Here is a 230,686-nt window from a genome sequence, read left to right on the forward strand (position 1 = left end):
ATAGGTCGGGCCATACTCTTCATATTGGCCGTTAAAGCCGGAGTTATGCACATAGTAGGGTTCATCGGTGAGGTTTACCCCGGTGAATGTCAGCTGCAGGCCGTTGCTGAAATGGTAACGAGCGGAGAGGTCCAATTGTAGGTGATCCTCTTCGTAGCGATCGCGAGAGGCATCCTCCATGTCTACCTCCAATAGTTGCTCACTGCGGAAAGCGGCGGACAAGCGCAAGCTGAAGGCGTCGCGCTCATAGCCGACAATAAAGTTCCCCACCAAATCGGCCTGGGAAGGTAGAGAGATTTTGTCACTACGCTGACGATCCGGTCCCAGGCCAAGCCGGGCCTCAGAATCGGTGAGTGTCGCATTAGCCCGCAAGAGAAAGCCGTTATCAAAACCCCGTGTCCAGGCCAGCTCAGCACCGTTAATTCGCGCACTATCACCATTGATGGGTTGCATTACCTCAGCCTCTTTCACTGCCAGGTTGCCGATGTACTGAGTCAAGTCCGCGCTAAGGGAAACATCGGACATCACAATAAAGTTGTCGATATCTTTATGGAACAGCCCAAGGGAGAACATACCCAGGTGGTCCGCATAATATTCCGCAGAGATATCCAGGTTACGGGATTCGTAGGGTTGTAAATTCGGGTTGCCAGCTTCCACTTCCAGCTCACCATCATCGTACTCAATTTTAGCCGGTGACGGATTCAGGTGACCAAACGAGGGACGTGAAAGGGACTCGGTGTAAGCTGCGCGCAAAACAATATTATCGCTGTAGTCAAACTTGAAATTGACACTGGGAAAGAAATGATCGTAATCGCGCTGGAAGTTGACCGCACTGGCATAGACCTCATCAGCGATAGGATCGGCATCGGGCACCGGCTCCTCAGATTCGATGACACGCATCCCTTCGGCACTGAAATCGGTGTGCTCATAGCGCACACCAAAAACCCACTGGGTGCGATCGAGTTCTATGGTATTCATCACATAGAGTGCGCTGATATCTTCCTGCATCTTATAATCCCGCGCAGAGGAGAGCGCGGTTTCGGTTTCATCCAATTCAAAACTGGCGATATTGCGATTGATAAAGCTGTTGAGACTACCAGGGTTAACTCCCGGCCCAAAAGTATCGAGGCCGTAGTCGATATCGTTGCGGACAAAATCTGCCAGTGTAAAGTCACCACCAAAGCCATCATAAACACTGGCATTCAGGTCACCGCTTTTCTCCCGCTGGCGTTCGTGCAAGCCAAACTGCACGGTTGAGGCATAATCTCCCCACTCTATTTCCCTGGAAAAATCCAAGCGTACACTCAGCTCCTCATCCTCAGTGAAATTATCCTCAATCACCAGCTCGTCCAACTGGTAATTAGCGGGGTCTAATATTCTTTCAGCATCGGAACTGCCCACCGCCATACGCGGGGTCTTATCGGCTTCCACATAACCCAGGCGCAGTGGTTCGAGGACAAAGTCGGTATCACGACGGTGAGGCTCGGATTCCTCCGCATGGGAATAGCCCAGCGCGTAGGACAGGCCCCACTGTTCGAAATTGTGCTCACCACCCAGTACTGTCGAAATAATTTCCTGTTCTTCCAGGCGATCCTTCAGAGACTTTTCCAGTGCCGCCTCGTCCCAAATTGCGGAATTTCTGGAAATCGTTTCCGGCTCATCGCGTTCCGCATCCAGTTTCCAAGAGTTGCGCTGACGGATCTCCTGATCAGAGAAGTCGGAATAAAGACTATGCAGATATATCCGCGCATCGCTGCTCAGTTCCAGATCAAAATTGGCGGCCACGCCGGTGCGCTCGCGGGTAATGGTGTAGTCCCGCTGCTCTATTTCAGTTGCGCCGATTCCCTCACTGCCATCTTCGGCCACAAGCGGTCCCCAGCTGCCATCGGTCTCGATATTTTCAGAACCAAAATCCCGTTCCTGATGGCTAACCGCCAGGGCAATACCGAAACGTCTATCGCCCTCGAGATCGAAAACATTGGTCATGGTGACTGCGTATTTGGGGCTGTGCTCTTCCTGCAGATCGCTGTAACTGTTTTCAACGCTGAATTTATAGCGGCTGCCATCGTAATCCAGTGCGTTGATACTCTTGATCTCTATCGCCCCGCCGATGGAGTCTGCACTCATATCTGGAGTTAGGGTCTTAAATACTTCCAAACTGGCGAGCAGGTCTGAGGGAATCACATCCAGGGCCACAGCGCGGCTATCTGTTTCCGGGGCGGGCAGGCTCACGCCATTGATGGTGGCGGCATTCAGGTTGGGATCTATACCGCGCACCCCCACAAAACGCCCCTCCCCCTGGTCGCGGGCAATAAAGACCCCTGGCATCCGCTGCAGGGCCTCGGTCACATTGGCATCCGGCAACTCACCGATGGCATCAGAAGTTTGTACCGCCACCAGCTTGTTGGAGTCCCGCTGGCGATCCAGGTCACTGCGCGCGTTGCTGGCTTGTGCGGTAACAGTCACCGTTTCCATGGCGCGGGCCTGGTTGTCCTGTGCATAGGTATTAGCACACAGAGTGACATTGGCGCAAAAAATTGCGGCGGCAAGTGTGGTAATGGGTGCATTGGGCAATCGAAAACTGATGTTTGTATTTTTCATGGCGTCCCACTCCGATTAATGCCGATGGCGTATTTAGTGGCTTATGAGTTGGAGCGCAGACTAGTGGGCGACTATGAACTTTACATGACGGTTTTTTTAAGCTGTCATCAAGCTTTCAGAAATGCCTGGGAATATTCCTGCAAAAATGAAATATCATTCATTATTTATTTGGTGTTAAGCAAAAAATTTATTACTTATAACTTTATTGGCTGCAAACTCAACTAAGCAAACTGAACTAAGCAGACTGAACTAAGCAGACTGAACTAAGCAGACTGAACTAAGCAGACTGAACTAAGCAGACTGAACTAAGCAGACTGAACTTAATAGATGAGTCACCAGTAGAGGTAGCCAGAAAATACAATAATTTCCACCTTATGATTTTTTAGTAGTCCAATAAAAGCCTTTTCTCAGGTTTCCTGCAATGGAGCAGCTGTAATGAAAGATTTCCCGAAAAATCCTGGCCGCCGAAAGCTACTCAAAGCCATAGGCGGTGCCACTGCTGCGGGCGCGGCCACCAGTTTTATTCCCGGTTGTGGCTCGGAGCATAAACAGAAGAATCTTTCTTTCCAGGAAATTCCCCATAGCTTGGATTTCAACCATCACCTGCCGCAGGGTTATAGCGCTGATATTCTGCTGAGCTGGGGCGACCCCATTGTCGATAACATCGAGCAGTTTGATCCGAAAAAACTGACGGCACAGAGTCAATCGCAACGCTTTGGCTACAACAATGACTTTATCGCCTTTATGCCACTGGCAGAGGATACCCCTGCGGGGCGCGGTGATATTCACTGCCAGAGCGGCAATAGCGATCGCGGCCTGCTGTGTGTAAACCACGAATATACCCAGCCGCACCTGATGTTTTCCGGCTATAACGATGAATATAGTGCCACCCGTGGTGTCAGCGCAGAGCACGTCGCAATAGAAATGGCCGCCTGCGGGCACTCGGTTGTGGAAATCAAGCGCGCAGGCAAAGGCTGGCAGCCTGTCTTAGACAGCCCCTATAACCGCCGCATCACCTCGACCACGCCGATGCAAATTAGCGGCCCCGCCGCCGGGGACAAGCGCCTGCAAACCACTGCAGATCCCTCTGGCACCCAGGTGCTCGGCACCATTGGCAACTGCGCCGGTGGCAAAACCCCCTGGGGCACGGTGTTGGTGGCCGAAGAGGGATTTGGCGGCGCTTTCCAGGGTGACCCCGACAAGATCGAGGACCCTCGCGAGGCACACAATCATCGCGATTTCGGTATAACACCCCACAACCGCAACTTGGGCGAATACGACCGGCGTTTTGATATCCAGCACGAACCCAACGAGCCCAACCGCTTTGGCTGGATGGTGGAGTACGATCCCTACGATCCCCAGTCCACTCCGCGCAAACTGACCAACCTGGGCCGGTTTGAACACGAGGGCTTTACCCTGGTATGCAAGCCAAACCAACCTGTAGTGGCCTATGGCGGCGATGACGACGAGGGCCAGTTTGTCTACCGCTATGTCTCGAAAGAGGCTTACCTTCCACAAGATCCGGTCCACAATCGCAAGTTACTGACCGAGGGCACACTCTATACCGCACGTTTTGATCAGGACGGCAGCGGACAGTGGCTGCCACTGGTATTCGGGCAGGGGCCTCTAAGCAGTAAAAATGGTTTTCACAACCAGGCAGATGTCTTGATTGATGTTCGCCGAGCCGCCGCACTGCTGGGCGCTACCCCCATGGATCGCCCGGAGGATGTGGAGACCAATCCCCACAACGACTGCACCTATGTAATGCTAACCAAGAATAAAAGCCGCGCCGAGGATAGAGTGGATGCTGCCAATCCCCGCGCACGCAACGCTGCCGGGCATATTTTGGAAGTTGTTCCCCCTGGAAAAAGTGGCGTAAGAGACCACGCTAGCGACAAGTTTCGCTGGCGGCAGTTTCTTCTGGGTGGTAACCCCAATGCCGAAAATCCCTTGGAGCGCGGCGCCTACGGCCAGCAATCCAGCTACAACATTTCCAGTCACGGCTGGTTTGCCAATCCGGATAATGTCGCCTTCGACCCCCAGGGCAATATGTGGGTCGCCACAGACGGCTGTGAGAGCTTCGGCTTTCACGATGGACTCTGGGCTATGGCCACCGAGGGCCCACTGCGCGCCGCGCCCAAGCATTTCTTTGGTTGCCCCCGGGGCGCCGAAGTATGCGGTCCAGAGTTTACCCCCGATGGCAAAACCCTGTTTGTCTCGGTGCAACACCCCGCCGATGCCCTCAATTCTACCTACGACCAACCCCTGCACCGCTGGCCGGATAACAACCCAGAGCTACCACCGCGCCCCTCGGTATTGGCCATCTACCGGGACGACGGCGGCGAAGTGGGTAGCTAGTATCAGCGGGACGGCGCATTTTCACTCGGCGTCGCCAGCCCTGCTAGAATTTTTCTATTGAAGCCCTTTTTTGCGGCTCGCCGCCGGTTTCCAATAAGAGGCCGGCGGCCATTAAGTTGAGGTACCCCATGTTATCGAGGTGCGCCGCTGTGCTACGCCGCCTTGCGGTCATCCTGGTGGTGGCCACTGGCATCCCACTTTCTGGCCTGCAACTTCAAGCCCAGGTACCCGAGAACCCCGTTAACTTACGGGGCAGTGGCGCCAGTTTCCCTTACCCGATTTATGTAGAGTGGTTTCGTCAGTTCACCCACCGTGAAAACAATATTTTTATTTTTTACGAAATGAGTAGCAGCGGCGACGGTATCCGGGATTTTCTCGGCCACACCGTAAATTTTGCCGCCTCCGACGCGGCTATAGAGATCGATGAGCTAAAAAAGGTCAAAGAGGGCGGTGTTGTATTGCCCGTCACCGCTGGGCAGGTGGTATTGGTGTTTAACTTGCCGGGTATCGACACATTAAAGTTATCGCGGAAAGCCTATGTGGGCATTTTTATGGGTAAGGTCCGCCACTGGGACGACCCAATTATCGCCGCCAGTAATCCCGACATTAAATTGCCGCGCACAGAAATTTCCGTGGTCACCCGCTCCGAGAGCTCTGGCACATCCTATATTTTTTCCGGCCACCTCAGCACTGTCAGTGAAGAATTTCGCCAAAATATTGGGCTCGACCGTACCCCCGACTGGCCCAGGTTATCAACCTTCAAACGGGCACCCGGCAACCAGGGCGTGGCGGCCAAGGTAAGAGAAATTCCAGGCGCTATTGGCTATGTAGAGCACGGCTTCGCCAACATAGTTAATTTACCGGTAGCAATCCTGGAGAATCGTGCGGGCAGGTTTATAGAGGCCAACGCGAAGAGTGGAGCAGCGGCTTTGGAAGAAGTGGAATTCCCCGATAGCAAGCTACCGGTGAGCGGTGCACCCAACCTGATCGCCTGGGTTTGGGACCCCAAGGGCAAGGATGCCTACCCGATTACCAGTTTTTCCTGGCTACTGCTCTACGCCAACCAGGAAGACAATATCGCTCAGGCCCTGCGACAAATGCTGGTATTTATGTTGAATCAAAATTCCCAGGCGGAAGCCGGTAATATTGGTTTAGTGCCCTTGCCGGAAAATGTTCGCCTCAGAGTGCTGAACGCCGTGACCTACGTGCAGTAGTTCAGGATTCCACTGTTTCATACTCCAACACGCGGTTGCGTCCGCTCCTTTTGGCTCGGTAGAGGGCGTTGTCGGCATGCTGTAATAACTCCAATACATCGCCCTGCCCTCGCAACTGGGCCACTCCGATACTAGCGGTAAATTGCACCGGCCCCTGTGCGGACTTAATCATAATTTTGGCGATATCCCTGTGGATTCGCTCGGCGATCACCAATGTGCCCGGGCCATCAGCACTAACCAGCAATGCAAATTCTTCACCGCCTATGCGACCAAACACATCTACTTCGCGTACATGCTGAGAAATTACCCTTGCGGTGGCACAGAGGGCCTGATCGCCAATCAGATGGCCGTGGCGATCATTAATGGATTTAAAACGATCGATATCCAGCATCAAAATGCCAAGGGAAATCCCCTTGCGCTGAGCTAGCTTGAGCAGCCGATTAGATTCTTCAAAGAAGCTGCGTCGGTTATGAATACCGGTAAGGGGATCTGTGCGCGCTTCCAGTTCCGCCCTGGTCTTGGCTGCTTCCAATTCTCTGGTACGTGACTGCACCAGTTCTTCCAGATCGGACTTGGAAATTTCCAGCTGCTGCAGATATTTTTTTTCCGCTCTATCCTTCTGCAAGCGCAAGCGCTGCACCATTAAACCAATCGCGCCCATAATCGCCAGCATCTCCACAAAGGAGGCCACCGGCGGCCAGTAGTAGTTGACTGGGTTGTGTACCACAAAGCCGAGATCGCGCATTGCCTGCACCAGTAATCCCAGTACCAGGGTGGCCCAGCCCAAGGCAAAGACCCCTGCGGCATTTTCTCCCTGGCGCCAGCGCGTCATAGCAATGGGAACCACTATTGGGTAACACAGCAAAGCGATGATCATTGAGATCTGGGAGAGGGCCTTTAGCTCCAATAGCACGCAACCGATCAGGAAAGCAGCATTGAGCATCATCAGCTGCAAAAGAACATCCAGTTTTGGAGTGAACTGGCGGGTTTCGAGAAATGTCCGCGCAAAAACAAGTCCGGCCATAATCGCCACAGCCCCACTCAGTGAGGCATACCCCCAGTGGGAGCTGGCTGTCATCAGGTATTGATGGGTATATCCCAACACCGTGCCCCACACCAGAATTTTGCTGGCGCAGTAAAAAGAGTAGATATAGAGAATCTTCTCTTTAATCGCGATCGCTCCTACCAAAGCGAAGAGTGCCATTAGGAAGTAGCCCCCAAATAGAAAGGCAATCAAGCTGGTTTCGCCTTTACTGTTCTGTTGTAACGCCTGAGGGCTCCAGATACGCAGACTGGGAAATGCCACGCCCAAATCACCAACATCGAACCTCACCATCAACTCCTGAGTGACCCCCGGTGCAATGGTAATTGGAAAAACAAAGCGGTTATGGGCCACCTGCCGGCTGGCAAAAGGTTCGTAAATAGAGAGGTGGCTGATCTCGTGATAGAGATCACCGCTAGCAGCCTCCCGACTGAAAGCCTGTAAACCCACCAGCTGGTGGTCAACATACTCGATATGGAGGGTTGTAGGCTGGCTGTCACGATTGCGCAGAGTAAAGTGAGACCAGAAGACACCAGCACTTAGGCCTGTGGAGCCAGCCGTCTCCAGAGTGCGAAACTCCCCAAGTTCATTGGCTTGTCGCGCAGTATAAATATCGCTCTCACCACGCTCGTCATGCCAGATGGCATGGAGACCGGTGGACTTTTCGCCCTTCTCGCTAACAGTTACATCCAGGGGCGCATGTGCCCAAACCGACGCATTGGATAAAAAAACCGTATAGACAAAGAGAAGTAGGAAAACACATAAAGCGGGACGAAAGTACCAAGATTTGAAAACAGCATGCCAGAAATTCAGTAACCGCTGTCTTATTATTCTGTCTTTCATAATCCTGGCGCGCGGGAATAAACCTAACCGTTATAAATGCTTCCCCTAAAGCAGTAAATGACACCCTCTCACTCAACCTGGGACATTCTGGGTAAAAAGTACTTTTTAATAGGTAGATTGCCGTATCTACTTTACCAAGCAGCCCTACCTTAGCGTCTTAAAAGTACCTTAGGGACACTTATCCTATAAAGCTTTTATATTCAGGATAGTCTGCAAGAAAAAGTGAATATGCTTTTAGAAATAAGCCGTATAACTTCCAACATAATGGTCGACTGCTAAAAACCCTTGATCCACAGTACTCAAGCTGAGTACATGACTGTTTGCAGTAGTGGGGTTATTTAGTAAGACCTCAGTAATGGGCGAAAAGTAGCCCTAGATAATGTTCAAATCGGATCGATAATTGACCCCCAGGCAAACACCCCGACAGGCTTTCGGGGTGTTTATTGTTCCAAGCCTAGAGGGCTTAGATGGAAAAGAACTGCTGAATCCCCAGCAATACATTGGTGGTGGCTACTGAGGCGAGGATGAGCCCCATCACCCGGCTGACAATACTGGCGCCGGCATCACCTATAAAGCGGTATATCCAGTTCGCAGTGAGCAGCAACGCCAGCACAATGCCCAACACCGCAAACATGGCCGTGGCGGTATTGAATTGGTGCATCATGTCGAAACGATGGTTATCAGTCAGCACCACGGCCGCCAACATGGCGCCCGGCGAGGCAATGGAGGGCACCGCCAGTGGAAATATGGCAGTCTCATGACCCTCGCGAACGATCTCCATCTCCTGCTCGGGCTTACTGTCGCCAAAGATCATGGTGAGGGCGAACAGGAACAGCACCACCCCACCGGCTACCTGGAAGGCGGAAAGCGGTACACCGATAGCTTCCAGCAGGAACTGGCCAGCCAACAAAAAGAACAACAAGATGCCGGCGGCCACCAATACCGCCAACCAGGCGATTTTGCGTTTTTGCCATTCGGCGTGACGGGAAGTGACCGCAATAAATACCGGCAGGGTGCCCACCGGGTCGATCACCGCAAAGAAAAAGACAAAACTACTGATCCAATCGTTCAATCGGTACTCCGGCGTGCCGTGCTACTATCCGCTTATTCCCTGCCGCGGGGAGATCGGCAAGCGCCGTGGCGGTAGAATCTGGAAAGGCACGGGATACTGATACTCCCGTCAGCCGCCCAAAACAGCTCCCCCGGACAAATGCTTAACCTGTAACCCAGAAACCAAGTCTAGTGCATGACAAATCACTCACCGACCGCCCGCCGCATCGCTAAGACCATCCTGAATGGTTTTGATGCGTATTTCGCAGACTACCAGAACATCACTCTAGGCGCCAAGGCACGCTTTGAGACCGCCTCCTGGCAGGCCGTTCATGATGCCAACAAGGAGCGTATTGACCTATACAAGACCAAGGTCAACCAGGTGCTCAAACTGGTGCATTCGGTGACCAGTAAAGACACCAGCCAGCTGGAACTTTGGAGAGATGCCCGCGCCACCTACGCGCAGTTGATCGCCAATCACAGTAATTACGAGATCGCAGAAACCTTCTTTAACTCTGTGTTCTGCAGCCAGTTCCATCACGCGGATATTCACGACAGAAATATTTTCGTCAAGCCCTCACGCGCTCCAGACGACAAACCGCTGCGAGATTACAGCATTTATATCAGCTACAGCGGGCGTGATGGACTCGAATACATGATCGAGGACATCCTTAAAGACTTCAGTTTTTCCGCACCCTGGGAAAACATGCAGCGGGATATAGAAAATATTTGCGCGGCCCTGCGCGAGGCACCGCTGGCCAACCTGGAGAATGAGAAACAACTGCGTGTGGATATGCTGGAGTCAGTTTTCTACCGCAATAAGGCCGCCTATCTGGTTGGGCGTATGATTTTCAATGGCGAAGTGGTGCCGATTATTCTGCCCTGCTTGAATAACGGTCGCGGCGGCATTTTTGTAGATACCTTGCTGCACAGCAACGACTCCGCCAGTATCATCTTCAGTTTCACCCGCTCCTATTTTATGGTGGATGCGCCTATCCCCTCGCGCTTTGTGCGCTTCCTCTCCACTATTATGCCGCTTAAGGAAAAGTCAGAACTGTACAATTCCATCGGCTTCCACAAGCATGGCAAGACGGAATTCTATCGCCATGTCCTGGCGCATATGAAGGTAAGCAGCGACCAATTTGTGATCGCCCCCGGTATCAAAGGCATGGTGATGAGTGTATTTACCCTGCCCTCCTACCCGGTTGTTTTCAAAGTCATCAAGGACCGCTTCGACCGCCCCAAAACCGTCACGGAAGAAATTGTGCGGGATAAATACAAATTTGTATCCCGCTCCGACCGGGTTGGGCGCATGGCCGATACCCAGGAGTACACCAACTTCATCTTCTATCGCAATCGCTTTAGCGAGGAGTTGCTGCGTGAACTGCAGGAAGTCGCGCCCTCCAAACTGGTTATTAATGAAAAATGGGTGATCATCAAGCACCTCTATGTTGAGCGGCGTATGGAACCCCTTAACCTCTATCTGCAAAGCGCCAGCGAGGAGGAAACCCGCGAGGCCATGGAGGAGTATGGCAACGCCATCAAACAATTGGCGGCAGCCAATATCTTCCCCGGCGATATGCTCCTCAAGAATTTTGGTGTGACCCGTCACGGCCGTGTGGTTTTCTACGATTACGACGAACTTTGCCCCCTGACCGAATGCAACTTCCGCAAGATTCCCGAGGCGCAAACCCCCGAGCAGGAGCTGGCGGATAAACCCTGGTACACCGTGGATGAGGCGGATGTTTTCCCAGAAGAATTTCGCCTGTTCTTCTCTGGCAACCCCATCGCGCGTGCCGCTTTTGAGAGGCTACACAGCGATCTCTACGACTATCGTTATTGGAGACGTCTGCAAGATCGAATCTGCGCCGGACACGTGGAAAGTGCCTTCCCCTACCGGCGCAAATGGCGCTTTCACCGCCGCGCCCCGGCCATCGCACGGAACAAATAAGCGCGCAAACTATGGCTATATTGGTAGGAGGCCCCCACAATTCGAACAGGTGAACAGTGCGCATATTTGCATGGGCCGCAACCCTCGCGGCCCTGGCTCTATTAACGGCCAGCGGCTGCGGTTATCTGCCCAGCGAAATGACCATCCCCGGCAAGGAAAAGGCACCGCCTCCTCACGCCCGTATCACCGGAAAGCCTCAAGTCGTTAGCTGTGCAACCCCTGCGCAAGGATTTCGCCAGATTCCTTTCGACAGCCTGTATACCTTTACCGGCAGTGAGCGTCAGCCATTTCAAGAAAAAACCAGCGTGCCAATGCAATACGATGTACTGGCTTATGTGTGGGGCAGCGAACGTTGTGCGCCGAGCGCCTTTTGCAGAAGAGGGAATTACTACTACTTAATCGGACGCGGACCCGGTAATGACTTCCAAACCTGGGTCGTTACCCCGCAGTATCCGCGTATGATTATTCAATCTCCCTGCGCCGAGCAATTGCGCATAGGGCAGCGCTACCGCTTCTCATTCAGCCGCGGCAAATTGGTGGGCTTCAGCCCAGTGAGATAGCGACTCGGCCAGCCGCAAATGAGCCATCGTGAGATACCAATCAGGAATACCTTGCCTTAGCGTTCTAATTTATTAGTCTCCATACTGGATTAATCTTCCTGACCGAGGCGTTTCAGGTAACCGTAAATAGCATCCTGGGCGCGACAACTTTTTCCCTCTCGATTGGCCAGGCGTGTATTACTCTGCGTGGCATCCAAAATTCTCGCTTTCTGATTATCGCTCCACTGCAAATCCAAAATATGCCTGATGGTCTTGCGATGCTCCGGGTTGGATACCGGAAAAGTGACCTCCACCCGCTGGTCCAAATTGCGCTTCATCAGATCAGCAGAGGACATCCACATAATCTCCTCGCCACCATTATGGAAAATGTACACGCGCGCGTGTTCCAGGTATTTATCGACCAGGCTGATGGCTTGGATATTGTCAGACAATCCGGGAGTTTCACAGATTAGCGAACACATACCGCGAATCAGCAATTTTATTTTTACCCCAGCTGCACTGGCCCTATAGAGTTGCTCAATCACCTGGCTGTCGACCAGGTTATTGCATTTAAAAAACAGCCCAGCCTCACGCCCTTCCTTGGCCGCTTCTATCTCCCGCTCGATGGCTTCTTCTAAGGAATTGCGCAGATTAAATGGTGAAACAATGATATTTCTATAAACAGGCCGCTTATCCGGGGAGCGCATAAATTCAAATACATTGTATATTTCACGGCCAACCGACTGGTTATTGGTCAGCAAGCTAAAATCACAATAAATACGTGCGGTGTTTTCATTGAAATTACCAGTGCCCAAATGAGTATAAAAACGGTTTTTGCCTTCCTCCCGACGCACCACAGAAATTAATTTGGCATGTACTTTCAGCCCTGGTATTCCGTAGACCACCTGAACACCGGCTTCTCTCAATTCATGAGACCAGTGGATATTGGCCATTTCATCGAAGCTCGCCCTCAGCTCCACTACGGCAATCACTTTTTTATTGTTTCTCACCGCATTGATTAGTGCGGCCACCACCCGTGAATTTTTTGCCACCCGGTAGAGGCTGATTCGAATTTCCCTGACCTTGGGGTCTATGGCTGCCGACGCGAGGAAATTGGTGATCGCACGAAAGTCGTGGTAGGGGTAATAGAAAAGCTGATCACCTAGCCTCAATTGTGCAAAAATACTCTCGTTGACCGGTAGGGTAGGCAATGGTGCCATGCGCTTGTAGCGATGACTACGCGAGTCACTGGCAAAGCCCATCAGGTCTTTGGAATTGTGATACCGCCCACCTGGGGTGTAGCTGTCATAGCGGCCCATTTTTAACTTTTTCTTCACCAGCCCCAACAGTGCTTTGGGCATTTCGGCATCATAGGCCAGGCGCACCGGGTCTGCATATTTTCTTTGTTTTAATGATCGCTCAACGCGGTCAACAAGATTCTGGGTAACCTCCTCACTGACTTCCAATTCTGCATCGCGGCTGATCTTAAACATATAAGCCTGGGCGGAGAGAATCGGCAGCACATGACGAAACACATCCATCAGGCAAGCGCGAATGATATTATCCAGAACAATATAAACTTTCTCCCGCTTACCCTTGCGCGCTGGAATTTCCACAAAACGCGAGAGGGTATCCGTTGGAATTTCCATAGCGGCATAGCGCCGCAGGTTACCTTTTAATGCAAGGGTAATTGCAAAATAAATGTTCTTTTCGTTGAGCAACGGCATGGTATTGCGCTCATCGATAAAGAAAGGCTCCAACTCTGGCAGCACCTCGCGATGAAAGTACTCTTCGACAAAAGCCCGCTGCTGCTCATTCAGGTGGGTTTCCCGGACAATGTGGATATTGTGCTTGCCAAGGACCGAGAGCACTTCGGCATAGGCTTTAGAGTAGCGCCTTTGCAGCTGCAATACCCGGCTATTAATTTGACCCAGCAGTTCAGAGAAGTGCTGTTTCTGTTCTTCACCAATAGTAAATGCCGTGAGTCTACGTACATCGGCCACTCGCACCCGAAAAAATTCATCCAGGTTATTGGAGAAAATACCCAGAAAGTGTACCCGTTCGATAATGGGTACACTCTCATCTTCCACCTCCTGCAAGACCCGTTCGTTAAAAGACAACCAGCTCAGTTCTTTGGGGAAGAGGGGGATATCACTCGGCATCGGAAAACCATTTCACATAATTACCAGTTCAAACATCATAACAAGATCGACCGGGATAAAATCCCACAAAAAGACGAAATCTCTATGACAGGGGTATACTTAGCGCAAGCCGAGCTCTCTCAAAACAAACTCGTGCAGCTCTCCTTACCCACAGGGTACTTCGCACTAACCAAAATTATTTGGTGATTTTGCAAGTGCAGGAGCGGTTTGCTCTTTAAATTTAAGCAGGTGCCAGGATGCCAACACAAACACCGATTGAACGCTATGCCGCGCTCGACCTCGGCTCCAACAGCTTCCACCTGTTACTGGCAGAATTCCGTGGGCAGCGAATGGTGCGCCTGCATACAGACCGCGCGATGGTGCGCCTGGCGGAGGGGTTGAACGCCCATCACCACCTGGACCCGGCAGTGTCTGAGCGCGCCCTGGCCGCCCTTACCCGCTTCCAGCCGGTACTACAAAAACTGCCGGCCGATCATATTCGCGTCGTCGGCACCAATACCCTCCGTGCCGCCGCGGCCAATGCCGATGGCTTTCTCGAAGAGGCCGAGTCAATTCTCGGCGTGCCCGTGGAAATTATTAGCGGCATTGAGGAGGCGCGACTAATTTACAGTGGAGTAATGGCCGCTGCCGACGGTCCACCGCGGCTTCGCTGCATCATCGATATCGGCGGAGGCTCCACCGAACTGGTGCGCGGCAGCGAAGCCCCTCAACAATTGCAAAGCCTGGACATGGGCTGTGTTTCCTACAGCCGACGTTTTTTTGCCGATGGCTTAATCAGCGAAAACACCGTCAACCATTTTAAGCGCGCACAGCGCGCCGCCCGTGCCGAGCTGCAGGAACTGCAGCACATCGCAGCCGAAGCGGAAGTAATCGGTTGCTCGGGCAGTGTGAAAGCGGTTTCCCGAGTGCTCAATGGAGGGGAAGTAGCGGATATCCTGCGAGAGGATATCAACCGGCTCGCGGAAGAAGTCTCCCAGGTGGAGCATATCGCCGAACTGGACCTGCCCAATCTCGATGAGGAGCGACGCCCTGTATTCGCCGCTGGCCTAGCAATCCTGCATGCCATCTTCTGTGAGCTGGATATCCAACGTATGGAAGTTTCCCCTTATGCCATCCGCGAGGGCATAGTGCACGACCTGGCGGGGCGGCTGCACGGTGGCGATCGCCGCGCCAGCACAGTGGACGCCGTGGTACAGCGCTGGCAGATCGATCAAAACCAGGTGCGCCGCGTCAACGACACCGCACTTAAACTGCTCCAGCAACTCCGCCCCGAATTTCCACTCGAGGGCAGGCAGCAGCTGCGCTGGGCCATCCAGTTACACGAAGTGGGACTGGCGCTGACCCACAGCAGCTTCCGAAAACTCGGTGCCTATATGATCAAGCACGCGGATATGGCCGGATTTTCCAATGGTGAGCAGGAACACCTGGCCTATCTGGTGCGCAACCAGCGCGGCACCATCAAGCCTCCTAAAGAGCACTATGGTTTCCACCCGAGTCCGGATTTACTGCTGTGCCTGCGCCTGGCCTGCATTATTCACCGCGACCGCACGGAACGCACTCTGCAGGGTGTTAACCTGGCAGACCAGGGAGACGCCTTCCGCCTGCAGATAGCGCGGGACTGGCTCGACAAGAGCCCCGCCATTGAAGAGCTGCTCTACCAGGAGGAGCAGCACTGGCAATCGCAGAATCGTCCGCTGCGCCTGCTGGCAGTTTAATCTCTTCAGCCAATTCAAGGACCCGATTTAGAGCGGGCCCGCAGCCATTTGCAACCTACAATCAGTACCTATGAAGCTCAGCGAAGTTACCCTCAGCCACCACTACGCCGATATGGGCGATGTTTTTGGCCGCCGTATCGCCCCCACGCCTTTCAAGCACCCACAGCTAATCGATATCAACCCTGCGGTGCTTCAGCTGCTCGGAATCGATGCTTCAGAGGCGACCAATCCCGACTGGGCCCAACTGGGCTGTGGTGCCAAGCTGTTTCAAGGCAGCCGCCCCTTCGCCATGAAGTACACAGGCCATCAGTTTGGCGTCTACAACCCGGATCTGGGTGACGGTCGCGCGCTGCTGCTGGGGGAGATAGAGCACCAGGGCAAAGAATGGGAATTGCACCTGAAAGGCGCCGGCCAAACCCCCTACTCCCGCTTTGGCGACGGCCGCGCGGTGTTGCGCTCCACCATTCGGGAATATCTCGCCGGCGAGGCCTTGAGTGGCCTGGGCATTCGCTCTACCCGCGCGTTGAGTATCGTCGGCAGCGACGAATCAGTGACCCGCGAGCAAATTGAAAGAGGCGCCATGCTGATCCGCGTGGCCGAGAGCCATGTGCGCTTCGGCCACTTCGAATATCTGTTTTACACCAAGCAACTGCAGGCCCAGCAACAGCTTATCGGTGAGATTTGCCGGCGTTTTGTTCCCGATACCCAAGGGCTCAATGTCGGCGAGCAGGCCGAAGCCATGCTGCGCTTTACCACCAAACGCAGTGCCGAGCTGGTGGCCGGCTGGCAGGCGGTGGGTTTCGCCCACGGCGTGCTGAATACCGACAACATGTCGATCATCGGCGACACCTTTGACTACGGCCCCTACGCCTTTCTCGATGACTACGATCCCACCTTTATCTGCAATCATTCGGACCATACCGGTCGCTACGCCTTCGAGCAGCAGCCCGGCGTGGTGCTCTGGAACCTGAATGCCCTGGCCCATGCTCTCTCCGGCTTTGTCAGCGTGGAGGCGCTGCGCGACTGCCTGGAGCAGTTCCAACCCCTGGTGACCGATGCCTATGCTGAGAGAATGCGCGCCAAGTTGGGGCTTACCACCGAGGAGGATGGCGATCAGGCGCTGTGCGCCGATCTACTGCAGCTGTTACAACAGGGGGAAGCGGACTACACCCGCTTCTTCCGCGCCCTGTCCCACTACCGCGGCGAGCGCCCCGCCCAAGGACTTCAGGAATGTCTCGCCGAAGCCCAGCACAGTGCTCTCGAGCAGTGGCTGGAGCACTACGACCGACGCCTGGCGCGCGAGCACAGTGATTCCTGCGCCCGCAACCGAGCCATGCTGGCGGCAAACCCTAAATACCTGTTGCGTAACTATTTGGCGCAGAAGGTTATCGAGGCTGCCGAAGGTGGGGATTACCAGCCCTTGCGTACCCTGCGCCAGCTACTGCAGAACCCATTTGACGAGCACCCTCAACACGAAGTCTGGGCCAGCGCCCCACCGGAATCCGGCAAGCGTATCCCGTTGAGCTGTAGCTCCTAAAGTGACCTGAAAAAATCATGGGTCGCAATTAACATACGGCGAAAAACTTCGCGGCCCTGGTTTATCCCTTCAACCACCTGACCAGTGCAATACGTCAGCACATCTTTGCCGTGCATGGTTGCGCGGCCATCAGCGCTTGGCGTTACCTCGATCCAGTTTTCCCCGTTCTTATAAACCCATTTTCGGGTATCCCGGCGTTTGGATAGGGAAAAGATAGGGTGCTCCATGGTCAGCATGTCACCCTTGGGCGCCACGTCGAGAATATCGGCGATAAATAGCTCTAATTGGTTTTTGTCGTTGTTAGCCATGCTTTACCCTCGATTTATTCGCCAATTAATCCGCCGATTAGCTTTATTAAATTGCTTTTTCCGCGCTGCTCACTGCTCAAGTACTTTGCCAGGGGTATTTGCTCACGGTGAATCTCACCACTAGCTCTATAGTCTGCATAGAATCTTTCTACGATTACAAATAGCTCACAAGGCTTCTCTGTGTCCCTTGCTAGGTAACACCACCACTCGTCACCATGGTCTTTTGAGTGGTAGAAAAATTCTTTTTTTTGTATTGCCATTTTGCAAGTCCTTAACAGCCTCCACCTATTGTGGAACCAAGCCTAAAATCGCAGTGACAAGTCCGACAAGGATTACCGTTGGAATCAGGAAAGCTAGCAACATTACAACGAAAAACCCAAAGTCATTATCTAATTTATATTTTTTTAGGTGCCCTGCTACCAATGTGTTAAAGCCATTCATCCCTGAAAAATATATAAACAGAATAGATATCCCAGCTGCAGCCCCTAAGACAACCTGACCTATATTATTCGTTGCTTTGATGGCAGCAGTAATCAATACACAAGTAAGAGTGACCCACTCAATCCAGCGGAACCAGTTAGGTATATATCCATTCCTTAGCCACTTATCAGTTAGAGTCTCTCCCTTTTCATACCAGCCATCATTCTTTTGTTTTGTGTCTTCGGTCATATCCTGATCCTCTCAGCCTTTATTGAATTCCTTATCCGCTACAACCACCCCCAAACGCTTACCCAACAACCTAAGAGCGTACTCGATGCGCTCCAACTTTGAGCTATGTGTCAAGTCCAGCATCCGATCCACTTGTGCCTGGCTACATCCCAGCAAGCGGGCTAGGTCCGCTTTCCGCATACCCCGCCCTTGCATAGCATTCCACAAGGCGACCTTTGCAGCGACCAAAGCCGGTAAATGAATTACGGGCTGGCCGGGTTCCGGCTCTGACGGCACCGGGATCGGTCGGCGGTTGTCGATATAGAGAGATAACGACCTAATTAATCCATCTCTCGCCTGCTCCAGAGCCTCCTCGTCTGTATCGCCTGAGCTGTTCAGCTCCGGCACATCCGGGCAAACCACCCAAACCCCTGCATGACTCTTGGCTTGGGTTACCACTACCGGGAAATCGTACATTCTCCAGATGCCCCCTTGTGTTTGTTTATTGGAGCAAGAGTAAACTTTTTATGGTTATTTGCAACATAAAAGGTTTATTTTCTATAAGAATCTTCACTCAAATATCAGTGGCAGTTGAGCAAGATGCTTAGATAGAGTGAGGGCAAAAGCGTAGAGAAAGAGCTTTTGAAAACTACTCATGCAAAGCAGCGTTGTAAAAGCTCATATCAGGAAAACCGCGCAGGGTCTGAAGTAGGCGACGGATGAGGAGGGGGGATATCACTCCCCCTCACATATTACGCAGTCCTATCCAGTAGACAGGATAAACCACGCTGTTTCACTAGGTGCAGTAGCATAGCGTGAGCGCCTTTCGGAGTCCTAGCACCACGTTCCCATTGCTGCACTAAGGAAACGCTAGTATTCAATACTTGTGCGAATACAGGCTGACTTACACCGTTGCGCTCACGAATATCTTTAACGTCCTGGGCCGAAAATTTTTCTACTTTCGGGATCGGAAGCTTGTCCATATCAGGGCGACACAGCTTCGTTACTTCCTCATACTCTGCCTTATCCAACATGTCGGTTTCATGCATCCACTCAGCGGTATTTTGCATTACTTCCTTTAGTGACCTGGACATAGTGTTTCTCACTTTCTTCTGGGCACGCCTTTGCGGTATGCCACTCCTAATTACATTAATCTGCATATCTAACGGCGAGCCGTTGCAGCACGCCACTGTCGCTATATAAGACCCCGCTTAAACCTTCTCGGTAGCTTCCGCAGGGACCGTAACTTCCACCAAATATCCTTCATTCAATCTCGCAGCTATTACTTCGTCTGACGCATTCAGTAATCGTGCGGCTAAGATTTCCAAGGTCTTTACGTCGTCATCGTCGATGTTGTCTTGCCTCTTTTTCGAGTAACCGTAGAGGAAAAACACCTTATCTCCAGACTGGGATCTAAAGGCTACAATGGTTCGTGCCCCGCCCCTTTTACCTCGGCCATTTGCCGGCACTCTCTGCTTGTATACGTTTTTCCCAATGTGGGCGTCGAAGGAGCCTTGCTCAAGCCGCTTGCCCGCTTTTCTGAGAGAATCTGGGCTTATGCCCTCAGCTATTGCTGTCTCTCTGAAGTCCATTGTCATAAAAAGTCGTGCCATAGCCGCGGAATATCCTTGCGCATCCATTATTGTTCTTATTATGCCTCAAGTATAGCTCATTGAGTCATACCCAGAAAATATTTTTTCTATCTCGTTAGGGCACCCCCAAAAGAGACACCCACAGCAAAACCCCAAAAAGGGCTTGCGACCACCCAAAAGAGACAGCATATAATCGGACAACCCAAACGGGACCATTAGGGACAGATATGTTTATTCGCGCCTACCTGCGAGCCTCCACCGAAGAACAAAACGCCAACCGCGCCCGCGCCAGCCTCGACGCCTTTGTCGAACCCTACGGCCAGCGCATCGCCTCTTACTATGTTGAGAATCAAAGCGGCGCCACCCTGCAGAGGCCAGAACTAAACCGCCTACTTTCCGACAGCCAGCCCAATGATGTGTTACTGGTGGAGCAAATCGACCGCCTTACCCGTTTGAGCAATAACGATTGGAGCGAATTAATAAGCCAGATACAGGCGAAGAAGCTGCGCATAGTCAGTCTGGATGTGCCCACATCCTACCTGGCGCTAGACCGCGGGCGCGTCTCCAATGGGGACCAAGTTATCGAGGCAATCCTGGAAGCAATTAACAGTATGCTGATTGATTTGATGGCCGCCATGGCGCGCAAGGATTATGAATCACGGCAGCACCGGCAGCGCCAGGGCATCGAAGCCGCGAAGAAGGCAGGAAAGTACCAGGGCAGACCAGCAGATAAAGACCGCCACCAACTGGTGCGCTACTTTCGAGAGGAGAAAGGGCTTAGCCTTGCCGAGACAGTCATGGCTACCGGCTATAGCAAGTCGCAAGTTTGCCGCATACAGGCCGAGTATAGAAAGGAAGAAGCCGCCGAAAACTAGGCGTCAGTTTTACTTCAGCGACTTACACAGGGGCGTAGTCTTCAACCCTGATTTCTTGGGGGTTGGTAAATTTTCCCCCATCCTCTCGGTCACGATCTGCTGCAGTTACCTTGTAACCTTGCTTAGCAACCTTCAGAGCAACAGCTCTAAAATATTCTTCATCTATATCAAACTCACAGAGCCGTAGTATTTCAATACCTAGCTGAGTAATAGAGTAACTTTCCACCAGCAAATTTTTGGAGGAATCGCTATGTTCTATCCTTAAAGCCTTGTTCTTTGCTAGTAGTATTGACTCATATGAATCAGCTAGTCTTGAAGGGTAATTTGTCCCAAGGTTTCTAGACTCGACGCCTGCCAAAATGCCAATTTCTTGAAGATAAAGTAGTTGGTCGAATTTTAAGCCTGCTTTATTTAAAAGGTCAGTTTGATCTCTATGAATTATTTCGCTGATAATAAATTTTGAAGCACAGGCAATAAGATCCGCTTCTTTTTTGGATAAACCCTTTAGAAACTCTAAAGCCCTTATTGAAAATGAGCCAGGCTGTTTAACCTCCCCTGCCAGCACGCGCCCCCAAAGCTCCTGCAGCTGTTCAGCAGAAACTTTGCCGGCATATTCCCTCCAACTGTGTAACCAATCTTCATCGATTTCTTCATTTGTTGGCGCTTGGGTGTCTTTACTAAGGATGTTCTCAGCCACAATGATGGCTTTAGTGGTATTTACATCTCTGCGAATCGATTCGGCAAGATCAGCGGAGGCAACAGAAGCAGTCATTTCTTCGAGGTTTAGTGTCGGCTCTTTCCGAGCTGGATGGCCTTTTTCTACATCGGCGTGCTCTAGTAGGGTGGCGCCAGCTTTAAACTTGTAAGGGGAAGTTCCAGCTTTTATAGCTTCAGCCTCTTTTTCTGCTAGGGCAAGAATCACCTTTGCATCAGCGTCTGCTCTAGCCATACGCCTTTTCTGCCAGGGACCCAGAAGAGCAGGAACTCCATTGTCGGCAAGGCTCTCATACAACTTTAAAAGCAGATTTTCTCCGGGCAATTTAAATTCCATGTTAGTCCCTTATCAACAGTCTCTTAATCAGCATCAGCGGCTTTCAGGTGTGTTCGCCTGGGCGCATAAAATTGTATCCGGTTGTGAGTCCTTATGGCTATGCCTAAAAGCAACTTTTGTGGTCAATATGCAACAGCCGGGTTTGTGTCGGCGAGTATCAAGGAGAAGCTAAAGAAAAATACAACGGCCAAGCACTTGCTCGCCCCGGGTCGGTGCTATCCGTCCGACCCACCCCCACTCTGAGCATAAATCCGCCAGTCCAGGGAAAGACGCATGAAAAGGAGGCCGGGCAAAATCGCCCACAGTTTTGTCCCCAACTTCTGTGGATAAAGGGCGGCTGCTGGTGAACCGCTGGAATTGCCAAAACTATGACACCCAATATATTCTCTGTCTCAGTCGATAAGGATTTTCGATTGCACTTCAAGGAAGAAAGTTATGTCGGGACACCCTCAACTTAACCAGGTAAAGTCAAGGACTGAGCTGATATCTGTAAATGGTAGAGCCTACAATGTGCAGCTCTCTTACCACGTTGTATTCGGTGTGGATGGCTATGTGGTTGGCTTAAAGTTTTCCGACCAGCACGGAAGCATGGATTCTGCAAAGCCTGGCCGCTCAAACCCCTACGCCCTCGGAAAAGCTGTCGCACAAGCGGCAATCAAGATGATCACGCCCGATCTCCACAAGGTGTCCATCCTGGGCTTCTACTTGCTCACCGATGATCTAGCCAATAGGCGCAAGGGTGCCGTTCAGTTTAAAAGACGGCGTTACCACGCCAAAGCCGTAGAAATACACGAAGCTGTCAGCCACCACCTGAAGTATTTAACCGAAGTAGAAGTCGATGGCGGCCTTGGCTGGGCAATGAGCACTAAAGACTTTAACAGCTATTCCCAGTTTGAGATTTTCGAGAGAGAACTAGCCAAGGAATTAAGGGTATTACCATGCTGATCAGAATTGAGACAGGCGAACTGAAGGAGTTCCCAGAGGACTTGGCCGCGCTTATTCTCGCTGATCCCTCATGCGGTGAGGAAGATAAACCAGAATTTACCGCTGAAGAAGTGAACGCCTTATTACATGCGATATTAGGCACCTATGCGGTGCGTGATGAAATCAGCTTTGAAGAGAATATCGAAAGAATAAGAAAGCGATACGAAGCGATAGGCCAGCCCAGTGAAGAGAATTTGCGGATAGCGCAAGAATCTATACAGGCGTATGTACGCGAGATTAAAGGGGATGATATTGGAATGGTTGATAACGAGCTTATCGATCTAATGTTCTTAGACACCCCCCCCAAGCGGCTGGGAGAGTCGTAATGCCAGAATCATCCGCCTCAGCTCTGGAAAAGAGCTTGATTGCCGAGGCCAGGCTTTGGCTCGGCAATATACAAAGAGCGCTTGCCGGCGAAATCGACCATCTTGCAGAAAGATACGCTGAACACCACAAGGTTCCCATTGAGGAAGCGCGAGCGCGACGCTGTTTTATTGGCTCCTACTTGGGTGCTTTTGAGCCTCTCGATAACCTGGCATACAGCTCCGATTCAGGACTGAGCCCCTAGGGGCGCCAGCGTATCCGAGAGCTTTCGGGTGAAGCCCGTTCAATCACTGAAGGGCTTTGGTCCTAGGCCACAGATAAGCAACTGCGGTCTGGTTCGTTAAGTTCTCAGATAGGGGAGGCACCCACAGGGGTTTCGCCTCTGGCAATAGAATTTCCTACTCCTCCTTTGGCAATGGCGCCGCCGCATCTAAAACCGTCACACCGTTTAAACTCCAGCCCATTAGGTCCGGGAAATCCCGGCGTTTTGCAGAGATAAACGTATCCAGAAGGAAATCTAGCTTTGCATCCGTTAAAGGGCCCCGCACTCACCCGAAGCTACTGCAACTTACAACCCAGGCGCCCTCACCTTCGCCGCCGCTCATCGAGTAATTGACCAGCAGCAACTTGGTGCCGAAGCGGTGCCATAGCAGTGCGCCCACTAAAACCAGCTGTAGGAGTAGTATTAGCCACACCACCCTCAATAGGATCAAACGTAGCCCCTCCCTTTGCCGCTTTTCTCTTGCGCTGTCCTACCACCCCTGGTTTTAACCTCCATAGCCAAATTGGTACAACTTGCGAACAAATTGCCGGGATTTGCGGTCAAATGTCGTCTGTATGCGGTTATTTTTTACCCGATGGTGACTTATGCGGTGTCGCTGCAAGTGACTTCCTGTAAGATCTGGGTCACCCACTGAATAGAGGAAAACCTACAAATGATAAGAAACCTGCTTCTGGCCACATTTGGCCTGTTGTTCGCCCTGCAGGCCAATGCCGCAGATGTTGTAGGCAAGTGGCGCACTATCGATGACGAATCCGGCAAGCCCAGATCCATCGTGGAAATTTATGAAAAGGACGGCAAGTACTTCGGCAAGATCGTCCAACTGTTGCTGAAACCCAATGACACCATTTGCGAGAACTGTCCTGGTGACCTGAAGGGCAAGCCTATCGTAGGAATGGACGTGATCACCAATATGGTGAAGAAAGGCAAAAAATACGAAGGCGGGGAAATTATGGACCCGGTGAAAGGCAAGGTGTACGACTGCAAGTTCTGGCTGGAAAACGACAACACCCTGAAAGTGCGCGGTTACCTCGGTTTTCTCTACCGTACCCAGACCTGGTACAGAGTCGAAGAATAAACTACAGGGCCCGCAGTGCGGGCCCTTCTTTTTTCTAGCTTTTTTCTAGCAAGTAGTCGCTGGCTAGTCCGCTTTAAATAACTAGTCCCTCTTAGTTCCGCTAGTTCCGCGCTCTGCGCAAGCCCCAACTCTTCCATTTTTCTCTTTTTCTACAGAACCACTCTGCCACTCTCACCGGTAGAGGCGCGTGCGGATACCACTTTGGCATCCTCACTGGTATCGATACGCACCTTGGCACTCATCCCTGCGCGTAGCGGCGGCGCATCCTTGAGGGGATAAAGGCGCAACCGCACCGGCACCCGCTGCACTACCTTTTGCCATTCGCCACTAGCATTCTGCGGCGGGGTTGGCGAGAACTCACTGCCGCTAGCCGGGCTCATGCTGTCCACCTGGGCCTGCCACTCAAAGTCCGGGTAAGCATCGAGGGTCACCTCCGCCTGCTGGCCTGTGCGCACCCTGGCCAGTTCGGTCTCCTTAAGGTTGGCTTCCACCCATAGGCCGCTGGTGCCCACCATATACAGGAGGCTCTCACCAACAGTCGCCATCTCTCCGACCTGTGGCAGGGTATTGGCGATCACACCATCCATAGGTGCAATAATACGGGTGCGCGACAGCTGATAATTGGCTTTGTCCAATTGCGCCTGAGCCACCTTGAGATCGGCCTGCTCTTCCAGGGCCACACTGGGGTCGCCTCCCAGCTCGGCACGCAGACTGGAGAGTTTCTCCGCATTGATGGTAATTTGCGCGCGGGCCCGCTCCAGCTGCTGGCGGGCACTATCCAGTTCCGCCTCAGAGAAAGCCACCTTGCCCAGCTTTTCATTGCGCTCCAGCTGGCGCCGGTAGAAATCTGCATCTTTGCGCGCCTGCTGCAGGGCGGCATCCGCCTCAGCATATTCGGCGCGACGCGCCAGTAGGTCATTGCGCACCTGGGCCAAGCGCGCCTCGGCCTCGGTCACCGCCAGTTCATAGGCAGTGCGATCAATTTGAATCAGTAGTTGGCCTTTGAAAACCGGCTCATTGGCACTCACCAGCACCTTGGTCACCACACCATGGACTTCCGGCGCCAGGGATACCTTATCCGCCTTTACATAGGCGTTTTGCGTCTCGACGATATCGCCGCCGCCATACAGGCTCCAGCCGGCCGCCAGGGCGACAAGCGCCAACCCCAGGGCGCCCCCCAGCTTGCGCATCGCGCTCGGCTTTAGCTTTAGGTGCAGCTTTTCAGTCACATTCAATCTCTTCGTCTATCAAATTCTTGCGCAGCCGCCCGAGCAGCGCCTGCAGTTGTCCTATTTCCGCCGCAGTAAAGCCATCCAGGGCGTGATTGCGGGTCTCCTCTGCCAGATCCCCCAGTAGCGCCATCGCCGGCTGGGCCAAATCGGTCGGATAAATCCTGAAACAGCGCCGATCCTGCGGATCGGGCCGCCGCTCCACCAGCCCTTCGCCCTGCAGCTTATCGAGCAGGCGCGCCAGACTGATCGGCGCCATCTCCAGGCGCCCCGCCAGTGCAGTTTGCTTCAGCCCCTGCTCTCGCGTCAGATGCCAGAGCACCTGCCAGCGGGCATCGCTGAGGCCGTGATCCCGTGCGCGGCGGTCAAAGTTACGCCGCAGCAGGCGTGCCGCACTGTGCAGCGCAAAGCTCATCTCGGTTGCGCTGTCTTTTCCTGACTCGCCCATCCCTGACATAGTCTCTCCCTTTTTTGAGGGCGCTCATTATAAGCCTGCTTATTATTTCATCAATGCGCGGCTTATCAATAAAAAGCTGGCAATAAAAAAGCGGTCGCAATGACCGCTTTGGCTCTACCGCATCACTGATGGGCTTATTTTTCCAGCACCTCGATGCTATCGACCTTCTGGAAGCCCCGCGGCAGCTTGTTGCCCCGTCGGCCGCGCTCACCTCGGTAGTGCTCCATCTCCGAGATCTTGATCTTGGTATGGCGCTTGCCGGCGTGCACGACCAACTGGTTTTTACCCTCTAACACGGCGATTCCCACCACCACTTCCTCGCGGCTGGCAGCCCGCGCGGCAGTGATATTGATAATCTTATTGCCCTTGCCTTTCGACAATTCCGGCAACTCTGTGACAGGGAATACCAGCATGCGCCCCTCTGAGGTCACTGCTGCCAGCAGCGCTTCTTCTGGACTGTCTAGCAACTGTGGCGGCAGTACCTGCGCGCCCTTGGGCAGGGTCAACATGGCCTTACCCGACTTGTTGCGCGACTGCAGATCGGCGAGCCTGGCGATAAAGCCATAACCCGCATCGGAGGCTAACAAAACCCGCTGGTCGTCGGACCCCATCAACAGCCCCTTAAAAGTCGCTCCAGAAGGGGGGTTGATGCGGCCACTCAGTGGCTCACCCTGGCCCCGCGCCGATGGCAGGGTATGGGAGGCGATGGAATAACTGCGCCCGGTGCTATCGAGCAACAGCGCGGGTTGGTTACTCTTGCCCCGTGCGGCAAAGCCAAGGTTGTCTCCAGCCTTATAGCTCAGCGCCGCCGCATCAATCTCATGGCCCTTGGCCGCACGAATCCAGCCTTTCTCGGAAACCACCACGGTGATGGGGTCGGAAGACAGCAGCTCAGATTCGCTAAACGCCCTGGCTTCTTCGCGGGCCACAATGGGGGAACGGCGCTCGTCGCCGAACTCCTTGGCCGCAGCCAGCAATTCTTTCTTGATCAGGGTCTTGAGGCGGCGTTCACTATCCAGGGTCTTGGTCAGGGTATCGCGCTCTTTCTCCAGCTCCGCCTGCTCGCCGCGGATTTTCATTTCTTCCAATCGCGCCAACTGACGCAGCTTGGTATCGAGGATGTAATCCGCCTGGATATCCGTCAGCTCGAAGCGATCCATCAGCTCCTGCTTGGGCTCGTCGCTGGTACGGATAATCTCGATCACTTCATCGAGATTAAGGAAGGCTATCAACTGCCCGGCAAGCAAGTGCAGGCGCTTCTCTACTTTATCAAGGCGGAACTGCAAGCGGCGGCGCGTGGTAGTGGCACGGAAGGTTAACCACTCACGCAGGATCTTATCGAGGGACTTCACCTGCGGGCGGCCATCGATACCAATCATATTCATATTGACGCGGTAGTTGCGCTCCAAATCGGTGGTAGCGAACAGGTGATTCATCACCGATTCCATCTCCACCCGGTTGGACTTGGGCACAATTACGAGGCGGGTGGGATTTTCGTGATCCGACTCATCGCGCAGGTCGCTCACCATCGGCAGCTTCTTCGCCTGCATCTGCTGCGCGATCTGCTCCAGCACCTTGGCACCACTCACCTGGTGGGGCAGCGCGGTAATCACAATATCGCCGTCTTCCTTACTCCACAGGGCGCGCATCTTGATAGAGCCGCGACCGCTGGTGTAAATCTTACGAATATCTTCGCGCGGGGTAATAATCTCCGCCTCGGTGGGCATATCCGGACCGAGAATATGCTCGCACAGCTCTTCCACCGTGGCCTTGGGGTTTTCCAGCAGTGCCACCGTCGCATTGACCACTTCGCGCAAATTGTGCGGCGGAATATCGGTGGCCATACCCACGGCAATACCAGTGGTACCGTTTAACAGGATATTCGGCACCCGCGCCGGCAACACACAGGGCTCATCCATGGTGCCATCGAAATTCGGCTGCCAATCCACCGTGCCCTGGCCCAGTTCCGACAGCAGCACTTCCGAATATTTACCCATGCGCGACTCGGTGTAACGCATAGCCGCGAAAGACTTGGGATCATCCGGCGAGCCCCAGTTGCCCTGGCCATCAATCAGCGGGTAACGGTAGCTGAACGGCTGTGCCATCAATACCATCGCCTCATACACGGCGCTATCGCCGTGGGGATGGTACTTACCGATTACATCGCCGACCGTGCGCGCGGACTTCTTATACTTGGCGGTATTCTTCAGGCCCAGCTCGCTCATGGCGTAGACAATACGCCGCTGTACAGGCTTCAGGCCGTCACCAATATTCGGCAGGGCGCGATCCAGGATCACATACATGGAGTAATCCAAGTACGCCTTCTCGGTGTACTCCTTTAACGGCAGGCGCTCTGTGGCCTCATAGACAGAGGTGTCGGTCATACAGCACTCGTTATTCGATTCGGAAGGAGCGGATTATGGCGGACTGGGGCGGGAGGTTCAAAGGGAAGCGGCAGGTTCAAAAAGATGGACTGCATCAATGAAGGAGAACTATGACTATGGTTATCAACTGAATGCCTCCGAGAGCTTCAAACACATCCTTCTATAGTTAGGATGTAGTTAAGCCATCATGAGTCGCAGACTAAGTTATGTTGCGGGATAGTTGAGAACAAAAAAGAAACCCTCACAGGTTCTTAATTTTCATTACCTAACTAATCGAACCAACCTATCACAGTCATAGTACTTAATTCATACGATAGAGATATCAGTACTTTAGAATACCAGCCAAAACAAAACTATTAACTGCAAGGTTGTTTGCAAGTAACCCATAAAATGCCGCAGCTAAAACTAAAAAAACTAAATATCGGCCCACTAAAAAAAGTACGGTTGGAAGTACAACCAGGAGAAATCATTTGCCTTTCAGGTTCTTCTGGCTCAGGTAAGAGCCGACTGCTCAGGGCTATTGCCGATATTGAACCCCATAGTGGTGATATCTCTCTTGACGACATAGATCAGAAGGAAATGCCCGGGCACCAGTGGCGCCGCCAGGTTATGTTGGTGCCAGCACAGAGTGCCTGGTGGTACGAGACAGTGGGCGAACACTTTAATCAAACGATGGAGAAAGCATTAAAGGCACTGGGGTTTCCCGAGGAGGCAACAGAATGGCAGGTAAGCCGGCTCTCCTCCGGAGAGAAACAACGCTTGGCGCTTATTCGCGCGCTCTCCTACGCTCCACAAGCACTTTTACTGGATGAACCCACAGCCAATCTGGATGCAGATACTACGAGTAAAGTAGAAGCATGGCTTGTGGCAGAAATCAGCAAACATCAATATCCGGTTATCTGGGTGGCCCATAGTAAAGAGCAGATCCAGCGCGTAGCCAGCAGGCATTTTGAAATTGAAGGGAGCAGACTAATAAAGAGGGAGGTATCACTATGAGCGTGATTGATCTTTCCTGGTGGCAGTTATCACTGGCTGCGGCGTTGGTAGTCGCTCTGGCAATTTGCACCCATATCGCGCGTTTACAGCTCGGTAAACCACTGCTTATTGCCGCGCTGCGCACGGCGATTCAGCTGACGCTTGTCGGTTTGATACTGGAAGCGCTATTCGCCGTAGGCACCCTGTTATGGGTGAGTCTGTTGGGATTCGCAATGTTACTGTTTGCCGGACAACAAGTCGTCTCGCGACAAAAATATCGCCTGCGAGGTGGCTGGAGTTTTGCCATCGGCACCCTCTCCATGCTGGTATCCGCGTTTAGCGTCACAATACTAAGCTTGTTGGTACTGATTGGCCCCCAGCCCTGGTACCAACCGCAATACTCCATTCCACTATTAGGCATGCTGCTGGGAAATACCATGACCGGTGTCGCCCTGGGCCTGGACCGACTAACAGAAAGTATGAGGCGTTCGCAGGATATTATTGAAAATCGTTTAATGCTTGGCGAAACCTGGCGACAAGCCAGTATTGAATTTCGCAGGGATGCGATGCGCGCGGGGTTGATGCCAACGATCAATTCGATGGCAGCAGCCGGTATTGTATTTCTGCCAGGTATGATGACCGGGCAGATACTAGCTGGTACATCCCCTACCATCGCAGTGAAATATCAGATTTTGATTATGTTTACGATTGCTGCTGGTACAGGGTTTGGTACTTTTGTCGCAGTTGCTTTATGTGCGAGACGAATGTTTGATGAGCGCGAGAGGTTATGTGTGGATAGACTTATTTAGATACGATAATTAGATAAATTTAAAAGCTAAAAGTTATTATTGCGAACAGAGGTTGGGTAGCAACCACAACCCCTGTTTCTTACTCATGCATTACTTGAGTATTAGTTAAAAAAGTTCAGAGTCAATCTCTAAAGAACCGGACCGACACCATGGCAGTCAGAGTCATTTCTAGTCGAAAAGCTGTGCTCAAAAATTAGCTCCACATCTTTGAAAGGACGACATTTCTGGACACCCATCAAACATAAAGTATAAACCGCCAATACCATTGACAAAAGAGCGCGAACCTACAAAATACTGGATATTCATCCATATTAATACGCGTGTAATCAATGACTCTACCGCGAAGCACCCAGATATCTCTTGACGCAACGCCTTATTACCACTGCGTATCCCGCTGTGTACGGCGAGCATTCCTTTGCGGTTGGGATACTGTATCCGGGAAAGATTACCAGCATCGGCGCGAATGGATTGAAAATCGTATGCATAATTTGGCTGAGGTTTTTGCCCTGGATCTTGCCGCCTATGCAGTAATGAGCAATCACTACCATATGGTACTCTACATTGACAAAAAATCTGTTGATAAGTGGTCTCTTTTCGAGGTTATTGATCGCTGGCAAAAAATATTCAAGGCCTCTAGTTTGGCCCAGCGCTATCCAAACGGCGATATTCTTGATCGCTGCGAGCTAAAGGCACTAAAAGAGGTCGCTTTGAAATGGCGAGAGCGCTTAACGGATATCAGCTGGTTTATGCGCTGTTTAAATGGGCCTATCGCTCGCCAAGCTAACGCTGAAGACCAGTGCACAGGTCGCTTCTGGGAAGGCCGTTTTAAATCCCAGGCTTTATTGGATGAAAGGGCCCCTGCCGCCTGTATAGCCTATGTAGACCTAAACCCCATCCGCGCCAATATGGCAAAAACTCCAGAAGATTCTGATAATATCTCCATTCAAAAACATATTCGTGCAGCAATCTTGGGCGAGCAGCCCAAAAAACTACTTCCACTTGTAGGCAGTGAGCGGTTGAATATGCCTAAAGAACTTCCTTTTCGGCTGGATCATTATTTAGAGCTAGTCGATTGGAGCGGGCGACATCTAGACCTTAGAAAGCGCGGGGCCATTACTGAAAATACACCTCCCGTACTCAAGCGACTGGGTATTCCACCAAGACCTTGACTTTATCTCAACCGAAATTTTGAAAGCCGCTTTAAAGGCTTGGTAGGGTCTGCTGGGGCCGTACGAAACGCTTTCAGGCGACTCAATAACGCTGGGTACATGGCATAAGCGACTGTCAGCGCTACCTTTCTGTGACACCCTGCTAATTCCCTGCTACGCTCTCGATACTGTTTTCCACGCTCACCCTTAACCGCAATTTTTCTAAGGCCAGAATAGATCTTCAGCGCTTCACCACAACTTAACTAGCAAACAGAAAGAAAAAGACACTGAAACTGACGCCAGCAACACTGCTAGTGGCCCATGCGGTTAATTCTGTAACGATTGTTTTGCGCGTTCTACTGAGGCCAGGATTTGACTGGCGGGCTTTGTCCATTTAAATGGCTTTGCAGTTTCAGCATTGTGTGCTTTGATGAAGTGTTCTAGTTCTGATTTTAGCTCCGAAACGCTCGTGAAAACTCCTCTATAAAGGGCTCTACGCTCTAGTTGAGCAAACCAACCCTCTACTGCATTCAACCATGATGAGCTGGTTGGCGTAAAATGAAGGTGAATGCGCTGACGTGATTCCACCCACTCTCGAACTTCTTTCGTTTTGTGTGCGCTGAGGTTATCCAAAATTATGTGGAGATCTTTATTTGAATCCGTACGTCGATCCACCAACTTCAAAAATGACAGAAACTCCTTGCTAGTAGTTCTATTCGCGACCTTTCCAATTACTTTTCCAGTCAGTGTATTGAAGGCGGCAAACTAACTCGCAGTGCCATGCCTCTTGTAATCATGAGTCCGACTGCCTATTCGACTCGGATTTAGAGGGAGGCCTGGTTGAGTTCTATCTAAGGCTTGAATTTGTGTTTTCTCATCGACGCTTAGAACAACAGCGTTCTCTGGTGGGTTCATATATAGACCAACAATGTCGATAACCTTTTCTGAAAATTTAGGGTCATTGCTGATCTTGAATGTTTTTAGACGGTGGGGGCGTAAGTCAGCTGCTTTCCATATCTGCCGAACCTGCCATGGCGTCACTTCTGCGTATTTAGCCATGAGCTCAATACTCCAGTGTGACGCTTCTTCGGGTATACGCTTTATTGTTAAAAACAATACTCGATCTACAACGTCTCTTTTGATAACAGTTGGCCGGCCACTACGAGCACGCTCCCGCAGCCCTTCAATACCTTCCTGTTCGAAACGGCTTCGCCACCGATGAACAGTCTTCGGTGATGTTCGCTGTGCGGTAGCTACATCTGTAGGAGTCATGCCTTCGTTGAGTTGAAGAATAATCTTCGCTCGCATAACTTGCCCATGCGGAAGGATTGTTGATCGGCACCACTCGTTCAGAATGAACGCTTCACTGTCAGAAATCTGAAAAGATTTAGGTGTACGCATAATAGATACATTATACGGATAGCCTGCTATTAATTACATTACTTTCCGCATGGACCACTAGCGCCTTTCTCTATTCTATGGGTGTCCAAGATTCCTCCATTGTCCCCTAAAACTTAAAAAAAACTAAAGGGTCAACAAGGGAGCACCCTCAGAGAAACATCAAAGGAAAATAGAAGAAAAATATAAACATGCACAATCATGAAGATATCAAAGCCCCAGAATATTACCCACCTAGAACTCTGAATCTTCGCTTACGTATGACTGTAAATCTACCTCATGAATTTAATTGATTCATCCAAAACCACAAGAGATCAAACAAATCATTACACAGCTCCTTGAGGATAAAAAAATCAGACAAACATCACCATCTATTTTTTTCTTCGGCCATTTTTAAAGTCAGAAAACCAAGGCCTGCTTGCCTCTTTATAAGTAATAGTAATCCTGCTATTTTCTTTTGTAATTTCACTTAGTTTAGATTTCCCAGAAAGCCTTAAAATAGCCTCATTAAACCTAGTGAAACCACTTGGCCCACATACTTCTAAGCAACCAGCAGTTCCAAATACTTGATTTCTATTATCAGGCCCGTCATGGATCAAGAAATTCCCATAGACTACCCAGGCACCACGTTCCCCTAGATCCGTACTGTGAAGACTATAGGTTCCGTCCCAAAATATAGTATGGGTTTGCTCATCGGCCAGTCCCGCTACTGACATTTTCCTACCATCATCTCTTGGCCCAAATCTTACCACTTCAAAAGTTTCTGTTTGGTCTCCCAATGATACCGTTATATTATATAAAGGAACCCCATAAAATTTATCTTTAGAACCTTCTGGGTAAGCCCAGGTCCATGTCCAATTTTCGTTTGGTGTTCCACTCACAGTAACTTTTACTTCATTTGTTGGATCACCAGGACCACCCCCAACACCTACAACCCACTCCCCTTTCGGATCAACAAAATTAATCGGGTTATTCCGCGCATAACGATACGGTGTCCAGCGCTGAGGATCCTTAAAGCGCGCCTCATGATTCAGCACTGGGTCCGGGCTAATAAAAGTACCTACGGTGGATTGTAAATAACGCCGCTCAAAGTAATTGAGCCCGGTTGACTCATCCCGCTCCTTGCCTGTGTAACCGTAAGGTGCATGAGTGCTATCGCCGAAGCTAGCCTCAACATCACCATAAGATTTATAGCTAAAGGCATTCACAACCCTGCCCGCTTCGTCCAGGGTCATAGAAGTGGAGCCCAGGTGAGTATGCAGGTAGTACTCGCTGGGGGAGAAGAGCTCACCATCTTGATCGCTGCGCGCTATACGGCGCTGGCCCACCTGGATGTACTTAAACAGCTGGCCGTCGCGCACCTCACTGTCTTCGTCAATATACAGGGTGACGCTGCGTGCTCCGCCCTCATGCTCGGTGATCTTGTAGCGGCGCTGATGTTTAAAGTCATAACCGTATTGATCTGCAGCCTCAGCGTTACCGGCATAAACCAGACGCTGATTGTAGTCCCAGAGGTAAAGCTGATCACCAGCCTGGGTCTGATTGCCGTTAGCGTCGTAGCCAATATCCCCCTCTGCCCAGCTCAGAGCCTGGGGGCCTGGCAGATTGCCGCGACCGAGACGATTAGAGGCGCCGGTATTACTACTGTCACTGCTGCCACCGTAGCGCAGGTTGGTCACCTCGCTGAGACCGCCAGCGGCTATTTCCGATAGTCCACTACTCTCACGGCTAACTTGCAGTAAGTTGCCAATTTTGTCGTAGCTGTAAAACACCTGCTCGCTGTCATCGGCAACACCGGTGAGGCGATAGGCATCGTCATAGCCGTAGACAACATTCTTGTTCAGCAAGGCAACCTGGGCACTGGTGATACCCAACTCTGCGGCCACAGCAGCGATGGCATCAGCGGGGCGCTGGTCATCAATGGCACTGACATTAGAGACCGCATCAAACTGATAACCCCACTGCTGTAGAGGGATTGCATCACCCGTACGCAGAGTACGCAGGCCGGTGAGTCTTTGGCGCTCATCGAAGTCCCAATTTGTCTCAATACCATTGCTCAATGCCTGGTACTGCAAAGCCCCATTGGCACTGTATTCCAACTGCTCAATAACCCCAGGGATACGTTCGAGTAAACCACGGGTATTGTATTCAAAGTCTACGCGGGAGTTGTCGGGATAGTACCGCTGGGTAATCCGCCCGGCGCTGTCATAGGCAAAACCCGTGGTGTAGAGGGGGCTATCAATTTGTGGGCCGGTAATTTTGCGTTGGCGCTGGGTAACCTGGCCGCGCGCATCGTAACTCCACTGTGTATAGCCAGCTTGGTCAATAACTTTTGCCAAGCGACCCAGCAATAGAGCACTACTCTCTTCACCGCTTTGGTCGTACAGGTAACTGACCATAGGATTAGCAGAGCCCAACTCCAAACTGGGTTGCCAATCTGCGCCTTCCGGTGGGTCTCCCTGCGGTATGCGCTGATATTCTGCATACAGACGATTGGCGCCGTCGTAGCGGTAGTGCCGCTCTTGGCCCAGGGCATCGCGAGTGGCTAATTGGTTGCCCGCATCATCAAAATACTGCCAGCGCTGCCCGCGATTGGGATCATTTAAATACAGCAGCCTACCCAGATGGTCATAGTGCATGCTGCGCACATTCTTTTGCGCATCCTGCAGGCGGGTGAAGTTGTTATTGAGGTCGTAGTCGTAATAGGTCGACCAGGTTGCACCACCGGCACCGCCCTGGGTGCTGGCCCCAACGATTTCATCCAGTTGCCGCAGGCGATACTCACCCTCGTCATTTTGCAGGCCATCAAAAACCAGTTTCTTGGCGGCGCCAGTATGGGCACTGTTTGCTCGGGTCTGCTCTTCATCTTTATGAATCTGCGCCATGGGCAAATAGGTAATACGGCTAAAGACCGCCTCACCACTCTGTGTGGCGTAGGGTTGGTGTACCTCCTGAGGTCGCCCCTGGGCATCGTAGAGATATTGACGGAAGTGCTGGCCTTTATCATTGGCCCGATAAGCAAGTCCCTGGGCAAAATACGGCAAAGCCGTCCGTATTACCTGGCCCCGAGCATTGAAGTTGCTGTGTTCGCTGACAACCACCTGCCCAGATTTCTCGGCTTCACTGCGCACCATCAAGGCACGGCCCAGGCCATCGTAAAACTGGCGGCTGTCGATAGTGCCTCCAGCGCCACTCTTTTCACGCTGACGTGTTTCCACCCAACTGATATGGTGACCATCCACTATTTTCGCCAGCTGATAATCGTACTCAACTGTGGGGAAGTGCAGGCTATCCCCCGGTTTGGCGATGGCGGTTAGACGCGCGTGAGCATCGTAACGGTACTGGGTGACCTGGCCGTTAAAGTCGGTGTAATCCGTCAAGACACCCAGGCCATGGTCATAACTGGCCTGAGCGCTGAGCCAGCGGCTGCCGGTATTTACACTGACCTCCGTGGGAAAGGTGTGATACTGCGAGTCGTAAGTAATTTTGGTCTCGTGCCCCGCCGCCTTCCCCCATAAGGGGTCGTAACTCTGAATACGGTTACCATACTCATCGTAGTGGTGTCGCTCTGCAGCAATATAGGCATCCGCACTACTTACATCGCGCCAGGCGCGGCGCAGGGTCAGGTTGCCCTGGGAGACTTCGCCGAGATTGCCACCGGTAAAACTTTCATCGTCGTAGAACCACTGCTCTTTACCGACCAGCTGACCACTGAGGTCGGTAATGCGTCGTTCTATAGGCAGGTTTAGAAACCCGCTTTCCCGCGCCGATGCAGATTCGGCACTAAAGCGCCAGTGGGTAATGCGTTCATCCTGCCAGTTGCCATCAGTACGCCCTAACTCTTTGATGTAGGTGGTGTTGCCGTAATTGTCGTAATCGTATTCCCATGACAGGGTTACCGGGGTGCCGTTATTTCGCTCCAATAGATGCTGCTGGCGTTCGGTCATGGCCGCAAACGCTACATTGCGACTCTCTCCACCATAACCCGGCAGTAGCTGGCGTAACTCCCACTGTTTTTCCTCTCGCCAGAAAACCCCGCCGAAGGCATCGCGGGCTTCCACTTGTTTCACTTTGCCTTGCAGGGCTTCCTGATCGATACCATCGGCAGTTTGCCCCAGGTGATATTCGTAGCGGGTAACCAGTGTCGGGGTACTGGCATCGCCGATGCGGCGCTCTTCACTGTGGGCAAAGCCCTGGAACTCTTTATCGGTGGCATCGTAGAAACCATCCCAATAATCCATTTCCGTGGTTTGCGGCTCACCACCCCGGCCATCTTCCACCAGCATGCGCTTTAAGACCTGCATGGCCACCGGTACATTCTGCGACCAGGGGTTACCGGCATCGCGGTCCCTTACCATTTCATCGACAACGGTGCCGTACTCCAAAGTCGTTACAGCACCCAAGCCATTATCTATGCGTTTTAGTTGGTTCGGTTGTTCTGAGGGAAATAGCTCGGCAAAGTAAAAAGTATTACTGCCCCGACCAGGGCTGTACCAGACAATATCGGTGGAGCCGTTACCATTAATATCCACCAAGCGCACCTCTTCAGCAGAGATATTGCCTTGGGCCTGGATTAATTGTTTTTGGCTAAATTGGGCTTTCTGGTGATCACCGTTTGTTAGGCCCTGGTTCAACCAAATCGATACCTGGATCCCATTGAGATACAGCAAATCACTGCGACCATCGGCATTGATATCGGTCACCCGCACATTGTTCAGGTTGTACAACGTAGCCGGAGTGTTGGTAAATTCTACCGCGGGGGCAAAACCGTTTAGGCCGCGATTGGCAAAGTAAGCGGCATAGCCTTTATTGACCCACACTAGGTCTGCCATACCATCACCGTTCATATCCCGCAGGAATACGTTGGGGTCACCCAGACGCACCCCCTGACTACCCACGGGTATTGGCAATTGAATCGGCTGTGACCAGCCACCGGGCAAGTTAAGTTGTACGGTATGCGAAGTCACCATACCGCTGCTATTGGTGGTGGTTGCCAATACATCGACACGCTTATCATTATTGATATCCAGCATCGCAACGCGGGGGCTATTCAGAGGAATATAAAGCCCACTAAGAGTGCCGCTGTACTGCCAATTTTGCTCGTCATCAAGATGGAAATATGCCGTGTTGCCAGAATTGTACTGCAGCATATTAACCCGGCCATCGCCATCGATATCCGCCCAGGTAACTGAGTCATTGGAAATACGGCTGGTGGAGTAGGTGCTCATCTGCCGGTAGCTCTGCCATTGCGGCAGGCCATCCTCACCGGGGCCCAAATTAATCCAGTAGGCATCTCGATTGGGCCCGGTATTAATCACATCCGGTAGGCCATCTCGATTCATATCCAGAAAGGCCACATCGGCACTATTGAGTGGTATCTGGCTCGCCGCCGGTATCGGCGACATCAATACCTCGTCCTGCTGGTAGAGGGTATAGTCGTAGTGGACCGTAGGTAAGTTGACAATTGATTCCCCTTCGCCGGCACTGGAGTGAATCTCCTGCAAAAGGGAAAGACTTTGCCACTCAGTCAGGGGCTCGTAAGCAAATTCATAGCGTCGCAAATGCCGCCCAGCAAATTGGGTTTCGATACGCTGTAGGCGATAAGCAGTTTTAACTTCGAAACCGGCTTTATAGCTTGTAAGGATATCGGGGCGCTCTTCGTAGTGGAAGTTTACCGCCATATCCCCATTACTATTATATTGAATAGTATCCAGATAAATCTGCTCGCTGGTATCCAGCTTGCGATATTGATATTCAATGCGATTGCCGTGAGCGTCTTCTATCGCCTGTAAATACCAGGAAAATACCGCTTCATCATTAAAGTCACTAATACGGCTAGCAGAATCCTGACCGAGATACCAACGTAACCCATTGGATTGGGTCACCAGCCAACCATTTTTTAAACGCTGATAACGAGCATAATCTGTGGCATTTTTAGTGCGGTAAACGCCATCCTCGACAAGAACTAGCTCCTCACCTCGGTGATTGATAAATGTATCAAATTCATCAAATTCATCCGTATCCCCATCCGCATCATTATCTGAACCATCGCTTTGCCCCCACTCAGAATAATTAGGTAAGCCCTGATCGGTCTGCCGCTGGATATAGGGAATCACTAGCTGATGCCCCAACCCCAGTAATCCATTACCAAAACCACTGTTATATTCCAAAGATATTTCCGGAATCAAACCATTACGCCCTGGGGGCACTTCCAGTTTGATTAAACGCGAGCTGGTACCGGTATTTAAATTGGGGGTAAAAGCCTCACCCAGGCCGGAAATAGTACCAGGGCCTGTGGGTAAGTTAAGAATTGGGGCTTGTAAGGCTGTGTGTTCGTCTACTGCAAATGATAACGTCGGAAAAACAAGCAAACTGCAATAAAGCAATATATTGCGCAACATAAATATTCCCAGTTTTTAGACGGAAATTTAGAATTAAAATTTAAGAAGCAGTCAGATATTTAATCCGAGCCTAAAAATAGATATGCCTAGATAAGCTTATTATCTCTACTTTAAAAAAAGCAATCCAGCAAGCTAGATACTACTGGATTGCTAAATACAGATTACCTCTTAGAAAACCAAGGCCAATTAGTGAGTTCGCATATTTTCAGGAGCAATTTTAGGATCTTTACACATCCCCTGCCCCCTTCTAGTGCTTTTGCGGTGATCAATAATTAATTCAATATCATTAATAGCGTCAAGACGCACAAGCTGCTCAACACTGTTGGCCAGTTGTATTGTCAGACGCCAATCGCTGGCTGCCACACTGCGCTCTTTAAATTCAGTCGTTCTTATACTATTTGATCCTGCCGCAGGTCCATTGCCATTGACATCTAAATAAGCAGCCATTTCTACAGTAGCACTACTATAGGGTTCAAATCCTGAAATACCTGAATAAGTCCAAAACCGAACACTGCGTGAATTCAATTCATCATTCTGTGTGGGCGATGCCGGTGATTTACTACGCATATAACTGGTACCGGCATAAGTCAGATAGGCAGGGGTTTCCGTGCTGCGACCAACACCAAACGAGAGAGGTATATTAAGAGTAATTTCTTCAATCTTATCCCCATAGGAACCCGCACTCATCAGACAAAGCTTAGTATCCTCTTCAGCTTTCCAAGATTTAACCTTCTCTTCACCTATTTCAGGCCCTTTAAAGAAAGTAATACTCCCCACAAGCTCTCTCACTGTATCGAAATTGATACTTACCCAAGTACCATAGTTATCTTCATATGATAATAAATCTAACCTCGCACGAAATGCGGACAAGGCGTCTAGTGGCGGCGCCCCTTCCTTAGTGGGATCGGGGTGGGGATATGTCTGGATGACATCGTTAACCTTGTCTACGTAACCCCAAATATCCTCCTTCAACGATATAACATCTCTTACCTGATCAACAGAGTCGAGCCTAGAGTTCAAATCAAAGCTCTCTAAAGCAGCATTATAAGCCTCTAATTGATCTGGATTGCGCAGACTAAAGATAGTATTGATTGTCTCACCATACATCCCGATAAAGGGAGATTGCCATTTATGCTCCAAAGCCTTGGTTGCATAAAACAGCTTCTCTTGTGCATCTTCAAAATTGCGTTCGGCACGTAAAATATCATCTGTTAAACGGATACCGTGAATAGGATCAGCAAAATAGCGCTGCTTTAAAAATTCATTAGTGGCAAACATCTGATTCATGACTTTCACAGCTTCATTCAGCATCGCTTCGAGGCGCTCTGCTTCCTGCTGCACTGCCACTTCAGACTGAGCAATATCCAGCTCGATAACACTAGCCTCCAGCCACATTGTACGTATCCTGGCTTCGCTAGCCACATCTAATAACTGGCTTTCAGAATCGTGTAACGCTGCACGCTCTTCTGCTGCTAAACGCAACCTTTGCTCTTCCAGTCTGCCGATAGTCTCTATACGATCTATTTCACTAAGGTTCTCTGCAACACCTGCTGCGGTAGATGCAGCAGCTTCTACAATTTTCAATGGATCATCTAGTTTTATAGACCCTAATATTTTCCCAATACCTGCAATAAATCCTGTAGCAGTCCTAACTTTTGCTGCTCTCTCATTGGCATTCTTTATCTGTTGAAATAGCGAAATATCCTGCTCAGCAGTTTTCATCTTAACTTTTAGTATACCATCTTCGATATCCGTTTCATCCTCACGTTTTTGAACTTCAATATCCATTGCTGCATGTAAATTTGTCATACGCTGGATATTTTTCTCCAATGCTAGACCAGCAAGTTCGATATTTAAGGCCTGAATAGAGACGGCACTATTGGGATAGTTATTTATATTCTCATTAACACACTCCATAGAGTGGCAGTCAAAATCAAATCTCACACCTAAGAGGGCATGCAATCGATCACTGAGCTGCTTATGTCTATCAGCGTATTCAGTCGCAAGGGCACTGGCATTATACCGAAATGCATTATAGCTCTCGACTGCATCGTTAAAGCTATCTATGGCTAAATTAATTGGACTTGTTTGAGGGGCATCTAAATATTTACGCAATACATCATAGGAGTGGAAGTCTGTATTTCCATCAATACCATAACCTTGATACAACAACAAAACATCCTGGGGCAACCCTAAAATATTCGTTTCTCCGGTTATCCAACCCAAGGTATTCTCCAGTCGATTCACTTGGCTCTGCCATTCGTAAACAGCTTCAGCCAAGCCAGAGTAATCTCCACCCAGCTGAGTAAAGTCAGCATCATTAAATATTTCTTTCCTCAGCTTACCCTCGATTTCAGTCAAAGACTCATATAACTCATGAACTTCGGCAGCGATATCATCGGTTACTCCCCCGGAAACAACTAAAAGACGAACTTGCTTGACTTTCGTCTCAGCCAACTTATTCATCAACTGGTAGAATAGAATTATATCTTTATAACCAGACAGTAAATTATCGGGATTCACATTATCCGGAATAACATCCACTTGCTCTTGGCTATCTAGATCTGTGTAGCGCGGACTCGTTTGACTTCTATATTCACTCCATTTGGGTAATAAACCGCTGAACTCCCCATCCAATAATTTCAAATATTGTTCAAAGCCAGTTTCCAACACATCATAGGCTACATTAACATGAAGAATCTCATCTACTAGAGGTTCCCCACGCAATCGAACAATACGCGCTTCATCCAAGGATTGGTTTGCCAAAATGACTTCTGCCGCCGCTTGATCATAATAATAATCTAACAGTAACAACTCTAAATCTTCATCGATTGACTGCTCATTCTTTAAATAATCTTCTAAGATTTCTCCCGCATTATTCGCCCTAGCGCGTTCTTCAGCACCATATAAATCAGAAAATTTTGGAGCAGATATGCCGTTACTTAAATATTCGCTGACTATGATTTTTTGTTCTGATTCTGTATCCAACTCTAAGCTATACATCAAATCCAAATATTGAAAGGCAGCTGCATATTTAGAGAAAATCCCAATATCAGGCGCATCTTCCGCAAGTGGAACGTCATCAGCGGCGATATAATAAAGCTGCTTTAAAACATGAACAGCTGGATCCATTTCCATAGTAACAATAAGACTGCTACTATAATCGGATTCTCCTGCTAGATTGACTGCCTTTACCTGATATTCATGATCGCCATATATCAATGGAGATTCATATGTATAAGTGGTTGCCGGCCCCTCATAAACTGTTTGCCAACCTTCACTATTTCCATTTTCAAGACGCAACTGCAGCTGATATGTATCAGCCTTATCAACTAGAGACCAATCGACTGTATAAGCCTTATCAACAGATAAAGGAACAGTGACAAAAGATGGTATAGCAGGGGCAACCGGTTTTGTCGGTCCAGTTTTAAAATCACTGCATTTGTCATATTGGCTAAGGCAAGCTTTCACTCGGTACTGATAAATACTACTTGGAATAATATTTTCACTAAAACTAGTTTCTCCGCCACTGTACACTGGGCTCCAACCACTTCCATTTATACTGCGCTCCAGCTTATATTCGTCTGCATCAGAAAAATCTACCCAACTTACTTTAAATACTCCATCAACACTTGATGTATCATAATTAATCTGAGCGGGGCTAGGTATTTTATCGGGAATCACATACATAAAATGACTACCCGCAGTATCCTCTTTCATGCCCCCAGGACAATATGGTATTAGCGCATGTGGCCCATCTCGTTTATCACAATATTTATACTGATAAAAGAATTTATATTTACCTCCACCAGGAAGCAATATAGCTTTTTTATAATAGCTCCGAAAACCTCCACTTAAAGGTAGATCCTCAATATGAAGGTCATTCCTATAGATTGCTAAGTATGCCGAGGTTATAGACTTATTGGAATCATAAGCTATAGGTTTAAATGACAATTCAAAAGAACCATATTCAGCCGTATCCGGCCCATCCAAAGAATCAGAATCAGAACGTGCAAAACCAGCCATAAAAACTAACTGAAGTATTAAGAAACCTCGAAGCAAATGTAACATTCTATGAACCTTATAATCTTGCTCTAACCAGATAATGTCGGAAACCTGCTTGCAGCAACCAGAAATACGGAACACCTAAAAACCAACACACACAAAAACCCCTTGCTGCCTAAAGCCACAAAACAAAGATTCCACATTAAAAAATGAACACGCCATAGCCAAACAATAAGAAAAGCTTAACTTGACGCGATGAATTCAGAAAAAATTAATCTAAACGGCACCCCCACATAAAAGATCGACAAATAACTTTTTAAAACTATCAAACATTACACAAAAGACTGTGAAAAAAGCTCAAATACGCCATCATATTTGCAAACACACTCATACCATCAAAGTAAAAGCTTCTTACTAAACCTAACTTTTACCTACACACTAATTCTTCGCATCTAATCAAACTAGACACTCAACAAAAACCTCACAGCCGTACCAGATTTCCAGATTAAAAAATAAAACCCACATAAAGCACTACCCAACAATAAAAATATAACACCCCACCAACCCTGCCAAATTTGAAATAAATCCAGACAAAATAAACTCACCAAACAAAAAAACACCTAACCGTCACTTATTTCAAGTATGATAAATTTACACAAAAAAAACAGATACAGATCAAAAGTATTAAAAGGGTACAACCTAAGATTCAAAGCGATAGGCTTCCCATGCCTATTCACGGGAGTAAGATGTGTGAGATACAAAATATTAGCCAAACAATTTATCAACGATATTCAGCAAAAACGTGTACAACCAGGACAACGCTTACCTTCTCTACGCAGCTTTGCTGCACAACAAGAGGTAAGCCTAACTACAGCAGTAAATTGCTATCGTTACTTGGAAGAACTCGGGTGGGTGCGCTCAAGACCTAAGTCTGGTTTTTTTGCCTCAGAGCCGCTTGTCTCCTCCACTCGCAATCAATCCGCCATTACAAAATCATCCAATGACTTGACCAAATTTTCCAAACGCCGCCTGTTAACTAATTCGGGGCCTCTTGGTATTTCGCTACCCGCTATAGATCTATTACCCACAGAGGCCCTGCAACGCAGTATGTACAGATCAATTCGAGATCAAGGAAATAAAGTCCACTTTTATCCTGACCCCTTAGGTGAACCCCACCTAAGACAAGCGCTTAGTCGACATTTTTCAAACAGCGGTTTTAATTTTAGCGAGCACGAACTCGTTATCTCAAATGGTTGCTTGGATGCAGTACGTATAGCTGTAGAGGTCACTACTAAACCAGGTGATACGGTCGCTGTTTGCTCTCCTTGCTTTACTACATTAATACATCTGCTGGTAAAGCTTCACCGGAAAGTTTTAGAGATTCCTATGACGGAGAAAGGAATAGACTTGGAACAACTCGAGCAGCACATGTATATGAGAACTATTAACGCTGGTTTATTTAATTGCAGTAATATAAACCCAACAGGTATTTCCCTATGCAAGACCCAAAAGCAAAAGCTTGCAAACCTGGCAACTCAATACCAGATACCTATTATCGAAGATGATATTTATATAGAGATTAGCCATCAGCCTACTCTGCCACTTCCAGTCTACAATTGGGATCAGGAAGGTTATATACTCTGGTGTAGCTCTGTTTCAAAGACCTTAGCTGCAGGTTATCGAGTTGGTTGGTGCTTACCCGGGCGATATCTAGAGTGTTACCAAGACCGGCTTCTCCATGAAAGCTTAGGCGTTAGTACTTCTACACAATTAGCATTGGCTGACTTTATTAGTAGCGGACAGTATGCTAGGCACTTGAACAATCTAAAATCCCAACTTAACCATCAGGTGAATGAGTATCGTCACTATCTAATTAAAAAACTGCCCAATAATGTAAAGATTAGTGCACCACAGGGTGGATTAGTCTTATGGGTTCAAGTCCCAGGCCTAAATTGTGAATCCATGGTTAGTAAACTTCAGGCTATGAAAGTAGACATTCGTCTTGGGCAGGACTTTAGCACTCAAGGTTTATACCAGGAGTTCTTTAGAATTAATTGTGGCTGGCCCCTTAAAAATAAAGATGGGAATATCTCTCTTGCAGGGCAACAACTAGAAAAAATAATCAAGCTCATCCATGAGCTAATTTAGAGAAAAGGAAAAAATTTCTTTAAGAGATCATAAATCTACACTGCAAAACCATGCTGAGTCGTAGCCCAATAGCATAAAAAAAGAGCAGCCAAAAGTCATCCAATCTTGGTGATTGATAGCATGCCAAATAAATCCTTAAGTATTATAAGTTTTCAATGTCCATGAATCTTTAAACTGACCACCCGGAAAGTTGAAAACTTGTAAATACAGTTTTAGGACTTATGAAAACTCAAGCAGCCAAAAGAAGTATAAGCACAAAAATAATTAAACCAATCAGCAGAATCCAGACACCTCGCAACATCAATGAGCGAGCATACTCCGCCTCTTTATAACGCAGTGCATAGGGTATCCCGGTAATGGGCCCAAGAAATATGGTTACAATACCCCAAATCCAATGCTTATTCCCCAAGGCGGTGAGTGCGGCCATAAGGCCTCCAAACCAACACAAGGTGACACCTATGACACATATCACTAGTGCGATTATGGACCACCATTGATTAGCCAGGAAAATTTCTACTATCTGTGTTTCTGTCATGGCAGTTTGCCACTCCCTATTACTACTCGGTCATTCCACATTTTTAGGCCCTTTCTGCAGCTTAGTATGACTGCTTGTGGGAACCTCGTGTCACCCGCAAACTCTGCTGCGGGCACAGTTGCTCATAAATCCAAATCCAAAAGCACTGTTAGCGACTAATAGTAACCTTAAAGGGGGACAAATGGTCCCCCAAATAGCAGCTGGGAGTGTGTAACCACTCACTCCCCAGAAAATTCAGTGACCAACTCTAGGCCGGTTATATTTCTGGTCTCGTTGGCGAAGCTATAGTAAGTGGGCTTCTCATCAATAAATATCTGATGGGTCATTGTTACTTCTGGGGGAAGCTCGAAGATACCTGCAGGTACCGAATACTGCTGAGTTTCCTTTAAGCGGTAGAAGAGATGGGAGCCACAATTAGAGCAGAAACCACGCTCAGCCCAGTCTGAAGAGTCAAATACCGATACATGTTCTTCACCGGAGATTTCAACACTGGTCTGGCAGTCTACTGCCAACAGTGGGCCACCACTCCATTTCTTACACATACCACAATGACAGACCCCAAGGTCAGAAGAAGGCAACTCAGCCTTAATGGTCACAGAACCGCACAGGCAGCTTCCCTGGACTTGATTAGTATCATTCATATTTTTCTCTCTCTTCTGTAAAGCTATAGAAGCGTACACTTACTAACTCTTGCCATAGGGCAATCTAAGATTCATAAGACTTGCAGCGTCGCTTGAACCAGTTGATCCTTTTGGTGTGATTCAGCGGGCAATTTTCCTTACACAACCAACCTAGATCTTCCAGGGTGGTTGCCTCTGGGTAATTTGCGACTTCCTCACCAGCAATGATGTGGCGAAAACCCGGCTCATCCGCTGTAAATAGGAAGTGATTTTCCTTATCGCCAATTAAGATCTTCTCCCTGGCCATTGCGTAAACCTGGAATTCCCACATACCCCAGGCACTCCATTTATTCATTACTAGACACGCGGACATGGTTTTGAGAGGCTGCTGCTGTTCAACAGCAAATATAGAAACTGGAAACAGCAATAGGAAAAACAGGGTTATTCTCACATTCATTCCTTGAATATTATTCTTTTAAAGATATAAGCAGATAGTCGCAATATCAGTGGTAAATAGCACTACCTAAAGAGAGGTATTCACACATCAACTATGTCACAAAAACGAGAACCACATCAAACTAGATTAAAAATACCTTATATTTGTGCTCTAGAGTTCAGGTATCTGACACACTAAATTCAACGGTCATATCGGCAATACTGATTAATAAAACAACTGAAAGATCACAAGAAAATTTATCAATGTAAAGTCCATATCTACATAGGAGATCGGTTATGCTCTACCAAAAGAATAGTTTCCTAGAAAAAGCCATTAAAAGGCTCTCCTCCGTTATCAAAAAAACCAAGCCAACAACTTATAAGCTATTACTAAAAAGGGGGAAGGAAAGAATACACTGCGCTCGGGACCGTATGAGGCATGGATGCCGATTACGAGCTTACAGGGATGTATTCACAGCGCGTCTTGAGCGCAGTGTATTCTTTCCTTCTGACCTAGTAGTAACTTGGCAAATATGCATCAACGTTAATTGGAAAATTCGACCCTTGGCTCACCGAAATCTCGCCCCATATAATCCGGAGCACAGGGGATCAGCTCCGCCGCAGGAATGCCAGCGTCAATTAAGTAGCGTTCAACCTTGCGACTGCGCTCCAAAGCGAGCTTCTCAAATTCTTCTCGCAAGATAATGGGTGGCCTACGATAAAAATTAGACAGGAAACGACGACTACCGCGCAGACCAATGGTGGAGTTGGGATACATTGCATTCCAGTCCCTGGCATTGGCAATTCCACATACCCCAGGACGGGCATCTGGGTGTTTGTGCAGCACTGCCACCATTTGCTGAAGCTGTGCCAGGGCTAAACCGGTTAACTCCGCACTACCTGGAGCAAAGTCGATAGAATCAAATGACTTAGCCATAAACCGCCCCCAAGCCAATTTACCCAAAAGATAAATACCATAAGGGGTGAAGTAACTAAATAGTGCATCCATGATGGCTTTTTGCAGAAGCTCACTAAACACATATTCCATGGAAAACTTGGGATCACGAATATTACCGGTAACCGGCATACCAAACTTTACATTCCCTTTTCCATCTTTCAGCAACCAAAGAGCAAGATTCAGGGGAATAAATCTCTTTTTAACCGACAGTTGATCGTCTTCTCGCACTCGCCGAACTTTTATTTTTTCCAGCACGACATCGGCAAAGGCATTCAGTTGATTTTCGTGGACATGGATGTTAACCACAGCGTCCATCTGCCCTTGCAGTATCTTGAAGCCAAGTAGTTTGGCCATATAGGGGGTAGCCGGTATCATATTTACATTGGCCAAATAACCGGTCAGATCTGCATTCCATTTTTGCTGCCCAAGATAATCAATCGTCCCAGCCAATTGAATATCGCCAAACCCACCGGGACGGCCGTTCGCCACTACAACAGCTGGAGGATGTTCTCCCAAATTACTGATATCAGTGAGATTAAGGTTTATATCACGCACCGGCAGGCGAGCGCGGAACTCATGCTTTCGGTCTACCCAAGTAAAAGTGCCGTGGCGCAAATAGATATCACCTATATGATAAGAAAGTGGCGGCCGCAGTTTTTTCTTCCGGTGGATATATTGATTAATCGGTATGCCACGCAGCTCAGCAATTTCCCAAGTCACAGGAAACTGGCCCTGCTCATCTCTCAACAAGATAAAGCGTGGCTTCAGGAAATCGATAAAATCAATCGTTAGCAACTCCTTACGTCGATCAAAACTTAAGGCTTTGATATGTAATAGCCTGAAGTCCCCAACAGTACTATGGCGTTCAAATTCTGGGACGCCAGGGTCCCGATTAAAAAAGTGGAAATGTACGGCTTCTCCCCAGGCAAAATACCACTCTTCTGAATTCATGGAGAAGTGTGAAACTTCAATACGTTCCCCCTCCACCAGCAATTCGCCTTTTGGCGAAAAGAGATCAATATTCTCAACTTTAAACAGGGACAGCGTTAGCCCATGTGCTCCACTAAAATTACCATCTAGATCAACAGCTCCGAATTTAAGGCAGTGACTGCCTTGGTCAAAGTAACCGGCGGGAATACAACTAGCGATATCCAGGAGGCGCAGTTGTTGTACCCCTAAGGACCGGTCTCCAAAACGCAACTGTTCAACCTGTAGTCTCTGGGTTTTTAACAAGGGAAGAGGTAGACCTTGAGGAAACCCCGCTTCGTGCATTTGTATTTCTGCCACACTGATGTCTCTGAGCAGAAATGTTCTCCCTGTTGATGCCTGCAGGCTTTCCATTCCCCCCAAACGCAACTGCCCCATTTGATAACACGGAGCAAACTTTTTGTCTTTTAACAGTCCGGCAGGTAAACAGCCACTGACATTCTGAATCCTTGCCAGCGACTCACCTTCAAAAGAGATATTATCCAGTTGAAAGCTGGGAATTTTAATAGGTGGGGTATTTTTTCGGGGAATTGAGAGGCCGGCCAAGTGCAACGAACCCTTAAGCGCAAAAGGCTTTTTCAGAGATATGTGCTGTAAACCGGGCATATATAGCTCATCTATGCCATAACACCGCCGTGTATCCCCGGCTCTAGATCGCTCAAGCCGTTCAATTGTCACAGTCTTGCCAGAATCCGGCAGGCAGATCCGCGTATTGATAACCTTTAAATCGGTAACGGAAAAATCCTTTCCGCCGTTCCAATTAAGCCCCCCCCAGCTCAGCTTTTGCAGGCCAGCTTGAAGGAAGTCTTGACCTTTTTGCCAGAAGGCGATTGGACCAGCTTGTACCGTGCCAAAACTTAGGCGGTCAATACCCTGGTCGAAACCAATACGAATTGGGTTCCCAGTAAATTTTATCTGTGGGGTTTCAATACAATCAGCTAAATTGGCTCTATCAGCCCCACCAGGCATTAAGCGCTGCAAACCACAAACTAAGATGTTATCGATAGATAAATCATAGAGATCGATAGAGCCTGGGGAAAAGTAGATCTTTGGAATTTCTAGCTTTGAGAACTGCCAGAGGGGCTCAGCAGAGACTGTACGGGTAAACTTAGTCTCCCCCAAAACCATGCCACTATTATTGATTGAGTGTAAATCCCGACTGAAAATACAGTGCGGTAATTTTTCTTGTATTCCCTGTTGCTGTGGCAGACAAGCTTGCAGGGATTCTGCAGACAGTTTTTCAAACTTTATTTCAGAAGAAGCACTGCCATTGCGGGACCATAGAAACTCCAGAACCGGCAGAGAGAGTTTCTGTACATTCAGAGCGGCTACATCGTCCCGCCCAAGCAATTGAACCTGGGCAATACTGGAGTCATTTAGGTTAGCCGATGCCTGTTGGCGACCAAATTCAAAATGAAACGCCTCGCCAAGTTGAAGTTCCTGAAAATCAATACAGCGAATATGAATATCAGAGAAAACCGCTATATCGGGTAGGCAGGTGTATAAGGTCTTTAAATCACTCCCCGGCAGGGCTATGTAAGTGCTGAGTATGGCGGCTTCTGAGTGGCGGATTCTTACCAGTGGCAAATTCAGGTTTTTTATATTTAGTAGGGAGCGATTGTGTGCTGTGTGCGCTAGGGCCTGCTCAAGAGAAACCTCAGAGGTGGCGATATCAATGCCTCCACGCCAGGCTATGCGAAGCGGCTGCAGTTGACGAAAGTCACGCAGGTCAAAGCAAGTTGGCATTTCTTCAAGAGGAAGTGAGTCGCGGTAGATTATGCGGGCCCAAGAATCCGGCAGGCAGCCGTCTAGACGCAGTAAGCTGGCACTTTCCAGCTTGAAATTTGGCGCGTCCACGCTGGCTATTTGAGTACTGGACAGTGGTCCTTGTTCCTCGAGACGCCCCTTCTCAGTGCCGTAATCCGCTTCAGTTGGGCCAATATCCGATGCCATGGCGTTAGCGGCCCAGGGGTCTTCAACCGCTTCACGGCGATAATAACCGGCACCGCTGGCCATTTTTTGCAGTAAAAGGCCCTTATTGCCACTGGGGCTGTCTCCCAGCATCAGCCGCTGCACCCCCAGTTTGCCAAAAATGGCATAGCCGTCCTTACCGGGTTGCAGAGCAAAATTCCCCTGCCCCCGCAGACTACTCAGCTGGGCACACAGAGGCCCCAGGCCCTCCGGCAGCAAGCCACGCGATAGACAACCGGATAGAGATTCCAGGGAGAAATCTTGAATGGAATAAGGCGTATCGGATGCCAAAGTGTCAATGCCGCCCCATTGTAATTGACGCAGTTTCAGTTTTTCCTCCGCCAATCCCTTCAACTGCATCTGCCCAAGATACAGTGGCCCACTGGCAAATCCCCAGGGAATCGACTTTGGCTGCGAACCAAAGCGCAGCGCCACTTTTTCCTCTCCACGCAGGCCCGCCAAACGCACACAGTGGTCGGGCTTATTCCACAACTCACCAGGTACGCAGCCACTGGCATTATCGACCGATAAACTGTCCACCGAGAGAACTCGGCTGGACATATCGAATTTCAGCGAACCCAACTGGGCCTGCTGTGCCGTTAGGGGCTGCCTGTGGGGTTGTGCCACATCCAGGTAGCGAACCTGTTGGGCATGGCTGGGCCCTGTGGCTATTTTTAGGTGCTGATTCCAGTCAAACTCGGTGGGCCCGGGGAGATTTAGGGTGGTGGCACGCACACAAAAATGATGCTCAGCATTGCGCAGGTGTTGTGGACACCAATCAAAGGCGGTAGCGCCTGCACGTCGCCACCGCAGCCGTTTGATTGGACGGATATAATCAAAATCGCGAATGGCGATGGTTTCTGCACGCCAATCCTGCCAGCGCTGATCACTGCGCCGCAACAAAACCCCTTCGCCGCGGGCGCGGCGCCACTGCGCCATGGCTACACGACCAAAATCAAACTTTAAGTCCCCTGCAGCTCGCAGCGTACGCGCTGCCGCACAATGACCGATCAAGCGTTGCAAACCGCGAATCGCATCGGCCCACTGCTGCGGTGGACAACTCGAGAAATATTTAGCCTGAAAGGCATCGGCCTCGGTGAGTAGACTGGGCCAACGAAACTCTCCGGCCTTTAAATGAAAATATGCCAAGGTGGTGTTATATCGTACAGAGTCTCTCTCTCGAGCTAACAATTCGTGCAATTCAATTTCTGCAGCGGCAATATCCACTTTGAGGGGAACATTCCCCTTACGCCACAGACCCAGGGTAAAATCCCGCGCCCGTACATCGCCTAAATAAACGCAGGAAGCCGTCGACCAGATGGGTCTGTGCAAATAGCAGAGCTCGCTATTACGTATGCGTGCCGAACCGATTGTCAGTTGAAAATCCCTATCCTGCCGTTCTCCCTGGGTCAGGTTCCAGCCGCCCAGCTCCCAATCCCTTTGTCGATCTCCAGGAGTGGATTGCAGATCTATGTAAGCGCCGCTGATCGAAGCCCGCGGCAGATTGGCGCGACCACGCAGCAACTGCCACCAGCTGTAGTCCAGCAGGATTTCCTGGGCGGAAAAACCTCGCCCCTCGCGATTGATTGCACGCGAATCGACAACCAAGACACTTAGATCCAGCAGAGACACACGGAAGTGTTGCGCCTGAAAATCCAGCCCCCGCTCGGCCATCCATGCGCTGGCCTTATCGCGTACCAGACCGGAAAGCACCAGAGATAGCCCTTCGAGCAGCAATAACGCGCCAATCAGCCACCACAGCAGATGACGAAAGCGGGCATTATGACGGGCAGGCTCTGTTGGCATTAGAAAAATAGCGCCGCGAAATGAATTGAACGCAAGCTGCAACGACAGCTGAGCCCATAAAGTAAAGACCAGCCCCGTTGTTTTTTTTACCCTGACGCTGCGATTCGCGATAATGAAAGTTGACGTCGTGCTATCAGTCTCGCCCCAACTCACGCTGTCTAATATTTATCCAGAAGTAAATTTGCGCGGCGGGAGAAGTTGGCTGGCGGGCAATGGCTTTACCCCAGCAATCGTTCCAGAGAATCAGTAGTGAGCAAAAATGCAGGAGCACCCTAACTACCAGGATATCGTTCTGGTCGGCGGCGGCCACGCCCATGCCATAGTGTTGCAAATGTGGGCTATGAATCCGTTGCCGGGCGCGCGCCTGACGCTGGTTTCCCCGCAGATCCAAACCGCCTATTCAGGCATGTTGCCGGGGATGGTGGCGGGCCACTACTCACTGGATGATACGCATATTGACTTGGCGCGCCTGTGTCGCGCTGCCGGTGCCCGGTTTATTCAGGCCTGTGCCCACCATATCGACGTAAAAGCCCGCACGGTCTCTCTGCTCGGGCGCCCCCCACTGGAGTATGACCTGCTATCCCTGGATGTCGGCGCCACCCCAGTGCGGGAACTGCCAGGTTCTGAGCTGGCCATCCCTATTAAACCCATCGGGCACTTCTACAACTTCTGGCAAAAGTTGCAAAAGCACGTACAAAAAAACCGAACGCCCCTGCGCCTCGGAATTATTGGGGGCGGTGCCGGCGGCTGCGAGCTAGCCATGGCCATGGCTCACAGCCTAGAGGAACAGCTCTATTCTGGGCGTGTGCAAATTCACCTGATCCACGCCGCCGACGAAATCCCCCAGGGCTATCCATTCCTCGCACGAAAATTAGTAGCGCGAGAACTCCGTAGCCTCGGGGTAGAGGTACACCACAACTGGACCGTGGCGGAAATTAACGAACAGGGCGTGCGTAACAACAGCGGCGATTTATTGGGGCTGGATCAGGTGCTGCTCACCACCAATGCCTGTGCCCCTCCCTGGCTGGCGGACTCACAGCTTGCGCTGGACGGCAAAGGCTTCGTTCTAGTAGACAGCAAACTGCGCGCCCAGGGGCACCAGGAAATCTTTGCCGCCGGCGATGTGGCCAGCTTTTCCGCAGGGCCGCTGCCCAAGGCCGGTGTCTACGCGGTGCGTCAGGGACCCGTGCTCTTCCATAACCTGCGCGCGACTCTCACCGGGCGCCCACTGAAGCGCTATCGCCCGCAGAAGCGCTTTCTCAGCCTGCTGTCCTGTGGAGGCAGGCGTGCTGTAGCGGTGCGCAATGGAGTTGCCGCAGTGGGCGCGCCACTTTGGCGCTGGAAGGACCATATCGACCGCAGCTTTATGCACCGTTTTAGCGATCTGCCCGTCACCATGGAAGAGATGCCGACCGCGCAACCCCAGGAGATACTGAGCCAACGCGAAGGCATTTCTCTGGCGAGCATGCGCTGTAATGGCTGCGGCGCCAAAGTGGGCCCGGAGGTATTGCGCCGCGCCTTGGCCAAATTGCCCGCGCAACAATCCGATTATCTGTTGCGCGGTCTCGGGGATGATGCCGCCGTAATGGACTTACCTTCCTCACAGTTATTGGTGCAAAGTTCCGATCAACTGCGTGCCCCAGTTGCCGATCCTTGGCTGTTTGGAAGACTCGCTGCTTTGCACGCACTCTCCGATCTATTTGCCATGCATGCGCGCCCTGTAAGTGCGCAGGTATTGGCCACCCTGCCCACCGCAGCAGAGGAAATTACCCAGCGGGATTTACAACAACTGCTCGCTGGTGCGATTTACGAACTCAATCGCCATCACTGCGTACTATCCGGTGGCCATACCGCCGAGGGCGCGGAACTGCAATTGGGCCTCACCGTAAATGGCTTGGCCGAGCGGGAGCAATTACTGGAAAAGCGTGGAGCTCATCATGGGGACTGCCTGATATTGAGTAAACCTCTGGGCATCGGCACCATTCTCGCCGCCGAGGGGATGGGGGAAGCGAAGGGGCGCTGGCTGCAGAAGGCACTGGAAACCATGCTGCACAGTAATGCAGCCGCCGCCGGAATATTCGCCCAGCACGGCGCTCACGCCCTCACCGATGTCACCGGCTTCGGCCTGCTCGGTCACCTACTGGAAATGCTGAAACCCGATGGACTCGGTGCCACGCTGATCGCCGAGCCACTGCCGTTAATTCCCGGTGCCCGCCAGTGCATTGAGCGCGGCTGGCTCTCCAGCCTGCAGCCGCAAAATGCCAGCGCCTACGCTTATGTGGAAAACCCGCAGGAATGGCAATCCCTGCCACACTGGGCACTGCTCACAGATCCACAAACCTGTGGTGGCCTGCTCGCCTCAGTGCCTGCAGACAGGGCTGAGCCCTGTGTGCGCGCACTACTGCAGAGTGGTTGCAGCCAAGCTGCCATCATCGGTGTGATCAGCAGTAACGAGAATCCACAACCAAAGGTAAGCCTGCGCAGAGATGGCCACTGGCGGCAGTTACTTACCCGCGATAACGAAGCGGAACACAGCCAAGTGTGATAACCCCACTTTTCCTCCAATTTTCATCGCCACTGGTTAGGGCCTGTTGATACCAATTGCTATCACTGCCAATGCAGGGGATACTGACGCCAAAACAAGCGCCAGCAGCCAAGTATTGCGGCGATAGGTCTTCACAGATCGGGGAGTCGGCTTATTAGCAATCGACAGGAAGACCACCCACCATGAAAAAAATTGTGATCGTCGGCGGCGGCGCCAGTGGACTAATTCTGGCCACGCGGCTCGGACACTATTTCAGCCTTACTCCAATTCTGGGGAAAAGGCGCAACTCCCCCGCAGCGCAAGTCACTCTGGTCGATAAAAGTCGCACCCATATCTGGAAACCCCTGCTCCATCAGGTTGCCGCCGGCGCACTGGACGCCAATATGGACGCCCTCAACTACCAGGTTCACGCTCGCGCCAATGGCTATGAGTTTCAACTCGGCGCCCTGCAGTCCCTCGACAGAGAGCGCCGTGTAGTCACCCTGGGTGCAGTGCTGGATGACGAGGGCAATGAACTGGTGCCCCCCCGCGAGCTTGAATACGACTATTTAGTGCTCTGTATTGGGAGCAAATGCAACGACTTCCACACCCACGGTGTGCGCGACCATTGCGTTTTTCTCGACAGCAGTGAACAGGCACAGAAATTCCACCAGCAGCTTCTCAATCACTTTTTGCGCCTGGAGACCCACACCAATAAAAATTTGCAGATCGCCATAGTCGGTGGCGGCGCTACCGGGGTAGAGCTATCGGCAGAATTAGTCGGCGCCAGCAAGCAAATGGGCAACTATGGGCGAATCAGTGCCGACGCTATTGATATCACTGTCATTGAGGCTGGGCCGCACCTGCTGCCGGCCCTTCCGGCCCGCTTGGGCAATAACGCCGAACGCGAACTGAGTAAAATGGGTGTCCGCGTACTCACGGGTTGCAGTATCGCCAGTGCCAGTGACTCAGGTCTCACCACCGGCGATGGCAGGGAAATTCCCGCAGCCATTCGCGTCTGGGCGGCAGGGGTCAAAGCGCCGGAATTCCTCAACCGTCTCGACGGGCTCGCCACCAATCGCCTCAACCAGATAGAAGTGAAAACCACTTTACAGAGCCAAAGTGATCCACACATTTTTGCCATAGGAGACTGTGCCAGTTGCATTGATGGTGACGAGCAGCGGGTACCGCCACGCGCCCAAGCGGCACAACAGATGGCCAAGCTCACCGCCACCAACCTGATCGCTCTGATTGAAGACAAGCCATTAGGGCATTTTTACTATCGGGATCGCGGTTCACTGGTCTCCCTGAGTAAATACACTGCGGTGGGAAATTTGATGGGCACCCTGGTAAAAGGCAGCCTCACCATAGAAGGGCGAATTGCCGGACTTGCCTACCGCTCCCTCTATCGCATGCACTTGGCAGCTATCCATGGTTGGCCAAAAGCCATGCTGCTCTATTTGATCGGTCAGGCCAACCGCGCAGTGAGCCCCCGTCTAAAATTGCATTGATAAAAAAATTATTAAACCCATAAAAAGGGCGGCCTATCCAGGCCGCCCTTACTTTTAAACCTACAAATGTTCACAGATCGTTTCACATTTTTACCCTCCCCCAGGTAATTTAGGTTTTCTGGCTTCAGGTAAAATATTTTTCTACGTAAACTAACCAATATATGTTTATCTCTTAATCACCGCAGATTGGCGACATTTTTTCCTATGCAATATCAACGTATCGTAGTGCTGACCGGTGCCGGTATTTCGGCGGAATCCGGTATCCGAACTTTTCGCGGGGTCGATGGCTTGTGGGAAAACCAGCGTATAGAAGATGTCGCCACTCCCGAAGCCTTTGAACGCAACCCACAACTGGTGCAGCGCTTTTATAACGAGCGCCGCCAACAGCTACTGTCTGGTGCTATAGCTCCCAACCCGGCCCATCGAGCCTTAGCCGAACTGGAAAAAGAATTTTCCGGAGACTTTTTATTAGTTACCCAAAATATCGATGACCTGCACGAACGCGCTGGCAGCAGCAACCTGATCCACATGCACGGTGAACTACTCAAAGCGCGCTGCAGTGTCAGCGGCCAGCTATTTTCCTTACAGGGGGAGTTACAGGTGACGGATCGTTGCGACTGCTGTGGACTGTCCGGCACCTTGCGCCCCCATGTGGTTTGGTTTGGGGAAATGCCATTGCAGATGGAGACTATTTACGCAGCTTTGAGTCAGTGCGATCTATTTATCAGCATCGGTACCTCTGGCAATGTCTACCCGGCGGCCGGTTTTGTGGAGTGCGCTAACCTCGCGGGTGCGCACAGTGTGGAATTAAATTTGGAACCCAGTAGTGTGGGGGATGCCTTCGCCGAGCACCGCTATGGGCCTGCCTCGAAGATTGTCGGCAGTTTTGTACAGGAGCTGCTCGGCTAGGAAGAATATCCGTTGAGAACTACTGGGTTTCCGAGTGCTCGGCCATTTTGTTTTCTCTACTGTCCTCACCGTAACGTTGTAGCAGGGTGGTCACCTGTCCGCGATCACGAATTACAATATAGAGTCGATCATATTCATCCGATTCCCTGATCGGCGCACCCTGCTCCCCTCCGAGCAGCGCCACCATCTCCGAGGTAGTGTTACTATGCCCCACCACTAAGATACGATCACCAGCCTGCTCCAATTCCATAGCAAACTCTTTTAGATTGCGATAATCATAGCTTTTAATCGTTAAGCCCCGCTGCTCGGCCAGTGGGCGGGCGGTTTCCTTGGTGCGAATAAAATCGGTGCTGTACACCGCATCAATTTCCACACCCTCGAGGATCCGAGCCAATTGTTCAGCGCGCGCTTTTCCGGCCTCTGCGAGTTGCGGATCTCTACCGGCATCCGGCCCCCGCTGTTTTTCCCCATGGCGCACCAGATAAATCACCTGGCTACTGGTATTTGATGGTGCGGTATCCGCCCAGGCATTGAGCCCGCTCAGGGTTGTAAAACAAAAAACTAGCAGGCCGATGATTCGGGTAAACACAGAAAAACTCTCTCAATCCAATCATTGGCCGGAGGTTATGCAAAAGATATTAGGGAAAGTAAACCCGTATTCGATGAAATACAGGAAAATGCGTTTAATTTTTAAGAAGTGTAAAGATAACTGTGGCGAGAAGTATCCAGCACCGGTATTACCGGTACTGGATAGGGAGCCAGAGAGGAGTTAGATCTTCCACTCTTTCACGGTTTCCAGACCGTATTCATCGATCCACTGGCTCAGCGCTTTAGGATTGCGCTTTTTCTTTTCTACAGTGGCACCGGTATAAGGGTTGCGGTAGTGACCGGTTTCCAGCTTAGGCTCGGCAGACTTGCTGGCAGCAGCGGCACGGCGGCCGCGACGGGGGGTATCACCCTCTTTTTTCAGGTGACGGGCCACACGAGACTTAAGAGTCTGTACGTAGTCTGGAGCGTCTTCATCATTCAGCTGGTCTACCAGCCACTCAACGACCTGACGGCCACGTGCAACGAAGAATTCCTCTTCTTCCATGTGGTATTCGGCGGCCAGATTAACCAGCGCCTTATCAAAAGCAATAACGCCATCTTTTTTGCGCTCTGCCTGAGCCATTTGCTCTTGCAGTTCTTCTATTCTTGCCTGGTGTTCGGCAATTTGTTGTTCGAGTTGTTCGTATTCCTGGAACATTCAATAAACCTCAACGACGGTTATTAAAAATACAGAGTAAACACTGTGGCGGAAACCGACACAGAGTCGAGCCCGGTTATTCGAAATATCAAAATTGTTAACAGCACCACTAGCCGATTACAGGCGGTTAAATGATGTTATATTCGGCATATTACGAATTAGCCGAATGCAAAAACGAGATATCGTTGCACCGGTCGACTCCAGTGCTAGATATGTTCGGCAAATACATTATTTAAAGCTAGCCGACTTCAGCCATCTCCGGTATTGAACCCGAAACACTGATTATATTTCTCGGCTGAGGTCGCGAATAATAATCTTTCGCCAACAAATATCAACTGTTTACGCTCTATCATTTGAATATAATAGGATTCTTCGCTCTTATCGCTAACAAAGTGTAACAAAGGCGGCGATATCTGCCTCAACAAAAGGATATTCAAACACTCCTGTTTTGGCTATATTGTATCTGCAGTCGCCAATTGCAAATTATTGCACAGACTTTTGTTATAGCACCCATTGCAAAAAACCATTGGATAACCACTGTAAGCTATGTCCAATACCCACAATATCCATCATATGCCCACTCTAGCGGCACTGATGACACCTTTCCCCTACCATATTGATATCGATGCCACGGTCGAGGAAGCCCTCGCGCTGATGGAAGAGCACAAGGTGCGCCACCTACCGGTGACCCGCGCCGGTGATCTGGAGACGGTTATCTCCAAAGGGGATATCGAAAGGGCCAATGCACCGGGACACCGTTTGGAAGAGCAGCAACTGTATGTCCACGACTTGTGCGCGCGCCGCCCTTTTATTGCCGATATCCACGATCCATTGGATAAGATTCTCATGGCCATGGCGGATACCGGAATCGGCTCGGTGCTGGTTATGCGCGAGGGGGAACTGGTGGGTATCATCACAGTGACCGATATCCTGCGCTTTTGCGGCAACTACCTTGCGGAGCTGGCGCAACCGGTGGACGACTCCATCGCCTGAGCTCAGAGTGGCCATACCCACAGCAGCATAGGGATACTCACAACCACCACCAGTATCTCCAGGGGCAGGCCCATGCGCCAGTAGTCGCCAAAGTCAAAACCGCCCGGCCCCAGGATTAGGGTATTGTTCTGGTGGCCCACCGGCGTGAGAAAGGCGCAGGATGCACCGATCGCCACCGCCATTAAAAAGCTATCTGGATTCACCGCTAATTGCTCGGCAGTACTGATGGCAATTGAGCACATCACCGCCGCGGTAGCCACATTGTTCATAAAGTCCGAAAGGGTCATAGTGATGATTAATATCAAGGCCAGAGCCACTACCGAGCTACCCTGAGCCAGGTTATCCAGCAGTACTTGTGCCACCAGATCCGCCGCGCCTGTCCTCTCTATGACCTCAGCCACAGCGATCAGAGTGCCCAATAAGACAATCACCGATCCATCCAGAGCCTCGTAAATATTGCGCAGTGGCACAACTTTCAGCGCCATAAAAGCCAGCACACAGGTGGCGAATGAGACTGCTGCAGGCACCAAACCAAAGGCCGCCCCCGCCACTCCCAACGCCATGGCAATCAGGGCGATTGCGGCCTTCTCTTTATTGGGCATGCCGATATCCCGTTGGGCCAAAGGCACACAACCCTGATCCCGTGCAAAGTTGCTGAGGTTGTCATCGGGGCCCATCATCAACAGGGCATCGCCCGCTTGCAGCGGTGTTGAGCGCAGCCGCCGCACGGAACGACGTCCCCGTCGGGACAGGGCGAGCAGATTGATCTGATAGCGGGTCGAAAGGTGTACAAACTGAATCGAGCGCCCCACCAGGAATGAATCGGGCATCACTACCAGTTCGCGAAGCTGCATTTCCTCGCCAGCGGGTACGCCCTTATCTTTATCCTGATCCTTTTTCCGTCCATCAGTATCCTCCAGTGGTTTCGCGCCGCCGAGCTGTACAACAACCTTTTTGTCCTTTTCCGTCTCAGTGCCGCCTACCATTTTCAGCCCCAGCCTGGATAAACTGGCAGCCAGGGATTCGGGCTCGGCCTCAATCACCAGAATGTCCCCGCTTTGCACCCTCTGCCAGGGAGCGACCGCCGCGACCCTGGCATCGCTTTGCACCAACCCAACCACCTGTGCATCCTCGGCACTCAGCACCTTGCCAATTTCTCCCAGGCTCTTACCCACGGCCGCACTCTTTTCCCCGACCAGAGCCTCAGTTAGGTAGGTTCCTGTGTCAAAACTGGCCGCACCCGTCTGGCCACGACCGGGCACTAGGCGCCAACCCAGCAGGCCGATAAACAGCAATCCCACCAGAGTCACCACTAAACCTACCGGTGTGAAATCGAACATGCCGTAACTACCAGCCCCCGCGCTATCTCGGAAACCAGAGACCACCAGGTTTGGCGGCGTACCGATCAGGGTGGTCATGCCACCGAGAATGGTTGCGAAAGACAACGGCATCAACACCTTACCCGGGGCCAAGCCCTGTTTTTCCGCCATATCCGCCGCCACCGGCATCAACAGCGCCAAAGCCCCTACATTGTTCATAAAGCCGGATAAGAGAGCACCGAGCCCGGTAAGCAATAACATGGATATTGTGATGTTGCCGCTACGCGGTACTACCCGCTGAGCCAGGGCCCCCATAGCGCCAGTATTCTGCAGGCCGCGACTGAGAATCAGCACGCAGGCCACGGTAACCACAGCGGGATGACCAAATCCAGCAAAGGCTTTTTCAGGAGGGATTAATCCGAAGAAAACACAAACGAGCAGGGAAGACAGCGCCACCATATCGTGGCGCCAAGGCCCCCAGATAAACAGCACTATCGTAATCGCGAGAATGATTAAAATCAGCAGCTGATCGAGGGTCATATAGAGGAGCGCCTAATGCAACGCACAGGGAAATTCCCACAGGGCGACTTATTCAGGGTATACAAGGATTAAGGCTAAAGAGGAAAAATGGCGCCAGAACACTGGATTCTATTGAGAGGTATTTGTGCCGAAATTTACTTCTTCTGCCTTTATCAACGAAGTAAATCGTTCGGAATAGAAATAACGAGAAAGAGTTTCAATCGCACATCCCTGTGCGGTTTGGGGCCAGCGTTGCTGTCCTAATTAAGCTAAGGTGAAGGTCACCGCCCGCTCCTCAAGGGGGTAAAACTGGGTACCCACCTTGATACATACCCGCATAGTACTGCAGGAAAACCAACCTCGATATCCCGTTACCTGGAGGCTCCCGTGCGTTGTAGCCATCCTCTGCAACAGGCGCTGGGCCCAAGGTCTCAGTTTTTCGCCGTCATAGCCCGAACCACAGGCACACACATGAAGATTTACGAAATTGGCGGGTAGTCCCTCTTTAATCAGGGTGCTCGCCAATTCTGTTGGCGTGTAAGTTTTCCATTCCCCCCCAGTCCACTTCGGCGTTCCATTTACATACACTTTTTTCTGTACATTTTTTCCCACAGATCGCTCAGCACCGATCATTTGACCATCCGGCGCCCCCGTTCCGTGCGTAACAATATAAAGGGTATCCTCTGGCCTCAATTTACTGAGGCACTTATCGACCCAACGATACATCGCTTTCCCAACACCAGAAGTTACCTTATTCGCAAGTATCTGGTTTACTGGGATATTCCAAGCCCCAGCCAAACTCTTTGCGTACTCCTGCATTTCATCGCTATTAATGGGAATATAAATATAACTTTTTGCCATTATAAAACTTCCCTGGGTCACTGATGTTTCTAAAGGCAGTTAAACCCGTAGTAATCAATCATTGGTATAAATGATCGCCTCTATTTAACCTGCCATTGATCTCAGCCCCAGCTTTAATCAACCTTGATAATAATTAGGACTTTTGGGTACCCCCTTAAGCCTTCTTTAAGTTAGCCATATAAATACCGCTAAAAGCCAATGAAATTTGCAAAACGGAGTTGTCATAACGCGACACAGACTGAGGTTATTGATTGTTTATCTTTTATAGCTGAGGGTTTTGGAGCTCCAAACTCAATAAATAAACAATTTCCATTAACGATAATAACTATTCAAGAGTAACTTCAGGAAATTGGTAAATTGCTTAAAGATTAAGAGGGTCTTTAATCTTTGTTGTTAAAGCCCATAGTAGAGAAGAGCATTGGAAATGAGCCATTATTTAATCGCAAATGACTGGAAACTTTTTATTTTTTGATTTAAAGCTTTAGATTTAAAGCCCTAAAAGTGCCTCTCCAAAAAAGGGAATACCGGATTTTAATGAGCTTAAAATCTACCCCTTAGTACCACTAGTACCACGCTACCACTTCCATCGAGAATTCAAGCAAATCCTGGTTAGTTCTCGCTAACCTACCGGCATGACTGGGAACGCCTACCAAAAGGCTTTATTCAAAGCGTACCGACTCACTCCCAACTCCACATCCAAACTTATGGGTAAGAAAGCATCAAGGCGCGTTACAATTTGAGGACCAAACCTGCAATGGACAGGTCTGGGTACTTTACTCTCACCGCTTCAGAATTTGTGGAGACTCTCATTGCGGCACAATACTGCGAATTACCGGGCCCTTTTCCTAAACGATATTCCTCTACTGGATGTGCGTGCGCCGGTGGAATTCCAACGTGGAGCCTTTCCCTGTGCGGAAAATCATCCGCTATTGGATGACCAGCAGCGTGAGTTGATAGGTACCAAGTACAAGCAACAGGGTCAGCAAGCTGCTATCGATTTGGGCTGGAAGCTGGCCACTCCGGAAGTGGTTGAGCAAAGGCTGCAAAATTGGACTGCATTTATACATCGCCACCCCCAAGGTTATCTCTACTGTTTTCGCGGCGGCCTGCGCTCGCGCACTACACAAAAATTATTGCGGGAGATGGGAAGTGATTACCCATTGATTGAAGGTGGCTACAAAGCCATGCGCACTTACCTACTCAACGAGCTGGACAACCTAAGCCAAAAGCTGCCGCTAGTCGTAATTGCCGGTCATACTGGCAGTGGCAAGACAGAACTGATCCAGGGCAGTGAACGTGCACTCGATCTGGAGGGAATTGCCCAACACCGCGGCTCCAGTTTTGGGCGCACTGGTTGTGAACAGCCATCTCAAATCGATTTTGAAAACCAAGTAAGCATCTATTTACTCAAACTTTCCCAAGCAGCCGGACCCGTTTTTATCGAAGATGAAAGCCGACTTATTGGCCGCTGTGCCCTGCCCCCGATACTGCAAAGTGCCATGAAAAAAGCTCCCAGAGTCCTGGTGGAAGAACCTCTGGAACAGCGGGCTCGGCGTATTGTGTGCGATTATGTGAGCGAGTCCCTGCCGCGCTTTAAAGCTACAGAAAAACCCGCGGTTGCCCTGGGGGAAGACCTGCGTAACAGCCTGAGTAAAATTCGTAAACGTCTCGGTGGGTTGCGCTATCAGATGTTGGATGCACAACTGGCCGATGCCAACCGGGAGTTACAGCACAGCGGTAACAGTGAGGTCTATATCCCGCTCGTTATGACACTGTTGCGGGAATATTACGATGGCAGTTACAACTACTTGATGGAAAAGCGCGACAGCACCATCCTGTTTCGCGGAAGTTTCTCCGAAGTGAAAGAGTGGCTGCAACAAGCGAGTGCAACTGCTAGTTAGTAACTCTTAAAACTAAGTCGGTATTTTGCCGTGGCGCATTGCGCTGTAAAAAATTGCTTGTCCAAGAGGTAAAACCGAAGCTACGACCCAGCGGCCTGTAAAAATTAATTAAACCTTGTGGGCCAAACGGTGCAACTTAAAGCGACGCAATAAAATCCAGTCTCGCAATTTATGCGGTAACCAGCGCGCAAGCCAGGGCAACAGGCGGCTGCGATTGCCGATACGCACCAGTGTGCGCGGCCGTTTACGCAGAATTTCACGTACTAACTTACGCGCCAGGGAACTGGCCAGGGTGGCATTTTGTTGAGATTCCTGCGCGCGTGCGCGCACCACCTCTTCCTGGCGCTTATACATTGAATCTGGGGGCAAGAGACCGCGCAGTGATACTTCCGCGTGGCGACCAAACTCCGAGGCAATAGCCCCAGGCTGTACCGTCATAACGCGAATCCCAAAAGGTTTTAGTTCCAGGCGCAAGACTTCCGAGAGCGTGTGCAGGGCCGCTTTGGAAGCGCAGTAAGCCCCGGAGAAAGGAGTAGCCAAAACACCGGATACGGAACCGATATTACAAATTACAGCCCCCTTACCCGAACGCATCAACGGCACACTGGCGCGCGCCAGTGCCAGCGGGGCAAATACATTGGTGCGAAACTGATTTTCCAGGGAGCGGGTATCCAGTTCCATCAGCGGGCCCATCTGCCCGTAACCGGCGTTGTTGATCAATATATCCAGGCGACCATAAGCGGCCTTGAGAGCGTGTAGCACCCGGTTAATATCTGCCTGGCTATTAACATCCAGAGCTTCGGTGGCGATCCCCAGATCTGCCAATTCCTGCAGGCTTTCCGGGCGCCGGGCGGTGGCGATAACAATTGTGCCGCGGCGGTGCAAAGCCAGGGCCAGCTCGCGGCCAATACCACTGGAACAGCCGGTAATCAGTGCGACTCTATCGGGCGCCACATAACCCCGGCCAATTTGCGCAAGGCTCTCTGCGGCAAAGCTATCGGGAGATTTTCGGAAACTGGATACTGGCGGTTTGTTCACGGGGACTGCTCCGTTTACTGGTTCGAACCCTCCGACACAGCCTGGGGTTGTTCAATCAGGCCAATAATATTGCCGTAAGGATCGAGAAAACTCGCCATCAGTACGCCCTCGCCAACATCCACCACATCGCTGTGTTGTCGCGCACCCATGGCTCCAAGACGCTCGACTTGCGCGGCCATATCCGCAACCGCCCAGTAGGCGATCACCCCGTCCGCACGGCTGATCGCGCTGCGCGCATCCGGATTCAGGCCCAGTTCACAATGGCCGAGATGGAAACCCACATAGCAATCGCTATCGAAATAGGGCTCCTTCTGCAGCAGCTGCGTATACCAGGCACGGGCCTCCGCAATATCTGTTACACCGTAAATAACTGTATGCAAGCCGAGAAACTGCTCCATTGAGACACCCTGTTGTTTAATTTTTATCCGCTGGGTGGGGCACTCTGGCGCAGCTTATTGCAGCTCCTGCTCCAGTTGCTCCAGCAGGTCGATGGGTTCCAGCTCCACACCGTCCAGCTCATCGTTCCAGTTCAGCCCCACCAGCAGGACATCCTCGTGCATACCGGTGAGCCAGTCATCCATAAATTCTTCCAGGTCGATAGCCACCGCCTGGTAATCCGCCCAATCGCCCTCACAGTGTGCCTGGGCAAATTCCCGCTGGGACCAAAAGGGCATCACCTCGGTCTGTGGGCGCTTTTCGGATTCGCACAACGCAAAGCCCTCTTCCCCCTGCAGCGCCCAGACGCAGCCCTGTTCAGCGGCCTCCGGTAAAAAGCGTGCGCAGTTTTCTTCAAAATCGTCAGTTAAGGGTTCGCTTTGCATAACATCTTCGCTTAATAAGTTTGCCAGCAGTTTACGCCAGTTTGCCCCCCGCACCAACGCAAAGACCACGGCTCTGGCATCAGGCAAAACTGCTTTACTTCCATCCCCCAGGACTTTTTAAATGACATACAGGGACGGAATAAAATTGAATAAATGGTTTTAGGAATCCAGCTCAAATACCGCCATAGATTCCACATGGGACGTTTGCGGAAACATATCCATGACACAGGCCTGCTTAAGACGGTAACCCAGATGAACCAATTCCCCGGCGTCCCGCGCCAGAGTCGCCGGGTTACAGGACACGTAAACAATTTTCTGCGCCTTGAAACGGGCGATACCACGCACCGCCTGCAAGGCACCATCGCGCGGAGGGTCCAACAAAATTTTATCGAAGCCACCGCTGGCCCAGGCCTTTTTCACCATTTCCTCATTCAGGTCGGCAGTGTGAAAGCGCACGTTGTTCAGTCCGTTAAGTGCGGCATTTTCCTTGCCTCTTTGGGTGAGAGCGCCAACGCCCTCGATACCGATAACCTCCCCGGCACGTCGCGCCAATGGCAGGGTGAAATTTCCCAGTCCGCAGAAAAGATCCAACACCCTCTCGCCGGGTAGCGGGTCCAGTAACTGCACAGCACGGCTCACCATCTGTCGGTTGACCTCGAAATTCACCTGGAAGAAATCCATCGGCTGGAAGTGCAGGCTCAGGTCAAATTCCGACAGACGATAACTGAGGTAATTCTCGCTATTCTCTGGCCACAGAGGCTGAATCGAAGCCGCATCACCAGGTTGTATATACATGTGTATACCTGATGATTTAGCGAAGCCCAGCCAGCGCTGCCGATCCCCTTCCGATAAGGGCTGTAGGTGGCGCAATACCAAGGCCGCCACATCATCACCGACCGCCACTTCCAACTGGGAAAAGTGCGTGCGTCCCTCGCTCTCCGCCACCAATTGCTTTAACGCGGGAATATGTTGAGCGATAGAAGGGTGCAAAACATGGCACTCATCAATATCGGTCAAATCATTGCTGCGCTTTTCGCGAAAACCAAAAACGAGTTTTTTGCCTTTTGCCGATTTCACCTGGCGAATACCGATACGCGCCTTGCGCCGATAGCCGTAAGGTTCAGCCAGCAGAGGAGGCAAAATTTCCTCGGGTTCAATACCACCAAAACGAGCCAGCTGATCCAACAATATTTTTTGTTTTTCGACAATTTGCGCATCGTCCTGCAGGTGTTGCAGGGAGCAGCCCCCGCACAGGGACACATGGGGGCAGCGCGGTTCACAGCGCAGTGGCGAAGCCTGAATTATCTCACTGGCAACACCTTCATCGAAGCGAGCCCGATGAGCGCTATAACGAAAACGCACTTCTTCTCCAGGCAGGGCGTTATCGATAAATACTGTTTTTTTACCCACACGGGCGAGACCGCGCATATCGTGGCTGAATTTTTCCACACAGGCTTCTGCCTGGGTGGGCAAAGGTTTTTTTACCGTTTTGCGCGGAGTGATAAAACGCGGTTTTCTGCTCATAGGAAATTACTGAATGATCAAAACAACTGAAATCAATGGGACCTGTCGGTAAATTCTATACCGTGAGGCGGTGGCCGTTATCGCGCAGCCAGCGGCGCAGCTCTTTATAGCGGGGGCAAACACTCTGCACCAGCAGCCAAAAATCGCGGCCGTGATTATGGTGACGCAAATGGCTGACCTCATGGGCCACCAGATAATCCACCACTGGTTCCGGTGCCAGGCACACCAACCAGTTGTATTGCAAGTCTCCACGAATACTGCAGTGCCCCCACTTACTCTTGGTGCGGCGAATTCGCAGTGTGGAAAACTGTAAGTCCAATTGTTCCGCCAAGCGCTGGGACTTCTCTGTTAACAGGGCCAACGCTTCGCGCTGGTAAAGGCGCTGTAGGGCCCCCTGTAATTGCTGCGCTGTGGGTGCGGACGATAACGTGTAGAGACGAATAGCCTCTTCAGTGATTGCCGCACCACCTCGATTAGCCGCCCGCTCTAGGAGGCGCATTTTACCCAGCCAGGGAAAGTGTTCGCCAAACTCAAAGCGATATTGTGGCACCTGCGCCGCACGCTGGTTGGCAGCGAGCAATTGGGCGCGTACCCACTGGATATTTTCCTGTAAAAACTGATGGCCGTGGCGGGCGGCGCAGCGCTGTGGAATACGCACCTCCACGCCAGATTGGGCCAATACTAGGCCCAGGCGCTTGCGCCTTGCCGAGCGCACCAGGCGGTAGGGAATATCCTCAAAAAAATATTCCCGCACTTCACTCATAAAAATCGCCCCAATAAAACTCGACGAAAATTACCCCGCGGCATGAGCCACAACCGCCATGGTAATTCGGGAAATACAGCTCAGTTTGCCATTGGGGGCGTAAATCAGAATTTCCCATACCTGGCTGGTGCGCCCGATATGTACCGGCTTGGCCCGGCCAGTAACTTCACCCTCCGGCACAGGACGCAGATGATTGGCATTAATCTCCTGGCCAACGCAGTAAAACTTACTGGTATCCACCAACAGATTGGCACCGATAGATCCCAGGGTTTCCGCCAACACCACGTTGGCACCGCCATGTAGAATACCGAACGGCTGGCGAGTGCGATGATCCACCGGCAGCTTGCCCTCCAGGTAATCCTCACCGATTGCGGTAATTTCCAGGCCCAGATAACCGGGCATACACTGGGCGGTGCCCCGGTTAATCTCTTCCAGGGTGGGAGTAACGTGCCAAATTGCCATGGGAATAACTCTCTTGAAAATCCAAACTGGGACCGGGGGAAATGGCTGAATTGACTAGCCATATCAACCCACTAAATTCACCAGTAAAAAAAACCAGATGAAAAAAAGCCGCGCGGATAAAAATCCGGTGTGAAATAGTCTGGGCCGAAAAGCCCGTAGCGGTGTAGTTCTAAATCCAACATGCGCAACTCCCATTCGAGCCGGCTGTGCTGGAAATAGAGCGCACGCCTCTGGTTGTCACTATCGCTGTGCCTGAGGGCGTGATGTAGGGAGTAAAGCTCTCGCTCTAAATTATCCCGGCGCCACAATAAATCGCGATACTGCTGTGCTACGCGATAGTGGGCGAGGCCACGCTGGTAATTCTGCAAAAAAATATCCGCGGTGGGACCGGTGCATACGCCCTCATATTTTCGCCCCTGGCGCCCCTGAGCATAGCCATTCTCAGCGGTACAAAATTGTTCCACGCCTTCTTCGTGGCCCCGCAACCAGGCCTCACTGTCCACATAGATTTCGTAACTTTGGCATTCCTTGGCGATATCATGCACCAGCGCCTGGGAACGCCCGCGGGCGCCATCTTGTAGACCGCGCTCGTACCAGAGCCCATTGCGGCAATCCGCCTCGGAAATAACAGCGCAACCACTAATAGCAGTGGCCAGAATCAACAGGAAAAAACTCAGCTTTACAGGCATGGGAAGGGGCTCCCGATGGATTATTGTTTTGCCATTTCCACCAATTAGCCGAAACGTTTATCGGCGACGAACGGGTTGGTCTGACGCTCCTGACCAAAAGTGGACATGGGACCGTGACCGGGTACAAAGCGCACATCGTCACCCAGTGGCCACAGGCGCTCGGTGATCGAACGAATCAAAGTATCGTGATCCCCCTGGGGAAAATCGGTGCGGCCAATAGAACCGGCAAACAACACATCGCCTACCAGTGCCAACTTGCTCGGGCGATGGAAAAAGATCACATGTCCTGGGGTGTGGCCTGGGCAGTGATGCACTTCCAGTTCCTGGTCGCCGACAGTCACGGTATCGCCCTGCTGCAACCAGCGATCGGGGGTGAACACCTCCACTGAGGGAAAACCGAACATCTGCGCCTGCACCGGCAATTGCTCGATCCAGAAACCATCGCCCTCGTGGGGCCCTTCAATCGGCAACTGTAATTGTTTGGAGAGCGCCGCAGTGCCACCCACATGATCCAGGTGACCGTGGGTAAGCAGGATTTTCTCAATGTTGAGCCCGCGCTCTTGCGCCGCCGCCAGAATTTTGTCGAGGTCGCCACCCGGGTCCACTACTGCGGCACGCTTGCTGTCTTCGCACCAGAGCAGGGTGCAATTCTGCTGAAAAGGAGTAACCGGGACCGAGTGAAATTGCAGCGACATGATAAAACCCATCCTTATTCGGGAGTAGTGGCTAGTGTCGCGATTATACCGCGACTGTCCGCCGAGATCGCAGTGCGGATGCGCCTGCTTTCGGCTTGGTGTTGTGCAGAAGAGTGCTCAGGTCTTTGCCCAGCTGCTCCCACACCAATGCATTGCGCCAGTAATCCTCCGGTGGCAGTAGCTGCGGACCGGCCAGGGCATCGTCTGGATCGGACAGTGGCCTTGTCGCGTAATCCCGAAATACCGCTTGGTTGTAACTGGGGCTGAGAGGCTTTAGGGGCCAGCCGAGCAGGTCATCCGGATGGTAGAAATTTTTCCAACGGAATTGATACCCGCGAGAAGTCGTAGCCACCGCCTGGATCTGATCCCGCTGCTTGGCCCCAAACCACAGCGGCGTGCCGGCCCCGAGGGTATACCAATGGCTGAGCGTTTTCAGGCGCAAAAAGCGTTCCCGTGCGGAGCCCTTACGCACCTCGGCTGGCCCGCCATCGCGCCAGACACCGTGGTTTACACTGGGCCGCTGGGCATCCCACAAATAGTTGGACAAGCTAATACAGCTGGCCGAATGACTGATAAGCAACACCGGAGCGCAATCGCCAGCAGCGACTGCAGCCTTTTGTAAAGTTTGAAAAATGGCTGTCTGGGTCCTCTCATAGAGACCACCGCGGCTATGGATATCCCCCAATTGTGCCGAGTTCTCAGCCAGGGCGTTAAGCAAGAATTTGCGCGCGCGCAGACCATCCATCTCGCATTTGCGCATATCTTCAAATACTCGCTGGGTATTACCTGGCAGTGCTTCCACAGTAGGAAAAGTATCGCAATGAAGGCGCGCCCAGTCATCACCCAGGGTTTCCCTGAGCATGGAAAACAACGGCTTTATACAATCTCCTTGAGCACCCATAACCGGCGCCGCCAAAACCACAATATCGACCATATCTCCCTCTTTTTTATTATTGTTGTCGCAGCCGCATCTTCTTCCCTGACGGCATCAGTTATTCACCAAACTTTTTTCGTAAATAACTCTGTTTTTTCATAAACCAGTGATCCAAGGATCCCCCACTGCGTACAAACGTTCGTGTATTACGGCAACGAATGTCAGCCGGGAAAGCAGATAACGCTGTCGGGTAGCTCTACGCCGGTCTAGGTGAACACAGGGATGTGTTCCTGGCACCGGACACCGCAAGCCAAAAACTGGCCGCAGGGTCTCTTTCTGATTATTTTCTCTCTTTGGGCTGGATCGGTAAGACTGATTGGATCCGCCGATCAATATACCGTCATAAGCAAAGCTTCTTCTAGTATTAGCCAAAGAGAATCCAGCAAGTCGTCCTATCCTCAGCGCAAATCTGTCACAAAAGCGCTCCGCTAGTGCATAATATCCCTGTATAAAAATCAGACATTTAAAACAATCCTGCCCGCAGCGATGCTTTTAACTTCCAAATACAGCCTGCCGGACTGCCCCGAGCATACCCTGGTGCGCCCGCGCTTACTGGCACTGCTCGACGACAGCCACAGCGACCAGCTGCTGCTTGTGACGGCACCGGCGGGCTACGGTAAAACCACGCTGGTCACTTCCTGGGCCTCGGCGCAGGAAAATCCAATGGCCTGGTATACCCTTGATGCCAGCGACAATGAACCGAGCCAGTTTTGTCGTTATCTGGTAGAAAGCGTGCATCGCGCTACCGGCAAAGGCGTACCGCAAACCTGTCGCTTATTGGCGGCGCCACAAAGTCCGGATCCAACAACCGTCATCAGTCATCTGCTGGGTGAACTGCGCAGCCTGCCCAGTGAACTGCGCATAGTGCTCGACGACTATCACCATATCGACAACCAGGCGGTGCACAGCGTCACTCGCTTCCTGTTGCGCCACGCACCTCCAGGCGTCGGGGTCCTTCTCACCAGCCGCAGCCAGCCGCCCCTGGGGCTGGCCACCCTGCGTGTACAGGGCCGCCTATTGGAGCTGGGCAGCGATCAACTGGCCCTGAATACCGAAGAGATCGCACGTCTGCTGAAGCAGCGCTTGCCATTTAATCTCGATGGCGACCGCGCCGCTCAACTGCACCACCTGAGCGAGGGTTGGCCACCGGCGGTACAACTGTTCGCCCTGTCGGTGCGCGATCGCCAAGAAGTAGACCGCTACCTGACGGAACTGGAGCAGGGCCACAGCCATATCCTCGACTATCTGGCCGAAGAAGTGCTGGAAAGGCTGGAGCCAGAGCTGCGCGAGTTACTCGCGCGCACCTCGATCCTCACCCGTGTCAATGCTCAGCTGGCGGAACGCCTGAGTGGCCGCAACGATGGCCAACAACTGCTGGAAGAGGCGGCGCGGCGCGGACTCTTCCTGCAGGCACAGGACTCCAGCCGCCAGTGGTTCCGCTTCCACCCGGTGTTCGCCCGCTTCCTGCAGCGCCAGCTCACCAATCGAGAGCAGCTGTTGCACCTGCACGCTCTCGCTTGTGATTCCTGGCAGGAAATGGAACAGCCTGTGGAAGCCCTACGCCATGCCCTCGCTGGCAGTGACCGCGAGCGCCTGTGTCAGCTGCTCGATAGCCAGGGAGAAATACTGCTGCGCGGCGGGCAGTCGCGTCTGTTGCGTGATTGCCTGGAATGGCTCGGCAATGAGGCGTTGCAGCAGAGTGCGCGCTTCACCCTGCTCTCGGCAAAAATGGCGCGGGAGAATTTTGAATACGACCAGTGCGAGAAAATGCTCGCCACCGCCGAGAGCTGGTTGCAGCGGCAGGACCCACAGCAATGGCGTCAGTTTGAAGGGGCTTTCGCCACCATGCGCGCCCAGGTGGCCATCGCCCGCGGCCAGACCCTGCAGGCCAAAGAGTATGCCGAAGAGGCCCTGGGGCTTTTACAACCCAACCAACTAGGCGAGCGGATTTCGGCACTGCTTGTCACCGGTGAGACCAGCTTTTGCCTGGGCGCATTAGAGCCCGCCGCGACCCATATGTTGGAGGTGGAGGCCCTGGCTATCGCCGAGGGAGATATTCCCAGCGCCGCCTGGGCCATCTGCCAACAGAGTGAGATCGCCTTCGCCCAGGGGCTTCTACAAAAATCTGCCTCACTGCAGAAAAAGGTGTCCAACCTGGTGCAGAAACACCACCTCTCCACCCTGCCCATCGCTGAGTTTGTCTGCCGCCTGCTCGGACAGCTGCAGTGGGAAAAGGGGGATTTGGAGAGCGCCGAGCACTCGGCCCGGCGGGGAATGCAGATCAACCGCAAGGTGGGTGAACACTGGCTACTGCCGGAATACACGCTGCTGCTGAAGCTCGCCCAGGCACGCGGAGAAAAAGAGGAGTCGCTGGAGTGGCTGGCCCGCATCGACCGCTTACTCTCAGATGGGCGCTACCACCGCGATTGGGTTGCCAATGCCGATGCCGCGCGTATTCGCACCTGGCGCGCCCTGGACAACCAGCAAGCCATTGCCAGCTGGTTGGAGCAAGCTGCGCCGGTTGCGGACAGGCCCAGTAATCACTTTGAACAGTGTCACGGCCGCAACCATGTGCGCGCACTGATCGAACTGCACCGCTGGTCCGACGCCAATCGCCTGCTGAGCCGCCTGCAACAGGTCGCGGAAGAGTGTCATTTAGTCACCGATCGCCTGCGCAACCGTGTGCTGGAGTCCCACCTGTTGTGGCTGCGCGAACAGCACGGTGAAGCCGTGGAGGCCATTAGCGAGTCGCTACTGCTGACCGCAGGCAGAGGATTTCGCGCCAGTTTTCTACAAATTGGCAAACCCCTGATTGTGATTCTCAAGGCTGCGCTGGAACGGGGCTTGGATGAAGCATCCACCGACAAGGCCCAAGTACTGATCAAACTCGCCCAGCAACAGCCGGAGTTGGACGGTGGCATTCGTATTGAGCTGGACGACACTATTATTCGCGAGATTCTCGCCAGCGACGCGGTACCGGATTTTCTGCGTCACTCACCACTCACTCCAAGGGAGTGGCAGGTTTTAAACGCTATTCATTCAGGCCTTTCGAACGAGCGTATCGCCAGGCACTTCAAAGTGGCGCCGAGTACCATCAAAACCCATATCCGCAGCCTTTACCAAAAGCTGGATGTCAAAGACCGCCAGGAAGCGATTACCCTGGCCGAACAAATGCTGCGCTCGGTGCAGGACCGACCATAGATAAGCCGCAGCTCACGGCACAGGGATGTGCGCAAAACCCCACCGTAGGATTTCTCCACATCTCTATTTGAGCAGTTCCCGAAACTTGTTACTCCTGCTCTAAATCCCCCCGGTCAGCCCCTCCCCCCCTCTATGGGGAGGAGGAACGCGGCTCCGCCCTTCGCCATACTCACCCTATCCTTTCCTGAGTGGGCCCGCCCCACCCTTCGAATAATGAGACAAGGCAGTAATCCATGAGCGGCAACAGCACCGAGTGGTGGCGCAACAGCGTTATTTACCAGATTTACCCCCGCAGTTTCTGCGACGCCAACGGCGATGGTATCGGCGACCTGCCAGGTATCACCCAGAAATTGGATTACGTGAAATCCCTTGGTGTGGACGCTATTTGGATATCCCCCTTCTTTAAATCCCCCATGGTGGATTTTGGCTATGACGTGGCCGACTACCGCGATGTGGACCCGATTTTCGGCAATCTGCAGGATTTCGACCGCTTAATTGAGGCCGCCCATGCCCGCGGCCTAAAAGTTATTATCGATCAGATTCTGAGCCACACCTCAGACCAGCACCCCTGGTTCGAGGAGAGCCGCTGCAGCCGCGACAACCCCAAAGCCGACTGGTATGTGTGGCAGGACCCTAAAGCCGATGGCAACCCGCCGAATAACTGGGTATCTGTTTTTGGTGGTGGCTCCTGGCGTTGGTGTACCCGCCGCCGCCAATACTACCTGGCCAACTTCCTCAAAGAGCAGCCGGATCTCAATGTGCACAACCCCGAGGTGCAGGCGCAGTTGCTGGCGGATATGAAGTTCTGGCTGGATCGCGGTGTGGATGGTTTTCGCCTGGATGCGGTGAATTTTATCTTCCACCAACAGGCCCTCAGCGATAATCCTCCGCGCCCGCTTAAGCTGGATCAGAAAGGACTGCCGCCGGTCAATCACTACGATTACCAGTGGCACAAGAACGACAAATCCCAGCCCGAAAACCTGGTGTTTTTACAGCGTGTGCGCCAGCTGATGGATCAATACCCGGGTACTGTTACCGTGGGCGAAGTGGGTGACGATAATACCCATAAGATCATGGCGGACTACACCACGGAACAGCGCCTACATATGGCCTATTCCTTCGATTTATTAACCGAGGATTGCAGCGCGCAATTCCTGCGCGAAACCCTGGAAAAGAACCGCGCGGTAATTGAAAAAGGATGGCCCTGCTGGTCCATTAGCAATCACGATGTGCCGCGCTCTATCACCCGCTGGAACCGCGGCCTTAGTCCGGAGCTAGCGCAAAAGCGCGCGCCCCTGTTCCTACTGATGCAACTTGTACTGCGCGGTAGCGTGTGCCTGTATCAGGGGGAAGAACTGGGTCTGGCGGAAGCGGATATCGCCTTTGAGGATTTGGTGGACCCCTACGGTATTAACCTTTGGCCTGAGTTCAAAGGTCGCGATGGCTGCCGCACGCCTATGCCCTGGACCGATACCGCTGATCAAGCCGGCTTCACCTGCGGGAAACCCTGGTTACCAATTTTCCAGAGTCACCGGAACTTAGCCGTGAATCTGCAGCAAGACAGCCAGCACTCCATGCTCAACCAGTTCCGTGCATTGATCGAATGGCACCGGCAACTACCCAAAAGTCTGGCAACCGCACAACAGGAAGTACTCGATACCGGCAATGATTTATTGGTGTTCGTGCGCCGCGCAGATAAGGAAGTGTACCTGGTCGCCCTGAACCTAGGCGCCACTGAGGAAAGCTACGCTCTGCCACAAGAGTTATTTGGGGCCGAGGATATTACCCCAGGCCTGTTTGCAATGGAGCTGAGAGAAAACACGCTGGTTTTGCCCGCCGCTGGCGCCTGTGTATTGCGAAACAATAATTAATTTCAGGAATTAATTTCAGGCTTTAACAGCCCGTCAAAAAATTTACCAGCTGGAGGCAACAACCACCGGCTGTCAATTTCAGAAAAACTGCAGTACCTCTCCCAGGGCTATAAGTTGGTTTTTCTGTCTCTCTGCAACGTCATTTATCCTTTCGACGTCTGCTTCTCCGCCGGCCCAAAGCCGGCTTTTTTACTTTGCTCTACTTCCTTTTCTCTACTTACTTTGCTGTGCGCCTCATAGATCAGATTGCTTCCAGAGCTACCTTAGCCTGAGTTAAGGCCGTCTCTTTGTGGTCATCCCCCATATTCAGCCCTTCGGCATAAATGACCGTGACATCATCAATACCAATAAATGAGAGAAAATGCTTGATGTAGGGCACATGAAAATCTACAACAGAATCTTTATAGAACCCCCCAGATGTCGTGACCAAGACCACTTTGGTATCTCTAATCAAACCCTCTGGTCCATTTTCTGTGTACGTAAAAGTCACTCCGGCCCGCGCTAGGTGATCAAACCAAGCTTTCAGAGTAGATGGGCTACCAAAGTTATACATGGGTGCTGCAATCAGTACCGTATCTGCACTTTTGACCTGCTCAATAAGGTTGTTCGAATACTCCGTTAGCGCTTTCTGGGCTGCACTTTTCTGTTCCTCAGGGGTGAAGAAGGCACTTACCATTTCACCGCTCAAATGCGGAACCGGGTTAATACTTAAATCCAACGCGGTGACTTCAGTGTCAGCCTGTCGTGATAGCCAGTGCTTGGCCAGTGACCTGGAAGTCGAATGGTCCCCTAAGGCAGAGGCATAAACGGCAAGAATTTTGTGACTCATAGTCTCTCCAGCTAGTGAACATCAATGATGCGGAGACTATAATCTCTGCAAATTGGCAACTAAATTATCAATTTATGCAATCTATAATTGCATAAATGCAAAATGATGGACTGGAACGATCTTAGATACCTGATAGCCGTGGCAGATCACGGTTCCCTACAGAGTGCAGCCAAAGCCTTGGGGGTAAACCATTCCACCGCCTGGAGGCGTCTACAGGCCTTGGAAAAAGATCTTGGCTGCCAGCTTTTCGTGGCAGACAGGCAGGGCTATTTCCTCACAGACGAAGGGAATGCGGCTTTAGAACACGCCAGAAAAGCCGCCGAGAATATCAATGCCATTGCCTTGAATACCGGCATTAAAAACCTGGAAATGGAAGGCATTATCCGTATTACCTCAATCGGCTCTTACTCTTATGAGGTGGTTCCAAAACTCTGTGCCGCCTTTCGCCTACACCACCCCAAAGTTGAATTTGAACTCATAGACTCGGCGGAACATCTATCACTGGAAAAGAGGGAGGCGGACATTGCTTTTCGTGGATCACCTAGCGCTCCGGATAACCTCATTGCCAAGAAGCTCTTTGATATCAACTGGCATATTTTTGCCCATCCAGACTTGGTTAGCGGTCCAATGACACTGGATGAGATTAAGCAGCAGAATATTATTGGTTATCGCGGTTTGAGTTTGCCGATTGGTCGCTGGAGTGAAAAAACATTTAAGAATAGTCGCAAAGTAATTTACTGTAATTCGGTAATGGCGGCGGCAGGTGCAGCCAATGCAAAGCTGGGTTTTGCTATTTTGCCCGAAGGGGACCAAAAAATGGTGCAACCTTACAAACTAAAGAAAGTATTTGAGCTTAAAGAGTTCCAAAGCCATTTCTGGTTACTTTCTCATCCTCAAATGCGTAATTCAGCACGCGTTAAAGCCTTTTGGGACTTCAGCCTGGACACCTTTAAGAAAGGGTATCTTTAAGCTGATCAAGGTGAAATCTCTTAGCGACGAGTGCCCATCAGATCACAGCCTATAATGTTCAAATAATATGGATACACCGCCCAATCATTCAATAATGATTAACTGTATTTAACCCCAACTGTCGTTAACAGGCGGACCATTCGACGGGAAATTATTTTCAACAGGCGGAATCGATCCGTGCCAATACCCGGGCCAAAATCCGAAAGCGGAAACGCCAGTAAAGCCAACTTAAAAGGCTCCCAGGTTGACCTGCAGAAAGCCGATTTACCCTCCGTTTACCAGGCACTCAACACCTCGCCCCAAGGGTTAAGCCAGGCCGAGGCCGAGACTCGTCTGCAACGCTATGGCCCCAATAGCATCCAGGAGAAAGAACAAAGCGCACTGCTCAAGTTTCTGCGTTTTTTTTGGGGGCCCATTCCCTGGATGATCGAAGCCGCCGCCCTGCTATCGGCACTTATCGGCCACTGGCCTGACTTCGCCATTATTATGGCGCTACTCCTTTACAACGCCGTCGCGGGATTTTGGCAGGAGCACAAGGCCTCCAATGCTCTGGCCGCGCTCAAGGCCAGCATGGCGCCGCAGGCGGAGGTATTGCGCGATGGTAGTTTTCATACCATTGACGCCGCTGATGTGGTTCCCGGGGATATTGTGCGAATTAAGCTAGGTCAGGTGGTGCCCGCAGATGTGCGCTTTGTCGATGGCAAATCCATCAGTATCGATCAGGCTGCTCTTACGGGTGAGTCATTACCGGTCAGCAAAAAAATAGGAGACATCGGTTATTCCAGTAGTATCGCCAAGCGCGGCGAAATGACCGCCGTTACAATTGGCACCGGGCGTAATACTTTTTTTGGTCGCACCGCAAAGCTGGTAGCCGGTGCCGGCCAAGGCGCCTCTCACTCGCAAAAAGCCGTTACTCATATTGGCGATTTCCTGATAGTGCTGTGCCTGGTGCTGGCTTTGTTACTGGTAGGTACCCAGCTCTATCGGGATATCGTGGTGGCCCCCAGCTGGTACTGGTCGGACATTATTAATATTTTACGCACAGTCCTGGTGCTATTAATTGCCTCGATTCCCGTGGCAATGCCCTCCGTAATCACTGTCACTAACGCACTCGGTGCCCTGGCGCTATCCCGAAAAAAAGCCATAGTCTCGCGACTGGAGTCTATAGAGGAGCTTGCTGGGGTCGATATTCTCTGCTCCGATAAAACCGGAACGCTCACCAAGAACCAACTAAGCCTGCACGACCCCAAATTATTTGTCGCCAAGAGCCCGGAACAGTTAATTCTCGCCGCGGCACTCGCCTCGGAAAAAGGTTCTAGTGATCCGATCGATCAGGCAATTTTTGCCGGCCTCAAAGATAAGGAAGCACTGAATAATTACCAGCTTAAAGAATTCACTCCTTTCGACCCGGTAATCAAGCGAGCCCAGGCCCAAGTTGTCGATGACAGTGGTAAGTCCCTGTTTTATTGCAAAGGTGCGCCCCAAGCGGTGATGCAATTGTGCAAGCTCAGTGGTGATAATGAAAAGAATGCCTCAGACTGCGTGCAGGAACTCGCCGCACGGGGTTTACGCTCCCTGGGTGTGGCGAGTTCCAATGATGGGAAAAGCTGGGACTTTCTTGGCATCCTCTCTCTAGAAGATCCGCCTCGGGATGATTCCAAACAAACCATCAGCCGGGCCAGGGAGCACGGGCTGCAGGTAAAAATGATTACTGGCGACGACGTCGCTATCGGTAAGGAAATCGCTGCTCAGGTGGGGATTGGACAGAATATTTATGCCGCCGCCGATGTTTTTACCGACTCGGAGAATATGGACCACTTATCCAAGCAGGTGGTCGATTGTGTTGAACGCGCCGATGGCTTTGGCCGTGTTTTCCCCGAGCATAAGTACGCAATCGTAAAAGCCCTGCAAGAGAGAGGGCACCAGGTGGCAATGACCGGCGACGGTGTCAACGATGCGCCTGCCCTAAAACAAGCTGATTGCGGAATTGCCGTTAGTGGCGCCACCGATGCGGCCCGTGCCGCAGCGGCGATTATTCTCACCGCTCCGGGCCTCTCCACTGTAGTGGATGCTATTGACGAAGCACGCAAGATCTTTGAGCGTATTATTAATTATGTGCTCTTTCGGGTATCCATGACCCTGGATATTATGGTGGTGGTGGTGTTTGCCACTATCCTCTTCGGTTTTTCTCCCCTCACCCCAGTCATGATCGTATTAGTGGCACTGCTTGACGATATTCCCATTATGACTATTGCCTACGACAACACCCTGCTGCCGAAAGAGCCGGTGCACTGGGAAATGCGTGATTTACTACTAGGTTCGACCATTATCGGCATTTTTTCTATCGCACAAACCATGGGGCTCCTCTTGATTGGTATGGAATGGCTTCAAAACAGCCAGTGGCAATCCTGGATACCCCTGGATAAGTCTCAGATCCAAACGATTATTTTTTTACAAATTATTGCCGGCGGTCATTTACTACTTTTTGTCGTGCGCTCCCGCTCAGCTTTCTTCGCAAAGCCGCTGCCCGCAATGAAGTTATTTATCGCTATTGTCGGTACTCAGGCGCTCACGGTTTTAATGTGTGGATTTGGTTGGCTGGTACCAGCTATTCCCTGGCGTATTATCGGGCTCGTTTGGCTCTATATGATTTTGTGGATGTTTATTCTGGATCTGGTGAAGAAGCTGCTCTATCGACGCTTGCAGGATATTTAACCAACTGCGCAGAGACAAACCATTAAACTTATCATGAAGAAATAAAACTATGAATTGCTTCGAAGCATTCCAGGTAAAACCCGGCAGCAAGATACAGTTAGATAAGATCGATGCCAGTTTTAAAGATTGCTATAACAATCGCGAAGAGGCCCAGCCGGTCATTGATAAATTGGATGAAAGAATTCGCGCACAGCAGTACCTTATGTATGCTGAGCACAAGCGCTCTCTATTGATCTGCCTACAGGGTCGGGATGCCTCCGGTAAAGATGGCACTATTAATCATGTGCTTGGAGCAATGAATCCCCAAGGCTGTACAGTAACCAGCTTCAAGCAGCCATCTAAAGAAGAAGCCGCACATGATTTCCTGTGGAGGTGTCACAAAGTCACCCCTGCACAGGGACATGTGGCGATTTTTAACCGATCCCACTATGAAGATGTATTAATTCAACGGGTGCATAATATGGTACCAGAGAGCATCTGGTCCAAGCGCTACGATCATATCAACCACTTCGAACAATTATTAGCCGACCACAACACCCTGGTATTAAAATTTTTCCTGCATATTGATGCAGATGAACAACTGAAACGCTTTAAACAGCGTATTGATGACCCAAGCAAACACTGGAAAATCAGCGAGAGCGATTATACGGAGGCGAGCTACTGGGACGCCTACACCCAGGCTTTTGAGGATATTCTCTATAAGTGCAGCAAACCTCATGCCCCCTGGTTCGTTATTCCCGCCAATCACAAATGGTTTAGAAATATTGCAATTGCCTCCATTGTGGCCGACGCGATGGAGGCCCTAAAAATGTCTTTTCCCAAGCCCAGTGTGGATATCAATGAAATAAAAAGAAAATATCATAAACTGGATGACCTAGAAGAAAAAGAGGGACTCTTAGATGATCCAAAGGAGCATAAGAAAAGCTAGCAACTTCTCCTAAGTTCTAATCTTCGATAATTTTTTCACTTCAAGGTTGAATACAGGTAACAATAACTATCAGTGGAACCGCCGGACTGTGAGGGCTGTATCCCAGCGTTCAGCAGAGTTTTTCAGAAGCCCAACAGGCAGTCCCCAATGATGCACCTTACGCTCGATAGACGGCGCAATTGAAGCACCCAGGAAGCGCATTGTGAATATGAATATACTCCACACTCCCTAAGGAAAATTGCTTTTCAAGCACACCCTCAAGATCCGCTCCCTGAGCAACCTCAGCAGTCTCCATTAGCCCCTCGCAATTATAGGCGCGAATTGAAAGTAGCCTGTGTCGCAGCATCAGTGGAACTTCATTAGTATCTAATTTCGCGGGTTCTGCATGCTCCCGAATAAATATAGGGCCTGAAGCACGATAAAAGGATGAAGTATTATGATGGCTATAGGGTAGGCAGAGTACCCTCTCACCTGCTTTGGCATCCACAAGGGACACCCTGCAGGGATAACCGGGGCTCGCATCTACAAGCTTCCAGCAAGCATTTTTTTCTTTCAACTGAGCATCTGGAAGTATCAATAAATGGTAAAAATTTAGCGGGTTAATGCCTTGTATTTGAAATGCCATGGTAACTGCAACCTGATTGATCAAGAGGAAACAATCATAACTTCATCACACACCGAGTATCGGTCATTTTCGGAAGTGGAAATTTGGGCAAATATGATACAGCGATAAAGAATACGCTAATGCGTTGAAGCGGCAGGAGTTCTCTTTTTGGTGATCACACACCCTGCTATACCTAAAGGACCCCTTATCATTAACCACTTCAAGTCCAACGTATTCTTTTCTCGCCCCCATTGGTAAGTGAAATAGAGTCCCTGATTAGCCGAAGATTTCTCTTAAGAGTTAGTATTTACTGATTAGTGGTAAAACACCGCCAGCCAAACTGTTGCTTCATTAGGTGAAGTTTCCACCACCCGGTGCTTTCTTCCAGCCTCTATCAATAAGCAATCCCCTGGTATCAGCTGAAATGTCTCACCACAGTCAAACTCCAACACACCAGAACCACTTAGTACAAGCACCCACTCATGTTCACCCTGGTCATACCAACCCTCTTCCGGCGAGGATTGGCCGTGAGAAACGATTCGCTCAATTCGTACAGCATCATTTTTTATGATGTCCTGGAAATGCTCCAGCTCAGTGTTTTCCGGTAAATTCTCAAAAAGATTTATCATATTTATTCCTGCCAGCTGGAAAAGTGATCCATAAGATAATCAATGGCCATTCTCGCTCGTATTGGTAAAAAGCGGCGATTCTGATACACAATCCAGCTACTGGCTCCGTGCCCCCAATAAGGCTCCAGTACCGGCTCTAATAGCTGTGAGTCTAAAGAGCGGTTAAAGCTGCTTTTTGGCATATAGGCAATACCTAGTCCTTTTTCACATGCGTTTACCACTGTATGGGCATTATTACTTCTCCAACGACCATTAACGCGGATTGATTCTTCAACACCCTCCATATCGAATATCCAGTTATCATTATTCGCAACAATACAACTGTGTGACTTTAAATCTTGAGGATGGTTTGGCCTACCGAATTGATCCAGATATTCCGTACTGGCAACAGCCATCATCTGGCGTCCCGCCAGCTTGCGGGCTACCAGTCCAGAATCCTCCAGGCGGCCATAGCGGATCGCAAAGTCGATACCATCCTCAACAAAATTAACCATTCGGCTGTTGAAATCGATATCAATCTGCAGGTCGGGATGCTGTAAAGCGAAAGCCATCAGCGCTGGTGCCACATACTGCTCGGCGAATATACCGGCACAGCTCACCCTCAAGGTGCCACTCAGCTCATACTGTTGCTGGCCAACCTGTTCATTGGCCTGCTGCAGACCCACAACCAGCTCTTTACAGCGCTGGTAATAAACAGCCCCAGCCTGAGTCAGGCTGACCAAGCGCGTTGTTCTAGCCAGAAGAGCGCTTCCCAGGCGCTCCTCCAAGCGAGCCACCTGCCGGCTCACATGACTGGTACTGCACCCCAACTGTTTGGCGGCTGCAGAGAAGCCCTGGCTCTCTGCCACAGCGACAAATTCGACTACGCCGTCAAATGTATCCATCCCAGCACTCTCTATTATTGCTACTCAGCAAAAGTATTTCACAGATAACCCCCATTATCATCCACCCAGGGACAACCTAGAATCCTCCCCACTGAATACTTAACACAGAGGACTGATTCATGAAGAAAGTACTTATTCCCGTAACTAACCATGCAACCCTCGGGGAAACTGACCAAGCTAATGGCACCTACTCTCCTGAGCTGACGCACGTCGTGCATGTCCTCAAAGAGAATGGCATTGACTACGATATTGCCTCCATCAAAGGTGGCAAGGCGCCACTCTACGGTACCGATATTGAAGGAGATGAGGTCAACAGCCAGGTATTGGCCGATGAAGACTTCCAGAACCGAGTCAACAACACTATTCCAGTAAGCCAGCTGAATACTGCCAATTACGATGCCGTGTTCTACCCAGGTGGGTTTGGTCTACTTTCCGACCTAGCCAGTAATGAAGATTTCGCTAAATTGAGTGCAGAGATCTATGAAAATGGCGGCATTCTTTCTGCGGTCTGCCACGGTCCGGCTGGCTTACTGCCCATCACCCTGAGTAATGGTGAGAATTTACTGGCTAGCAAATCGATAACCTCCTTTACCCGAGAAGAAGAAATCGACTTCGGCACCATTAAGGATATCCCTTTCCTGCTTGAAGAAGCGGTTAGCCGAAAGTCTGCTCGATTTAACAAAGTGCAACCCTGGCAGGAATTTGTCATCGAGGATGGCCGCGTGATTACCGGTCAAAATCCAGCCAGTGCGCATGCTGTTGGTAAAGCGATCGCTAAGCAGTTAATAAACTAGCGGTTAATAACGTATCAACAAAGCTGGCGCAAGCTGATGTTCCTGCGCCAGCTTTTCATAACCCTTCAGCCCTACAGCTTCCACTGTGGGTCAACCCAACTCATCTACATCAGCAGTTATAGCCTTAAAACCCCTCCAGCGAGGTTCCAGCAGTGCCTAGCTCAATTCTTTATCCGTCGCTTATGTTAATTGCCGGAATCGGCATCCCGGTGATGGCCACGTTAAACAGCGGTCTAGGTGTAAAGCTTGGCAGCTCTGCTCTCGCTACGACGATTTTATTTTTTGTCGGATTAATCATCTCTACTATTTACTTATTTAAAACTGAAGGTTTTCAAGTAGCCGGTTTTCACAAAGATATCTCCTGGCACCTTTATCTCGGAGGGATATTGGTTGCTTTTTACGTACTCAGCGTCACTTGGGTTTCACCAAAATACGGTGTTGGCAATACTATATCTTTTGTATTACTCGGCCAGCTCTTTGCTATGGCCACCATCGATCATTTTGGCCTCTTTGGTGCACAACAAACCAGCCTGGACCCCAAACGAATTATTGGATTTGTTCTAATGATTACAGGCATCTTACTAGTAGTAAAACGCAATTCATAAATATATCTGGAGATCAGACAATGCCCAATCTATATGTAATGGCAAAAGTGAAGTCTAAACTTGGAGAAACACAGAAAGCTAAGAACATTCTGACCAGACTGGCAGAGAACTCTGAAAAGGAGAGCGGATGTTTGAGTTATCAGATTTTATTTTCGGGTGAGGATACAGATACCTTTATGACATTAGAGGTGTGGGATTCAAAAGAGAGTGAACAAAAACATTGGCAAGAGCCGCATTTAAAAGAAACATTAAAAGCGTTAGAACCAATTTTGGCCGAAGAACCAAGAATTGAAAAATATCAGGTTACTTCCGATTAAAAGCATACGACCATCTCCAGCAAAGTTAATGATCATAGGCCCACAACAAAGTTAGTGTGGGCCAAGGAGAATATTCAGGAAGTAAGGGAAGAAACATGAACCTTAAAAAGTAGCACGCTCAAAAATGCACTCAGCAGTAAAAAACTCAATTCACCCTGAATCAAAATACTACAAGCACCACTCTGTCTAAATACTTATGTCATTATTCAGGCAGATTAAAAACCGGACTTGTGGTCAGCATTTCCGACCAGCTAACGCGTTCTGCTCGGTAAATCGTGGTATCGAACACTTTTAACTCCCACGCAGTTTCTGCTGAGTCAGTTGACGTTACCTCTACCAAGTAAGCATTGCGATCACTTCCCGTACTGATATCCGATGGGCCACCGGCACAAAGCAATATATTTCCACCAGCAAGCTCATCCACATCACCCAAGGATTGAGTATACTTTGGCGCTATGTATTCCCAGGTTTGTTCAGCACTCATTGTCGATGTATTGAGCCGAAACTTTACTGCACGGCTATTGTAGATATTACCACTCAACTCAGCTTCATTTCTGTTGTCGTAAATCAGAATTTCATGATCACTTGTCAACATTGGCGCATGCTGCGAGGCCATCCAGGAACCAGTCTGTAGAGTAAAGAATTTATCCTTCAAATCGTTCTCAATATCTGAGTCCCTCCCCATTATCCAATTTATCGCACCAGACCGATGATCAATGCTGACCACCCAGCTCTGAGAGCGGCTAGAAAGTAAAATGGAATTATCCTGAGGAACATAATGCAGTGCATTAGAGTGGCTCCAGTCAAGGGCTCCGTTATCCAAAACACTACCGGCCAAAGCACCGGGGAAACGGCTGGTATCCAAGTGATCAAATGCCGACCACTCCCACACTGTGTTCCCATCAGTATCGATTTCTAAAATGGCATCTCCTTGTAAAAAATGCTCACCAAACTGGCCCGTTTCGTTAGTTAACACCAACAAATTGCCATTCTCCAGCAATTGAACATCGTGGTGATAACTCGGCAATTCGAAAGAGGACAACACCTCTCCGGCGAAGGAAATTACTCGGGCCTCCCCGCTGAATAGTAAAAGTAAACGCCCATCATGCAGATTTCTCGCTACTGGGGCACCAGTTAATGGGACATCACCGTGCAGATACCAAACAACCTCTCCCTCTTCATCAAATCCCCAGAAAGTGTTATCCCTCTCCGCTGATGGCGCAAAGATAGTAATGCCCCCCTCAGACTTAACCGTTTTATTCAAAAGTTCAACAGCGGGAACTCCCGCAGGCACCGACCCTGTTTTAAACTCTACGATTTCACTGCGAACAACCTCACCACTACCTAAAAGTGCAACCGCTGTAAACCGATAAGTAGTATCAGCGCGCAGACCGACGACGGTTACTTCGTGGTCTGTGCCTGGCTCACTATACGCTGTACGTCGTCGACTGGTGTCTGCAGAGTTAAACCTTATTGCCACTCTCGCCGCTTCCGCAGTAATCACACTGGCATTCACCATCAGATGGTTTTCAGGGTGAGCGCTGAGTGTTAATTGAACAGTATCATCCTGCTGTGCAAAAACCTCAGAGACAGTACCTGTTAAAAACAGCAAGAATACTGATTGAAAAACAGCCAACCTAAAATATTTACTCATTGGGGATCTCACAGTTTGTTATGAATACAACTGTTTAACGCAACCATTGCCTTCTGGTTTACAGAGAAATTGACTTTTCAAGAGACTGTAATCGATCGTAATGGATGATTATTGACTAGACGCACCTGATGCTGCACTATGCGCCAAAATTGAGAACTGGTACGCATTTACCAAGCTTTGAAGAATGCATTACAGAATTTGATACTTCACCTCTCTGCCAATTCATCACCACAAAATACTCACCGCTGCCTACTTATCCAGGTAGGTGGTCTTTTATATTGATGTAAGGATATCCTTTGAAAAGATTTATTCTCAGCTCCGTTATCGCTCTTTCCGCATCCAATACTATGGCAATGGAAAACAGCTTCTACCTTAAGTCATCTTATGGAAAGGTAGATACAGATATTTCTTCACAAGAAGCTCAGGAACTGTTCGGAACAAAACTCTCAGATCCTAACGGCTGGTCTTTCACATTGGGTTACCGCTTCAATAATTTTCTTGCGATTGAGGGTGGTTATGCCGATCTGGGAGAGGCTGAAGCTAAAGACAGTCAAAGCGGCTTTATGCCTTACAACGATTATGAAACTGTTTATTACGACTATAGCTATAAATCCAAAATTAGTGCCCAAACAAAAATGTTGGGCGTGTTCCTATCCACCGATACCAATAAACCGTTTTATGCAGGCCTTCGAGCAGGGTATCAATCATGGGATGCCGAAATTGAACTCACAGGAAAAGTGAGCGAAAGCCTTGTATGGAGCAATGGCTACGATCAAACAGTAGAATTGTATTCCTACCAGGAAGATCTTTCTTATAGCGATGACACTGATGGCAGTGACCTCTACTATGGTGTTTCCGCTGGCTGGAACTACAATAACTGGAGCCTCAGCCTGGAGCACACTATTTTCGAAATGGATGAGCAAAAGCCCAGTCTCTCCTCCCTGGGGCTGACTTACAATTTCTAAAGACCGCTCTTACTTTTTTCAGCAGCCATATCGGCTGCTGAATTTCTCTCTAAAAAACTCTAAAGCTACTTTATCCCAGCAAACAATACCTCAAACCAACGCAAATCCTCCGGCCCCAACTGAGCATTTTTGGCCAGCTTCTTATCCAGATACACGTCCTTATATACATGGTAAACCGCTCGCTCGGTCAACTCGCGCCAGCGCTCGCTATCCAACTCAGGGACTGAGCCATCGGCTAAATTGGGATCGGTCAATGGGTCGTGTTGGGTTTCAGTGGTTCTCAGCGCTAATTCCAATTCTTGTAGAATCGGATTGATCACCTTGAGGGTATTGGATTTGGAAAACTGCTTGGCAACTTCTTCCTCTGCCTGGCGAAGCATTTTTTTGCTCTGTAATTCCGATAGCTTTTCTCCGGCTGGGCGCAAGCCGAATTTATTGACCAGGCCACTCATACCGGGCAGCACCGCCTTGGCTGCCAGCCCGGCACCGATCAGGGGGTTAAACACAGCGGCAACACCCCCAACTAATAGCATACCAACGGTCAATTTTCTATCGAGTTTGTCGATATCATCCGCCAGTCTTTCGAGAGAACTCTTTCCAGAATTTCCCTTTTCCAGGGATAACTCTACGGCGCTCTCCACCATAAATTTACGTAAACTCCCCTCATAATAGGAGTTGGGAAAGTGAAATATTCGGCGTTTGGGTAGATCATTTACCTCTGGGGCATCATCAGGCAAACAACGCATTGTGTGCAGAGTAAAGCCAGTTTGTGAGAGTTTATAGGGGATCACAAAGTAGTGCTTTTCATCGTATCTCTGCACAAAATTCTCACTGCGCTCCGCAGAAGAAAATATTGGCAGTCCGGCAACTACTTCTTGAAAAACTTTTAAACTGCCGGTGATTTCAGCTGGCACTTTACGGGAAAGGTCAATCAGGCCCTTCTTGCCTTTATCGAAATATTGCTTCATATCCGTTTATTCACTGGGGAGCTAAGAATCACTTAGAACGATTCGCAGTATTCCTTAGGCCTTTTTGAATCCATTTCCCTGTGAAAAATATCCCTTGCCTAGGTATTGTTAAAAGGTTAATGGCATTAAGTGAGAATGCTTTAATTAGCTTCGGCATAAATCCAAGCTTTTGTACAAGATTTCAACTTGGCGGCAACCCGCTGATAGGCATCCACTTCATAGGCATCAGATTGAGCGAGTTCTTCGGCAGAAATCTCAAAGACCGTTCCCTCAACTTCGTCAGAGAAATTCCCGGTATATTTCAGAATGGGATGAAATTCCTTGCCACTAGTTTGAATAACCTGTGGATCTATGATTCTTATCTCGGAAAGCTGATAGCCAATTAAGATATCTCCAGATCCCTTTAACTTACGTCCAAAAGTTTCCAGCTGGACATTCTCCTGCTGAAGCGTACCGTAAGAAAATAAACGTTCCATAGTTCAAGCCTTAATCCTGCTAATAACTTACTGGCTGCAATGTAAAAATACACCCGCTATATCGCCAGGGTATTTTACCTGTTTAGAATCGGGTAAAAGAAGCCCCAAAGTAGTGGCCCTGTAGATTTAAGTTCTTTCTCTTAAAACTGGGAAAACCTACCAGCTAGCTGTATTTCAGGTTAATAACCAGTGATTCACTTATTCCTTTTTGATGTGACTGGCCTAAGACACCGACCTTAACATCCCTTGGACCTGCATTGGTAAAAACCTGTGCTAACCCATCCCGCAGCTGAGGCTGAGTATACGGCGAGCTGCTTTGGGGAAATCTCTAACCTGCGCCTTGCCCCAACTAGGGTGCGCATGGATTTTGCCCCCAGGAAGGCAATGGTTTGACTCTAAACCCATGGTTGTTTACACGGCCCACTGGCAATAGAGAGGTGTGTAATGCATAACCGACCTTCGCTGCAAAACCATCAAACTTTACCTACACGACAGAAAACATCCCTACAAAAAGTACAAGGAACTCTACGTAAAAACGCTTCATTCGCCGCTGCGCTGATGGTTGTAGGATCGGCAATATTGGCCCCCCTGGCCTATGCTGCAGATTATTCCAATCCTTACTCCCGCCAGGGCTCAAGGTATGTCGCTCATCAGGGACATGGAGGGCATTATGACCGGCACTCCAGATACAGCAGGGATTACAGGTACCGAAGAGAGTACAGAGGACACTCGCGATACAACAGGAATCAAAGAAGTTATTCTCGATACAACCAGAACCAAAGGAGCTATTCTCGATACGGCAGATATCAACGGGCACAGCCACAGAATGGCCGTCATATGTGGTTTAAAGCCAACGTTCAAGGCACACCGCGTATTGTGATCGACCTCAGTGACCAGATGGCCTACTTCTACAAGGGCGGACGTCTTGCCGGCATGTCCCCGGTCTCTACCGGTAAACCCGGCCACCGTACACCTACTGGCAACTTCCGTATTTCAGAGAAGAAATACAGTCACCGCTCAAACCTGTACGGTCACTATGTAAGTTCCCGAGGCTATGTAGTGCGCAGTAATGTGGATGTGCGCCGTCACCGTAAACCTGCCGGGTCTCGTTTCCGCGGAGCCTCTATGGATTACATGATGCGGATTAATGGTCCGGTCACCATGCACGCCGGTTATGTACCCGGCTACCCGGCCTCCCACGGCTGTATCCGTATCCCCTGGCATATGGCGAAAATCTTCTACAGCCACGCCAGAGTCGGTACTAAGGTATCCGTCGTGCCCTAGGCAAAACCTGCGTGCTTGCTAAAAAGGCACCATAAAAAAGGCGGACTTAACAGTCCGCCTTTTTCTTTGTCTGGAAAAACTGCTGTTATTGAGAGACTTCTGCCCCTTCTCGCTTTGCAGTTTCCATACGGGTGAAATAATCGTGAGCTGCACGGTTAACGTGTCTTGCCAGCAATAATGTAGAAAGCATGGTGGGTACGGCCATTACGGCGTACATACCGATAATAATGCTGTTAACCGCGCTCAAAGACGCGACCGCACCCAATACAATCAGAACCATATAGAGTCCGGTATACAGCCCCTGCCAACGGCCACCGAAAAGAAATACATAGCACTTCATACCGTAATACCAACAAGTGACGATGGTGCTAAAAGCCAGGGGAAAAACCATAAACAGCAGCAGAATGGGGCCCAATTGACCAAACACTTGAGAAAACGCCTGGGCAGTCAGAGTCACACCGGCCACCCCCTCACCCTGTTGCCAGGCGCCAGTGAGTAGTATCACCAGAGCGGTACAGGTGCAGATCAGCAGGGTATCTACGATAGGCCCGAGCATAGCCACCACGCCTTCGCGCACTGGCTCGCGGGTTTTTGCCGCACCATGGGCCAAAGATTCCGTACCGATTCCCGCCTCGTTGGAGAAAGCCCCACGGCTTACGCCAATGGTAATTACCGTACCCAAGGCACCGCCTGCAATCGCCTGGCCACTAAACGCATCGCTAAAAATCAGGGCAAATGCCGCGGGCACCTGCTCCCAAAAACTCGCTATCACGATCAGAGTCATTACCAGATAAAACAGTACCATGCCCGGTACTATGCGCGCGGAGAATTTACCGATGCGCTGGATACGCCCGGCAATCACATAGGCAGAGGCGATCGCAATTAATAAACCAATGACAAAATCAAACAATAGCGAACCACCCGGTGCGACCCAGCCCATCGGCTCGGCGAAGGATTCACGTAACAATTGAGTAGTCTGATTAGACTGGAATACCGGCAACATACCGCACAGCCCCGCCACGGCAAACAGCACCGCCAGCGGTGTCCAGCGCTTGCCCAAGCCTTCGCGAATCACATACATGGGCCCGCCCTGCAGTTCCCCATTGGCATCGCGGCCACGGAACATCACCGCCAGAGTCGCGGTATAAAATTTGGTGGCCACACCCACTAAGGCCGTGATCCACATCCAGAAAATCGCCCCTGGGCCACCGGCAGTGATGGCAATGGCCACGCCGGCAATATTGCCCAAACCCAAAGTGCCAGAGAGCGCGGTGGAGAGTGCCTGGCTATGGTTTACCTGGCCGGGATCATTGGGGTCATCATAACGGCCACTCAACAAGCCAATGCTATGGCTCAAATGGCGGTAGGGGCGGCCCCGGGAATAAATCAGCAGTGCCAAACCACCGCCAACCAGTAACACCAATAAAGGCGGCCCCCAAACAAAATTAGCGAAGGCCTGTAAGGCCCGATCAATGGCATCGAAAAAAGACATAAGCTTGCGTCGTTTTCTGTAAGACACCGCCAGTCTAGGTAGGCTCACACCAAGCTGTCAAAATGCTCCCATGAAATCCCATAGGTCAATCAATGCGAAGATTTTGGAAAAACAGGGAATCCCAGCAATAAAAAAGCCCCAAATAGGGGCTTTTCTAACGATCTTTTACGGCTTTTTATCAAGCTGTAGTAGTTGCCTTTAATGCGGGCTCGGGTTCTGAACTCTCCCTCACAAGCGCCACCGATATAGCGCCAAGCAGCATACACACCCCCGCCAAAACAATGATGTAAATTGCCTGGTTTTCGAAAACTGTTTTCAATATCAAGCCAGCTGCCAGGGCGGAAACAATCTGCGGTGCGGCGATAGTGAAATTAAAAATCCCCATATAAACACCCGTTTTATCCGCCGGCAGCGAGTCGGAGAGGATCGCATAGGGCATCGCCAGAATTGCGGCCCAGGCAATCCCCACTCCCACCATCGGTAACAATAACCCCAGGGCGCCACTGGGTACGGAAACTTCTGTGATCAACAGATTCACTTGCGTAGGCTCGCCCCCCTGGAAGAACAGGAAGCTGATGTAGCCCAAACCGCCCAGTGCCAGCGATAGGGAGTAAGTCAGCTTACGCCCCAGTACCTGAGACAAACGGGCCAGGACAATGGAGAAGATCGCTGCGAACAGGGAGTAAGCAGCAAAAATAATTCCTACCCAGTCACCGGCAGCACCCTTAGCGGCAGCGATATGTGCGGGAATTTCTTTGACGCTTTCCAGGTAAGCTGGATCAAACCACTTGGCTTCCACTCCCCAAACATGCTGAGTGATCGCAGGCGTGGTGTAAACCCACATAATAAACAGGGCAAACCAGGAGAAGAATTGCACCAGGGCCAGCTGGCGCATAGTGCGCGGCATTTTCATTAGCAGCTGGAAAAAACCGATCAAGCGCTTTGCCAGTGGGGCTTTTTGCTGTCGCTCCCGCTCAAGTTGCGCAGAGTCGAGACCTTTATAGGCATTGTACTGCTCCGGCGGATACTCTTTGGTGCGCAGCACAGTCCACAACACACTACCCAGCAGCACTGTGGCGCCGATATAGAAAGCCCATATAACGGAGGGCGCCACCTCTCCCGCACGGGCAGTATTTTCCAGACCAATCACATTAGTCAGGATGAATGGCAACATGGAGCCGAAGATGGCGCCAATGTTAATCAGCAAAGACTGTATCGAGTAACCCAGGGTGCGCTGCTCTGATGGCACCATATCGGACACCAGTGCGCGGAAAGGCTGCATGGTCACGTTAAAGGCCGCATCCATCATTGCCAACATAACGCCGCCGAAAATAATGGGGGCCACTATCGCCACCACAATCCCGGCATTGGGCATAAACGCCATCCCCAGGGCTGCGGCGATGGCACCAAAAAGGATAAAGGGGTTGCGGCGACCGAAGCGACTCCAGGTCCGGTCCGAGGCTGAACCCACGATCGGCTGTACGATCAGTCCCATGAGCGGCGCCACTATCCAGAATAGAGACAGGGAGTGAAGGTCCGCCCCCAGATCAGACAAGATTCTACTGGCATTGGCATTTTGCAGAGAAAAGCCAAATTGCACCCCGAGAAAACCGAGACTGACATTCCACACCTGCCAAAAGGGCAGACGGGGCTGTTGAATAGGATTGGGCTCTGATTGGCTCATAGGGTCACCGCATCTCTCGTTATGCTTATTTTGCCATTCTGACACGCCCACCACAGACCTCCATCCTCCCCCCAGCGGGGAGGATGCGGGCCAGATTCTGCGCTTTAGGATAAACTCAGGCCCATGCGTATACGCCGGGCCAACACGAAACTGTGAATCCTAATCAAGCAACTGAAGTCCCGCGCGATGATCCTAAAACTCCCACTCCTGCGCCTGGTGTGCCTCGCAGCTACACTCTGCCTGAGCGCTCAATCCCTGGCCGCTGAACAGCGCAACTACCGCGATCACACCATGAGCGAAGACTCACTAACTGTACAGACGAGTGAGGGCGAGGTCACCCTCACACCGGTTGGTCCGTCAGCGCTATCGGTGCACTATCGCCGCGAAGGCCTGAAGCAGTTGCCCTCATTCGCGTTAGCCACCAGTTCTGCTGGCCGATCCGAGGCGACGCTGGAGCAACAAGGGGACAAACTCGTTTACCGCACTGGCTCGCTTACTGCAGTCATCCACAAGTCTCCCTTCCGAATCGAGTACTTGCGCGGCAGCGAACAAATCCTGAGTGAAGAGAGTGGTTTCTTTGCCACCGAGACGATGCGCGGATTCCGTTTCGCACTGTCGCCAGAGGAAAAACTGCTGGGTGGCGGAGAGCGGGTTATGGGGATGGACCGTCGCGGTCAACGCCTGCCCCTGTATAACCGTGCCCATTACGGATACACCACCGAATCCAACCAGATGTATTTTTCCCTGCCAGCAGTACTGTCCAGCAACAAATACATTCTGCTGTTCGACAACTCTGCCACCGGCACCCTGGATCTGGGCGCAAACGAAGAAGATATCCTGCAATTTGAAGCTGTAGCCGGGCGCACCGCTTACATCGTGGTAGCCGGTGCGACTTATCCACAGTTGCTGGAAAATTATGTATCCACCACCGGCAAACAGCCCCTGCCCCCCCGTTGGGCCCTGGGTAATTTCGCCTCCCGCTTTGGCTATCACAGTGAAGCTGAAGTCCGCGCAACCGTGGATAAGTTTTCCGAAGAAGATTTCCCCCTGGACGCCCTGGTGTTGGACCTCTACTGGTTTGGCCCGGATATAAAAGGCCATATGGGCAACCTGGCCTGGGACAAGGAAGCCTTTCCCGAACCAGAAAAGATGATGGCCGACCTTAAAAAGCGCGGCATCAATACCATCCTGGTGACCGAGCCTTTTGTCCTCTCCACCTCCGAACGCTGGCAGGAAGCCGTGGCGAATAATGCCCTGGCGAAAAACCTGGCCGGAGAGCCCAAGCGTTTTGATTTCTATTTCGGCAATACCGGCCTGATCGATGTCTTCTCTGAAGATGGTCGCGACTGGTTCTGGAATATTTACGACGGGTTATTGGAACAGGGCGTAGCCGGCTGGTGGGGCGACCTGGGTGAGCCGGAAGTTCACCCCTCCGATACCGTTCACGCAATCGGTATGGCCGATGAAATCCACAACGCCTTCGGCCACGCCTGGGCGCAATTACTGCACGAACGCCAAACGGCAAAATACCCAGAGCGCCGCCCCTTTATTATGATGCGCGCCGGTTTTGCCGGCTCCCAGCGCTACGGCATGATTCCCTGGACCGGCGACGTCGCTCGGGAATGGGGTGGCTTACAGCCCCAGGTGGAATTGGCTCTGAGTATGGGCTTGCTGGGCTTTGGCTACACCCATTCAGACCTGGGCGGCTTTGCCGGTGGTGAGAAATTTGACCGCGAACTCTACATCCGCTGGTTACAGTACGGCGTATTCCAACCGGTTTACCGCCCGCACGCCCAGGAGCATATTGCTTCCGAGCCAGTTTTCCACGACCGCCGTACCCGCGATATCCTGCGCGAGTATGTAAAACTGCGCTATCGCCTGCTGCCCTACAACTACACCCTCGCCTTCGAAAACAGCCAGACCGGCATGCCACTGATGCGCCCGCTGTTTTTCGAAAACGAAAGTGACCTGTCCCTACTGGACTACAAGGATGCCTACCTGTGGGGTCAGGATTTCCTCGTTGCCCCAGTCGTGGAGGAGGATGTGGATGAGGTCGCGGTAAAACTGCCCGGCGGCACCTGGTTCGATTACTGGACTGATGAACAATATTCTGGCGATCAGGCCCAGGTAGAAGTGGACCTGAAAACGATTCCTGTAATGGTGCGGGCCGGCGCCATTATTCCCACCATTGACGATGTCCACAGCAGTCGTGATTACTCCAGTAAAAATCTGACCTTGGACTACTACGCGCACCCATCAGCAGCAAAGTCCGAGCGCTATGTTTATGAAGATGATGGCGCTACCGCGCAGGCTTTTGAAAAAGGCAAATACGAGAAGCTACATTTCTCAGCTGAAAACAAACAGCAGGGTTTAACCTTCGCCTTTAATCGAGAAGGAGACGGTTATACCGGTATGCCGGAATCCCGCAAGGTCAATTTAAAGATCCACAACTGGCAACAAGTGCCTGCGCAGCTCGATGTTACCGGCGAATCCCTGCCTATTTTCGACAGTGAAAAAGACTTTGCTCAGGCACCCCGTGGGGCCTGGTACAACAAGCGCAAGCAGCAACTGCTGGTTAAATTTGACTGGCACAAAGAACCGCTGGATTTAGTGCTCAAAAATCAATAATTCAGCAAACCGCTGTTCACTGACAAAAAAAATTTAAAGTCATCAGGAAACAATGAAGAAGTTACATTCCCTTTTTATTGCCAAACTCCTTTCGGCTTCCCTACTGGGCGCTGCTCTATTCGGCACTGCCGGCTGCAGCCAGGAGAGCAGCCCGGAAGAAATACAGCCCGCTGAAAAAGTTGCGGAGAAAAAAGCCGTTATCTACCAAGTGCTACCGCGCTTATTTGGCAACACTAACAGTACCAACAAACCCTGGGGCACACTCGAAGAGAATGGTGTGGGTAAGTTCGCTGACTTTACCCCAAAAGCACTGAATGAAATCCACGCGCTGGGCGCCACCCATATCTGGTATACCGGCGCCCTGCACCACGCGCTAGTTGGCGACTATACGGAATACGGTATCAGTAACGATGATCCAGATGTGGTCAAAGGCCGCGCCGGCTCTCCCTATGCCATCAAGGATTACTACAGCGTCAACCCAGACCTGGCCAATAACCCAGCAGAGCGATTACAGGAATTCCGCGCACTGGTGGAACGCAGCCACGCGGCCGGCCTGAAAGTAATTATCGATATAGTGCCTAACCATGTAGCCCGCGCCTATCATTCTCTCGATAAACCCCAAGGCGTGCAGGATTTTGGAGCTGGCGACAACACCCAGGTCACCTACGCCCGCAATAACAATTTCTACTATGTGGTGGGCAAAGACTTCCGCGTGCCCGTTGCAGAGGACAGCTACAAGCCACTCAATGGCGAAGCCAATGATCTTGTCGATGGGCAATTTATAGAGAGTCCAGCCAAATGGACCGGTAATGGCGCGCGCAGTGCACAACCTGCCATGCACGACTGGTATGAAACCGTCAAAATTAATTTTGGCGTTCGCCCCGATGACAGCAAGAATTTTTCTGAGCTACCCCAGGAATATGCCAAGCGCGACTACCGGGCCCACGCCCAGTTTTGGGCAGACAAGAAAGTCCCGGACACCTGGGAAAAATTCCGCGATATCGCCCACTACTGGCTGGACTTTGGCGTCGATGGATTCCGCTATGATATGGCCGGTATGGTGCCGGTAGAATTCTGGAGCTACCTGAATTCCTCCATCAAAATGCGCAACCCCAACACACTGTTACTTGCCGAAATCTATACTCCAGAGCGCTATCGGGATTATCTGCATCTGGGCAAAATGGATTACCTCTACGATAAAGTCGGCACCTACGACGCTATTCGTGCAGTCATGGAGAACAAGGGCAGTACAGATAAAATCGCAGAGGTGCAGGCAAATCTGGTAGATATTTCCTCTCATATGTTGCGCTTTATGGAGAACCACGACGAGCAGCGTATTGCCAGCCCACAATTTTCTGGCAACCCAGAGGCAGGCAAACCTGCAATGCTGGTGTCTGCCGCGCTCTCTCCAGCCCCTACCTTGGTTTACTTTGGACAGGAGTTAGGAGAGCCCGCCAACAAAGATGCCGGCTTCGGCAAAGCCAGCCGCACCACCATTTTCGACTACTGGTCAGTACCCAGTGTGCGTCGCTGGAACAATGAGGGCGCTTTTGACACTGTACTGCTGACAAAAGAAGAAAAAGAGCTGCGCAGCTTCTACCAGCGCCTGCTCAATTTCTCCAAGCAGAGCCCGGCCTTACTTGGCGATTACCTGGACTTGCACAGCTACAACCGCAAGCAAAACTCTGGCTATGGAGAAAAACAATTCTCCTTTGCGCGCTGGAATAAAACGGAAAAACTCTTGATCGTTGCAAATTTTGATCGAGGAGACAGCAAATTCGAACTACTGATCCCCAATGAGCTACTTAAGCAATGGAAACTGAAAGACGGCAGCTATGCATTAGAAGGGCAGATCAGCAATGCGAAGCAACAGCTGGTTATCCAAAATGGCCAAGGCAGAATAACACTTAATCTTCTCCCCTTTGAAGGCCATATCTTCAAGCTTGACAATTGACTAGCAAATACAGTCTTTTATTACAGAAAACCCGGCTCGAAGCCGGGTTTTCTGTATCAATACTAGATAATATTCACTGGGCTACCAGACTATAAATCAAGGTCTGATCATTCACCTGCACCTTGTAGCTTCCGTTTACAGAAGTGTAGATATCAGATCCACCCTGCTCCAAGTCACCATCGGAGTCGCTATCGCCGTAGTTTTCACTCCAGTCAGCATTAACATCGAACTTGAAACGCTGCTGTGATTGACCATCAAAATTTACCTGGATTTCCCAGGTATTGTCGGCAACTAATTCCATAGCGTCAGCACCCCAACTATTTGGTGTGCCACGGAAATAAAGTGAGGAAAAGTTGGATGCGTAACTACCACAGTCTGCACAGGCCAGGCTGTAGCTCAGGGTTTCATCATTTACCTCAACAATATAAGTCCCTGATACATCGGTGTAGATATCATCCCCACCCTGCTCCAGAGAGCCATCCGCATTGTTATCCCCGTAGTTTTCAGCCCAGTCACTGCTGACATCAAACTTAAAGCGCTGGTTACTGCTGCCATCAAACACCACAGTGGAACGCCAGGTATTATCTGCAACCAGGGTCATCGCCTGAGTGCCCCAGCTATTGGGCGTACCGCGGAAATTTAATGCCGTAAAATTTTGAGCATAACCAGCATTGGGATCAGTCACGGTGATGGTTGCCGTAGCACTATCGGTCAGGCCATCGCTGTCAGTAACAGTGACTGTCTCGGTATAAGTGCCCGCAGTGGCGAAGCTCAAAGTCGTCGAGGAAGAACTACCACCACTGCTCCAGCTATAGGAAATCACACTACCGTCGCTATCAGTAGAGCTGCTGGCATCCAGGGTGACACTCTGATTGACTTCTACTGTGCTGGATACTGGAGTCACACTTGCAGTGGGTGCCTGCTGGGAAGAGACCTCGGTGATCGAATAGGCCAGAGTCTCATCATTTACTTCAATCAAGTAGTTACCGGTTACAGAGGTATAAATATCTGCTCCGGTTTGATCCAGCGTGCCATCAGCACCATCGTCACCGTAATTTTCGGCCCAGTCACCATAGATATCCAACTTAAAGCGTTGGTCTGCCTGGCCATCAAAATTAACCACCAATTGCCAGGTATTATCTGCTACCAATTCAAAAGCTGTTGCTTCCCAATTATTCGCAGTGCCACGGAAATAAAGGCTGGGGAAACCCGTCCCAGAACATTCATCACCACAGGAACCAGATAGCTGCCCACCGTGAATGGCAGCAGCGGAATAAGCTGCGACATTGAAGGTGGCATAACCATTGCTGCCTACGGAAATAACATCGCCACTGCACTCATCATCTCCCGCCAGGACATTGCAGTAGTCCCCTGCAGGAAGGCCTGTATACAGTGTCTGGCTGAAAGAATTACCCTCGTTATTGATAACGACATAGCCTTTATCACCGCGTCCAAAGGCAATCTGGTTATCTCCGTTATCCCACCAATTTTCCATACTGGTGCCATCGGTATAGTTACGGAAACCCACCATATTGGCAATATTGCCCCACCGGTGCTGACATACCCATTCGTTGTTTTCACAACTCTCCGGACCAGTATTGGGGGGACCAATATCCGTATCGGTAAAGTCATAACCTGACATTACCTTCGGATAGCCATAAGGGTGTGCCAGCATAAAAACGTTGGCCAGGTTGTACTTGTAGCCATCGTGATAGGTCAGGTTACCGCCACCACCGTGGCCACGCTCACGATCATGGTTGTCTATAAAGTGAACTGCATCTCTGGAAGACAAAAGCCCCCAACTCTCGCCAATAGTGGCAAGATTTTTAATCTGACCGTTAAAGTTGCTGGCTACATCGGTGCCATATTTAAATTCAGTAACACGGCCTAGAAAAGTATAATTGTAAGGCTGAATTTCTGAGGCCTCGCCAGCAGCACCAATAACCTCGGAAAAGATCCAGGGGTTGCCAGCTTGATTCACAATTGCCTGTAAATCGCCGGGGGACATATGCTTGACAGCATCAATACGGAAGCCATCAATCCCCATGCCTTTTAATTTACTGAGGTAGCCAGCGAGTTCTCCTTGCACATAACTGGAGCCGGTATCCAAATCTGGTAAACCACTCAACCGACAGCTCCACACATGATTAGCATCATTGTAGTTATTAATGGTGCAATCGGAGTGATAGTCGTTATCAGAAAACTCCGGATGGTCCAGCAAGGTCCACTGAGTGCCCCCCCAACCGGTGCCACCGCCATTCCAGGCCGCCGTATGGTTAATTACCGCATCGGCGTAAACTTTCACACCTGCTGCATGACAACGGTTGATCATACTTTGCAGCTCTTGCTCAGTACCGCTGCGACTGGTTAAGTTGGTATAAGTCACTGGCTGATAGCGCGCCCACCAGGTGGACAGGCTGATATGCTCATTGGGTGGAGATATTTGCACCGCATCAAACCCCTTAGGCCCGAGAAAGTTCTCACATTCACTGGCGATATCATTCCAGCTCCACTCGAATAAATGTACAAAAGCGGTACCGGCATTAACGTGGGCACTAGACAGTGTACCAAGCAAAAGGCCCGCACTGGCCAGTAGCCTTTTTGGGGGAAATGGATTGTTCATCTTTGCTTTCTCTTTACTCATCTTTTCGCTGTTATTTTTTAAAAGCCAGGTATCCGAGCCCTCAATCACACAAACAGTGAGCCAAGGGGACTAGATCTCCTGAATTTGAAGACCGAAGTCACGGATTGAGAAACAGCAAGCTTTGACGCTGAGAAAGGTTCTTCCACCAAAGGTAAACAAAACCAAGGGCGCAACAATCAAAATGAGGTTCAAATTGTCAGGCATTCACGACTAGGCTCAGCAACCGGAAACATCCAAGCAAAAAGCTGGTATCCGTGAGGGCAAATGACTGCCAGTGAATGTCAAACATGGAAATAAATAAACCTAGTTATTGTTGTTATACCTAACTCAAAAAGCGCTTCTAACCCAATGACTCTGGCACAAGTGTCCACCCTCTCTGAGGTGTGACCTATTGCAGAGTAAAGAAGTGGTACTAACGCACACATCCCCCTTCAGGGGGGGCGTAGTAGTTTTATCTGCAGAAATTTGAACTTAGCAACAAGAGAGGCAGTGCGGTGTTCAAAAAACAACAGGTTTAAATTTTAGGCGACAGCTTTCAAATTAAGTTGAGTCAGTGAAGCTTAAGGATTAATAACCATTTAAAAACAACCCTATTTGACATAGACCAATACCATTTTATCTTGCTAAAGATCAGTTCATGGTAGCTAGAGCAATTACAATTATCACTCTCGTATAAATTACTAACATGTCAATCACTATAGGGGTTCAGATTATTAGCCACAGACTGCTCTAATATTTCCTTTCTATTTACTAGGCGACCCTATTCTGCCTAAAACCCATCGTTTTGATTCCACCTAAAGAAATTAGGCATGTATCATCCATGAGACCATGTTGAACTAGAGACTTCTTTCACTATGATCATTATTTCCGATCTAGCGAAATTAAAATTATAATTTTTTAAAAGCCTATTGGAATGGTAAGGAATTATTGAGATAGTTGTAACAATATCCGCATCGCAAATGTTACATCAGTGCCAAATTCATAAAAAAAGATAATTTAACTTATTTCTTGGTAGCTAAGGTTAAACTACTTCCAGAATAGTAATCAAAATAATAGTGGTCATGATGATCACTATATAAATGTTAGCCCCTTAAGGACATTTACAAAGGCATCCCATATGAATCGACTTATGTTGTTTGTACTGTTTTTTGTATCCTCCAGCGTCTACGCAATCGTCATTCGAGATGACGTTGACGATTCAAAATATAGAGTGCTTGGGTCTGAATATCCTGCTCTTGCAGACATACCTGGTGAGGGGCACGGAATACTCATTGCTCCTCAATGGGTAATAACTGCCGCACATGCGGTCACATGGCGCCCTGAACAGATAATCCTCAATGGCAAACCCAGGAATATAGAGCGCCTGATAATACACTCGGGATACAAAAAACCGTCACAGGAGCTACTTGATCATGCATTGGCCACTTGGGAGTGGACGCTGTTTGCAGTGCTGCTCTCCTCCTCAGATGACATTGCACTTCTCAAATTGGCACAGCCCATTACTGATGTCTCTCCTGTCGCCATCTACAAAGGAGATAATGAGTTCGGTCAGAGCATCAAGATCATAGGAAAAGGCGCTACAGGTACCGGCTTCACTGGGTACAACTTTCATGACTCGCACCGTACTGAACTTCGTCGTGCGGAAAATAAAGTCACAAGCGCTCATGGCCGCTGGTTCTGCTATGTGTTTGATGCACCACCGGAAGCACTACCCCTTGAGGGCGGAGAGGGGAATGGTGATAGCGGCGGTCCAATCTTTATCCAAACTGATGACGATTGGCTGTTGGCAGGATTGACTTCATGGACAGCTCCACAAGGTGCTATCAGGAATCCCCCGGGGCAGTATGGGCAAATTAGTTGTAATGTCCGCTTGAGTCACTATAAAGAGTGGATTGGAAATGTAATCTCTGCACAGTCGCGAGCAGATAACTAACACAAAATCACCGGACCAGAGCCACAAGCCACACAGGTCGGTGAATTCAAACGTAGATTTTATGGGGCATCTGGATGCTTGAATGGATTTTGATATTGGTGTTTGGTGGTAGTACCATTGTTACTCCTGAACCAATTTACATATCCGATCAACCGTCCTTAATCTCTTTTGACAAACCAATTACCGCTTATAGCAAGTGGGCTAGATTTTACGTTGATATTAGCCAATATTCTAATGAAGGCTTACTAATAAGGCGGAAGGGAAGAATACCCCTCTCCCGGGACCGTATGAGGCATGGATGCCGATTACGAGCATACAGGGATGTATTCACAGCGTGTCCCGGGAGAGGGGTATTCTTTTCTTCCGTCCCGATAGTAGATTATCTGAAATAAAATCAGTATCTACGCTCAACTTTCCCAGAAGGCTGTATAAAACTTATTCTTATTGGTAAAAATGGTAGTAAGTATAACTTTACTAATTCGGCCTTTGGGCGAAATAGTGCTACTGAGATTTGGTCCACACTGAGCACTAGTGAAAATGTACCTAACATTAAATATGTATCTGCAAGAGTTTCATCTTGCAAAGCATTGTCAGCTATCCAAATAAGCTGGTTCAACCATGGAAAAATCTAACAATCGCATGCATAAAAAACCTAAGTATCGACAATTATGGTACTCCAGGCGCACTTTGCTACAATTTGATCTACTACAATGTCTCCGGTGATACGGGCATTAGGCAGAGGCCAAAGTCATGGAAAGGTATAAATATAATATTTTTGGTAGAGAAGTCTTAGTTGAAAGAAACAAAAATCACTGGAAAACCTTCTATCAGAGTTCTGAAGGCAAGCGCCGAGACACCGAAATATTTGTTCCGCCAGAAATTACGGAAGGTGAGTTAACTCAGTATTTATCTGATCTCTGCCATGAATGGGCAACTGAAAGGCACCCGTTTGTGGTACGTCTCGGTAAAAAATAAACGGATATTCACAAAGAGTCCGCTTAACAGCTTCAAGCAGAATATTGAGGGTGTTAGTAGTAAGACCTATACACAATTATTAGACACCTTGTATAGTTAGACCTCGGCCTAACACAAAGGCAAGATCAGTAATCAACAAAATTTTAGCCACACGGGAAAAAGCATGTTAAAGAAGATCATGAAAGCCACATTGGTTTATTCATTTTTTATGGGCCAAAGCTTAAATGCCTCTACTGTTGATTTTAATTTAGAGAACAACGATTTTGTCGGAAAATATTATCCATCTTCATCAGCTGAGCAGCAGGTTGCTGTGTTGGTCCTGGGCGGGTCAGAAGGCGGGCTACCTGAAAAGCTCGCTCAGCCAGTTGTCGACGCAGGATATCCAACGTTGGCTTTAGCCTATTTTAATGCCGATGGATTACCCCAAGAACTAGAGAAGATCCCGCTGGAATATTTCACTGAGGCTAAGTCTTGGTTAAAGAGTCAGAATAATGTAAAGCCAGATGAGTTAATAATTGTTGGCTGGTCTAAGGGTGCCGAACTGGCATTACTCTTAGCATCAAAAGATGCAGAGATTTCAAAGGTAGTGGCAATAGCACCAAGCTCAGTAGTTTGGGCAGGCATTTTAAAAGATTGGACAAAAGTACCTGCATCAAGTTGGACGGAGAAAGGGCAAGAGTTAACTCATATCCCATTTAAACCCTCTGGGCCGGTAAACGGTTTGCGGGATCTATATGCCCAGTCATTAGCGAACCGTGTTGATGGCAATAAAGCAGATATTTCTGTTAATGATATAAGAGCCAGAGTCGTACTGATGACCGGCGAAAATGATGCAATTTGGCCGGCGCCTCAGATGGCAAATGATATTTGCGATAAAATGAACGCTAAGAGTGAAAATCAGTGTGAGCACATTAATTACGAGGATTTGGATCACTTGCTAGATTATAAGTTTTTAGAAAAAGGCACGGACATCAACGATGCCTTTATCGATAAACTTAAAGGCAACTAACAAACATCGTCAGCAGATGTGTATCTCACTGCTACTTTGATCATTATTTGTAAGCGCATAATTGCGACACTAATCGTAGAGTGAGTTTAAGGCTACCATGATTCTAGAAACGATGATTACTTGCCCCAAGTGCCGACATCAAAAGACTGAGACCATGCCTACGAATTATTGTGTCTTTTTTTATGAATGTGAACAGTGCCGAACACTGCTTAAGCCAAAGCCTGGTGATTGCTGCGTTTTCTGTTCTTATGGCACGGTAAAATGTCCGCCAATCCAGCGAGGACAAAACTGTTGCGGGTAACACACATAGCAAGGGTTGTAGTCGCTGCGAAACAACACGGTTGGGGCTACCTATACTCCGCTCCAGCGGCCCCTAACCCGAACACCATAAATCATGAACAGGCTCAGCACACAAGATACTAAGAAACCTAACAAGTAATAGTGTAATTATGATCACTAGTGGTCTAAAAATCATAAGCGGTAGATCGCATATAAAGTCGTACCTCTACTTTAAGGAGTACGATGCACAATGAGTAAATTCAATTCGACTACCATCGCAATTTATGGCGGTGCTTTAGCGTTAGTAATTGGGCTCATTGCATTTGCGTTAAATTGGAATGTCTGGGGCGGCGGTATGCCTGGGTACAAGATATTTCTATTTCCAGGAAATTTGACTCTTGTATATGTTTGGCACCCACTGCTAACTGAGGAAATAGATTTCTGGCCGAAACTCTTTCTCCACTCACTAGGTCAATTTGCAGTAGCATCTGTTATTGTTTGGTTAAATACTGTTACGATAAGAAAACTACTCGCTGTTCGTTCCTTGTAATGTGCAGCAGTAACTTCGATCTTACAGGCCTGTACTCACTACGTTACAGTGGGTGTTTTACTCAATTAGGGAAACATGAGAAAACTAATCTCTTCAGGTTCTCATCTGGAAGAGCCGATAGGATTTTCTAGAGCGTGCCGAGTGGGAAACCTAATTTCTGTTTCTGGTACGGCACCTATCAAGGATGGCCAGACCGCTTACATAGGTGATGTGTATGCTCAAACGAAGTACTGTATGGAGCTTTCAATGAAGGCCATACTAGAAGCAGGTGGAGAACCAGCGGGTATCATCAGAACCCGTATCATGCTTACGGATATATCCCGCTGGGAAGAAGCAGCAAAAGCACATGGAGAGCTATTCTCTACAATAAAGCCTGCATGCACATTTGTTGAGGTAAGTCGCTTTATAGATCTGGCATGGCTTGTGGAAACAGAAATGGACTGTGTATTGGGCTAGATATAAAAATTCGCTCAAGTACGCTCTGAGCTTAAGACCCGTCACTGAACGGATTTACGACGCGTTAATATTACCCGAACCGCCCCCTTACCCCTGTATTAAGATTTTATATGAACTGGAAAGCACTAATAGAATTCGGAGCCCCTAGGCAATCTCATCAGCCGCCAATCATCAACTTGCTGATAGCTTCAGGTATATTTTTAGGGCTAATTCCTTGGCTTATGCTGGATGGAAAATTCCTCCTAACAAAGGGACGTTTTCGTCCAGAAGAAATTCTTTTAACAGTCAAAGATCAACCTGTATTTTTTTGGATTCTAGCCTTCTTCGCCTTCATTTGCGGTGTTGTGTGCTTGCTGTCTAGCGTTGGAGATTACCAACTGAATGTTCGAGCACAAAAGATTAATAATCGCCGGCAGTAAACTGGTGTTCTTACTGGTTCCTAGAGGATTGCTCAGATAGCACCAGCGGTGAAAAACCATAATGAGAAATGGAACTCTTGTATTAGTTTGTTTGACTCCACTTTTTGCAGTAGCCTCATATATAATCTTTCACAGATAAAAGAAGGCCAAGGAAATTCTCGCGAAGCCTATTACCTATTCAATAAATTGATGTATATGCTTGTGATAACTGCGAGTTGAAAAGCAAAGTTCTCAATAAAGCCAAGTGCCTAAGAAAGTATTTAGACCAGTGAACGACGGCTAGTGATTCAAGTAAACCCACAATGTAGAACAAAGGCACTCACTGCTCTGTGTTCCACTCCTATAAATTAATATTAGTCTTCCCATTGTATATAAAAAGGATTTATATCATTGAACATTAATTTACGAGAAATAACAAAAGATAACTGGGTCGATATGATTGACCTCGATATTACAAAAGAGCAGGAAAATTATGTTGCTCTACCTTCAGAAGCTATTGCCGCATCCAAGTTTTATGATCATTACATCAATCGAGGCGTTTATCTTGGGGATAAGCCCATTGGATTTATCCAATATTACCCAAATCATGGCAATGGCAAATCAGACGAAATCTTTATAGATCAATTATTGATTGACATCAGCTTTCAAGGTCAAGGCTACAATTCAGAAGCAGTGAAACTCGCATTAGCAGAAATAAAGAAACTTGAAGGCTTTGATTCTATATCCATTTGTTACGTTGAAGGATATGACACCATGAAACCTTTTTTCGAACGATTTGGGTTTAAAGTCGTAAATCAGGATGAGTTCGATGAAACGATTATGGAGCTCCATTATAATTAAGGGCATTTCTTCGATATATATTTCAGATAGCGGTAGGGTTCACATTTAGCAGGTTAAAACTGCTTAATAATTTTATAAACTCTTGAGGTATGGTGGCTGACCCAGCAGTGTCGGCTACATATTTTTATTTATGAAATATACGATAAAACCACTATGTAAAAGACTTGATATTTAAAATTCTAGTAGTTAGTAGACCATGAATTTATCCAAAAAATGTATTATCGCTGATGGCACAGTAACTATTAAGAGAAACTCTTACTGTGTTATCTTTATTGTTTTAGCAGGATTAAGCTTGCTAACTTTATATATCGCTAATATCACGCTGGATCTTGGTCCTGAGTGGGTTATTCTCTGTGTATCTCCTATATTGCTCTCCACCTTAATAGGTCTAAGGGGACAGCTCTTTCCTGTTCAGACAAAAATAGACTTTAATAGAAAGATAGTGTTCATGAGAGGATTAATCCCATGGAAATGGAAGCCCATGTGCAGATTAAAATGGGGGCTAAAAGACCTATATATTTCAAGCTATATTATGAACACTAAGCACACACCAGCCGCAAAATTCAATACACTCTGTCTCAAAGCAGGATTGCGCGAATATGTGTTATTTGAGAGTATGGATGATTCGGCCATGAGAATGAAAGACTATATTTACGAGAATGCCCTCAATAAGAAAAGACGTAAATAAAGCCTCATGGAATAACTTATCTACCACTAGTTAATCTCTGGAACACCTACAATAAACACCCCCAAGCACGCACAGCATAAGAAAAATACTGCCTGCGTAGACCATTACTTCCAGAGGGGTCGGTGTGGCTTCGTAACCAGCTACAGCAAAGAGTAGCTGCCCGGGGATTGAGTCCTCCCTTAATAGTTGGGAACTATCCCAGAGGGGCTCTTGCCCAGGCAGTAAATTTGCTTGAATGAATAATTGCGTGGCCTGAAGAATCATTCCGGCTGCCAAGATGGTGAGTAATATACAGGAGGCCATCAAAGTATATTTGGGTGATAGACTACATAAAAAGTAATAAAATAATGCACCTAAACTGTAGCCGATACCGGCACCTAGCAATGCACCGATTATTACAGAGGGTAAGAGTGGTGGGTGCAGCCAAAAGGAAGTAAGATAAACATAAACTTCTGACCCCTCACGCATAATTGCGAGTGTGACTGCCAGTAGCATAGCGCCCTGTAAGATGGATAAATGGTATTGCTGCTTACGCCAGTTAAATAACAACAAGGTGGTGACTATTGCTAATAATATATAGATTGTGATTAATATTCCGGCATTCACCAGCTCCTGGCCTGTACCATTTATTGCCTGGGAGACTCGCGCAAGGTTTTCACCATAGACGATTGCAGCCAATCCACCGAGTAACAGCGCGATATAAAACCAGCGGGCGCGAAGATCCAGTATTCGGGTAGTCGCCAATAGCACACTGAGCAGCAGCGCCACTTCCAACACTTCCCGCAGTACTACCATTACAGAGGTTAATAACATAAGCCTTTCGCTACTGTGCGATAATTTTTCCCTGAGCCGTTATGGAATGGAATTCACCAAAAAACAGATATTCACCTGCTGGCAAAGGGCCAATAAATAGCACTGCCTTGCTATTACCCATGATCACTTTTTTTCGGTTGAGCTGGTAACTCTCAAATTCTTCTGGGGAGGCATCTCGATTGTAGATCACCAGTTTAATTTCCGTATCGGCGGGTACCACCAGTTCGGAAGGGTTAAAAAGATGGTTGTGGATTTCTAATTTTACAGTGGGTTTATTAGTATCTGGAGCGCAGGCACCCAATAAAATTGAAACCAAAATCCAAAGACCTGCAACCAAAGCGCCGCTCTTTTTCTGTTTTTTATAGGTTTTTCTTCGCACCTGTAAGCAACTACGCATCCTTGTCGTCCTTTGCTTTTTTAAAACGCACGGTTATTGAAAGCCCTTGGCCAAAGTGTGACTGGCCGAGTTCGATTGAAGCTCCGTGAAGGCGAGCGATATGCTGCACAATGGAAAGGCCCAATCCGCAACCGGGGGCAGTGCTCTGGTGGCGGTCGCCCCCCACTCGGTAGAACCGTTCAAAAACCCTGGGGTACTCTTCCTCTGGAATCCCCGGCCCTGAATCCTCCACTTGTAGAAGAATATCCCCTTTGATTAACCGGGTACTCACTTGCACATGGCCCTCCTTAGGAGTGTATTTCGCCGCATTGCGCAGGAGATTTTTTAAAAGAATAGTCAGTGCAAAACGGTCGCCACGCAGAAATACCCTACCGCCCAGTAGTTCCACCTGTTGCTTTCTCTGGGCAAAGATCGGGTATTCCTCTGCCAATACCTCTCGTGCCAGGGCGTGAAGATTGAGTATCTCAAAGCGCGCCGGGTAGTGTTCGGGTGTAGTGCGAAATAAATCCAGCATTTGCTCTACTAAGTGCGCCATGCGCTGAACACTATCTTCCAGCTTGACCAGACTCTGGGGCATTACTGTTTGCCCAGCCCGCTCAAAATCACTCTCCAGATTATGCGCGTGTACCTGGATGGCGGCGATGGGCGTGCGCAATTCATGGGCAGCATCGGCAGAAAAGCGCCGCTCGCGCTCAAAAGAGGCCTGCAGGCGCGCGAGTAACGCATTAATGGATTGCACCACCGGGAGCAGTTCCTGTGGGGGGCTACCCTCTGACAGTGGTGTCAGATCTTCGGCGCGTTTGCTATGCAGGTCTTCGGCGAGTTTGCGCAAACTGGAAAGGCCGCGCCCCACTACAAACCAAATCAGCAACCCGGCAATCGGTAGGCCCAACAGTATCGGGAGTACTGCGGCAATCGCCAATTTTTCTGCCAGCTGGTAACGCAGGTCAGATCTCTCGGCAACGATAATCCAGTGGCCATTATCGGGAAAGTATTCGGCGAGACTGCGCCAACGGTAGCCCGAGAAATTTATTTCCTTATAGCCAACGGCAAAGTCACTGAGGGGTTGCGTCGGGGCCTCGGCGGAGCGCACCAGTAATTTCTTATCCTCAGACCATACCTGCATCACCATGGCCTCGGGTTGGGCCACCACCCGCTCGGCCCCTGTTGCCACCGGCATATCTGCCAATAACCTGGCGGAGGCGCTTAATTGGCGGTCAAACAGTCGCTGCGCTTCCGCCATGGTGTCGCGGTAGCCGCGCAGTGCCGAGACAAAATTGACCAGCATGATAATACTGAGCAGCGCGATCAGCAGAAAAATACGGATAGATTTCATGCGCCGCCAGCCGCTTCCAGTTTGTAGCCAACGCCGCGAATGGTCTGAATAAACTCTGGATAGATTTTTTTGCGTAAATTGTGGATATGCACATCCACAGTATTACTGGAAACCTCCTCACCCCAGCTGTACAGCTTATCCTCCAGCTGTTCGCGACTGAGAATATGGCCGGGGCGCTCGGCCAAGGCGCGCAGCAGGCTGAATTCCCGCCGCGAAAGTTTTATTTCCTGCCCAGCCCTCGTCACGCTATGACTGGATAAATTAATGGCTACATCGCCAATCAGGATTTCCGCACTGAGACCGCTGCCGCCGCGCCTTTCCAGAGCGCGCAAGCGCGCCAGTAGCTCATCTACTGCAAAGGGCTTGGTCAGATAGTCATCGGCACCGGCATCCAGGCCCTGCACTTTTGAGGGGAGATCATCGCGGGCGGTGAGAATCAATACCGGCGAGCGAATTGATTTAGCCCGCAACCGTTTCAACACCTCCACACCATCCAGGTCTGGCAGGCCTAGATCGAGAATAATCACATCCGGTATCGCCGCCTGAGTCAGAGCAATGCCCTCACTGCCGCGGGCCGCGTGATCAACGGCATAGCCCCCTCTCTGCAGGGCGGTGACCATCCCCTCGGCCAGGGATTGGTTATCTTCGATCAGCAGGATGCGCATTGGCCTGGGCTCTTCAGCAATGGAAACAGGTTAGGAGAGCGCTGTGCAACGCCCTCCCCCACCGCCAGAGCATAGTGCCTTTGCCGGGACGGTGGGTGGCGCGGGAGTGGTTGTTGAATTAGTTGTTGAATTGAAAAGGCCGGCGCGCTCAGAGCGCGCCGGGAGCCGTCTTATCCTGTACTGTTGGCGGAGTTCTCCCGCGGACAAATTGGCGAACCAAAGGCAGTTTCTTTGCCAGCGCGCTATCCACAAGAGAGGGCAGGAGCGCATTGACCTTGATAAACAGGCGCTCGGGCCAGCCGATGAAGCGCCTGCGGCCGTGTTTACTCTGTAGTAAACGCAGGCATTGGGCGGCGACAAATTGTGGCGAGTCGGACTTGTTGCCGAGTGCCCGATTCAAATCGTTGACTGCGTCGCTGTTGAGAGGGGTATCCACCGCCCTGGGCGCCAGGTAGTGCACACGCACCTTACTGCCCGCCAACTCCCGGCGCAGGGTTTCGGTAAAGCCGTGCAACCCCGCTTTACTGGCACCATAGGCCCCAAAGCCCGGATGACCGATATGACCAAAGGCCGAGCCGATGTTAATGATGGCGGCGTGTTCGCTGCGCTGTAGTGTCGGCAGCAAATCGCGAGTAAGCGCCATAGGCGCGATCAGGTTGGTGTGTAACAACCTGCCCAGCTCGGCATCACCAATGTCGCTGAGCAGGGAAAAAGAAGCGATGCCGGCGTTGTTGACCAGCACATCCACACCGCCAGGCAGTTGCTCGCAGCTACGCACCAGCTCGGAACGGCTTGCGCCATCACACAGATCGGCCACCAGTACCTGGTGCCTGTCGCTGTGGGGCAGCCCCACTTTTAACTGTTGCAGGCGCGCAGTGTTGCGCCCCTGCAATAGCAGCCGGTGGCCCTGTTCGGCCAGCAAGCGGCTGATGGCACTGCCAATTCCGCCGCTGGCACCGGTAATCAGTACCGTGAGCGTTTCTCTTGCCGTCATATCAAGCGGCCTCCTGCACGTTAAAGGGGTTGTCCAGTTCGCGGAAAATATCCCCATACAGGCGGTACATCACCCGCGAGCAGTGCAGGATCACGGCCTGGTCATCGGGATTATCGATGCGATTCATCAGCCCCTTGAAGAAATCCACATGGCCGATATCCAGATCGCCGTGAGAGAGCAGATAGCTGAATGCCTTGTTGGGCAGCCCGTGGGTTTTCTGAATGGCGCGCGCGGCTTGCGTTGCTACGGCGGTACTGGTGCCTTCAAGCACATGCACCATGCCGAAAAAGCCGAGGGGATTGCCGCGGGCGATGTTGTCATAGGCGTAGGACACCATCAGTTCGGTACTCAGGTTGGGGCGGCCGTTGCGCACCGCTTCCGCATCGCCGCCACAGGCGGCAATATCGTTGAGCACCCATTCCTGGTGACCGGTTTCCTCCTCGATATATTCCGCAACCGCCTCGCGCAACCATTCCTGTTGCTGAGTCAGGCGACTGCCACAGGCCATCATCAGCGGCACCGTGTGCTTGACGTGGTGATAGGCCTGAGTGAGGAAGGCCACATATTCCTGCAAGGCAATCTCACCCCGTGCGGCGCGTTGGATAAAAGGTACCTCCATCAGAGACTGACGGGCGTCGGCAGTTTGCTGTTCAAGCAGATTGTAAAAACTCATGAGGAGATACCTCCATAAAGGCTATCAATAGAATTTTGGAACTGCGCGGCGATGCGATCGCGGCGCGGGCGGCCGTTGGCAGTGAGCAGGCCATCGGCAAACGTTAATGGCGCCGGCAGCGCGGTCCAGGTGCGCACCTGGGCGTAATCCGGCAATTTGCGATTCACTGCCTGCAACCAACTGTCGAGTTGCTCGCGGCTGCTGCCGGGGCGTGCAAAAATTAGGGCAGCACAGTGGGGGCGAGCATCGCCGACCACCACGCACTGTTGCACTATCGGCTCCAGCAGTACTTCGCTCTCAATCCACTCCGGCGAGATATTGCGCCCAAAAGCGCTGATCAGGATGTTCTTGCGGCGCCCGGTGATGTGCAGAAACCCTTCTGCGTCTAATTCACCCAGATCACCGGTGGCGAGCCACTGCGTTTCGCCATCCTCGTCACTATCCAGGTATCCCAGGTAGCGGGGACCGCGCACCATCACCTCGCCATTACGAATGGCGATATCACAGTGAGATAAGGGCAGACCCACGCTGCCTGGAAGGTCAGCGCCTGGCACATTCAGGGCTACCACCGAGCCACATTCGGACAATCCGTAACCTTCATAAACCGGCAAGCCAATACTGCGCGCCTGCAACAACAGCCGGGCCGAGACCTTACCGCCGCCCACGGCGACAAAGCGCACTGAGCTCGGCGGCTGCCAGCCGTTGCGCTCACTGTGTTCCAGCAGCGCCTTCAACATCTGCGGCAGCAGGATCACGCTGTGGGGACGATACTCATCGATACAGCTCGCCAGCTGGGCTACATCCAGACCCGAACTGCCACTGAGGCCCAGGCGCGCCGTAGTCGGCACCACCACCTCACCACCACGCAACCAACTACTGTAAGCCCCGGCCACATTCTCCAGCAGAGTGGCCAGAGGCAGCAGGCACAGGTGCACACGGTTGCCCTGAGGCTGTAGTTGCTGCGCCAATACACTGGCGGTGGTGAACTGGGTTCGGGCTGACAGGCAAACACCGCGCGGCGTGCCGGTAGAGCCAGAGGTAAAAGTGATTTTGGCGGTGTGTTCCGGCAGCGCCGTTGTCGCTTCCGCATGGATATCGATCAGGGCCATACCGGCCAACTCAGCCCTAGCCTGGCCCACCATATCGAGCGCAGTAAAACGTTCACAGCTATCGCTCAACAGGGCCTGCATACCACTCACGCGCAGGGTATGTGCCAGCTGCTGCTGGGAAAAGAAAACCGGCAGCGGTACCAATGTGATCTGCGCTATCTGGCAGGCCAGATCCACTAACAACCAATTGGGACCATTGTCGGCATAGAGGCCCAGCACACGGATCTCGCGCGCCTGCAGGTCCGCGGCGATTTCCTCGGCGGCCGCCAGCAGTTGCCCGTAGCTATATGTGCGCTGCTCGCCCCGCAGCGCCAGCTGTTCGGGGTGATTTGCAGCCTGCTGGCGAATTTGCTCTATCAATTGCATAGATTGGCTCCTCCCGCCGAGGTTTTGAGGACAGGCGACATAGCCTGGGCCGTGGCACGACAGGCCAGCAGAGTCTCGCGGGTGCGGGGATTTGCCAGCAGGGCGCGATGCTCAGCGACCATATCGATGGCGGTCACCGCCGGAGCCGACTCGTAATAGCGACCCCACTCGTTCAGGTTATCCCCCAAACGCCGGCCGTCGGCTTCACATAAAACCGTCTGCCGACCCACCAGTTTCTGCAACAGGCCGCGCACTTCCGCAGTTGCGGTATAAATGGCCCAATGCACACCGGCGGCGGCAAATAATTCAAATAACATCAGGAACAGCATCTGGCTGCCACCGCGGCTGGTGGAGATCAAATTGCCGATCTCGACAATCTCCGTGCGTCTTACCGCACTCCCACTGAAGGCGGCGATCTCCTGTTCCACCGGCTGATCGAGGTACTGCTCCAGGAACAGCGGTCCACTATCGGCGCGGCGCAGCCCGAGGGCACTGCTGAACGCGCTCTCCTGCCAGGCGGATAGCAATAGCGGGGCAAACTGGTTCACCTGCGCACCATAGGTATCGGCAAACTTCTGCGCGATAAATCCCTGCACCCGGCTGTGACCTGCCTGCCCTATACGGGTCAGATCGAAATCCAGTTTGCGCCGCCACAGCCTGCGCTTGGGCAACGCACTCTGGTCCAGGTATTGATAATGTCTTTGTAGCGCCATTGAAAACCCTCTTTGGGAGTGTCACGGCGAGAGTCTACGGAGGCAAAATTAAGGCAAACTTAAGAAACACTGAAAAAACCCCGCCGAGGGTTTCCCTCCCCACCTGGCACTAATCGCACCGGCGGCCGGTCTTGATCTGGCTCAATACAGTCCTTCCCCATTACTTCATCATGCGCCGGCATTAGGGGCTGACTGGCGCGTTATTCAACGTATTAAGACGACTAATTCTCCGCGCCTGAGGCCCCCCGTGATAACGTAGACCCAGGAGTCAACTGCACAAGGCAGGGACCGGAAACACCCATTGATCTGGAGGAAAGATGGAGCAGCAGAGCACCGTATTCGTGGTCGTGGACCCCAACGATGACAAGCATGTGGCCCTGGAGCGGGCAATGAGCACTTCCCGCGGTCGCAACCCGCAGCCGCGCTTGGCGGTGTTTGTCGCGGTGGACGGCGAGGCAGTGGATACCCGCGCGGTGAACGACCACCTATTCCGCGATGAATCCTGGTTCCGCGAGCAAATCCGTGAACCCATCTCCGAGGCAGGGCTCACCTGCGAGATCACCGTGTGCTGGTCCAGCGACTGGCAGGCGGCCATTGTGCAGGAGGCCAAGCGCTGCGATGCGGAAATGATCTACCTGCCGGTACACAAGAAATCCAGCCGCCGTTTTACCTTCGCCGAATCCAAGTGGCGGGTGTTGAAAACCGCACGCTGCCCGGTGGTGCTGATTCGCCCCGGTGCCAAAGCCGCGCGCAAAGTGGTGCTGGCCACCGTCAACTACCAGGCCAAAACCCTGGAGCAGCGCCAGCTGAACCGCCAGATCAGCGAGCGCGCCACCTATATTGCCGGCCATTACGGCGCCGAGCTGCACCTGGTGAACGCCTACCTGGACTCCATGCGCTATCCCGATCGCGGCGCCCTGGCCAAGCTGGCCGATAAAACCGGCGTGCCCACGCACCGCATTCATGTAAAGCAGGGCTATACCAGCGATGTGGTGGAAGCGGTGGCCAAGGAAATTGATGCGGATTTGGTGGTAATGGGCACCCTCAACCAGTTCGGCGAAACCGGCTCGCTGCTGCGCGGCAATACCGCCGAGCGGGTGATCGGCCAGTTGGACGTGGATGTGATGGTGTGCAACCAGTTCACCAACACCGATGTGTAAATTCCGCTAGAAAGCTCTACGAAAAAGCCCGGCAATAATTTGCCGGGCTTTTTCTTTCTCGGGCCGGTTAAAAACCAGGGCTACTTTGCGTTAGCTGAAAGCAGCAACAGATCCCCACCGGTATTAAAAGTCACACTGCCACTCTCAACTTTTGCACGCTCACCGGAATAGTAATCCGTTAACACCGTGCCATCGGCAAACACGCCTTTTACAGAAATACGCTTCTCCCCAAGGGGCAGCTCCATTGCCACTACCACCGGCTGCTCCCCGGCTAAAGTGCGAGCAAAAGTGTAGGGTTTATCGGCGAGTTTTTTGTGCACACCGGCACCCACGGCGGGGTATGCTTGGCGGAACTGGCCGAGCTTCTGCCAGTGGGCAAGCAATGCGCGGGTTTCAGCTTTTTTCAAGTCGTCCCAATTCATGGGGCTGCGCATGGCCGCATCGCCAAAGGCACGGGCATCGGTCATGGGGCGCGCCAGCTCATCGCCGTAATAGATCTGCACCGCCCCCGGTGCCAGCATCAGTTTACTGGCGGCACTGCGGGTCTGTTGGCGCTCGCGGTCGAAGGAGTGGTGGTCGTCGTGGGACCCCAGGTAGTTGAGTACTCCCAGCCCCTTTAACGCGCCGTGATTCAGTGCGGTGGAATAACTGGAGAAAATTTTCTCTGCGGGCTCACCGGCCACCTGGGCAAAATCGAAGTTGATCAAGCTGTCGAAACCATACTGGTAAAAATCCACTTGCTGATCACTGTAATCGTAAATACGGCCGACAGTGGGGCCATAGTTATTCACACCAAAGTGATAAACTTCACCCAGCATAAAGAAATCGCGATCGTCGAGTTTCTGCTGTGGATGTTTTTCTTTCCACTCGGCCAGAGCCAGGTCCGCCTCTTTTTTCAGGATTGCCCAGGATTCTGGCTCGACATGTTTTACCGTGTCCACACGAAAGCCATCCACGCCGTACTCCCGCACCCAATCGGTCAGCCACTTGATCAAGTAATACTTGGGCGCGCGCGGATAGCCGGTGCGTGCGAAAAATGCATCCAGCTCGCTCAGTTCCTGTTGCAAGCGGCCCTCTCGCTGCCACTTATCCACAAGCTGCGGCGGCAGCGCCACGGGCTTATCGCTCTCGGTGAGGATGTCGGTGAGATTAGCGTGGATCGCGCACTCCACATTACCGGCGTAATCAGACCAATCGCACTGCGCGCCTTTGCGCAACCAGCTGGCGGGCCACTCCGGGTCCTTTGCGGTTATCGGGCCGGTGTGATTGAGAATCACATCGAGTAACACACGAATACCGCGCTTGTGCGCGGCCTCTATCAGCTCCGCTAACTCGGCCTCAGTGCCAAAGTTGGCATCCACTGCGGTCCAGTCTTTGGGCCAGTAGCCGTGGAAGGCATAGGTGCGCTTGTCAGCGTCATTGTGACCGTGGATATTCTCGATCACCGGGGACATCCAGATGGCATCTACCCCCAGATCGTTGAAATAACCCGCCTCAATCTTCTCGATCACACCACGCAGATCGCCGCCGGCGAATCCACGCAGGTGTGCCGCGTCATCCTTGCGGCCATAGGGAAAGTCATTGCTTATGTCGCCGTTATTGAACCGGTCCGGCAACATGAAATAGATAGTGGCATTGCGCCAAAAAGGGTCGACCACTTCAGCGGCTGCAGCAATCTGCACAACCCCCAGAAACAGGCCCATCAGTAGGCTGGTGAATTTAACCATTGTTCCCTCTCTTATTCTTCGCGCTCAACCGCTCTTATGCGACGCGCACATTTTCACTGGTCCACTCTAATCCGCAATGGAATTCATACATCCTCCCAAGCGGGGGCGTAATCGGTAGGAAAGAGGGAGCCGAACAGAATCTGTAACAATCTACGCAACAGGCAGAGAGTGAATCAAATCCCCTTTGCGATGGGCTCCTGTGGAGAGTAAGGTAAAACCCAGGCATCACGGAGAAACCGAAGCGCTTTGCCGTGGTCAAAGGGTCACATTCTGATAGCAGCAAAAGGAGGCAGGGAATGTCGGAACAACAGTCTAGGCATGGGTGGATCATCGGAATTATTGTGGTGATCGTCGTCGCCGCGGCAGCCTATTGGCTGTGGACTGGCGAAGAAAAAAAGAAAGAGGTTCCCCCTACCAAAATCATTGAGGAGCCCCAAAGCACCCCTGAACCAGAAACACTGGAACAGCCTCAGGAACAAGCCGCCACCCCGGAGCCCCAGGAACCCGCACCGGTGGAAGAACCCAGCAGAGAACCCCCACCGCCTCTCAACGAAAGCGATAAGGCCGCTTATGACGATCTGATGAGCCTGGCCCCAGACAACGCCCTGTCGCGCTGGCTGGTGAACGATGAGGTGGTGCGCAAGTGGGTGGCCGCGGTCAACTCTGGCTCACGGGGAGACCTGATCCACAAGCACCGCCCACTGAAAACCATTCGCGGCCCCATTATTGTTACCGGTTCCTCAATGGAGGGCTATGAATTATCACCGGACAATTATCGCCGCTACGATCAGCCGGTGCGCCTGTTCGCCTTGATGGATACCGACACCGCGGTTGGCCTCTACCAATATTGGTATCCGCGCCTGGCGCAAGCCTATGGTGAACTGGGTATCCGCAATAAAACTTTCCACCAGGTGGTGATCGAGGCAATTGATAAGGTACTCGCGGCCCCTGAGGTCGAGGGCCCGATCAAGCTGGTACGCCCGTCGGTCTACTATAAGTTTGCCGATCCCAAGCTTGAAAAACTGCCTGGTGTACAAAAGCTGATGATTCGCATGGGCCCGGATAACGCCGCACGCGTGAAGGAAAAGCTCAAGGAGCTGAAGCAAAAGCTGGAGGCTATGCCGGTTCAGCAGCCGGAACAGGCCCAGTAATCGCTTGAGTATCATCGAGCCCTCCCGTAGGAGGGCTCGATGTAACACGTCCGTTCTTCCCCATTCACATCCCCCCAGATCCGCCACCGGCTCAATATATTCTGCTTAGGGGTTGGGGTATATTACCGGCACACTTGGCGGTTAACGAAGTACTGCCGCCCGGCTCTGTAGCAGGATCTACAGGCGACTATCGAGAGGCTCAGGAGGAGCTAGCGGTTTGCCGGAACCGACCGGTAATTGCCTTCGCTTCCTCTTAGCTCCTTTAGCTCCCTCCGTACCTTGAATGAGTGCCTGTTAACGCCCGCTGTCAAAACTATTGAGGCTCACCTTGAAATATCGTTTCCTCGGCCAATTGTTGGCTGCCACTCTTTTCCTTGTCACCTCATTTGCACAAGCTGCCCCGGAGCTGTTATTCAGTGCCACGCCAGAATGGGTGGAAATTTTACAGCCGGTGGAATCAAAGCGCCCGGCGCAAGGCAGCGTGCGTGTGCACCTCTCCAATTCCCAGATCCGCCACAGGGGAAAAGAGCAGCAGTATTACTTCCAGGTAATGGTTGAGCCCCTGAATCAGCAAGGTGTCAGTGAAATTGCCGAGCTGAGTTTCAGCTTCTTCCCAGCTTTCCAAAAGCTGTGGGTGCACGATATCAGTGTACAGCGTAACGGTGAGCGACTGGATCGCCTACAAAAGGATGGCTTCAAGCTTTTCCAATCTGAGCAGGAGCTCGCGAATAAACTCTACTCCGAACAATGGAATGCACTGTATATACTGGAAGATATTCGCCCCGGCGATATTATCAGCTACGCCTATACCATTGAGGGCAGCAACCCGATTTTTGCCCGCAGCGACTTTGGCCGTTTGTACCTCTCCTGGCCCCAGGCGGTAGATCGCCGCTTTGTGAAAATTAGCAGCGACAAGAAACTTAATTACCGATTTAACCATCGTGAATATCCTGTCCACAAAACCCAGCAACAAAATAATTACGCTTACACCCTGGACTTGCGCGATGTTGCGGGAGTGCCAATGGAAAGCGAATATCCATATTGGCACGACCCGCTTAATTACATCCAATACTCCAGCTACGACAACTGGGGGCAGGTGAACGACTGGGCCCTGGGGCTCTACCAAGTCGACCGCTCATTGCCAGAGGCATTAAAAAGAAAACTGGATAACTGGCGGACACAGCTGGGGCTTGAGGCTGCGGTCAGCAAGGCTATTGAATATGTGCAGGAGGATATTCGCTACTTTGGCATTGAGTTGGGTATTAATTCCCACCAACCCAGAACACCCCAGGAAACCTTGGAAAAACGCTATGGGGACTGCAAAGACAAAGCGCTTTTACTAACTAGTATGCTGGCACACATGGGAGTGCAATCCTACCCCGCCTTGGTCTCCTCTTCCCGTGGGCGGGATATCGGCGAGGATATTCCCTCCCCCGAGACTTTTAACCATGTGATCAACCTGATCGAACTAAATAATCGGGAATACTGGGTGGATGCCACGGCTTCAGGTCAGGGTATCGATATAGAGAATAAGGGCTTTTTCGATTATGAATTGGCACTTCCCATTGCCAAGCAGACCCGTGCCCTGAAAACCGTAGAACCTAGCTCAGAACAGGTCGCCAGCTACAGCGCCCGTATCGAAGAACAGTATGATATCAATGCGGCGGAAAACCGTGCGAAACTCCAAGTACGCTCTCATTTCTCCCACCTGAAAGCCGAGCAGGTGCGCCAATTCTTCCTTACTGCAGATTCTGAGCAAATCAAAAGTAGCTATACCAATTTTATCGCCGGTTATTATCCGAGCGTAAGCACCAATCCAGAGATCACCTATAAGGATAGCCTGCAGGAAAACCAGCTGGAGGTATCCGAGCATTACCAAATCGGCGACTTTGCCCAGCTGAGTTCCGCGCGCAAGATATTTTCCTTGTATGGCTCCGCTTTGGTACCCTATTTATCCAAGCCTCAACGCCCTATTCGCCAAAGCCCCCTGGCGCTGACACACCCAGTCGATGTCCAACAGAGTGCGACTGTGAATATTCGCGGGGAGCTTCTCTGGCAGGAGGAGCTGGGTACCACCACTATCGACAACCCCTGGTTCACCTTTACTCGCAATGCCAAACTGGATAACGGCGCACTTCTGGTGGACTACACCTTCAAATCCAAAACCGATCATGTGGAACCCCAAGATGTGCCCAACTATTTGGCACAGTTCAATCAGCTCGACAAAGCACTGCAGTATAAGTTTTGGGCTAAAGGGGAGGCTTCCTCCGAGCGCAATAGAAGCCAGGAAATGAAAAACCTGATTAAATCCCTAATCAGGAAGTAAGCCATGAAGAAGCTGCTGATTTTACCCACCCTATTCTTACTGGCTTCCTGCGCCTCCCAGACCGCGGTCCAAACACCCGCAGATCCACTGCAGGCTTTAACCGAGCAGGTTGCGCAAGCACCGGATTCGGTGCGATATGCTACCTATTGGAGTGAATATTTAAAATCACCCCAGCCTCTCAGAACCTTAGAGGCACAAGATCGTTACCAGTCAGAAATGATAGAGCTGGAAAGCGGCAGGAAAACCTGTACAGAAATAAATTGGGAAGAAATAACCCTGCTCAACAGTATCTCGCTACTGCCACACCTGAGCGCCGCCGAATGCTATGAATCTGCTGGCAATAGTGATCAGGCCAACTATCACCAGAATATTTTTAACTTTATCGCCACAGGAATACTGTCATCGCGCAGGGGCGATACGTTCTATAGCGCCTATGAAATAGCCAGTTGGGCCGACGCTGAGGACCTACTCAGCATGTCTGGCTATGAAATACTCGATAACTATTTTGAATTTGCCGCGAGTCGAAGCGGCCTGTATCGAGTTTACAATGTGCGCGATCCTGATAGCGGCAAAGTACGCAAAATATACTTTGATAACAGTCGTTTCCTCCATCGCCTGCTCGAAATTCAATACCCCTTTGCCGGTCTCTCTGACTCTTTGTATAAAAGCATCATTCAACCGTTGGCAGAGTCTGACTATGCCGCACGCCACGCCGTTGGACAGGTTCAGGAAGCTGAGGGGGAATTCCAGCAGGCGGAGCAAACCTACTTAGAAGCCATTGGCATGGGCTCTCTCACCGCGAATATTAGCCTTGGCAATCTGTGCCTCGAAGGCAACAGCACCATGTTTGCCGTGGATGAATGTGCCCAACTCTTTGTTGCCGCTGCAGATTTGGGGCTACAGGAAGGTAAAATTCTACTCGCTTATATCACCACTATTGGACTGGGTATAGAAGTCGATACAGAGTTGGCCAGGCAGTTGTTGGCAAGTGCTGCAGTCACCATGCTCAAGGGCGAGGCCGAGTACGCAATGGCGCTATTACTGGCATCGAATCAATACAATATGCCGAGAACGGAGTTAGCAGAGCACTACCTGCAACTATCCGCCCAGCAAGGCTATGCCCCGGCACTGCTGGATCTCGCAGGCTCTCATATGATAGGTAAGCCGGGACAAGAGGAAATCTTCGCAGACCTGATTAGCCAGGCGGCGGAAAAGAACTATCCCCCTGCACAATTTTACTATGGGAAATATCTGCTTGAGGTCGCTGGAAACGACCAGATTCAGGAGGGAATACATTTTCTACAGCAATCGGCCGGTGCCGGATTCCCCGCAGCACTTTATTTAAGGGGAAGAATTGCAGAAAACGGTCTCTACCAACAAAAGGAAGATGAACAGTCCGCGCTACGGGACTTCGAAAAGGCAGCCCTAAGCTGGCACCACCCAGCACAATTTCGTATGGGGGTACTCAATTCCACTGGAAAACTTGTACCGACCAATCACGAACTCGCCTATGGCTGGTATGCCCTCTGTGCCAAGATAAATAATCTCGAATGCGTGACCAATCTGGGCTATGCCTCTGCTATGGGTGCCGGTGTAGAGCAGGATTACCATCGGGCAATTAAAATCTATCAATACGCCGCACAGCAGGGATCGGCCAGGGCCAGCTACAACCTGGGGTTACTCTACCAAAACGGACAAGGTGTTGAAAAAGATCTACATCAGGCGAGGCAATATCTAACGCAAGCCGCCGAGGCGGGCTCCACCGAAGCAATGAACGCTCTGGGGATACTTTATCTCAACCAAAGTGAAGGCACACAAGATTATGCAGAAGCATTAGCCTGGTTTGAACGCGCTTCAAAACATCACTCCATGTATGGTCTTTATAACCAGGGGCGAATGTATGAACAAGGGTTGGGAGTAAACAAGGATCAGGAACAAGCTCTTGAATTATATAAAATCGCTTCTGAACTCGGCCATACGGGAGCCTCTTTAAAGCTGGCCAGAGCTTACAGCTCCGATGAGCTTAAAGAATATGATCTGCAAAAGGCCCTACATTTTTTAACATTGGCCTCTGAGCAGAGCGGAAACAACATCGTCAGAGAAACCCTACTTAACTGCCAAAAAGCCCAATATTGCAGTGAGTTGGATATAGGCAAATTGGTTAGTCTCTTATCAAAAGCTGAATAATTCCCCCCAGATTTACTGGTAAAGCGGCCAACCGTCAAATTGGTCGCTTTACTTCCACCTATGTACATTAGTGACAAACTGGTGACATAAAGAGCAATTTTTAGCCTGAAATTACAAGGCTATAAGAATTAAATAAATATTCTGATAGGTAATTCAGAAGGTAATTTCCTAGATTATTTTTACTTTAATTTCGCCAAGAGTACCTAATAGGTATCAATTCCTGAATATTCACAGTAAAGCTCCAATATCCACCCGATTTCACAGAATATGCAGATCTCTAGCCTATAATCCTGCGCAAAATTACAGATGGATATCAAGAGCAATATGAAAGATTCGATAAAACTATTTTCAACCATCAGCTTGGCGGTATTCTTGACTGCTTGTGGTAGTGGGGGCGGTGACGGTGGCTCTGATAGCGCTGCAGGAAATGGCAGTGGCAGTGGCAGTGGCAGTGGCAGTGGCAGTGGCAGTGGCAGTCAAGAGACTGGCATCGGTACAATTAGCGGTGGTGAAGGCAGTGTTACCGAAGACCGCACAGTCTCTACGAGTGGCAAGCTCATTGATGATGCCAACCCCAGCCAGATCTTTGAAAATAGTAGTTTTCAAGGCACTTATGGCACCCTGACAACCTCAATTGATGGCAGCTGGCTCTATACCCTAGATAGCGCTCTCTCCGATCCCCTGGATGCAGATGAGCAGGCCACCGATTCGTTTACCCTCGGTGTGGGTAATGGCAATGACGTCACAAAAATTAGCATTCAGATAACCGGCGCTGACGACCCCTATTCTTTCAAACCTAGCATGCCCCTCTCTTCATTGGTTTTTAATGACAAAGAGTACGCCTCTGGTAAGTTGGAAATCGATGATGTCGACGGTAATACCCCCCTCTTCAGTGCAGACTCCATTGAGGGTAAATATGGTCAATTTACCCTTCAGAGTGATGGAACCTGGGAATACTCACTTAATAGCAACAGCGAGGCATTAAAAACAGGAGAAACTAGTGAAGACACGATCAAATTTCTACTTACAGATGGCAGCCAGCAATCAGTAGTTTTTTCAATTGCTACAACAGCCTCGTCTAAAAACAGTATCGTTTTTATATTTATGAATTTCTCCGACGCTATCGCCACCAGAGAGGCGGGGGTTAGCGAAATTGCCGACATGGTCTTCAATGAAGTCGATTCTCTTGATAATGCCTATCTGGAAAATTCCCAGGGCCAACTCAAGTTCCTTAGGCACCGAATCGATAACGATACTCTGCAGCATTATTGCTATGGTGAGGAGGGTGTAGAAAAAAGCTCTATTGACTGTATTACATACACTATTCCAGACCCTCAAAATGGGGGAACATTAAGCGTTGCAGATGCACAAGCTCGCCAAGGCCAGGGTGGCAAGTACACCGATGGTGGTTTTTCCTGGAGAGACGATGCCCATCAATGGGCCAAAAATAACTTGGTTGATGATAACGGTCAGCCTTTGAACTTAAGTGATTGGCGCCACCAAGTGTATATCTACCCTTCAGAAGCCGAAGATGCCGGTTTGATTGGTACTGGTATTGCCTCTGTGGGTGGCAAGTGGAGTATTGTTGCCGCACGCACCGATCAATTGGTGATGGGGCATGAGCTGGGTCACAATATTGGCCTTGGCCACGCAGGCTGGGACGAAGATAACGATGGTACAGCCGAAAATGAATACGGTACCGCCGGCTCCCTAATGGGCAACCGGTCAAAATCTCGCCTATTTGGCAGTGCCCACCGGGAAGTTATGGGTTGGTACAAGTCAAATCCAGAGTACACTACAACCGTCAGCCAGATCGCTGGCAGTGCCCAGGATATAGAGATTCAGGCCATAGAGCTGACAGCAGGTGAGCTCTCCGGGACACTTCCTCAACAACTTAAAGTGCAAAGCAATGGTAGTAAAAATGGTAAAGATTACTACTATGTTAACTATCATATTGGCCACAACATTCTAAATCCAAGGTCTCATTATGCCAATTCAGTGACCATTCACTATTTGCATGATATAGATTCAAACCATGTCGCCGTACTGGAAAAACCAGGTGATTCTTTTAAAGATGACAATGTCGGCCTCATGATTACTTACAAATCTAACAGCGAGCCTGGCCAATCTGCAGTGATATCGGTCGAATATGATAAGTAAGGATTATGAAAACAGTCAGAGAGTTACTTGAGCCATCAATCATTTTATTTAGAAGGTAGTCTTAATGTATAAGGTTTTATTAATCGTATTCACCATTACTTTTAGTCTTTTCTGTCAAGCAGAGGAAGTCGTTACTGGGACTTTAGAGGAAATTATCTCTGAAGACTTTAAAACCGGTAAGGTAGAACGTCGTTTCAGCATCAAAGATGAAGCTAGCGGTAATTATTATTTTATTGACGCTAAAGAGGTTAAGCAAAAGGGCATGAAATCTGGGGACCGGGTAAGAATTCGCGGTGAACGGGGCGATAAGCGGATGCTGCACATGAAGGAAACCAAGAAGCTGGAAAAGACTGTAGAATAATAGGTTCCTCAGAGCCGGGCTAATGAAAAGTATCCGGCTCTATCTTTTCCCTGAAAATCTTCAATTCACCCTAAGATAGTTTCAAATGGACTGCAACATCCTTAAATGTTCGCAGTGCGATCCAAAGTTCAATGCGCAACGTCTATTGAACTCCCGAATATCTTCAATTTTATATTTATTTGCCAAGTCACTGCCCGGGCGCAGCTGTTGCTGATCTGGGTAGATACCCTTGCCTGTCAACAAGCAGTTCCAGGATACATTGGGAAAGTAGATATCCAGATTTTGATTTAGCAGTTCATCGGTAATATTCTTACCGGCCATCCAGGACTGCAATATAGACCGCAGAGATTGTGAGATTTTTTCATTGGTGCTATTGGCAATCCAGTAATCAGTATCCCTACGCGAACTGATTCGGTAGTGACAGACGATGTAGTCACGTACGGCATCAAAACGGGCGCTGATGCGATTATTAAATTCGTCCCTATATTTATCGGTGTAGTCGCCATTGTTATAGGCTTCGATAAATCGCACCACGGTCTCTTGAACCATATCCAGGGCTGTCGCTTCTAGGGGTTCTATAAAACCCTGAGAAAGCCCCACGGCTAGGCAGTTTTTTGCCCAGTGCTGAGCTACCCGACCAACTTTGAACTTCAACTGACGAGTCTCTACATCACTATCCAGTAGTCCCAGATGGGCACGAATTTCTGTTTCCGCTTTGTCAGCATCCACAAAACTAGAGCTATAAACATAGCCATTGCCATTGCGATTGGTCAGGGGAATTTTCCATGCCCAACCATACTTCATCGCTTTAGATATTGTGTGAGGAGCAAAATTTTCTTCTTGCTCGGTCGGAAACACTATTGCCGAATCATTAAAGAGACTCTCCGCACAACTAATAAACGGCACTTTCAGTGTTTGCTGGATTAGGTTCCCACGGAAACCCGAACTATCGACATACAGATCCGCTTTGAGAACCTCACCATCAGTAGTTTTCAGGTGATCAATATTCCCCTGTGCATCGAGCATGGCGCCAGCCACTGTCGCCTCCTTATAGCGAACGCCTTTCTGTTCTGCAACACGCCGCAGGAACTGGCCCAATAAACCAGAATCAAAATGGTAGCCATAGGCAATTTCAAAAGGGAAGTTTTCCGGCGCGACTGGAGATAATTTTTGCCGGATCATCTCAGTTGCCAGAAAGAACTGATCTGGGTGCCCTTCCAGATCGATGCCTTTTCTACGTAAGAAACTATTATGGAAAAATGCCGGGATAGTGAATTGATCTGGTTGAGCGACAAAAGGGTGAACATACTCGGTGAAACCTGGCTTCAGTGACCAGTCTTTAAAGGTGATTCCCACCTTGTAAGTCGCATTGCATTCCGGCATCCACTCCGCTTCGCTAACACCAATCGTCTCCATGAAGCCTTTTAAAGGCGGTGTCGAGCCCTCCCCTACGCCAATAATGCCAATATCCGGTGATTCCACCAGGGTGATTTCAAACCCTTTATCCTGCCAATGGGTCGCCATCAAGTTAGCGGTAATCCATCCGGCGGTACCGCCACCCAGAATAATAATTTTTTTATTTTGACGGTTCATTTCTATTCTCAAATATTCAGAACCTGAACGAAATATCAGGTATTGAGGAATTTCCAACAAAAAACCACCCGGCAAGCAAGGCTCAGCGGGTGGTCTTTTATTACTATTCCAGTTTACACCGGATTAACTAGAAGCACTTAATAGCTATAGTTTAATCCGAGATAAAACTGACGCCCGAATTCAGTATATTCACCGAGGGCACCATCCACCCCGTAAGATTTCACATCCGCTTCATTGGTCAAATTATTGCCGGATAAAACAATATCAATACCATTTTCGAAAGCATAGGAAATCTGTGCATCCACAGTTGTATATTCACGAGCAGGAACTACTGTAGAGCTACCAGGGATTGACATTACTTCTGTAAATTCATCTCTATAGCGCACATTTACATGGCTGCTGAAGTTTCCGATATCCCAAAATACCGTAGTACTCCACACGTTCTCAGATAGACCTGGTAAGGGCATTGTCTCGCCAGCGAGATTACCGCCGGTAACCTCAGTCTCACTTTCTGTGTAAGAATAACTAGCGGTCATACCAAGCCCAGATAGAACTCCTGGGAGCTGATCAAAGGTTTTCGTACCAGCCAGCTCAATGCCGCGAATATAGCCACCCTTATCATTGTTCACGTAGGTTTCAAATGCACCAGCTTCAAAGCCTACCGGAACATCGATACCCAAAGATTTAAACAGAGCTGTGCGTTCAGACTGGCTGTCGAGATAAATATACTGCTTCTCGATCAGACTCTCGATATCTTTCCAGAAGATTGCTGCAGTGACCGCACCACCATCTTCAAAGTAGTGTTCATAAGCTAAGTCAAATTGATTCGCACGGAAGGGATCTAGGTAGGGAGATCCTTTGGTCCAAACATTATAATCATTCTCTCCCGCTGAGTTCCAAGAACCTGCACCGCCCTTTAGCTGGCCAACCGGCGGGCGTCCCATAACTTTTGCTGCGGCGAAGCGAATGTAATCTTGTTCTGATAACTCAAAGTTTAAATTTAATGAAGGTAAGGTATCAGTATATTCAGGGCCATACTCGACATGGCCATAGTCGGTGCTAGTCACACCCAAATCATCAGTGATCGCGGTACCAAGTCCATCACCAATTTTTTGGATGCCTTTTGATTTAACGTCTGTTTCGACAATACGCACACCAAAGTTACCGGTTACAGGTATGCCACCCAATTGGGTATCAATATTCGCCATCGCATAGTAAGCGAATACTTCTTCAGTAACAGCTCCAGACTCAACAAAAGTCCAATCCTTACCATTACTGAAAGTTTTTACACCATTGTAGTTACCAGCACCAAAAATGCTTGATGCAAGGCCATCCATATCAGTGATAACGAAATGATCGGGAGCACCTTCAACGGATTGAACTTTTACGAAACCATCCAGCTCCTGTGGCATGCATTCAATTTCTGAAAGGTTGTCTTCACAGTAACCGTTATACTGCCCATCGCGACTACCATATAGGAAGGTTCCACGATCAGAATCAAAAGTTCTCTCAGAGTAACGAAGACCAGCTTCAATAGAAGCGATTGCGCCCCATTCCAAATCAAATTGGTAGTCCAGTTTGAAGGCTTCAATCTCGTCAGTGTACTCGTGAGGATACTCCTCATAACGAGAAAGACGCATGGTATCCAGGTCAGTAAAATCTACCCCGGCAAAAGCAGCTGAAGGTATACCATCACCTTTCATTGAGTAAGCAAAGCTTTGATTTGCCGCTTCCTGCCAAGTCTCCAGCTCACCGCTATCGTCATACCCCAAGTCATACGCATGCATGGACACAATCTGGTCCTTGCGAGTCTTGGTGCCTTCGCTGTATGAATAATCGAAAGTTAAAGTATGCTGATCAGCAAAACTCCACTCCAAATTCAAGCCAATACTGTCGCTATCTGCCTGGGTGGATTGATCTTCGGAGCGCGCTTCAAACCAGGGACCAATAGTTGTATCGGTGACAGTTGCTGTGCCTGAGGTTGCAACCCCCCCATCTATTATTCCATAAGGGGTGTAACCATCGGTCTTTTCTAAGTTGCCAACAGTAATACCGTGGCGAGTATCAATCCGCTCAAATTCAGACTTGAAATAGTCAAGCTGAGCCTTGAAGTTATCTGTAGGCTGGAATACAACACTGGCCAGATAGCCATCGCGAGTATCTGTACCTGTTCCAGCCTGCCATTGGAAGGCTCGAGGTACATTTACTTCCTCTTCATCTTCCGTAGTTCCGGTGAAGTATCCGAGCTGATCGTCAGCACCTGCACGCGCTTTGGTAAAGTTGTTCGGCTGCTCAAGGTGAGAATAACCCAGAGCTACGCCCACCTTGTCATCCATAAATTTACCCATGTACGACAGCGTAACACGCTCACCGAACTCGTCGGCACCGACGTCATCGGCTGCGTCGTTAAACGACATGCGTACATTGGCATTAAAGTTGTGTTCTTTGTCGGCATCGAGAGGGTTGGCCGTTTTCAGCTCTACAGAGCCCGCTACACCACCTTCGATATGAGAGGCTTTCGGAGTCTTGTAGACCGCCGCCTGATTAATCAGCTCAGCCGGGTATTGGTCAAAAGAAATCCAGCGAGTACTTTCGGTATAACCACTTGTAGAGGCCTGCTCACGACCATTCAGGGTCGTCTGCAGGAAATCGCCGTTCATACCGCGGATATTTAGCTGTGAGGACTGACCGTTGGAGCGCACGGTGGTTACGCCGGGCAGGCGGCCCAGGGCGTCGGCAATAGATTGGTCGGGAAGAGATGACAGAGCACCCGCATCTACCACATCGGCCACCACATCGGCGGCGCGCTTGGCTTCAACGGAGTCCAAAACGCTGGTGCGAATACCGGTAACTGTTACTTCTTCCAGTGTTTCCTGCTCCTGCGCATAGGCCCCAACCGAGGTGGACACGGAGGCCGCGATGGCAGCAGATAGCAAAGTGGGTCTGAGCGCCCCTTTACCTTTATTGGATAGACTCATCATCTTCTCCCTGGACTTATCGTTATGTTGAGACCCTGCATCCTAGGCCGGCCCCCTATCCATAACATCCTCCCCCGAGGGGGGAGGAGGCGGGAGAAACTGTGACTTCAATCACGCTGGTATGCCGCATAATTACACGCGATGCGGCGAAGGTAAATTGCATCTAACAAGGTAGGTGCAAAGGGAGGTGTGGCTTGTAAGAGAAGCTTTAAGCCTTGCGGAGCCCCTGAAAAAAGTGACGATTTAGCGTTAACTTTCCCAAACGTTTTATAGGTGCCCCTGAAACAAATGAACTGATCTATTTCAGGAGCGCAGCAGGCAAATCAACCCTCCAACTGCACCGCAGCACCGATGAGGGCCTGGTAGCCGGCATTCAAGGCATAGACCGGCACGGCTTGCATCCACTGTGCAACCCGCCCCTTGGTGAGAAAGCGCTGCTCAAACTCGCTTTCGGGCAACAACTCTGCGATACGAGGCAGTATACCTCCCCCCAGGAATACTCCACCACGTGCGCCCATATACAGCGCTGCATCTCCCGCGACACTGCCGAGGAAATTGAGGAAATCCAGCAGAGTCTCACGACACATAGGGTCGGAGTTATCCAGGCCACGAGTGCTTACATCCGGTGGTGTCAGCGCTTCAGGGGGTCGACCATTCAATTCGCAGACGGCGCGGTACAGATTTACCAAGCCATTTCCAGAGAGGACCCACTCATTAAAAACTGGTGTACGGCTCTTCATGAGGATCTGAAGTAATTGCAACTCGCGCTCGGTGGAGACTGTCAGGTTGGCATGGCCTCCCTCGCCTGCGAGCACATGGTAGCGTCCATCCGCCTCAACCAGGCCCGCCACACCGAGGCCAGTACCCGGTCCCAGTACCACCATGGGCGCCCCTTGTGGGCGGGGCACATCTCTCAGTACCTTATAATCGCTACTAGTCAGGCGTGGCAGGGATTGAGCCAACGCAGCAAAATCGTTGATCAACTCCAGATGGGGAAACTGAAACTCCTCGGCCAGGGCCGTGGCATCAATACTCCAGCCCAGGTTGGTCATGTAAACGCGACTACCAGAGGGAGTCTTTTCCAGCGGGCCAGCAGCGGCAATACAGGCTTTCTCAGGTCTGGGCTGATTGAGGCCATCCAACCAATGCTGCAGCGCAGCATCAAACCCTTCAAAGCGCTTGCAGTCCACCACTTTCAGTCCCTCTAGCTGATAGCCCTCCGCAACCGGTCTGGCTATCGCAAAACGGGCATTAGTGCCGCCGATATCCGCTACGATACTCGTCATAGTTATCCCTATAAGATCCCCAAAAAAAGGCGATATAAGTTAAGGGGTGAGAAGAAATTATGCTAGCCCCATAGATCAGGGTTGAGGGCAACCTAGCCCATAAAGTAACCGGGTAATCTACTACTGCCCCTGAAGCGAAGAAAATATGCCCTTAAGGACACAGGCTGAGTGCATTACTTCTCTTCGTACCTTTTTTCCCTATTAATGCAGAATAGCTATCACGGCGACAGCATGCTAAACAGCTATTGACCGGAAAATATAATTTGGTCATTAGCACATAACTCTGCATCAATAATCACAGCAAAAAGATCAACGCACTTCAGCAGCAATCTCTCTTAGGGATTCAGCGAAAACTTGCATTTCCTCGTGGCTGAATTTGCTTTTCACTCTCTTTTCTGAAGGTGGCTGAAACTCGAGACCCACGCCTGGGCGCCGAGCCACTTGTGGACGAATGGGCCTTGGGCAAAAACCACCACCGCAATTTGGGCAAACGTTGCTCAGTATGTCTTCAACACAGGTGCGGCAAAAAGTGCACTCATAGGTACAGATCATTGCCTCTGTGGAATTAGGAGGTAGGTCCTTATCACAGCACTCACAGTTGGGTCTCAGTTGTAGCATGTTGAGCTCGCCTTCAGAGTATGGAATTTTTAGTATTGAGAAATCTCAGCTTTATTAAGCAGGTCGACTTTTATTCTTATAACTTCCCAATAAACAATAATTCTTAATAATCTTCAAGCCTTGGGAAGTAATCGTCTAGGGTGAGGTGAACTCTTTGGGGAAAAGGAAGAAACCTTAAAGCAGTTCGTTTATAGCTGGAAGGTGGTTAAAAAAACACTAGCTTAGAGAAATACCGAAATGCTTCTTTAGGCGAGAGTAAGGAGTATATTGACAAGTTTACCCCATAGACCATCACTTCATGTACTCTCAAGTAGAGTAAACTGGATCATTACCTTTTTAAATCCTCCACAGAGTAATGGCTCTCACCCTCATTGGGCTACCGGAGTCACCGGCCGACGTACCGACCCAATAAGAGGGTTACGTACAGGTTTGGCAATACCATAAATAACGACTAACCCATCGCCGCCACCAGCAGTGGCAATTTCTCGACTCGGATTATCATCCAAGACAGCCTCAAGCACATTCCAATTATTCGCCACCCAGACATTGCCCGCATCATCGATAGCTGTATCAGTGGGTTTTTCTATTAAATGGCTTCGATAGTAATGGATTAAATCTCCAGTTTCCTTCCCTTTAGGACAGGCATTGACATCTACGCCACACACTTGCAAAAAGCCTGCCCCGATAAAACTTGATACATAAACTGTATCTGCCCCATCTATAGATACACCGAAACCCACATTGATTTCATTGTTCAATAAGTTAGATTTTAATACCTTTCCTTCAGGAGATATCAAAGTCAAATTTCCAGTTCTAGGAATTTCTTTTTCGTAAGCAAGAAAGTTTTTTACAGATATTTTTAACTGCTCCTGCAATTTTGTTCCAGGAGGTATCTTTGGTAAGGGGAAGCCTGGACTTGCACTGGAAGCTACCCATATATTCCCCTTGGAGTCAATTGCTAAGCCTCTTGGTGAAATACCTACCTGAATTTGCTCTGTTTTCTTCGGATCTGCAGCAGGAAATCGAATAACGGTGTCCGAACCAACATTGGTGACCCACACAATATTATTGTTATCCACTGCCACGCCAAAAGGTGCAAGCAACCCTGGTACTTTAATAACCTCCCCCTCTTTATAGTTACCTCCGGGGAAAAGCACTAGCTGATTTTGCTCAATATCACAGAGCCACACATCGCCGTTGATTGCCGTAGCCATCCCCTGCAGCATGCCTGTCTTGGTGTTAATCCTAGCGGGGCCTAGCACATTTCCATCCAGATCAAAAACACCCACCACACCATTGAAAGAGCTGACCCAGACATTGGTTTCACTTACAGTGGTACCCCAACCAATGCCATTGAGCCCCTGACCGTTGTACCCCAATATTGGAGGCGAAATAGGCATGCCATCAGGGCTCAGGCGAGCGACACCACCCCCGATTGATCTGTTTAATCCAGACTGCGAGCCCGGCATCCAGTTCTGGCCACTCCATAGATTTCCATTGATATCAAACTTCAGTCGGCCAGCGGCAAAGATGCCTCCACCAGAAAGTTTGATCTTTAGGGCAAAATCCTTTGGTGGATATAATAGATAAGGAAGGAACTTTGTATTTCTACGCTGTTTTCCCTCTGGGATCGGATAGTACTTGTTAAACAATTCAAAGTACTTGTCAGCATTAAGGTAGGGTTTCTTTGCCAGCTTTATTAATGCCTCCAAGGTCGTAGCGCTCTCGGATAAGCTGAGGAATTCTTTACAGGCTGTTCTAGTTTCCCTTCCTCCACAGAGTGATACCAAAGCGGCCAAAGTATTCATACGCGCAACGGTTTCAGATTGAGTTAAATTGCCCAATCCCAGCACTGTTCCGCCAAAATTTCCGCTGGAAACATCCGTTAAGTGTTGCACATGGCCTGAGCCAATCTTTAATGCATTGAATGAACCTTGTAGCCTGCCATTTTTCAATTGCTGCGCATTGGGCCAAATAGAACCGATCGTGGTGATTTCATTTATAATCACGGAACTTGGCTTGATTAAGGGAAGAATAGCCAATTGTTCCAAGTACTGGTGGAACTTATCAGAGATCCTACCACCCTTACTTTTAATATATAGAACTGAACCTTCTTCAAGGTAATCATAGGTTAAACGCGCCTTCCCCTGATTATCCGCAACAACTTGATTAAGAAGCTGTGCTTCACGACCGGGCAGTGCTTTCCATAGCTCTATTTTTGCGTCCTTTAGGGCTTTGCCATCAGTTTCTATATTAATATCAATAGTATTCGAAAAAGCCGAAGAGCAGAATAAAAATAAATTGCATACTAGTGCAGTAAGTAGATTCCGAATTTCCATATGAATTGCGCCAAACCTCAGAGGTTCATCTAAACACAGCAAGTAAAGCTAAAGAATAGCTGTATTAGCAGGTATATAGCTCAGAACCAACCAAATTATTATTCAAGGAGGCTGATACCGGGATAAATCGGTAAACTTATGGCATCAATATTATTTTTATGAAAAGGGTATTCTTCCATCACAAGAAAACCGGCATTCAAGGACTATCTGAGCAAACAATGAGAAGCCGGCTTTTATAAAGTCTAGCGATCGATCAGGATCAAATACTTCCCTCCATCTCCACCACTAGTATACGAGCCTCTCCTTGAGGATGAGCCACATGTTCCGTGCCTTCTGAAGCATAAAAGATATCACCGGGATGCAATACCTCAGATTTCACTTTACCATCTTGCTTATAAAACATCTCAACACAACCATCGAGCAGAGCAAATACTTCCTGACCATCATTTACATGCCAAACATAGGGCTTATCGGTCCAATGCAGTTTGGTAGTAACACCATTCATATTGGCAATGAGCTTTGATTCCCAGGCAACCTTTCCTGTAAAGCTCTTACTTCTTATAAATTGCATTAATAAATTAAACCCACATTAAATTCTAAAAAACAACTTGAATTACAACAATTAATCAAATGAAGCATTCAAAGCCTGACCCTCAGCTTCACCCTCACCAAACCCATCAGTAATTTCATCTATCCTACGCACACCAAAAGATACCGTCGGCGGTATCCCCATGCCAAGATCAATATCTGCTACCCGATAATTTGAGCCCTTTGCCTTGAGAATTGCATTGACCTTCTCCTGTTTTTCCACCGCTTTAATAACGGTATTGGCTATCACTTCATCACTACTAAACGCTGTAACAGACTCGTTGACTTTTTCTCCAAGCTGCTTGGCTTTATCTAAAATCCCCAAATGCCTTCTCCCTACGATTCCCTGATGTTTATTTTGATATGACTATTGTACTGATAATATTTTTAATATTCAGTTAAGCATACTATTTCGCTGTTATTTTTTAAGATCCGCCCTCAGCCCCCCCTAAACTACCATTTTGGCATGAGTATTTATTACTGTTCAACGGCTCAACTTGCTACACCCTCATCCAGCAACACCAGCTGTATATTCATTGAACAAGTTTCTACTTAAACGTATTCGCGCTGGCGCTTTTCTTCCAGAAAGATAGAATCGATTACCGATAATGAGAAAAAGAGAAAATACCGTGAAGAAACTACTCCTATCACTCGCTATCAGTACGTCGTTACTGGCCAGTCAGGTATCTGTAGCAGATACCAATCCCCAGCAATTACTGGAAGACACCGCACCCAAAGTCATCGAATGGCGCCGTCATCTGCACCAGAATCCAGAACTGGGAAATCGTGAATTTGAGACCGCCAAATATATTGAGAAGCATCTGCGCGCACTGGGCCTAGAAGTTGAGACAGGGATTGCCCATACCGGGCTGGTGGGTTTTCTCAAAGGGGGCAAACCCGGCCCAACCGTCGCCCTGCGCGCGGATATGGATGCTTTACCAGTCACCGAAAGAACCGATGTTCCCTTCGCCTCTAAGGTGAGAACTTCTTATAAGGGCAAGGATGTCGGAGTCATGCATGCCTGCGGCCATGATACCCACGTGGCCATGCTGATGGGAGCTGCCGAAGTACTTACAAGTCTTCGCGAGGAGTTGGCCGGCAATGTCCTCTTTATCTTCCAGCCCGCCGAGGAAGGGGCGCCAGATGGTGAGGAAGGTGGAGCAGAACTGATGCTCAAGGAAGGCTTGTTCAGAAAATACGAACCAGAAGTGGCATTCGGCCAGCATGTCACCTCCTCGTTACCCTCCGGTGTGATTGGCTATCGCTCAGGTCCGTTAATGGCCGCTGCCGACGAGTTTCGCATTACTATTAACGGCCGACAAACGCACGGTTCACGTCCCTGGGGTGGCGTTGACCCGATTGTTACCGCCGCGCAAGTTGTAATGGGCACCCAAGCTATTGTCAGCCGCCAAATCGATATCACCAAGGAACCTGCCGTTATTTCCTACGGCCGTATTGATGGCGGTGTGCGCAACAATATTATTCCAGACAGTGTTTACCTGAACGGCACCATCCGCAATTTTGATATGGAAAATCGTGCGGAGATTTTTAAACGCTTAAAAACCACTGCGAAACTGATTGCCGAAAGCTCTGGAGCCAGTGCAGATGTGGAAATCCTTGAGGGCTACCCAGTAACGGTCAACAATGCCGAGCTCACAGAAACGGCCCTACCTATTTTAAGATCTGTGGTGGGGGAACAACGTGTTGTGGAGGTACCCAAAATAACCGGCGCCGAAGATTTTTCCTATTACGCGAATGAAGTGCCTGGATTTTTCTACTTTTTAGGGGTAACCCCGCAAGGGCAGGATCCCAGCAAAGCCCCGAGCAACCATTCACCGCTATTTTATGTGGATGAAGGCACGTTGCATAAAGGCACAGAGGCTTTGACATTATTGACTTTGAGCTATATGGAAAATTATAAGAAACAGTAAAAAAGAGCCCCACTTGGGGCTCTTTTTTCTTAACCAATAGGCGTTAACTCAAAAACTCTAATTGATACATTAAAAGTGCTACTCTCCCCATCATCATCGGTCAGTGTTACAGAAAAAACCAATGTAGTCTGCTCTGATGGTGCTGTAAATGAAGCGATAGCGCGATCTGAGTTGGTTATAGAGACGGGAGGACCAGATAATTGCTCCCATTGATATTTTACTATTTCTCCATCAATATCAAAGGCACCTGAAGCATCAAGGGTAACAAGGGAGCTTGGTTGAACAACTTTTATTAGGCCTATAGGCATCATAGGAGGCATATTCTGCTCTACGACAATACCAACCATGCCGGTAGACTTCAGACCATCATTATCCACCACTTCAAGCTCAAACAAAAAAGCAGCTTTAAGCCCTGGAGAAACCTCAGGCGCAATAAAACTAGCTGTGCCGTCTTGGTTATTAATTACTGGAATATCAGAAAGTGACCGCCAATTGTAACTAACGATTTCCCCATCTGCATCTGTAGAGGCCCTGCCATCAAGAAGTACTTCTTCACCAGAGCTCACTCCTTGGGGGGCTCCAATAATGACTAGCGGCGAGGCGAGGCTCTGGACATTCACTTGAGTTACAGCGCTACTTTCCAAACCTTTATTATCTGTGACCACCAGTTCGAACTTCAACACTTCAAAAAATATAAAAGGAGAACCAGAGATTACCGGTGCTTTGAAGCTCACCGTAGCTTCAGAATCCTGCACCAACTCCACAGGCTCTCCAGAAATTTGCCTCCATTCATAGCTAACAATCTCTCCAAATAAATCTATTGAGGAACTACCATCCAGAATTACAACCTCGCCAGATTTTACTGCCTGAAAGTCACGTATTATTGCTCGAGGCGGAATATTTCCATCCAAGGTAACAATCGCCGTATCAACAGAAACTACGTTTTCATGATCTTCCACTTCTAATTCGAACACCAAAGCTTCATCACCACCAATATCGGAATTTTTGGATGACGGTGCCAGGAAGGTAGCAAATCCATTACTCGTATCATTGAATGTAACAGGGGAACCTGATACTTGCTTCCAGCGATAATCAATAATACTTCCGTCTCTATCAGCTGATTGACTACCATCTAAAAGGATTAGCTGATCCTTTTGAACTACCTGATCATTTCCAGCATCAGCTATCGGCGCCAAGTTAATCCCTTGGGTATCTCCCTTTAGCAGAACCAATCCTGAAGAAGGACTTGCAATAACAACATCTGGAATTCCATCACTATTGATATCTCCTACATCTACTCCTCGAGGATTTGCATAAGTATCCTCTGGTATACCGTGACTGGATTGCCCTGACAATCCATTTCTGGTCAGTGTATCAAAAACAGAAATACTATTAGCATTCAATGAAATTGTCATAAATTCATGACTTAAGTCATTATTCAAATCATGAGACAACAACATTGCTGAAATGCTTTCACTGGGAATTGCATAAGGCTTTTGCAGCAACCCATCACTCCCTTGATAGAAAGCTAACTGAGAGGCATCTGAGCCCTCTCCAATAGACAACCATATATCATTTAAACCATCTCCATTTAGATCATTAACCGAAATATCGTAAACTGTAAAATCACTGCCGAGTGCATAGTATGAAGTCGGGGAAAAATCACCATCTCCCTGGGATATCAATACCGTTAAGGCCTTACCTTGTGATTGATTACTAATCGTTATGATATCGTCGACGCCATCATTATTGACGTCACCAAGTGTCAAGCTGCCAAGATTATCCGGCTCCAGGAAGTGAAGAAAAAACCTATAATCCTTTGGCTTAGTACCAACTATTGAATAAACTGCAACCCCAATAGTATCCGCACCTCTACCAACGATATCATTAACTCCATCCCCGGTAACATCAGCAATGGCTACTTGACTAGAGTAAGATGAATTAAAAGATTCTCTTAAAGCTAAAGACCCATCACTAAGCTGAAAAAAAACATCAATTCGACTTTTGTCAAAACCTACAGCAACATCCTGAAGTCCATCACTATTCAGATCTCCAACAGCAATAGATTTTGGCAGATGCGCTCCATCCCCATCTCCATCTCCATCTCCATCTCCATCTCCATCTAATGGATAATCTATGGAATCCTCTAACTTTCCATTCTCACCCTGTAAAAATATCTTTAATTTAAAGTCATTAACTGAATCAAAATTACTGGAGGTGCTCAGCACCACATCATCTCGACCATCATTATTTAAATCCGCTACCGCAATAGCTTCCGCTTTGGATCCTGTTGGATAAATTTCTGCAGGCAGAAATTGAACCTCTCCCCATGCGCTGCTGGCAAGCAGTAGCACAGAAGAAGGGAAGACAAAGAATTTTGAGAGTAACTTCTTTTTCACAACATCTCCTTGTGTAAAATCGCTTTAAGAAGCAAGCGAAATCTAACACAAAATCCACAGAGCAGATGTGATCAATTAAATAAAGAGTGTTTAAAATGACGCGGCTAAAGCAGACGCTGGTGCTAAAACTTGGGATGGAGGCGTGAAGCTATAAATAGTGAAACGAATTCACTAAGTTATTTAATTTTAGAAAAAACATATATTGCAGCAAATTGAAGTACGGTTAAAAAACTCAAAAAATGTATTTACTGATAAAATTTCAGAGTAAGTGGAAATTAGCAGCTACAAAAAAAAGCGGCCTAAGCCGCTTTTTTTATTACCAACTACTCGAACTGCTAAGCGCTTTCCGAACGTCCTCTGCTGGGACGGCGTCTTGGTGCTCTCTGAGGTTTCTGGCCGTCACTGCGGCTGGATTCAGCACCGCGAGTTCTGCCATTACCACCGGCTCGATTTCCATTACCGCCTTTACCGGCAGCGGCATTGCTGTTGCGGCCACCGTTTCCACGTCCTTCTGTCTTGCCGCGACCATTTCCGCGATTACCCCTGCGCTCATCGCTATTACCTCGCGCTTCACGCCCCCCCTCACTGTTACGGGAGCCGGTAGGGCGCTTGTTGGCGGCGGGCTTTTGTCCGCCACCACGCTTGGGATTACCGGAGGCCGGCAGCTGGTGATCGGGCTCAAAGTCCTCAATCTCCTCACGGGGGATTGGCTTGCCAATCAAGCGCTCAATATCGCGCAATTGCTTGATTTCATCGGCGCTGACCAGGGACACCGCCTGGCCACGCGCACCGGCACGGCCCGTACGACCAATACGGTGAACATAATCTTCGGGAACGTTAGGCAGATCAAAGTTAACTACTTGGGGTAACTGATCAATATCAATTCCTCGAGCGGCGATATCAGTGGCAACCAATATTTGCACTTTGCCCGCCTTGAAGTCGGCCAGGGCACGAGTGCGTGCATTCTGGCTTTTATTGCCATGAATCGCCGCCGCGCGGATATTGTCGCCCTCCAACTGCTTCACCAACCGGTTGGCGCCATGCTTGGTTCGGCTGAATACCAAAGCCTGGTGCCAGTCGTTATCGCGAATAAGGTGACTCAACAGTTTTGTTTTGCGTGCCTTATCCACAGGATGCAGTTTTTGACGCACGGTATCTGTAGTCGTGTTGCGCGGACTGACATCAATTTCCAGTGGATTCTTCACCAGGCCTTTTGCTAGCTGGCGGATTTCCGGGGAGAAGGTGGCTGAAAACAGCAGGTTCTGGCGCTCTGTGGGCAGGATACGCAATACCCGCTTGATATCATGAATGAAGCCCATGTCCAGCATGCGGTCGGCCTCATCCAACACCAGGGCTTCGAGCCGATCGAAGCGGATAGCCCCCTGGCTATGTAGGTCCAATAAACGTCCGGGAGTGGCCACCAGGATATCGGCACCGCCGCGCAGCCTGGCGATCTGTGGATTGATCTTCACCCCACCAAAGACAACAGAGTGGCGCATTGGCAAGTATTTACTATAGCTCTGCACATTATCGAACACCTGCGCAGCCAGTTCCCTGGTAGGAGTAAGCACCAACGCACGCACCTGCCCTTTTTTTGCGCGCTCCCCCTGGCTCAAACGGTGCAACATTGGCAAGGTAAAACCGGCTGTCTTACCAGTTCCCGTTTGGGCCGCAGCCATAATATCGCTGCCCTGCATAACGGCGGGAATAGCTTGAGCTTGGATGGGCGTGGGCGCACTGTACCCCTGCTCTGCAACTGCACGGGCGATCTCCTGGGCAAGGCCCAGATCTTCAAACAACATAAATAACCTCAAACTGCGCCCTAGGCGCAATCAAACACATTCGCACCACAGAGGTGCAAATAGAAAAATCGGAGTTGGCATCCAGAGCAAGTGAGGCTCGATGCACACAGCCGTCAAATCACCGGCCAGCCGGCGCGCGGCATTCAGTAGAGGGTTCCGGGAAGAATTTAAGAAATGTTCACGGGGGGATACCGGTATATCACCGGCCTACAAATGACGCAGCTGAGAAAAATCAGCTGCAGCACTATAACACAAACAATCTGACTGTATAGTTCCAGCCCCTAAAACTAGTCCTCATAGCCATAGACACAGGGATTGTTAGGCACTCGGGCGAGACGACCGTAACATAGTTCCACGTTCGCAACGCGAGCGTCTATCTTTGTGATATCCAACCCTCGTTGCGAACCACAGATGATGCAGCCAAGTGCTGCTGGGATATTCACAACCATGTCACACAATCGCAGTGTCAGTAATGAACACCAGATCGAACAAGTCACTCTCGGTAATGGGCGCAGGGTTTCAATACGCCCTATTTGTCGCAGTGACAGCCAACTGGAGAAAGATCTTATCGAAGATTTATCTCCAGAAACTCGGCGAGACCGCTTTATTGGTGGAAGCTGTAAAGCCAGCCAAAAATTGATTGAGCTACTCACCGATAATGATCACCAGATTCACGAGGCCTTTATTGCCCTGTGTACCAGTGACCATGCGCAAAGGGCCGTGGCCACAGCACATTACGCTGTAGATGCGGACGGACAAGCCTGTGAGTGCGCAGTTGTTGTGCGCGATGACTGGCAGGGATTGGGACTCGGCCGATTGATGCTTAAACGTCTGATCGACTGTGCGAAAGAGCAGGGCTTACAACGGATTTACTCTATTGAGTCCGCCGATAATAAACGCGTGCAGACATTTGCCCGCTCCATGGGGTTTGTTTGTAAAGCTGACCCGAAAGATTACACCCTATTAACGTATACCCTTAATCTTCAGGGAAATCCCCCTACCAATGGTTATGATGCAGCCTCTAAAGAGGCTGGGATAAACCTGGGTTAAAGACCTTCCTCATAATTATGGCGGTTAGTGAATTTTATTTGGCTGCCGCCATCCCACTGCTTTACTGCAACCGACTTAATGCATCTTCCTGTGCCCTTGTTTCCATCCACCAAGACATTTAATGACCTTCCGGTCAACTCGCTACCGAATCAGTATACCTACACTATAACCAGCTGTGCATAACACCGAGAAATAAACCTTTAAACTTGCTAGCAGTTTTCACAGTTGAGCTTATTAAACACCAAAGAGTCACCACAGATCTAAAGAGATCGACTACCAGTACTATTTCTCGTTCTTTTGTGCACTTACATTAGATTTAACCGCTTATTTTATCACTATAAAAATGAAACTTAAAAAACTGATTCCAGTTACTATATTCTGCGTATTGATCTCTGCTTGCTCCTCAAATATCGCAGACTATATTACGCACTCTAAAAGCTTCCCTTACGACGAGATCGTTTCCAGTGAACAGATTGAAACATGGGGGTTTAAGAAAGGTAGCTATCGAGATACATACAGAGATCTTAGCATCAGCTATCTTTATGCCGCCCCCTTGGAGAAAGGCAAAATCAAATACTCTATCGAAACCGACTCAGGTCAGAATACAACTACAGTAGCTCTTGCCATAGATAGGAAAGCACTGAAAAACAGTTATTCCGGCACTTTGATTCTGCTACACGGTTTCCGCGCCTCAAAGGAATTCATGCTCAACTCTGCATTATATTTCCGATTATTAGGTTTTCACGTTGTTATTCCAGACCTTCTTGGTCATGGCGAATCCGGTGGCAATAAAGAATATGGTGTTGGTGATAGCAAAATCATTAACAGACTGATTGATGATCTAATTGATACAGGCATTATAGAGAATCAACACATTTATCTTCTTGGCAACTCCATGGGAAGCCTTGCCGCGGCCAGAATTTCTCAATCTAGACAGGATATCAGCGGTCTAATTTTACAGGCACCCATGTTGGAATTTGATCAGGCTGTTTATCTTTATGCTAAGGAAAACTTTCCGCTGCTTAGCAAAGCAATTTCTGAGGATGAGATTAAAATAGGAGCATTAACCGCACTGAAAGAAGCCAATATCAGATCCCAAGATACAAAAATTGAACCCTTAATTATGAATTCTTCCATACCGGTGCTTTTATTTACTTCAAATACTGACCCTATATCACCCTATGATCACTTTAAAAACCTAGATCAGGGCCATATTAGGGTGGTAAATTTACCGAAAAGAAATCACCCGAGCATGGCCATTATCGGTGATATAGAGCATAGAATCTTACAAGAGTGGCTTACGCCCGATTAAGAATTCCAATCTTAAGAAAGCTCCCACTAGGGAAAACAATTATACAAAGAGGCGACAAACTACCGTCGCCTTAGCCTAGAAACAGAATACAATCATACATCAGGGAATAGATCCAGACTCTACCCCGCGCCCCCTTCACAGGTAAAAGGCCCACTAAACTCTAAAAGCCCCTGTGGCACTTGAATGGACTCCACCAGACTACCCTTTTTGTAAAGAGAAAAGTTGATATTTGCCTGCATTGATTTCATATAAACTTGACCGAGGCCAAAAATAACATCTGAGGGAAACCTCTGCCGATAGAAACTTCCTGTATCAGCCCAGGCCTCAAGAACCAATTTATACTTTAATTTACTCATTTTTAGCTTTAGATAACCAGAACATGGATCCAGCTCACGTTTAACCGATAAATTCTTAAACGCTGGGTAAAAAATTAGATCATACTGGTCTGAAATATATCTCCCCGCCCACATCTCAATACTTGAGTCACCAATTTTTGCCCCAGTAAACATAAAATAAATATCATCGGTAAGCCCCATAGTGTATATAACACCCGCACTGGATTCCTTATCAAACCAACCTTTATCCAGCTGAGCAAAGCCTTGCCCTGTTAAAGATCGATTACCATCAGAAAAGCTATACTTTACCGGTGTTCCCACCGTATAGAGAAACCACTTCCCTCCCACTCCAGGCAACTCGGGAATTATCCCAAAGGGTGTTTGACCAGGGTTAAGACCGTGCCAATAATGGTGATGGTCTCCGGCCCAACTCATGCTAAAGTTAAATTCAGCATGATTGACCCATATCCCTTCTTCATCCGCCAAAACGACTCCAGGAACCTCGTAGTAGAATTCCCCTGAGTTATCTGGATGCTTCAGGATGACTTCATCCAGAAAAAGGTCATACTTAACTTCTGTACCGTTCTCGGGAGAGAATGCTAAATGAATATAAGGCCTAGGAGTTGGCTCAGTGAAATCCGGAGCGATATAAGTTTGCAGGCTCACCTTGAAATATCCCACATCGGGTACAGCAATATTGTAAAACCACTGCTCTGCCCAGGTTGTATTTGAAGTAGGTGTATGAGCTTTCAGGTCATCCAAAGTGGTGGCAGAGACAAGGTGGCTTACTGACCACAAAATTGAAATGATCAACAACTTGATTTTTTTTTGATAAAACACCTTACAACCTCCTAATTTAAATTAATTTATAAAGATCCCTGAGCTACGACTTTTAAAATAGTGAAAACGCATACTATCAGTATGCCTACAACTTTTATGGAAATATCTGACACCCTTTACGCAAGTTGAGAAAGCCCACACAATACTAATTTAATCCCATTAACCCGCAGTAGCTACGGCAGGGTCAGTCCCCCTAAAAAACATAAGAATGTAAGCTCTATTTCTGACCAGACTGTAGTTATCCACAATCCCCCCCTACCCCTACTAACACAATTGTTCCAGGGCTCCCTACATCAACCCACGGCGTGAAATGCCCCCTAACTATTGAGACAACACCTAAAACGCCTAAACTGTTGGTCACCTCCCCACCTGTTTCTGGTAAGGCAAATAATATGAATAAACCCATTCCCGCTCGCCTTCCGCTTCTCATTGACGGCAACTGGATACAATCCAATGCCAAGGAGTGGCTGGATGTGACAAATCCTGCCACGGGGGAGGTTTTAACCCAGGCTCCCTATACCACTGAGGCAGAGCAAATTAAGGCCATTGCCGCCGCGAAACAGGCGTTTTTATCCTGGCGGGATACTCCAGTCCCTAGCAGGGCGCGTATTATGCTCAAGTATCAGGCTCTGCTAAAAGAACACCAAGAGACCTTGGCTGAGATTCTCGCAGAGGAAACTGGGAAAACTTTCGAGGATGCCAAGGGAGATGTTTGGCGAGGGATTGAGGTTGTTGAACATGCTGCCAATATTGCCACGCTATTAATGGGCGAGACAGTTGAAAACGTTGCCAGCGCTATAGATTGTTATTCTTATGTTCAACCTATCGGTGTCTGCGCCGGCATTACACCTTTCAACTTCCCTGCCATGATTCCACTGTGGATGTTTCCCCTTGCGATCGCCTGTGGCAACACTTTTATTCTTAAGCCTTCCGAACAAGATCCAATTACACCATGCAAGCTGGCCGAATTATTTGAGCAGGCAGGCGCCCCAAAAGGGGTACTGCAAGTTATCCATGGCGGCCGTGAACAAGTGGATTTCTTGCTCAAAGATCCAGACATTAAAGCCATTTCTTTTGTCGGCTCGGTACCGGTGGGTCGACATATTTATCAAACAGGTACTCAGTATTTAAAAAGAGTACAGGCTTTTGCCGGAGCCAAAAATCACATGGTGGTCATGCCCGATGCTAATAAAAGTGCCACCATCAACAATATCATCGGTTCTTCTGTTGGGGCCGCGGGTCAGCGATGTATGGCAATTTCGGTAGTGGTATTAGTCGGTGAGGCACAGAGTTGGATCCCCGAAATCCGAGATGCGATGGCAAAGATAAAACCTGGACATTGGAAGAATCCGCAAGCCGACTATGGCCCCCTAATTTCCCCCGCGGCAAAAGAGCGGGTGCTGGGTTATATCGAGACCGGCAAAAAAGAGGGGGCCGATTGTTTGCTGGATGGTTCACAAGTTACAGTTGATGGATATCCCCATGGCAACTGGGTAGGCCCCACCCTGTTTGCCAATGTCACTGCTGAAATGTCTATTTATACTGATGAAATATTTGGCCCAGTATTGTGCTTAGTGAATGTAGATCACTTAGATGAAGCCATAACATTGGTCAATAATTGCCCCTACGGCAATGGGACTTCGATATTTACTGCCAGTGGGGCTGCCGCAAGAAAATACCAACATGAAATCCTTGTCGGCCAGGTGGGTATCAATGTGCCTATCCCGGTTCCACTACCTTTTTTCAGTTTTACCGGCTGGCGCAGCTCTTTCTATGGGGACTTGCACGCTTATGGTAAGCAGGCCGTGCGCTTCTATACCGAAACAAAAACTATCACTGCTCGTTGGTTCGATTCAGATATCGAACACGCCGAACAAGCAAATATGACCATACAGTTAAAGTAACACCACTTAACAACTCAGTTTTTATTTTTTGGATAATGCCATGAATAAAATCGTAGCCTTTCTCGGTCTGGGGCATATGGGTGCCCCCATGGCCAGTAATTTAATCAAAGCCGGATTCTCTGTGAGAGGTTTTGATCCGGTGGAGACCTTACTCCAGGCGGCTGTAGAGCAGGGGGTGGAGAAATGCGCATCGGCGAAAGAAGCGGTAAAAGGAGCAGATTTTGTTATTAGCATGCTACCCAGTGATGCGGTAGTGGAGTCACTATATATTGATAAAGATCACCTACTGGAAGTTATCGAAAAGCAGACACTAATAATCGATTGTTCCACCGTTTCCGCAAGGAGCTCGAAGCGACTAATTAACGCCGCCCAAACTAAAGGGCTGCATGCCATAGAAGCACCAGTCTCTGGCGGAGTCAAAGGAGCGGCTGCCGCCTCTCTCAGCTTTATGTGTGGCGGTGAGCATGAGGATGTGGAAAGGGCTAAGACAGTTCTGCAACATATGGGAACCAACGTTTTTTTTGCAGGCCCAGCAGGTGCCGGACAAACAGCAAAGATCTGCAACAATATGTTACTGGCAATTCATATGATTGGCACAGCCGAGGCACTCCAACTGGGTGTGGATAACGGCCTCGACCCTAAAGTACTGAGCGAAATTATGTCAAAAAGCTCCGGCGCTAACTGGTCGCTACAGACTTACAATCCTTACCCTGGAGTTATGGAGAGCACCCCCGCAAGCAATCATTATCGCGGTGGCTTTAAAGTCGGGTTAATGTGTAAGGATCTGGGATTGGCTCAGCAAGCTGCCGACCATAGCAAAAGCTATACACCGCTCGGCTCACTGGCCAGAAATCTATTTGGCTTACACAGCTTGAAGGGAAATGAAGAGCTGGATTTCTCCAGCATCCAAACAATTTTCAAGAAAGAGCCCTATAAATAAGATCGGTTATTTAGGCTCTCATCCCATCTAACCTATCTATCTGTCCTGACCGGTAGCGGCTATCTGAACTTCACGGATATTCACATGCTGTGGTTGGCTGTACATAAACATCGCCGTGCGTGCGATATCCTCAGCATTGATGGCTCCACCGATGGAAGCTTTCCACTCTTCGTAAGCCTTAATAATTTCATCTGAGGTGGTATGGCCTAGCAACTCTGTTTCCACCGCTCCGGGGCAAAGGGTCATGATACGTACTCCACTTGCGGCAACTTCTTCACGCACAGTTTCGCTAATCGCCGACACTGCGTACTTTGTCCCGCAATAGGCTGCATGATTAATAAAAGTCTTCACCCCAGCAATGGAGCTGATATTGAGAATCGTACCGCGACCACGGGATTTCATATCCGCCAGGACAGCCTGCATACAGTTCATCAAGGCGAGCACATTCACATCGAACATATCCCGCCACTCTTCGGCATTCTGGGACTCAATGTTCCCCAATAACATCTTACCGGCATTATTCACCAGACAATCCACGGGCCCATACAGCGCCTCTGCCTCCTGAATTGCTGTGGATAAAACCGCAGTGTCAGTTACATCGACCTGTCGACAGAGGGTGTTCGGTAGATTCAACGCCTCTAACTTTTCCAGACGGCGTGCCAACAATAATAATGGATGTCCCGCATCGGACATATGCTGAGCAATTGCCGCTCCGATGCCAGAACTGGCGCCTGTTATTACAACCAATGGCTTAGACATACTGCTTTTCTCTTCTGCAATTAATGACCCTGGGTACTGGATTAACCCTGCTGTATCGGCAGTATAGAATTTAGTATTAGAATCACTAACCCACTTAATCTGAAATCATTGTTTGGATTTTATGAACAATATCTCCTGGCGAGCCATTCGCGCCTTTATTGCCGTGGCCGAGCAAGGCAGCTTTACCGCTGCGGCGGACCACACGGGATACTCCAAGGCCACACTCAGCCAACAAGTCTCGGAATTGGAATCCGCCCTGGATGTTCAACTATTGCTACGCACCACTCGTAAGTTACGACTAACCGAAGTCGGTGAAGGCTATTACCAGCGCTGCAAGCAAGCGATGCAGCAACTGGATAGCGCAGCTGATTGGGCAACACACTCCAGGGAGAAGGTTAAGGGCAAAATCCGTATCAACGCAGTGGGTGGGATTATCGGCGAGGAGATTATCGCCCCTCTGGTCATTGAGTTTCAGAAAACTTATCCCGAAATACAAATACAACTGGATTTTTCCAGTGTACGTGTCGATCTCATTGAGGATCGTTACGATTTAGTAATCCGTATGGGGAAGCTGCCAGATTCCACCCTCGTAGTACGCAAACTGCAAAGTATCAAAACCCGTTATGTTGCGAGCCCGAATTTTATCAAAATGCGTGGCCCAATTCTAAAGCCCATGGATCTCTCACAGGTGCCCCTAATTTACGGCAGTGTTGACCAATGGGTACTAACCCGCGGTAAGACGAGCCATAAAGTTGACGTTGAACAAGGTATCAAGCTGGTCAGCGGCCGCGCAATGCGCCTTGCAGCACTGGCGGGACTTGGAGTAACCCGTCTGGCAGACATCTATGTTCAGGCGGATATCCAACAGGGTAAATTACAGGAGATATTACCTGGATGGTCAGAGTCCACCCAGCTCTCTATGGTTTGCCCTCCGCTGCGCCATCAGCTAGCCCGTGTACGCAGTTTAATGCAATGGCTGAAAGATCATTTTCCCACGGAATATGAGCGACGACTGAAAAAAGGACCAGCTGAAAAGGGATGACAAAAAGCTATCGGCAAAAATTCTGTAGTGATCTTAACAACGATATTTTAAACTCTATGCAATTTCACCCGATTTTTCCTGCTGTTTGACCGTTCCTTCTATAGAGTTTTCCTCGCTATCGTTTAGCTTCATTTCCCTATTTTCTTCCTTATCTGTATTGATGAACGGGTAAATACAAAAAACCAATGCCAGGAGCACCCAGAAAGCTGTTGCCTGTGCCATAGGCACAGTTAAATACAACCAAAATACCTGCTCTCCCTGAAGAACCGCATGAATATATACCGCTGTTCCACCCAGCCCTACCAACAAGGGGCTTATATAAGGGATAAAGTTGATCCAGTAACCTCGCAAATCACTAGCCATACGCTCACACCATCGAACAATAAAGGGCAATGGAAAATTGGCTAGAATAAACCCCAGTAAAACCTCAAGAAGCTCAACATTCCAACCCAAGAGAAAGGCCAGATAAGTAAAAAAAGTATATTCAGGGTAAGGCAGAACCATAAAACACCGCGAAAGTAGGCCATTCTATAAATTCCTTTTAAGAAACCTGATTACTTTTGATCATATCATCATTAGTCCCCAATACCTTTGAGACAGCCAATTCCACAGTTAACCCTATATATTAAACAAGAATGTTATTAGAATATCTAGGAAGATCCAGGTAAAGATTCTTGAATCCGTTCAATAACATCCAGTTCTTCTACTAGGGCTTTATAAATAGGGTCAACCATAATTCCAACGAAAAGAGGTTGGCAAGAATGGCGTCCAGCCAAGTGTAACCATCATCAGTAATGAAATTCCCTCTCTCAATTTTTAGCCACTAAAAATACTTGATTACCCCAGCTTTTGCCGTTGCGCATAGCTACCACTTTACTTACAGCCAACTACCAACCTCTTGATTAAAAAGGTTCTGTATTTATTCTATACAGTAAAAACTAATTAGATTCTTCTTTTGGAAGTGGTACAGCTACATCCAATATTGTTACCCCATTCAAGCTATAACCATTAATATCCGAATAATCTTCCTTCATTCTTGATACGAATTCATTAACTAGATAATCCAGGCCTACATCTGAAACAGGGCCACGAATACGTCCAAAATTACTACAATGTAATGTCCAAGCCTTATCCCCTACCCCTCCACTAACAGTATAATTAATTAAAAGTAGCTTCGGGCCAAAACGACGCCATAACATACAACCTATATTGGTTGCCTGAAGTAAAACTATTATCACCAATAAAGAAAACACTGCACTATCCATATAAATCTCTCTCTATCCACCAAAGCTGGTTAATTTATTCTCCAATAGATGGCTTTTTCCAATGTTGAAATTGATTCTTTACACTAGCAATCAGTGCTGCCCTCTGTTGCTTCTTGCGAGACTCCTTTCTGCGTAGATTGTCACAAGATTTACATCGACTGTCACGACCACTACTGTTACGAGAGTTTAAGTGATATTTTTCCGCCCCTTGCCAGCAACGACACATACAACATTGAAGACGGCCTTGACTGTCGATGATTCTGCGGGGACGGCCGACATTTTGATTCTTATTCATTTCTGCATTTTCCCAAAACTTATTATCTACTGAGCATGCCAAGATTTAATACGCGGTGATCGTGGTTCCGGCTGCTCAAAAGCTGATTGTTTGAAGTTTCTTGCATTTACTTTCCCGAATAGCATACCAATTAGTATCCAACGGCCAGTGTTAAGATACTCAACATATTGTCGTCGACTCATTTCAATCGATTTAGCTCTTAAAGCTTGAGTTTCAAATCCAGGCCTGCCAGCATAAAGCTCTAATTCAACAACTTTACGTGCACCAGGGAGTAACTGCGTCAATGTTATTAAGCAGCGATCAACTTCCTCGGCCCTAGGACACTGATAACCATTTTGAGGGGCTGTTGATCGAATTAGCTCCCCACCGCTAGACATAAGTGCAGCAAGTGAATTCCCACTTCCCGCTAAACCATGTGGTAAGCCGCTGTGGCCGGCAGAGCTCCATTGAAGCCACTCTTCTAGACGTTGCTCTAATGCTTTCTTTAGTTTGTTATCTAATTGCGCCATAAGTTAATAGTTCCAATTATGTGAACGAAGGCGATCTGGAGCCATAAAGAGTCATCCTGTTATCACTACAACTAAGTCTATTAGCTCAAGTTCCCTGGATAGCGCTTTCCATTACCAGCAAGGTAGAACTAGTTATCCCTTGCAGAGTGGACTCTTACCCCTCATCAATACGAAAGAGTTTTCTTTATGTGACAACCATTCCTTTCTTCTTTGTCTTTACAGTTTTTTAAACTATAAAGACACTTCCCACTTTTAGTTAACTTGGGAAGGCTACTGTCAAAGTACTACAGCCTGTAGTAGGCTAGCTCACACGTTCGGCACAAGTGAACATAACCACTAATGTACATTTGAAATGTACTTTTAGCAACACTTCTTTGCGGTTTTTTGAGCGAATGTTCGTCTATAATGAATCTTTAATCGGAAAAAATTGATTTAGCATGTGGAGATACCTTGTGGCGAACTGGAAGATTTCTTGTACATCCGTGCATTTCTTATAGTTGCATAGCTAAAGCTAGTGTTTAGAATTGATTAACGATTTGACAACGATCCATTTATTATGACCAATATATTCATCCCAAATGAACATACACTGACTGTTTATCAAGCGACAAAATGACACATGAAAACAGTGAAAACTGGAAAGAAGAATGCGGCCTTGAAAGATCCTAACAACCAAGGAGCCAGTGAGCGTTTACATCAGCTCCTGACACGGAATGGGTATCCTGAAGGGCGTGGTCGTTTATCTAGGTTCTGCAAAGAATTTGGTGTAGGGAAGACAACTGCGGCCGCTTGGCTCAATAATGATGTGCTACCAAGAGATCGAGCAGAACAACAACGTATTGCCAGTGCTTTGGGAAGTAACGTTGGTTACTGGGCAACAGGGGAAGAGGGGAGAGACTTACAACAAGTTGACTTTTTATTGGTAGGTAAATGCGTTAATGCGATTGTCGTCTATTTACGTGATGAATGTGAATTAGATCCGGATACTTTACCTGATATTGTACTAGCTGATGCATACGGCACCTTATATCGTTACGCTCAAGAAAATAATGGTGATATTTCTCCAGAGTTGGTTGCCAAAGTTTCTGTCCAGGTTCTCGCAAAACTGGCTCAAAAAAATTAAGGCCACTTTATAGAGATTAACTAGTTAATGTCTGAACTTTTAAATATATTTCCAGACTACCCTGCTCATAGAGCAGGGATTACCAGTAGCTAAGCTAGATATGATAGCTTCGTGTATTTAAAGCATCTTTTAGGTTATTCCTCCGAAGCTGCTTGAACTTGTGTCGTATAACGCTGATTTTTTCCAATACTGTGAGTAGCTTGATCCACGGTCCACATACCATCGATTTGCTGATGAAAATCATTCAGGCGTAGAGGTGTTTTGGCCCGAAGATTGGGGTTACCATCAACAGTAAATGACAATTTACCATTTTGACGTTTCAGGAAGCGTAGGCGTGCATCAGCAGCACTTTCTGCATCTGCTCGACCGGGCTTAATTTGCGGCAATCTTTCAACTGCACCACTACGATCCCCCGCTAAAGCCAGTTGCTCTGTAGCGGTAATTGGATCATGCCAGCGAGCCTCTACACCACTAAAGCGGCCGCGATCAGGCAAAGTAAATCGCCAATTATCACATTCTCCAGAGGAGACAGGAACTTCAAGCAACTTTTTCCCGCTAGCACTCTTTGCCTCGCCTACAGGAACAAAAATCAAGCGATCACCCACTACCTTCGCTATAGCCTGCATTTCTATTGCAAGACGGGTTAGGAAGTTCATATCGCTTTCATTAGTCTGATCTAAATGATGAAACTTATGCTTAATTAGTGAGCTAGCAACAATAGGTGTTAAGTCATTATCCTTGCATATTTCGGTTATTAAATCGTTTAAAGTGAGATTATCCCAACTACGAGACTTATGAGTTTTTAATTTCTCATGTAAGTTACTCGCTCTTGCGGTAATCGTCATCTGACGATGTGGGCCGCTTAATTCTATTTCGTCCACTACGAACTTTGGCATTATTTGCAAATCATTGTCATAACCCAGCTTGGCTGTAATGGAAACGCCTTTACGTGGTATCGCTAGACGACCTTCAGCATCATCTAAAATAATGCTCAAAGTATCAGAGGTATGACCTGCTTTATCTACCCAGGTAAAACCAAGGGCTCTTTGATTAAGAACTCTCCTTTCAATACCCTCCACCTCTAAAACAAAACGTGGCAGCATAGAAATCCCTCTAATCCCATAAATTAATCATTGGAGCGTTAATATTTGCTTCACTAAGATCTGGCATGGTAATACGCACTCCCTCTGGCAGTACGAATGGCAGCTTAGCAAGCTTTGGATTTGCTTCAAGTATCTCCGGTACTGCAGACTCCCGCCCATAAAAACTTTTACAAACTTGATCCAAAACATCCCCCGCACGGGTGCGATATTCAGTGGCCATATTTTGCCCCGTAATAGGTCAGAGAAATTGAGAATTCCACACAGCGTGCCACACCATCAGAAAACGGATCCTTATCCGTTCTCTCTATATTTGTGATTGCCCAATACCCCATGGTTGCACCTCTTCCAGACATAAGTCGTAAAGGCTTTCCTTTTGCGGCTATAGCAGCCATCTCCTGAAGTTGATTAGGTTTACCAAACTCCAGTGGATAAATTTTTCCGCTAAGGTTAATATCACGAGTTCCCTGCCCAGTGAATTGAAGCTGTGGGTAACCTTGCGGACGATTACTATTCTGCCAATTAAACTTCCACGCCTGTCGCAATTGGTCGTACCCACAAGTATTTATAGCAAATGGAAAATCCCCAATTTTCAACATGGTTTCAGCATTTTGAGTCTCTGTAGGTTGAGAAGCGTATGCAGAGCCCCTGTTATTAACAGAGTCAGAGTTCCTATTCATTATGCTAGTGCCCCATTCAATATTCCAAGATCAAATAATGCACTACGTTGTTGAACTTCTTGGTTTCTTTGTCGTTTTTCCAGTTCCTCACCCATTTTTCTTGCTATTGCTTCCTCATCCATGCCTTGTGCCGGGTAAATATTGATTGGTGAGTTTATACTGTTTTGTACAGTGACATTATTACTACCCCGGGGTTTTACACCCGCTTGAGCCGCAATTTCCTCTGATGGAGCCCCAGGAGATATCTCTGTACCGAATAGCTTGTTACTTAGTGAAGAAGCCCCTCGGAATAATTGTCCTATACGAGTATTACCAAATATCTGGGATACGAAGTCTTTTATTTGTGTAAAAGCTTTGTGTGCACCCTCTGTAAGTACATCCCAAAAACTACCTAGAGTATTATCGCGAATATTTATAAGCCAATTTCCAAATTGACTAACCAAAGAGACAACTTTGTCCCAGTGCACCCAAAGTAAACCTACAGCAGTAATAATGCCTGCAACGATAAGGCCGGGAAGTGATAACAAGCTAATAAAGGGAAGTAGTACTACGGTCATGATTCCGGTTAATACCGCGCCAATAGATTTAGCAGCACTTCCGAATTCACTAAACTTGGAGATAAGAGTACCAATCCCTTTAAATATTTCTATAAAGCCAAGAACAAAATCTTTGATAAATTCTTTAGCTTCAGGTTTTTGTAACCATGCACTGAAAGTTTCGAACACTCCCATGAGTGTTGGCATTAATTCAGTGGCAATAGTATTTTTAAATCCTGTAAGGGTGGTGGTCAACTTTAGCCAACTGGCGTTAAAAGCAGAAGATTGCTTAAGTTGGTCTTTGTCCAACACATTGCCAGTTGCATCGGCTTCATTATAGAGCTTGTCAAGATTATCACTTCCACCATTGAGCATGTTAACCATGCCAACAGCATCGGCACCAAAGATTTTATCCGCTATCGCTACCCTATTTCCTTTATTTTCTATGGAACTCATCGCATCCGCTATGGCCTTCAGCTGTTCTTCGGGACTCATCTGAGCCAAAGCCTGTGCCTCTAGTCCAAGTGCAGTTAAGGCCTTGGATGTTTCTTCCGCTTTTTTTGATATTTTATCTCCATTATTAAGACCAGCAAGGTTCGATATGGACTCCACCATGTTTTGGGCCCCCATATCAAATATCTCAGGAGACACACCAGAGCGCTCGGCAGCAAACCTATTTCGCTGCAACCCTTCGAAGGAAAAACCCAGCTTTTCTGCAGTATCTTTCGTTTGAGTACCAGAATCTGCTGTATCTTTAACAAACTGGAATAAAGAGATCGCGGATTGTATTCCTGGCACTGCCGCCAGAGCTTCCATTGAACCCTTAGGTTTTAACGATTTATTTTTTATAAATTTACCAAATGAACTTAATTTATCTAAGGCTTTAGAGCGCTTTTCTAAATGTTTCAGTTTTTTGTCAACATTATCAATGCTAATTCCATACTTGTCGGCTGCTGCAGCCGCATCCTCTAGTTTTTTACTATGGATGTCTATCTCTCTTTTTGCCCTTCGTGCATTGACTCTATTTTTCTTATGGCTTTCTGATAATTTAGCAAGACTATCTCTCTGCTTCTGCAGTCCTTTGGCAGCGGCCATGGCTTCATCAACATTTTTGATAGATTTACTAAAACGTTGCAACATTGTTTGGCTCTGAGTGATTGCACTCTTAAAACCAGATGTTAGGGTGCCATCAAGGCTCATCAATATGGAAAATTTACTCATGGAGTGGAAACCAAAATGGGAAGATTAAAGAGGATGCCTCGGCGCAGCTTGATCTTTGGGAAGATTATTCACCCAAACATTCAGCTCCTCACAACTCAGATCTGAAAGCTCTGTGAGACTCCAGCCAGTCCAGCTGGCCAGAGTGATTACTAGTCTTCGGATAGCCGAGGCACTTAGGATAAAAAACCTTCGTAGGTCTCATCTAGCTTTTTAAAATCTGCAGCATCCATATCTTCAATAACTGCTGGCGAGACCTCACAAAGGTTAGCGTAAGTTTCGGTCGCTAATTCACCATCGCCAACTGGTTGACGTTTGCGTTCCGCTTCTTTTTGTTTACGCTCAATAGCCAGTAGATCACGCACTTTAGGGCGTCTCATTTGAAGTTCAGTGTATGTAATGCCCTGATATTCAACAGGAAACTCTAGCTTAATAATGTTATCAGACATATTTTCCTCACAAAAAACCCGCAAGCTTGAAGCGCCTGCGGGCGAAAAAATAAATTTATAGAAAGAGATTAAATAAAACTTTGTGTTTAGTATTATCGGCCAATAGCAGCACGGAGTTCAGCAGTTTGGTCTACACCATCTACAACGCGCTTACCATTCAATACATCAATCTCAATAACTTGATGACCATCAATACTCACAGAATAATAACGTAACTCCGCACTGTATTTTTGCTTATTCATCTCACCTGGCTTGTGTGTACCCGCTTCATAAGTACGAACCAACCCACGCATCTTGATAATTACCGGTACCACCGAGCCATCTGCTTCACTTTGAGCTGCCGCACGAAGGGTTAAGGGCGTACCAGCCTGGCCTCCTTGCCCCCATTGGGCAAGCGTTTCCGCGTGATAACCTGCGAGAGTCCAGCTGGCTTCCAGCTTTTCAACTCTACCCATATCAATACCAATAGCTGCACCTAAACCACCACCGTTGTAATCTTCAGTAACAACTTTAAGACTTGGGGCTTCAAACTCCTCTACCAGCCCAGCATAACCTTTGCCATCGGCAAAGAGTTCCATATCTTTAAAAATATAACCTTGCATTTTAAACTCCGCTTAGTCGAATAATTAAATTAAGCTACCAGATCGGTAAGGTAGCGATTAGTACTAGCAACCTGGAAGCGGATACTCTCTGCAATACCAACTGGAGTGTATTCTACATTGAAGTAGACACGTCCAGCGGCCAGTTCACTTGCATTATTAAGTTCTGGATCTGGACTACACTTACCTCCATGAATAGCACCCAGTAAGGTCAAGCGACGCAGAAAATTATTAACACTCTCAGCCACATCTTCAAAGAAAGTTCGATTCAGATTACGATCTACAGCCCAAGAAACACCTTCTTGAATACTATCATCAATCGCATCTGCAATACGCACATGAGTTTCAAAGGCCCATTTAGGATCTGCAGAACAAGTGCGATTACCCCATAGACGAAATCCGCCCTGACGAATGACAGTTGTGATTTCGTGTTGGTTCAACAGGTTTGCACGGCTATTAGGGTCACCCTGAATAAAATCTACTGGACGGCTACTACCCACAATTCCAGCAATCTCCTGGTTAGAGATGGATGCCCAGAAACCTTCTTCGCTATCACGTTTCGCACGGATACCCGCAGCGACTGCTGAAAGTGGCACTCGCTTATTAGCACCACTCGCTTTATCAAACTTGAGCACAGATGGATCAAATACCTGCAAGCGCTTGCTACCAAAATTTGTCCGGAATGCTTTAGCTGCCGCATCATCACTATCTGGAGCATCAATATAAGCTACCCCTTTAACCCGATTTGCCACTACATTCATTTCAGTGGCAACTGCAGGATCTGATGAAAAACCTGGGGCAATCAGAATTCTAGGACGCTCTCCCACCGCGCTCTCTGCACCACGCAAAGCATGTAAACCGGTATACTGGCCAGTACTTTCACCACCGATGATATTAGTACGAGTGGAAGAGGAGTCAGGTCCTTCAGCAACTCTTACAACCACAACCAGAGCTCCAGCCTGATCTAGAATAGCATCTAGGGCGTCAGGCAAACTTCCCTTACTAGTACCCAGAGTATCAAGTGCTGAGGCTTGTAATTCAGAACCAGCAACTAATACAGGCTTATTAAGGGGAAAAGGCTCATCTGCCCCGCCAGACATAGTGACGGCAGGCTGCGGAGAAAGAACACCGCTACCATCACTTGCACCATTCGCTACACTAAATAGCGCAGTGGCTTCTGCATTTTTTTCTAATGCTGTACGTACATTATCTGCTGTGCTAATAAGTTTACTATTCGCATCTGTCGCTAGTGATACCCGTACCGCTTTCCCCTTAACACTAATAGACAAAACAGAATCAGCGGAATTTGGATTAAAAAATTCGATGCTGACAGCGTTACCAGCAATTCCTGGAGTTGTAGCTTTAAATACCAGCTCTGTATTAGCATCGGTCGTACCAATAGTCAGAGAGGCACTGGTCGCTGATGCAGCATTTGGGGCTGTACCCACAATGCCGATACAGCCGAGTTTGACTAGATTAATATCGCGTGCTCCGGCGTCACTATGGGTTACCCCTACGCCGTGTAAAATATTGGTGCTCATATGGTGGCTCCTGGTTTAGTGGTCGGTTAGAAGTGGCATTAACTTGTTGCTAGTGCCGAAAGTTCATCAATGGTTTGCTGTGCTTGGGCCTCATAGTCAGAACCCTTGGCAAGATCCAAAATTTGAGCCTTACCATGTAGGCGCAGATTACGGATTTGGTCGAGTGCCTTTAACCAGGCATCGTGATGATTTTTGATTTCCGCTACCGCTTCAGTAGCAGTTTGATTGAACGTTTCCATTTGAACCTGCACTGCTAAGGGTACGGATTCGGGAAATCCATCAGCTTCGTAGGCCAGTGCAACTTCGTAGGCACGCCTACGCTCTTCTTGTATAAATTCCCCAACACCCAACAGCTTTGCACGTATTTGACCAGCAAAGTGATCGATACTAATTAATGCATCGATGCGACGTTGTTCATCACTACGGTTATCAACCTGTAATAAAGCCCATTGATTAGCATGGTCAGTAATTACTTGTTGAAAAGCATCAAGGGTTAAAATTGGATCGTTAGGCCGATTAGGATCCTGCCACTCAATTTCCCCTTCTACACCATCAAACTGCACAGCATGTATAGCGTCTAGCATGGTGTAATCAGCCAAATCCATTTCCAAAGTGTTTCCGTCCACCGTCACTAAGCCCTCAGTGGCCATAATCGTTAATTGCATTCTCGATACCTTAGAATTTATGGTGTTACACGCTGAACATAAGCCAACGCATAATAGGGAGGTAAAATCGCCACAGTATGGTCATGGCCGTTATTTGAAGATGCACTTGCAGTATGGTTATGTGCGCCACCACCGCCGCTATAGCGAGTATAAGTATTTAACGCATTATCCCAATTGCCGCGATCATAGCCTCTTAATATCCAGTGTTGCTGAGGAGTTCCCTGAGTACTATCATCGTAACGGCCAAGATCATGATGGTGACGGTGACTGGGAATCTGAGATAATGTTAAAGTATGATTATTTACCGTAATGGCATGGGAGTGAGCACCATTTTTACTGGTTCTCGCAGTCGTTGCCCCACCGCTAGCTCCAGCAGAGTAACTTCCTCCAGCACCCAGTACAAAACGATTACGTAAATCCCGTGTGCCATTACTTCCGTTACAGAGCTTGTACTCGGCTGGTAAATCCTTAATTTCTCCACCCCAGATATATATCAACTGGCCTGGGAACTGCTTATTGATATACCCTTTTAAGGTCTCAGGAGTGACAACTTTTTTCTTTTCTCTACCGATATCCACATCGCTTTGACTAGCCAGTGTAACGGTTCCAGTCTGGCTTGTGCTTGCCGTTGCAGGCTTATTATCATTCAGCTTCTTTTGTAGGGTTTTCGGAGTAACTACCAGTGTGCCGCTATCCCCAGCATCAACGGCCTGTTGCGAAGCCAAACGGGTTAACCCATCTCGACTTGTAGTCGCATAGGCGTGACTATGATTAGCGAGTGCCAAGACTGAAATACGTTGGTGAAGTGTTTTAGGCGTTACGGCTTTATCATCAATGCTACCAGTATTAACTTCCGCTTGTGTCGCAACTGGAATAACTCCCGCGCGACTGGTAGTCGCCGATGGATTACTAAAACCGGTATCTCCAACAGTAATCTTATCGGTACTACTACCAGACAACTTAATATCCAGAGAGAGTAGATAAGTAGAGTTAGCTCCTTTTTTTCCGACTGGAGCAGCTCCAGGTCCCACAGAATAGATGGCATATAGCACCCCTGTGTCAGTAAATAAGCCAAACTCATTAACATCATAAATGTCGCTACTTTCATCCTTTAGGGTGATATGCAACATATCGTTGGCAACTTCCACATTGCCAGAAATGGTTGTTAGTCTTTTAAATTCCTGTTGTAGCCCTGTAGCAGTAGCATCCGGGCTCCAACGACCTGTACCTAAGGCAATCTTAGATAATTTAACCGGTAGAGTTCCGGCATTATTCTCATCCACGATGGCCTTTTGCCCCGCGGTGGTAAGTACTAGAGAAAGTGTCACGGTTTTACTCCATGCACGGGCAAGCGCACTCCGATAAAATTATGAAGTGGCTTACGGGTAAGTTGAAAAGATTTTTTTTAGATTACGTTAAATCGTAAGCGATCAAATATAGCTGTTCGTGCCACGCCGACCGATAAGGTAGTAGCACTTGCCTGAGTTCCCAATCGCATGGTGAAGTGAGAGCGAAGTGGCTTTACATAGGATACGGCTGTCACTATGTCTTTCTGAAACTCAGCACTTACAGGCTTGCCAAACTCATCCACTGCATTAAGCACCAAGTCAAAAGTATGTGGTTTTCCTGGAGGATCAGTCTGGAACCACTCTACAATCGCTACGTCCCCACCAAAGGCTGCAGCGGCTTCCTCGACAGCGGCTCTAGTACCTTTTGTTGTATGGGTGGTAAACGCTGAACGGATCACCGCACGTTTTGTAGCCGTAGGCCAGCTATCGTTCCAGGTATCCACACTGTGTTGCCAAGCTAAAAAAGGCAGAAATGCAGGAGGGCATTTATTAGGATCGTAAAGGTCAGTAATATTGACCGGTATAGCATCAAGCCGTTTCGCAATGGCAGACTCCACTGCCAGCTCCAATCGACTAGCATTGGGTGGCAATAAAGTATTATTCATAATTCACCCCTTGTTAATCTGCATAAAAAAGTGCGTTCGTTAGAATATATTTTGTCCCCTCTAGCACTGGCAAAGATTGATGTAATTCCAAAGGGGAAAAAAGAACCAGATCCCCAGCATTAGGTGCAACACTTTCACCACTCTGGAAAAAATTCAACTGACCACCTTGGTAATTATCATTTAGATATACAACTAACGTTAGTTCCTTACGACGACCAAAATGATAAAATCCCGATCTTGCACCATGATCAGGATTATCAAGATAATTCAGTGGAGCAGGATTATCTTGATGTGTATGCAAATATTCACCTTTACAATATCGAATTACACGGGACTCATAGTAATAACGATGTGGCCCAGACGCTCCATAACACTTATCTAAAGCTCTAGTAACGGATCCAACCAATTGATCTCGCACCCATAATAAAGGTTCATGGCGTTCTACCCAGGTTTCAGAGCTGGTTCTTGAATCACCTACAAAATTATCCGCGGTATATCCAACCCGTCCAGAACGTAGCCAATGCCCATGTTGCTCGGCGGCTTTAATGATTTCGCTACATACCACTGGGGATAGAGCTTCTTGTGTGTAGCTAACTATTTCAGGCGGCAGCATTAGAATCCTCCTTTATTGTTATTAACTCAGCTGAGTCAGCAACAATATCTTCATGCGCAGCCATCCAACAAAGTAAAATGTACTTGTTATCACTTTCCGGTGGAAAAGCTTCATGTAAATAATTGTCTGAAACAGGAAAAATGAGTGCACTTCCTGGGTTTGTATGGCAAGTTACTTCCTGCTCAGGAAAAAAAACCTGCCCACCACTACAATAATTAAGATGAATAATCACCGTTAATTGGCGCCATTCATCTTCGCGACAGTGACGTAAATCGGTATGTATCCGAAAATAACCATCAGGCCGATAACGAACGACACGGGTAGGTTCCGCAACTAAGTGACCATGTACACTTGCAACATTCTTCCGATATAATTCAGCTAGACACTGATAGCGTTCTAGTAAACGCTGCTCTAACTCTTTAAACTCAGGGTTTCTAAACAACCAAATTTCATGACAACGGCGGTTGCGTAGACTCACTACGTTATCACTACCATCCTCTAGAACCACACGGCCAGGTTCATTGAACCCAACAGATTCGCTGAGTTCTATAATTTTTCGACACTCTTCTTTAGTAAATACATCGTGTACATAGACAATACGAGGGTCATCTGTGCGTTCTATCTTCACTGTGACCTCCTACGGAATGTGACTATTTATCCCTACACTAAAGTCCATACCAATCCCCCCCCCCATACTGGAATATTTGGTGGCTATTAGCTTAGTGGTTTTATCAAAAGGATACGAACTTTGCCCAGATAATTTAATCCTAATCCTAGTTCCACAGGTACTGTTACCTATAGATGTACGATGACGGTAGGCGTAACGAGTGCCATTAATGGCTGCAAGTGAACCTACTGATGGAGAAGCCCCTACTATATTTGAATTATCACCAGATACGCTTGCATTATCGAAACGCAACTGAAAGTTATCACCCACAGTACTACTAGTCGGCGTTACCCATGCAGAGCCTTTGATAGCTGTACCGTTATTACGTACTGTATATATATATCCATTCCTTGCCACCTGAATTTTTATAGTCGCAGTAAGGGTCGAGGTAGCAGTATAACTAGCACTGATATTTGCCGGATGTAGCTGATAATGGCGAAAAGTAATAGTTAACGTATTACTATAAACAGTCCCCACACCATCAGTAACCTTACAGCGATACTGACTAGTAGTTATTTGCCCGCTCACATTACGGCTGAGGGTTACACTTCTACCATTTGCAGATACCGACAAGGTTGTACCACTCACCTTTTCCCAAGTGTATTTAAAATTACCCGACCCATTACTTGGCTGACTACAAGTTAGGGTTGTACTGCAAGTCACTGAACCTGTACCAGCATTTTTTTTAAGCGTTGTGCCAGATAAGGATGGTGTACTCATGGCAACATAGTCAGTCGCACCATAAAAATCAGCGCTATCCGCAGCGCCAGAAGTAGGCACACTACTATTTTGCGAAATACTTGGTACATAGCTGCCACCTCGGTAATACTGTGATGTATTACCGGCACCACTCTGCCCAAATACACTCTGCAAGTTTGCGCTGCTGGCCTGGCCACTCTTGGGCATAGTTGCCATAGTTATCCCCGTTGATTCTTTTGTTCACTCTGCAGAAAAATTTTCATTGTTTTTCTGCAATCCAGAATGATCTCTGCTTGCTCCTTCAGACGCGTTTCTTGATCTTTGCACACTTCTACAAGCAATCCCGTCACGGCGTTATAATCAGCTTGATCATAGCGCTTTCCATATTTTTTAAATTTAGATTTATAAACTGTGCGCGGTAGTGCCCTGCGGATATCCGGGCTCATTAAACCACCAGATCCACGGCCACTGTCTTTCCAATCAAAAAGCACGCCGTTAAGCTTTTCCAAACGCGTTATGGGCTTATCTATCTTGCGCACATTGGTTTTCAATATTGGATCTGAGCCAACCGAGCTTGATTGCCAATATACATGCCCATCCGCATGGAAATTACCGGAAGATACATCAAACAGATATTTTGTTGTGGTACCAGAGCGGATATATAGGTCACCCGTATGCAAGCTCAAATAGCCGTGACTTCCGTTATGCGTCATGCGCATATCGGCTTCATTACCCCAGCGAATCTCCTTGCTATCCTGCCATTCAGTATGTCCACTTACATTATCATTGGTATCTGAACGAATCAGTTGAGAGCCATGTAAGTTATCAACAGTGTCTGCGTTAGCTGCGTTAGAAGCACTGCCAGCACTTCCCGCATTGCTGGCATAACTAACACTTAAATTCAGTGAGAGATTGCCATTGTTATCAAAGCTGGCTGAACCACTACCGTTACCGTTTACTGAAACAGTACCACCAGATTTTACTGCGCCAATTTCTGCCGGAGTCGGCTTTTGGTCTTCATGGTAGATTTTCTTTTTATTACCGTAATATAGTCCAACAGATTTTTTAATATAAGCTGCACTGGGCTCATCGACTTGCCAAGCTGCTTCATTATTATAGGAAATCGTGACACCATTCGATTTGGTAGCCCCCAGTTCGAATACACTAACACCAAAAAAATCAACAGATTTTTGCACCCAGAGTTCGACCGGTTGACCGTATCCAGCAGAGATCAAACGAAAAGCATCGTCTTTAAAAGCTTCACCATGGTTGAAGGCGAAAGTGACACCGCTATCCGATACCAAAGTTCCGGGTTCGGTTGTCTGAACTATCATCACGCTCACCATCGCATGACCACGAGCTCCAGAGCTATTGGTGCTCAAAAGCAATACTAAGGATGCATTAGCGTATTTATTATTTGGCATATTAAGTGTGGCTACCTTTGCCCAATAATTTGCCGTATTACTTCCTGCATTTTGCAAGTTACAGACTCTTCGCCCTAAACCCTCCATGGGAAATGGCCCTATATCTCCTTTTGTTCCGTCGGTATAGGATACCCGAAGAACTCCATCAGTCATTATTTCCATTGTGGAAATACCGCGACCAGTATTTCCCTTAGGACCGGCCAGGGAACCGATAACAGTCCAATTACCTGAATTTTTGCCATAAAGAATTTTACTAGAACTGGCTAAGTCCACATAATAATCGCCATCGCGGCCTAGATTTTTTGCAGGGATACCATTATCTGCAAGAATACCGAAACCCTGCTCACCCTGAATCCCTTGGATGCCTTTATCGCCTTTATCGCCTTTATTCCCTCTTGGCCCTTGTGGACCTCGCAGATTTCTAAGCTTTGCCCAGCTATTGCTTTTTTTCCCGTAAATGTCAGCGCTATCATAATCAAGATACTGATCGCCATTATTTCCGAGTCCATTCGCAGGAACACCGCTACCCCAATGTAACGTTGCACCCTGCGGGCCTGTCGGGCCGGAGGGACCAGCCACCCCGCTCTGGGCCAATGTTAATTTCTGAGTAATTTCGCTCATAGTCTTCTCAAGATTAATCCAAAAAAACAGCGGAATGTTGACGCTGCCTATACCAGATTTTCTGTCTAGTAAATTATAAATTCATAAAAGCGGACAATAGCTTAAAGCTAATAGATAAATAACTTTCCAACATAAGTCTAATATTTAAAATAGCTTTTTAGAAACAGGAATACAACGCCGACATCCAACAGTTTAAATGCCAGTTACAGAAAACATAAATCACAGGCCATGCCATTTTATATTTAAAGAAATATTTAATGTATTTTTCTAACCTGAACCTGTATGTCTTTTATTATATTTTGCAATTGGTCAATGATATTACTTTGCTTTTTAAATGCTTTATCTTGCTGCTGCAACCGATGCTCCTGATCTTTACATACCTCAACAAGTAAGCCACTGACCGCGTTATAATCGGCTTGATCATAACGTCGACCATTCTTTTTCAATTTAGATTTGTACACAGTTCGCGGCAATGCCTTTCGGATATCCGGGCTCATTAGACCACCTGAACCGCGTCCACTATCCTTCCAATCAAAAAGAACACCGTTCAGTTTTTCCAGGCGCGAAATAGGCTTATCAATCTTGCGAACATTGGTTTTAAGCATCGGATCCGAACCTACCGAGCTCGACTGCCAATACACATGACCATCAGCATGGAAATTACCACTGGAAACATCAAATAAATATTTCGTCGTATTGCCAGACCGTATATATAAATCACCGGTGTAAAGACTTAAATAACCGTGGCTTCCGTTATGCATTAGGCTCATATCAGAATCGTTTCCCCAGCGCGTCTCTTTACCGTCCTGCCACTGACTATGTGCAGCTATCGTATCGTCAACGTCTGAGCGAATAAATTGCCAACCGTGCAGACTGTCCACAGTATCTGCATTGCCTGCTGTACTGGCAGTATTGGCACTACCGGCGCTAGCGGCATAACTATTACTTAAATTAAGTGATAGGTTGCCATTGGCATCAAAACTGGCTGAGCCACTGCCATTACCGACGATCGAGACAGTACCGCCAGACTGAACTGCGCCAATTTCCGCGGCTGTTGGCTTTTGCTCTTCATGATAGATTTTCTTATGGTTACCGTAAGTTAAGCCTACGGAATGTTTAACGTATGCTGCACTGGGTTCTGTGGACTGCCAGGTAGCATCGTTGTTATAAGCAATAGTTACACCTTTAGATTTACTTGCACCGACCTCAAAAACACTCACTCCAAAATGATGAACGGATTTTTGTACCCACAATTCAACTGGTTGACTATGTCCCTCACAAATTAACCGAAATGCATCATCTTTAAAGGCACTACCATGATTAAAGGTAAAAGAAATTCCGCTATCTGCCACTAAGGCATTTGGCACATTCTGCTGGCAAACATGAACCGTCACCATAGCGTGACCACGAATTGCAGAACTAAAATTAGTTAGCAGCAATACTAAAGTCGCATTGGCATGAATACTATCTGGCATATAAAAAGTAGCTATTTTTGCCCAGTAGTATTTGCTATCTAAACCTGCATTTTGCAGATTACATACATGGCGCCCCAGCCCCTCGACAGGAAAAGGACCAGTATTTTCTTTTATACCATCGGTATAGATAACTTGTAAGCTACCATCGACCAATACCTCAATACTGGAAATACCCCGACCACTATCCCCTTTGGGACCAGACAGGGTACCTATAACAGCCCAGGTTCCGTTTGTTTTTCGGTGTAGATTTTTACTAAGGCTATCGAGCTCCACATAATGCTCTCCATTCCGGCCTAAACTAGCATCCGGAATTCCGTCACCAGCCAAAATACCAAGACCCTGCTCCCCCTGAATCCCCTGGATACCTTGGATACCCTGATCACCTTTATTTCCCATTGCGCCCTGTGGACCTCGTAAATTACGCAGTTTCGTCCAGCGGTTATCGCTTTTACCATACAAGTCGGCACTGTCATAATCGAAATATTGGTCGTCATTTTTGCCGAGGCCCACGGTGGGTACACCACTGCCCCAGTGGATTGTTGCTCCCTGGGGCCCCGTTGGGCCGGATGGACCTGCCACACCGCTCTGTGCCAGTGTTAATTTCTGTGTAATTTCGCTCATAGTCTTCTATTGGTAAAACAGTGGTTTACGGCGCCAAAATGACGCTGTTAGATATTAAGTAGTAACTATTATTAACAACAAATAAAAAAGGTCGTATCAAGAAGGACCAGGGAAACAATATAAATTACTTACGTGAAATATATAAATTATTAATAATGGGTTTACGTTAAGCCAGGAAAATGGTCATTTTTAAACATTACTCAATGTTTTGCTTTACTCACAACCCTTCGCTGTAGCTTTTTAACGACCTTCTCTTGCTGTTGGAAAGCTATCGTTTGCTGCTTTAGTCGGCTATCAAGATCTTTACACACCTCAACCAATAAACCGATGACTGCATTATAGTCTGCTTGATCATAACGCTTACCACCTTTTTTTAATTTCGATTTATAAACCGTGCGCGGTAACGCTTTCCGTATATCCGGGCTCATTAATCCGCCGGAACCACGCCCGGTATCTTTCCAATCAAAAAGAACACCGTTGAGTTTTTTCAATCGGGAAATAGGCTTGTTAATCTTGCGTATATTAGTTTTGAGAATTGGATCGGAACCAACTGAACTAGATTGCCAATACACATGGCCATCCGCATGGAAGTTACCGCTGGAAACATCAAACAAATATTTTGTTGTTGTACCAGAACGAATATACAAGTTGCCAGTATGTAAACTTAAGTAACCATGGCTTCCGTTATGCATCATACGCATATCGGCATCATTACCCCAACGTGTTTCCTTGCCATCTTGCCACCAAGTATGTGTGTTTACCGCATCATCAACATCAGAGCGGATAAACTGCCAACCATGTAACCCATCCAGTGTATCTGCATTACCAGCACTAATAGCATTGTTGGCACTTCCCGCAGTGTTGGCGTAACTATTAGTTAAGCTCAATGATAGGTTGCCTTCGGCATCAAAACTAGCTGAACCACTACTATTACCACTGACTGAAATAGTACCACCGGACTTGACTGCGCCTATATCAGCTGGGCTAGGCTTTTGCCCCTCATGATAAATTCTCTTATTTTTACCGTAGACTAATCCTGCAGATTGTTTGATGTAGGCAGCACTTGGCTCAGAAATTTGCCATGAAAGCGTTTCGTTATAGGTTACCTTGGTACTGACGAGAGCGGCTGCCAACTCATAAACATGTAGCGATACAAAGGGCTGCTTTTTTTGAACCCAAAGCTCAATAGGCTGACCATAACCAACAGAGATCAATTTAAATGCGTCATCGCCAAAAATTTCTCCGTGTTTAGAACCTATAAATACACCTGAATCTCCTATAAGTGTATCTGGATCACTTCCTTCCCGAACTTTGACAGTAATAATTGCAGAACCAAGAGCTGATTGATCACCAGTAACAAAAGAAAGCATCAAACAGGCATCAGAAATTCCCGACAGCATATTTATCGTACAAACTTTAGCCCAATACCCTGCATTCCCGCCTCCAGGATTTATGCTAGATAAAACTAGCCGCCCCAATCCTTCTACTGGAAAAGGTCCTGCATTTTCTTTTAGGCCATCGGTATAGGAAACCCGTAAAGTACCATCGGCCAATACCTGCATATTGGAAAGACCACGGCCCGTATCTCCTTTGGGTCCAGCCAAGGTACCAATTACAGACCAGGTGCCGCCTGTTTTTCGGTATAGTTTTTTATTGAGGCTATTGAGCTCTACATAGTGCTCTCCATCACGGCCTAAACTAGCAATCGGAATACCGTTACCAGCCAAAATACCAGGACCCTGCTCACCCTGAATACCTTGAATACCCTGAATACCCTGATCGCCTTTATTTCCTTTTGCGCCTTGGGGACCACGCAAATTTCTCAATCTCGACCAGAAGTTATCGCTTTTACCATATAGGTCAGCATTATCATAATCAAGATATTGATCGCCATTATTACCAAGGCCCGCAGCGGGTACACCACTTCCCCAGTGAATCGTTGCACCTTGGGGGCCAGTTGGGCCTGAAGGACCAGCTACTCCGCTCTGCTCCAGAGTTAATTTCTGTGTGATTTCGCTCATAGTCTTCTTAGGATTAAATAGCAACGCAGGACGCGACGGTAACATAACCACAAATCAAGCGTTTAGCATTATAAGTACTGAGGTAAAAAAAGGCTTGAATCGCATTACACCGAATAATTACTCCAATACGAATAAAAGGAGAGTTGCACACAGTAAAGACTACCCGCCTCACCCTTAGGCACCGCGGGTGATTTTTCAAGCTATAGATTATTGTTATAGTCTTAGTCGGTGTTTGGTATGACAGTATAATTATTTTCGCTTTCTAACCTGATGCCGCAAGGTTTCTACAATGCGCTGCAATTTATGAATGATTTTTCCTTGTTTCTTAAAGGCTCTAAGCTCTTCTCCCTGTTGCTTGAGCCTATTTTCGAGATCCTTACAAACCTCAACCAACAAACCGGTAACTGCATTATAGTCTGCCTGATCATAACGCTTACCATCCTTTTTTAGTTTCGATTTATAAACCGTGCGCGGCAATGCTTTCCGTATATCCGGGCTCATCAAACCACCAGAACCACGACCACTGTCTTTCCAATCAAAAAGAACGCCGTTGAGTTTCTTCAAGCGGGAAATGGGCTTGTCAATCCTGCGTACATTAGTTTTAAGAATGGGATCGGAACCAACTGAACTAGATTGCCAATACACATGGCCATCCGCATGGAAATTACCGCTGGAAACATCAAATAAATATTTTGCTGTTGAGCCAGAACGAATATATAAGTCACCAGTATGTAAACTTAAGTACCCATGGCTACCGTTATGCATTATGCGCATATCGGCATCATTACCCCAGCGTGTTTCCTTGCCATCTTGCCACCAAGTATGTGTGTTTACCGCATCATCAACATCAGAGCGGATAAACTGCCAACCATGTAGCCCATTCAGGGTATCTGCATTACCAGCACTATTAGCATTGTTGGCACTTCCGGCAGTGTTGGCGTAACTATTAGTTAAGATCAATGATAGGTTGCCATCGGCATCAAAACTAGCTGAACCACTACTATTACCACCGACTGAAACAGTACCACCGGACTTAACTGCACCAATCTCAGTAGGAGTTGGCTTTTGCCCCTCGTGATAGATTTTCTTATTATTGCCGTATATAAGCCCTACAGATCTTTTAACATAAGCTGCACTGGGTTCATCCGGCTGCCAAACAAAAGCATTGTGATAGGATATTGAGGTACTACCGCCGAAACCAGATTTAGCGATTTCATAAACGGACAGCTGACCATAATCTACTTCTTTCCTTATCCATAGATCAACCGATTGACCAATACCAGCTGAAGTCAGTTTGAAAGCATCATCTGCGAAAACTTTACCATGGTTCAACCCTATAAATATGCCGGAATCTCCCTCCAACACTGTCGTACTTTGACGACACTTTACCGATATAACTGCGGTACCATGCGCTCCTGCACCATTACCAACAACCATTGCTAGCATTAATCCGATCTCACTGTATCCAGCTGGTACATTGATCGTAGCTACTTTTCCCCAATATCCTGAAGTACCTTTCCCTGGCGATCCTGCATAAGCCACTAATCTGCCCAAGCCCTCAACAGGAAATGGCCCTATATCCCCTTTTGTGCCATCGTTATAGGAGACCCGTAGAGTTCCATCTACCAACACTTCCATACTGGATATACCACGGCCAGTATTCCCCTTAGGACCAGCCAAGGTACCAATTAATGACCATGCATCAGTACTTTTGTAGTAAAAATTTTTGCTGGGACTACCAAGTTCCACATAATGTTCGCCATCACGCCCAAGATTTTTATCCGGTACACCATTACCGGCTAAAATCCCGAATCCCTGTTCACCCTGTACCCCCTGGATGCCCTGATTGCCTTTATCGCCTTTACTCCCTTTTGGACCTTGTGGGCCACGTAGATTGCGCAGCTTGGCCCAACTATTACCGGTTTTCCCATAAATATCAGCACTGTCATAGTCGAGATATTGGTCACCGTTATTACCAAGCCCCGCAGCAGGGATACCACTCCCCCAGTGAATGGTTGCACCTTGGGGGCCAGTTGGACCCGAAGGGCCGGCAACTCCACTTTGTGCCAGAGTTAATTTTTGGGTGATTTCACTCATTGTCATCTCAAAGCTAAACAGTTACGCGCGGCGCAACGGTAACGCGGCCATAAATTAAACGCTCGGCACTATCGCTACTTGGGTTTAAAAACAAATCATAAATGGCCTCGCGCCAAATAAATCCTGCAGTTACTAGGCCTGGGATCTCTATCTTAAGCTGACCATTTTTCGGGTCGCCAGTATCACCTCCCACTTTGAGACCATCAACGTTGTCCAAGGAGAGTAATAGTGTTTTATCGTCATGGTTATCACGTACCTGTAATCGTGCAGTGTAGCCAGTCAAGTCACGTGGATTTCCAGGTGGGGACTCAATTGTCATTAGCAATCCATAACTAGCCCCTTGTTCAAGTTCTATATTGTAGTTAGAGCCGTACATAATTATCCCCGAATAATTTCAATACCTGCACACCAGGCTGTCTGATGTGGTTCATTGAGAATGTCAAACTCAGGTTCATGCAATTGAACCCTTTCGATCCCCTCCTGATGTAACACTTTGGATAACCCCGACCTGGCAACTGTCAGTCCTAAACCATGGCGTTTCTTCGCATAAGCAATTGCCGCCTCTTCGGCGCGCTGATACAAGGCTTCATCTACCGGCCCGGGCATTGGTGTCAGCGTTGCCCGAATGGAGTATTGTTTTATTTCTGGCTCAATAACTTCCACCTTGTCAGTTAGGGGCCTTACGGTATGTTCTGACAAAGAATTTTTTACTGCAGCGAGCAAATCGGGAGAAGCTGAACCATTACCCTCAGTGCTAAGAACCACTACACGTACCACACCATCACTTGGGCTGCTGGCTAATGCATCTTTAATACGTGGATCGGCTGCTAGAGCATGTTTTTTATAAGAGCCTTTCGGACCAGCAGTAGTCAGACCTTCGAAAGCTAGAGGGATTCGTCCGCGGTAGCGCGTATCATCTTCGCCCTTCAATCGCCGGGTTTTATTATTTTCACCCAGTTGGTCTAGGTCAGCATCGACTGCAAAAGCCACCATAACACCCCGTGCTGCATCATTAACTCTCTGGCGAGTGAGCATTTCCCGATAAGCGGCAACCTGTAGCAAGCGAGCTAGAGGCTCACTTTCCATTTTTATATAGCTTAGATTCGCTAGATTATCAGCTGGCACCTTGAAATAAGGGGCGCCGTCGTCTGTGATCAGCGTCGCCTTATTAACTTTAGGCTTGATAACCTGACCTTCTTCATCTAGCAATAATGGAGCTGCACCATCTAGCTGCGCTACCATTTCACTATAAATACTCTCAAAATCCAGAGTTTCCACAAGATTTGGTGCTGGCAGGCGGCTTATATCTACTGCACTTTCTGTTGTCATATTTCTATTCCCTCCAGGGTTAAGAACTCACCACTTTCCACCATATATCCGGACAACTTCATAGATACACCGCTGCTATCCATACGAACAACCTGTATTTCAGTAAGCTGAAAACGGGGCTCCCAGAGACTTAAAGCTTCAGCTGCATTAGCATACATATCCACTAGATTGGAACGTGTTAGTGGAGCATCTACAGAGTGGAAAATCTTTGCACCATAATTTCTACGCATTATACGGGAACCAATGGGTGTACTGAGAATATCAGTGATTGACTGCCGTAAATGTTCAATTTCTGAAATAGCCGCACCGCTGTTTTTATCCATACCGAAACGTTGCATGCTTCCCCCTATTGCGGTTTCTCGGTAGGGCTACCCACCGACTTCACTTTATGTGTATGGTTAGGCAGGCTAATTCCGTTGCTTGTCAAATTTCCATCGGTGTGCCCTACATTTCCTTTCATCTTAATTTTAGCCCCCTCCAATTGGAGACTTTCACTATTTAAACTTATACTCTTTGCTTTTAGGTTTATATTCTCTGCTTCAGCAATAATTTTTCCCGTCACTTTTACTAAAGCATTTCCATTTTGATACTCAATCAAATCACCATTAGAAAAGGTACGTCGATATAGCTCGGCATCTTTACCATTTGCTGGAGCTTTATCACTATAAATTGCAGGTAAAATTACCCCTGAGCGTAGCTCACCACTTGGACTCAACACAGCTACCTGCTCGCCAATACTTGGGGGACGCCACTCTGTATCATTGCTACCTGCAGCAGGTGCGAACCAACGTAACCAAGTCGTTAGGTTTTCTCCCAAACGCACGCGGGCACACGCTGTGTTATAGTCAATCTCTGCTACGGTACCAAGACGCATGATATTGTCGAGCCGTCGCTGTATCTCGCCGAGTTGCTGTAAGAAAACTGTCATCAAGTCTGAGTTCATGCTTTGCCTACCTCACCAATTTTTATATATTCATCTCGGTGCTTTAAGCCTATTTTCGGCTCGTGCCCCACATGAATCCCTAGTGGTTCTGGCAATTTCTTAAAGTCTTCTCGACGATCATTTCCCAACCATACTTTCTGAGTAAACTTCAGTGAATATGCTGCAATCAAACCATCTTGGGCTTGATTAAGCTGTAATGGTTGCATCCCCTGAAAATTTAGACGCCCAGCTTTCTCTACCAATTTATCTTGAGAGTCAACCAGATGCTTTTCAAAGGCGAAAATAATGGGCGCAATAAAATTACGAGCGACTCTGTTGTTTTCTTCTAGAGTAGATAAATTTCCAACAACAATAGCGATCTCCCACTCTAATGAAAGCGGTTGAACTCCATTATTACAAGCCCCCAGCGTTTCACTTGTGACAAGTCTTAGCATTAGCGCTGGAAAACTATTGGGGATTTTATTGCTGGAAATTTTTAGCTCTTCTGTTAATTCACCAGACTTGATAACACCAGGAATACTTTTCAGTTTAAGTAAAATACTGTCAGACAACCCATTAATAATTGACATAATTTTGCATTCCTTTTCGGCCCCAATGTTCAGAGTAAAATTGATATTTCAAAAACCATAAAAATCCCAAGAATCTTTACTGGACTTTCAGATTTTTATTTATCTTGACTATAAATAATGACTTTCAGATTAAGATGAAGTCGAACGTGCCATATGATACCGAGCAGCGGCCTCACTGATTTTGTTTGGTGCAAAATAGAATGTTAAGATAACACCTACAGGTAAACCCATATTCGAAGCTGCATCAAATGCTACTTCAGCAGCTCTTGTAACACTTGAAATGTTTGGCTCAAATGCGGACCAAATACACAATATTAGAGCAACCGCACTCTCTAGAAGCCAAATAAAAGTTATTGCTAAGGCAAGTAAACGCCGTGTTAGATTTTGTCCTGCAGTCACTTGCTGCCATTTCAGCATCCATTCTAATATTTTCTCCTTGAAATTAGCCTTTTCTTCCTCAGTGTAAACTAAAGCATCTCCGGTTCTAATTACGGCTTCTACACTTTGCTCGATGACATCGCTGGTATCCCATAATCTTTTCCACAGGCTCACGGTTTAAACCCTACTTTAATGCCCCACAAACCAACCTCATTCCCAAGATATTGATGTGCTGCTTCAACGGCTTTATCGTAAACCTCATTGAGAGTTAAGAATCCTGCATTAGCAGTTTCAATATATGGATACTCTTGTAGCCGCCTGTAGAACCCACTACCATTGCATCGCCAAACAGTCATTTTTTCACTATTCGTTGATACAGCTATCATAAAGTTTTTTGCCGGCACAACTAATATGAGCACTTCCGAGGAACCAATTGATTCTAGGGTAAATTGATTTTCTTCAATTTTTTTCATATTTATGTACTGGATTCCGCATTAAAAAGTTCTTCACTTGATTTACGTCAGCCCCTACTTGATCAATACTATTCTGTAGATTTTCAAATCTACGGTCTGTTTTCTCTTCCAGGCGTCGATTGGCTTCATCTAGACGCGCAATATCATTTTTATGATTATGTTCTATGGCTTGCCATTTGCTCCAGAACATACCAAATGAGAAAACCGCCCCACATAGCATAATTACCAGACCAATAGCTACCGGTGTATCTCGATTGATTGTTCTAGGTTGCTCGCAGCTCATAAGTTCCTCGGGGCACAAAAAAACCCCGGATTTCCCGAGGTTTTAACATTTAGATTAAGCAGCTTCGAAAATTCAGTTGTACTTTATATTACTCATTAAGTCATAGAGAACTAAATACTGCCAAGATACAGTAACTTTACCAAAGGAGTCCGTAATCGCAAAAAGCAAACCCCTTTTAATTAGGCAACCAAATATTTCTGCATACATATACTTCTTTAAGTGGCTAGGTTGTAATTTTAGGGAATTAAAGATGAAAGCACTCATAATTGTGTTCAACTGCCATCAAACTCACCATACCCACTATGCAACAATCATATAGCAATAATCCGTAATCACTAAAAATAAGACCCTTTTAACTATAAGCAAATAATTGCTACAGCTTATAGGGGCTTAGAAAGGAAATTGCCTCACCATCCTAGATAGAATCGGGTGCTTTCAATACCTCAACCGACTATTGCTAGTTTCAATTTACCGACAATACAATAACTGTACTAAAAAAATCCGTAATTACAAACCCCGTGACCCTTTTTAATCTTGGTATACCTCTAACCCCATACTGCAAAAACGAGCCTTCCTTAAATCTCTTACTTCAAAGTTAAGCCTTAACTCTAACTTATCCTTCAACAATTCTTGTCTTCAAGATTCAATTGATAACCTATTTGAAAAAATTTTCTTAACTAAATTGGGGGTTCAAGGAATCAAATAGGAAGAGATACTTTATTTAAAATTGGGACGAGGCAAATGGAATTCCTAAGTTCTATTTAACCCCGTGTGACTTAAAACAACTCTATATGCTGGTTTTTCCCTTTACTGTACACACTTTGCAGTCTCTACAGAGATCAACACGTGCCGACGCAATACAGTGCAAAGAACCTCCTACGCTGGCTTTTACCTCACCGGTATCCTCTGCCAGCTCTTCAAGAAGCTGCTGCTGAATAAGGAGTGCTTGCCCCATTGTAGCGCCTTTCGCAAGTGCAATCTTGGCTGTTACTCGAGCGGCTACACGGGCAGCCCTATCTCCTGAATCCTGTGTTCCTTTTTTCACATTGGTTTGGATAATTTTTCTAGCTTCCATGACAAGCCTCACATCTTGTTGTCGTCATACCCCAAAAGCGAGAACAATATACCCCCTCAACTCTATTGTAAGAATCCCGTATGGGTCAGAGCTGGACCGCTTTACTAAAATAAATGTTGTATAGATACGATTTTGTGAGGTTGCACTATTTTATGGGCGCTTGTATTGATAGTTGGTTCTATGAGTAACATACCTACAAACTGGCTTGAGCTGAGTCCAGGTATGCGCCTAGTTCAGCGACGTAGGACGCTTGGCTTCAGCCTGGTAAAAATGTCGGCGATCACCGGAATCAGTGCTGAACGCTTACAGCGTTTAGAGACAGGTGGCGGGCGCCTCGCTCCAGCTGAACTTTTACCTCTGCTGGGAGGCTACAATTTAAGCCCTAATAGCTGGTTAGTAGGTACTGAGAGAGTCCCTCTGCTAGGCATCGTAGCCAGCCCTCAATTCCAACAACGCCTTGCTTTATTGGATGAGGAAGAAGTGGCGGCTTTAGAAAAGTTTGTGCTCAATATCACTGCAGGACGCAATGCCAAGCCGTGAACCAACCAGGGAAGAGTGCAATTATATGGAGATGTTAGCATCGATTGTGAAGTCTCTTCGCCTAGATGCCGGAAGGGGTACCACTGCTACTGCCCGTGCCTTGGGGATGAGCTTGTCTAGTTATAAACGACTAGAACGCTGTGAGTATCTAGCCAACGGCGCAGATCTTCAAAAGTTGGGACGCCTGTATGGGCTTGATGCCAATCTATTGGTCTACGGAGTCAGCTTGGTAGGTGAGCCCTTATCTGGTGAGGAGAAATTGGCACGCACTTGGCAGCGTATACTTTATCGCCTTCGTGCATTGGATTTACAGACTCAGGGAGCAGTTGGAGAGTTAGTGGCGGACCTGTATCGACTCCACAGAAAGCGCGGTGGCGTTCCTGCTGAAATAGCTTTAGCGAAAGACCAACGACATTTGCAGGAATTATTAAAGTCACAGTAAAGACCTGGCTGGCATACTGTCTTAATAAGACCTACTACTTCGGCGATGTATCTCAATCAGTACCCGTACTGCAGCTCGTGCTACGAGCTCTTTGCTGATTTTTCCCTTATTCTTTTTGGCATCTGCATAAAGTTCACTATAGGAACGTGTAAGGATTTCATCATCTAGATCGATATCTATATCACCGCTCAATGTATCATCCAGATAGCAAATAACCTCATTAACACACTGACCTGCCAGCACAAAATCTTTTACCGTTTTTGGGGGAGGGGCATCAGCGGCCGGTGTATTACGATCGATAGCATAAGCCCACCACATAGCATCAGAGCCCAAGGCTTCGGCAATTTTGTCCATTTCTCTGAGATCGCGGGGAAGAATGTTTTGACTAAGCCAGCGAGTAGTATTGGCTTTACTTACTCCGAACCTACGTGAAAACTCCGCGCTGCGGCCGGCCCCTTCAGGAGGAAAACCGGCTTCATCTAATAAATAGTTCAAACGCTCACTACAGCCCTCTGTGGCCCCTAAGTCTGAATCCATCATCTCTTTCCCTACCGATTGTTTATCCGTGTGCAAGCTTTATGCTTATCAACGCTTTAATTGCGACTTTCATTGCTTCTATGTTCCGCCAGCATTTTAACTGCGATAAGCGATATCCGCTCGGGGTCAATATTATCGCTATTACTGCGTGTATGCTTATAAAGCTCAATAAAACCCTTACTCAAACTTTCACTTTCGAGATCCAACGGCCTATCCATCAGATCACTTAAACACTTCAAGAGCTCATTGGCACACCGGCCAAACAGTGATATATCTACAGCTTCTGAACCCCTTGAATCTTCATCGCCCTTACCAATTGCCCACCAGAACGGGTCTACACCCAGCGCGTCCGCAATCCTTTTTAACTCTGACATATCACGAGGAACCTTGTCATCGTTGAGCCATCGAGTTGCATTAGCTGTATTTATTCCAAACTCTCTTGAGAACGCAGCTATGCGGCCCTTACCTTCAGGTACGAAACCTTTTGCATCCAAAAGTCGATGTAGTCGTTCGCTACATCCAGCAGTACTTACTGACACTTTATTGCTCAAGTCGGCTTCTTCCTAAAAAATAAGTATCACTTGTGAACCCTTTATTTAACTCATTTCAGTAACAAAACTATTCAATTCACAGGCTAATGGGCGCCTTTATCCTTATGCAGACTGCAAAATGATCATACCACAAGTCGAGAAAAGCGATAGGATAGTAGTTTTATTGCATAGCTACTGTAAAAACACAGAAAGGTGGAACAAATCAACAGGGCATGAATAGAAAACACCAAAGTGTCAGATTAGGCAGCTTGCAAAATGTACCGCTTGTGAAGTAATGTCATTATATATCACAAGCAGTACCCAAAAGGAGGGGCCGTGAGTCTAGAACTTATGGAAAGAGTCTGGAAACTCAAAGAACTGAATAGCACCGAAAAATATGTTCTGCTCGCTTATGTAAGCTATGCCGATGAAATTGGCCGAGCTTGGCCTAGCAAGGAAACTATCGCTCGCTGTACTTCCCTGTCAAAAACTACAATAAAGCGCACTGTGAATCGACTATGTACCAAAGGACATCTTGTCGAAATGCCCTTACAGGCTGGGTATGGTGCCGACAGTAAATTACGTAAAGTACGAGCTTATTTAATACAACCCGAGGGGCTAAATCCCACAAAGAACTTGGGGCAACATGGTCCTCTAAGCACTGATACTGAGGAGTCAGTATGCCAGGTTCATAATGTACCCGGTATATTGAGTGCCCCTACTGGGGTCAATCAACAAGCAGATCCTCTAAAAAGGAGGTCAAGTAGGTTTACTGAGCCCCCCAATAATATAATTAAGAATAAGTCTTTTAATAATCATAGAGGAATAATTCTCGATAACCTGCCCGATTCAATTGACCCAGAAATTGCGCGGGAAATAATTGACTACCGGGAAAAACAAAAAAAGCCACTAACTCAAGGTGCCTTTAATCGGCTAATAAAAACCGCCATGAAAGCCCCTGAAGTAGTAGGCATAACTGCCAATGCTGCTTTACAAAAAATTCCTGACCGAGGATGGCAGGGTCTAGAATTAGAATGGCTCAAACCTACCCAGAGTAAAGCATCACCTCACGTAAAAAAAAGTAACCGCCGTTCACGCGATATATCGATCTCAGAAATGCTCAATGATCAGTGGTAACTGACGTTGTGGTAGAGAAAACTCTTACTGATAAGCATCAATCAAAATTCATTAGTGTACTCAATGATTAATTTTACTACCCCTGCCAGCCGAAATTACTTCTCCCAAGAAGAATTACAGTGCAGATGTAAAAACTGTACTGCCGAACGCCGATCAGGAAATGTTAGCAATGGCGACGCCAAATATATGATTAGTGATTTCATTCAACATCTAAACCGGGTTCGAGAGAATGTGTACTGTCGACCTATGCCGATTTCTAGTGGTTATCGTTGCAGCCGTCACCCCATCGAGGCACGTAAGCGAAAACAAGCCAAGCTAGACTCTAAACCGTATCATCCAGGTGATCATCCCAGTGGTGTAGGTGTGGATGTAAGTGTTTATGGCGCTAACGCTCACGATTTAATTGAATCCTTGCATATTTACAATTGGTGGCACACCCAGAGGGGGATGGCTCGTCCATTTACCGCCATATGCCCTAATCAGCGCGGACCATACTCCAAGCGCTTTATTCATGTAGGTGGTAATACCGACTCCCCAGGACGTCCAAGGCCTTGGCTATGGACCTATTAATATTAAGGGTATTGATATTTGGTCGCTAGGTTTCATCTTGTATTCTTATCAATCTTATTAGTTCATAAAGGTCTAATTTTGTCTGGACTACATAAGCCTATTAATAACATTCTAATACTCAGTAGAGACATTACAAAAATGAATAGATTTGCGGTTTTCAGTGGAAGTTATAACCTGCAGATAGGAGGAGTAGCTGACTTTAAGGAGTCATACCCTACTAAAGCAGATGCAAAGAAAAAAGCAGAGGAAATTGCTAGAGATAATTTTTTTGTCAGCTGGATTCAAATTTTTGACAAAGTCACTGACGAGTTTTCCACCTACAGTGTGGTTGATAGAAAATTAAAAAAAAGAAATCATAGTTGCAATACTTCCAACTTTAGAACATAGAAAATCTATTAGAGGCTGTTTAACAACAGTCTTTGCTTAACTGGGAGGAGGCTTTTCTGATGGCAGCTTTGCACCAGCAAAAAAGGGGCTTCGAAATCAGGAAAACCAAGTGGGGCAAGGGTTCAAAGTGGATGGCAGTGGTCGATGGAGAAGGTTTTCCAGTGGGAGGCACCATTACTTCGGCCTCAACAGCAGAAGTAAAGTTATTACCCCCATTACTTGATGTTACGTATAAAAATACAAAGATTCATCGCTTAGTTTATGATAAAGCGGCGGACTCTGATCCTCTTCGAGATAGTCTGTTGAGCCATGGAATCGACCTTGTCTGTCCACACAGGAAAAATAGGAAAAAAGCCTCAAAGCAGGATGGTAGAAAGCTCAGAAGGTATGCTCGCCTTTGGAAAGTTGAGCGGACTTTTGCGTAGCTCGGAAATTACCGCCGTTTGATTGTTAGATGGGAGCTATATTTGTTCACTTATCGTATTTTTTCTATATTGCATGCATGTTAATTACGTTAAAGAAGTTATGAAATAGCTTCTAGCCATACGCTCACACCATCGAAACATAAAGGGCAATGGAAAATTGGCTAGAACAATCCCCAGTAAAACCTCAAGAAGCCCAATATTCCAGCCTAAATGAAAAGCCAAATAAGTAAAGATCAGCAGGTTAAGGGTAATACAGAACCATAAAACATAGCGAAAATAGGACATCCTATGAATACCTTCTAAGAAATCTGATTATTATTGACCTCGTCACCAGTCGTTCCCAACGTCCTCCAGTGGAAACGCCATAGAATTGATCATATTTATTAAGTGAAAATATTTTTAGATTACCTAGAGCGCTCTTGGTTAAGACTCCTGTACCCGCTCCTTCTTCTGTCAGAGCTTTATAGCCTCGTAAATAAGGCCAACCATAGCCCCAGCGGAAAGGAGTCGGCAAGAATGGTGTCCCACCCACTCTGACACCAACTAGCATAAGCAACGCTATTTCTCTCTCCCCAGTTTTGGCAACACAAATCTCCAAATTGCGGTCAGCCTCTTCACGCTGTGCATAGCTTCCACCCTTCCAGTAAGCGAAATCATGGGCCTAACAGCAATCCAACCATAAATCACTTTGATCGAGTGTGCCATCAGGAAAGACGCTACAGTCACCAGAGTCAAAATCCTCTATCTCTACAGCGAACAGGGGCAGGACATAGAATAAAAACAACAGCGGAAAATACTTCATAGAGACTCTTTAGATCTATTCTTTTCTCAACACACTCATAATCATAAAAATAGCTCGGCGAACGCAAACTACCAAAAGAATATTGAAAGCAATGTTACCGGCTGCTCTACCCTTTTATCTTCAATATGAAGGTAGCCAGTTCGGTTATAATCTCGCACATAACAGGGGTAAGGGCGACCACACAGATAGAGGATCAAATCTCTCAGGTCAAAGTAAAGACATAGCCCAATAATGATATATTCAATTACAAATAAAAACCCAAAGACTCCCCAGCCTTGATATATCTCGGAAAAATTCAAACTGAACCAAATAAAGAGTGGGCCGAACGTCACAAGATGGCAAATCCCTAGGGCTCGGGTATAGGGAATCATTCTGTCCAGATAGTAAACAACATGCATTGCCAAAAAGCGCGCCAAGAAAATCATTGGCCCTTCCCAGCGCCCAAATAGCAAAGTGAAAGGCGCCAGGAAAAATTGTGGCAACACCATGATCTTGGCCCATTGAGCGACCAGCCATCCGGTGGGTGAGCCTGGCTGCTCCAATAATCTGCGGTGCTCTTTAATGACAAAAATCACTCTGGTGACTAGCAGGCTTAGCATTGTCACATCCTTCAGAAGAACAAGTCTGTTATAAACAAAGGATAGAGTAGATGTTTAATCTAACCTTCGACATCCACAATAAAGACCAAACTTTAAATATTCTTTTTAAGAGACATGAAAAGAAAATACCCTACTAGTAACGTTACTAGACGATACCAGCATCACTATTTAAATTTCTTGAAAGGGGGAGGGATTATTGAGAAGGAGCACATGTACTTCGGCATCCATGCGCAAAGTACATGCTATTTTTAAAAGTGTAAGAACAACATATATTGATATTTTGCGGACCTAAAGATTAACCCACTTCCGCCAAATTACCCTTACTCTCCAACCACTGCTTGCGATCCCCGGCGCGCTTCTTGGCCAAGAGCATATCTAACAGCTGGTTACTGTCATCACCGGCATCGATATAAAGCTGTACCAGGCGGCGAGTGTTGGGGTCCATGGTGGTTTCACGTAGCTGCAAGGGATTCATTTCACCCAGACCTTTAAAGCGGGTTACCTGAATTTTGCCTTTTTTCTTTTCTGCGCTTATGCGGTCGAGGATGCCCTGCTTCTCTGATTCATCCAGCGCATAGTAAACATCTTTACCGATATCTATGCGGAACAGTGGCGGCATGGCTACATAGACGTGGCCATTGGTCACCAGTGGGCGGAAGTGACGCAGGAAAAGAGCACAGAGAAGAGTGGCAATATGCAGGCCATCGGAGTCGGCGTCGGCAAGGATACAAATCTTGTTGTAGCGCAATCCTTCCAGGTTGTCGCTACCAGGATCGACACCCAGTGCCACGGCAATATCGTGCACTTCCTGGCTGGCGAGGATCTCGGCGGAATCCACTTCCCAGGTATTCAGGATTTTACCGCGCAGCGGCATGATAGCCTGGAACTCGCGGTCCCGCGCCTGTTTAGCGGAACCGCCGGCGGAGTCCCCCTCTACCAGGAAAAGCTCGGAGCGGGAGGTATCGGCGCTGGAGCAATCTGCCAGCTTACCCGGCAATGCGGGACCTTGGGTAACCTTTTTACGTGCGACTTTTTTGGCAGAGCGCATTCGCTTTTGTGCATTACCAATACACAATTCGGCAAGCTTATCGCCCTCTTCTGTATGCTGGTTCAGCCACAGGCTGAAAGCATCCTTGGCCACGCCGGAAATAAATGCGGTGGCTTCACGGGAGGAGAGGCGCTCTTTGGTCTGCCCAGAGAACTGCGGGTCGGCCAGCTTGGCCGAGAGCACGTAAGAACACTGTCCCCAGATATCCTCAGGGCCCAGCTTGATACCGCGGGGCAATAAATTGCGAATCTCGCAGTACTCACGCATGGCGTCGAGCAGGCCCGCGCGCAGACCATTCACGTGAGTACCGCCCTGGGCAGTAGGGATCAGGTTAACGTAGGACTCGGCGGTGACCTCACCGCCCTCCGGCAACCATTGCACTGCCCAATCCGCAGCTTCGGTAGAGGCGGCAAAGCTGCCCACAAAGGGTTCGGCCGGCAATACTTCCCAGCCTTGATTGGCAGCGGCGAGATAGTCTTTGAGACCGTCCTCGTAGTACCACTCGTCGGACTCTCCATCCTGCTCATTGATAAAGGTAACTGTCAGGCCGGGGCACAATACCGCTTTGGCACGCAGTAGGTGGCGCAGGCGCACCACGGAGAATTTAGCGGAATCGAAATACTTGGGATCGGGCAGGAAGCGCACGCTGGTGCCCGTGGTGCGCTTGGCACAATCGCCGATCACCTCTAGGTCAGAGGCCTTTTCTCCATTTTGGAAGCCGATGCGGTGCACCTTGCCATCCCGTTGGATAGTCACTTCCAGCACTTTGGAAAGCGCGTTCACCACAGAAACGCCAACACCGTGTAAACCACCGGAAAACTGGTAGTTTTTATTGGAAAACTTACCGCCGGCGTGCAGGGTGGACAGTATCACTTCGACACCGGGGCGCCCCTGTTCCGGGTGTATATCCACCGGCATACCGCGACCGTTATCACTTACCGAGAGCGAATGGTCCTTATGCAGTACTACCTCAATTTTTTTTGCGTGCCCGGCGAGCGCTTCGTCGACACTGTTGTCGATCACTTCCTGGGCCAGGTGGTTGGGGCGGGTGGTATCTGTATACATGCCCGGGCGCTTTCGCACCGGGTCCAGCCCCGTGAGTACCTCAATATCTTCGGCGGAATAATTGGCCATAATTTTTATAAATTACTGCTGGTTAAATAGAAATTCGACAATGGGATCGCAGTATCGCGCGAAGCCCTGAAAGCTGTGATCACCACCCTCTTCGACAGTTTGACGCTGCCCTTGATAGAAAGACTCCGCATCGCGGTAGTCGAGGGTTTCATCGCCTCGCTGTGCCAAAAGCCAATAGCGGCTGAGCAGCGGGCTGGGTATCTCTGCTTCCAATTGCGCCATGGTATCAACGTCCGCCCCGCTAAGGCGATACTCCTGTGACTCACCGCTGTAAGGCTGTAACACCTGACCGACGTAGGACGGCATAAAGCGAGATGGGCGGACCGCGGGGTTAATCAGCACTGCCGGCAAACGATAGCGCTCACCGAGGTAGGTACACCAGAAGCCCCCCATCGAGCTACCGACCAGGCCGATAGGCCCAGTGTTGCCTGAGTCCAGGAAACCGTCCAACAGGCGCTGCAGTGATTGCTGGGCATTCCCCGGATAGGGAGAGATTTGCGGCGCACAGAAAATGATCTGCGGGTGGTCGGCAGCAAGCCGCTCCCGCATCAGTTGGCATTTAAAGGACTGAGGCGATGAAAGAAAGCCGTGCAGATAGATCAGCAGCGGCCTTCCGTTGAGATTTTGTGTTTGCATAGTCGGGGATTATAGCGCCCCGTGGCAGCAATGGGGCCTGCCTCCTCACAGATCCCACTGATCACCAGTCCCGATTACAACAGGGACCTGTCCAGGCTGGCAAATGCCCGGCGTATATCCACACGCATATCGGACCAGAAGGTGACACTGGTGAATCGCTCCAGCCGTCCACCCGGTCCGGACGAGGAACCAAAATTCTCGCCAATGTCCCGTCGATCGCGGAAATGCATTACAGCGCTGCCGTTACGATCGAACAGAGTACCTACCATTTCTGCGTAGGCACTCTGCTCTGTATAGACACGCCAGGTCCAGGGGGACGGATCGAGCGGTGCAGCCAGGGAGAAATTTTGCAGTGACAGAGATAGCGTGTAATCGGCCTCCGCCTGATCCGACACCTGCTGTGCATTGCGTGGTTTTAGCAGCTTATCGTTAAAGCTCTGTGCCAACAGAGTGTTTAGTCGCTGTAGATCCCTCTGGTCCAGCTCATAATCTTTTTCCCGATATTGGCGCCTGGGCAAGGAAGAGAATCGCTTAGTGTATTCAATCTGAACCGGTGCGATATAAACCTTAGCACCACTGAGATCTAGGGCAAAAGCCGCGGCGACTTCATCGAGCTGGCTCTGCCGCACTTCCAATCCATCGCTGCGCTCTTGCAGAGTGGACTGCTGGCTGCAAGCCGCGATCAATAAAAAGAGTGAGAGGAGTGGTAAAAAAAATAATTTATGCATTTTTAAATTCCCATTTTCCCGACAGGATATTTATCCGGTGAGAGGCTCCCAACACAACATTTATTACCACTCAATTTCGAGCCTCGGCAATTATAGAAACCAGAGTTAAATTCTTAATTGACCGCATCTTTCACCGCCTTTAGACCATATTGAAAAAACACAGCTCAATACAGGCCCCTCATTGTACGGTGAGAGGCTAGGAAAAGCAGGGGGCTTTGGTAAAGAAATACTTTCTTGCGCTTAACTAAAAAGGCAAAAGAAAGGAGCGGAATGCACTTGGGTAGTATGAATTAGGGATAACGATTTAGTATGGGTCCGAGTTATTTTTTCATTATACCGGAAGCAGTGAATTCTCTACTCGAGAACCAATAACGACTTGCAGGAGAGAAGATGAAGAAGCTGTAGTGGAACGGAAGAACCGCTGCGAATGCGCAGCGGTTTGACTTAAATCAATATCCGGATGAGGCGAGATCGACACAATACTTGGAGATAGCCACCCGCTCCACGCCAGTTTCGTAAGTGCCATCGCTAAACAATTCAAACCAGCGGTAACCAGGCATCTCATCGTCTACGGCGAAGGGGCCGCTACCGGGAGTGAACTGCACAGAGGTGGAGGGCGTCGCATGCAGACCGAAATGGCCTCGGTTGCTGTCAAACTGCTGATGTACATGCCCCCAAACCAGGGCTTTTACCTGAGGAGCCTGATCGACCATTTGCAAAAAGGTTTCACAGCCCTCGCGCAGCATATGGCCATCGATCCACTTGCTACCCACAGGTACCGGCTGGTGGTGCATCATAATGATCACCGGATGATCGCGGGTTTCCCACAGGAGTAATTGCAGGCGCTCCAGTTGCGCGCTGTCCAGGCCACCGCAAATCTGTCCTGTTACGCTGGTATCCAACAGCAGTAGGCGCCAATCTCCCAGGGCGACCAAATCAGTACAGCGATTGGGAGCCAGTTTTTTCATGCGGGCACTGACATCGTGGTTGCCGGGCAGCCAGTACCAGGGCATGGGAAGTGTGCGGGTTTTTTCTAGGAATCGGCAGTAGGAAGCCTCAGATCCATTGGCACTGATATCGCCGGTGGCAACCAGGGCTCGGGCGCGGGGTAGCCCACTTCGGAGAGAGGTCAAAACTTCATCGAGGGTGTAGCCGGTATCCAGACCCAACAATTGATAATCGGGCCTGCTGCCGATATGTGGATCTGTGATCTGGATAAGACGTTGCGAAGTCACCCCCGGGGGTGAATCCGACTTGTTGTGCTCGCGAATCACTTGCTCACCTTGTGTTCACATCCATGTGTTCTGCAGCAGAATTAAAATCTCTGGCCATCCAACACCAGTTCAAATTCTGCACGACCATTTGCAAGACAGTACTCCAACCACTCGCCGAGAAAGCGATTGGCCTGGGGTCTCTCATCTGCACGCTGCATACGGGGATTTGGATAGGCGGTATCCACTCCTTTACCACCCACCGGCCCGCGACCATTGGCTTTTATCACCTCCGCCATGCACGCATCGTGGTAGAGGCGTACAGTCAGGTCTGGAGGCTCCAGCCACTGACACTCGTTGAGATTTACCTCCGCCGCCAGAGACACCTCCGTGGTGTATCTGGAGCGCTCCACTACTCTCAACACCAGAGTGCCACCGGGCAGCTGGTAGCGCCAGAGCGCTCTTTGTGAAAGCTCTGGCAACAATTTGGTCAAGCGCAGGTAGTTGGCGTCACAATCGGCATGATAAGACGACAGGTCGACTCTATACACCGCCCGCCCGTTGCCATTTGGCGACATTTTCGACTGCCTTCGCCGTCGCGTTTTAGCCTCGCCCAGTAGAGCCATTATCAACACTCCAATTCAGTGACCGCCGTGACTCAGCTCTCAATTTGCTCTATACGCAGGTAACCGTGCGCAATGCAAATGACCAGTCAGGCAGTTGCCCTGTGGTTTGTTAGTTTTGCCCGGTTCAATTGCAGCCACTGCATACAAATAATGGTGGCCGAATTATCGATAGGGTTCTCACCTGGAGCATAGCCCCCCGCCATGGTGGCGAGTATCGAGTCTCTGGAAAATACCCGCAGGCGGATATCTTCGTTTTCCTGCTCCAAGCCAAAGTAACCCTCTGCACTGCTCAAGTCCACCAGCGCACAATACAGGTGCAGCCGTTCGGAGCTGCCACCCACACTGGGCATATAACTGTGGATAAAGTGCAACGCCTGTACCTTAAGCCCCGCTTCTTCCAGTACTTCGCGACGGGCTACATGCTCCAGGTCCTCCCCGGCTTCCACCATGCCGGCCACTACTTCCAGGCACCAGGGGCCCGCCGGTCGCTCCAGTGCGCCAATACGAAACTGCTCGGTAAGCGCAACGAGATCCCGATCAGGATCGTAGAGCAATACCCCCACTGCCGGACCGCGTACAAACAGCTCCCGCGTGAAGATTTCACTCCAGCCACCGCGAAAAAGGCGATGGCGCAGCCGCAACCGCAACATGGAAAAAAATCCCTTATAGACAGTCTCCCTGGAAACAACTTCTACAGAATCTGCGGAAAACTCCGGGGACAAACCCTTTTGACTCTTCATTTTTGACATTAGTTCGCTGACCTTCTGCGCGAGTGGGATCTGCATACTTGGGCACTATATGACCGGGATGCAGCTGTTATACTCTGCGCCCACCGTACCAGCCCCTATAGCAAGCGGCCATACGTATTATCTCCCTGGATTTTTTTAGAGACCGCACCACCATGAGAGTGCTCAATATCGCCTACCAGCAACTGCGCCGTTACGGTAAGACGCGGGTTAGCTGGGCACAGAAACTGACTTTTGGCCTGATCAAAAACGACCACTATACACAGGTGTTCAGCGACCGGGATGTGGCAGCCTTTGAAGCGCCCTTTGGAATCCGCGACTTGGGGGTGAGCAAAGCCAATCGCCGCCTGTTGGAAACGGTTGAAGCATTTGAGCCCGACCTGATCATCGCCGGCCACTGCGACATGATCAGTAACGACACCCTGAAGGCGATCAAGCAACAACAGCCCAACTGCCTGATCGCACACTGCAATAACGATCCGCTGTTCGTGCCCAGCAATGTTGAGCGTATCAAGCACCGCGCCGAAGTGGCCGATGCTGTCTTTGTCTCCACCGGCCGCCGCGAACTGAGTATTTTTGAGGGGATAAATGCCCGCGTTTACCACATGCCCAACCCGGTCGAGCCCTCCATCGAAAACCTCAATAATGCCGAGCGCACTGATCTGCCTATCGATCTGCTGTTTTGTAGCAACAGCAATAATTTCACCAAGCGCCTGCAAATGGTGAAAAATCTCAAGGATGCCCTGGGAGATTCGCTGAGCTTCAAAACCTACGGCAGCTTTGGTGAAGCGCCAGTTTGGGGGAGGGACTACGATCGCGCACTGGCACAAACTAAAATGGGGCTGAACTTTAACCGCCAGGATACCCACTACTGGTATTCCTCAGCGCGTATGGCCCAGCTCGCCGGCAATGGTATTTTGCAATTCACCAGTGACAAGTTGCACTTCGACGAACTACTGCCTGCAGAGAGCGTGGTTTACTTTTCCGATGAGCAGGACCTGCTGGAAAAAATCCGCGAGTTCCATGGTGATGATGCCAAGCGCCGCGCCTGGGCAGCAAAAGCCCGGGAATTTTTCCACACCGAAATGAACTCAAAACTCTACGCCCAGTACATTGTTGAGGCCACCAGCCTGCAACCCTTTAGTCACGACTACGCCTGGGCGCACGATATAAACCTGGATGGCACGCTGAAATAACGGCCGCTGGAAGAATTACACAGAATACGTTGGATTTATGAGTAACAAGCCAATTCGAGTGGCGCAGGTCCTCGCCGGTGCCGAGCACGGCGGTGCGGAAAATTTTTTCGTGCGCCTGGTAAGCGGATTGAATCCGCGCGCTGAGATTAACGAGAAAGCCTTTATCCGCAACCACGATCACCGCGTGCAGGCGCTGCGCAACAATGGAGTCGAAACCGAAGGTTTTAAGTTTGGCGGCAAACTGGATTTTCTCGGTCGCAGAGTTTACCGCGAGGCACTGAATAACTGGCAGCCGGACATCGTGATGACCTGGATGGGGCGCGCCACCATTATCACCCCCAACTCAAAAAACTACCTATTGGTCAGTCGGCTCGGTCACTATTACAACCTGAAATACTACCGCCACGCGGATTATTGGATCGGTATCAGTAAGGGTATTTGCCAGCATATGATCGATGGCGGTATTCCCAGGGAGCGTATTTTTCATATCCCCAATTTTGCCGATGAGACTCCGGTAGAACCGCTGCCACGCAACAGTTTCGATACCCCCGAAGACAAACCCTTGATCCTTGCCGCGGGCCGCCTGCACATCAACAAGGGTTTTGATGTCCTGCTGCACTCCCTGGCGCAGATACCCGACGCCACCCTGTGGCTCGCCGGTAGCGGCCCCGAAGAGGCCAACCTGAAAGCGCTGTGCCACAAGCTCGGCCTGGACCAGCGCGTGCGCTTCCTCGGCTGGCGCAACGACGTCACGACCCTGATGCGCACCGCGGATCTGTTTGTATGCCCATCACGGCACGAGGGACTGGGTTCCATCGTAATGGAGTCCTGGGCACATCGCTGCCCGATTGTCGCCACCAATTCCCAGGGGCCCGGCGAAGTGATCAGTGATGGTCACAGCGGACTTATTACTCCCATCGACGATGCCGATGCCCTGGCCAAAGCCGTCCGCTCGGTGCTGGATAACCCAGATTTACGCCAGAGCCTGATTGAGAATGCCGCGGAAGTGTATGCGCAGGGCTATTCGAAGCAATTTATTGTGGACTCCTATATTGAACTCTACGATACCCTGATGAGACGCGGGCGCCCCTAGCTCCTATAAAAATTGCAGAAAGCCTTCAAAGTATTTTCACGGCCTTGCCTCTGCAGCCGTGAAAACAAAAAAGACCAGTAATATTGCTACCAATAACTGGCAGCTCTCTGATATTTGAAGAGCTTCTATATGAAGAGCTTCGCCGGCCAATGGCCGGCGATGAGGGATGTAAGGTAGGGAAGCTTAAAAAACCGATAATAATTCGGTTCACTGATACGCTGGTGGCAGATCCCGTAATAATTCACTGACGCCTCGTGAAATCAGGCGTTGACGCTGTTCAACACTATCGGGGCGGGTCAGCAGCTCGCTGGCACTGCCACCCCAAATTGTCACGCCATCAGGGCGACCAATCCCCACACTCATAATCACCAGTGGTGCATCGGTAAGTGGTGGCAATTCCACCACATCTTGCGGTGCGTTGCTGTCAAACTGCTTATCCCAGCTTGGGTCCCGGGTATCTCCGGAAAAAAACTCATCCACCACAGCCACCTGATAATCCACGACCATATCCGCATCCTGGTCCTGGGCTACCTGCCGGTAACCGCGCTGCTGTAATTGGGCCGCCACCGTGCCGCGCATTTCCTCATCCAGCTCCACCAATTGTGCAGAGGCATCCACATCGTTGAGGGGCGTTACTCCCCATTTATAAGTGGAAAAAGCCACCGGCTGGGCTCCCGTATTCACCCGTTCCACTTGCATTTCCTGGCACCCGGCCAAAAACAGCAGTGTCATTAGTCCCATGGTTATGTAACGCATAAATACTCCTTGACTTTATTACTTATTTGACCGGTTCTGCATAATTATACAGCTCTATCTTAGGGCTCCACTTATACCACTTGGGCTCCGCACGAGGATAGAGCGGGAAGTGGCTGCCGGATTCCACTTCGAATCCCATAAATGGCGGCTCGGGTGTGGCAAAAGCAATTCCCCCCTTAATCAGGGCCTGAGCAGACTCAGTATTAATGTTGAGACCACTTTTCAGCCCAAAATTCACATCTACACCGCTGGCGTTCCAAAAAACTGTGTACTCGCGCACAAGCGGACGGTATTGCGGTTCGATATGCACATAGATATATACCCGGTCCGCCCACTCTCCCAACTCAAAACCGGTAACCTCCCCAACTTGAACCTGGCGGTAATAGACGGGACTGCCCGCCACCAGAGAGCCTCGCCTGGCGGCATCGAGTATTATGGTCAAACCAGGTCGACTCATGGTTTCGGCAAGGTCCTCTTTCGGGGCCTGTAACTCGGCATAAAATTCTGTTTCCGGGGGCCCTCCGCCAGGCTCAAGGGCCAAATAGCGGCCGGTAATGAGCGTATCCAGATGCTCAACTTTACTAATGCCAATTTGTGGCGACACCACCCAGATACGAGTGCCGGCACGGGCAAAGTTACCTCCACGGTGATAGAGCTTCGCTCGCGCCTGTACCTCACTGAGATCCCTGCCGAGACGCAAACGGGTTATTTCCCCAATTTGTACGCCTTTGTAGCGCAATGGAGCCCCGACCTTGAGTCCCTCGGCATTGGGTAAATAAATGTGTATCTCAATGCCCTCCTCCAACGCTGCCTCGCGGCTGCGGTATAAGGGGAACTGGTCGCCATTTTGCACAGGCCCGCCCTTTTCGTGGTCATCGCGCCTCATACCAAATGCGACACCACCGCGCAGTAGCGACATCAGTGAATCAGCCTGTACCTCGATACCGCTACTGAGACTCGCACTAGCCCGTAGCCCGCTGATATTCCAGAAACGGGTACCCGGCTTAACCAGGTGCGCATAGCGGGGTTCGATCACCACATACACCTCAACGCCTTCGCCGTCTCTGCGCAATTCCATTCCCTGCACTTTGCCCACTTCGATACGGCGGAAATAAACGGGAGCCCCCCGCTGCAGTGAGCCCGGGTTGCGGGAGGTAAGACGTAAATGCAGCCCTGGCACCCTGGGGTCCATTTGTGGCGCCGAGGCACGAGCGGAAAAAGTGCGTTGGGAGCGCTGTCCGCGACGCAGCTCTACCTCAATGCGATTGCCCTGAATTAATTCATTCAGGCCACCACTAAAATCAAAGGTGGGCGGCGCCAACCAGAAACGCGTATTTTCACTGAGCAGGTCGTCGGTAGCTGGGTCCATCAACACCCTGACCTCCATTCCATTCATACTGGCATTGGCTTTAGCGCGACTGACCTCCCCCACTTTGATTCCCTGGTAATACACCTTGGTACTGCCGGGTGTCACATCGACACCTCGATCAAAATTTAGGGTGACAGAAATTCCCGCATCTGCCGCGGCAAAATTTTTATACAGTTTGAATTCTGTGCCGTTGACCGCCAGTGGCGACTGACGCTGGGATTCCGGCGTGTAAAAACTGACACCACCGGCAAACAGGGCAGCGAGAGATTCTAGGTTAATACTGATACCGCTGATTCCCCCCTCAATCGAAATCCCAGAACTGTTCCAAAAGCGGCTGCCCCGGTGTACCAGATAGGCGTATTCGCGACGGATAAATAATTCGATCCCAACTTGGTTGCCGTCTTCATCGAGGCTGTAGTCTGCCACCTGCCCCACGCGCAACTGGCGGTAGTACACCGGTGACCCTCGACTGAGGGAGCCGAGCCTGCGGGACTTGAGCACCACGCGCAGGCCATCGCCACGAACAAATGCTGGCGGGCGATCCAGAGCGACAAATTCCCGTTTGCGTTTGCCACTGCCGGACTCCACGGCGATGTAGTTGCCCGATAGCAGAGTCTCCAATCCGCTGATGCCGGTAATGGACAGCTCCGGTTTCACTACCCAAAACTCGGTGCCCTCCACGAGCAGATACTCGGCACTGCGGTTGAGACTGACTTCCGCCATCACGCCATCGGCGCCGTTTAATTCTTTAGCATTGGGTACCAGACGTACATCTTGAACAACGCCTATATCCACACCCGAATATTTGACCACCGTTTTGCCTTTCACCAGGCCATCGCCGGAGTGAAACAGGATGCTCGCGTGCACATCCCCTTCAGCCATATCTTGGTAGAGCAACCAGGCGGCGATCAGACCGGCCACCAGTGGCAATATCCAAACAAGCGGCAGACCCCGGCTCCTGCGAACCTGCCCACGCTGGGCGCCCTCATAAGCCCGGGGCTCTATAACGTCATTATCCTCAGGCACATTGTCAGCCATTTTCTGCCGCACTCCTGTGAGCCGTTTCCGGCTCTACCGCAGTTGCATACAGATCTCCATCGTGTGCATCCCAGATCAAGCGCGGGTCGAAAGAGCGCGCCGCCAGCATGGTAACCACCACCACCGAGGCAAAAGCGGTGCTACCAGGGCCGGCTGCTACCTGTGCGATAAACCCCATATCCACCAGGGCCGCAAGAATCGAGATCATAAATAGATCCAATAGCGACCAGCGCCCGATTCCGGAAACCACCCGATAAATTTTCATCGCCTGGGTCGGCACAAAATGCAATCGCAGCTGAATCTGCACTAATAGCAATATCAACCCCAGCAGCTTCATTACCGGTACGGCAATACTGGCCACAAAAACAATTAGGGCAATCCCCCACATACCGCTGTTATAGAGTTGCATCACACCGCTGATAATTGTGCTGGGTTCACCGGCACCGAGGTAAATAACACTCATAATCGGCAGGATATTTGCTGGCAGTAACAACAGAGCACCGGTGATTGTCAGCGCCCAGGTAAGCATCAAACTGCCATCAATGCGTCCATAGACACTCGCACCACAGCGAGGGCAGCGGCAGCGCCCTCCCCGGGCCGGTAAAATAATCAGCTGATGACAGCTCAGGCAGCTGGTCATTCCCTTTTTGAGCGCTTTCTGCGGAGCACTCATAGCGCAGCCCTGCGCAAGTCACGCCGCAGTGCCAAGCGTTGCCAAATAGCATTTTGATCGAAGCTGAGGGAGGAGAGGTTGGCCACCAACATCATGGCACCAAAGCAATAGAGCCCCGGTTCCACATCCATTTTTCCCAGGTCCCTCAATTTGATCAGCGCCACCAGGATGCCCAGCATGTAGACATCCAACATGCCCCACTCCTTGATGTGCTGGTACCAGCGCACCGAAAAAGCAACCGCCCGATCCAGGAACTTCCAGGTACTGCCGCAGCAGATAAACAACAGCAGTAGGAACTTTCCCAAGGGTGCCAATACACTGCAAAACAGCACCAGAGATGCCAGCCAGATAAAACCCGCTTTGTACAGGGAGTTTACGCCGTTCAATAGGGTATTATCGGCACCAAAAGAGAAAAGTGAGAACGTGAGTAACGGCAGACTGGCCGAGGGAATAAATAGCAATAGCCCAGTCAGGCTCAGGGCAATAGTGTAATAAACGCTGTGATTGCTGTTGCGGTGCAGAGTGCAACGGCATCGAGGACAAACCAGTTTTTGGCCTGGCGGTGCCAAACCGCCGGTCAATAGCAGATCACATTCATGACAGGCACGCTGCCAGGGTATCGGCTTAGTGTTGCGCAGCTGATTCATGTGCCAGAGGTCCTTGCCTTATTCTGCACAATTTTTGCCGCATCCAAATACTTCGATGGCGCGTCTATTGCAATGTAGGGCCATTGCCCTATTCAATGCTGCCCTGATACTGCCAGGCAGTTACCGGTAAACGCACATTCGCGTCGGTTTAACGAAGATATACCAAAAAGCCCAAAGCGTCGCCTCGACGCTTAGACTAGCCGCGGGTACACTCTCGCGACTGCTAATTGGGGAGACTGGCAGCGCCATCAGACAATGCGAGCCAAAGGAACCCACCGAGAATCAGAACTCGAGTGCCGCTCCAAATAACTGACAGAAGCTTGAAGACCGCACCCGCCACAGGAAGTTGAAACAGATGAAAAGAAGTAACCGCAAAGAGCCGCGAGGCCGCCAGTTGCGTCCACTGAAGAAACTAATCGCCGCAACCCTGCTGGGCTTCGGCGCCATGCAGGCCCAGGCCGACACCCTGTGGGATATTTATATGCAGGCGTTGGATAACGACCCCCAGTTAGCCGCAGATCGCGCCGCCTATCACGCTGGAGTTGAGGCCAAAAACCAGCTGCGCGCTCCCCTGTTGCCGCAGGTGAATGCTCAAATCCGGGCGGCCAGGGTTCACGAGAACAATCAATTTGCAAGCGCTGAACCTGTTGATGAAGAAGAGTTTCCCGATGTTGACCTTGATCTGATCGATTTTCTTCAACGAGATTCGGGTACTTTTAACGAAAGGACATACAATGCGAGTCTGAGCCAGGCAATATTTGATGCCCCTGCCTGGTTTGGCTATCAGCAAGGCAAAAAACTAACCAAGCTGGCCACGGCAGAGTATAGCGCCAACCAGCAGGATATGATGATTCGTGTTGCCACCGCCTACTTTGATGTGTTGCGGGCTTACGATGTGCTGGAAGCGGCCGTCTCTGAAGAAAAAGCGCTGGCCAAGCAGCTGGAGCAGACCCAGCAGCGCTTCGAAGTGGGGCTGACGGCAATTACCGACGTCTACGACTCCCAGGCTGCCTACGACAGCTCCGTAGCGCGACGCCTTACCGCTCAGGACAACCTGCTCAGCAACTTCGATGCCCTATCTGTGCTTACCGGCGGCAACCATGATGAAGTTGCGCCGCTAGTGGAAAGCTTCCAGGTAGCACCGCCGGTGCCTGCAGACCGCGCCGACTGGGTCGATTTCGCGCTGGCCAATAACTTCACATTAAAAGCCGCGCGGCTCAATGCCGAGGCAGCCCGCTATAACGCCCGCTCTGCCGCCAGTGAGCACCTGCCCACACTGACAGGTTCTCTCTCATACAATAAATTCACCTCGAATGGCGAACAAAGGTCCAAGTTTATATTCGACCCACCTTTCGAGGAGCAAAATCGATCGACAACCTTCTCACGGGACCAGGACTTCCGGGATTCTGCTGCTGCAATAACCTTGAATATCCCCATCTACACCGGCGGTCTGCTCAGTGCTAATCGCCGTGAGGCTCGCAACCTATCCTTCCAGGCCCAAGATCTGCGCAACCTGACCGAGCGCAATACTATCCAGACCACCCGTACCCTGCACCGCGCGGTAGTCACCGATGTCTCCCGCGTATCGGCTCGGCAACAGGCAGTGGTTTCCGCCAAGAGCGCCCTGGAAGCAACCCAGGCGGGCTACGAAGTGGGCACGCGTAATATCGTCGATGTACTACTGGCCCAACGCACCCTCTTCCAGGCGGAAACGGATTATGCCAATGCCCTGTACGACTACATTCTAAATACTCTCAATCTCAAGCAAGTATCTGGACTGCTGTCACCCAAAGACTTGCAGGAGTTGGACGCTATGCTGAACCCGGCACTGCATGTATCCCGCGTTGCCGAGGCCGGCGCCGCCGCTCCCTCCAAGTAAGTTTTACTGGCCAGTGAGTGGATTCAAATCCACTCACTGGCCCTCCAAACCAGACATCAAGCCTTCGATTTCATCCAACAGACGCTGCAATGCACCGCTGTTTTCCTGTGCGACATCCCTGCCGCACTGCCCTGCAGAGATACGCTCTTGATCATTTTTCAACCACACGCTCAACTGAGCAGCTAAAGCGGCTGCATCCTCGGCAATTTCCATACCACCTGCTTCTTTCAATAGCTGGGAAACGGTAGCGAAGTTATGCAGGAAAGGCCCGCACACAACAGGAACTCCCCAAGCCGCCGGCTCAATCATATTGTGCCCGCCGACGGGAACCAGGCTGCCACCCACAAAGGTCACATCACAGGCACCAAAGAAGCGCAGCAATTCTCCCATGGTATCCCCCAGGAGTATTTGATCGCGAGCTGAAGGCGCCCGCCCCTCACTGCGCCTGGTTACTCTAAAGCCCCGTTCCTGGCAGAGTCGTGCGACACTCTCAAAACGTTGGGGGTGCCGGGGAACCAATACCAGAAGTAAATCTGCAAAAGTTTCGACCAGCTCTTTGTAGGCACCCAGGATAATTTCATCCTCACCAGCGTGAGTACTGGCCGCCAACCACACCTTACGCCCCTTTGCCCGCTCCTTTGCGCCACGCCACTGATGAGCCAGAACCTGAGCCTCACTGGCCAGCCCCAAATCAATATTCAGGTCAAACTTAATATTGCCACTGGCCTGCACTCGCTGTGACGGCAAGCCTAAATCAATAAATCGTTGGGCATCCACGTCATACTGGGCGACAACCCTGTCCAGGTCCGCCAGCATCGACCGGGTAAGCCTCGGCAGCTTGCCATAGCCCCGGGCGGATTTCTCACTGAGCCGGGCATTGGCCAGCAACGTGGGAATATTGTTTTTCTTACAGAGATGCAAAAGGTTCGGCCACAGTTCAGTTTCCACAATCACCAGCATATTTGGGCGCAAAGCCTGCAAAAATGGAGTCAGGCACTCGGGAAGATCATAGGGCAGGTAGTAGTGCAGTAAGCGTCCGCCAAGAATGGGGCGCAACGCCTCGGTCACTCGCTCCGAGCCAGTGGGGGTACTCGTAGTCACCAACCACTGCCAATGGGGATGGCGAGCCGCCAGCTGGGCAATCACCGGTATCGCCGCCAATGTTTCACCCACAGAAACTGAGTGTACCCAGAGCAACGGTGTACGGCTGAGGCGTTCCGGCACTTTTCCCAGCCGCTCTCCAAGGCGCTGCCGATACTCGGGCTGGCTGCGACCGCGCCACCAGAGACGCAGCAAAACAAATGGAATCGCCGCTCGAAAAATAAAGGTATACAGAACTCGCATCGACAAAAAGGGCTTCACAAGAAGTAAACAAATGCTGGTAGGCTGTACCACCAACTGTACTGGATTAGGCTTCACTGCATATAATGAGTCTTCTGCCAGGAAACCAAGGCCTGGTCATCATATCATTGGCAGAACATTTTCTTCTTGGTTACTCGGAGCTGGTCACTTGAAAGTTGTGCAACTACTGCCCGCCTTGAACTCGGGCGGAGTTGAGCGCGGAACCGTGGATTTTGCCCGTGCATTAGTCCGAGCAGGACATCAATCCATCGTCATTTCCAATGGTGGCCGCATGGTGGAGCAGCTGCAGCGTGAAGGCTCGCAGCATATCACCCTACCGATCCACAAAAAGTCCCTGACCAGCCTGTTGCAGGTGCGCCCTCTGCGTAAGCTGTTACACGAACTAAACGCGGACATTCTGCACGTTCGCTCCCGAGTGCCGGCCTGGCTTACCTACCTGGCCTGGAAAAAAATGCCTGAAGAAAGCCGCCCCAGGCTATTGAGCACCGCACATGGGCTCTATTCCACCAACCGCTACAGTGCGATCATGGCGAAAACCGAGCAGGTTATCGCCATCTCCAGATGCGTAAACGATTACCTGCAGGACAACTATCCCAACGACCTACAAAGGCCCCCTCAGATTGTCTACCGGGGGGTGGATACCACCGAATTTCACCCAGAGATAAGCCTTCCGGCTAACTGGATGGAACAGACATGCGGCGAATTTCCACAACTTCAGGGAAAGCGCTGGTTACTACTGCCGGGGCGCCTGACCCGCTGGAAAGGCCAGGAAGATTTTATTGAGCTAATTGCCAAGCTCGCTCCGCAAAATCCCCAAATTCATGGAGTAATCCTCGGTGGCAGCGAAGCGAATAAGCTCCATTACGAACAAGAGCTAAAAGAAAAAGTGCAAAAACTGGGGGTTGGGGATCACATCAGTTTTGTTGGGCACCGCTCTGATATTCGCTACTGGTATAAACAATCCGCTCTGGTTTTCAATCTCTCGCAGCGCCCGGAGCCATTTGGGCGAACGGTGATCGAAGCGGCTGCGATAGGCGCTCCGATTATCGGTTATGACATCGGTGGCCCAGCCGAGTCCCTACAAGCTTGTTTCCCACAGGGGCTGGTGAATAAAGGGGACCAGCAAATGCTCCTCGAGCGCACACTGGAATTACTGGAGACTCCCCTACTAAAACCTCATCTCACCGAGGAATTTACCTTAGAGCGACAGGCTGCCCATACCATGGAAATCTATCGCACAATGCTCGACAGCAGAAAGAGGGCGGCTCAATGATAGATTTGAATAACCGTGAGCCCTTCGCCAGTGGGGGCAACCGATTTTGCTATCAGCATCCACAAGACTCCCTCTTATGTGTCAAAGTGATGCGCCCAGGGCGCACACAGATACTGTTGGATAGGGCCCCCTGGTATAAACGATGGCGCGGCCTGGACAGCTTTGACGATAACCTGCGCGAGCTGGAGGGTTATAGCCAGAGAGCATTGCAACGGGATCAAGCCGGACTATGGCAGCACCTGCCTCGCTGGTATGGCATTCAACAGACCAGCCTCGGGCCAGCGGCTGTCACAGATATGGTTCTAGATGAGAGTGGGTCTCCAGCCCCCACTCTACGTCAGTACTTAAACAAACACGGCCTGGATGAAGAAGTGCGTACAGCGCTGCAAGAATTTGCCGGCTGGTTGCTGGAATACGAAGTACTGACCAAAAACCTGATCGCTCACAACTTGGTTTTACGTCGAGAAAATGGGCGTTTGCAGATCTACCTTATCGATGGTTTAGGTTGTGCCTCCTTCCTGCCGCTGCCGCGATTTTCCCGCTTTTTTGCTAGACGCTATATCCACCGTCGAATCCAGCGTATGTGGCTTCGAGTGGAGTGGGAGGTTTCCGATAAGAAGGTACCCTGGAGAAAATTTGAGGCGCGCGGCCTGAAAGGCTAATTTGCCAGGAGTCCGCAGCGACGTAAAAGTGCCCTGGCACATAGCAGGTACTGGTCCAGAGGCTGACGCTGTGGCTGGGCCAACACTTCTTCCAGGTGTTCGCTGACTATCCCCTGATCGATCAGCCTTTGCACCGCGGCACGGACCTTATTGGACTTACCCCGGCCGGAAACCCGGATCACCCCTACCCGTGCGCGACTCTGCAGCGACTCAAACAACATGGAAACACTGTCTTCACTCACCCAGATTTGCTCAGCTGTCGCCATCTGCTCCTGAACCCAACCGGGGGGGCATGAGTGCCAGTCGATAAGGCTGGCATTATCTCCAGACAGTTCTTCCAGTGTGCCCGCTGGTGTTCGGCGGCTGTTGGAAATCTGCCACTCCAAAGGCTGGCTCAATAGTGGCGTGATTTGGGTGCGAATCGACTGAATATCCCAAGAATAATGTTTACTCGGACCACCGAGAAGGATCAATCCTCTCCCAACCTGAGGAACAATATCGGGTAACGGCTCGGTCAGAGCGCCCTGACTTAGAATAATATTCTCAAGCGGCGGCGGTCGGTCATGCTCGGGCACAATCGCAAAATCAAACCAGCTGAACGGCAACTGTGGGCGGTTGATCGACACAATACGTCCACCAAAACGGTGGCGCGCAGCCAACATCGGTAGGCGACTCTTGCGCCCGGTGCCAATAAGGAAATCCGGTTTGGGCAGCTGGTTGAGCTCCTGCGCACGTCCCAGGAAGATGCGCGAGGCACTCAACTCAGCCGGGATATCAAAACTCTGTACCTGCCCGGCAAAACTTTTATCCAGGCCACGAACCAACGCCGCACTTTGTTTCTCATGCGCCCGGTTACCATCGAGAAAACGCCAAACCCTGAGCTGCAAAGCCAGTTAACCCCATGCATAAAAGCCCATAAGCATAACTTATTGTCCCCCTGGCGACGAACAAGAGACATAAGATATGCCGAGTACCCACCAGGGCAGGGTAACAATATCTGATACACTTGCGCGCATGATTTTTGGGCAACAAAGCCCCTCCAGCGACAGGTAATGGGATACTCATGAATGTAACGGTATTTGGCAGCGGCTACGTGGGACTAGTTCAAGCCGCAGTTTTGGCTGAAGTTGGCCACAATATTTTGTGCATTGATATTGATGAGAAGAAAGTCGAAGACCTGAAAAAAGGGGTTATTCCCATCTATGAACCCGGCTTATCCCCACTGATAGAGCGCAACCTGAAAAATGGCACCCTGAATTTCAGTACTGATGCGTCACAGGGCGTTGAGCACGGAGAAGTCATATTTATCGCAGTCGGCACCCCTCCCGATGAGGACGGTTCGGCCGACCTTCGCCATGTGCTCGCGGTGGCCGGGTCTATCGCCACTTATATGGGTAGCCCTAAAGTAATCGTCAATAAATCTACGGTTCCCGTTGGCACCGCAGACTTGGTGAGCCAGGCAATTACTGATCGACTGACTGAACGCAACGCCGAAGATATCGCCTTCGAGGTGGTGTCAAATCCCGAGTTCCTCAAAGAGGGCTCGGCAGTCAGCGACTGTATGCGACCAGACCGCATCATTATTGGTACCCGCAGCGCCTCAGCAGAAAATGCTCTGCGTCAGCTCTATGCGCCATTCAACCGCAACCATGAAAAAATCATCACCATGGATGTTCGCAGTGCGGAACTGGCCAAATACGCAGCTAATTGCATGTTGGCCACCAAAATCAGTTTTATGAATGAGATGGCACAAATCGCCGACCATGTGGGCGCTGATATCGAGCAGGTACGCCAGGGTATTGGCTCCGATCCTCGCATTGGCTACCAATTTATCTACGCAGGCATCGGTTATGGCGGCTCATGCTTCCCCAAAGATGTAAAAGCACTGATAGCGACGGCAACCCAAATGGGCGTATCCCCCAGTATCTTGAATGCTGTGGAGGAGCGTAACCAAACCCAGAAGAGCTACCTGCTACAAAAAATCACCAAACATTTTGGTGAGGATTTGAAAGGGAAAACCTTTGCCTTGTGGGGGCTTGCCTTTAAACCCAACACCGACGACATGCGCGAAGCGCCCAGCCGCACCTTAATGGAGCAGCTCTGGCAGCTCGGCGCAAAGGTTCAGGCCTTCGATCCTCAGGCAATGGAGGAGTGTCAACGGATATACGGTGTACGCGAAGATATGCAACTCTGTGGTACCAAAGAGGTTGCGCTATCTGGAGCGGATGCCCTGATTATCGCTACCGAGTGGCAACAATTTAAAGCCATTGATGCTAAGGCAGTTATTAATGCGCTAAACAACCCAGTTATTTTTGATGGCCGCAACCTCTATGAGCCCCAGTATATGAGCGAGGGTGGGATCGAGTATTATTGTGTAGGGCGCCCCAAAGGATAAGTCGCCCTTGCCCCACTGAGGGGGGACTCCCCCCCTCATATTCACTCACTAACAGCCCGGCCCTGCTCAGGAGTGCTCTTGCTTCGAAAAATATGAGTAGCAATCCCCGCAACTACAATGCCAAATATAAAATGTCCGCTGGAATAGAAAAGATAAGATTCGAAACAATTAGCAATCAGCCAAAGAATCATAAAACCAATATAAAAAAGGAAGAAATCCCCCGGTAAAAAGCCCTTACGCCAGCTTTTATAAGCTGCCAAGAATAACCAACAATTAAACGCTCCCCACACCAAGGCCCCTAGAAACCCATAGTTCACGAGCAGGTCAAGATAACTGTTGTGCAGATGCCCGATAGAGTTTCTAAATTCCGGTGGCATATCCTGCAGGTTTTGAATAACAAGACGCCGACCTTTACCGCCCCAACCGAGGAATGGGCGTTCAGCTATCCAATTAACCGCAGCGTGCCAGCTGTGTATCCTGACACCGATACTGGAATAGGGAATGGATTCAAGGTTACCTGAGAGCAAGGCATCAACTGTACTCCTCTCTAATCCAAGGCGCTTGATCACCACATCCCCAACTTTCACCCAAAGGGCGATAATAGCTACACCGATAACCGCTCCCCAAGACAGCAAGCGCAACCAAATGCCTTTACCCGGCTTGCGAAAAACTACCACTACGTAAACTATTAGTAGCGCAAACAGAGATATCGCTATAGCAAACCAAATCGCACGAGTCTGTGAATAAAGCACGGCAAGAGCACATATACCAACAGCAACGGCCCAAGCTAAACTTGGAACGGATAACAGTCCTGAATAGTTAAATATTCGCTTTGAAAAAACAGCTAATCCGAGCAGCGCAACACCAAAGATAATTGCAGTATGCTGGGCATTATGAAAGCCAAATTCGACCCGCTGCCCCATGGCTCCGTATGCCCACTCAGAAAATCCTCCTCCCGCAATCCAGGGAGCCAAAAGTATGGCGATTAAAGCCGTCAACCAGAGAATTAAAGTATTGCGAGTACTGCCTCCCAGCCAACAGGCAATAGCAGCAAATAAAAACCACTGCCCCAGGCGGTGAAGCTTTGGCGAGGATTCAGCCCAGCTAGGATGTTCCACCAGCATGCCAACCCAGGATAACACCTGCACTAATAAGGAAGCAGCGAAAAACCAGCCGACTGGTGAGTTCAGCCAATTTCTTCCGCGGGTGAAAAGCACCCAGAAAGTAAGAACAACTAAAAGTTTTTTAGCAGTATCTGCATAGTCACTAGCTAAGGGAAATAATGCCGCATAAAGAAGCAGCAAAGCTCCTCCGAGCATCTGTAGTCTAACTGATACATCGATCAACGCATTGCGCTGCCAAAATTGAGAAATAATGCCTTTCCAATCCTTTGCAAGGTTTTTAATTGGTAACACCAATGACTCCCATGGCCCTGAATGACTCATTAAATCGGTATCCCATCAAGCAGGGTCAAAGATTGAACTCACCATTCAACGCTTTCGATTCACATTAAACCTGCGATGGGCGGACACCCACAGAATACAGAGGGATAATTAACTTAGGCATTCTACGAGAACAGCGGGCAGGGTACTACTTTCCCCTGGAGAAGAATTGGGGAGGGCTCTTAGAGCCCCCCTATCTGGAATAAGTTAAACCCGGACCTTATAGTCTAGGCAACGGCAATATGGCCACCATTTTGCAAACCGGCGTCATCCACATCACTCAACCAGCCTCGGTGTGCTGTGCTGCGGCCATGTACCACATCGAAATAAAGCCCCTGCAAGCGACCAGTGATTGCGCCGCGGCGACCACTGCCAATGGAGCGGCCATCGAGCATGCTAATGGGTAACACCTCTGCGGCGGTGCCGGTAAAAAAGGCCTCATCGGCGATATAGACTTCATCCCGGGTAATACGCTTTTCTATCACCCGATAGCCACACTCCCTGGCCAGCTCGATCACGGTGTCGCGGGTGATGCCATCCAGGCAAGAGGTCAGCTCTGGGGTATAAATAGTCCCGTCCCGGACGATAAAGAAATTCTCCCCACTGCCCTCGGCCACATAGCCCTCTGGGTCAAGTAGCAGCGCCTCTTCACAACCGTTGCGAATCGCCTCCTGCAGGGCCAGCATCGAGTTAATGTAATTACCGTTGGCCTTGGCCTTGCACATGCTGATATTCACGTGGTGGCGGGTATAAGAGGACGTATTAACCTTGATACCACGCTCCAATGCCTCTGGGCTCATATAGTTGGGCCACTCCCAGGAGGCAACGATTACATGAGTAGTTAGCCCCTCTGCGCGCAGCCCCATACCTTCAGAGCCGTAAAATACCATTGGGCGCAAGTAGGCGTGCCGGAGGCTGTTTTCCCTTACCACAAGACGCTGAGCTTCATTCAGCTCATCCGCATCGTAGGGCATGGGGATATTCATGATCTTCGCAGAGCGGAATAAACGGCGGGTGTGATCCTGAAGGCGAAAGATACTGGCTCCGCGATCGGTCTCATAAGCGCGCACCCCCTCAAAGACCCCCATTCCGTAATGCAGGGTATGAGTCAGAACATGCACGCGGGCATCCCGCCAGGGAACCAATTCACCATCAAACCAGATAACGCCGTCGCGGTCGGCAAAAGACATGGGGCAACTCCTACAAATCCTGAAAAACAGTTTAATCGGGCAGCAGGGTGAAGCTGGGGTTTAACCAAGCAATTGCTGCCAGTTTGTTAGAACGGTCTTTCTTTCCGCTGTGAAGCGGTCATCGCTCACTATCCCTGGCAGTTGTTGTAGTGCCAGGCGATGACCTTCAGATCGGTAGGCTTTGTAGGCGTCGATCAGATGCTCGACTTGTTTGGCCGGCATCAGGCCCGCGTCATTCAGACTTTCGAGAATGCGAATATTATCGGTGTATCGCACGATCGAGGGCGAAGTTTGTGCCCAGGCCAGAGCAGCATATTGAACCAAAAATTCAATATCGACAATACCGCCCGGGCCGTGTTTCAGGTCGAAACTTTGATCATTGCTCTTATCCAGGTGGGAGCGCATTTTATCGCGCATCCCAACCACTTCCTCGCGCAATTTTCCCTCATTTCTCGGCTCGCAAAGCAATCTCAAGCGCAGGGCCTCAAAGTTACTGCAGAGCTGTTCGCTCCCCGCAACCGGGCGGGCGCGCACCAACGCCTGATGCTCCCAGGTCCAAGCACTCTCGCGTTGATATTTTTCGAAGGCTTTCATGGAGGTGACCAGCAGCCCCGAGTTACCCGAAGGGCGCAAACGGGTATCCACCTCATACAGTGGTCCACTCAGGGTACGGGTTTGCAGGATGTGGATCAGGCGCTGCGCCAGGCGGGTATAGAAACGCAAATTGTCGATGCTGGTTGCACCGTCGGTAGCAAGCTGAGGGTCCGCATCGTGCACAAATACAATATCCAGGTCTGAACCATGGGATAACTCCAGGCCCCCAAGCTTGCCGTAAGCGACAATGGCAAAGTGCATGTTCTCGGCGGTTGCCCCTGCGGGTAGGCCATATTTGTCCACCATCTGTGCCCACGCCAAATTAAGCGACTGTCGCAATATCCCCTCTGCCAACCAGGTGAGGGAGTCGCTCACCTTCATCAGTGGCAAGGCTCCGCTGACCTCTTGAGCGGCAATACGCAGGCTCTGACTCTGCTTGAAATAGCGCAGTGTTTCCATCTGCAATTCCAGATCTGCGGGATCAACACGCAACAGCTCGAGGCGCAGCTCATCGGCAATATCCTCCGCCGTCGCCGGTGCCAGCAGGCGGCGGGAGTCCAGTAGTTCGTCCAACAAGATGGGGTGGCGCGCCAGCTGCTCGGCAATCCGCGGGCTGGCACTGCACAGTTGTACCAGCTGGCTGAGCACCGGGGGATTTTCATTGATCAGTACCAGGTAGGCACTGCGGCGCAGTACCGAGCGCACCAGGGGTAGAACCCGACCGAGCACCAACAGCGGTCGCTCCTGCAAGCTGGCTGCGGCCAGTAGCAGGGGCATAAAATGATCCAGCCGCTCGCGCGAGGACGCCGGCAGTGCCATCACCATAGGAGAGACGCTGAGATCCCGCAGCAGGTCCAGGGCCTCCGGCGCCGGAGTGAATCCCGCATTTTCCAGGGTCTGTAGATTGACCTCTTTACCGGTCTCGTCGCCACAGCTGCTCCACAATCCCTGCCACTCCTCCGCCACATGGGGTTCGGCGATTTCCTCCGGTGGCGCAATGACCGTATCGAACTCCCGCTCCACCACATTGCGAACGGCTGCCAACTCCCCAACCAACTGATCCCAGCTGTCACGGCCAAGGGCGAATGCGAGCCGCTCGCGCTCTGCGGTATCCTGCGGCAGCGCCTGGGTCTGCTGATCCTTATAGGCCTGCAAGGCGTGCTCCACCCGGCGCAACAGCAAATAGCAGTTGGCCAGTTCATCGGCAACCCCGGGCTCCACATGGCCGTCAGTTTCCAATAATGGCAGTATCTTTAATAAATTGCGCTCTCGCAGTGCAGGCACCCGTCCGCCACGAATTAACTGGAAAGCCTGCACAATAAATTCCAGCTCACGAATACCTCCGCGCCCCAGCTTGATATTGTCGATCAGTCCGCGGGCACGCACCTGTCGCTGTATCAGAGCCTTCATCTCGCGCAGGGCGTCGATAGCACTGAAATCGATATAGCGGCGGTAAGTGAATGGCCGCAATAGCTCCATCAACTCAGCGGCAACGCCTTGATCACCTGCCACCGGGCGCGCCTTAACCATGGCGTAGCGCTCCCATTCACGCCCTTGGGTCTGGTAGTAATCCTCCAGCGCAGCGAAATGGCTCACTAAAGGGCCGCTGTCACCATAGGGGCGCAGACGCATATCCACGCGAAACACAAAGCCTTCGGCATTAATGGCATCGAGGGATTTGATCAGTCGCTGACCCAAGCGCTGGAAAAACTTTTGATTTTCTACGCACTGATCGCCGTCAGTATGTCCCGGTTCGGGGTAGGCAAAAATCAGGTCGATGTCGGAGGAGAGGTTCAGCTCGCGCGCGCCCAGCTTGCCCATACCGAGCACCACCATAGATTGAGCCCGGCCGCTTCTATCCCGGGGCTCGCCATATCGCTGTGCCAGCTGGCTGTGGTGCCACTGCAGGGCCGTGTTGATAGCGAGTTCTGCCAGTTCACTGAGGCGCAGGCAGGCCCTGGGGATATCCCACTGGCCGGCAAAGTCCCGGAAAATAACCTCGGCGGTCGCTCGGTTACGCAGCTGCCGCAGGGCCAGATCTAGAGTTTCATCGCTATCAAAACTGGGCAGCTGCAGACCCAGATCATCCTGTTGCAATAACTCCAAGAGGAAATCCGGATCGCGCCGGCACTGTCGATAAAAGAATTCAGAACCGATAAAGCTGCGTGCCATTGCCAGCCCAAGCGTCTGATCCTGCAGCAACGCCTCTACTTCGGCAACCAATGCGGGGCCCGCAGCCTCACTCCAATCTCGCCACAGAGTCTGCAATTGCGAGCACAGGGGTTCGGGGCAGATGGCGCTATCAATCATGCGGAATCGATCCTTATTTCCAAATGAGGAATTCTGCAGGGCAGCACTACCGCCCCACAGTTCTTATCCCAAGCTACTTTTATTCCAAGCTACTTTTATTCCACACTTTATCCCACACTTTTTGTAGCGGAAATTTAGCTCTATTAAAAAGCGATATCCGGCGGTGGTGCCACACGTAATACTTCCGCCACGGTAGTTAAGCCAGCGGCCACTTTCTTGGCCCCCGATAAACGCAGACTGTTCATACCCTCGCGCATAGCTTGGCGACGAAGCTGCTGCAAGTCACAGTCGGGAGTGATAATGGTTTGCACCGCTTCGCTGAACGGCAGGATTTCATAGATACCCTGGCGGCCCTTGTAGCCGGTGTTGCGGCACTCCAGACAGCCCTCGGGGGCATACACTTTTTCGGGTAGAGGCGCTTTCCAGGGGCGAACCAGGGAATGCCAGTCGGCCTCGTCGATGGTGTCTTCGCGCTTGCACGAGGGGCACAGGGTTCGCACCAGGCGCTGGGCCATAACCCCGAGGATGGTGGACTTGAGCAGGTAGTGCGGCAAGCCCAAATCCAATAGACGAGTCACCGCCGTAGGAGCATCGTTGGTGTGTAGAGTGGAGATTACCAGGTGGCCGGTAAGTGCCGCCTGCACCGCCATCTGTGCGGTTTCCAGATCTCGGATTTCCCCCACCATGATGATGTCCGGGTCCTGTCGCATCAGGGTGCGAATGCCCGCGGCAAAATCGAAGCCGATAGCGTGGTGCACCTGTGTCTGGTTAAAACTCTCCTCCACCATCTCGATGGGATCTTCCACTGTGGAGACATTAACCGCACTGGTGGCCAATTGCTTAAGGCCGGTATACAGGGTGGTGGTCTTACCCGAACCGGTAGGGCCTGTTACCAGCACAATGCCGTTGGGTCGTGCCAGCATCGCCTGCCAGCGGGCCAGGTCCGTACCGGCGAGCCCCAGGTCGCTGTAGGAGCGCGCCAGTACCTCGGGATCGAAGATACGCATCACCAGCTTCTCACCGAAAGCGGTGGGCAAAGTGGAAAGGCGCAACTCCACTTCGCTGCCATCGGGACGTTTAGTCTTGATTCGGCCGTCCTGGGGTTTGCGCTTCTCCGCCACATTCATGCGCCCGAGGATTTTTAGGCGACTGGTTACCGCCGCATTGACCTGATCGGGTAGTTCGTGGATCGGATGGAGGACTCCATCGATGCGGAAACGTATACGCCCTACCTGGCGCCGGGGTTCGATATGAATATCACTGGCACGCTGGTCGAAAGCGTGCTGCAGCAGCCAGTCAACGATATTGACGATGTGTTGGTCGTTGGCTTCCGGGTCTTTCAGGCTACCCAGCTCTAACAACTGCTCGAAATTATTCGCCGCAGAGGTGCCCTGCAGCCCACTGGCACCGGAAATAGAATTTGCCAGGGAGTAAAATTCCACACAGTAGCGCTTGATATCCGCCGGGTCCGCCACCACCCGCCGCACCCGGCGTCCGCTGGTGTGTTCCAGCTGCTCCTCCCATCCGTGGGTAAAGGGCTGGGCCGTGGCCACAGTGAGTTCCTCCGCCCCGGCCTCGACACACAGAATCTGGTGACGCTTGGCGAACTGGAAACTCATCACCTCGGTCACCGCGCTCACATTCACCTTGAGCGGGTCGATATGGTAGAGGGGGTGATCAGCGCTCTCCGCCAGCCAGGCACTGAGCAACTCGTCGCCCAGCAAAATACCTGGGGCCTTCTGGTTGGCCAGGTCGCAGCTGGCGATATAGCTGAGCGGGTGCATTTGTGCCTGCTCTGCGGTACGCGGCGTGCCCACAATACGGTTCGCATCCAGCCTGCTCACGTAGCCCTGGGCAACGAGATCCTCCAGCAACCCACGTAAATCCAGCAACCTGTCTGCCGCTCTGCTCTCTGTCATCGGCATGCCCCCTTATTCTCATATGACGACGCATTGTAGCCCTAACAACTATCGGGGACAGTGCATCGTTAACGCACTATTACCGAAGTGGCCCCGATTGGGGTACCATGCCGCCGTTTTCGCACCCTGAGCAATGGAGCAAACCATGGCCCTGTCGAATATTGCCAATCTGTTTGGCCGCTCACCGATCAAACCGATCGAGAAGCACATGGCTACGGCCCACGAGGCTTCGGCCGACCTGATCCCGTTCTTCGACGCCCTGATTAAAGGCGACTTGAAGGAGGCGGAGCAGATTCAATTGCGTATCTCTGCTACAGAGAATCGCGCCGATGACATCAAGAGAGACCTGCGCCTGCACTTGCCGGACAGTCTGTTTATGCCTGTCTCCCGCTCCGACCTGCTGGAGCTGCTGCACGCCCAGGACGAAGTGGCCAACACGGCACAGGATATCGCCGGGCTGGCAATTGGCCGGAAAATGCAGATTCCCGAGAGCCTGCAATCTCTGATGACCACATTTGTTGAAAGCGCCGTGGCCACTTCCGCCCAGGCCCTGCGCGCAATCAATGAACTGGATGAATTGCTGGAGAGCGGCTTTGCCGGGCGCGAGGTGACTATCGCCAAGCGCATGACCGAAGAGCTGGATGAGCTGGAGCGCAAGTCGGACAAGTTGGAAATTGAAATTCGCGCCTCTCTGTTCGCGATCGAAAAAGACTTACCGCCGGTAGATGTGATGTTCCTCTACCGGGTGATTGAATGGATCGGCGAATTGGCTGATCGCGCCCACAGCGTGGGTAACCGTTTGCAGTTGTTGTTGGCACGTTAGGGGGTTCAACGTGGAAGTTCTTAGTCAATATGGCCATGTTCTGTTGATATTGGCCTGTGTCGCGGGCTTTTTTATGGCCTGGGGTGTTGGTGCTAATGATGTCGCCAATGCCATGGGCACTTCAGTCGGCTCGCGGGCACTGACTATCAAACAGGCGATTATTATCGCCATGATTTTCGAATTTGCCGGCGCCTATCTGGCTGGTGGCGAGGTAACCGCCACGATCCGCAAAGGCATTATCGATTCTGAGATCTTTGCCTCACAGCCTGAGCTGCTCGTGTACGGCATGTTGTCCGCCCTGTTCGCCGCAGGCACCTGGCTGCTCGTGGCCAGTATTCTCGGCTGGCCGGTATCCACCACCCATTCCATTGTTGGCGCCATTGTCGGTTTCTCTGCCGTGGGTATCTCTGCCGATGCGGTGGCCTGGGGCAAGGTAGGCAGTATTGTGGCGAGCTGGGTGGTCTCCCCATTGCTGGCAGGAACCATTTCCTTCCTGCTGTTCCGCAGCGTGCAGCGCCTGATTCTCGACACCGAAGATCCATTCGCCAACGCCAAACGCTATATCCCCTTCTACATGTTTGCCGTGGGCTGGATGATCGCCATGGTGACCCTGACCAAAGGCCTGAAGCACGTTCTCAAAGATGCGGATATCAAGCTCAGCTTCCTGCAGGATGCCGGTATCGCCGCGATTGCCGGTTTGATCGTCGCCGGAATTGGCGTCACCATGCTCAAGCGTATTAAGCGCGACCCCTCTATCGAAGCAGAAAACCGCTTTGCCAACGTAGAGCGCGTCTTCGCCATCCTGATGATATTCACCGCCTGTGCCATGGCCTTTGCCCACGGCTCCAACGATGTGGCCAACGCAGTGGGCCCGCTGGCGGCGGTGGTCAATACCATCCAAATGGGTGCGGTAACCGCTAAGGCAACCATGCCTTCCTGGATTCTGCTGCTCGGGGGTCTGGGTATCGTGGTCGGCCTCGCTACTTACGGGTTCAAGGTGATGGCGACTATCGGCCGCAAGATCACCGAGCTGACACCCAGCCGCGGCTTTGCTGCAGAGCTCGGCGCCGCTGCCACCGTAGTGATGGCCTCCGGCACCGGTCTGCCTATCTCCACCACCCACACCCTGGTAGGCGCGGTATTAGGGGTTGGCCTGGCCCGGGGCATCGGCGCACTGAACCTGCGCATGATCACCACGATTGCCGCCTCCTGGGTGGTTACCCTGCCCGCAGGTGCCGGTATTGCGATCCTGTTCTTCTACTTCTTCAAGGGATTATTTGGCTGATAACAGTCACGTAGTATCCGTCAAAAAAGGGAAGCTCAGCTTCCCTTTTTTGATTTCCAAAGTATTCATCTTGGTCCGCCGCGCCCCCTGGCAAATGCTCCAGTCTCTCCCCCTCTTTCTCCCCTCTATCTCCGCTCTGAAACTGAACTAAGCTGTCCCAGGCACGGCTTCACCTGTCTAGATCCGCCTCCATACCAGGCCTTCACCCGCTGAAAACGAATATAGCCCCATGAATACACGAGAAACCAAGCATTGGACCGTTGGAACCTACCTGGCACAGCGATTAAAAGATGTGGGGATCAACCGCTACTTTGCCCTACCTGGCGACTACAACCTGGTCTTGCTCGACCAGCTACTGCTGGAATCGGACCTGCAGATGATCAGCTGCTGTAACGAGCTGAATGCGGGATATGCCGCCGACGGCTATGCCCGGGCAACCGGAGGACCCTCCGCAGCTGTGGTGACCTTTTCTGTTGGCGGGCTCAGCATGATCAACGCGGTTGCCGGTGCCTATGCCGAAGACCTCCCCCTGATCGCTATTTCCGGGGGGCCAAATACGAATTCGGAAGCCGAGTGGGAATACCTGCACCACACCCTGGGGAAGGTGAATTACGGCTACCAGCGGGAGATGTATTCATACGTCACCGCAGAAACCGTAATCATCCACCACCCCAGGCTGGCACCCGCGGCCATTGATCGCGCCCTGGACACCGCCATGTTGCGTCGCAAGCCGGTCTATATAGAGATCGCCGCCAACGTTGCCAGCGCTCCGACCTCCGCTCCCATTCCGCGGGGTTTTGCCCGCCGGCCAACGAGTGACCCCGACTCCCTCGCCGCCGCAGTGGAACATATCGCCGACTTCCTAAACGCCGCTGAACGCCCTGTACTGATAGCCGGCAGCAAGGTGCGCGCGGCAAATGCCCAGGAGGCTCTGTGCAATTTGGCGCACAGCTGTAAATACGGACTCGCCTCCATGCCGGACGCCAAGGGCCTGCTTCCAGAAACTATGGAGAGCTTTATGGGCATCTACTGGGGGCCGGTAAGCACTCCTGGCTGCAGTGAAATAGTGGACACCGCAGATGCACTCCTATTTGCAGGCCCCCTGTTTACCGATTACACGACCACAGGCCACCAACTGTGCTTTCAAACTGAAAAGGCCATCATTGTTCAACCTACATCGGTACAACTGGGGGAGACCTGCTACAGCAATGTGCATATGAGGGATCTGTTGGATGCCCTTGCCGGGCAGTTGAGCGCAAACGATGGCGCCCTGACCGCCTACCGCCGGGTTAGCAGCCCCAAATATATTCTCAAGCCCGGTAAACCCGACACGCCGCTCACCTCCCGACAGCTGTTCGCGCGAATACAAAAATTGCTCGATCGCAAAAGTACCCTGCTTGTGGAAACTGGGGATTCCTGGTTTAACGGTATGGAGCTCTCATTACCCGAGGGGGCACAGTTTGAAATTCAGATGCAATATGGAAGCATCGGTTGGTCTGTGGGGGCGAGTCTCGGCTACGCACTCGGTATGAGCAAAGGCCGCCTGATCTCCTGCATCGGCGATGGCTCCTTCCAGCTCACCGCCCAGGAAATCTCCACCATGATTCGCTACGGGGTTAACCCGATTATTTTCCTGATCAACAATGGCGGATACACCATTGAGGTGGAGATCCACGATGGCCCCTACAACACCATTAAAAACTGGGATTATGCCCAGCTAGTCGAAACATTCAGCGCCGGGGAAGGCAATGCCTGGGGGTGCAAGGTCAGCAGCGAGGGGGAACTCGATAAAGCCATTACAGAAGCCAAGAAGCGCAATGGCTTATGCCTGATTGAAGTGCTTATCGACCGCAATGATTGCAATGTGAACCTGCTGCGCTGGGGCAACCAGGTGGCTCGCAATAACAGTCGGGCTAATCGCAGTATGTAACAGCAACGCCATTCAGCGACAAACTATGCTCCAGCCCCAGCACTTTCGATTGAGTCATCTCCATTGCCTGCCTCTCACAGCTGTGGGTGACGGCCACTTCCATTTATTGTTCACCCACGCAATACTCACCAGCTACTGCTAGCCGTATATCTTCCGCTCCCGAGAAAGCGTCACCATGCCTCTATTGATCCTTGTCACCCTACTCTGGGCCTTTTCATTTAGCCTCATCGGCGTTTATCTCGCTGGCCAGGTAGACAGCTATTTCTCGGCGATGACAAGAATTTTATTAGCCGCGCTGGTGTTTTTGCCCCTGCTGCAATGGCGGCGTACAAGTGCCCGCAGCGCTATTACCCTGATGGCGATTGGCGCCGTGCAGCTGGGCGCAATGTACCTGTTTTACTACCAGTCGTTTCTGCTACTCAGCGTGCCTGAGGTGCTGCTGTTTACCATATTTACCCCTTTATACATTGCACTGCTATACGACCTGATTGAGCGACGCCTGTCACTGTGGAATTTGGCCATCGCACTTATTGCGGTCTCCGGGGCGGCCATTATTCGCTGGGACTCCCCCAATGGCGATTACTGGTTGGGCTTCGTTGTAGTCCAGGGGGCTAACCTGTGCTTTGCTATCGGCCAGGTCGCCTACAAGCAATTTATGCAGCGGGAACAAGCGCTTCCCACAAGGCAGACTTTTGGCTGGTTTTTCCTGGGAGCGGCAGTCGTCACCGTGAGCGCATGGGCAATTTTGGGTGGACCCAAATACCCGCAAACCACCACCCAGTGGGGCGTATTGCTGTGGCTCGGCCTTATAGCCTCCGGCCTTGGGTATTTTCTATGGAATAAGGGCGCGACCCAGGTCTCCGCCGCAACCCTTGCCGCAATGAACAATGCCCTGGTACCCGCCGGCCTGCTGGCCAACCTGTTAATCTGGAACCGCGATGCAGACATTCCCAGACTGGCTCTAGGTGGATGTGCGATCGCGTTGGCGGTTATCCTCAACGAGCGACGCAACAAAACAAGGGACAATCCCCATGGCGCCTATCGCAGTACCTGAGTTCAAGACTCAACTTCGGCAATTAATCTCCTGCCCCAGTGTCAGTGCCACCGATCCAGCACTGGATATGGGTAACCGGCCAGTGGTGGAGATACTCGCGGACTGGCTTGAAAACCTGGGCTTCGCTGTAGAGCTGATGCCCTTGCCGGGTAGCGTGAATAAAGCCAACCTCATTGCCACTCTGGGCGCACGCGAGGGCGCCGAAGGCGGTTTGATCCTTTCCGGGCACACCGACACAGTTCCCTTCGATGATGGGCGCTGGCAATCTGACCCATTCAGCCTGCAGGAGCGCGACAATCGCCTCTATGGCCTGGGTACCAGCGACATGAAAAGCTTTTTCCCCCTGGCCATTGAAGCCGCTCGCAGCTTTGTCGATAAACCTCTGCGCCATCCCCTGACCATTCTCGCCACCGCCGATGAAGAGACCTCCATGACCGGTGCCAGAGAACTGGTTAAAGCAGGGCGGCCCCACGGCCGCTATGCGGTAATTGGCGAACCGACCGGCTTGCGCCCGGTTCGCATGCACAAGGGCGTAATGATGGAGGCTGTACGCATTACTGGGCAGTCCGGGCACTCCTCCAACCCAAGCCTCGGTGCCAATGCCTTGGAGGCCATGCACTCGGTAATTGGAGAGTTACTGCGCCTGCGCGGGGAGTGGCAGGAAAAGTACAAAAACCCTGGATTTATCGTCCCTGTTCCCACCCTAAACCTCGGCTGTGTTCACGGCGGTGATAACCCCAACCGGATCTGCGGCAACGCGGAACTGCAATTTGATGTACGCCCTCTGCCCGGCATGTCCCTGCAAGAGCTGCGCAGCGAATTAAATGAACGGCTGCAGGCTCGTATCGAGAAACATAAAATTCACCTCGAAATGGTTTCCCTGTTTCCCGGCACCGAGCCCTTCGAGCAGGACCCAAATTCCGAGCTGGTCAGGGTTGCGGAGAAGCTCACCGGGTACAGTGCCGAGAGCGTCGCCTTTGGTACCGAAGCCCCCTACTTGAAGAGCATGAATATTGACACTATCGTGCTCGGCGCCGGCGACATAGACCAGGCCCACCAACCGGATGAATACCTGGGGCTCGAGCGTATAGAACCGATGGTAAAAATATTACGCAATCTGATCGGGCGTTTTTGCCTCTGAGCGGCTAATTCCATCCCCGTTTCAGACGACAATCCACCCGCGCCGAAACACAGGCAAATTTTTTATTAGATGGAAAGGTATTAGTGACCGACGAGAACGCCTCCCTTAACTGGTTCCGCCACGCGGCACCCTATATCAACGATCTGCGCGGTCGCACCCTGGTTGTCGGTATTCCTGGCGACGGACTCGAACACAGTAACTTCCGCAATCTGGTCCACGACCTGGCACTGCTCGCCAGCCTTGGAGTCCGCTTGGTAGTCGTGCATGGCTGCCGTGCACAAGTCAACCGCGCCCTGCAAGAGCGCGGCATTGAGGGCCGTTTTCACGGCAGCAAACGCATTACCGACCGGGAAAGCCTGGAAGTGATAAAAGCCGCAGTGGGCAGATTGCGCTTCGATATCGAAGCGGCCTTTTCCCAGGGGCTCCCCGACTCCCCGATGGCGCGCTCAGCCCTAAAGGTAATCTCTGGAAACCTGGTCACCGCGCGCCCCTGTGGTGTACTTGACGGCGTCGACCTGGGCTGGACCGGCACGGTCAGGCGTATGGAGATCAACACCATTGAACAAGCCCTGGACCAGGGCGCCTTGGTATTGCTGTCGCCTCTGGGTACCTCGCTGACCGGTGAGCTTTTTAACATCAATTACCTGGACCTGGCCGCAGAAGCCGCACGGGTTCTGCGCGCCGAAAAGTTAGTTCTATTCCGCGAACCCGCTCAGCTGATGCTCGACGGTAACCCTGTCCATGAACTCAGTATTGTGCAGGCAGAACAGGCCGCCAACCGGGTGCAGAGCGAAACTTTGCGGTGTGCCATTCAGGCTTGTAATTCCGGCATTGCCCGGGTTCACCTACTCAGCTACTGCCAGAATGGCTCCCTGATCCAGGAGCTGTTTCGTCGCGAAGGTGCCGGAACCATGATCTATCGGGATAGCTACGAAGTCGTGCGCCGGGCGCGTATTACCGATGTGGGAGGGATTCTCGGTCTGATTCGCCCACTGGAAAAGCAGGGCGTCTTGGTACGGCGCTCTCGGGAAAAGCTCGAAGCGGAGATTGATCACTTCACTCTGGTGGAAGTCGATGGCACTCCCGTAGCCTGTGCCGCACTCTATCCCATTGGGGACGACAACGGCGAGACTTCTGCGGCTGAGATCGCCTGCGTGGCCAGCCATCCAGACTTTCGCGGAGGGGGCCGCGGCGCCAAGCTAATGCGCCACCTGGAACGCCAGGCGCGCGCAGTCAATATCCACGAACTCTATGTGCTCACTACCCAGACCGAACACTGGTTTATCGAGCAGGGCTTCGAGCAAGTGGGAGTCAGTGACCTACCGGCCTCACGTAAATCTTTGTACAACATCCAACGAAATTCACGTATTTTGCGCAAAAAACTCGGCCAGGATAACGGCTCTTAACACCTCTCAACCGAAATACTCATCCTAGAGAGAAGCGCGGTGGCTCAGCACTGCGCGAAACTATCCCGAATATCGGCTTTTTGCTAAGCTGGCACTCTAATTTGCCCAGCCGGATGCTTGTACCATGCCCAGATATCGTTCCCGTACCTCCACCGCCGGACGCAATATGGCCGGCGCCCGAGCCCTGTGGCGCGCCACAGGCATGACCGACGCGGATTTTCACAAGCCGATTATCGCCATCGCCAACTCATTCACCCAGTTTGTACCGGGCCACGTGCACCTGAAAGACATGGGGCAATTGGTGGCAAGGGAGATCGAGCGGGCCGGCGGCGTCGCCAAGGAATTCAACACCATCGCCGTGGACGATGGCATTGCCATGGGCCACGACGGCATGCTCTACAGCCTGCCCAGTCGCGAGATTATCGCCGATTCGGTGGAATACATGGTCAACGCCCACTGCGCCGATGCCCTGGTTTGTATCTCCAACTGCGACAAAATCACCCCGGGGATGCTGATGGCCGCCTTGCGCCTGAATATCCCGGTGATCTTCGTATCCGGCGGCCCCATGGAGGCCGGCAAGACCAAACTGGCCGACCACAAGCTCGATCTGGTGGATGCCATGGTCATCGCCGCTACAGATAGCGCCACCGATGAAGAGGTGGCCGAGTATGAACGCTCCGCCTGCCCCACCTGCGGCTCCTGTTCCGGCATGTTCACCGCCAACTCCATGAACTGCCTGACCGAGGCTCTGGGTCTTTCGCTACCGGGCAATGGCACCCTGTTGGCCACCCATGCAGACCGCAAAGAGTTGTTCCTGCGCGCAGGCCGTGAAATCGTTGCGCTGACCAAGCGTTATTATGAAAAAAATGACGAGAGCGCCCTGCCCCGCAATATTGCCAACCGCACGGCATTTTTGAATGCTATGGCTCTCGACATCGCCATGGGTGGCTCGACCAACACGATTTTGCACCTACTCGCCGCCGCCCAGGAGGGCGATATCGACTTCAACTTACAGGATATCGATCGACTCTCCCGCGAGGTGCCGCAGCTGTGCAAAGTGGCGCCCAACACGGAGAAATACCATGTGGAAGATGTCCACCGGGCCGGTGGCGTCATGGCGATTCTCGGAGAACTGGAAACTGCGGGGCTGATCGATGCCTCCCTGCCCACCGCTTATGGGGGGTCACTAGCCGATGCTCTCGAGCAGTGGGACATCTCTCGTACCGACGAGCAATCGGTACAAGACTTCTATAGAGCCGGTCCCGCAGGTATTCCTACCCAAACCGCATTTAGCCAGGCTTGTCGCTGGCCTACCCTGGATGCCGATCGACAAAATGGCTGTATTCGCTCCGCCGAGCATGCCTATTCAGCGGAGGGAGGCCTTGCGGTACTGTTCGGTAACCTTGCTGTAAATGGCTGCGTTGTGAAAACTTCCGGTGTTGACGAGGCGTTATGGAAGTTTGAGGGCCCGGCCCATGTTGTCGAGAGCCAGGAGGAGGCCGTTGCCCATATTCTCGAAGGCAAGGTGCAAAAAGGCGAAGCGGTAATAGTGCGCTATGAGGGCCCCAAGGGCGGCCCAGGTATGCAGGAAATGCTCTACCCCACTAGCTACCTGAAATCCAAGGGACTGGGGGAGCATTGCGCCCTGATTACCGATGGTCGTTTTTCCGGAGGTACTTCCGGCCTTTCCATTGGGCACGTATCCCCGGAAGCCGCCTCTGGTGGCAATATCGCTCTGGTTCGCAATGGCGATCCAATCCGAATCGATATACCAGCGCGCAAAATTGAGATTGTTATTAGTGAGGATGAACTCGAGAAACGCCGTCAGGAAATGCGTGATCTCGGCCAGCAGGGCTGGAAACCCAGTGAAGAACGCCCCCGCAAAGTCAGCAAAGCGTTGAAAGCTTATGCACTACTCGCCACCAGTGCCGATCGCGGCGCGGTAAGAGAAATTGATTAGGCCAAAATTAGAATATTAAAAAACGGCCCAGATGGGCCGTTTTTTCTTTTACTGTGCCAATTTATAGGTAATGCGATTGCGCACTCCATAGCGCTCGATGGGCTGACCATCCTCCACTTGCGGCTGATATTTAAACCGCTCTGCCGCTGCCAATGCCGAACGATTGAATACATTGGTTGGGTTACCGGTGCTATCGAATCCACCAACTACCCGAGCATCACGCACAGCTCCGGTTTTCGTTATCGTAAATTCCACAACCACATAACCTTCAATACCCCTGCGCATAGCCACACTCGGGTAACGCGGTGCGGGCTTATAAACAGGCACAGGCTCTCTCGATACGATAACTGGATTATCACCAGTTTCAGCAACCGGAGGAGCAATCGTTGGAGTGATATTTATAGTATCTACATCTCTAGTCACCTCAGTACGCTCAATCGGTGGAGGAACTTCCTGAGGGCTCGGTGGAGCCTCATACTTTTCCTGGGTAACCACTTTCTTATCGGTCATATCTATAGGTTGAATCGTCGGTAACGGCTTAGCCATAGGCTCCACAAAATTGGTGGAGATCAACTGACTCATTGCAAAAATCAAACCGAGAGTAGTTAGGGCTGCGTAGGCCAAGCCTTTGGCATAACCAGTAAGCAGATGGGTAGGGAAAAAATCGGGGCTGGAAAATGGCGTGCAAGCTCTATCCATAACACCTCTCCTATTGTTATTAGGGTGCGTAAAAGGCATCCAAGTGCCGAAATGGAAAAAGCTGATCAGCTGACCTTAATCATTAGCCAATTCACACAAAAATGCAAATAGTCTGTTAATACAGGTTAAATCCATATTTTGTATTGCCGCAAAAAGATAAAACAGCACAAAAAAAGCCGCACATTTCTGTGCGGCTTTTTTGAAGCGTGAAATGTAGCTAGGTATTAAATTGCCAGCTGCTTTTCACGTTGCTGTTCACCCTTCACAAAGTCTATCCACTGCTTGGCAAACTTCTCCGAGCGCTCATCCTTTTGTGCAAGTTTCAGGCTCTTCATTGCTGCGTCATAGCGTTTCAGGTTGGCATTCGCCATACCCATTACGATATGCAGGGTATCGACACGTTTGACTCTGCCTTTAGCGAGCGCTTTTTTACCCATAGAAATGGCTTTCTCATTCTGGTCCAGATCCAGATAGATACCGGCCAAACGCGAGTAGATTTCGCCCTTGTCAGACAGCTGAGCTGCGGCTTCCAGCTGGGGAATTGCCTTTTGCAGCTCTTGCGCCATTTGATAAGCCTGGGCGAGGGTCTCCAGGTTCTTGGCCGTACGGGGAATCTTCTTCTCTTGGATACCCTTGGCAATCACCTTGGCTCCTTTATAAGGCATTTCATGCCCCATAAAGAGATAACCCATGTTCAGCAGATCCCTATCTTTCTCCAAAGCACCCGCAAGATAAGCCGCTTCCATCATGTGCAGCTGATCTTTATCGCGCTTCAGCTCACCATACATGGCCGCCAGCGTTTTGTAGTACACAGGCTTGGGATAGTGCTGTACCAGCTTCTCAAGAACACCAGCTACTTTTTTGTAGTCGTTGCGCTCGAAGTAAATGTACTGCTGAAGACCGTACCAACCTTCCTTGGGTACTTTGCCCTCTTTCTCATACATGGATACCGCGACATTGATATCCGCAAGTGCTTTGCTCTGATCGCCTACCTGATTATGGGCCTGGGCGCGCAATGCATAGGAGTCCGCAGTAATACGATCGGAAACCTTGAACCATTGGTTCAGGTAGTTAATCGCCTGCTTGTAGTCCTCGGTAACAAAGTAGAGCTGTGCAAGAGTAAAGAGAGTTCCCACTTCAAGGGCTACTGGCAGGTTTGCTTCACCCTGGTTTAGAACCTTCTTAAAGTATGGGATGGCCTCTTTGTAACGCTCGGTGCTGTAGTAAACGACACCGAAGAAATTGTACATCTGCGCTATTTCATAGCCGTTGAACCGTTTCTTGCTGGCATCCATATCTTTCAGCGCTTCGAGAGCAGCCGCCCAGTCTTCTGCGTCAGCAGCTTCCTGGGCTTTTTCCAACTTTTTATACGCGGCTTCGCGCATAGCCGGTACTTTGCGGCTCTTCTGTTTGCTGGGCTTTTTTTGCTCCTGCGCCAGGGCAGAAGCGAAAGGTGCGGAAACACCCGCTGCTTCGAGCACGGTAACGCTGACCGCTGGTGCCAGGACCAGGGGCAACGCTACTGAGGTGCGCAGAGCGAGTTTGGACAAACTTTTGCCGATGCTTGTCAACTTCATAGTGCTTCCCCCTTAGTCCTTAGCCATGTTAAAGCTGATCTTAGTCCGCACATTGGGGACTTCGGTCGGCTTGCCATCAACTACCCGCGGCTTGTACTTATATTTCAGCGCGGACTTGAGCGCGGCCCTGTTGAAAACAGAGGTCGGCTTTCCGTCCAGGGTAAAGGCTTCGACCACGATCGGATCGCGCACAGAACCGTTAGTGGTCACCGTGTACTCAACGATCACATAGCCTTCCATACCCCGCTGAAGGGCGCGGCGTGGATACTGAGGCTGAACCTTAACGATGGGCAGGTAATCGCCCTCGCCAAAGCTAAAGCCTGACAGCTTGACACCGCCGGATGCTTTCGGCGCAGAAATGCTAATACCACCATCGATGTCCGGCTCTTCGAACTCTGGTTCAGGCATTTCGGGTGGCGGAGTTTCAGGGTCCTCCGGCTTCACCGGCTTGGTCGTATCGTACTGTGTTTCAATCTTCTGCTCAGGCATCACCACATCGGCAACTTTGAACTGCTCCTTATCCTCTGGAGCTTTCATATTTGCCTGAATCAGCTGATGCATGGTGAAGATGAGGCCAAAGGTTGTGGCTACCGCCAGCGTACCTGCCCCAAGAAGTCTTACCGGATTCATAGCTGTTAACTCTTTTCTGTCGCGACCGAAACTTTCTTGATACCAATCTTCCTGGCTGCTTCCGCAATCAGGGCGATCTTCTCAATACTCGCTTCCTTATCGGGCTGAATCACCAACCACCCTTTCGGGTTTTCCGAGTAGAGGCGCTCCAGGACAATCTTCACCTGGCGCTCATCAACCTTCTCTTTGGCAATCCAGATCTCATTACTGTCGTTGATCGCTACCAGAATAGAGGTGGCTTTGAGTTCTGCGGTTGTCGCTTCCGGCTTAACAACATCAGCACCGGGTTCCTTGATAAAGGTCGCAGTGACGATAAAGAAGATCAGCATGATGAACACCACGTCCAGCATGGGCGTGAGGTCGATAGCGCCGGCTTCTTCTTCTGCCGTATTTTGTCTTTTGCTCATAGCAACTCTCTTAGCGAACTTTCTCGGCGAGGGGCTCTGGGAGCCCCCCGGCGAAAATTTCTGGCTTGGCTAAACCTTCACAGCAAATAAGCTGGCCTATTCGCTTATGTGTGCTTAGTGATCCATGGTCAGATGATCTTCCAACAGCTGGGTTTCACGCTCGGCCTTACGGGCGAGGTAGGTGTTGGCAAATACACCGGAGAGGGCCGCAACCATACCCGCCATTGTCGGGATAGTTGCCATGGATACACCACTGGCCATCTGCTTGGCGTCACCACCACCGGTGATCGCGAGAACATCGAACACGTTGATCATGCCCCAAACCGTGCCCAACAGCCCGAACAGGGGCGCTAGGGCAACACAAGCCTGGATCATGTCCATATTGTCCTGAATCTTCTCGGAAACCCGGGAGATCATCGCGTAGCGGATCTGGTGGGAGGCCCAGGATTTGCGCTCGCTGCGCTCTTCCCATTGGTCTACCGCACCCTGAACGTCACTCTTTAACGCTTTGTTAAAGTAAAAAACACGTTCAAAAATCAGCGTCCACATAAAGAAGGTCAGGCCGGCGATCAGGAACAGTACTGGCCCGCCCGACGCCATAAAGGCGTTGACGGCGGCCCATGCGTCGATTAATGCGTGCATGTTGCCGCCTCCTCTTATTTACGCTCGGCGTTTTCTGCCACGATACCTGCACTCTGCTCTTCCAGAATGTGCAGGACGCGCTTGGCGCGAGCATTAACAATGGTGTGCATCAGTACAGTGGGGATAGCCACACACAGACCGAGAACGGTGGTGATCAGGGCGGAGGAAATACCACCAGCCATTGCTTTAGGATCACCCGCACCGAAGATAGTGATCGCCTGGAAGGTTACGATCATACCGGTAACAGTACCCAGCAGACCCAGCAGCGGAGCTACCATGGCGATAATCTTCAGCAGGTTGAGGCCGGACTCGATGGCCGGACGCTCTTTCAGTACCGCTTCTTCCATCTTCAGCTCGAGAGTCTCGCCGTCGACACCTTTGTTCTCTTCCGCAACAGCCAGTACACGACCCAGCGGGTTATTGGTGTTCGGGGTAGAGGAGCGCAGCTGTGCATTCACCTTGGCGCTAACACCGGTCAGTACGATCAGGCGGAAGATGGCCAGCAACATGGCGAAGACACCAACAGCAGTAATGATGTAACCAACGATGTCGCCCTGGTGCCAGCGCTCAACGATGTCGGGGCTATTGATCATGGCTTTCAGGTAGGAGCCACCGGTAGGACCAGTCGGGTCAACACCGAAAGCGCTGAAACCTGCAGTGGAAGCCTGCAGATCTTCCGCCATCTTCTGGAACTTGGCATCCGGCTGGCGGATCAGCTCTGCCATTTGGTAGGCGTCGTTCATTTCCAGGTATTTACCGTTGGAAACCAGGTTGAAGTTACCAACACGGACAACTTCCTGTTGAGCCTGCTCACCATTGGGCTTGATCACAGTTGCGTTGAACTTAACAACTTTACCGGATTCCAGGGTTTCACGTTGCAGTTCGAACCACAGACGCTCGATTTCCTCGATAGTCGGCAACTTGGTAGCTGTACTCATCTTGGCCAGCAGACCGTCGATAAATTCGGTACGACCTGAATACTGAGCGGAAACCAGAGAGGAACCGATGTTCGAGCGAAGATCCGCGGCAGTAGAGGACATGTGACCGAACAGCTCTTTCAGGGAGCCCATACGCTCATCCAGCTGCTGACGCTTCTGGTCTACAGCCACTTCCTGCTCCTGGTATTTCTTTTCCAGTTCAGCAGAACGATTTTCTTCAGCGGTGCGGGTGTCTTTGGCTTTTTTCAGCAGGGCTTGCTGATTGGCCTTCTGACGGCGGAACTCAGCTTCGCGCTGTTTGTGCTCTTTGGATTCAGCAACTTTGGATTGTTGAACCATTTTCAGCAGGTCGTCGAGAGAAGCTGCTTTTTCCTGGGCAACAGCAGAGAAGCTGATCAGGCCAGCCGCTGCTGCAACTAGTACGCGTTTGGCGATAGAGGATTTCATTGCGCTGCCTCCGGTGCCGCGATCGGCATAGTCATGATATCGATAGTGGCCTGTTTCTTGGCGATCTTGAGGCCATTCATGAGGGCGCGGCGGTATTCGCCAGCATCGATCTCAACCCAGGCTTTCTGGCCTTTGTCATAGGCGAGGGAAATCGTGGAGTCGGTGGTTTGAGCCAGCAGGGCGATACGGCCAATCTGCAGCACGTTTACCTGGCGCTCCTGGCCAGCTACGTTCAGGGTATCGCCGTAAGTGTCGATCTTACGCGCGTATTCCGCTTCGAAATTGTACAGTTCCAGTACCTGGCGGAATTTCTCCGCAACAGTGATATCGGAACGATCCATATTGTTCTTAACGCCTTCGAGGTTGGCCATGCGCTCGTCCAGCTTGAACGGAGCGTCCAGTTCGATGAACTGCTCCAAGCCGTCCAGCATGCGCAGAATCAGCGGCTGGATCTGACGTTCGATTACGGTAACGTTGGCAATGGACTCATCCAGCTCATTGATCACTTCGAGCTGATTGGCCAGCTGCTTTTCCAGCTGACGGTTGTACACACGCAGACCATCGATTTCCTTGTTGACCACCTTGAAGTCCTGCAAAAGGCTGCTGGTTTCTTCGGCAATCTTGTCGATGCGTTTTTGCGATGCCTGGGCCGCAGTGGTTTTCTGCTGGCCGACGGCGAGTACGTTATCGAGAGTATCCGCAGTGGCTACGCTGCCGTAGAGCGCGCCGGCAGACAGCGCAGTGGTCAGCGCCACAGCCATGAATCGCTTGGTTTTCATTAGACCCCCCAGTGGGTTCAATATTTCACAACATGGTCGCGATGAGATAGCTGCCACAACGCGGTGTCCTTTTGTTTTAAAAACATTGGTTAGAAGACAGCTAAGAGCCGCACATTGTAAACAGCCGATTTGATTATTCAAATGCCGATTGTCAGCATCGGCCCGCGTGGGTAGCAAGGTAACAACCGGGTAACAAAACCGGGTCGCTTGCACACATTGGCGGCGCTGCTTCCTTTGCAAGCTGTCGCAGAATTTAACAGATTGATCAACTTTTAATCAAATTGTTTTTATTTGAATCTGTCGTACCGAACTAATGCGTAGTTGTACTCATTCTTTTCAGAGGCAGGGTAACACTCTCGTGCAACTTCGACCCATGAGTCATCAACTTCGGGGAAAAACGCATCTCCCGCCACTTCAGCATCCACTTCGGTGACATAGAGCCGCGCGGCAAGGGGCATACTGAGGCGATAAATCTGTGCTCCGCCGATCACCATCAGCTCGCTGGCTCCCGCTTCCTGTGCATGCTTATCGGCAAGTTCCAGCCCAGCCTCCAGGGTACTTACCACTTCGACACCCTCGGCCCGCCAATCGGGGTTGCGGGTAATCACGATATTGGCACGCCCAGGTAGCGGGCGGCCTATAGACTCAAACGTCTTGCGCCCCATCACCACGGGTTTGCCCATGGTGGTGCGTTTGAAAAATTGCAGATCGCCGGAGAGGCGCCAGGGCAGCTCGTTGTCTCTACCGATAGCGCCATTGCGGGCCACAGCTGCGATCAGGGCAATTGGTGTTTCCACAGCTTCTCTCCTGATTAAATCGCGACTGGGGCGGGAATATGCGGGTGTGCCTGGTAACCCTGCAGTTCAAAGTCCTCGAAACGAAAGGCGAACAGGTCTTTGACGTCCGGATTGAGGCGCATCTTTGGCAGGGCGTGAGGCTCACGCTGCAGCTGTAGGTCTACCTGCTCCAAATGGTTGGAGTAGAGATGGGCATCGCCAAAGGTGTGAATAAACTCACCCGGCTGCAGGTTACACACCTGCGCCAACATCAGGGTTAGCAAACTGTAGGAGGCAATGTTGAACGGCACACCGAGGAAGATATCGGCGCTGCGCTGGTATAACTGGCAGGATAACTTGCCATCCGCCACATAGAACTGGAACAGGGCGTGGCAGGGAGCGAGCGCCATACGTCCCTCCCGAGCGTTATCCGCCGGAGAGACACCTTCATCGGGGAGATCTGCCGGGTTCCAGGCACTGATCATCAGGCGACGAGAATCGGGACGGGTTTTCAGCTGGTGTATCAACTGCTCCACTTGGTCAATCTTACGTCCATCTGGCGTGGGCCAGGAACGCCACTGGTGACCGTAAACCGGCCCCAAGTCCCCATCTTCGGTCGCCCACTCATCCCAGATGCGCACCTTGTTTTCCTGCAGATAGCGAATATTGGTATCGCCCTGCAAGAACCACAGTAGTTCGTGGACTATGGAGCGCAGGTGACACTTCTTTGTGGTGATTAAAGGGAAACCCTCTGCCAGGTTAAAGCGCATCTGGTAACCAAATACGCTGAGGGTCCCGGTGCCGGTGCGGTCCCCTTTTACTGTGCCGTTTTCGCGCACATGGCGCATTAGATCGAGGTACTGCTTCATTTCTAACTAGGCTCCGCCATTTACCTGAGAACGGTTTTCTTTATTTCCACCTTTACCGCGCCCCTCTGGCAGCGGCTGGGTGCGATAACTCCACACCAACAGGGCGATACCGGCAATAATCATCGGCAGACTCAACAGCTGTCCACGGGTCATCCAACCGAACAAATCAAAGCCGATATGGCCATCCGGCTCCCTGACAAACTCCACCAGGAAGCGGAAAATACCGTAGAGCAAGACAAACATGCCGCCTACGGCGAGGCGCGGGCGCGGCTTGCTGGAGAACCACCAGAGCACCGCGAAGAGCACCAACCCTTCCAGGAAAGCCTGATACAGCTGCGATGGATGCCTGGCCAACAATTCTGGGTCTTTGGGGAATACCATGCCCCAGGGGCCTTCGGTGGGGCGGCCCCAGAGTTCCTGGCCAATAAAGTTACCCAGGCGCCCCAATCCCAAACCAATTGGTACCAGCGGGGCGACAAAATCAATCAGTGCAGGGAAGGTTGTGCCAATCTTCCGGGCGTAGAGGACCGCAGCCAACATCACGCCGACCAGCCCCCCGTGGAAGCTCATGCCTCCCTCCCAGACTTTGAACAGGGAGAGCGGATTCTCCATCAGCTCCGGCATGTTGTAGAAGAACATGTAGCCGAGGCGTCCGCCGACCACCACGCCGATAGCGCAGTAGAGGATCAGGTCCTCCACTTCCGATTTGATAACCGGGGACCAGGGCCGGGTGCTGCGCCGCAATGCCAACCACCAGGCAGCAATAAAGCCGAACAGGTACATCAGCCCGTACCAGTGTACTTTTAGGGGGCCAATAGCAATGGCCACCGGATTGATTTCTGGATAAGTCAGCATGGGGGAATCGAGATTGTTGGCGAAACGCCTATTATGGTCGCAAAGCGCCCCCCAGCGAAAGAGGCGCGCCAAAAGCCTTCTGCCGGGAAAATACTATGTGTTTACTGCTGTTCGCCTACCGCTGCCATCCAGACTACCCACTCCTGCTGATCGCCAATCGGGACGAGTTTTATGCCAGACCGAGTGCTCCCGCCGAACCCTGGAGAAAAGAACAAGAGATTGGACAGGGCAGACAAATAGTCTCAGGGCGGGATTTGCAAGCTGGGGGTACCTGGGCTGGGATCGCTGCGGGACGGGTGGCGGCAGTTACCAACATTCGCGAACCGGGCGGCGCCGAGCCAGAAAATGTCCTGTCACGGGGGGAAATTCCATACCAGTTTCTAACCGGCGGCGACTCACCTGAACAGTTCGCAAGAGAGCTTAAAGGGCAGCGCTACCGGGGCTTTAACGCGCTGCTATTCGCCCTAGATGAAGCGCAGCCTCTCTATTGCGCGGGCAATAGGCACAGCCCTTTTGCCTTTTCCGCCGGAGTGCATGGCATCTCTAACGGAGCACCCGACGCCCCATGGCCCAAGGTGGAAAAGGGCAAGGCGGGGCTGGCGCAAATTACCCAGCAAATTAAGGGCTCTATTAACCGGGAGAACTTTATTGTGCCGGCCCTCAGCCTTCTGCAGGACAGGAGTCCGGCTACCGATGCGATGCTGCCCAGCACCGGCGTAGGCTTACCGATGGAACGGGCCCTGTCGCCAATATTTGTGCAGATAACCCAGAGAGAGAATCAGCTGCCAAGCAACGTGGATTCAAACGCCTTAAAGCAAGGATATGGCACTCGCGCCAGCACCCTGATCGCCGTACACCGGAGCGGCCAGACCCATCTATGGGAGCAAAGCTTTTCCCAGGGCAATCTGTGCGGCCCCCTTCGCTACTTTTCCCTCCCCTGACACTCTGGCCAAGTCCCTGAAATAAATAGGGTTTTTTGGGACTATTAAAATTATTGGCCGTATCTAGTCGCTCAAGGGGTATCTCATTGATAGAAAAATTACGAGCAATAGCAAAACCTTATCGTGGTATGGACGGAATTTTGCGGCCTTTCTACAAGGGCTACCGGATCACTTATCCTCAGAA

At 49.9% G+C, this 230,686-nt stretch carries 197 protein-coding genes and 1 pseudogene (1 of these 198 cut by a window edge); 74 read left to right on the forward strand and 124 right to left on the reverse strand.

What is annotated here, in order from left to right; all coding sequences use genetic code 11:
- Positions 1-2,601 carry the 5' portion of a TonB-dependent receptor gene (locus FIU95_RS17430; RefSeq protein ID WP_152454971.1) on the reverse strand. It extends 30 nt beyond the left edge of the window, so the window shows 2,601 of its 2,631 coding nt (coding positions 1-2,601); the start codon lies at positions 2,599-2,601; its stop codon lies beyond the left edge, outside the window.
- Positions 2,602-3,036: 435 nt separating this feature from the next.
- Between FIU95_RS17430 and FIU95_RS17435 the strand changes: the two genes are divergently transcribed.
- On the forward strand, positions 3,037-4,959 hold the full coding sequence (locus FIU95_RS17435) for a PhoX family phosphatase (protein WP_152454973.1): 1,923 nt from the start codon (positions 3,037-3,039) through the stop codon (positions 4,957-4,959).
- Between the two features lie 149 nt (positions 4,960-5,108).
- Positions 5,109-6,173 carry a phosphate ABC transporter substrate-binding protein PstS gene (gene pstS, locus FIU95_RS17440; protein WP_253868722.1) on the forward strand — a complete coding sequence of 355 codons (1,065 nt, stop codon included), beginning with the start codon at positions 5,109-5,111 and terminating at the stop codon, positions 6,171-6,173.
- 1 nt (position 6,174) lies between these two features.
- On the opposite strand, the gene FIU95_RS17445 is transcribed toward pstS, so the two are convergent.
- The gene (locus FIU95_RS17445) at positions 6,175-8,058 is read right to left on the reverse strand and encodes a diguanylate cyclase (RefSeq protein ID WP_152454977.1); all 1,884 of its coding nucleotides are present in this window, start codon (positions 8,056-8,058) and stop codon (positions 6,175-6,177) included.
- Between the two features lie 463 nt (positions 8,059-8,521).
- On the reverse strand, positions 8,522-9,130 hold the full coding sequence (locus FIU95_RS17450) for a MarC family protein (RefSeq protein ID WP_152454979.1): 609 nt from the start codon (positions 9,128-9,130) through the stop codon (positions 8,522-8,524).
- Positions 9,131-9,304: 174 nt separating this feature from the next.
- Between FIU95_RS17450 and aceK the strand changes: the two genes are divergently transcribed.
- Positions 9,305-11,059 carry a bifunctional isocitrate dehydrogenase kinase/phosphatase gene (aceK, locus tag FIU95_RS17455; RefSeq protein ID WP_152454981.1) on the forward strand — a complete coding sequence of 585 codons (1,755 nt, stop codon included), beginning with the start codon at positions 9,305-9,307 and terminating at the stop codon, positions 11,057-11,059.
- Between the two features lie 56 nt (positions 11,060-11,115).
- Positions 11,116-11,619, forward strand: a complete 504-nt coding sequence (locus tag FIU95_RS17460; RefSeq protein WP_152454983.1) for a hypothetical protein — start codon at positions 11,116-11,118, stop codon at positions 11,617-11,619.
- An 89-nt stretch (positions 11,620-11,708) separates the two neighbouring features.
- Here the strand turns inward: FIU95_RS17460 and ppk1 are convergent, their stop codons facing one another.
- Complete coding sequence (gene ppk1 / locus FIU95_RS17465) at positions 11,709-13,760, reverse strand: polyphosphate kinase 1 (protein ID WP_152454985.1); 2,052 nt, start codon at positions 13,758-13,760, stop codon at positions 11,709-11,711.
- A gap of 236 nt (positions 13,761-13,996) precedes the next feature.
- Here ppk1 and FIU95_RS17470 point away from each other — a divergent pair, with 236 nt between their 5' ends.
- Together FIU95_RS17470 and FIU95_RS17475 are read left to right on the forward strand one after the other, a co-directional pair.
- A complete protein-coding gene (locus tag FIU95_RS17470; protein ID WP_152454987.1) occupies positions 13,997-15,475 on the forward strand; it encodes a Ppx/GppA phosphatase family protein in 1,479 nt (492 codons plus the stop codon).
- Positions 15,476-15,545: 70 nt separating this feature from the next.
- Positions 15,546-17,012, forward strand: coding sequence for a YdiU family protein (locus FIU95_RS17475; protein WP_152454989.1), 1,467 nt, complete (start codon positions 15,546-15,548; stop codon positions 17,010-17,012).
- Here FIU95_RS17475 and FIU95_RS17480 read toward each other — a convergent pair.
- The 6 genes from FIU95_RS17480 to FIU95_RS17505 form a co-directional block, all read right to left on the reverse strand.
- On the reverse strand, positions 17,009-17,320 hold the full coding sequence (locus tag FIU95_RS17480; protein ID WP_152454991.1) for a replication initiator protein A: 312 nt from the start codon (positions 17,318-17,320) through the stop codon (positions 17,009-17,011). The two genes, FIU95_RS17475 and FIU95_RS17480, sit on opposite strands and share 4 nt — an antisense overlap.
- Before the next feature lie 14 nt (positions 17,321-17,334).
- Positions 17,335-17,580 carry a hypothetical protein gene (locus FIU95_RS17485; protein WP_152454993.1) on the reverse strand — a complete coding sequence of 82 codons (246 nt, stop codon included), beginning with the start codon at positions 17,578-17,580 and terminating at the stop codon, positions 17,335-17,337.
- A 25-nt stretch (positions 17,581-17,605) separates the two neighbouring features.
- Positions 17,606-17,989, reverse strand: coding sequence for a hypothetical protein (locus tag FIU95_RS17490; protein ID WP_152454995.1), 384 nt, complete (start codon positions 17,987-17,989; stop codon positions 17,606-17,608).
- 12 nt (positions 17,990-18,001) lie between these two features.
- A complete protein-coding gene (locus tag FIU95_RS17495) occupies positions 18,002-18,445 on the reverse strand; it encodes a type II toxin-antitoxin system HicB family antitoxin (RefSeq protein WP_152454997.1) in 444 nt (147 codons plus the stop codon).
- A gap of 275 nt (positions 18,446-18,720) precedes the next feature.
- A complete protein-coding gene (locus FIU95_RS17500) occupies positions 18,721-19,062 on the reverse strand; it encodes a DNA-binding transcriptional regulator (protein ID WP_152454999.1) in 342 nt (113 codons plus the stop codon).
- A gap of 117 nt (positions 19,063-19,179) precedes the next feature.
- Positions 19,180-19,581 carry a type II toxin-antitoxin system RelE/ParE family toxin gene (locus FIU95_RS17505; RefSeq protein ID WP_172975446.1) on the reverse strand — a complete coding sequence of 134 codons (402 nt, stop codon included), beginning with the start codon at positions 19,579-19,581 and terminating at the stop codon, positions 19,180-19,182.
- A 206-nt stretch (positions 19,582-19,787) separates the two neighbouring features.
- Here FIU95_RS17505 and FIU95_RS17510 point away from each other — a divergent pair, with 206 nt between their 5' ends.
- Positions 19,788-20,435: a recombinase family protein gene (locus tag FIU95_RS17510; RefSeq protein WP_152455003.1), complete on the forward strand. Its 648-nt coding sequence runs from the start codon at positions 19,788-19,790 to the stop codon at positions 20,433-20,435.
- 22 nt (positions 20,436-20,457) lie between these two features.
- Here the strand turns inward: FIU95_RS17510 and FIU95_RS17515 are convergent, their stop codons facing one another.
- Positions 20,458-21,486: a DUF2806 domain-containing protein gene (locus tag FIU95_RS17515; protein ID WP_152455005.1), complete on the reverse strand. Its 1,029-nt coding sequence runs from the start codon at positions 21,484-21,486 to the stop codon at positions 20,458-20,460.
- 435 nt (positions 21,487-21,921) lie between these two features.
- Between FIU95_RS17515 and FIU95_RS17520 the strand changes: the two genes are divergently transcribed.
- Genes FIU95_RS17520 through FIU95_RS17530 form a run of 3 tightly spaced genes read left to right on the forward strand, consistent with a single transcriptional unit; the run spans position 21,922 to position 23,038 of the window.
- Positions 21,922-22,431: a hypothetical protein gene (locus tag FIU95_RS17520; protein WP_152455007.1), complete on the forward strand. Its 510-nt coding sequence runs from the start codon at positions 21,922-21,924 to the stop codon at positions 22,429-22,431.
- The gene (locus FIU95_RS17525) at positions 22,425-22,796 is read left to right on the forward strand and encodes a hypothetical protein (protein WP_152455009.1); all 372 of its coding nucleotides are present in this window, start codon (positions 22,425-22,427) and stop codon (positions 22,794-22,796) included. The genes FIU95_RS17520 and FIU95_RS17525 overlap by 7 nt, the downstream gene beginning before the upstream one ends.
- Positions 22,796-23,038, forward strand: coding sequence for a hypothetical protein (locus tag FIU95_RS17530; protein WP_152455011.1), 243 nt, complete (start codon positions 22,796-22,798; stop codon positions 23,036-23,038). Before FIU95_RS17525 ends, FIU95_RS17530 begins: the two co-directional genes overlap by 1 nt.
- A 304-nt stretch (positions 23,039-23,342) precedes the next feature.
- Here FIU95_RS17530 and FIU95_RS21245 read toward each other — a convergent pair whose 3' ends face one another.
- The gene (locus FIU95_RS21245; protein WP_172975447.1) at positions 23,343-23,507 is read right to left on the reverse strand and encodes a hypothetical protein; all 165 of its coding nucleotides are present in this window, start codon (positions 23,505-23,507) and stop codon (positions 23,343-23,345) included.
- A gap of 222 nt (positions 23,508-23,729) precedes the next feature.
- Here FIU95_RS21245 and FIU95_RS17535 point away from each other — a divergent pair, with 222 nt between their 5' ends.
- The gene (locus FIU95_RS17535; protein WP_152455013.1) at positions 23,730-24,152 is read left to right on the forward strand and encodes a DUF2147 domain-containing protein; all 423 of its coding nucleotides are present in this window, start codon (positions 23,730-23,732) and stop codon (positions 24,150-24,152) included.
- A gap of 149 nt (positions 24,153-24,301) precedes the next feature.
- Here the strand turns inward: FIU95_RS17535 and FIU95_RS17540 are convergent, their stop codons facing one another.
- The 3 genes from FIU95_RS17540 to parC all read right to left on the reverse strand — a co-directional run bounded on the left by FIU95_RS17540 (position 24,302) and on the right by parC (position 28,222).
- A complete protein-coding gene (locus tag FIU95_RS17540; protein WP_152455015.1) occupies positions 24,302-25,381 on the reverse strand; it encodes an HlyD family secretion protein in 1,080 nt (359 codons plus the stop codon).
- Positions 25,374-25,838 carry a MarR family winged helix-turn-helix transcriptional regulator gene (locus FIU95_RS17545; RefSeq protein WP_216646271.1) on the reverse strand — a complete coding sequence of 155 codons (465 nt, stop codon included), beginning with the start codon at positions 25,836-25,838 and terminating at the stop codon, positions 25,374-25,376. Before FIU95_RS17545 ends, FIU95_RS17540 begins: the two co-directional genes overlap by 8 nt.
- Before the next feature lie 134 nt (positions 25,839-25,972).
- A complete protein-coding gene (parC, locus tag FIU95_RS17550) occupies positions 25,973-28,222 on the reverse strand; it encodes a DNA topoisomerase IV subunit A (RefSeq protein WP_152455019.1) in 2,250 nt (749 codons plus the stop codon).
- A 390-nt stretch (positions 28,223-28,612) separates the two neighbouring features.
- Here parC and FIU95_RS17555 point away from each other — a divergent pair, with 390 nt between their 5' ends.
- From FIU95_RS17555 to FIU95_RS17565, 3 genes are all read left to right on the forward strand, one after another.
- Positions 28,613-29,218: an ATP-binding cassette domain-containing protein gene (locus FIU95_RS17555; protein ID WP_152455021.1), complete on the forward strand. Its 606-nt coding sequence runs from the start codon at positions 28,613-28,615 to the stop codon at positions 29,216-29,218.
- Positions 29,215-30,006, forward strand: a complete 792-nt coding sequence (fetB, locus tag FIU95_RS17560) for an iron export ABC transporter permease subunit FetB (RefSeq protein ID WP_152455023.1) — start codon at positions 29,215-29,217, stop codon at positions 30,004-30,006. Before FIU95_RS17555 ends, fetB begins: the two co-directional genes overlap by 4 nt.
- A 479-nt stretch (positions 30,007-30,485) precedes the next feature.
- A complete protein-coding gene (locus FIU95_RS17565; RefSeq protein WP_216646272.1) occupies positions 30,486-31,175 on the forward strand; it encodes a transposase in 690 nt (229 codons plus the stop codon).
- A gap of 306 nt (positions 31,176-31,481) precedes the next feature.
- Here FIU95_RS17565 and FIU95_RS21570 read toward each other — a convergent pair.
- The 3 genes and pseudogenes from FIU95_RS21570 to FIU95_RS17585 all read right to left on the reverse strand — a co-directional run bounded on the left by FIU95_RS21570 (position 31,482) and on the right by FIU95_RS17585 (position 43,099).
- A pseudogene (locus tag FIU95_RS21570) lies at positions 31,482-32,558 on the reverse strand (IS630 family transposase).
- 365 nt (positions 32,559-32,923) lie between these two features.
- The gene (locus FIU95_RS17580; RefSeq protein ID WP_152455029.1) at positions 32,924-38,953 is read right to left on the reverse strand and encodes a toxin TcdB middle/N-terminal domain-containing protein; all 6,030 of its coding nucleotides are present in this window, start codon (positions 38,951-38,953) and stop codon (positions 32,924-32,926) included.
- 186 nt (positions 38,954-39,139) lie between these two features.
- Positions 39,140-43,099, reverse strand: a complete 3,960-nt coding sequence (locus FIU95_RS17585) for a fibronectin type III domain-containing protein (RefSeq protein WP_152455031.1) — start codon at positions 43,097-43,099, stop codon at positions 39,140-39,142.
- A gap of 609 nt (positions 43,100-43,708) precedes the next feature.
- Between FIU95_RS17585 and FIU95_RS17590 the strand changes: the two genes are divergently transcribed.
- Entirely contained in the window at positions 43,709-45,106 is a 1,398-nt protein-coding gene (locus FIU95_RS17590) for a PLP-dependent aminotransferase family protein (protein WP_172975448.1), read from the forward strand.
- Between the two features lie 229 nt (positions 45,107-45,335).
- Here the strand turns inward: FIU95_RS17590 and FIU95_RS21575 are convergent, their stop codons facing one another.
- The 4 genes from FIU95_RS21575 to FIU95_RS17610 all read right to left on the reverse strand — a co-directional run bounded on the left by FIU95_RS21575 (position 45,336) and on the right by FIU95_RS17610 (position 52,418).
- Positions 45,336-45,533: a hypothetical protein gene (locus FIU95_RS21575; RefSeq protein WP_253868724.1), complete on the reverse strand. Its 198-nt coding sequence runs from the start codon at positions 45,531-45,533 to the stop codon at positions 45,336-45,338.
- A gap of 326 nt (positions 45,534-45,859) precedes the next feature.
- Entirely contained in the window at positions 45,860-46,282 is a 423-nt protein-coding gene (locus FIU95_RS17600) for a GFA family protein (RefSeq protein WP_152455037.1), read from the reverse strand.
- A 64-nt stretch (positions 46,283-46,346) separates the two neighbouring features.
- Positions 46,347-46,712, reverse strand: a complete 366-nt coding sequence (locus FIU95_RS17605; protein ID WP_152455038.1) for a hypothetical protein — start codon at positions 46,710-46,712, stop codon at positions 46,347-46,349.
- A 528-nt stretch (positions 46,713-47,240) separates the two neighbouring features.
- Positions 47,241-52,418 (reverse strand): DUF748 domain-containing protein, encoded by a 5,178-nt coding sequence (locus tag FIU95_RS17610; protein ID WP_152455040.1) that lies wholly within the window; start codon positions 52,416-52,418, stop codon positions 47,241-47,243.
- A gap of 259 nt (positions 52,419-52,677) precedes the next feature.
- Between FIU95_RS17610 and selD the strand changes: the two genes are divergently transcribed.
- From selD to cobB, 3 genes are all read left to right on the forward strand, one after another.
- Entirely contained in the window at positions 52,678-54,963 is a 2,286-nt protein-coding gene (gene selD / locus FIU95_RS17615; protein WP_152455042.1) for a selenide, water dikinase SelD, read from the forward strand.
- Between the two features lie 182 nt (positions 54,964-55,145).
- Positions 55,146-56,453: an NAD(P)/FAD-dependent oxidoreductase gene (locus FIU95_RS17620; RefSeq protein WP_152455044.1), complete on the forward strand. Its 1,308-nt coding sequence runs from the start codon at positions 55,146-55,148 to the stop codon at positions 56,451-56,453.
- Between the two features lie 204 nt (positions 56,454-56,657).
- The gene (gene cobB, locus FIU95_RS17625) at positions 56,658-57,362 is read left to right on the forward strand and encodes a Sir2 family NAD+-dependent deacetylase (protein ID WP_152455046.1); all 705 of its coding nucleotides are present in this window, start codon (positions 56,658-56,660) and stop codon (positions 57,360-57,362) included.
- Between the two features lie 19 nt (positions 57,363-57,381).
- Here the strand turns inward: cobB and FIU95_RS17630 are convergent, their stop codons facing one another.
- Positions 57,382-57,951, reverse strand: coding sequence for a histidine phosphatase family protein (locus tag FIU95_RS17630; protein ID WP_152455048.1), 570 nt, complete (start codon positions 57,949-57,951; stop codon positions 57,382-57,384).
- A 180-nt stretch (positions 57,952-58,131) separates the two neighbouring features.
- Positions 58,132-58,608 carry a DNA binding protein gene (locus FIU95_RS17635; protein ID WP_152455050.1) on the reverse strand — a complete coding sequence of 159 codons (477 nt, stop codon included), beginning with the start codon at positions 58,606-58,608 and terminating at the stop codon, positions 58,132-58,134.
- A gap of 546 nt (positions 58,609-59,154) precedes the next feature.
- On the opposite strand from FIU95_RS17635, the gene FIU95_RS17640 reads away from it, so the two are divergent.
- Positions 59,155-59,601, forward strand: a complete 447-nt coding sequence (locus tag FIU95_RS17640) for a CBS domain-containing protein (RefSeq protein WP_253868726.1) — start codon at positions 59,155-59,157, stop codon at positions 59,599-59,601.
- A gap of 2 nt (positions 59,602-59,603) precedes the next feature.
- Here the strand turns inward: FIU95_RS17640 and FIU95_RS17645 are convergent, their stop codons facing one another.
- Positions 59,604-61,460, reverse strand: coding sequence for an SLC13 family permease (locus FIU95_RS17645; protein ID WP_152455052.1), 1,857 nt, complete (start codon positions 61,458-61,460; stop codon positions 59,604-59,606).
- 243 nt (positions 61,461-61,703) lie between these two features.
- Positions 61,704-62,300, reverse strand: a complete 597-nt coding sequence (locus tag FIU95_RS17650; RefSeq protein WP_152455054.1) for a hypothetical protein — start codon at positions 62,298-62,300, stop codon at positions 61,704-61,706.
- Between the two features lie 809 nt (positions 62,301-63,109).
- On the opposite strand from FIU95_RS17650, the gene mnmH reads away from it, so the two are divergent.
- The gene (gene mnmH / locus FIU95_RS17655; RefSeq protein ID WP_152455056.1) at positions 63,110-64,201 is read left to right on the forward strand and encodes a tRNA 2-selenouridine(34) synthase MnmH; all 1,092 of its coding nucleotides are present in this window, start codon (positions 63,110-63,112) and stop codon (positions 64,199-64,201) included.
- Positions 64,202-64,309: 108 nt separating this feature from the next.
- On the opposite strand, the gene FIU95_RS17660 is transcribed toward mnmH, so the two are convergent.
- From FIU95_RS17660 to FIU95_RS17700, 9 genes are all read right to left on the reverse strand, one after another.
- A complete protein-coding gene (locus FIU95_RS17660) occupies positions 64,310-65,239 on the reverse strand; it encodes an SDR family oxidoreductase (RefSeq protein WP_152455058.1) in 930 nt (309 codons plus the stop codon).
- Positions 65,240-65,253: 14 nt separating this feature from the next.
- On the reverse strand, positions 65,254-65,637 hold the full coding sequence (locus FIU95_RS17665) for a VOC family protein (protein WP_152455060.1): 384 nt from the start codon (positions 65,635-65,637) through the stop codon (positions 65,254-65,256).
- Positions 65,638-65,691: 54 nt separating this feature from the next.
- Positions 65,692-66,060 carry a DUF2750 domain-containing protein gene (locus tag FIU95_RS17670; RefSeq protein ID WP_152456446.1) on the reverse strand — a complete coding sequence of 123 codons (369 nt, stop codon included), beginning with the start codon at positions 66,058-66,060 and terminating at the stop codon, positions 65,692-65,694.
- Positions 66,061-66,219: 159 nt separating this feature from the next.
- Positions 66,220-67,584 (reverse strand): 23S rRNA (uracil(1939)-C(5))-methyltransferase RlmD, encoded by a 1,365-nt coding sequence (gene rlmD / locus FIU95_RS17675; RefSeq protein WP_152455062.1) that lies wholly within the window; start codon positions 67,582-67,584, stop codon positions 66,220-66,222.
- Positions 67,585-67,639: 55 nt separating this feature from the next.
- Entirely contained in the window at positions 67,640-68,347 is a 708-nt protein-coding gene (locus FIU95_RS17680) for a M48 family metallopeptidase (RefSeq protein ID WP_152455064.1), read from the reverse strand.
- 30 nt (positions 68,348-68,377) lie between these two features.
- Positions 68,378-68,809 (reverse strand): hotdog fold thioesterase, encoded by a 432-nt coding sequence (locus tag FIU95_RS17685; protein ID WP_152455066.1) that lies wholly within the window; start codon positions 68,807-68,809, stop codon positions 68,378-68,380.
- A 77-nt stretch (positions 68,810-68,886) separates the two neighbouring features.
- Positions 68,887-69,498, reverse strand: a complete 612-nt coding sequence (locus tag FIU95_RS17690; protein ID WP_152455068.1) for a DUF2799 domain-containing protein — start codon at positions 69,496-69,498, stop codon at positions 68,887-68,889.
- Positions 69,499-69,542: 44 nt separating this feature from the next.
- On the reverse strand, positions 69,543-70,193 hold the full coding sequence (locus FIU95_RS17695; protein ID WP_152455070.1) for an MBL fold metallo-hydrolase: 651 nt from the start codon (positions 70,191-70,193) through the stop codon (positions 69,543-69,545).
- 43 nt (positions 70,194-70,236) lie between these two features.
- A complete protein-coding gene (locus FIU95_RS17700) occupies positions 70,237-71,127 on the reverse strand; it encodes a hypothetical protein (protein ID WP_152455073.1) in 891 nt (296 codons plus the stop codon).
- A gap of 486 nt (positions 71,128-71,613) precedes the next feature.
- Between FIU95_RS17700 and malT the strand changes: the two genes are divergently transcribed.
- Both malT and FIU95_RS17710 read left to right on the forward strand, forming a co-directional pair.
- Positions 71,614-74,328, forward strand: a complete 2,715-nt coding sequence (gene malT / locus FIU95_RS17705; RefSeq protein WP_152455075.1) for an HTH-type transcriptional regulator MalT — start codon at positions 71,614-71,616, stop codon at positions 74,326-74,328.
- Between the two features lie 233 nt (positions 74,329-74,561).
- Positions 74,562-76,199 (forward strand): alpha-amylase family glycosyl hydrolase, encoded by a 1,638-nt coding sequence (locus FIU95_RS17710; RefSeq protein WP_152455077.1) that lies wholly within the window; start codon positions 74,562-74,564, stop codon positions 76,197-76,199.
- Positions 76,200-76,440: 241 nt separating this feature from the next.
- On the opposite strand, the gene FIU95_RS17715 is transcribed toward FIU95_RS17710, so the two are convergent.
- The gene (locus FIU95_RS17715) at positions 76,441-77,028 is read right to left on the reverse strand and encodes an FMN-dependent NADH-azoreductase (RefSeq protein WP_152455079.1); all 588 of its coding nucleotides are present in this window, start codon (positions 77,026-77,028) and stop codon (positions 76,441-76,443) included.
- Between the two features lie 102 nt (positions 77,029-77,130).
- On the opposite strand from FIU95_RS17715, the gene FIU95_RS17720 reads away from it, so the two are divergent.
- The 3 genes from FIU95_RS17720 to FIU95_RS17730 all read left to right on the forward strand — a co-directional run bounded on the left by FIU95_RS17720 (position 77,131) and on the right by FIU95_RS17730 (position 81,640).
- Positions 77,131-77,997: a LysR family transcriptional regulator gene (locus FIU95_RS17720; RefSeq protein ID WP_152455080.1), complete on the forward strand. Its 867-nt coding sequence runs from the start codon at positions 77,131-77,133 to the stop codon at positions 77,995-77,997.
- 177 nt (positions 77,998-78,174) lie between these two features.
- Positions 78,175-80,712 carry a plasma-membrane proton-efflux P-type ATPase gene (locus FIU95_RS17725; protein WP_152455082.1) on the forward strand — a complete coding sequence of 846 codons (2,538 nt, stop codon included), beginning with the start codon at positions 78,175-78,177 and terminating at the stop codon, positions 80,710-80,712.
- A gap of 49 nt (positions 80,713-80,761) precedes the next feature.
- Positions 80,762-81,640 carry a polyphosphate kinase 2 family protein gene (locus FIU95_RS17730; protein ID WP_152455084.1) on the forward strand — a complete coding sequence of 293 codons (879 nt, stop codon included), beginning with the start codon at positions 80,762-80,764 and terminating at the stop codon, positions 81,638-81,640.
- 157 nt (positions 81,641-81,797) lie between these two features.
- Here FIU95_RS17730 and FIU95_RS17735 read toward each other — a convergent pair whose 3' ends face one another.
- From FIU95_RS17735 to FIU95_RS17745, 3 genes are all read right to left on the reverse strand, one after another.
- Positions 81,798-82,289: a DUF1203 domain-containing protein gene (locus FIU95_RS17735; protein ID WP_216646274.1), complete on the reverse strand. Its 492-nt coding sequence runs from the start codon at positions 82,287-82,289 to the stop codon at positions 81,798-81,800.
- Between the two features lie 269 nt (positions 82,290-82,558).
- Positions 82,559-82,873 carry a cupin domain-containing protein gene (locus FIU95_RS17740; protein ID WP_152455086.1) on the reverse strand — a complete coding sequence of 105 codons (315 nt, stop codon included), beginning with the start codon at positions 82,871-82,873 and terminating at the stop codon, positions 82,559-82,561.
- Between the two features lie 2 nt (positions 82,874-82,875).
- Positions 82,876-83,757 (reverse strand): LysR family transcriptional regulator, encoded by an 882-nt coding sequence (locus tag FIU95_RS17745; protein ID WP_152455089.1) that lies wholly within the window; start codon positions 83,755-83,757, stop codon positions 82,876-82,878.
- Between the two features lie 119 nt (positions 83,758-83,876).
- Here FIU95_RS17745 and FIU95_RS17750 point away from each other — a divergent pair, with 119 nt between their 5' ends.
- From FIU95_RS17750 to FIU95_RS17760, 3 genes are all read left to right on the forward strand, one after another.
- Positions 83,877-84,551, forward strand: coding sequence for a type 1 glutamine amidotransferase domain-containing protein (locus FIU95_RS17750; protein WP_152455091.1), 675 nt, complete (start codon positions 83,877-83,879; stop codon positions 84,549-84,551).
- Positions 84,552-84,703: 152 nt separating this feature from the next.
- Entirely contained in the window at positions 84,704-85,156 is a 453-nt protein-coding gene (locus FIU95_RS17755) for a DMT family transporter (protein ID WP_152455093.1), read from the forward strand.
- Between the two features lie 20 nt (positions 85,157-85,176).
- Entirely contained in the window at positions 85,177-85,473 is a 297-nt protein-coding gene (locus tag FIU95_RS17760; RefSeq protein ID WP_152455095.1) for a putative quinol monooxygenase, read from the forward strand.
- A 202-nt stretch (positions 85,474-85,675) separates the two neighbouring features.
- Here the strand turns inward: FIU95_RS17760 and FIU95_RS17765 are convergent, their stop codons facing one another.
- Entirely contained in the window at positions 85,676-87,127 is a 1,452-nt protein-coding gene (locus FIU95_RS17765; protein WP_152455097.1) for an aryl-sulfate sulfotransferase, read from the reverse strand.
- A 296-nt stretch (positions 87,128-87,423) separates the two neighbouring features.
- Here FIU95_RS17765 and FIU95_RS17770 point away from each other — a divergent pair, with 296 nt between their 5' ends.
- Positions 87,424-88,092 (forward strand): outer membrane beta-barrel protein, encoded by a 669-nt coding sequence (locus tag FIU95_RS17770; protein WP_152455099.1) that lies wholly within the window; start codon positions 87,424-87,426, stop codon positions 88,090-88,092.
- Between the two features lie 65 nt (positions 88,093-88,157).
- Here the strand turns inward: FIU95_RS17770 and FIU95_RS21375 are convergent, their stop codons facing one another.
- Together FIU95_RS21375 and FIU95_RS17780 are read right to left on the reverse strand one after the other, a co-directional pair.
- Positions 88,158-89,060 carry a hypothetical protein gene (locus tag FIU95_RS21375; RefSeq protein WP_216646275.1) on the reverse strand — a complete coding sequence of 301 codons (903 nt, stop codon included), beginning with the start codon at positions 89,058-89,060 and terminating at the stop codon, positions 88,158-88,160.
- Positions 89,061-89,200: 140 nt separating this feature from the next.
- Positions 89,201-89,536 (reverse strand): gamma-glutamylcyclotransferase family protein, encoded by a 336-nt coding sequence (locus tag FIU95_RS17780; RefSeq protein WP_152455102.1) that lies wholly within the window; start codon positions 89,534-89,536, stop codon positions 89,201-89,203.
- 640 nt (positions 89,537-90,176) lie between these two features.
- Here FIU95_RS17780 and FIU95_RS17785 point away from each other — a divergent pair.
- Positions 90,177-90,416, forward strand: a complete 240-nt coding sequence (locus FIU95_RS17785; protein WP_152455104.1) for a hypothetical protein — start codon at positions 90,177-90,179, stop codon at positions 90,414-90,416.
- Positions 90,374-90,820: a L,D-transpeptidase family protein gene (locus FIU95_RS17790; RefSeq protein WP_253868728.1), complete on the forward strand. Its 447-nt coding sequence runs from the start codon at positions 90,374-90,376 to the stop codon at positions 90,818-90,820. Before FIU95_RS17785 ends, FIU95_RS17790 begins: the two co-directional genes overlap by 43 nt.
- 85 nt (positions 90,821-90,905) lie before the next feature.
- Here the strand turns inward: FIU95_RS17790 and FIU95_RS17795 are convergent, their stop codons facing one another.
- Together FIU95_RS17795 and FIU95_RS17800 are read right to left on the reverse strand one after the other, a co-directional pair.
- Positions 90,906-92,312: a sodium:alanine symporter family protein gene (locus FIU95_RS17795; protein WP_152456450.1), complete on the reverse strand. Its 1,407-nt coding sequence runs from the start codon at positions 92,310-92,312 to the stop codon at positions 90,906-90,908.
- Positions 92,313-92,490: 178 nt separating this feature from the next.
- Complete coding sequence (locus FIU95_RS17800) at positions 92,491-93,996, reverse strand: MFS transporter (RefSeq protein WP_152455106.1); 1,506 nt, start codon at positions 93,994-93,996, stop codon at positions 92,491-92,493.
- A 186-nt stretch (positions 93,997-94,182) separates the two neighbouring features.
- Here FIU95_RS17800 and FIU95_RS17805 point away from each other — a divergent pair, with 186 nt between their 5' ends.
- Together FIU95_RS17805 and FIU95_RS17810 are read left to right on the forward strand one after the other, a co-directional pair.
- The gene (locus tag FIU95_RS17805; RefSeq protein ID WP_152455108.1) at positions 94,183-96,624 is read left to right on the forward strand and encodes a TIM-barrel domain-containing protein; all 2,442 of its coding nucleotides are present in this window, start codon (positions 94,183-94,185) and stop codon (positions 96,622-96,624) included.
- 52 nt (positions 96,625-96,676) lie between these two features.
- A complete protein-coding gene (locus FIU95_RS17810; protein ID WP_152455110.1) occupies positions 96,677-98,578 on the forward strand; it encodes an alpha-amylase family protein in 1,902 nt (633 codons plus the stop codon).
- Between the two features lie 73 nt (positions 98,579-98,651).
- Here the strand turns inward: FIU95_RS17810 and FIU95_RS17815 are convergent, their stop codons facing one another.
- Entirely contained in the window at positions 98,652-101,201 is a 2,550-nt protein-coding gene (locus FIU95_RS17815; protein ID WP_152455112.1) for an alpha amylase C-terminal domain-containing protein, read from the reverse strand.
- Between the two features lie 1,138 nt (positions 101,202-102,339).
- Between FIU95_RS17815 and FIU95_RS17820 the strand changes: the two genes are divergently transcribed.
- The 9 genes from FIU95_RS17820 (at position 102,340) to FIU95_RS17860 (ending at position 108,371) form a co-directional block, all read left to right on the forward strand.
- Complete coding sequence (locus FIU95_RS17820) at positions 102,340-103,155, forward strand: trypsin-like serine protease (RefSeq protein WP_152455114.1); 816 nt, start codon at positions 102,340-102,342, stop codon at positions 103,153-103,155.
- Positions 103,156-103,905: 750 nt separating this feature from the next.
- Positions 103,906-104,130: a hypothetical protein gene (locus FIU95_RS17825; protein ID WP_152455116.1), complete on the forward strand. Its 225-nt coding sequence runs from the start codon at positions 103,906-103,908 to the stop codon at positions 104,128-104,130.
- Positions 104,131-104,293: 163 nt separating this feature from the next.
- Complete coding sequence (locus tag FIU95_RS17830; protein ID WP_172975449.1) at positions 104,294-105,139, forward strand: acyl-CoA thioester hydrolase/BAAT C-terminal domain-containing protein; 846 nt, start codon at positions 104,294-104,296, stop codon at positions 105,137-105,139.
- Positions 105,140-105,236: 97 nt separating this feature from the next.
- Positions 105,237-105,440, forward strand: a complete 204-nt coding sequence (locus tag FIU95_RS21640; RefSeq protein WP_152455118.1) for a GDCCVxC domain-containing (seleno)protein — start codon at positions 105,237-105,239, stop codon at positions 105,438-105,440.
- A 228-nt stretch (positions 105,441-105,668) separates the two neighbouring features.
- The gene (locus FIU95_RS17840; RefSeq protein WP_152455119.1) at positions 105,669-105,968 is read left to right on the forward strand and encodes a hypothetical protein; all 300 of its coding nucleotides are present in this window, start codon (positions 105,669-105,671) and stop codon (positions 105,966-105,968) included.
- Positions 105,969-106,043: 75 nt separating this feature from the next.
- On the forward strand, positions 106,044-106,424 hold the full coding sequence (locus tag FIU95_RS17845) for a Rid family hydrolase (RefSeq protein ID WP_152455121.1): 381 nt from the start codon (positions 106,044-106,046) through the stop codon (positions 106,422-106,424).
- A gap of 110 nt (positions 106,425-106,534) precedes the next feature.
- Positions 106,535-106,843, forward strand: a complete 309-nt coding sequence (locus FIU95_RS17850) for a hypothetical protein (RefSeq protein WP_152455123.1) — start codon at positions 106,535-106,537, stop codon at positions 106,841-106,843.
- 390 nt (positions 106,844-107,233) lie between these two features.
- Entirely contained in the window at positions 107,234-107,683 is a 450-nt protein-coding gene (locus FIU95_RS17855; RefSeq protein WP_152455125.1) for a GNAT family N-acetyltransferase, read from the forward strand.
- A 196-nt stretch (positions 107,684-107,879) separates the two neighbouring features.
- Entirely contained in the window at positions 107,880-108,371 is a 492-nt protein-coding gene (locus tag FIU95_RS17860; RefSeq protein ID WP_152455127.1) for a hypothetical protein, read from the forward strand.
- Positions 108,372-108,401: 30 nt separating this feature from the next.
- Here the strand turns inward: FIU95_RS17860 and FIU95_RS17865 are convergent, their stop codons facing one another.
- The 8 genes from FIU95_RS17865 to FIU95_RS17900 all read right to left on the reverse strand — a co-directional run bounded on the left by FIU95_RS17865 (position 108,402) and on the right by FIU95_RS17900 (position 115,437).
- Complete coding sequence (locus tag FIU95_RS17865) at positions 108,402-109,184, reverse strand: FTR1 family protein (protein ID WP_152455129.1); 783 nt, start codon at positions 109,182-109,184, stop codon at positions 108,402-108,404.
- Between the two features lie 10 nt (positions 109,185-109,194).
- Positions 109,195-109,581, reverse strand: coding sequence for a cupredoxin domain-containing protein (locus FIU95_RS17870; protein ID WP_152455131.1), 387 nt, complete (start codon positions 109,579-109,581; stop codon positions 109,195-109,197).
- Positions 109,574-110,917, reverse strand: coding sequence for an ATP-binding protein (locus FIU95_RS17875; RefSeq protein WP_152455133.1), 1,344 nt, complete (start codon positions 110,915-110,917; stop codon positions 109,574-109,576). The genes FIU95_RS17870 and FIU95_RS17875 overlap by 8 nt, the downstream gene beginning before the upstream one ends.
- A complete protein-coding gene (locus FIU95_RS17880; protein ID WP_152455135.1) occupies positions 110,914-111,582 on the reverse strand; it encodes a response regulator transcription factor in 669 nt (222 codons plus the stop codon). The genes FIU95_RS17875 and FIU95_RS17880 overlap by 4 nt, the downstream gene beginning before the upstream one ends.
- A 148-nt stretch (positions 111,583-111,730) precedes the next feature.
- Entirely contained in the window at positions 111,731-112,576 is an 846-nt protein-coding gene (locus tag FIU95_RS17885; RefSeq protein WP_152455137.1) for an SDR family oxidoreductase, read from the reverse strand.
- A gap of 1 nt (position 112,577) precedes the next feature.
- Positions 112,578-113,249, reverse strand: coding sequence for a TenA family transcriptional regulator (locus FIU95_RS17890; protein WP_152455139.1), 672 nt, complete (start codon positions 113,247-113,249; stop codon positions 112,578-112,580).
- On the reverse strand, positions 113,246-114,724 hold the full coding sequence (locus FIU95_RS17895) for an AMP-binding protein (protein ID WP_152455141.1): 1,479 nt from the start codon (positions 114,722-114,724) through the stop codon (positions 113,246-113,248). Before FIU95_RS17895 ends, FIU95_RS17890 begins: the two co-directional genes overlap by 4 nt.
- Positions 114,715-115,437 carry a thermostable hemolysin gene (locus tag FIU95_RS17900; protein ID WP_152455143.1) on the reverse strand — a complete coding sequence of 241 codons (723 nt, stop codon included), beginning with the start codon at positions 115,435-115,437 and terminating at the stop codon, positions 114,715-114,717. The genes FIU95_RS17895 and FIU95_RS17900 overlap by 10 nt, the downstream gene beginning before the upstream one ends.
- Positions 115,438-115,754: 317 nt before the next feature.
- Between FIU95_RS17900 and FIU95_RS17905 the strand changes: the two genes are divergently transcribed.
- The gene (locus FIU95_RS17905; protein WP_152455145.1) at positions 115,755-116,597 is read left to right on the forward strand and encodes a universal stress protein; all 843 of its coding nucleotides are present in this window, start codon (positions 115,755-115,757) and stop codon (positions 116,595-116,597) included.
- An 80-nt stretch (positions 116,598-116,677) separates the two neighbouring features.
- Here the strand turns inward: FIU95_RS17905 and FIU95_RS17910 are convergent, their stop codons facing one another.
- On the reverse strand, positions 116,678-118,324 hold the full coding sequence (locus FIU95_RS17910) for an alpha-amylase family glycosyl hydrolase (RefSeq protein WP_152455147.1): 1,647 nt from the start codon (positions 118,322-118,324) through the stop codon (positions 116,678-116,680).
- A 296-nt stretch (positions 118,325-118,620) separates the two neighbouring features.
- On the opposite strand from FIU95_RS17910, the gene FIU95_RS17915 reads away from it, so the two are divergent.
- The 5 genes from FIU95_RS17915 (at position 118,621) to FIU95_RS17935 (ending at position 126,509) form a co-directional block, all read left to right on the forward strand.
- Positions 118,621-119,475 carry a DUF3014 domain-containing protein gene (locus tag FIU95_RS17915; RefSeq protein ID WP_152455149.1) on the forward strand — a complete coding sequence of 285 codons (855 nt, stop codon included), beginning with the start codon at positions 118,621-118,623 and terminating at the stop codon, positions 119,473-119,475.
- 328 nt (positions 119,476-119,803) lie between these two features.
- A complete protein-coding gene (locus FIU95_RS17920) occupies positions 119,804-121,801 on the forward strand; it encodes a DUF3857 domain-containing transglutaminase family protein (RefSeq protein WP_152455151.1) in 1,998 nt (665 codons plus the stop codon).
- A 3-nt stretch (positions 121,802-121,804) separates the two neighbouring features.
- Positions 121,805-123,988 carry an SEL1-like repeat protein gene (locus tag FIU95_RS17925; RefSeq protein WP_152455153.1) on the forward strand — a complete coding sequence of 728 codons (2,184 nt, stop codon included), beginning with the start codon at positions 121,805-121,807 and terminating at the stop codon, positions 123,986-123,988.
- A 324-nt stretch (positions 123,989-124,312) separates the two neighbouring features.
- Positions 124,313-126,148: a VCBS domain-containing protein gene (locus FIU95_RS17930; protein WP_152455155.1), complete on the forward strand. Its 1,836-nt coding sequence runs from the start codon at positions 124,313-124,315 to the stop codon at positions 126,146-126,148.
- Positions 126,149-126,212: 64 nt separating this feature from the next.
- Positions 126,213-126,509, forward strand: a complete 297-nt coding sequence (locus FIU95_RS17935) for a hypothetical protein (RefSeq protein ID WP_152455157.1) — start codon at positions 126,213-126,215, stop codon at positions 126,507-126,509.
- Positions 126,510-126,590: 81 nt separating this feature from the next.
- On the opposite strand, the gene FIU95_RS17940 is transcribed toward FIU95_RS17935, so the two are convergent.
- The 7 genes from FIU95_RS17940 to FIU95_RS17970 form a co-directional block, all read right to left on the reverse strand.
- On the reverse strand, positions 126,591-128,102 hold the full coding sequence (locus FIU95_RS17940; protein WP_152455159.1) for a tryptophan halogenase family protein: 1,512 nt from the start codon (positions 128,100-128,102) through the stop codon (positions 126,591-126,593).
- Positions 128,103-128,239: 137 nt separating this feature from the next.
- Positions 128,240-131,080 carry a TonB-dependent receptor gene (locus tag FIU95_RS17945; protein ID WP_152456452.1) on the reverse strand — a complete coding sequence of 947 codons (2,841 nt, stop codon included), beginning with the start codon at positions 131,078-131,080 and terminating at the stop codon, positions 128,240-128,242.
- 323 nt (positions 131,081-131,403) lie between these two features.
- Entirely contained in the window at positions 131,404-132,366 is a 963-nt protein-coding gene (glk, locus tag FIU95_RS17950; protein WP_152455161.1) for a glucokinase, read from the reverse strand.
- Between the two features lie 309 nt (positions 132,367-132,675).
- Positions 132,676-132,984 (reverse strand): DUF1272 domain-containing protein, encoded by a 309-nt coding sequence (locus tag FIU95_RS17955; RefSeq protein ID WP_152455163.1) that lies wholly within the window; start codon positions 132,982-132,984, stop codon positions 132,676-132,678.
- Between the two features lie 368 nt (positions 132,985-133,352).
- Positions 133,353-135,323 carry a hypothetical protein gene (locus tag FIU95_RS17960; protein ID WP_152455165.1) on the reverse strand — a complete coding sequence of 657 codons (1,971 nt, stop codon included), beginning with the start codon at positions 135,321-135,323 and terminating at the stop codon, positions 133,353-133,355.
- A 259-nt stretch (positions 135,324-135,582) separates the two neighbouring features.
- Entirely contained in the window at positions 135,583-135,894 is a 312-nt protein-coding gene (locus FIU95_RS17965; RefSeq protein ID WP_152455167.1) for a cupin, read from the reverse strand.
- A 51-nt stretch (positions 135,895-135,945) separates the two neighbouring features.
- Positions 135,946-136,236 (reverse strand): hypothetical protein, encoded by a 291-nt coding sequence (locus FIU95_RS17970; protein ID WP_152455169.1) that lies wholly within the window; start codon positions 136,234-136,236, stop codon positions 135,946-135,948.
- Positions 136,237-136,540: 304 nt separating this feature from the next.
- Here FIU95_RS17970 and FIU95_RS17975 point away from each other — a divergent pair, with 304 nt between their 5' ends.
- Complete coding sequence (locus FIU95_RS17975) at positions 136,541-137,842, forward strand: amidohydrolase (protein ID WP_172975450.1); 1,302 nt, start codon at positions 136,541-136,543, stop codon at positions 137,840-137,842.
- A gap of 29 nt (positions 137,843-137,871) precedes the next feature.
- On the opposite strand, the gene FIU95_RS17980 is transcribed toward FIU95_RS17975, so the two are convergent.
- Together FIU95_RS17980 and FIU95_RS17985 are read right to left on the reverse strand one after the other, a co-directional pair.
- Positions 137,872-140,241, reverse strand: coding sequence for a VCBS repeat-containing protein (locus tag FIU95_RS17980; RefSeq protein ID WP_152455174.1), 2,370 nt, complete (start codon positions 140,239-140,241; stop codon positions 137,872-137,874).
- Positions 140,242-140,576: 335 nt separating this feature from the next.
- Positions 140,577-142,043, reverse strand: a complete 1,467-nt coding sequence (locus tag FIU95_RS17985) for a DEAD/DEAH box helicase (RefSeq protein ID WP_152455176.1) — start codon at positions 142,041-142,043, stop codon at positions 140,577-140,579.
- A gap of 447 nt (positions 142,044-142,490) precedes the next feature.
- Here FIU95_RS17985 and FIU95_RS17990 point away from each other — a divergent pair, with 447 nt between their 5' ends.
- Together FIU95_RS17990 and FIU95_RS17995 are read left to right on the forward strand one after the other, a co-directional pair.
- On the forward strand, positions 142,491-143,093 hold the full coding sequence (locus tag FIU95_RS17990) for a GNAT family N-acetyltransferase (RefSeq protein ID WP_172975451.1): 603 nt from the start codon (positions 142,491-142,493) through the stop codon (positions 143,091-143,093).
- A 343-nt stretch (positions 143,094-143,436) separates the two neighbouring features.
- Positions 143,437-144,405 (forward strand): alpha/beta hydrolase, encoded by a 969-nt coding sequence (locus tag FIU95_RS17995; protein WP_152455180.1) that lies wholly within the window; start codon positions 143,437-143,439, stop codon positions 144,403-144,405.
- Between the two features lie 119 nt (positions 144,406-144,524).
- Here the strand turns inward: FIU95_RS17995 and FIU95_RS18000 are convergent, their stop codons facing one another.
- A complete protein-coding gene (locus tag FIU95_RS18000; RefSeq protein WP_216646278.1) occupies positions 144,525-145,580 on the reverse strand; it encodes a hypothetical protein in 1,056 nt (351 codons plus the stop codon).
- A gap of 392 nt (positions 145,581-145,972) precedes the next feature.
- On the opposite strand from FIU95_RS18000, the gene FIU95_RS18005 reads away from it, so the two are divergent.
- Positions 145,973-147,484 (forward strand): CoA-acylating methylmalonate-semialdehyde dehydrogenase, encoded by a 1,512-nt coding sequence (locus tag FIU95_RS18005; protein WP_172975452.1) that lies wholly within the window; start codon positions 145,973-145,975, stop codon positions 147,482-147,484.
- A 40-nt stretch (positions 147,485-147,524) separates the two neighbouring features.
- Positions 147,525-148,424 (forward strand): 3-hydroxyisobutyrate dehydrogenase, encoded by a 900-nt coding sequence (gene mmsB, locus FIU95_RS18010; protein ID WP_152455182.1) that lies wholly within the window; start codon positions 147,525-147,527, stop codon positions 148,422-148,424.
- A 36-nt stretch (positions 148,425-148,460) separates the two neighbouring features.
- On the opposite strand, the gene FIU95_RS18015 is transcribed toward mmsB, so the two are convergent.
- Entirely contained in the window at positions 148,461-149,183 is a 723-nt protein-coding gene (locus FIU95_RS18015) for an SDR family oxidoreductase (RefSeq protein ID WP_152455184.1), read from the reverse strand.
- A 121-nt stretch (positions 149,184-149,304) separates the two neighbouring features.
- Here FIU95_RS18015 and FIU95_RS18020 point away from each other — a divergent pair, with 121 nt between their 5' ends.
- Entirely contained in the window at positions 149,305-150,225 is a 921-nt protein-coding gene (locus FIU95_RS18020; RefSeq protein WP_152455186.1) for a LysR family transcriptional regulator, read from the forward strand.
- A 54-nt stretch (positions 150,226-150,279) separates the two neighbouring features.
- Here FIU95_RS18020 and FIU95_RS18025 read toward each other — a convergent pair whose 3' ends face one another.
- From FIU95_RS18025 to FIU95_RS18035, 3 genes are all read right to left on the reverse strand, one after another.
- The gene (locus FIU95_RS18025; RefSeq protein ID WP_152455188.1) at positions 150,280-150,729 is read right to left on the reverse strand and encodes a hypothetical protein; all 450 of its coding nucleotides are present in this window, start codon (positions 150,727-150,729) and stop codon (positions 150,280-150,282) included.
- Between the two features lie 434 nt (positions 150,730-151,163).
- Entirely contained in the window at positions 151,164-151,490 is a 327-nt protein-coding gene (locus tag FIU95_RS18030; protein ID WP_152455190.1) for a hypothetical protein, read from the reverse strand.
- Between the two features lie 321 nt (positions 151,491-151,811).
- Positions 151,812-152,294 (reverse strand): hypothetical protein, encoded by a 483-nt coding sequence (locus FIU95_RS18035; protein ID WP_152455192.1) that lies wholly within the window; start codon positions 152,292-152,294, stop codon positions 151,812-151,814.
- Positions 152,295-152,913: 619 nt separating this feature from the next.
- Here FIU95_RS18035 and FIU95_RS18040 point away from each other — a divergent pair.
- The gene (locus FIU95_RS18040; protein ID WP_152455194.1) at positions 152,914-153,417 is read left to right on the forward strand and encodes a hypothetical protein; all 504 of its coding nucleotides are present in this window, start codon (positions 152,914-152,916) and stop codon (positions 153,415-153,417) included.
- A gap of 134 nt (positions 153,418-153,551) precedes the next feature.
- Here the strand turns inward: FIU95_RS18040 and FIU95_RS18045 are convergent, their stop codons facing one another.
- The 26 genes from FIU95_RS18045 to FIU95_RS18170 form a co-directional block, all read right to left on the reverse strand.
- On the reverse strand, positions 153,552-154,520 hold the full coding sequence (locus tag FIU95_RS18045) for a contractile injection system protein, VgrG/Pvc8 family (RefSeq protein ID WP_152455195.1): 969 nt from the start codon (positions 154,518-154,520) through the stop codon (positions 153,552-153,554).
- Positions 154,521-154,530: 10 nt separating this feature from the next.
- Positions 154,531-154,740, reverse strand: a complete 210-nt coding sequence (locus FIU95_RS18050) for a tail protein X (RefSeq protein ID WP_152455197.1) — start codon at positions 154,738-154,740, stop codon at positions 154,531-154,533.
- The gene (locus tag FIU95_RS18055; RefSeq protein WP_152455199.1) at positions 154,730-155,197 is read right to left on the reverse strand and encodes a phage tail protein; all 468 of its coding nucleotides are present in this window, start codon (positions 155,195-155,197) and stop codon (positions 154,730-154,732) included. Before FIU95_RS18055 ends, FIU95_RS18050 begins: the two co-directional genes overlap by 11 nt.
- Positions 155,197-156,954 (reverse strand): hypothetical protein, encoded by a 1,758-nt coding sequence (locus FIU95_RS18060; protein WP_152455201.1) that lies wholly within the window; start codon positions 156,952-156,954, stop codon positions 155,197-155,199. The genes FIU95_RS18055 and FIU95_RS18060 overlap by 1 nt, the downstream gene beginning before the upstream one ends.
- A gap of 173 nt (positions 156,955-157,127) precedes the next feature.
- Positions 157,128-157,400: a phage tail assembly protein gene (locus tag FIU95_RS18065; protein ID WP_152455203.1), complete on the reverse strand. Its 273-nt coding sequence runs from the start codon at positions 157,398-157,400 to the stop codon at positions 157,128-157,130.
- 92 nt (positions 157,401-157,492) lie between these two features.
- On the reverse strand, positions 157,493-158,002 hold the full coding sequence (locus tag FIU95_RS18070) for a phage major tail tube protein (protein WP_152455205.1): 510 nt from the start codon (positions 158,000-158,002) through the stop codon (positions 157,493-157,495).
- Positions 158,003-158,031: 29 nt separating this feature from the next.
- A complete protein-coding gene (locus FIU95_RS18075) occupies positions 158,032-159,540 on the reverse strand; it encodes a phage tail sheath subtilisin-like domain-containing protein (RefSeq protein WP_152455207.1) in 1,509 nt (502 codons plus the stop codon).
- 38 nt (positions 159,541-159,578) lie between these two features.
- The gene (locus FIU95_RS18080; RefSeq protein ID WP_152455209.1) at positions 159,579-160,205 is read right to left on the reverse strand and encodes a hypothetical protein; all 627 of its coding nucleotides are present in this window, start codon (positions 160,203-160,205) and stop codon (positions 159,579-159,581) included.
- A 17-nt stretch (positions 160,206-160,222) separates the two neighbouring features.
- Positions 160,223-161,533 carry a phage tail protein gene (locus tag FIU95_RS18085; protein ID WP_152455211.1) on the reverse strand — a complete coding sequence of 437 codons (1,311 nt, stop codon included), beginning with the start codon at positions 161,531-161,533 and terminating at the stop codon, positions 160,223-160,225.
- A 77-nt stretch (positions 161,534-161,610) separates the two neighbouring features.
- Positions 161,611-162,159, reverse strand: coding sequence for a phage tail protein I (locus tag FIU95_RS18090; RefSeq protein WP_152455213.1), 549 nt, complete (start codon positions 162,157-162,159; stop codon positions 161,611-161,613).
- 13 nt (positions 162,160-162,172) lie between these two features.
- Positions 162,173-162,772, reverse strand: a complete 600-nt coding sequence (locus tag FIU95_RS18095) for a 2OG-Fe(II) oxygenase (protein ID WP_152455215.1) — start codon at positions 162,770-162,772, stop codon at positions 162,173-162,175.
- Positions 162,759-163,400 (reverse strand): 2OG-Fe(II) oxygenase, encoded by a 642-nt coding sequence (locus FIU95_RS18100; protein WP_152455217.1) that lies wholly within the window; start codon positions 163,398-163,400, stop codon positions 162,759-162,761. Before FIU95_RS18100 ends, FIU95_RS18095 begins: the two co-directional genes overlap by 14 nt.
- Before the next feature lie 9 nt (positions 163,401-163,409).
- Complete coding sequence (locus FIU95_RS18105) at positions 163,410-164,354, reverse strand: hypothetical protein (RefSeq protein WP_152455219.1); 945 nt, start codon at positions 164,352-164,354, stop codon at positions 163,410-163,412.
- Between the two features lie 2 nt (positions 164,355-164,356).
- A complete protein-coding gene (locus FIU95_RS18110) occupies positions 164,357-166,183 on the reverse strand; it encodes a collagen-like protein (RefSeq protein WP_152455221.1) in 1,827 nt (608 codons plus the stop codon).
- A gap of 254 nt (positions 166,184-166,437) precedes the next feature.
- Positions 166,438-168,279, reverse strand: coding sequence for a tail fiber domain-containing protein (locus FIU95_RS18115; RefSeq protein WP_152455223.1), 1,842 nt, complete (start codon positions 168,277-168,279; stop codon positions 166,438-166,440).
- A 200-nt stretch (positions 168,280-168,479) separates the two neighbouring features.
- On the reverse strand, positions 168,480-170,300 hold the full coding sequence (locus FIU95_RS18120; protein ID WP_152455225.1) for a tail fiber domain-containing protein: 1,821 nt from the start codon (positions 170,298-170,300) through the stop codon (positions 168,480-168,482).
- Positions 170,301-170,549: 249 nt separating this feature from the next.
- A complete protein-coding gene (locus tag FIU95_RS18125) occupies positions 170,550-172,397 on the reverse strand; it encodes a collagen-like protein (protein ID WP_152455227.1) in 1,848 nt (615 codons plus the stop codon).
- A gap of 13 nt (positions 172,398-172,410) precedes the next feature.
- Positions 172,411-172,716 carry a hypothetical protein gene (locus tag FIU95_RS18130; RefSeq protein ID WP_152455228.1) on the reverse strand — a complete coding sequence of 102 codons (306 nt, stop codon included), beginning with the start codon at positions 172,714-172,716 and terminating at the stop codon, positions 172,411-172,413.
- Positions 172,717-172,775: 59 nt separating this feature from the next.
- The gene (locus tag FIU95_RS18135; RefSeq protein WP_152455230.1) at positions 172,776-173,726 is read right to left on the reverse strand and encodes a baseplate J/gp47 family protein; all 951 of its coding nucleotides are present in this window, start codon (positions 173,724-173,726) and stop codon (positions 172,776-172,778) included.
- On the reverse strand, positions 173,723-174,064 hold the full coding sequence (locus FIU95_RS18140; protein ID WP_152455232.1) for a GPW/gp25 family protein: 342 nt from the start codon (positions 174,062-174,064) through the stop codon (positions 173,723-173,725). The genes FIU95_RS18135 and FIU95_RS18140 overlap by 4 nt, the downstream gene beginning before the upstream one ends.
- Before the next feature lie 8 nt (positions 174,065-174,072).
- Complete coding sequence (locus tag FIU95_RS18145; protein ID WP_152455234.1) at positions 174,073-174,669, reverse strand: phage baseplate assembly protein V; 597 nt, start codon at positions 174,667-174,669, stop codon at positions 174,073-174,075.
- Positions 174,666-175,238 carry a hypothetical protein gene (locus FIU95_RS18150; protein ID WP_152455236.1) on the reverse strand — a complete coding sequence of 191 codons (573 nt, stop codon included), beginning with the start codon at positions 175,236-175,238 and terminating at the stop codon, positions 174,666-174,668. The genes FIU95_RS18145 and FIU95_RS18150 overlap by 4 nt, the downstream gene beginning before the upstream one ends.
- A 129-nt stretch (positions 175,239-175,367) precedes the next feature.
- Positions 175,368-175,790 carry a hypothetical protein gene (locus FIU95_RS18155; RefSeq protein ID WP_152455237.1) on the reverse strand — a complete coding sequence of 141 codons (423 nt, stop codon included), beginning with the start codon at positions 175,788-175,790 and terminating at the stop codon, positions 175,368-175,370.
- Positions 175,787-176,089 (reverse strand): hypothetical protein, encoded by a 303-nt coding sequence (locus tag FIU95_RS18160; RefSeq protein ID WP_152455239.1) that lies wholly within the window; start codon positions 176,087-176,089, stop codon positions 175,787-175,789. Before FIU95_RS18160 ends, FIU95_RS18155 begins: the two co-directional genes overlap by 4 nt.
- On the reverse strand, positions 176,076-176,372 hold the full coding sequence (locus FIU95_RS18165) for a hypothetical protein (protein ID WP_152455241.1): 297 nt from the start codon (positions 176,370-176,372) through the stop codon (positions 176,076-176,078). Before FIU95_RS18165 ends, FIU95_RS18160 begins: the two co-directional genes overlap by 14 nt.
- Before the next feature lie 787 nt (positions 176,373-177,159).
- A complete protein-coding gene (locus FIU95_RS18170) occupies positions 177,160-177,447 on the reverse strand; it encodes a hypothetical protein (RefSeq protein WP_152455243.1) in 288 nt (95 codons plus the stop codon).
- Between the two features lie 180 nt (positions 177,448-177,627).
- On the opposite strand from FIU95_RS18170, the gene FIU95_RS18175 reads away from it, so the two are divergent.
- Together FIU95_RS18175 and FIU95_RS18180 are read left to right on the forward strand one after the other, a co-directional pair.
- On the forward strand, positions 177,628-177,987 hold the full coding sequence (locus tag FIU95_RS18175; RefSeq protein WP_152455245.1) for a hypothetical protein: 360 nt from the start codon (positions 177,628-177,630) through the stop codon (positions 177,985-177,987).
- 25 nt (positions 177,988-178,012) lie between these two features.
- A complete protein-coding gene (locus tag FIU95_RS18180; protein WP_152455247.1) occupies positions 178,013-178,429 on the forward strand; it encodes a helix-turn-helix domain-containing protein in 417 nt (138 codons plus the stop codon).
- Positions 178,430-178,450: 21 nt separating this feature from the next.
- On the opposite strand, the gene FIU95_RS18185 is transcribed toward FIU95_RS18180, so the two are convergent.
- Together FIU95_RS18185 and FIU95_RS18190 are read right to left on the reverse strand one after the other, a co-directional pair.
- A complete protein-coding gene (locus FIU95_RS18185; RefSeq protein ID WP_152455249.1) occupies positions 178,451-178,969 on the reverse strand; it encodes a hypothetical protein in 519 nt (172 codons plus the stop codon).
- A gap of 53 nt (positions 178,970-179,022) precedes the next feature.
- A complete protein-coding gene (locus FIU95_RS18190) occupies positions 179,023-179,517 on the reverse strand; it encodes a helix-turn-helix transcriptional regulator (RefSeq protein WP_152455251.1) in 495 nt (164 codons plus the stop codon).
- 315 nt (positions 179,518-179,832) lie between these two features.
- Here FIU95_RS18190 and FIU95_RS18195 point away from each other — a divergent pair, with 315 nt between their 5' ends.
- The 3 genes from FIU95_RS18195 (at position 179,833) to FIU95_RS18205 (ending at position 182,015) form a co-directional block, all read left to right on the forward strand.
- The gene (locus FIU95_RS18195) at positions 179,833-180,633 is read left to right on the forward strand and encodes a helix-turn-helix domain-containing protein (RefSeq protein WP_152455253.1); all 801 of its coding nucleotides are present in this window, start codon (positions 179,833-179,835) and stop codon (positions 180,631-180,633) included.
- A 708-nt stretch (positions 180,634-181,341) separates the two neighbouring features.
- Positions 181,342-181,590, forward strand: a complete 249-nt coding sequence (locus FIU95_RS18200) for a hypothetical protein (RefSeq protein WP_152455255.1) — start codon at positions 181,342-181,344, stop codon at positions 181,588-181,590.
- A 59-nt stretch (positions 181,591-181,649) separates the two neighbouring features.
- Positions 181,650-182,015 (forward strand): transposase, encoded by a 366-nt coding sequence (locus FIU95_RS18205; protein ID WP_152455257.1) that lies wholly within the window; start codon positions 181,650-181,652, stop codon positions 182,013-182,015.
- A gap of 661 nt (positions 182,016-182,676) precedes the next feature.
- Here the strand turns inward: FIU95_RS18205 and FIU95_RS21380 are convergent.
- The 8 genes from FIU95_RS21380 to FIU95_RS18245 all read right to left on the reverse strand — a co-directional run bounded on the left by FIU95_RS21380 (position 182,677) and on the right by FIU95_RS18245 (position 189,584).
- The gene (locus FIU95_RS21380) at positions 182,677-182,817 is read right to left on the reverse strand and encodes a hypothetical protein (RefSeq protein WP_216646279.1); all 141 of its coding nucleotides are present in this window, start codon (positions 182,815-182,817) and stop codon (positions 182,677-182,679) included.
- 68 nt (positions 182,818-182,885) lie between these two features.
- Entirely contained in the window at positions 182,886-183,392 is a 507-nt protein-coding gene (locus FIU95_RS18215; protein ID WP_172975453.1) for a hypothetical protein, read from the reverse strand.
- Between the two features lie 319 nt (positions 183,393-183,711).
- Positions 183,712-185,598 (reverse strand): DNA topoisomerase IV subunit B, encoded by a 1,887-nt coding sequence (gene parE / locus FIU95_RS18220; RefSeq protein WP_152455261.1) that lies wholly within the window; start codon positions 185,596-185,598, stop codon positions 183,712-183,714.
- Between the two features lie 12 nt (positions 185,599-185,610).
- The gene (locus FIU95_RS18225) at positions 185,611-186,234 is read right to left on the reverse strand and encodes a YqiA/YcfP family alpha/beta fold hydrolase (protein WP_152455263.1); all 624 of its coding nucleotides are present in this window, start codon (positions 186,232-186,234) and stop codon (positions 185,611-185,613) included.
- Between the two features lie 74 nt (positions 186,235-186,308).
- Entirely contained in the window at positions 186,309-186,962 is a 654-nt protein-coding gene (locus tag FIU95_RS18230; protein ID WP_152455265.1) for a hypothetical protein, read from the reverse strand.
- A gap of 449 nt (positions 186,963-187,411) precedes the next feature.
- Positions 187,412-188,236, reverse strand: a complete 825-nt coding sequence (locus tag FIU95_RS18235) for a phosphodiesterase (RefSeq protein WP_253868731.1) — start codon at positions 188,234-188,236, stop codon at positions 187,412-187,414.
- A gap of 41 nt (positions 188,237-188,277) precedes the next feature.
- Positions 188,278-188,799 carry a DUF1249 domain-containing protein gene (locus tag FIU95_RS18240; RefSeq protein WP_152455267.1) on the reverse strand — a complete coding sequence of 174 codons (522 nt, stop codon included), beginning with the start codon at positions 188,797-188,799 and terminating at the stop codon, positions 188,278-188,280.
- Positions 188,800-188,885: 86 nt separating this feature from the next.
- On the reverse strand, positions 188,886-189,584 hold the full coding sequence (locus FIU95_RS18245; protein ID WP_371416944.1) for an NUDIX domain-containing protein: 699 nt from the start codon (positions 189,582-189,584) through the stop codon (positions 188,886-188,888).
- A gap of 116 nt (positions 189,585-189,700) precedes the next feature.
- On the opposite strand from FIU95_RS18245, the gene FIU95_RS18250 reads away from it, so the two are divergent.
- Positions 189,701-190,741, forward strand: a complete 1,041-nt coding sequence (locus FIU95_RS18250; RefSeq protein ID WP_152455269.1) for a glycosyltransferase — start codon at positions 189,701-189,703, stop codon at positions 190,739-190,741.
- Between the two features lie 37 nt (positions 190,742-190,778).
- Entirely contained in the window at positions 190,779-191,834 is a 1,056-nt protein-coding gene (locus FIU95_RS18255) for a glycosyltransferase (protein ID WP_152455271.1), read from the forward strand.
- A gap of 207 nt (positions 191,835-192,041) precedes the next feature.
- Here FIU95_RS18255 and FIU95_RS18260 read toward each other — a convergent pair whose 3' ends face one another.
- The 4 genes from FIU95_RS18260 to FIU95_RS18275 are packed head-to-tail and all read right to left on the reverse strand — an operon-like array spanning position 192,042 to position 196,317.
- On the reverse strand, positions 192,042-192,590 hold the full coding sequence (locus tag FIU95_RS18260) for a DUF4136 domain-containing protein (RefSeq protein WP_152455273.1): 549 nt from the start codon (positions 192,588-192,590) through the stop codon (positions 192,042-192,044).
- A 22-nt stretch (positions 192,591-192,612) separates the two neighbouring features.
- Complete coding sequence (locus FIU95_RS18265) at positions 192,613-194,997, reverse strand: PqiB family protein (protein WP_152455275.1); 2,385 nt, start codon at positions 194,995-194,997, stop codon at positions 192,613-192,615.
- Positions 194,990-195,670, reverse strand: coding sequence for a paraquat-inducible protein A (locus FIU95_RS18270; protein WP_152455277.1), 681 nt, complete (start codon positions 195,668-195,670; stop codon positions 194,990-194,992). Before FIU95_RS18270 ends, FIU95_RS18265 begins: the two co-directional genes overlap by 8 nt.
- Positions 195,667-196,317 (reverse strand): paraquat-inducible protein A, encoded by a 651-nt coding sequence (locus FIU95_RS18275; protein WP_152455279.1) that lies wholly within the window; start codon positions 196,315-196,317, stop codon positions 195,667-195,669. Before FIU95_RS18275 ends, FIU95_RS18270 begins: the two co-directional genes overlap by 4 nt.
- Before the next feature lie 355 nt (positions 196,318-196,672).
- Between FIU95_RS18275 and FIU95_RS18280 the strand changes: the two genes are divergently transcribed.
- A complete protein-coding gene (locus FIU95_RS18280; RefSeq protein ID WP_152455281.1) occupies positions 196,673-198,196 on the forward strand; it encodes a TolC family outer membrane protein in 1,524 nt (507 codons plus the stop codon).
- Positions 198,197-198,229: 33 nt separating this feature from the next.
- Here FIU95_RS18280 and waaA read toward each other — a convergent pair whose 3' ends face one another.
- Positions 198,230-199,540: a lipid IV(A) 3-deoxy-D-manno-octulosonic acid transferase gene (waaA, locus tag FIU95_RS18285; protein ID WP_152456457.1), complete on the reverse strand. Its 1,311-nt coding sequence runs from the start codon at positions 199,538-199,540 to the stop codon at positions 198,230-198,232.
- Between the two features lie 175 nt (positions 199,541-199,715).
- On the opposite strand from waaA, the gene FIU95_RS18290 reads away from it, so the two are divergent.
- Together FIU95_RS18290 and FIU95_RS18295 are read left to right on the forward strand one after the other, a co-directional pair.
- A complete protein-coding gene (locus FIU95_RS18290; protein ID WP_253869134.1) occupies positions 199,716-200,831 on the forward strand; it encodes a glycosyltransferase family 4 protein in 1,116 nt (371 codons plus the stop codon).
- Positions 200,828-201,493: a YrbL family protein gene (locus FIU95_RS18295; RefSeq protein WP_152455285.1), complete on the forward strand. Its 666-nt coding sequence runs from the start codon at positions 200,828-200,830 to the stop codon at positions 201,491-201,493. The genes FIU95_RS18290 and FIU95_RS18295 overlap by 4 nt, the downstream gene beginning before the upstream one ends.
- Here FIU95_RS18295 and FIU95_RS18300 read toward each other — a convergent pair.
- Positions 201,490-202,380, reverse strand: a complete 891-nt coding sequence (locus FIU95_RS18300; RefSeq protein ID WP_152455287.1) for an ELM1/GtrOC1 family putative glycosyltransferase — start codon at positions 202,378-202,380, stop codon at positions 201,490-201,492. The genes FIU95_RS18295 and FIU95_RS18300 overlap by 4 nt on opposite strands.
- 176 nt (positions 202,381-202,556) lie before the next feature.
- Here FIU95_RS18300 and FIU95_RS18305 point away from each other — a divergent pair, with 176 nt between their 5' ends.
- Complete coding sequence (locus FIU95_RS18305; protein WP_152455289.1) at positions 202,557-203,888, forward strand: UDP-glucose/GDP-mannose dehydrogenase family protein; 1,332 nt, start codon at positions 202,557-202,559, stop codon at positions 203,886-203,888.
- Between the two features lie 41 nt (positions 203,889-203,929).
- On the opposite strand, the gene FIU95_RS18310 is transcribed toward FIU95_RS18305, so the two are convergent.
- The 4 genes from FIU95_RS18310 to FIU95_RS18325 form a co-directional block, all read right to left on the reverse strand.
- Positions 203,930-205,303, reverse strand: a complete 1,374-nt coding sequence (locus tag FIU95_RS18310; RefSeq protein WP_172975454.1) for an O-antigen ligase — start codon at positions 205,301-205,303, stop codon at positions 203,930-203,932.
- 254 nt (positions 205,304-205,557) lie between these two features.
- Positions 205,558-206,520 carry a branched-chain amino acid transaminase gene (locus tag FIU95_RS18315; protein WP_152455293.1) on the reverse strand — a complete coding sequence of 321 codons (963 nt, stop codon included), beginning with the start codon at positions 206,518-206,520 and terminating at the stop codon, positions 205,558-205,560.
- 60 nt (positions 206,521-206,580) lie between these two features.
- Positions 206,581-209,424 carry a bifunctional [glutamate--ammonia ligase]-adenylyl-L-tyrosine phosphorylase/[glutamate--ammonia-ligase] adenylyltransferase gene (gene glnE / locus FIU95_RS18320; protein ID WP_152455295.1) on the reverse strand — a complete coding sequence of 948 codons (2,844 nt, stop codon included), beginning with the start codon at positions 209,422-209,424 and terminating at the stop codon, positions 206,581-206,583.
- Between the two features lie 143 nt (positions 209,425-209,567).
- A complete protein-coding gene (locus tag FIU95_RS18325) occupies positions 209,568-211,343 on the reverse strand; it encodes a GspE/PulE family protein (protein ID WP_152455297.1) in 1,776 nt (591 codons plus the stop codon).
- 145 nt (positions 211,344-211,488) lie between these two features.
- Here FIU95_RS18325 and FIU95_RS18330 point away from each other — a divergent pair, with 145 nt between their 5' ends.
- The 7 genes from FIU95_RS18330 to ilvD all read left to right on the forward strand — a co-directional run bounded on the left by FIU95_RS18330 (position 211,489) and on the right by ilvD (position 220,942).
- Positions 211,489-212,166: a TIGR00153 family protein gene (locus FIU95_RS18330; RefSeq protein ID WP_152455299.1), complete on the forward strand. Its 678-nt coding sequence runs from the start codon at positions 211,489-211,491 to the stop codon at positions 212,164-212,166.
- Positions 212,167-212,176: 10 nt separating this feature from the next.
- Complete coding sequence (locus tag FIU95_RS18335) at positions 212,177-213,451, forward strand: inorganic phosphate transporter (RefSeq protein WP_152455301.1); 1,275 nt, start codon at positions 212,177-212,179, stop codon at positions 213,449-213,451.
- 229 nt (positions 213,452-213,680) lie between these two features.
- The gene (locus FIU95_RS18340; RefSeq protein ID WP_152455303.1) at positions 213,681-215,381 is read left to right on the forward strand and encodes a thiamine pyrophosphate-binding protein; all 1,701 of its coding nucleotides are present in this window, start codon (positions 213,681-213,683) and stop codon (positions 215,379-215,381) included.
- 175 nt (positions 215,382-215,556) lie between these two features.
- Entirely contained in the window at positions 215,557-216,435 is an 879-nt protein-coding gene (locus tag FIU95_RS18345; RefSeq protein ID WP_152455305.1) for a carboxylate/amino acid/amine transporter, read from the forward strand.
- Positions 216,413-217,576, forward strand: a complete 1,164-nt coding sequence (argE, locus tag FIU95_RS18350) for an acetylornithine deacetylase (protein ID WP_152455307.1) — start codon at positions 216,413-216,415, stop codon at positions 217,574-217,576. The genes FIU95_RS18345 and argE overlap by 23 nt, the downstream gene beginning before the upstream one ends.
- A gap of 83 nt (positions 217,577-217,659) precedes the next feature.
- Complete coding sequence (gene argA, locus FIU95_RS18355) at positions 217,660-218,982, forward strand: amino-acid N-acetyltransferase (protein ID WP_152455309.1); 1,323 nt, start codon at positions 217,660-217,662, stop codon at positions 218,980-218,982.
- A 124-nt stretch (positions 218,983-219,106) separates the two neighbouring features.
- Positions 219,107-220,942 (forward strand): dihydroxy-acid dehydratase, encoded by a 1,836-nt coding sequence (gene ilvD, locus FIU95_RS18360; RefSeq protein ID WP_152455311.1) that lies wholly within the window; start codon positions 219,107-219,109, stop codon positions 220,940-220,942.
- 48 nt (positions 220,943-220,990) lie between these two features.
- On the opposite strand, the gene FIU95_RS18365 is transcribed toward ilvD, so the two are convergent.
- From FIU95_RS18365 to lgt, 10 genes are all read right to left on the reverse strand, one after another.
- Positions 220,991-221,641 carry an energy transducer TonB gene (locus tag FIU95_RS18365; protein WP_172975455.1) on the reverse strand — a complete coding sequence of 217 codons (651 nt, stop codon included), beginning with the start codon at positions 221,639-221,641 and terminating at the stop codon, positions 220,991-220,993.
- Between the two features lie 224 nt (positions 221,642-221,865).
- Complete coding sequence (locus FIU95_RS18370; RefSeq protein ID WP_152455315.1) at positions 221,866-223,218, reverse strand: lipopolysaccharide assembly protein LapB; 1,353 nt, start codon at positions 223,216-223,218, stop codon at positions 221,866-221,868.
- A gap of 12 nt (positions 223,219-223,230) precedes the next feature.
- Complete coding sequence (locus FIU95_RS18375; RefSeq protein WP_152455317.1) at positions 223,231-223,848, reverse strand: energy transducer TonB; 618 nt, start codon at positions 223,846-223,848, stop codon at positions 223,231-223,233.
- A gap of 5 nt (positions 223,849-223,853) precedes the next feature.
- Positions 223,854-224,255: a biopolymer transporter ExbD gene (locus FIU95_RS18380; RefSeq protein WP_152455319.1), complete on the reverse strand. Its 402-nt coding sequence runs from the start codon at positions 224,253-224,255 to the stop codon at positions 223,854-223,856.
- Positions 224,256-224,369: 114 nt separating this feature from the next.
- Positions 224,370-224,897: a MotA/TolQ/ExbB proton channel family protein gene (locus FIU95_RS18385; RefSeq protein WP_152455321.1), complete on the reverse strand. Its 528-nt coding sequence runs from the start codon at positions 224,895-224,897 to the stop codon at positions 224,370-224,372.
- 14 nt (positions 224,898-224,911) lie between these two features.
- Positions 224,912-226,282, reverse strand: coding sequence for a MotA/TolQ/ExbB proton channel family protein (locus FIU95_RS18390; RefSeq protein ID WP_152455323.1), 1,371 nt, complete (start codon positions 226,280-226,282; stop codon positions 224,912-224,914).
- Positions 226,279-227,061 (reverse strand): DUF3450 domain-containing protein, encoded by a 783-nt coding sequence (locus tag FIU95_RS18395; protein ID WP_152455326.1) that lies wholly within the window; start codon positions 227,059-227,061, stop codon positions 226,279-226,281. The genes FIU95_RS18390 and FIU95_RS18395 overlap by 4 nt, the downstream gene beginning before the upstream one ends.
- Positions 227,062-227,348: 287 nt before the next feature.
- A complete protein-coding gene (locus FIU95_RS18400) occupies positions 227,349-227,858 on the reverse strand; it encodes a dihydrofolate reductase (RefSeq protein ID WP_152455328.1) in 510 nt (169 codons plus the stop codon).
- Positions 227,859-227,872: 14 nt separating this feature from the next.
- Complete coding sequence (locus FIU95_RS18405) at positions 227,873-228,706, reverse strand: thymidylate synthase (RefSeq protein ID WP_152455330.1); 834 nt, start codon at positions 228,704-228,706, stop codon at positions 227,873-227,875.
- Positions 228,707-228,712: 6 nt separating this feature from the next.
- On the reverse strand, positions 228,713-229,561 hold the full coding sequence (lgt, locus tag FIU95_RS18410; RefSeq protein ID WP_152456458.1) for a prolipoprotein diacylglyceryl transferase: 849 nt from the start codon (positions 229,559-229,561) through the stop codon (positions 228,713-228,715).
- A gap of 95 nt (positions 229,562-229,656) precedes the next feature.
- Between lgt and FIU95_RS18415 the strand changes: the two genes are divergently transcribed.
- Positions 229,657-230,502, forward strand: coding sequence for an NRDE family protein (locus tag FIU95_RS18415; RefSeq protein ID WP_152455332.1), 846 nt, complete (start codon positions 229,657-229,659; stop codon positions 230,500-230,502).
- Positions 230,503-230,686 lie beyond the last annotated feature (184 nt).

Origin of the sequence: Microbulbifer sp. THAF38 (genome assembly GCF_009363535.1) — a bacterium.
In the GTDB taxonomy this organism is placed as follows: Bacteria; Pseudomonadota; Gammaproteobacteria; order Pseudomonadales; family Cellvibrionaceae; genus Microbulbifer.

Excerpts from the sequence above, each read along its gene's own strand:
- FIU95_RS17740 (WP_152455086.1), bottom strand. The coding sequence starts at position 82,873 with ATGATAAATCTTTTTGAGAATTTACCGGAAAACACTGAGCTGGAGCAT.
- FIU95_RS17900 (WP_152455143.1), bottom strand. The coding sequence starts at position 115,437 with ATGGCGCTACAAAGACATTATCAATACCTGGACCAGAGTGCGTTGCCC.
- FIU95_RS17785 (WP_152455104.1), top strand. The coding sequence starts at position 90,177 with ATGTCGCTCATCAGGGACATGGAGGGCATTATGACCGGCACTCCAGAT.
- FIU95_RS18280 (WP_152455281.1), top strand. The coding sequence starts at position 196,673 with ATGAAAAGAAGTAACCGCAAAGAGCCGCGAGGCCGCCAGTTGCGTCCA.
- FIU95_RS17710 (WP_152455077.1), top strand. The coding sequence starts at position 74,562 with ATGAGCGGCAACAGCACCGAGTGGTGGCGCAACAGCGTTATTTACCAG.
- FIU95_RS18345 (WP_152455305.1), top strand. The coding sequence starts at position 215,557 with ATGCCTCTATTGATCCTTGTCACCCTACTCTGGGCCTTTTCATTTAGC.
- FIU95_RS17485 (WP_152454993.1), bottom strand. The coding sequence starts at position 17,580 with ATGGCAATACAAAAAAAAGAATTTTTCTACCACTCAAAAGACCATGGT.
- glk (WP_152455161.1), bottom strand. The coding sequence starts at position 132,366 with ATGACGAGTATCGTAGCGGATATCGGCGGCACTAATGCCCGTTTTGCG.
- parC (WP_152455019.1), bottom strand. The coding sequence starts at position 28,222 with ATGACCGACACCTCTGTCTATGAGGCCACAGAGCGCCTGCCGTTAAAG.
- FIU95_RS17845 (WP_152455121.1), top strand. The coding sequence starts at position 106,044 with ATGAGAAAACTAATCTCTTCAGGTTCTCATCTGGAAGAGCCGATAGGA.
- lgt (WP_152456458.1), bottom strand. The coding sequence starts at position 229,561 with ATGCTGACTTATCCAGAAATCAATCCGGTGGCCATTGCTATTGGCCCC.
- FIU95_RS17810 (WP_152455110.1), top strand. The coding sequence starts at position 96,677 with ATGAAGAAGTTACATTCCCTTTTTATTGCCAAACTCCTTTCGGCTTCC.
- FIU95_RS17895 (WP_152455141.1), bottom strand. The coding sequence starts at position 114,724 with ATGCAATTGATAGAGCAAATTCGCCAGCAGGCTGCAAATCACCCCGAA.
- FIU95_RS18110 (WP_152455221.1), bottom strand. The coding sequence starts at position 166,183 with ATGAGCGAAATTACTCAGAAATTAACATTGGCCCAGAGCGGGGTGGCT.
- FIU95_RS21375 (WP_216646275.1), bottom strand. The coding sequence starts at position 89,060 with ATGAAGCAATATTTCGATAAAGGCAAGAAGGGCCTGATTGACCTTTCC.
- FIU95_RS17520 (WP_152455007.1), top strand. The coding sequence starts at position 21,922 with ATGTCGGGACACCCTCAACTTAACCAGGTAAAGTCAAGGACTGAGCTG.
- FIU95_RS18055 (WP_152455199.1), bottom strand. The coding sequence starts at position 155,197 with ATGAATAGGAACTCTGACTCTGTTAATAACAGGGGCTCTGCATACGCT.
- FIU95_RS18160 (WP_152455239.1), bottom strand. The coding sequence starts at position 176,089 with ATGAAAAAAATTGAAGAAAATCAATTTACCCTAGAATCAATTGGTTCC.
- FIU95_RS17730 (WP_152455084.1), top strand. The coding sequence starts at position 80,762 with ATGAATTGCTTCGAAGCATTCCAGGTAAAACCCGGCAGCAAGATACAG.
- FIU95_RS18025 (WP_152455188.1), bottom strand. The coding sequence starts at position 150,729 with ATGGTTCTGCCTTACCCTGAATATACTTTTTTTACTTATCTGGCCTTT.
- FIU95_RS18260 (WP_152455273.1), bottom strand. The coding sequence starts at position 192,590 with ATGCGTTACATAACCATGGGACTAATGACACTGCTGTTTTTGGCCGGG.
- FIU95_RS17545 (WP_216646271.1), bottom strand. The coding sequence starts at position 25,838 with ATGTCAGGGATGGGCGAGTCAGGAAAAGACAGCGCAACCGAGATGAGC.
- FIU95_RS17990 (WP_172975451.1), top strand. The coding sequence starts at position 142,491 with ATGTCACACAATCGCAGTGTCAGTAATGAACACCAGATCGAACAAGTC.
- FIU95_RS18090 (WP_152455213.1), bottom strand. The coding sequence starts at position 162,159 with ATGAATAATACTTTATTGCCACCCAATGCTAGTCGATTGGAGCTGGCA.
- FIU95_RS17470 (WP_152454987.1), top strand. The coding sequence starts at position 13,997 with ATGCCAACACAAACACCGATTGAACGCTATGCCGCGCTCGACCTCGGC.
- FIU95_RS18135 (WP_152455230.1), bottom strand. The coding sequence starts at position 173,726 with ATGACAACAGAAAGTGCAGTAGATATAAGCCGCCTGCCAGCACCAAAT.
- FIU95_RS21640 (WP_152455118.1), top strand. The coding sequence starts at position 105,237 with ATGATTCTAGAAACGATGATTACTTGCCCCAAGTGCCGACATCAAAAG.
- FIU95_RS17945 (WP_152456452.1), bottom strand. The coding sequence starts at position 131,080 with ATGAGTCTATCCAATAAAGGTAAAGGGGCGCTCAGACCCACTTTGCTA.
- FIU95_RS21380 (WP_216646279.1), bottom strand. The coding sequence starts at position 182,817 with ATGAAGTATTTTCCGCTGTTGTTTTTATTCTATGTCCTGCCCCTGTTC.
- FIU95_RS17925 (WP_152455153.1), top strand. The coding sequence starts at position 121,805 with ATGAAGAAGCTGCTGATTTTACCCACCCTATTCTTACTGGCTTCCTGC.
- FIU95_RS17965 (WP_152455167.1), bottom strand. The coding sequence starts at position 135,894 with ATGCAATTTATAAGAAGTAAGAGCTTTACAGGAAAGGTTGCCTGGGAA.
- FIU95_RS17955 (WP_152455163.1), bottom strand. The coding sequence starts at position 132,984 with ATGCTACAACTGAGACCCAACTGTGAGTGCTGTGATAAGGACCTACCT.
- FIU95_RS17515 (WP_152455005.1), bottom strand. The coding sequence starts at position 21,486 with ATGGAATTTAAATTGCCCGGAGAAAATCTGCTTTTAAAGTTGTATGAG.
- FIU95_RS17445 (WP_152454977.1), bottom strand. The coding sequence starts at position 8,058 with ATGAAAGACAGAATAATAAGACAGCGGTTACTGAATTTCTGGCATGCT.
- FIU95_RS18075 (WP_152455207.1), bottom strand. The coding sequence starts at position 159,540 with ATGAGCACCAATATTTTACACGGCGTAGGGGTAACCCATAGTGACGCC.
- FIU95_RS17940 (WP_152455159.1), bottom strand. The coding sequence starts at position 128,102 with ATGAACCGTCAAAATAAAAAAATTATTATTCTGGGTGGCGGTACCGCC.
- FIU95_RS17580 (WP_152455029.1), bottom strand. The coding sequence starts at position 38,953 with ATGTTGCGCAATATATTGCTTTATTGCAGTTTGCTTGTTTTTCCGACG.
- FIU95_RS18035 (WP_152455192.1), bottom strand. The coding sequence starts at position 152,294 with ATGGCGCAATTAGATAACAAACTAAAGAAAGCATTAGAGCAACGTCTA.
- FIU95_RS18020 (WP_152455186.1), top strand. The coding sequence starts at position 149,305 with ATGAACAATATCTCCTGGCGAGCCATTCGCGCCTTTATTGCCGTGGCC.
- FIU95_RS17865 (WP_152455129.1), bottom strand. The coding sequence starts at position 109,184 with ATGTTATTAACCTCTGTAATGGTAGTACTGCGGGAAGTGTTGGAAGTG.
- FIU95_RS17600 (WP_152455037.1), bottom strand. The coding sequence starts at position 46,282 with ATGAATGATACTAATCAAGTCCAGGGAAGCTGCCTGTGCGGTTCTGTG.
- malT (WP_152455075.1), top strand. The coding sequence starts at position 71,614 with ATGCTTTTAACTTCCAAATACAGCCTGCCGGACTGCCCCGAGCATACC.
- FIU95_RS18125 (WP_152455227.1), bottom strand. The coding sequence starts at position 172,397 with ATGAGTGAAATCACCCAAAAATTAACTCTGGCACAAAGTGGAGTTGCC.
- FIU95_RS18390 (WP_152455323.1), bottom strand. The coding sequence starts at position 226,282 with ATGAAATCCTCTATCGCCAAACGCGTACTAGTTGCAGCAGCGGCTGGC.
- FIU95_RS18305 (WP_152455289.1), top strand. The coding sequence starts at position 202,557 with ATGAATGTAACGGTATTTGGCAGCGGCTACGTGGGACTAGTTCAAGCC.
- FIU95_RS17640 (WP_253868726.1), top strand. The coding sequence starts at position 59,155 with ATGTCCAATACCCACAATATCCATCATATGCCCACTCTAGCGGCACTG.
- FIU95_RS17860 (WP_152455127.1), top strand. The coding sequence starts at position 107,880 with ATGAATTTATCCAAAAAATGTATTATCGCTGATGGCACAGTAACTATT.
- FIU95_RS17680 (WP_152455064.1), bottom strand. The coding sequence starts at position 68,347 with ATGAGTGAAGTGCGGGAATATTTTTTTGAGGATATTCCCTACCGCCTG.
- selD (WP_152455042.1), top strand. The coding sequence starts at position 52,678 with ATGCAGGAGCACCCTAACTACCAGGATATCGTTCTGGTCGGCGGCGGC.
- FIU95_RS17720 (WP_152455080.1), top strand. The coding sequence starts at position 77,131 with ATGATGGACTGGAACGATCTTAGATACCTGATAGCCGTGGCAGATCAC.
- rlmD (WP_152455062.1), bottom strand. The coding sequence starts at position 67,584 with ATGAGCAGAAAACCGCGTTTTATCACTCCGCGCAAAACGGTAAAAAAA.
- cobB (WP_152455046.1), top strand. The coding sequence starts at position 56,658 with ATGCAATATCAACGTATCGTAGTGCTGACCGGTGCCGGTATTTCGGCG.
- FIU95_RS17780 (WP_152455102.1), bottom strand. The coding sequence starts at position 89,536 with ATGGAACGTTTATTTTCTTACGGTACGCTTCAGCAGGAGAATGTCCAG.
- FIU95_RS18225 (WP_152455263.1), bottom strand. The coding sequence starts at position 186,234 with ATGCAAACACAAAATCTCAACGGAAGGCCGCTGCTGATCTATCTGCAC.
- FIU95_RS17435 (WP_152454973.1), top strand. The coding sequence starts at position 3,037 with ATGAAAGATTTCCCGAAAAATCCTGGCCGCCGAAAGCTACTCAAAGCC.
- FIU95_RS17850 (WP_152455123.1), top strand. The coding sequence starts at position 106,535 with ATGAACTGGAAAGCACTAATAGAATTCGGAGCCCCTAGGCAATCTCAT.
- FIU95_RS18005 (WP_172975452.1), top strand. The coding sequence starts at position 145,973 with ATGAATAAACCCATTCCCGCTCGCCTTCCGCTTCTCATTGACGGCAAC.
- ppk1 (WP_152454985.1), bottom strand. The coding sequence starts at position 13,760 with ATGCCGAGTGATATCCCCCTCTTCCCCAAAGAACTGAGCTGGTTGTCT.
- FIU95_RS17700 (WP_152455073.1), bottom strand. The coding sequence starts at position 71,127 with ATGGTCGATATTGTGGTTTTGGCGGCGCCGGTTATGGGTGCTCAAGGA.
- FIU95_RS17555 (WP_152455021.1), top strand. The coding sequence starts at position 28,613 with ATGCCGCAGCTAAAACTAAAAAAACTAAATATCGGCCCACTAAAAAAA.
- FIU95_RS18245 (WP_371416944.1), bottom strand. The coding sequence starts at position 189,584 with ATGCAGATCCCACTCGCGCAGAAGGTCAGCGAACTAATGTCAAAAATG.
- FIU95_RS17890 (WP_152455139.1), bottom strand. The coding sequence starts at position 113,249 with ATGAGTTTTTACAATCTGCTTGAACAGCAAACTGCCGACGCCCGTCAG.
- fetB (WP_152455023.1), top strand. The coding sequence starts at position 29,215 with ATGAGCGTGATTGATCTTTCCTGGTGGCAGTTATCACTGGCTGCGGCG.
- FIU95_RS17535 (WP_152455013.1), top strand. The coding sequence starts at position 23,730 with ATGATAAGAAACCTGCTTCTGGCCACATTTGGCCTGTTGTTCGCCCTG.
- FIU95_RS17505 (WP_172975446.1), bottom strand. The coding sequence starts at position 19,581 with ATGGCACGACTTTTTATGACAATGGACTTCAGAGAGACAGCAATAGCT.
- FIU95_RS17825 (WP_152455116.1), top strand. The coding sequence starts at position 103,906 with ATGGAAAGGTATAAATATAATATTTTTGGTAGAGAAGTCTTAGTTGAA.
- FIU95_RS17930 (WP_152455155.1), top strand. The coding sequence starts at position 124,313 with ATGAAAGATTCGATAAAACTATTTTCAACCATCAGCTTGGCGGTATTC.
- FIU95_RS17805 (WP_152455108.1), top strand. The coding sequence starts at position 94,183 with ATGATCCTAAAACTCCCACTCCTGCGCCTGGTGTGCCTCGCAGCTACA.
- FIU95_RS17750 (WP_152455091.1), top strand. The coding sequence starts at position 83,877 with ATGAAGAAAGTACTTATTCCCGTAACTAACCATGCAACCCTCGGGGAA.
- FIU95_RS17905 (WP_152455145.1), top strand. The coding sequence starts at position 115,755 with ATGGAGCAGCAGAGCACCGTATTCGTGGTCGTGGACCCCAACGATGAC.
- FIU95_RS18265 (WP_152455275.1), bottom strand. The coding sequence starts at position 194,997 with ATGGCTGACAATGTGCCTGAGGATAATGACGTTATAGAGCCCCGGGCT.
- FIU95_RS17610 (WP_152455040.1), bottom strand. The coding sequence starts at position 52,418 with ATGCCAACAGAGCCTGCCCGTCATAATGCCCGCTTTCGTCATCTGCTG.
- FIU95_RS17880 (WP_152455135.1), bottom strand. The coding sequence starts at position 111,582 with ATGCGCATCCTGCTGATCGAAGATAACCAATCCCTGGCCGAGGGGATG.
- FIU95_RS17745 (WP_152455089.1), bottom strand. The coding sequence starts at position 83,757 with ATGGATACATTTGACGGCGTAGTCGAATTTGTCGCTGTGGCAGAGAGC.
- FIU95_RS17790 (WP_253868728.1), top strand. The coding sequence starts at position 90,374 with ATGTGGTTTAAAGCCAACGTTCAAGGCACACCGCGTATTGTGATCGAC.
- FIU95_RS17695 (WP_152455070.1), bottom strand. The coding sequence starts at position 70,193 with ATGTCGCTGCAATTTCACTCGGTCCCGGTTACTCCTTTTCAGCAGAAT.
- FIU95_RS18070 (WP_152455205.1), bottom strand. The coding sequence starts at position 158,002 with ATGCAAGGTTATATTTTTAAAGATATGGAACTCTTTGCCGATGGCAAA.
- FIU95_RS18170 (WP_152455243.1), bottom strand. The coding sequence starts at position 177,447 with ATGGAAGCTAGAAAAATTATCCAAACCAATGTGAAAAAAGGAACACAG.
- FIU95_RS18415 (WP_152455332.1), top strand. The coding sequence starts at position 229,657 with ATGTGTTTACTGCTGTTCGCCTACCGCTGCCATCCAGACTACCCACTC.
- FIU95_RS18205 (WP_152455257.1), top strand. The coding sequence starts at position 181,650 with ATGGCAGCTTTGCACCAGCAAAAAAGGGGCTTCGAAATCAGGAAAACC.
- waaA (WP_152456457.1), bottom strand. The coding sequence starts at position 199,540 with ATGCGAGTTCTGTATACCTTTATTTTTCGAGCGGCGATTCCATTTGTT.
- FIU95_RS18375 (WP_152455317.1), bottom strand. The coding sequence starts at position 223,848 with ATGAATCCGGTAAGACTTCTTGGGGCAGGTACGCTGGCGGTAGCCACA.
- FIU95_RS18325 (WP_152455297.1), bottom strand. The coding sequence starts at position 211,343 with ATGACAGAGAGCAGAGCGGCAGACAGGTTGCTGGATTTACGTGGGTTG.
- FIU95_RS18095 (WP_152455215.1), bottom strand. The coding sequence starts at position 162,772 with ATGCTGCCGCCTGAAATAGTTAGCTACACACAAGAAGCTCTATCCCCA.
- FIU95_RS18145 (WP_152455234.1), bottom strand. The coding sequence starts at position 174,669 with ATGAACTCAGACTTGATGACAGTTTTCTTACAGCAACTCGGCGAGATA.
- mmsB (WP_152455182.1), top strand. The coding sequence starts at position 147,525 with ATGAATAAAATCGTAGCCTTTCTCGGTCTGGGGCATATGGGTGCCCCC.
- FIU95_RS18250 (WP_152455269.1), top strand. The coding sequence starts at position 189,701 with ATGAGAGTGCTCAATATCGCCTACCAGCAACTGCGCCGTTACGGTAAG.
- FIU95_RS18340 (WP_152455303.1), top strand. The coding sequence starts at position 213,681 with ATGAATACACGAGAAACCAAGCATTGGACCGTTGGAACCTACCTGGCA.
- FIU95_RS17500 (WP_152454999.1), bottom strand. The coding sequence starts at position 19,062 with ATGTCCAGGTCACTAAAGGAAGTAATGCAAAATACCGCTGAGTGGATG.
- FIU95_RS18180 (WP_152455247.1), top strand. The coding sequence starts at position 178,013 with ATGGAGATGTTAGCATCGATTGTGAAGTCTCTTCGCCTAGATGCCGGA.
- FIU95_RS18130 (WP_152455228.1), bottom strand. The coding sequence starts at position 172,716 with ATGACAATTGAGTCCCCACCTGGAAATCCACGTGACTTGACTGGCTAC.
- FIU95_RS18405 (WP_152455330.1), bottom strand. The coding sequence starts at position 228,706 with ATGAAGCAGTACCTCGATCTAATGCGCCATGTGCGCGAAAACGGCACA.
- FIU95_RS18045 (WP_152455195.1), bottom strand. The coding sequence starts at position 154,520 with ATGCTGCCACGTTTTGTTTTAGAGGTGGAGGGTATTGAAAGGAGAGTT.
- FIU95_RS17650 (WP_152455054.1), bottom strand. The coding sequence starts at position 62,300 with ATGGCAAAAAGTTATATTTATATTCCCATTAATAGCGATGAAATGCAG.
- FIU95_RS17820 (WP_152455114.1), top strand. The coding sequence starts at position 102,340 with ATGAATCGACTTATGTTGTTTGTACTGTTTTTTGTATCCTCCAGCGTC.
- FIU95_RS17800 (WP_152455106.1), bottom strand. The coding sequence starts at position 93,996 with ATGAGCCAATCAGAGCCCAATCCTATTCAACAGCCCCGTCTGCCCTTT.
- FIU95_RS17935 (WP_152455157.1), top strand. The coding sequence starts at position 126,213 with ATGTATAAGGTTTTATTAATCGTATTCACCATTACTTTTAGTCTTTTC.
- FIU95_RS18175 (WP_152455245.1), top strand. The coding sequence starts at position 177,628 with ATGAGTAACATACCTACAAACTGGCTTGAGCTGAGTCCAGGTATGCGC.
- FIU95_RS17665 (WP_152455060.1), bottom strand. The coding sequence starts at position 65,637 with ATGGAGCAGTTTCTCGGCTTGCATACAGTTATTTACGGTGTAACAGAT.
- FIU95_RS18370 (WP_152455315.1), bottom strand. The coding sequence starts at position 223,218 with ATGAAGTTGACAAGCATCGGCAAAAGTTTGTCCAAACTCGCTCTGCGC.
- glnE (WP_152455295.1), bottom strand. The coding sequence starts at position 209,424 with ATGATTGATAGCGCCATCTGCCCCGAACCCCTGTGCTCGCAATTGCAG.
- FIU95_RS17765 (WP_152455097.1), bottom strand. The coding sequence starts at position 87,127 with ATGAGTAAATATTTTAGGTTGGCTGTTTTTCAATCAGTATTCTTGCTG.
- FIU95_RS18115 (WP_152455223.1), bottom strand. The coding sequence starts at position 168,279 with ATGAGCGAAATTACACAGAAATTAACACTGGCACAGAGCGGTGTGGCA.
- FIU95_RS17875 (WP_152455133.1), bottom strand. The coding sequence starts at position 110,917 with ATGAAATCTATCCGTATTTTTCTGCTGATCGCGCTGCTCAGTATTATC.
- FIU95_RS17635 (WP_152455050.1), bottom strand. The coding sequence starts at position 58,608 with ATGTTCCAGGAATACGAACAACTCGAACAACAAATTGCCGAACACCAG.
- FIU95_RS17715 (WP_152455079.1), bottom strand. The coding sequence starts at position 77,028 with ATGAGTCACAAAATTCTTGCCGTTTATGCCTCTGCCTTAGGGGACCAT.
- FIU95_RS18230 (WP_152455265.1), bottom strand. The coding sequence starts at position 186,962 with ATGCATAAATTATTTTTTTTACCACTCCTCTCACTCTTTTTATTGATC.
- FIU95_RS18395 (WP_152455326.1), bottom strand. The coding sequence starts at position 227,061 with ATGAAAACCAAGCGATTCATGGCTGTGGCGCTGACCACTGCGCTGTCT.
- FIU95_RS18240 (WP_152455267.1), bottom strand. The coding sequence starts at position 188,799 with ATGGCTCTACTGGGCGAGGCTAAAACGCGACGGCGAAGGCAGTCGAAA.
- FIU95_RS18295 (WP_152455285.1), top strand. The coding sequence starts at position 200,828 with ATGATAGATTTGAATAACCGTGAGCCCTTCGCCAGTGGGGGCAACCGA.
- FIU95_RS18315 (WP_152455293.1), bottom strand. The coding sequence starts at position 206,520 with ATGTCTTTTGCCGACCGCGACGGCGTTATCTGGTTTGATGGTGAATTG.
- argE (WP_152455307.1), top strand. The coding sequence starts at position 216,413 with ATGGCGCCTATCGCAGTACCTGAGTTCAAGACTCAACTTCGGCAATTA.
- FIU95_RS17760 (WP_152455095.1), top strand. The coding sequence starts at position 85,177 with ATGCCCAATCTATATGTAATGGCAAAAGTGAAGTCTAAACTTGGAGAA.
- FIU95_RS18385 (WP_152455321.1), bottom strand. The coding sequence starts at position 224,897 with ATGCACGCATTAATCGACGCATGGGCCGCCGTCAACGCCTTTATGGCG.
- FIU95_RS18050 (WP_152455197.1), bottom strand. The coding sequence starts at position 154,740 with ATGGCCACTGAATATCGCACCCGTGCGGGGGATGTTTTGGATCAAGTT.
- FIU95_RS18120 (WP_152455225.1), bottom strand. The coding sequence starts at position 170,300 with ATGAGCGAAATCACACAGAAATTAACTCTGGAGCAGAGCGGAGTAGCT.
- FIU95_RS18015 (WP_152455184.1), bottom strand. The coding sequence starts at position 149,183 with ATGTCTAAGCCATTGGTTGTAATAACAGGCGCCAGTTCTGGCATCGGA.
- FIU95_RS17690 (WP_152455068.1), bottom strand. The coding sequence starts at position 69,498 with ATGCCTGTAAAGCTGAGTTTTTTCCTGTTGATTCTGGCCACTGCTATT.
- FIU95_RS17670 (WP_152456446.1), bottom strand. The coding sequence starts at position 66,060 with ATGCAAAGCGAACCCTTAACTGACGATTTTGAAGAAAACTGCGCACGC.
- FIU95_RS17495 (WP_152454997.1), bottom strand. The coding sequence starts at position 18,445 with ATGTACGATTTCCCGGTAGTGGTAACCCAAGCCAAGAGTCATGCAGGG.
- FIU95_RS17490 (WP_152454995.1), bottom strand. The coding sequence starts at position 17,989 with ATGACCGAAGACACAAAACAAAAGAATGATGGCTGGTATGAAAAGGGA.
- FIU95_RS18040 (WP_152455194.1), top strand. The coding sequence starts at position 152,914 with ATGAAAACAGTGAAAACTGGAAAGAAGAATGCGGCCTTGAAAGATCCT.
- FIU95_RS18030 (WP_152455190.1), bottom strand. The coding sequence starts at position 151,490 with ATGGATAGTGCAGTGTTTTCTTTATTGGTGATAATAGTTTTACTTCAG.
- FIU95_RS18255 (WP_152455271.1), top strand. The coding sequence starts at position 190,779 with ATGAGTAACAAGCCAATTCGAGTGGCGCAGGTCCTCGCCGGTGCCGAG.
- FIU95_RS17830 (WP_172975449.1), top strand. The coding sequence starts at position 104,294 with ATGTTAAAGAAGATCATGAAAGCCACATTGGTTTATTCATTTTTTATG.
- FIU95_RS17565 (WP_216646272.1), top strand. The coding sequence starts at position 30,486 with ATGCATAATTTGGCTGAGGTTTTTGCCCTGGATCTTGCCGCCTATGCA.
- FIU95_RS17530 (WP_152455011.1), top strand. The coding sequence starts at position 22,796 with ATGCCAGAATCATCCGCCTCAGCTCTGGAAAAGAGCTTGATTGCCGAG.
- FIU95_RS18105 (WP_152455219.1), bottom strand. The coding sequence starts at position 164,354 with ATGGCAACTATGCCCAAGAGTGGCCAGGCCAGCAGCGCAAACTTGCAG.
- FIU95_RS17480 (WP_152454991.1), bottom strand. The coding sequence starts at position 17,320 with ATGGCTAACAACGACAAAAACCAATTAGAGCTATTTATCGCCGATATT.
- FIU95_RS17620 (WP_152455044.1), top strand. The coding sequence starts at position 55,146 with ATGAAAAAAATTGTGATCGTCGGCGGCGGCGCCAGTGGACTAATTCTG.
- FIU95_RS17795 (WP_152456450.1), bottom strand. The coding sequence starts at position 92,312 with ATGTCTTTTTTCGATGCCATTGATCGGGCCTTACAGGCCTTCGCTAAT.
- FIU95_RS18185 (WP_152455249.1), bottom strand. The coding sequence starts at position 178,969 with ATGATGGATTCAGACTTAGGGGCCACAGAGGGCTGTAGTGAGCGTTTG.
- FIU95_RS17995 (WP_152455180.1), top strand. The coding sequence starts at position 143,437 with ATGAAACTTAAAAAACTGATTCCAGTTACTATATTCTGCGTATTGATC.
- FIU95_RS18140 (WP_152455232.1), bottom strand. The coding sequence starts at position 174,064 with ATGCAACGTTTCGGTATGGATAAAAACAGCGGTGCGGCTATTTCAGAA.
- FIU95_RS17985 (WP_152455176.1), bottom strand. The coding sequence starts at position 142,043 with ATGTTGTTTGAAGATCTGGGCCTTGCCCAGGAGATCGCCCGTGCAGTT.
- FIU95_RS18270 (WP_152455277.1), bottom strand. The coding sequence starts at position 195,670 with ATGAGTGCTCCGCAGAAAGCGCTCAAAAAGGGAATGACCAGCTGCCTG.
- FIU95_RS17870 (WP_152455131.1), bottom strand. The coding sequence starts at position 109,581 with ATGCGTAGTTGCTTACAGGTGCGAAGAAAAACCTATAAAAAACAGAAA.
- FIU95_RS21575 (WP_253868724.1), bottom strand. The coding sequence starts at position 45,533 with ATGGCCGCACTCACCGCCTTGGGGAATAAGCATTGGATTTGGGGTATT.
- FIU95_RS18380 (WP_152455319.1), bottom strand. The coding sequence starts at position 224,255 with ATGAGCAAAAGACAAAATACGGCAGAAGAAGAAGCCGGCGCTATCGAC.
- parE (WP_152455261.1), bottom strand. The coding sequence starts at position 185,598 with ATGGCCAATTATTCCGCCGAAGATATTGAGGTACTCACGGGGCTGGAC.
- FIU95_RS18080 (WP_152455209.1), bottom strand. The coding sequence starts at position 160,205 with ATGCAATTAACGATTATGGCCACTGAGGGCTTAGTGACGGTGGACGGA.
- FIU95_RS18330 (WP_152455299.1), top strand. The coding sequence starts at position 211,489 with ATGGCCCTGTCGAATATTGCCAATCTGTTTGGCCGCTCACCGATCAAA.
- FIU95_RS17685 (WP_152455066.1), bottom strand. The coding sequence starts at position 68,809 with ATGGCAATTTGGCACGTTACTCCCACCCTGGAAGAGATTAACCGGGGC.
- FIU95_RS17910 (WP_152455147.1), bottom strand. The coding sequence starts at position 118,324 with ATGGTTAAATTCACCAGCCTACTGATGGGCCTGTTTCTGGGGGTTGTG.
- FIU95_RS17840 (WP_152455119.1), top strand. The coding sequence starts at position 105,669 with ATGAGTAAATTCAATTCGACTACCATCGCAATTTATGGCGGTGCTTTA.
- FIU95_RS18150 (WP_152455236.1), bottom strand. The coding sequence starts at position 175,238 with ATGTCAATTATTAATGGGTTGTCTGACAGTATTTTACTTAAACTGAAA.
- ilvD (WP_152455311.1), top strand. The coding sequence starts at position 219,107 with ATGCCCAGATATCGTTCCCGTACCTCCACCGCCGGACGCAATATGGCC.
- FIU95_RS17475 (WP_152454989.1), top strand. The coding sequence starts at position 15,546 with ATGAAGCTCAGCGAAGTTACCCTCAGCCACCACTACGCCGATATGGGC.
- FIU95_RS18275 (WP_152455279.1), bottom strand. The coding sequence starts at position 196,317 with ATGAATCAGCTGCGCAACACTAAGCCGATACCCTGGCAGCGTGCCTGT.
- aceK (WP_152454981.1), top strand. The coding sequence starts at position 9,305 with ATGACAAATCACTCACCGACCGCCCGCCGCATCGCTAAGACCATCCTG.
- FIU95_RS17525 (WP_152455009.1), top strand. The coding sequence starts at position 22,425 with ATGCTGATCAGAATTGAGACAGGCGAACTGAAGGAGTTCCCAGAGGAC.
- FIU95_RS18365 (WP_172975455.1), bottom strand. The coding sequence starts at position 221,641 with ATGGATAGAGCTTGCACGCCATTTTCCAGCCCCGATTTTTTCCCTACC.
- FIU95_RS17815 (WP_152455112.1), bottom strand. The coding sequence starts at position 101,201 with ATGAACAATCCATTTCCCCCAAAAAGGCTACTGGCCAGTGCGGGCCTT.
- FIU95_RS17960 (WP_152455165.1), bottom strand. The coding sequence starts at position 135,323 with ATGGAAATTCGGAATCTACTTACTGCACTAGTATGCAATTTATTTTTA.
- FIU95_RS17885 (WP_152455137.1), bottom strand. The coding sequence starts at position 112,576 with ATGACGGCAAGAGAAACGCTCACGGTACTGATTACCGGTGCCAGCGGC.
- FIU95_RS18165 (WP_152455241.1), bottom strand. The coding sequence starts at position 176,372 with ATGAGCTGCGAGCAACCTAGAACAATCAATCGAGATACACCGGTAGCT.
- FIU95_RS17915 (WP_152455149.1), top strand. The coding sequence starts at position 118,621 with ATGTCGGAACAACAGTCTAGGCATGGGTGGATCATCGGAATTATTGTG.
- FIU95_RS17510 (WP_152455003.1), top strand. The coding sequence starts at position 19,788 with ATGTTTATTCGCGCCTACCTGCGAGCCTCCACCGAAGAACAAAACGCC.
- FIU95_RS18065 (WP_152455203.1), bottom strand. The coding sequence starts at position 157,400 with ATGTCTGATAACATTATTAAGCTAGAGTTTCCTGTTGAATATCAGGGC.
- FIU95_RS18200 (WP_152455255.1), top strand. The coding sequence starts at position 181,342 with ATGAATAGATTTGCGGTTTTCAGTGGAAGTTATAACCTGCAGATAGGA.
- FIU95_RS17645 (WP_152455052.1), bottom strand. The coding sequence starts at position 61,460 with ATGACCCTCGATCAGCTGCTGATTTTAATCATTCTCGCGATTACGATA.
- FIU95_RS18060 (WP_152455201.1), bottom strand. The coding sequence starts at position 156,954 with ATGAGTAAATTTTCCATATTGATGAGCCTTGATGGCACCCTAACATCT.